206 protein-coding genes, 1 tRNA gene and 2 pseudogenes (2 of these 209 running past the window's edge) are annotated in these 230,686 nt (G+C 61.5%); 109 read left to right on the top strand and 100 right to left on the bottom strand.

All coding sequences use genetic code 11. The features are described 5' to 3' along the window. Both HX866_RS26735 and HX866_RS26730 read left to right on the top strand, forming a co-directional pair. On the top strand, positions 1-321 hold the end of the coding sequence (locus HX866_RS26735; protein WP_177140720.1) for an alpha-keto acid decarboxylase family protein. Its footprint begins 1,359 nt before the window's first position; 321 of the gene's 1,680 nt are visible here — the last part of the coding sequence; its start codon lies off the left edge, out of view; the stop codon is at positions 319-321. Between the two features lie 16 nt (positions 322-337). Next, complete coding sequence (locus HX866_RS26730) at positions 338-2,350, top strand: hypothetical protein (RefSeq protein WP_177140719.1); 2,013 nt, start codon at positions 338-340, stop codon at positions 2,348-2,350. Positions 2,351-2,531: 181 nt separating this feature from the next. Here the strand turns inward: HX866_RS26730 and HX866_RS26725 are convergent, their stop codons facing one another. Together HX866_RS26725 and HX866_RS26720 are read right to left on the bottom strand one after the other, a co-directional pair. Then, positions 2,532-2,942 (bottom strand): PA0061/PA0062 family lipoprotein, encoded by a 411-nt coding sequence (locus HX866_RS26725; protein ID WP_177097232.1) that lies wholly within the window; start codon positions 2,940-2,942, stop codon positions 2,532-2,534. A 28-nt stretch (positions 2,943-2,970) separates the two neighbouring features. After that, positions 2,971-3,375: a PA0061/PA0062 family lipoprotein gene (locus tag HX866_RS26720; RefSeq protein ID WP_177097233.1), complete on the bottom strand. Its 405-nt coding sequence runs from the start codon at positions 3,373-3,375 to the stop codon at positions 2,971-2,973. Between the two features lie 219 nt (positions 3,376-3,594). Here HX866_RS26720 and HX866_RS26715 point away from each other — a divergent pair, with 219 nt between their 5' ends. The 9 genes from HX866_RS26715 (at position 3,595) to HX866_RS26675 (ending at position 19,206) form a co-directional block, all read left to right on the top strand. After that, positions 3,595-6,813 carry an efflux RND transporter permease subunit gene (locus HX866_RS26715; RefSeq protein WP_177097234.1) on the top strand — a complete coding sequence of 1,073 codons (3,219 nt, stop codon included), beginning with the start codon at positions 3,595-3,597 and terminating at the stop codon, positions 6,811-6,813. Continuing rightward, positions 6,806-7,969 (top strand): efflux RND transporter periplasmic adaptor subunit, encoded by a 1,164-nt coding sequence (locus HX866_RS26710; protein ID WP_177097235.1) that lies wholly within the window; start codon positions 6,806-6,808, stop codon positions 7,967-7,969. The genes HX866_RS26715 and HX866_RS26710 overlap by 8 nt, the downstream gene beginning before the upstream one ends. Next, positions 7,953-9,371 carry an efflux transporter outer membrane subunit gene (locus HX866_RS26705; protein WP_177097237.1) on the top strand — a complete coding sequence of 473 codons (1,419 nt, stop codon included), beginning with the start codon at positions 7,953-7,955 and terminating at the stop codon, positions 9,369-9,371. The genes HX866_RS26710 and HX866_RS26705 overlap by 17 nt, the downstream gene beginning before the upstream one ends. 391 nt (positions 9,372-9,762) lie before the next feature. Then, on the top strand, positions 9,763-10,278 hold the full coding sequence (locus HX866_RS26700; RefSeq protein ID WP_177097239.1) for an Hcp family type VI secretion system effector: 516 nt from the start codon (positions 9,763-9,765) through the stop codon (positions 10,276-10,278). A 140-nt stretch (positions 10,279-10,418) separates the two neighbouring features. Next, complete coding sequence (tssI, locus tag HX866_RS26695; protein ID WP_177097240.1) at positions 10,419-12,449, top strand: type VI secretion system Vgr family protein; 2,031 nt, start codon at positions 10,419-10,421, stop codon at positions 12,447-12,449. Beyond that, positions 12,439-13,209: a DUF4123 domain-containing protein gene (locus HX866_RS26690; protein WP_371318723.1), complete on the top strand. Its 771-nt coding sequence runs from the start codon at positions 12,439-12,441 to the stop codon at positions 13,207-13,209. The genes tssI and HX866_RS26690 overlap by 11 nt, the downstream gene beginning before the upstream one ends. Next, entirely contained in the window at positions 13,206-17,924 is a 4,719-nt protein-coding gene (locus HX866_RS26685; RefSeq protein WP_177140718.1) for an RHS repeat-associated core domain-containing protein, read from the top strand. The genes HX866_RS26690 and HX866_RS26685 overlap by 4 nt, the downstream gene beginning before the upstream one ends. A 1-nt stretch (position 17,925) precedes the next feature. Beyond that, positions 17,926-18,318 (top strand): hypothetical protein, encoded by a 393-nt coding sequence (locus tag HX866_RS26680; protein WP_177140717.1) that lies wholly within the window; start codon positions 17,926-17,928, stop codon positions 18,316-18,318. A 246-nt stretch (positions 18,319-18,564) separates the two neighbouring features. Beyond that, entirely contained in the window at positions 18,565-19,206 is a 642-nt protein-coding gene (locus HX866_RS26675) for a LysE family translocator (RefSeq protein ID WP_177140716.1), read from the top strand. A 1-nt stretch (position 19,207) separates the two neighbouring features. Here HX866_RS26675 and HX866_RS26670 read toward each other — a convergent pair whose 3' ends face one another. Next, the gene (locus HX866_RS26670; RefSeq protein WP_177140715.1) at positions 19,208-19,807 is read right to left on the bottom strand and encodes a flavin reductase family protein; all 600 of its coding nucleotides are present in this window, start codon (positions 19,805-19,807) and stop codon (positions 19,208-19,210) included. A 196-nt stretch (positions 19,808-20,003) separates the two neighbouring features. On the opposite strand from HX866_RS26670, the gene HX866_RS26665 reads away from it, so the two are divergent. From HX866_RS26665 to HX866_RS26655, 3 genes are all read left to right on the top strand, one after another. Beyond that, entirely contained in the window at positions 20,004-20,705 is a 702-nt protein-coding gene (locus tag HX866_RS26665) for a 2OG-Fe(II) oxygenase (protein WP_177140714.1), read from the top strand. 105 nt (positions 20,706-20,810) lie between these two features. Beyond that, the gene (gene ada / locus HX866_RS26660; protein WP_177140713.1) at positions 20,811-21,875 is read left to right on the top strand and encodes a bifunctional DNA-binding transcriptional regulator/O6-methylguanine-DNA methyltransferase Ada; all 1,065 of its coding nucleotides are present in this window, start codon (positions 20,811-20,813) and stop codon (positions 21,873-21,875) included. Positions 21,876-22,029: 154 nt separating this feature from the next. After that, positions 22,030-22,959: an AEC family transporter gene (locus tag HX866_RS26655; protein ID WP_177102631.1), complete on the top strand. Its 930-nt coding sequence runs from the start codon at positions 22,030-22,032 to the stop codon at positions 22,957-22,959. Positions 22,960-22,963: 4 nt separating this feature from the next. On the opposite strand, the gene HX866_RS26650 is transcribed toward HX866_RS26655, so the two are convergent. After that, positions 22,964-23,524 carry a TetR/AcrR family transcriptional regulator gene (locus tag HX866_RS26650; protein ID WP_177102632.1) on the bottom strand — a complete coding sequence of 187 codons (561 nt, stop codon included), beginning with the start codon at positions 23,522-23,524 and terminating at the stop codon, positions 22,964-22,966. Between the two features lie 102 nt (positions 23,525-23,626). Here HX866_RS26650 and HX866_RS26645 point away from each other — a divergent pair, with 102 nt between their 5' ends. Then, positions 23,627-24,415: an SDR family NAD(P)-dependent oxidoreductase gene (locus HX866_RS26645; protein WP_177102633.1), complete on the top strand. Its 789-nt coding sequence runs from the start codon at positions 23,627-23,629 to the stop codon at positions 24,413-24,415. Between the two features lie 299 nt (positions 24,416-24,714). Here HX866_RS26645 and HX866_RS26640 read toward each other — a convergent pair whose 3' ends face one another. Continuing rightward, positions 24,715-25,608 carry a DMT family transporter gene (locus tag HX866_RS26640; protein ID WP_177140712.1) on the bottom strand — a complete coding sequence of 298 codons (894 nt, stop codon included), beginning with the start codon at positions 25,606-25,608 and terminating at the stop codon, positions 24,715-24,717. 145 nt (positions 25,609-25,753) lie between these two features. On the opposite strand from HX866_RS26640, the gene HX866_RS26635 reads away from it, so the two are divergent. Next, the gene (locus HX866_RS26635; protein ID WP_100943811.1) at positions 25,754-26,191 is read left to right on the top strand and encodes an Lrp/AsnC family transcriptional regulator; all 438 of its coding nucleotides are present in this window, start codon (positions 25,754-25,756) and stop codon (positions 26,189-26,191) included. Positions 26,192-26,415: 224 nt separating this feature from the next. Continuing rightward, positions 26,416-27,471: a permease gene (locus HX866_RS26630; RefSeq protein ID WP_177140711.1), complete on the top strand. Its 1,056-nt coding sequence runs from the start codon at positions 26,416-26,418 to the stop codon at positions 27,469-27,471. Between the two features lie 210 nt (positions 27,472-27,681). Here the strand turns inward: HX866_RS26630 and mnmH are convergent, their stop codons facing one another. Then, a complete protein-coding gene (gene mnmH / locus HX866_RS26625) occupies positions 27,682-28,782 on the bottom strand; it encodes a tRNA 2-selenouridine(34) synthase MnmH (protein WP_177140710.1) in 1,101 nt (366 codons plus the stop codon). Continuing rightward, a complete protein-coding gene (gene selD, locus HX866_RS26620) occupies positions 28,782-29,816 on the bottom strand; it encodes a selenide, water dikinase SelD (RefSeq protein ID WP_177097266.1) in 1,035 nt (344 codons plus the stop codon). Before selD ends, mnmH begins: the two co-directional genes overlap by 1 nt. A gap of 214 nt (positions 29,817-30,030) precedes the next feature. Here selD and gltP point away from each other — a divergent pair, with 214 nt between their 5' ends. The 5 genes from gltP to HX866_RS26595 all read left to right on the top strand — a co-directional run bounded on the left by gltP (position 30,031) and on the right by HX866_RS26595 (position 34,178). After that, positions 30,031-31,356: a glutamate/aspartate:proton symporter GltP gene (gene gltP, locus HX866_RS26615; RefSeq protein ID WP_177140709.1), complete on the top strand. Its 1,326-nt coding sequence runs from the start codon at positions 30,031-30,033 to the stop codon at positions 31,354-31,356. A gap of 26 nt (positions 31,357-31,382) precedes the next feature. Continuing rightward, positions 31,383-32,246 (top strand): helix-turn-helix domain-containing protein, encoded by an 864-nt coding sequence (locus tag HX866_RS26610; protein ID WP_177140708.1) that lies wholly within the window; start codon positions 31,383-31,385, stop codon positions 32,244-32,246. A gap of 100 nt (positions 32,247-32,346) precedes the next feature. After that, positions 32,347-33,255: a PhzF family phenazine biosynthesis protein gene (locus tag HX866_RS26605; protein ID WP_177097272.1), complete on the top strand. Its 909-nt coding sequence runs from the start codon at positions 32,347-32,349 to the stop codon at positions 33,253-33,255. Next, entirely contained in the window at positions 33,245-33,754 is a 510-nt protein-coding gene (locus HX866_RS26600) for a RidA family protein (RefSeq protein ID WP_177104451.1), read from the top strand. The genes HX866_RS26605 and HX866_RS26600 overlap by 11 nt, the downstream gene beginning before the upstream one ends. Positions 33,755-33,800: 46 nt before the next feature. After that, a complete protein-coding gene (locus HX866_RS26595; protein WP_177097276.1) occupies positions 33,801-34,178 on the top strand; it encodes a cupin domain-containing protein in 378 nt (125 codons plus the stop codon). 161 nt (positions 34,179-34,339) lie between these two features. Here HX866_RS26595 and HX866_RS26590 read toward each other — a convergent pair whose 3' ends face one another. Continuing rightward, entirely contained in the window at positions 34,340-35,617 is a 1,278-nt protein-coding gene (locus HX866_RS26590; RefSeq protein WP_177097278.1) for a serine/threonine transporter, read from the bottom strand. 156 nt (positions 35,618-35,773) lie between these two features. Then, positions 35,774-38,797, bottom strand: coding sequence for a D-2-hydroxyglutarate dehydrogenase YdiJ (ydiJ, locus tag HX866_RS26585; protein WP_177140707.1), 3,024 nt, complete (start codon positions 38,795-38,797; stop codon positions 35,774-35,776). Between the two features lie 158 nt (positions 38,798-38,955). Here ydiJ and HX866_RS26580 point away from each other — a divergent pair, with 158 nt between their 5' ends. Next, the gene (locus HX866_RS26580) at positions 38,956-39,840 is read left to right on the top strand and encodes a LysR substrate-binding domain-containing protein (RefSeq protein ID WP_177140706.1); all 885 of its coding nucleotides are present in this window, start codon (positions 38,956-38,958) and stop codon (positions 39,838-39,840) included. Between the two features lie 4 nt (positions 39,841-39,844). Here the strand turns inward: HX866_RS26580 and HX866_RS26575 are convergent, their stop codons facing one another. From HX866_RS26575 to HX866_RS26540, 8 genes are all read right to left on the bottom strand, one after another. After that, entirely contained in the window at positions 39,845-41,389 is a 1,545-nt protein-coding gene (locus tag HX866_RS26575) for an amidase family protein (protein ID WP_177140705.1), read from the bottom strand. Between the two features lie 157 nt (positions 41,390-41,546). Then, positions 41,547-42,431, bottom strand: a complete 885-nt coding sequence (locus HX866_RS26570) for a glycine betaine ABC transporter substrate-binding protein (protein WP_256345011.1) — start codon at positions 42,429-42,431, stop codon at positions 41,547-41,549. Between the two features lie 54 nt (positions 42,432-42,485). Then, entirely contained in the window at positions 42,486-43,154 is a 669-nt protein-coding gene (locus HX866_RS26565) for an ABC transporter permease (protein ID WP_177097286.1), read from the bottom strand. 2 nt (positions 43,155-43,156) lie between these two features. Continuing rightward, the gene (locus HX866_RS26560; RefSeq protein WP_177140704.1) at positions 43,157-44,155 is read right to left on the bottom strand and encodes an ABC transporter ATP-binding protein; all 999 of its coding nucleotides are present in this window, start codon (positions 44,153-44,155) and stop codon (positions 43,157-43,159) included. After that, positions 44,152-44,841 (bottom strand): ABC transporter permease, encoded by a 690-nt coding sequence (locus tag HX866_RS26555; protein WP_177097291.1) that lies wholly within the window; start codon positions 44,839-44,841, stop codon positions 44,152-44,154. Before HX866_RS26555 ends, HX866_RS26560 begins: the two co-directional genes overlap by 4 nt. 342 nt (positions 44,842-45,183) lie before the next feature. After that, positions 45,184-46,179, bottom strand: a complete 996-nt coding sequence (locus tag HX866_RS26550) for a GlxA family transcriptional regulator (RefSeq protein WP_177140703.1) — start codon at positions 46,177-46,179, stop codon at positions 45,184-45,186. Between the two features lie 140 nt (positions 46,180-46,319). Further along, the gene (locus tag HX866_RS26545; protein WP_177104440.1) at positions 46,320-47,294 is read right to left on the bottom strand and encodes an alpha/beta hydrolase; all 975 of its coding nucleotides are present in this window, start codon (positions 47,292-47,294) and stop codon (positions 46,320-46,322) included. Positions 47,295-47,329: 35 nt separating this feature from the next. After that, entirely contained in the window at positions 47,330-48,265 is a 936-nt protein-coding gene (locus HX866_RS26540) for an amidohydrolase family protein (protein WP_256345010.1), read from the bottom strand. A 434-nt stretch (positions 48,266-48,699) separates the two neighbouring features. Here HX866_RS26540 and HX866_RS26535 point away from each other — a divergent pair, with 434 nt between their 5' ends. After that, the gene (locus HX866_RS26535) at positions 48,700-49,245 is read left to right on the top strand and encodes a DUF4946 domain-containing protein (protein ID WP_177097297.1); all 546 of its coding nucleotides are present in this window, start codon (positions 48,700-48,702) and stop codon (positions 49,243-49,245) included. A gap of 7 nt (positions 49,246-49,252) precedes the next feature. Here the strand turns inward: HX866_RS26535 and HX866_RS26530 are convergent, their stop codons facing one another. The 6 genes from HX866_RS26530 to galU form a co-directional block, all read right to left on the bottom strand. Beyond that, positions 49,253-49,711, bottom strand: coding sequence for a DUF2214 family protein (locus HX866_RS26530; protein WP_177104436.1), 459 nt, complete (start codon positions 49,709-49,711; stop codon positions 49,253-49,255). Positions 49,712-49,813: 102 nt separating this feature from the next. Continuing rightward, positions 49,814-50,773: a quinone oxidoreductase family protein gene (locus tag HX866_RS26525; protein ID WP_177097300.1), complete on the bottom strand. Its 960-nt coding sequence runs from the start codon at positions 50,771-50,773 to the stop codon at positions 49,814-49,816. Between the two features lie 37 nt (positions 50,774-50,810). Beyond that, positions 50,811-50,984, bottom strand: a complete 174-nt coding sequence (locus HX866_RS26520) for a DUF1427 family protein (protein ID WP_084615061.1) — start codon at positions 50,982-50,984, stop codon at positions 50,811-50,813. A gap of 252 nt (positions 50,985-51,236) precedes the next feature. Next, on the bottom strand, positions 51,237-52,004 hold the full coding sequence (locus tag HX866_RS26515) for an AraC family transcriptional regulator (protein WP_177123823.1): 768 nt from the start codon (positions 52,002-52,004) through the stop codon (positions 51,237-51,239). A 3-nt stretch (positions 52,005-52,007) separates the two neighbouring features. Beyond that, positions 52,008-53,366, bottom strand: a complete 1,359-nt coding sequence (gene gorA, locus HX866_RS26510; protein ID WP_177104430.1) for a glutathione-disulfide reductase — start codon at positions 53,364-53,366, stop codon at positions 52,008-52,010. A gap of 142 nt (positions 53,367-53,508) precedes the next feature. Further along, positions 53,509-54,348: a UTP--glucose-1-phosphate uridylyltransferase GalU gene (galU, locus tag HX866_RS26505; RefSeq protein WP_177097306.1), complete on the bottom strand. Its 840-nt coding sequence runs from the start codon at positions 54,346-54,348 to the stop codon at positions 53,509-53,511. Positions 54,349-54,625: 277 nt separating this feature from the next. Between galU and HX866_RS26500 the strand changes: the two genes are divergently transcribed. Both HX866_RS26500 and HX866_RS26495 read left to right on the top strand, forming a co-directional pair. Further along, entirely contained in the window at positions 54,626-54,814 is a 189-nt protein-coding gene (locus HX866_RS26500; RefSeq protein WP_177097308.1) for a hypothetical protein, read from the top strand. 7 nt (positions 54,815-54,821) lie between these two features. Then, positions 54,822-55,103 (top strand): hypothetical protein, encoded by a 282-nt coding sequence (locus tag HX866_RS26495; RefSeq protein WP_177097310.1) that lies wholly within the window; start codon positions 54,822-54,824, stop codon positions 55,101-55,103. 23 nt (positions 55,104-55,126) lie between these two features. On the opposite strand, the gene HX866_RS26490 is transcribed toward HX866_RS26495, so the two are convergent. Continuing rightward, positions 55,127-55,483 (bottom strand): hypothetical protein, encoded by a 357-nt coding sequence (locus HX866_RS26490; RefSeq protein WP_177097312.1) that lies wholly within the window; start codon positions 55,481-55,483, stop codon positions 55,127-55,129. A 209-nt stretch (positions 55,484-55,692) separates the two neighbouring features. Here HX866_RS26490 and HX866_RS26485 point away from each other — a divergent pair, with 209 nt between their 5' ends. The 3 genes from HX866_RS26485 to alkB are packed head-to-tail and all read left to right on the top strand — an operon-like array spanning position 55,693 to position 56,894. Continuing rightward, positions 55,693-55,998 carry a DUF1883 domain-containing protein gene (locus tag HX866_RS26485; RefSeq protein ID WP_100943791.1) on the top strand — a complete coding sequence of 102 codons (306 nt, stop codon included), beginning with the start codon at positions 55,693-55,695 and terminating at the stop codon, positions 55,996-55,998. A gap of 39 nt (positions 55,999-56,037) precedes the next feature. After that, positions 56,038-56,214, top strand: coding sequence for a hypothetical protein (locus HX866_RS26480; protein WP_164886180.1), 177 nt, complete (start codon positions 56,038-56,040; stop codon positions 56,212-56,214). 23 nt (positions 56,215-56,237) lie between these two features. Further along, positions 56,238-56,894: a DNA oxidative demethylase AlkB gene (gene alkB, locus HX866_RS26475; RefSeq protein ID WP_177104428.1), complete on the top strand. Its 657-nt coding sequence runs from the start codon at positions 56,238-56,240 to the stop codon at positions 56,892-56,894. A gap of 11 nt (positions 56,895-56,905) precedes the next feature. Here alkB and acuI read toward each other — a convergent pair whose 3' ends face one another. From acuI to HX866_RS26460, 3 genes are read right to left on the bottom strand one after another with little or no spacing between them, the layout of a single operon-like run. Continuing rightward, on the bottom strand, positions 56,906-57,889 hold the full coding sequence (gene acuI / locus HX866_RS26470) for an acrylyl-CoA reductase (NADPH) (RefSeq protein WP_177140702.1): 984 nt from the start codon (positions 57,887-57,889) through the stop codon (positions 56,906-56,908). Between the two features lie 47 nt (positions 57,890-57,936). Then, positions 57,937-58,572 carry an acrylate utilization transcriptional regulator AcuR gene (gene acuR, locus HX866_RS26465; RefSeq protein WP_177140701.1) on the bottom strand — a complete coding sequence of 212 codons (636 nt, stop codon included), beginning with the start codon at positions 58,570-58,572 and terminating at the stop codon, positions 57,937-57,939. 58 nt (positions 58,573-58,630) lie between these two features. Further along, positions 58,631-59,089 (bottom strand): GyrI-like domain-containing protein, encoded by a 459-nt coding sequence (locus HX866_RS26460; RefSeq protein WP_177097320.1) that lies wholly within the window; start codon positions 59,087-59,089, stop codon positions 58,631-58,633. Positions 59,090-59,279: 190 nt separating this feature from the next. On the opposite strand from HX866_RS26460, the gene HX866_RS26455 reads away from it, so the two are divergent. The 11 genes from HX866_RS26455 (at position 59,280) to HX866_RS26405 (ending at position 73,061) form a co-directional block, all read left to right on the top strand. Next, positions 59,280-60,344 (top strand): NAD(P)H-dependent flavin oxidoreductase, encoded by a 1,065-nt coding sequence (locus HX866_RS26455; protein WP_177140700.1) that lies wholly within the window; start codon positions 59,280-59,282, stop codon positions 60,342-60,344. A gap of 235 nt (positions 60,345-60,579) precedes the next feature. Continuing rightward, a complete protein-coding gene (gene modA / locus HX866_RS26450; RefSeq protein WP_177097324.1) occupies positions 60,580-61,347 on the top strand; it encodes a molybdate ABC transporter substrate-binding protein in 768 nt (255 codons plus the stop codon). Continuing rightward, entirely contained in the window at positions 61,348-62,028 is a 681-nt protein-coding gene (modB, locus tag HX866_RS26445) for a molybdate ABC transporter permease subunit (protein ID WP_177140699.1), read from the top strand. Positions 62,029-62,031: 3 nt separating this feature from the next. Continuing rightward, complete coding sequence (gene modC, locus HX866_RS26440) at positions 62,032-63,120, top strand: molybdenum ABC transporter ATP-binding protein (protein WP_177140698.1); 1,089 nt, start codon at positions 62,032-62,034, stop codon at positions 63,118-63,120. Between the two features lie 72 nt (positions 63,121-63,192). Next, positions 63,193-65,826: an MGH1-like glycoside hydrolase domain-containing protein gene (locus tag HX866_RS26435; protein ID WP_177140697.1), complete on the top strand. Its 2,634-nt coding sequence runs from the start codon at positions 63,193-63,195 to the stop codon at positions 65,824-65,826. Between the two features lie 419 nt (positions 65,827-66,245). Next, on the top strand, positions 66,246-66,539 hold the full coding sequence (locus tag HX866_RS26430; RefSeq protein WP_177140696.1) for a hypothetical protein: 294 nt from the start codon (positions 66,246-66,248) through the stop codon (positions 66,537-66,539). A gap of 286 nt (positions 66,540-66,825) precedes the next feature. Next, positions 66,826-69,537 (top strand): magnesium-translocating P-type ATPase, encoded by a 2,712-nt coding sequence (mgtA, locus tag HX866_RS26425; protein ID WP_177140695.1) that lies wholly within the window; start codon positions 66,826-66,828, stop codon positions 69,535-69,537. Positions 69,538-69,701: 164 nt separating this feature from the next. After that, the gene (locus tag HX866_RS26420; RefSeq protein ID WP_100943779.1) at positions 69,702-69,917 is read left to right on the top strand and encodes a hypothetical protein; all 216 of its coding nucleotides are present in this window, start codon (positions 69,702-69,704) and stop codon (positions 69,915-69,917) included. A 24-nt stretch (positions 69,918-69,941) separates the two neighbouring features. Further along, a complete protein-coding gene (locus tag HX866_RS26415) occupies positions 69,942-71,672 on the top strand; it encodes a Na/Pi cotransporter family protein (protein ID WP_177140694.1) in 1,731 nt (576 codons plus the stop codon). Beyond that, a complete protein-coding gene (locus tag HX866_RS26410) occupies positions 71,660-72,007 on the top strand; it encodes a DUF2493 domain-containing protein (protein ID WP_177097338.1) in 348 nt (115 codons plus the stop codon). Before HX866_RS26415 ends, HX866_RS26410 begins: the two co-directional genes overlap by 13 nt. A 232-nt stretch (positions 72,008-72,239) precedes the next feature. After that, positions 72,240-73,061, top strand: coding sequence for a hypothetical protein (locus HX866_RS26405; RefSeq protein WP_256345009.1), 822 nt, complete (start codon positions 72,240-72,242; stop codon positions 73,059-73,061). A 45-nt stretch (positions 73,062-73,106) separates the two neighbouring features. Here the strand turns inward: HX866_RS26405 and HX866_RS26400 are convergent, their stop codons facing one another. The 3 genes from HX866_RS26400 to HX866_RS26390 form a co-directional block, all read right to left on the bottom strand. Continuing rightward, a complete protein-coding gene (locus HX866_RS26400; RefSeq protein WP_177097340.1) occupies positions 73,107-73,406 on the bottom strand; it encodes a putative quinol monooxygenase in 300 nt (99 codons plus the stop codon). A 164-nt stretch (positions 73,407-73,570) separates the two neighbouring features. Further along, entirely contained in the window at positions 73,571-73,789 is a 219-nt protein-coding gene (locus HX866_RS26395; RefSeq protein WP_177096988.1) for a hypothetical protein, read from the bottom strand. Positions 73,790-73,884: 95 nt separating this feature from the next. Further along, positions 73,885-74,679: an alpha/beta hydrolase gene (locus tag HX866_RS26390; protein WP_177097342.1), complete on the bottom strand. Its 795-nt coding sequence runs from the start codon at positions 74,677-74,679 to the stop codon at positions 73,885-73,887. 190 nt (positions 74,680-74,869) lie between these two features. On the opposite strand from HX866_RS26390, the gene HX866_RS26385 reads away from it, so the two are divergent. Continuing rightward, on the top strand, positions 74,870-75,520 hold the full coding sequence (locus HX866_RS26385) for an HAD family hydrolase (protein ID WP_177097344.1): 651 nt from the start codon (positions 74,870-74,872) through the stop codon (positions 75,518-75,520). Positions 75,521-75,529: 9 nt separating this feature from the next. On the opposite strand, the gene HX866_RS26380 is transcribed toward HX866_RS26385, so the two are convergent. The 4 genes from HX866_RS26380 to HX866_RS26365 all read right to left on the bottom strand — a co-directional run bounded on the left by HX866_RS26380 (position 75,530) and on the right by HX866_RS26365 (position 79,755). Beyond that, complete coding sequence (locus HX866_RS26380; RefSeq protein WP_177097346.1) at positions 75,530-76,783, bottom strand: 3-phosphoshikimate 1-carboxyvinyltransferase; 1,254 nt, start codon at positions 76,781-76,783, stop codon at positions 75,530-75,532. Between the two features lie 85 nt (positions 76,784-76,868). Further along, a complete protein-coding gene (locus HX866_RS26375) occupies positions 76,869-77,510 on the bottom strand; it encodes a helix-turn-helix transcriptional regulator (protein ID WP_256345008.1) in 642 nt (213 codons plus the stop codon). A 140-nt stretch (positions 77,511-77,650) separates the two neighbouring features. Next, positions 77,651-78,622: an ornithine cyclodeaminase gene (locus HX866_RS26370; RefSeq protein WP_177097348.1), complete on the bottom strand. Its 972-nt coding sequence runs from the start codon at positions 78,620-78,622 to the stop codon at positions 77,651-77,653. After that, positions 78,619-79,755 carry an aminotransferase class I/II-fold pyridoxal phosphate-dependent enzyme gene (locus HX866_RS26365; protein WP_177097350.1) on the bottom strand — a complete coding sequence of 379 codons (1,137 nt, stop codon included), beginning with the start codon at positions 79,753-79,755 and terminating at the stop codon, positions 78,619-78,621. Before HX866_RS26365 ends, HX866_RS26370 begins: the two co-directional genes overlap by 4 nt. A 367-nt stretch (positions 79,756-80,122) precedes the next feature. On the opposite strand from HX866_RS26365, the gene HX866_RS26360 reads away from it, so the two are divergent. The 6 genes from HX866_RS26360 to HX866_RS26335 all read left to right on the top strand — a co-directional run bounded on the left by HX866_RS26360 (position 80,123) and on the right by HX866_RS26335 (position 85,306). Then, a complete protein-coding gene (locus HX866_RS26360; RefSeq protein WP_177097352.1) occupies positions 80,123-80,275 on the top strand; it encodes a hypothetical protein in 153 nt (50 codons plus the stop codon). 87 nt (positions 80,276-80,362) lie between these two features. After that, positions 80,363-80,446 carry a K(+)-transporting ATPase subunit F gene (kdpF, locus tag HX866_RS34900; RefSeq protein WP_100943765.1) on the top strand — a complete coding sequence of 28 codons (84 nt, stop codon included), beginning with the start codon at positions 80,363-80,365 and terminating at the stop codon, positions 80,444-80,446. A gap of 60 nt (positions 80,447-80,506) precedes the next feature. Further along, positions 80,507-82,234 carry a potassium-transporting ATPase subunit KdpA gene (gene kdpA, locus HX866_RS26350; RefSeq protein ID WP_177140693.1) on the top strand — a complete coding sequence of 576 codons (1,728 nt, stop codon included), beginning with the start codon at positions 80,507-80,509 and terminating at the stop codon, positions 82,232-82,234. A gap of 16 nt (positions 82,235-82,250) precedes the next feature. Next, a complete protein-coding gene (kdpB, locus tag HX866_RS26345; protein ID WP_177140692.1) occupies positions 82,251-84,341 on the top strand; it encodes a potassium-transporting ATPase subunit KdpB in 2,091 nt (696 codons plus the stop codon). 12 nt (positions 84,342-84,353) lie between these two features. Then, positions 84,354-84,977: a potassium-transporting ATPase subunit KdpC gene (gene kdpC / locus HX866_RS26340; RefSeq protein WP_177104404.1), complete on the top strand. Its 624-nt coding sequence runs from the start codon at positions 84,354-84,356 to the stop codon at positions 84,975-84,977. A 44-nt stretch (positions 84,978-85,021) separates the two neighbouring features. Next, positions 85,022-85,306 (top strand): hypothetical protein, encoded by a 285-nt coding sequence (locus tag HX866_RS26335; protein WP_177097363.1) that lies wholly within the window; start codon positions 85,022-85,024, stop codon positions 85,304-85,306. A gap of 6 nt (positions 85,307-85,312) precedes the next feature. Here the strand turns inward: HX866_RS26335 and HX866_RS26330 are convergent, their stop codons facing one another. After that, the gene (locus tag HX866_RS26330; RefSeq protein ID WP_177104402.1) at positions 85,313-86,305 is read right to left on the bottom strand and encodes an aldo/keto reductase; all 993 of its coding nucleotides are present in this window, start codon (positions 86,303-86,305) and stop codon (positions 85,313-85,315) included. Positions 86,306-86,415: 110 nt separating this feature from the next. Here HX866_RS26330 and HX866_RS26325 point away from each other — a divergent pair, with 110 nt between their 5' ends. The 7 genes from HX866_RS26325 to HX866_RS26295 all read left to right on the top strand — a co-directional run bounded on the left by HX866_RS26325 (position 86,416) and on the right by HX866_RS26295 (position 92,279). Then, on the top strand, positions 86,416-87,324 hold the full coding sequence (locus HX866_RS26325; protein ID WP_177097367.1) for a LysR family transcriptional regulator: 909 nt from the start codon (positions 86,416-86,418) through the stop codon (positions 87,322-87,324). A gap of 110 nt (positions 87,325-87,434) precedes the next feature. After that, the gene (locus HX866_RS26320) at positions 87,435-88,025 is read left to right on the top strand and encodes an amino acid synthesis family protein (protein ID WP_177097369.1); all 591 of its coding nucleotides are present in this window, start codon (positions 87,435-87,437) and stop codon (positions 88,023-88,025) included. A gap of 25 nt (positions 88,026-88,050) precedes the next feature. Beyond that, positions 88,051-88,884 carry an alpha/beta fold hydrolase gene (locus HX866_RS26315; protein WP_177097370.1) on the top strand — a complete coding sequence of 278 codons (834 nt, stop codon included), beginning with the start codon at positions 88,051-88,053 and terminating at the stop codon, positions 88,882-88,884. Then, the gene (locus HX866_RS26310) at positions 88,881-90,362 is read left to right on the top strand and encodes an aldehyde dehydrogenase (RefSeq protein WP_177104398.1); all 1,482 of its coding nucleotides are present in this window, start codon (positions 88,881-88,883) and stop codon (positions 90,360-90,362) included. The genes HX866_RS26315 and HX866_RS26310 overlap by 4 nt, the downstream gene beginning before the upstream one ends. A 12-nt stretch (positions 90,363-90,374) precedes the next feature. Beyond that, the gene (locus tag HX866_RS26305) at positions 90,375-90,860 is read left to right on the top strand and encodes a flavin reductase family protein (protein WP_100943755.1); all 486 of its coding nucleotides are present in this window, start codon (positions 90,375-90,377) and stop codon (positions 90,858-90,860) included. 101 nt (positions 90,861-90,961) lie between these two features. Beyond that, entirely contained in the window at positions 90,962-91,714 is a 753-nt protein-coding gene (locus HX866_RS26300; protein WP_177097374.1) for a GntR family transcriptional regulator, read from the top strand. A gap of 1 nt (position 91,715) precedes the next feature. Then, on the top strand, positions 91,716-92,279 hold the full coding sequence (locus tag HX866_RS26295) for an NUDIX hydrolase (protein WP_177097376.1): 564 nt from the start codon (positions 91,716-91,718) through the stop codon (positions 92,277-92,279). A gap of 6 nt (positions 92,280-92,285) precedes the next feature. Here the strand turns inward: HX866_RS26295 and HX866_RS26290 are convergent, their stop codons facing one another. Next, positions 92,286-92,579: a DUF1330 domain-containing protein gene (locus HX866_RS26290; protein ID WP_177097378.1), complete on the bottom strand. Its 294-nt coding sequence runs from the start codon at positions 92,577-92,579 to the stop codon at positions 92,286-92,288. 75 nt (positions 92,580-92,654) lie between these two features. Between HX866_RS26290 and ribBA the strand changes: the two genes are divergently transcribed. From ribBA to HX866_RS26260, 6 genes are all read left to right on the top strand, one after another. Beyond that, entirely contained in the window at positions 92,655-93,767 is a 1,113-nt protein-coding gene (ribBA, locus tag HX866_RS26285; RefSeq protein WP_177097380.1) for a bifunctional 3,4-dihydroxy-2-butanone-4-phosphate synthase/GTP cyclohydrolase II, read from the top strand. 237 nt (positions 93,768-94,004) lie between these two features. Beyond that, positions 94,005-95,030, top strand: a complete 1,026-nt coding sequence (locus HX866_RS26280) for an ABC transporter substrate-binding protein (RefSeq protein ID WP_177123850.1) — start codon at positions 94,005-94,007, stop codon at positions 95,028-95,030. Continuing rightward, the gene (locus HX866_RS26275; protein WP_177097655.1) at positions 95,027-95,971 is read left to right on the top strand and encodes an ABC transporter permease; all 945 of its coding nucleotides are present in this window, start codon (positions 95,027-95,029) and stop codon (positions 95,969-95,971) included. Before HX866_RS26280 ends, HX866_RS26275 begins: the two co-directional genes overlap by 4 nt. 6 nt (positions 95,972-95,977) lie before the next feature. Then, complete coding sequence (locus tag HX866_RS26270) at positions 95,978-96,787, top strand: ABC transporter permease (protein WP_177097384.1); 810 nt, start codon at positions 95,978-95,980, stop codon at positions 96,785-96,787. 17 nt (positions 96,788-96,804) lie between these two features. Further along, entirely contained in the window at positions 96,805-97,959 is a 1,155-nt protein-coding gene (locus tag HX866_RS26265; RefSeq protein ID WP_177140691.1) for an ABC transporter ATP-binding protein, read from the top strand. A gap of 69 nt (positions 97,960-98,028) precedes the next feature. Next, on the top strand, positions 98,029-98,670 hold the full coding sequence (locus HX866_RS26260; RefSeq protein WP_177140690.1) for an START domain-containing protein: 642 nt from the start codon (positions 98,029-98,031) through the stop codon (positions 98,668-98,670). A 135-nt stretch (positions 98,671-98,805) separates the two neighbouring features. Here the strand turns inward: HX866_RS26260 and HX866_RS26255 are convergent, their stop codons facing one another. Together HX866_RS26255 and HX866_RS26250 are read right to left on the bottom strand one after the other, a co-directional pair. Beyond that, positions 98,806-99,831 carry an endonuclease gene (locus HX866_RS26255; RefSeq protein ID WP_177140689.1) on the bottom strand — a complete coding sequence of 342 codons (1,026 nt, stop codon included), beginning with the start codon at positions 99,829-99,831 and terminating at the stop codon, positions 98,806-98,808. A 3-nt stretch (positions 99,832-99,834) separates the two neighbouring features. Then, the gene (locus HX866_RS26250; protein ID WP_177140688.1) at positions 99,835-102,129 is read right to left on the bottom strand and encodes an AAA family ATPase; all 2,295 of its coding nucleotides are present in this window, start codon (positions 102,127-102,129) and stop codon (positions 99,835-99,837) included. A gap of 299 nt (positions 102,130-102,428) precedes the next feature. Between HX866_RS26250 and HX866_RS26245 the strand changes: the two genes are divergently transcribed. From HX866_RS26245 to HX866_RS26235, 3 genes are all read left to right on the top strand, one after another. Then, complete coding sequence (locus tag HX866_RS26245; protein WP_177140687.1) at positions 102,429-103,274, top strand: sensor histidine kinase; 846 nt, start codon at positions 102,429-102,431, stop codon at positions 103,272-103,274. Continuing rightward, a complete protein-coding gene (locus HX866_RS26240; protein WP_177104380.1) occupies positions 103,271-103,915 on the top strand; it encodes a response regulator transcription factor in 645 nt (214 codons plus the stop codon). The genes HX866_RS26245 and HX866_RS26240 overlap by 4 nt, the downstream gene beginning before the upstream one ends. A 126-nt stretch (positions 103,916-104,041) precedes the next feature. After that, positions 104,042-105,244 carry an NAD(P)/FAD-dependent oxidoreductase gene (locus tag HX866_RS26235; RefSeq protein WP_177140686.1) on the top strand — a complete coding sequence of 401 codons (1,203 nt, stop codon included), beginning with the start codon at positions 104,042-104,044 and terminating at the stop codon, positions 105,242-105,244. Between the two features lie 118 nt (positions 105,245-105,362). Here HX866_RS26235 and HX866_RS26230 read toward each other — a convergent pair. After that, positions 105,363-106,797 (bottom strand): annotated as a pseudogene (locus HX866_RS26230) (mechanosensitive ion channel family protein). Positions 106,798-107,058: 261 nt separating this feature from the next. Then, on the bottom strand, positions 107,059-108,642 hold the full coding sequence (locus tag HX866_RS26225; RefSeq protein ID WP_177140685.1) for a winged helix-turn-helix domain-containing tetratricopeptide repeat protein: 1,584 nt from the start codon (positions 108,640-108,642) through the stop codon (positions 107,059-107,061). Between the two features lie 227 nt (positions 108,643-108,869). On the opposite strand from HX866_RS26225, the gene HX866_RS26220 reads away from it, so the two are divergent. From HX866_RS26220 to folD, 8 genes are all read left to right on the top strand, one after another. Then, positions 108,870-109,625, top strand: coding sequence for an SDR family oxidoreductase (locus HX866_RS26220; RefSeq protein ID WP_177140684.1), 756 nt, complete (start codon positions 108,870-108,872; stop codon positions 109,623-109,625). A gap of 115 nt (positions 109,626-109,740) precedes the next feature. Beyond that, complete coding sequence (locus HX866_RS26215; protein ID WP_177140683.1) at positions 109,741-110,220, top strand: carboxymuconolactone decarboxylase family protein; 480 nt, start codon at positions 109,741-109,743, stop codon at positions 110,218-110,220. 79 nt (positions 110,221-110,299) lie between these two features. Continuing rightward, a complete protein-coding gene (locus HX866_RS26210; protein WP_177140682.1) occupies positions 110,300-111,856 on the top strand; it encodes an efflux transporter outer membrane subunit in 1,557 nt (518 codons plus the stop codon). Between the two features lie 71 nt (positions 111,857-111,927). Beyond that, positions 111,928-113,430 (top strand): MFS transporter, encoded by a 1,503-nt coding sequence (locus tag HX866_RS26205; protein ID WP_256345006.1) that lies wholly within the window; start codon positions 111,928-111,930, stop codon positions 113,428-113,430. Between the two features lie 6 nt (positions 113,431-113,436). Next, a complete protein-coding gene (locus tag HX866_RS26200) occupies positions 113,437-114,471 on the top strand; it encodes an HlyD family secretion protein (protein WP_177140680.1) in 1,035 nt (344 codons plus the stop codon). A 170-nt stretch (positions 114,472-114,641) separates the two neighbouring features. Next, positions 114,642-115,127 carry a flavin reductase family protein gene (locus HX866_RS26195; protein ID WP_177140679.1) on the top strand — a complete coding sequence of 162 codons (486 nt, stop codon included), beginning with the start codon at positions 114,642-114,644 and terminating at the stop codon, positions 115,125-115,127. A 117-nt stretch (positions 115,128-115,244) separates the two neighbouring features. Continuing rightward, positions 115,245-116,288, top strand: coding sequence for an LLM class flavin-dependent oxidoreductase (locus tag HX866_RS26190; protein ID WP_177140678.1), 1,044 nt, complete (start codon positions 115,245-115,247; stop codon positions 116,286-116,288). A 201-nt stretch (positions 116,289-116,489) separates the two neighbouring features. Next, positions 116,490-117,365 (top strand): bifunctional methylenetetrahydrofolate dehydrogenase/methenyltetrahydrofolate cyclohydrolase FolD, encoded by an 876-nt coding sequence (gene folD / locus HX866_RS26185; RefSeq protein ID WP_177140677.1) that lies wholly within the window; start codon positions 116,490-116,492, stop codon positions 117,363-117,365. A 90-nt stretch (positions 117,366-117,455) separates the two neighbouring features. Here the strand turns inward: folD and ptaA are convergent, their stop codons facing one another. Both ptaA and HX866_RS26175 read right to left on the bottom strand, forming a co-directional pair. Beyond that, entirely contained in the window at positions 117,456-118,562 is a 1,107-nt protein-coding gene (gene ptaA, locus HX866_RS26180) for a pyoverdine biosynthesis transaminase PtaA (RefSeq protein ID WP_177140676.1), read from the bottom strand. A gap of 119 nt (positions 118,563-118,681) precedes the next feature. Next, a complete protein-coding gene (locus HX866_RS26175; RefSeq protein WP_177097423.1) occupies positions 118,682-118,930 on the bottom strand; it encodes a DUF1652 domain-containing protein in 249 nt (82 codons plus the stop codon). Positions 118,931-119,187: 257 nt separating this feature from the next. Between HX866_RS26175 and HX866_RS26170 the strand changes: the two genes are divergently transcribed. Continuing rightward, complete coding sequence (locus HX866_RS26170; RefSeq protein ID WP_177140675.1) at positions 119,188-119,442, top strand: hypothetical protein; 255 nt, start codon at positions 119,188-119,190, stop codon at positions 119,440-119,442. A 26-nt stretch (positions 119,443-119,468) separates the two neighbouring features. Here HX866_RS26170 and HX866_RS26165 read toward each other — a convergent pair whose 3' ends face one another. After that, positions 119,469-121,382, bottom strand: a complete 1,914-nt coding sequence (locus HX866_RS26165; RefSeq protein ID WP_218177562.1) for a sensor domain-containing diguanylate cyclase — start codon at positions 121,380-121,382, stop codon at positions 119,469-119,471. A gap of 364 nt (positions 121,383-121,746) precedes the next feature. Between HX866_RS26165 and HX866_RS26160 the strand changes: the two genes are divergently transcribed. After that, on the top strand, positions 121,747-122,832 hold the full coding sequence (locus HX866_RS26160) for an acyltransferase family protein (protein WP_177140674.1): 1,086 nt from the start codon (positions 121,747-121,749) through the stop codon (positions 122,830-122,832). Positions 122,833-122,915: 83 nt separating this feature from the next. Here the strand turns inward: HX866_RS26160 and HX866_RS26155 are convergent, their stop codons facing one another. The 3 genes from HX866_RS26155 to gabT all read right to left on the bottom strand — a co-directional run bounded on the left by HX866_RS26155 (position 122,916) and on the right by gabT (position 125,494). Next, on the bottom strand, positions 122,916-123,404 hold the full coding sequence (locus tag HX866_RS26155) for an Lrp/AsnC family transcriptional regulator (RefSeq protein WP_121139679.1): 489 nt from the start codon (positions 123,402-123,404) through the stop codon (positions 122,916-122,918). A gap of 45 nt (positions 123,405-123,449) precedes the next feature. Continuing rightward, positions 123,450-124,106, bottom strand: coding sequence for a 2-haloalkanoic acid dehalogenase (locus HX866_RS26150; RefSeq protein WP_177097429.1), 657 nt, complete (start codon positions 124,104-124,106; stop codon positions 123,450-123,452). Between the two features lie 95 nt (positions 124,107-124,201). After that, positions 124,202-125,494 carry a 4-aminobutyrate--2-oxoglutarate transaminase gene (gene gabT / locus HX866_RS26145; RefSeq protein WP_177097431.1) on the bottom strand — a complete coding sequence of 431 codons (1,293 nt, stop codon included), beginning with the start codon at positions 125,492-125,494 and terminating at the stop codon, positions 124,202-124,204. 273 nt (positions 125,495-125,767) lie between these two features. Here gabT and HX866_RS26140 point away from each other — a divergent pair, with 273 nt between their 5' ends. Continuing rightward, a complete protein-coding gene (locus tag HX866_RS26140; RefSeq protein WP_177104360.1) occupies positions 125,768-126,694 on the top strand; it encodes a 2-hydroxyacid dehydrogenase in 927 nt (308 codons plus the stop codon). Between the two features lie 62 nt (positions 126,695-126,756). Here HX866_RS26140 and HX866_RS26135 read toward each other — a convergent pair whose 3' ends face one another. From HX866_RS26135 to HX866_RS26075, 13 genes are all read right to left on the bottom strand, one after another. Continuing rightward, complete coding sequence (locus tag HX866_RS26135) at positions 126,757-127,836, bottom strand: tartrate dehydrogenase (RefSeq protein WP_177104358.1); 1,080 nt, start codon at positions 127,834-127,836, stop codon at positions 126,757-126,759. A 42-nt stretch (positions 127,837-127,878) separates the two neighbouring features. Next, entirely contained in the window at positions 127,879-129,336 is a 1,458-nt protein-coding gene (locus tag HX866_RS26130) for an NAD-dependent succinate-semialdehyde dehydrogenase (RefSeq protein ID WP_177097437.1), read from the bottom strand. Between the two features lie 132 nt (positions 129,337-129,468). Continuing rightward, positions 129,469-130,626, bottom strand: a complete 1,158-nt coding sequence (gene argE, locus HX866_RS26125; protein WP_177140673.1) for an acetylornithine deacetylase — start codon at positions 130,624-130,626, stop codon at positions 129,469-129,471. Beyond that, positions 130,623-131,777, bottom strand: a complete 1,155-nt coding sequence (locus tag HX866_RS26120) for an NAD(P)/FAD-dependent oxidoreductase (protein ID WP_177097441.1) — start codon at positions 131,775-131,777, stop codon at positions 130,623-130,625. The genes argE and HX866_RS26120 overlap by 4 nt, the downstream gene beginning before the upstream one ends. After that, positions 131,774-133,150, bottom strand: coding sequence for an FAD/NAD(P)-dependent oxidoreductase (locus tag HX866_RS26115; protein ID WP_177097443.1), 1,377 nt, complete (start codon positions 133,148-133,150; stop codon positions 131,774-131,776). The genes HX866_RS26120 and HX866_RS26115 overlap by 4 nt, the downstream gene beginning before the upstream one ends. Then, positions 133,132-133,440 carry a (2Fe-2S)-binding protein gene (locus tag HX866_RS26110; RefSeq protein ID WP_177104352.1) on the bottom strand — a complete coding sequence of 103 codons (309 nt, stop codon included), beginning with the start codon at positions 133,438-133,440 and terminating at the stop codon, positions 133,132-133,134. The genes HX866_RS26115 and HX866_RS26110 overlap by 19 nt, the downstream gene beginning before the upstream one ends. Beyond that, positions 133,437-135,278, bottom strand: coding sequence for an ABC transporter ATP-binding protein (locus HX866_RS26105; RefSeq protein WP_177097447.1), 1,842 nt, complete (start codon positions 135,276-135,278; stop codon positions 133,437-133,439). Before HX866_RS26105 ends, HX866_RS26110 begins: the two co-directional genes overlap by 4 nt. Position 135,279: 1 nt before the next feature. Next, on the bottom strand, positions 135,280-136,155 hold the full coding sequence (locus HX866_RS26100; protein WP_177104349.1) for an ABC transporter permease: 876 nt from the start codon (positions 136,153-136,155) through the stop codon (positions 135,280-135,282). Next, positions 136,152-137,108: an ABC transporter permease gene (locus tag HX866_RS26095; protein WP_177097452.1), complete on the bottom strand. Its 957-nt coding sequence runs from the start codon at positions 137,106-137,108 to the stop codon at positions 136,152-136,154. Before HX866_RS26095 ends, HX866_RS26100 begins: the two co-directional genes overlap by 4 nt. 41 nt (positions 137,109-137,149) lie before the next feature. Continuing rightward, positions 137,150-138,787 carry an ABC transporter substrate-binding protein gene (locus HX866_RS26090; protein WP_177097454.1) on the bottom strand — a complete coding sequence of 546 codons (1,638 nt, stop codon included), beginning with the start codon at positions 138,785-138,787 and terminating at the stop codon, positions 137,150-137,152. Between the two features lie 95 nt (positions 138,788-138,882). Next, on the bottom strand, positions 138,883-140,157 hold the full coding sequence (locus HX866_RS26085) for an NAD(P)/FAD-dependent oxidoreductase (protein ID WP_177104347.1): 1,275 nt from the start codon (positions 140,155-140,157) through the stop codon (positions 138,883-138,885). 37 nt (positions 140,158-140,194) lie between these two features. Beyond that, entirely contained in the window at positions 140,195-140,863 is a 669-nt protein-coding gene (locus HX866_RS26080; protein WP_177097458.1) for a haloacid dehalogenase type II, read from the bottom strand. Between the two features lie 362 nt (positions 140,864-141,225). Next, on the bottom strand, positions 141,226-142,698 hold the full coding sequence (locus tag HX866_RS26075) for an aldehyde dehydrogenase family protein (RefSeq protein WP_177140672.1): 1,473 nt from the start codon (positions 142,696-142,698) through the stop codon (positions 141,226-141,228). A gap of 241 nt (positions 142,699-142,939) precedes the next feature. Between HX866_RS26075 and HX866_RS26070 the strand changes: the two genes are divergently transcribed. Next, complete coding sequence (locus tag HX866_RS26070) at positions 142,940-143,797, top strand: GNAT family N-acetyltransferase (protein ID WP_177097462.1); 858 nt, start codon at positions 142,940-142,942, stop codon at positions 143,795-143,797. Positions 143,798-143,863: 66 nt separating this feature from the next. Beyond that, a complete protein-coding gene (locus HX866_RS26065) occupies positions 143,864-144,577 on the top strand; it encodes a cupin domain-containing protein (protein ID WP_177097464.1) in 714 nt (237 codons plus the stop codon). Between the two features lie 120 nt (positions 144,578-144,697). On the opposite strand, the gene HX866_RS26060 is transcribed toward HX866_RS26065, so the two are convergent. Next, positions 144,698-145,492, bottom strand: coding sequence for an SDR family NAD(P)-dependent oxidoreductase (locus tag HX866_RS26060; protein ID WP_177097657.1), 795 nt, complete (start codon positions 145,490-145,492; stop codon positions 144,698-144,700). A gap of 310 nt (positions 145,493-145,802) precedes the next feature. On the opposite strand from HX866_RS26060, the gene HX866_RS26055 reads away from it, so the two are divergent. The 5 genes from HX866_RS26055 (at position 145,803) to HX866_RS26030 (ending at position 149,900) form a co-directional block, all read left to right on the top strand. Then, positions 145,803-146,753 carry a GlxA family transcriptional regulator gene (locus HX866_RS26055; protein ID WP_177097466.1) on the top strand — a complete coding sequence of 317 codons (951 nt, stop codon included), beginning with the start codon at positions 145,803-145,805 and terminating at the stop codon, positions 146,751-146,753. A 315-nt stretch (positions 146,754-147,068) separates the two neighbouring features. Continuing rightward, complete coding sequence (locus HX866_RS26050) at positions 147,069-147,932, top strand: type 1 glutamine amidotransferase domain-containing protein (RefSeq protein ID WP_177097468.1); 864 nt, start codon at positions 147,069-147,071, stop codon at positions 147,930-147,932. A 69-nt stretch (positions 147,933-148,001) separates the two neighbouring features. Then, positions 148,002-148,403, top strand: a complete 402-nt coding sequence (locus tag HX866_RS26045; protein ID WP_177097470.1) for an SDR family oxidoreductase — start codon at positions 148,002-148,004, stop codon at positions 148,401-148,403. Between the two features lie 22 nt (positions 148,404-148,425). After that, the gene (locus HX866_RS34095; RefSeq protein ID WP_218179776.1) at positions 148,426-148,962 is read left to right on the top strand and encodes an SDR family NAD(P)-dependent oxidoreductase; all 537 of its coding nucleotides are present in this window, start codon (positions 148,426-148,428) and stop codon (positions 148,960-148,962) included. Between the two features lie 32 nt (positions 148,963-148,994). Beyond that, positions 148,995-149,900, top strand: coding sequence for an MATE family efflux transporter (locus tag HX866_RS26030; protein ID WP_177140671.1), 906 nt, complete (start codon positions 148,995-148,997; stop codon positions 149,898-149,900). 662 nt (positions 149,901-150,562) lie between these two features. On the opposite strand, the gene HX866_RS26025 is transcribed toward HX866_RS26030, so the two are convergent. After that, the gene (locus HX866_RS26025; RefSeq protein WP_177140670.1) at positions 150,563-151,174 is read right to left on the bottom strand and encodes an RNA polymerase sigma factor; all 612 of its coding nucleotides are present in this window, start codon (positions 151,172-151,174) and stop codon (positions 150,563-150,565) included. Positions 151,175-151,715: 541 nt separating this feature from the next. On the opposite strand from HX866_RS26025, the gene HX866_RS26020 reads away from it, so the two are divergent. Beyond that, a tRNA-Leu gene (locus tag HX866_RS26020) sits at positions 151,716-151,802 on the top strand. A 221-nt stretch (positions 151,803-152,023) separates the two neighbouring features. On the opposite strand, the gene phnP is transcribed toward HX866_RS26020, so the two are convergent. From phnP to phnC, 13 genes are read right to left on the bottom strand one after another with little or no spacing between them, the layout of a single operon-like run. Then, positions 152,024-152,773 carry a phosphonate metabolism protein PhnP gene (gene phnP, locus HX866_RS26015; RefSeq protein WP_177097478.1) on the bottom strand — a complete coding sequence of 250 codons (750 nt, stop codon included), beginning with the start codon at positions 152,771-152,773 and terminating at the stop codon, positions 152,024-152,026. Beyond that, entirely contained in the window at positions 152,764-153,333 is a 570-nt protein-coding gene (phnN, locus tag HX866_RS26010; protein ID WP_177097480.1) for a phosphonate metabolism protein/1,5-bisphosphokinase (PRPP-forming) PhnN, read from the bottom strand. Before phnN ends, phnP begins: the two co-directional genes overlap by 10 nt. Beyond that, positions 153,333-154,478: an alpha-D-ribose 1-methylphosphonate 5-triphosphate diphosphatase gene (locus tag HX866_RS26005; RefSeq protein WP_177097481.1), complete on the bottom strand. Its 1,146-nt coding sequence runs from the start codon at positions 154,476-154,478 to the stop codon at positions 153,333-153,335. Before HX866_RS26005 ends, phnN begins: the two co-directional genes overlap by 1 nt. Beyond that, the gene (gene phnL, locus HX866_RS26000) at positions 154,468-155,187 is read right to left on the bottom strand and encodes a phosphonate C-P lyase system protein PhnL (RefSeq protein WP_177097483.1); all 720 of its coding nucleotides are present in this window, start codon (positions 155,185-155,187) and stop codon (positions 154,468-154,470) included. The genes HX866_RS26005 and phnL overlap by 11 nt, the downstream gene beginning before the upstream one ends. A gap of 29 nt (positions 155,188-155,216) precedes the next feature. Next, positions 155,217-156,029: a phosphonate C-P lyase system protein PhnK gene (phnK, locus tag HX866_RS25995; protein ID WP_177097485.1), complete on the bottom strand. Its 813-nt coding sequence runs from the start codon at positions 156,027-156,029 to the stop codon at positions 155,217-155,219. Further along, positions 156,026-156,898, bottom strand: a complete 873-nt coding sequence (locus HX866_RS25990) for an alpha-D-ribose 1-methylphosphonate 5-phosphate C-P-lyase PhnJ (RefSeq protein WP_177097487.1) — start codon at positions 156,896-156,898, stop codon at positions 156,026-156,028. The genes phnK and HX866_RS25990 overlap by 4 nt, the downstream gene beginning before the upstream one ends. Beyond that, a complete protein-coding gene (locus tag HX866_RS25985) occupies positions 156,891-157,967 on the bottom strand; it encodes a carbon-phosphorus lyase complex subunit PhnI (protein ID WP_177140669.1) in 1,077 nt (358 codons plus the stop codon). The genes HX866_RS25990 and HX866_RS25985 overlap by 8 nt, the downstream gene beginning before the upstream one ends. Next, entirely contained in the window at positions 157,967-158,566 is a 600-nt protein-coding gene (phnH, locus tag HX866_RS25980; protein WP_177140668.1) for a phosphonate C-P lyase system protein PhnH, read from the bottom strand. The genes HX866_RS25985 and phnH overlap by 1 nt, the downstream gene beginning before the upstream one ends. Continuing rightward, entirely contained in the window at positions 158,566-159,003 is a 438-nt protein-coding gene (phnG, locus tag HX866_RS25975) for a phosphonate C-P lyase system protein PhnG (protein ID WP_177140667.1), read from the bottom strand. Before phnG ends, phnH begins: the two co-directional genes overlap by 1 nt. Positions 159,004-159,017: 14 nt before the next feature. Next, entirely contained in the window at positions 159,018-159,722 is a 705-nt protein-coding gene (phnF, locus tag HX866_RS25970; RefSeq protein ID WP_177097491.1) for a phosphonate metabolism transcriptional regulator PhnF, read from the bottom strand. 36 nt (positions 159,723-159,758) lie between these two features. Then, positions 159,759-160,541, bottom strand: coding sequence for a phosphonate ABC transporter, permease protein PhnE (gene phnE / locus HX866_RS25965; RefSeq protein ID WP_177140666.1), 783 nt, complete (start codon positions 160,539-160,541; stop codon positions 159,759-159,761). A gap of 60 nt (positions 160,542-160,601) precedes the next feature. Then, positions 160,602-161,606, bottom strand: coding sequence for a phosphonate ABC transporter substrate-binding protein (gene phnD, locus HX866_RS25960; protein ID WP_177140665.1), 1,005 nt, complete (start codon positions 161,604-161,606; stop codon positions 160,602-160,604). 45 nt (positions 161,607-161,651) lie between these two features. After that, positions 161,652-162,485 carry a phosphonate ABC transporter ATP-binding protein gene (phnC, locus tag HX866_RS25955; protein ID WP_177104323.1) on the bottom strand — a complete coding sequence of 278 codons (834 nt, stop codon included), beginning with the start codon at positions 162,483-162,485 and terminating at the stop codon, positions 161,652-161,654. 271 nt (positions 162,486-162,756) lie between these two features. On the opposite strand from phnC, the gene HX866_RS25950 reads away from it, so the two are divergent. Both HX866_RS25950 and HX866_RS25945 read left to right on the top strand, forming a co-directional pair. Beyond that, positions 162,757-163,644 carry a hypothetical protein gene (locus HX866_RS25950; RefSeq protein WP_177140664.1) on the top strand — a complete coding sequence of 296 codons (888 nt, stop codon included), beginning with the start codon at positions 162,757-162,759 and terminating at the stop codon, positions 163,642-163,644. A gap of 108 nt (positions 163,645-163,752) precedes the next feature. Continuing rightward, positions 163,753-164,265, top strand: a complete 513-nt coding sequence (locus HX866_RS25945; protein WP_177140663.1) for a hypothetical protein — start codon at positions 163,753-163,755, stop codon at positions 164,263-164,265. A 63-nt stretch (positions 164,266-164,328) separates the two neighbouring features. Here HX866_RS25945 and HX866_RS25940 read toward each other — a convergent pair whose 3' ends face one another. The 5 genes from HX866_RS25940 to HX866_RS25920 all read right to left on the bottom strand — a co-directional run bounded on the left by HX866_RS25940 (position 164,329) and on the right by HX866_RS25920 (position 172,950). Further along, positions 164,329-166,578 (bottom strand): ATP-dependent DNA helicase, encoded by a 2,250-nt coding sequence (locus HX866_RS25940; RefSeq protein ID WP_177140662.1) that lies wholly within the window; start codon positions 166,576-166,578, stop codon positions 164,329-164,331. After that, entirely contained in the window at positions 166,575-168,224 is a 1,650-nt protein-coding gene (locus tag HX866_RS25935; protein ID WP_177140661.1) for a VRR-NUC domain-containing protein, read from the bottom strand. The genes HX866_RS25940 and HX866_RS25935 overlap by 4 nt, the downstream gene beginning before the upstream one ends. Positions 168,225-168,316: 92 nt before the next feature. Continuing rightward, positions 168,317-169,789: an aminotransferase-like domain-containing protein gene (locus tag HX866_RS25930; protein ID WP_218179775.1), complete on the bottom strand. Its 1,473-nt coding sequence runs from the start codon at positions 169,787-169,789 to the stop codon at positions 168,317-168,319. Between the two features lie 12 nt (positions 169,790-169,801). After that, positions 169,802-171,301, bottom strand: coding sequence for a hypothetical protein (locus tag HX866_RS25925; protein WP_177140660.1), 1,500 nt, complete (start codon positions 171,299-171,301; stop codon positions 169,802-169,804). Positions 171,302-171,927: 626 nt separating this feature from the next. Further along, a complete protein-coding gene (locus HX866_RS25920) occupies positions 171,928-172,950 on the bottom strand; it encodes a zinc-dependent alcohol dehydrogenase family protein (protein WP_177097498.1) in 1,023 nt (340 codons plus the stop codon). Between the two features lie 200 nt (positions 172,951-173,150). Here HX866_RS25920 and HX866_RS25915 point away from each other — a divergent pair, with 200 nt between their 5' ends. Next, positions 173,151-174,065 carry a LysR family transcriptional regulator gene (locus HX866_RS25915; protein WP_256345005.1) on the top strand — a complete coding sequence of 305 codons (915 nt, stop codon included), beginning with the start codon at positions 173,151-173,153 and terminating at the stop codon, positions 174,063-174,065. Between the two features lie 32 nt (positions 174,066-174,097). On the opposite strand, the pseudogene HX866_RS25910 reads toward HX866_RS25915, so the two are convergent. Both HX866_RS25910 and HX866_RS25905 read right to left on the bottom strand, forming a co-directional pair. Beyond that, a pseudogene (locus HX866_RS25910) lies at positions 174,098-174,370 on the bottom strand (SGNH/GDSL hydrolase family protein); the annotation flags it as partial. Next, complete coding sequence (locus HX866_RS25905; protein ID WP_177140659.1) at positions 174,331-174,786, bottom strand: hypothetical protein; 456 nt, start codon at positions 174,784-174,786, stop codon at positions 174,331-174,333. The gene HX866_RS25905 and the pseudogene HX866_RS25910, both read right to left, overlap by 40 nt. Before the next feature lie 316 nt (positions 174,787-175,102). Here HX866_RS25905 and mexE point away from each other — a divergent pair, with 316 nt between their 5' ends. From mexE to HX866_RS25855, 10 genes are all read left to right on the top strand, one after another. After that, entirely contained in the window at positions 175,103-176,359 is a 1,257-nt protein-coding gene (mexE, locus tag HX866_RS25900) for a multidrug efflux RND transporter periplasmic adaptor subunit MexE (protein ID WP_177097502.1), read from the top strand. Positions 176,360-176,371: 12 nt separating this feature from the next. Then, the gene (locus HX866_RS25895) at positions 176,372-179,551 is read left to right on the top strand and encodes an efflux RND transporter permease subunit (protein ID WP_177140658.1); all 3,180 of its coding nucleotides are present in this window, start codon (positions 176,372-176,374) and stop codon (positions 179,549-179,551) included. After that, positions 179,548-180,981: an efflux transporter outer membrane subunit gene (locus tag HX866_RS25890; RefSeq protein WP_177097504.1), complete on the top strand. Its 1,434-nt coding sequence runs from the start codon at positions 179,548-179,550 to the stop codon at positions 180,979-180,981. Before HX866_RS25895 ends, HX866_RS25890 begins: the two co-directional genes overlap by 4 nt. 237 nt (positions 180,982-181,218) lie before the next feature. Further along, positions 181,219-182,508: an HAF family protein gene (locus HX866_RS25885; RefSeq protein WP_177140657.1), complete on the top strand. Its 1,290-nt coding sequence runs from the start codon at positions 181,219-181,221 to the stop codon at positions 182,506-182,508. Between the two features lie 150 nt (positions 182,509-182,658). Beyond that, positions 182,659-182,964, top strand: a complete 306-nt coding sequence (locus tag HX866_RS25880; protein WP_177140656.1) for a hypothetical protein — start codon at positions 182,659-182,661, stop codon at positions 182,962-182,964. A 187-nt stretch (positions 182,965-183,151) separates the two neighbouring features. Further along, positions 183,152-185,251, top strand: coding sequence for an EAL domain-containing protein (locus HX866_RS25875; RefSeq protein ID WP_177140655.1), 2,100 nt, complete (start codon positions 183,152-183,154; stop codon positions 185,249-185,251). A gap of 112 nt (positions 185,252-185,363) precedes the next feature. Then, positions 185,364-186,263 carry a bestrophin family protein gene (locus HX866_RS25870; RefSeq protein ID WP_177140654.1) on the top strand — a complete coding sequence of 300 codons (900 nt, stop codon included), beginning with the start codon at positions 185,364-185,366 and terminating at the stop codon, positions 186,261-186,263. An 88-nt stretch (positions 186,264-186,351) separates the two neighbouring features. Next, complete coding sequence (locus HX866_RS25865; protein WP_177097507.1) at positions 186,352-187,404, top strand: tetratricopeptide repeat protein; 1,053 nt, start codon at positions 186,352-186,354, stop codon at positions 187,402-187,404. 189 nt (positions 187,405-187,593) lie between these two features. Next, the gene (locus tag HX866_RS25860; RefSeq protein WP_177104302.1) at positions 187,594-189,096 is read left to right on the top strand and encodes an ATPase domain-containing protein; all 1,503 of its coding nucleotides are present in this window, start codon (positions 187,594-187,596) and stop codon (positions 189,094-189,096) included. Further along, positions 189,093-190,766, top strand: a complete 1,674-nt coding sequence (locus tag HX866_RS25855) for an ATP-binding protein (RefSeq protein WP_177140653.1) — start codon at positions 189,093-189,095, stop codon at positions 190,764-190,766. Before HX866_RS25860 ends, HX866_RS25855 begins: the two co-directional genes overlap by 4 nt. A 6-nt stretch (positions 190,767-190,772) precedes the next feature. Here HX866_RS25855 and HX866_RS25850 read toward each other — a convergent pair whose 3' ends face one another. From HX866_RS25850 to HX866_RS25830, 5 genes are all read right to left on the bottom strand, one after another. Next, positions 190,773-191,150 (bottom strand): response regulator, encoded by a 378-nt coding sequence (locus HX866_RS25850; RefSeq protein ID WP_177097510.1) that lies wholly within the window; start codon positions 191,148-191,150, stop codon positions 190,773-190,775. 78 nt (positions 191,151-191,228) lie between these two features. Beyond that, the gene (locus HX866_RS25845) at positions 191,229-192,410 is read right to left on the bottom strand and encodes a hybrid sensor histidine kinase/response regulator (RefSeq protein WP_177140652.1); all 1,182 of its coding nucleotides are present in this window, start codon (positions 192,408-192,410) and stop codon (positions 191,229-191,231) included. Beyond that, positions 192,404-193,009 (bottom strand): chemotaxis protein CheB, encoded by a 606-nt coding sequence (locus HX866_RS25840; protein ID WP_177097512.1) that lies wholly within the window; start codon positions 193,007-193,009, stop codon positions 192,404-192,406. The genes HX866_RS25845 and HX866_RS25840 overlap by 7 nt, the downstream gene beginning before the upstream one ends. Beyond that, positions 193,006-193,821 carry a CheR family methyltransferase gene (locus tag HX866_RS25835; RefSeq protein WP_177097513.1) on the bottom strand — a complete coding sequence of 272 codons (816 nt, stop codon included), beginning with the start codon at positions 193,819-193,821 and terminating at the stop codon, positions 193,006-193,008. The genes HX866_RS25840 and HX866_RS25835 overlap by 4 nt, the downstream gene beginning before the upstream one ends. Next, the gene (locus HX866_RS25830; protein ID WP_177140651.1) at positions 193,821-197,315 is read right to left on the bottom strand and encodes a response regulator; all 3,495 of its coding nucleotides are present in this window, start codon (positions 197,313-197,315) and stop codon (positions 193,821-193,823) included. The genes HX866_RS25835 and HX866_RS25830 overlap by 1 nt, the downstream gene beginning before the upstream one ends. Positions 197,316-197,576: 261 nt before the next feature. Between HX866_RS25830 and HX866_RS25825 the strand changes: the two genes are divergently transcribed. The 4 genes from HX866_RS25825 to HX866_RS25810 all read left to right on the top strand — a co-directional run bounded on the left by HX866_RS25825 (position 197,577) and on the right by HX866_RS25810 (position 199,685). Next, positions 197,577-197,933 carry a response regulator gene (locus HX866_RS25825; protein ID WP_177097515.1) on the top strand — a complete coding sequence of 119 codons (357 nt, stop codon included), beginning with the start codon at positions 197,577-197,579 and terminating at the stop codon, positions 197,931-197,933. Between the two features lie 65 nt (positions 197,934-197,998). Further along, a complete protein-coding gene (locus HX866_RS25820) occupies positions 197,999-198,424 on the top strand; it encodes a cobalamin biosynthesis protein (protein WP_177140650.1) in 426 nt (141 codons plus the stop codon). 62 nt (positions 198,425-198,486) lie between these two features. Continuing rightward, entirely contained in the window at positions 198,487-199,233 is a 747-nt protein-coding gene (cobM, locus tag HX866_RS25815; RefSeq protein ID WP_177140649.1) for a precorrin-4 C(11)-methyltransferase, read from the top strand. 20 nt (positions 199,234-199,253) lie between these two features. Continuing rightward, a complete protein-coding gene (locus tag HX866_RS25810; RefSeq protein WP_177140648.1) occupies positions 199,254-199,685 on the top strand; it encodes an NUDIX hydrolase in 432 nt (143 codons plus the stop codon). Positions 199,686-199,852: 167 nt separating this feature from the next. Here HX866_RS25810 and nfuA read toward each other — a convergent pair whose 3' ends face one another. Together nfuA and HX866_RS25800 are read right to left on the bottom strand one after the other, a co-directional pair. Next, entirely contained in the window at positions 199,853-200,437 is a 585-nt protein-coding gene (gene nfuA / locus HX866_RS25805) for a Fe-S biogenesis protein NfuA (RefSeq protein WP_100943656.1), read from the bottom strand. A 134-nt stretch (positions 200,438-200,571) separates the two neighbouring features. Continuing rightward, the gene (locus HX866_RS25800; protein WP_177123912.1) at positions 200,572-202,863 is read right to left on the bottom strand and encodes a fatty acid cis/trans isomerase; all 2,292 of its coding nucleotides are present in this window, start codon (positions 202,861-202,863) and stop codon (positions 200,572-200,574) included. A 154-nt stretch (positions 202,864-203,017) separates the two neighbouring features. On the opposite strand from HX866_RS25800, the gene metH reads away from it, so the two are divergent. Then, on the top strand, positions 203,018-206,728 hold the full coding sequence (metH, locus tag HX866_RS25795; RefSeq protein WP_177140647.1) for a methionine synthase: 3,711 nt from the start codon (positions 203,018-203,020) through the stop codon (positions 206,726-206,728). Positions 206,729-206,782: 54 nt separating this feature from the next. Then, positions 206,783-207,001 carry a DUF2970 domain-containing protein gene (locus tag HX866_RS25790; RefSeq protein WP_177140646.1) on the top strand — a complete coding sequence of 73 codons (219 nt, stop codon included), beginning with the start codon at positions 206,783-206,785 and terminating at the stop codon, positions 206,999-207,001. 13 nt (positions 207,002-207,014) lie between these two features. On the opposite strand, the gene HX866_RS25785 is transcribed toward HX866_RS25790, so the two are convergent. Further along, the gene (locus tag HX866_RS25785) at positions 207,015-208,088 is read right to left on the bottom strand and encodes an ABC transporter substrate-binding protein (RefSeq protein ID WP_177097522.1); all 1,074 of its coding nucleotides are present in this window, start codon (positions 208,086-208,088) and stop codon (positions 207,015-207,017) included. Between the two features lie 607 nt (positions 208,089-208,695). Between HX866_RS25785 and HX866_RS25780 the strand changes: the two genes are divergently transcribed. Both HX866_RS25780 and HX866_RS25775 read left to right on the top strand, forming a co-directional pair. Further along, the gene (locus HX866_RS25780) at positions 208,696-210,354 is read left to right on the top strand and encodes a nitrite/sulfite reductase (RefSeq protein ID WP_177097523.1); all 1,659 of its coding nucleotides are present in this window, start codon (positions 208,696-208,698) and stop codon (positions 210,352-210,354) included. Continuing rightward, positions 210,338-210,832: a DUF934 domain-containing protein gene (locus HX866_RS25775; RefSeq protein WP_177097524.1), complete on the top strand. Its 495-nt coding sequence runs from the start codon at positions 210,338-210,340 to the stop codon at positions 210,830-210,832. The genes HX866_RS25780 and HX866_RS25775 overlap by 17 nt, the downstream gene beginning before the upstream one ends. Positions 210,833-210,872: 40 nt before the next feature. Here the strand turns inward: HX866_RS25775 and HX866_RS25770 are convergent, their stop codons facing one another. Together HX866_RS25770 and sohB are read right to left on the bottom strand one after the other, a co-directional pair. Next, a complete protein-coding gene (locus tag HX866_RS25770) occupies positions 210,873-215,717 on the bottom strand; it encodes an NEL-type E3 ubiquitin ligase domain-containing protein (RefSeq protein ID WP_177097525.1) in 4,845 nt (1,614 codons plus the stop codon). 126 nt (positions 215,718-215,843) lie between these two features. After that, positions 215,844-216,866 carry a protease SohB gene (gene sohB, locus HX866_RS25765; protein WP_177104276.1) on the bottom strand — a complete coding sequence of 341 codons (1,023 nt, stop codon included), beginning with the start codon at positions 216,864-216,866 and terminating at the stop codon, positions 215,844-215,846. Positions 216,867-217,071: 205 nt separating this feature from the next. Between sohB and HX866_RS25760 the strand changes: the two genes are divergently transcribed. The 5 genes from HX866_RS25760 to HX866_RS25740 all read left to right on the top strand — a co-directional run bounded on the left by HX866_RS25760 (position 217,072) and on the right by HX866_RS25740 (position 221,554). Further along, positions 217,072-217,782 (top strand): histidine phosphatase family protein, encoded by a 711-nt coding sequence (locus tag HX866_RS25760; protein ID WP_177140645.1) that lies wholly within the window; start codon positions 217,072-217,074, stop codon positions 217,780-217,782. Positions 217,783-217,844: 62 nt separating this feature from the next. Then, entirely contained in the window at positions 217,845-218,159 is a 315-nt protein-coding gene (locus HX866_RS25755; protein WP_177097528.1) for an SCP2 sterol-binding domain-containing protein, read from the top strand. Positions 218,160-218,487: 328 nt separating this feature from the next. Further along, positions 218,488-219,555, top strand: a complete 1,068-nt coding sequence (locus HX866_RS25750; RefSeq protein ID WP_177140644.1) for a phosphotransferase family protein — start codon at positions 218,488-218,490, stop codon at positions 219,553-219,555. A gap of 26 nt (positions 219,556-219,581) precedes the next feature. Further along, a complete protein-coding gene (locus HX866_RS25745; RefSeq protein ID WP_177097530.1) occupies positions 219,582-220,349 on the top strand; it encodes an SDR family oxidoreductase in 768 nt (255 codons plus the stop codon). Positions 220,350-220,438: 89 nt separating this feature from the next. After that, positions 220,439-221,554, top strand: coding sequence for a Gfo/Idh/MocA family protein (locus tag HX866_RS25740; protein ID WP_177140643.1), 1,116 nt, complete (start codon positions 220,439-220,441; stop codon positions 221,552-221,554). A 6-nt stretch (positions 221,555-221,560) separates the two neighbouring features. Here HX866_RS25740 and HX866_RS25735 read toward each other — a convergent pair whose 3' ends face one another. From HX866_RS25735 to HX866_RS25725, 3 genes are all read right to left on the bottom strand, one after another. Continuing rightward, on the bottom strand, positions 221,561-222,577 hold the full coding sequence (locus tag HX866_RS25735; RefSeq protein WP_177097532.1) for an ABC transporter substrate-binding protein: 1,017 nt from the start codon (positions 222,575-222,577) through the stop codon (positions 221,561-221,563). Positions 222,578-222,682: 105 nt separating this feature from the next. Then, positions 222,683-222,886 (bottom strand): hypothetical protein, encoded by a 204-nt coding sequence (locus HX866_RS25730; protein WP_177097533.1) that lies wholly within the window; start codon positions 222,884-222,886, stop codon positions 222,683-222,685. Further along, entirely contained in the window at positions 222,886-223,353 is a 468-nt protein-coding gene (locus HX866_RS25725; RefSeq protein ID WP_177097534.1) for a hypothetical protein, read from the bottom strand. The genes HX866_RS25730 and HX866_RS25725 overlap by 1 nt, the downstream gene beginning before the upstream one ends. Before the next feature lie 515 nt (positions 223,354-223,868). On the opposite strand from HX866_RS25725, the gene HX866_RS25720 reads away from it, so the two are divergent. Next, the gene (locus HX866_RS25720) at positions 223,869-224,270 is read left to right on the top strand and encodes a hypothetical protein (protein ID WP_177097535.1); all 402 of its coding nucleotides are present in this window, start codon (positions 223,869-223,871) and stop codon (positions 224,268-224,270) included. On the opposite strand, the gene HX866_RS25715 is transcribed toward HX866_RS25720, so the two are convergent. From HX866_RS25715 to HX866_RS25690, 6 genes are all read right to left on the bottom strand, one after another. Further along, the gene (locus HX866_RS25715; protein ID WP_371316760.1) at positions 224,267-225,676 is read right to left on the bottom strand and encodes a methyl-accepting chemotaxis protein; all 1,410 of its coding nucleotides are present in this window, start codon (positions 225,674-225,676) and stop codon (positions 224,267-224,269) included. The genes HX866_RS25720 and HX866_RS25715 overlap by 4 nt on opposite strands. Positions 225,677-226,081: 405 nt before the next feature. Next, complete coding sequence (locus tag HX866_RS25710; protein ID WP_100943636.1) at positions 226,082-226,486, bottom strand: TraR/DksA family transcriptional regulator; 405 nt, start codon at positions 226,484-226,486, stop codon at positions 226,082-226,084. A gap of 264 nt (positions 226,487-226,750) precedes the next feature. Beyond that, complete coding sequence (locus HX866_RS25705) at positions 226,751-228,472, bottom strand: AMP-binding protein (protein ID WP_177104269.1); 1,722 nt, start codon at positions 228,470-228,472, stop codon at positions 226,751-226,753. A gap of 21 nt (positions 228,473-228,493) precedes the next feature. Next, complete coding sequence (locus HX866_RS25700; RefSeq protein WP_177140642.1) at positions 228,494-229,792, bottom strand: acetyl-CoA C-acetyltransferase; 1,299 nt, start codon at positions 229,790-229,792, stop codon at positions 228,494-228,496. Then, positions 229,789-230,682 carry a MaoC family dehydratase gene (locus HX866_RS25695; protein ID WP_177140824.1) on the bottom strand — a complete coding sequence of 298 codons (894 nt, stop codon included), beginning with the start codon at positions 230,680-230,682 and terminating at the stop codon, positions 229,789-229,791. Before HX866_RS25695 ends, HX866_RS25700 begins: the two co-directional genes overlap by 4 nt. Before the next feature lie 3 nt (positions 230,683-230,685). Next, position 230,686, bottom strand: partial view of a 3-oxoacyl-ACP reductase gene (locus HX866_RS25690; RefSeq protein ID WP_177123921.1) — a 1-nt sliver only. 1,352 nt of this gene lie beyond the right edge of the window; just 1 of its 1,353 coding nucleotides falls inside the window; its start codon lies off the right edge, out of view; its stop codon straddles the right edge of the window (only 1 of its three bases is visible, at position 230,686).

Genomic DNA, 230,686 nt, shown 5'->3' with positions numbered 1-230,686 from the left:
CAGTCACTCTCGACCCTGGTGCGCAATCGCGTGAATGCCGTGGTGTTCGTCATGAGCAACGAGGTCTACGCCATCGAGCAGGCTTTCGTGGACATCAACGCCTTCAAGGAACACGGCAAGTTCGCGCCGTTCGACATCCTGCCCAGCTGGGATTACCTGGCCCTGGCCAAGGGGTTCGGCGCCAAGGGCTACAAGGTCTCGACCCTGGGTGAGTTGCGCGAGTTGCTGCTCAAACTGCTGGTGATCGACGAGACCGTGCTGGTTCAAGTGGTCATCCCGCAAAAAGACCTGGCGCCGCAGATCAAACGACTCGCGTCCTGAAAGGAGAAATCATTACATGGCTGTACTGCGTCTTGCTGTCGCTGCCCTGCTGCTCACCGGCCTGTCCGTGGCCCAGGCCCATACCCACGGCGCCGAAACCGCCGAAGGACCGAAGACCTTCACCCCGGTCTCGCCCGACACGCCGTACCTCGAAGTCCTGCACCAATGCGTCAGCCAGAAGGACACCGAGCAAGGTCAGTTGCTTTCGGGCCTGGGCGGCACCCGCTACCCGATGGTCAGCCTGAAGGACGCCGATCAGGTCGAAGCCTTCTATAGCCAGGGCATTGCCCTGCAATACGGCTTCAACTTCTCCGAAGCGATCCGCGCCTTCTACCAGGCCAGCCGTTTCGATGAAGGTTCGGCGATGCCCTATTGGGGCATTGCCCTGTCGGCCAACTCCAATATCAACAGCGACGCCACCCCCGGTTGCGACCAGCTGGCCTATCGTTCGGCGCAGATTGCCCTGGACCATGCGAATGCCCGCCTCAAGGACCCGGACGCCAAGGCGCACTTCAGCGACCAACAGTTGCAGCGTGAAGTCGATTACGCCAAGGCGTTCCTGACCGCCTACACCCTCAAGGACGGCAAGGTCAGCCTCGACGGCGATGGCAAGCGGCACTACGCCGACGCCATGAAGGAACTGTCACAGACCTACTTCGATGACCTCGATGCCGCGACCCTCTATGCGGACGCCCTGCTCAACCTCACCCCCTGGAAATGGTGGGATGGCGAGGCAGCGACCTCCGATGAGGTGCGGCCGACACCCGCAGCCTATGAGGCGTTGCAAGTGCTCAACCGCGTGCTGGTGCAGGACAAACAACACACCGGCGCCAATCACTTCTACATTCATGCCATCGAGGAATCGCCGTTCCCCGACAGCGCCATGCCCATGGCCAATCGTTTCCGCGACCAGAACCCGGCCATCGGCCACCTGGTGCACATGGCCTCGCATATCTACCAGCGCACCGGCAACAATGCCCTGGCCAGCGTCGCCAACTACACGGCGGTCTCGGTGGACCGGGCCTACGCCCATCAGGTTGGCCCGCAGAGCCCCTACCCGCTGCACTACCTGGGCCACAACATTCACTTCCTGATCTGGACCCTGTCCATCGAAGGCCGCCAGAACGAAGCCATGAACATGGCGGAGGAACTGGTGGAAAACACCACGCAGTATTCGGCGCTGGAATTTCTCTGCAAGCAGTACCCTGACGAGATCCGCACCAAGTCGGACTACTTCTATGCCGTGCCCTACTACTTCGCCGTGCGCTTTCAGGACTGGGCAGCCCTGGAGCGTATCGAACCGAAAATCGAGCAAGGCCTGAAGACCATCAACGATACCTGCACCCAGGCCGACAAGGATTGGAAGCCACTGACCGCGCCTTATACCCGGGTCATGGCGGCTTATGCCAAGGCCTATCAGCAACTGACCCGGGACGGGCTGGACAACCCGGCCGCCAATGACGCGCTCAAGGGCTACTGGCAGGCCGTGACGGACACCCTGAAAAACACACCGGACCTCAACTACGGCAACAACAAGGCGACGGAGCTGTTCCGGATCGCCAACCTGGTCCTGTTGAACAAGGCCCAGGACAGCAGCCACGGCAAGCTTGACCTGGCGTCATTGCGCGAAACCGCGGCGAAGGTGTTTGGCAAGGATACCTCGCAGGCCCTGGCCACCGATCTCAAGTCACTCCAGGGCAATAACCAGGAGCAGATCGTCGGCGCCTGGCGCAAGGCGGTCGCCATTCAGGATGCGCTGAACTATAACGAGCCACCGGACTGGTATTACACCTTGCGCGAATCCCTGGGTTACGCGTTGCTGGCCCAGGGCAAGGCCGACGAAGCGGAAAAGGTCTTTCGCGAAGACCTGGCGGGCAATCGCCTGAGTGGTCGCTCGCTCAACGGACTGAAGCTGAGCCTGCAACAACAGCAAGGCAAGCCGGTGCCGGCGCTGCTCGACCAACAGTTGAGTACCGCCTGGCGCAACGCAACCATCAGCGCCGCGCCATCAGGCTTCGTCACGCCCTGAAGGAAGCCGCTACAGGGGCCCTGGCTGGACGCTATTCTGCGGCGAGACGCGGTTCTGTAGGAGCCGGCTTGCCGGCGATGGCGTCAGCACGAACACCGCCAGACTCAAGGGCCTCATCGCTGGCAAGCCAGCTCCTACAGAGACCCCGGCAGCACGATAGTTTTGTGGTGAGACGCAGACCTTAGCCCGGCAGGCACTGGAAGTCGCCTGTCTGGGCGACTTGCTTGCCATGGGAGTCCATCAGACGGGCGTTGACTTCCTGGCCCAGGCTCGACTCCACCAACTTGTAGTGCTCACCGGCCTTGAACTGGTTGTAGCTGACTTCACCCGAGCAATCCTGCTGGTTGCCATCGCCCCACGGCATCTCCACCAGCATCACGTCCAGCTTGTGGGAGCCCGGCGGCACCTCGAAGAAGCGGCCGTCATCGATTTTCTGGCCATCGACCTTCTCGGCGAGCATATCGTTCGGCGCTTCATTTTGCAGACCGATCCAGGCCTCGCTCGGATCAGCCTTCGGCATCGGGCCGGCACACGCAGACAGGAGAAAGGCCAGGCCCAGGGTGGGCAGCAGCATCAGGGGTTTGAATGTCATGGTGTTCTACCTCAAAGATATAAAGCAGTTAGATGCAGGAAAACTTCTTCGACTCGGCCACGGTCGCGCCGTGGTCGTTCACCAACGAGACGCCGACATCGGCGCCGCCTCCCGACTCCAGCAGGTGGTAGCGCTTGCCAGCCTTGAACTGGTCGTACTCCACCCGCCCGGTGCACTCGGGCTGCTCTGTATTACCGTTGGCGCCCTGGACCAGGAGCACTTCAAGATCGTGCTTGCCCGGTGCCACTTCGAAGTAGCGGCCGTCGTCGACTCGCTTGCCATCCAAACGCTCGGCCAGAAGGTCGTCAGTCGAACCTTGTCCAAGACCGATCCAGGCTTCGCTCGGATCAGCCTTGGGTACCGGTCCCGCGCATGCGGAAAGCAGGCAGACCAGTCCAAGGGTCGGTATCAACATCAGCGGCTTGAGTGTCATTGAGTGAATCCCTCTCATGTTCAAGTGCAGTATCACGGGGCGGAAAGCCCGTCGGATCGGTGCTAAGAGTGGCGAACTAGAGGCATTTGTACAAATGAACACACATGAAGGGATTTTCAGCCCTTATCTAAAAGATCCTTCATGTTAGTGAAAGCCAAACGTTAAGTTCCAAACGCAAGACTGCCGGTGATTGCAATTCCACTCCCCGGAGGTTCAGGCATGCTCGGGCTGGTAAAGACCGCACTGCTCAAGCCCTACACGTTTATCGTGTTGGCAATATTCATCTGCATCATCGGGCCGCTGGCGGCCCTGCGGACCCCCACCGACGTGTTTCCCGACATCGGTATCCCGGTGGTCGCAGTGGTCTGGCAATACAACGGCCTGTCCCCCGAGGACATGGCCGGCCGAGTGATCTATACCTACGAACGTTCCCTCAGCAGCACCGTCAACGACATCGAACACATCGAGTCGCAATCGCTGCCGGGCATGGGCATCGTCAAGATCTTCTTTCAACCGGGAGTGGACATCCGCACCGCCAACGCCCAGGTGACCGCGGTCTCGCAGACCGTGCTCAAGCAAATGCCGCCAGGGATCACCCCGCCACTAATCCTCAACTACAGCGCCTCGACGGTGCCGATCCTGCAGATGGCGTTTTCCAGCCCGACGCTGTCGGAAGCGAAGATCCGCGACCTGGTACAGAACAACATCCGCCTGCCGCTGACCTCCGTACCGGGGCTGGCCATTCCTACGCCGATGGGCGGCAAGCAACGCCAGATCACCCTTGACCTCGACCCTCAGGCGCTGGCGGCCAAAGGCCTTTCGGCCCAGGACGTGGCCAATGCCCTGGCGGCGCAGAACCAGATCATTCCAGTGGGTACCGCCAAACTCGGCCCCTACGAATACACGGTGCTGCTGAACAACAGCCCGCAGGTCATCAATGAACTGAACGACCTGCCGATCAAGACGGTCGATGGCGCCACCATCACCATCGGCCAGGTCGCCCACGTGCGTGACGGCTCGCCGCCACAAACCAACATCGTGCGGGTAAACGGACGTCGCGCCGTACTGATGCCGGCGCTGAAGAACGGCAATATCTCGACCCTGTCCATTGTCGACGGCATTCGCAACATGCTGCCGCTGATCAACGAAACCCTGCCGCCGGAACTCAAGACCTCGCTGCTGGGCGACGCCTCGGTGTTCGTCAAAGAGTCGGTCGGCAGCGTGGCCCGCGAAGGGATCATTGCCGCCCTGCTGACCAGTGCGATGATCCTGCTGTTCCTCGGCAGTTGGCGTTCGACCCTGATCATTGCCGCCTCGATTCCCCTGGCAGTGCTCTCGGCCATTGCCCTGCTGGCGGCCACCGGACAAACCCTCAACGTCATGACCCTCGGCGGGCTGGCGTTGGCGGTGGGGATTCTGGTGGACGATGCCACCGTGACCATCGAGAACATCAACTGGCACCTGGAACAGGGCAAGGCGGTGAACGACGCGATCCTTGACGGCGCCAAGCAGATCGTCGGCCCGGCGTTCGTTTCGCTGCTGTGTATCTGCATCGTGTTCGTGCCGATGTTCATGTTGCAAGGCATCGCCGGCTTCCTGTTCCGGCCGATGGCCCTGGCGGTGATCTTCGCCATGGGCAGCTCGTTCATCCTGTCGCGGACCCTGGTGCCGACCCTGGCGATGTTCCTGCTCAAGCCCCATGTGGTCGAAGGCGGCAGCGGCCATCATCCTGAAGATGAATTCATCAACCACCACGAAGGTGAACAGCATTCACGGCAGCGCAACCCCCTGCTGCGGCGGGTACTGAATTTCCAGCAAGGTTTCGAGCGCGGATTCTCCACCGTGCGCGACGTCTACTACGGTTTGCTGACCCTCGCCCTGGGCGTGCGCAAGCGCTTCCTGCTGGGTTTCCTCGCCTGTGTGCTGGCCTCCTTCGCCCTGCTGCCAAGCCTGGGCCAGGACTTCTTCCCCGAAACCGACGCCGGCGCCCTCGCCCTGCACGTGCGCTTGCCGCTGGGCACGCGGATCGAGGAAAGCGCGGCGGCCTTCGACCGGATCGAAGCACGGATTCGCGAAATCATTCCCGCCGAAGAGCTGGACAATATCGTCGACAACATCGGTATCCCGTTGAGTGGTATCGACATGGCCTATAGCAGCAGCGGCACCATCGGACCGCAAGACGGTGATATTCAAGTCACCCTCAAGGCCAACCACCAGCCAACCGCCGACTATGTGAAAAAACTGCGCAGCGCCTTGCCGGACAGCTTCCCCGGCAGCCAATTCGCCTTCCTGCCCGCCGACATCAGCAGCCAGATTCTCAACTTCGGTGCCCCGGCCCCGCTGGACGTGAAAATCTCCGGGCGCAGTGCCGAAGAAAACCGCGTGTTCGCCCTGGAGTTGCAACGTCGCTTGAAACATGTGCCGGGCATCGCCGACCTGCGTATCCAGCAATCGGTGGGCTACCCTTCGCTGGAAGTGAAGGTCGACCGGATGCGTGCCAAGGGCCTGGGCATCACCGAGCGTGACGTCACCAACACCATGGTCGCCTCGCTGGCGGGCAGCTCCCAGGTAGCGCCGACCTTCTGGCTCAACCCGGCCAACGGCGTGTCCTATGGTGTGGTCGCGGCCACCCCGCAATACCGCCTGGACAGCCTGCCGTCCCTGGAAGCGCTGCCGGTCACCGGCAGCAATGGCCAGTCGCAGATCCTCGGCGGCCTGGCGACCATCAACCGGGTGGAGAGCCCGGCCGTGGTCACCCACTACAACATCCAACCGACCCTGGACATCTACGCCAACGTGCAAGGTCGCGACCTCGGCGCGGTGGCCCACGACATCCAGAAGATCATCGACGATGCTTCGTCGTTGCGTCCCAAGGGTGCGATTGTCAGCCTGCACGGGCAGATCGACGCCTTGCATGAAGCGTTCGGCGGCTTGAGCTTCGGCCTGCTCGGCGCCGTGGTCCTGATCTACCTGTTGATCGTGGTCAACTTCCAGTCCTGGGTCGACCCGTTCGTGATCATCACCGCCCTGCCCGCCGCCCTGGCCGGGATCGTCTGGATGCTGTTCCTGAGCGGCACTTCGCTGTCGGTGCCGGCGTTGACCGGGGCCATCCTCTGCATGGGGGTGGCCACCGCCAACTCGATCCTGGTGGTGAGTTTCTGCCGCGAGCGCCTGGCCGAACATGGCGACGCCCTCAAGGCCGCCCTGGAAGCCGGCTACACCCGTTTCCGTCCGGTCTGCATGACCGCCCTGGCAATGATCATCGGCATGTTGCCGCTGGCCATTTCCCAAGAACAGAACGCCCCCCTCGGACGCGCCGTGATCGGCGGTCTGATCCTGGCGACCACTGCCACCCTGCTGTTCGTCCCCGTGGTGTTCAGCCTGGTGCATGGCCGCCAACCCAATCGCGCCGTAGCTGGAGAAGAAACCCATGACTGATCGCAAACCCTCGGGCAAACGCCTGCTCTACATGGGCGTCGGCGGGCTGACCCTGGCCGCCTTGCTGGTCGCCAACGGGATTGCCGCGCGAACCCGCCATGAAAAAGAAGTGACCGCCTGGACCGAAACCGCTGCCGTGCCCATGGTCAGCGTGTTCCAGCCCAAGCAGAACGCCGCCGGCGATACCCTGCGTCTGCCCGCGCACCTGGAAGCCTGGAGCAAGGCGCCGATTCATGCGCGGGTCAGCGGCTACCTGAAGGACTGGAAAACCGACATCGGCACCCAGGTCAAGGCCGGCCAGGTGCTGGCGCAGATCGACAGCCCGGACCTCGATCAACAGGTCGCCCAGGCCCACGCCCATATGCTGCAGGAGCAGGCCAATGCGCGACTGGCGCAAACCACCGCGATCCGTTGGAAAAACCTGGTGAACACCCACTCGGTCTCGCAACAGGAGGCCGATGAAAAAAGCTCCAATGCCTCGGCCGCCCAGGCCAATGCCGAAGCGGCGCAGGCCGACTATGCGCGGCTGTCGGCGCTGGAAGACTACAAGACCGTGCGCGCGCCATTCGCCGGGACCATCACCGCCCGTAACACCGATATCGGCCAGTTGATCAAGGCCGACACCGACAGCGACCCGGAACTGTTCGACATCGCCGATACCCACCAACTGCGGCTTTACGTACCGATTCCGCAGAACTACGCCAGCGTGATCCATCCCGGCCTCGAGGTGAAACTGAGCGTACCGGAACACCCGGGCAAGACCTTCAGTGCCCGACTGGTGGGTAACTCCACCGCCGTCGACTCGCGCTCCGGCACCCTGCTTGCGCAATTCGTCGCCGACAATCCGGACAACGCCCTGCTGCCAGGGGACTACGCCGAGGCGACCATCCCGATCCCGGCGGACACCCATGGCGTCAGCATTCCGGCCAGCGCCCTGATCTTCCGCTCCCAGGGCACCCAGGTGGCCGTGCTGGACGCCCAGTCCCATGTGCACCTGCGCGACATCCACATCGGCCTCGACCTGGGTGAACGGCTGGTCATCGACCAGGGCCTGAAACCCGCCGACACCGTGATCGACAACCCGCCGGACGCCCTGCGTGAAGGCGACCCGGTGAAACTCGCCGACGCCGGAGGCCAACATGTCCCCAAGGCTTAAGCGCAGCGCCTGGCTATTGATCGCGACCTTGCAGGGCTGCTCCCTGGCGCCGACCTACAAGCCACCGCAACTCGACTTGCCGGAACACTACCGCGAGCAGACCAGCGACGGCCCGTGGCACCTGGCCCAACCGGGCGACAAGCTGTCGGAGCAATGGTGGTCGCTGTTCCAGGACTCACACCTCAACGACCTGCAGCAGCGCCTGCTCAAGGCCAACCCGGACCTGGCCGCCGCCCTGGCGCACTACGACGGCGCCCAGGCCTACGCGGGCCAGTTGCATGCCGGGCTGTTCCCGCAGATCACCGCCAGTGCGCAACCCCTGCGCCAGCGCCAATCGGACACCCGCCCGTTGCGCGGCAGCGACCAACCGGCGGTGTACAACAGCAACACCGCCGGCTTCACGCTGAACTTCGACCTCGACCTGTGGGGACGGATTCGCAACCAGGTGGCCGCTGGCGACGCCCAGGCCCAAGCCTCCGGCGACGACCTGGCGGTGGCGCGCCTGAGCCTGCAACAGCAGTTGGCGACCTTGTATATCCAGCTCAATGGCCTGGACGCCCAGAGCCGGATTCTCACCAGCTCCCTGGATGACTACACCCAGGCCCTGCAACTGACGCGCGATCGTTACCAGGGCAAGATCGCCTCGGAAATTGACCTGACCCGCGCCCAGAGCCAACTGGCCGAGGCCCAGGCGCAACTGGACGAAGTGCATGGCCAACGCAACCTGGCCGAACACGCGATTGCCGAGCTGGTGGGCGAACCGGCCAGTGACTTCCAGTTGCCGCCGACCCAGGCCATCCTGACGATTCCCAAGGTGCCGGGTGCCTTGCCCAGCGGCTTGCTGCAACGCCGCCCGGATATCGCGGCGGCGGAACGGCGGGTGTTTGCCGCCAATGCCGGAATCGGCGTGGCCAAGGCCGCCTGGTACCCGGACTTCAGCCTGACCGGCCTGCTCGGCGGCCAGACCCAGGGCAGCGGCAGCCTGCTGTCGACGGGGAATCGCTACTGGGCGCTGGGGCCACTGGTCAACCTGCCGATTTTCGACGGTGGTCGTCTCGATGCCCAGGAGCATCAGGCCAAGGCCGAATTCGACGAGGCCTCGGCCCATTACCGCAGCCAGGTCCTGCGCGCGGTGCGCGAAGTCGAGGACAACCTGGCGCAACTGCGGGACTTGCAGCGCGAAGCCGTGGATGAACAAGAAGCGGTGAATGCGGCGCAGAACACCCAGACCCTGGCGATGAACAGCTACGAGGCCGGGGCGGTGAACTACCTGGACGTGGTGACGGCGCAAACCGCGGCCTTGCAGACCCAGCGGCAGTTGCAGGCGTTGCAGACCCGCCAGTTGCAGGCCAGCATCGGCCTGATGACCGCGTTGGGCGGTGGTTGGAGCGCCCAGGGCTGACGCCCCTTCTCTCTATTGTCTGAACACGGCCCCCTGTAGGAGCCCAGCTGGCTGNNCAGCCAGCTGGGCTCCTACAGGCCCCATTTCCGCCCTGTGCAACTGCGCCACTTTCACCCCATCCCCGGCGCTAAAAACGCCTCCTCCTGCCCCGCAAGGCCCGCCAAACGAGGCTCACAACCCACCTGGCAACTTCCTGCACAGCCATGCGCAAGACCTTGCGCACTTTTCCTGAAAAAACGACCTAAAATCTAGATTCGCTCGAGAAAAAACATATAACTAACTGTTTTAAAACAATAAATAAAAACAGGCACAACTCTTGATCTGTAGACCTGCGAACCCATCGAGCTTCCCTTGATGGCATCCAGTACCTCTTCGGACAAGGAATTCATCCATGCCAACACCAGCCTACCTGACCCTGCAAGGCACCAAGCAGGGCCTGATCACCGCGGGTACCTTTACCCAGGATTCGGTCGGGAACATCTACCAGCAAGGTCATGAAGACCAGATCCTGGTCCAGGGTTTCGCCCACGACGTCACCATCCCCCGCGACCCGCAGTCCGGCCAACCGACCGGCCAGCGCGTGCACAAGCCGCTGATGATCAGCAAGGTCTTCGACAAGTCCTCGCCGCTGATCTTCAGTGCCCTGACCAGCGGGGAAAACCTGACCAAATGCCGCCTGGAGTGGTACCGCACCTCATCCTCCGGCACCCAGGAGCACTACTTCACCATCGAACTGGAAGACGCCATCATCGTCGACGTGCAGTCGCGCATGCCCAACTGCCAGGACCCGAACCAGGCGCACTTCACCCATCTGGAAGACGTGTTCTTCAGCTACCGCAAGATCACCTGGACCCACGAAGTGGCGGGCACCTCCGCCAGCGATGACTGGCGCACCCCGGTGGCCTGATTGCCCCTTGGCGTCGTTCGGCCTTGCCGGCGACGCCTTCCACCGTTCTCTCAAACCTTTTGGCGCGCCGCGGCTTCGGCCTTGACGAAGGTTTCGTACGGCCCTGATTTCACGCCAAAGCGTTTTCCAAGGAGGAATCCATGCCAGCGCCGGCCAATCAACCTCGCTTTATCCTGACCGTCGAAGACTTCGAACATCCACTGCAGATCGCCGCCTTCACTGGCCGTGAAGCCCTGAACCAGCCCTTCAGCTTCGATCTGGAGCTGGTAGGCGAGCGGGATCTCGATCTGCAAAGCCTGCTGCACAAGCAAGCCTTTCTCAGGCTCTGCCCCTCGGGTGCGGGTATCCACGGACAGTTCTATCGAGTCAGCCAGGGGACACGCGGTAGCCGCCTGGCGCATTACCAGGTCTGCCTGCGTCCGCGCCTTGCCGACCTCGAACACCGTATCAACCAGCGCATCTTCCAACACCTCAGTACCCCGCAAATCATTGCGCAGGTGCTCAATGACCACGGCCTGTTCAGCAACCACTATCGCTTCCACCTCAGTGGCCACTATCCGCTGCGGGAATATTGCGTGCAGTATCAGGAGTCCGACCTGCACTTCATCCAGCGTCTGTGCGAAGAAGAAGGCCTGCATTTCCACTTCCAGCATGCCCCTGACAGCCACATCCTGGTGTTCGGCGACGACCCGGTATTTTTCCCCGCACAAGCACCTCGGCGTTATCAAACAGACAGCGGCCTCGCGGCGCCGAGCACGGTCGTCAAGCGCTTCGGCGTCCGCCTGGAAACCCGTAGCAGCCGCGTCGCGCGGCGCGATTACGACTTCGAAAACCCCAGCAGCCCCCTTGCACAGACACGCCGCAGCGAACAACTGCCAGACCTGGAGGACTACGCCTTCCCAGCGCTCGGCATCGACCCGCAGCACCGCAAACAGCTGGCGCAGCGAGCCCTTGAGCGGCACCGCGGTGCCTTCCGCCAAGCCCAGGGCCAAAGCGATATTCCAGCCCTGTCGAGCGGACACCTGCTGACACTCACCGAACACCCACACACGGCCTGGAATGCCCTATGGCTGTTGACCGAAGTCAACCACGAAGGCCGGCAACCGCAAGTCCTGGAAGAACTCGCAGCCACCGCCGACACCTCTGACGGTTTCCAACAGGGCTATCGAAACAGCTTCCGCGCCCTGCCCGGCGATACGCCTTTTCGCCCCGCATTGAGTCACCCGAAACCCCGTATCGATGGCAGCCAGACTGCGCTGGTGACGGGTCCACCAGGCGAAGAGATCCATTGCGATGCCCATGGCCGGATCAAAGTGCAGTTCCACTGGGATCGGGCGGCGCCCAACAACGATTCCAGCAGTGGCTGGCTGAGGGTCGCCTCGGCCTGGGCCGGAAACGGCCATGGTGCGGTGAGCATCCCCCGTGTCGGCATGGAAGTGCTGGTGAGTTTTCTCGAGGGCGACCCGGATCAACCGCTGATTACCGGCTGCCTGCACCACGCCCGCAACCGGCCGCCCTACGAGCTGCCCGCCCACAAGACCCGTAGTGTCTTCAAAACCCTCAGTTCACCCGGCGGTGGCGGCTTCAATGAGCTGCGCATCGAAGACCGCAAGGGCCAGGAGCAGATCTACCTGCACGCCCAGCGTGACTGGCAACAGGTGGTCGAACACGACCAGATCATTCAGGTAGGTCATGAACGCCACGACCGCGTGACCGCCAACAGCTACCGCGAATTCAGGGCCGACGAACACCGCACCACCTCGGCCGATCGCAAGACCGATATACGCGCCGACGATCATCTGAGTATCGGCCAGAGCCGGCATGTCCGGCTCGGCCACGACTACCGACTGCAGGCTGCCGAGGAGATCCACCTCAAAAGCGGGGCCCGATTGGTGATCGAGGCCGGCCACGAACTGACCCTCAAGGTCGGCGGCAGCTTTATCAAGATCGATGGCAACGGCATCACCCTGAGCCCCGAACCGGATGCCGAAGCCAGGGCGGTGCCGGGTGTCGGCACGCGGATTGCCACCCTGCTGCCCGGCCTGTTCCAGGCCATTGCCCCGCCTCTCCCGGCGGCGCCCTTGTCCATGGCGCAACTGGCCACCCTGTTGCGTGGCGCGGCGTTCTGCGAGGAGTGCGAGCAGTGCAAGGCAGGTGTCTGTGAACTCTGAATGCCTGACACCCGAGCGCTGGCTGGCCCAAGCCCCGATGGCACCTCACGAGCGGCTCTATCTGGTATTCAGCGACGCCAGCGCGGCCAAACCACTGGCAGCCCTGCGCAGGATCGGCAGCGCCACGGCGCCTCTGCCGATCTGGAGGGACACACCTTATGCCGATTGGCTCGAGGTGATGCCCCATGTCCTCGAACTCACGGTGCACAGCCCGTTCCTGTCCTGGATTGCCGACAGCGAATACCGGGATTGGGGCTGGCTGGCGGTGTCCTCCAACACCCCGGAACAAGTGGTCGCGCACCTGCGCGGACTGACCCAGGTAAAGCTGCCAGCGGGCGGCCCGGTGTTCTTTCGCTTCTGGGATGGCCGCCAATGGTTACCGACCCTCGATTTTCTCGGCACTGAAGCCAGTCAACTGCTACCGGGCCTGAGCCGCTATCTCATCAATGGTCAGGCGCGGTCCCTCGCCCATTCGCTCAAGGCCGAAGCGAAGACTTATCCCTGGTGGGACGTTCCGCCAGCGCTGCTGCAACACCTGTCCGGACAGTGTCCCGAAACACTGATCGACAACAGCCTGCAGTGGCTGAGCGAAGACCACCCCGCGCTGCATGACGCCGCGCCCATCCCCCACCTGCGACACAAAATCGCCCGTTTCCTGGAGCGCTCGGCGCCCGGCCCGAGCCGGCAGGACGCCCTGCTCGCCTATCTCATCCGGGAGCTGGCGGTCGCGGAGCTTCCAGCCAGGGAGGCAGACCGATGAACCGCATCGACTATATCGAAGCACAACTCGACGGCTTCAACGACAGCCTGACGGTCTATCGCGAGCAGACCCGCAGTTGGTATGCCCAAGCCCTGGATCAGCTCAGCGATGCTACGGACCTGCCGTCACTGCTGGGCATGGACCGGGTCATCCGCTTCGGTGACAGCCACAAGGTCGTCGGCCTCCAGGACCGCGACTTCCTGTCCAACGTGGCGCAGTGCCCCGCCAACGGTGTGCTGACCCTTGAGAGCCGATTCGAGTCGGTCCATGAAATTCCACTGGGTGACCTGTTGGTCGAAGTCATGCCGGTCGACGGCGGTCCTTCGACCTCGATCCTGCTGGACGCCCAGGGCAAGGGCAGCTTCCAGGGCCAGCCAGGGCAGTTCTATCGCGTGCGGGTGCAGGGCGGCGCAACGCCCGAGCAAGTCGACGCCCTGTTCGCCGCCTACTCGGACCTGACCCGGGACCTGGAAGCCTGGTTGCGCCGCGAATGGAGCGGTTTCAAGCCGCACTGGTCGGCACAGACCACCTCGACGGCACTGCTGGCCGTCGGTGAGGGTTTGGCCAGTGGTAGTTGGGAAGCGATCAAGGGCGTCTGGGAAGGGATCGAGCTGCTGTTCGACATCCTCAAGGACCCCTTGGCCTATGTCGACCGACTGGGCAGCAGCGCCCAGGAACTGGCCGACCTCGCACGACGGGCCCCGGCCGTGATGGAAAAGGCGATGTTGCTGGCCAGCGACGAGGCCGCGCTCTTTCTGCTGTTGCGCACCGCCGCGATCTGGCTGGCATCACTGCCGCCGAGTCAACTGGCCGGGGATACCGCGCATGTGGTGGCGAGCACCCTGGTTTCCGTGCTGATCGACCTGCTTCTGGGGTTGGTACTTACCGTCGCGGCGGCGGGCGCCGGCGTCGCCTACCTGGCCCTGCGCCTGAAGAAATACGGCAGCCAGATGGTGGAAGCCGGAACCCGATTTATCCGGGGCCTGTTCAGCCTGCTCGACGGCTTCATGGGTTATGTCGGTCGTTACAAGGCTGTCGCCGCCCGGGGTGTTGCGGGCGCGCAGAAACAGGGCGTCCTGCAGATGCGTTGGGACGGGCGCAAGAACGCCACCCTGCGCCAGAGCGAACACCGCGACGACGTTCCCCGCCAGGCCGCCAACCCCAACGGCCAGAGCGCCGAACGTGCGGACAAGACCCAGACCCACGGCTGCCCGGTGTCGATGGTCACCGGCGAAGAACTGCTGACCCTGGTCGACGGCGAACTGGACGGCCCACTGCCGTTTGCCTGGAGTCGGCTGTATCGCACCAGCGCCGTGGAAACCTGCCGGGGCCTCGGTCCTGGCTGGAGCCATGCGCTGGCCCAACGCCTGGTGTTCGACGGTGACGAGGTCATCTGGACCGACCAGGAAAACCGCTCCATTCGCTTTCCTCGCCCCAGTGCGCAACGTCCGACCATCCACAACAGCCTGAGCGAAGCGGCGATCTACCTGGGCGATACGCCTGACGAACTGATCCTGACCCAAGCCGGTGATACACCCTGGTTCTATCACTTCAGGTACGACCGGCATGGCGCCCGGCTGTTTTCCCTCAGTGATCGGCATGGCAATCGGCTGAGCATCAGCCATGACCTCGAGGGTCGTATTCACCGCCTGGACAACGGCCTCGGGCGGGCCCTGCTGTTGCGCTACGACCGAAGCCGCATCGTCGCGGTCGAGTTCCAGCAGGAACAGGCCGCCACTTATCTCGCCGACGGCTGGCAGACGTTGCGCACCCTGGTGCGCTATCGCTACGACGACCAGGGCCGTCTGATCGAGGCCGCCAACGCCGTCGACGAGTGCGAGCGCTACGCCTATGACGAACATCACGTCATTCACGAACGCCAGTTGGCCGGCGGCGCCGCGTTCTACTGGGAATGGCAAGGCGTGGGCAAGCTGGCCCGCTGCGTACGCCATTGGGCCAGCTTTGCGCAGATGGACAGCCGCTACTCCTGGGACGACGACGGCAGTGTCACTGCCCATCACATTGACGGCAGCGAAGAAGTCTTTGTCCACGATGACCGCGCACGCCTGATCCGCAAGGTCGATCCCGAGGGTGCCGAGCAACACAAGGCCTACGACGCCCAAGGCCGGCTGATTGCCGAAAAGGATGCCCTGGGCGCCATCACCGAATATCGCTACAGCGAAGCCGGTCGGCTGCTGGCCATTGTTCCGCCCGAAGACGAACCGACCCTCTACGAGTATCACAACGGTCACGTATGCAGCGTGCAACGTGGCCGGGCACGTTGGAAATATGCCCACAACCCCCGGGGCGATATCACCCGCAAGACCGACCCTGCGGGCCAGGTCACCGAGTATGAATACGACCGCCGTGGCCTGCTGAGCGAGATCCAGCATCCGGACGGCAGCCGACACAGCCTCATCTGGGACCGACTCGGCCATCTGCTGGAAGAACGACTGCCCGACGGCAGCCAGCTGAAATATGGCTACGACGAACACGGTCGGCAAACCAGCCGCCAGACAGCGGACGGTGCCACCACCCGCTACGGATGGGACGCTATTGGCCGCCTGATCCAGGTTGAAATGCCGGGAGGTGCCAAACGTCGTTTCAGCTACAACGCCTACGGCAAGATCACGGCCGAGACCGACGAGCTGGGCCGGGTCACGCGTTATGAATACGCGGACAATCTGCATCTGGTCAGTCGCCGCCTCAACCCCGACGGCAGCCAGCTGAATTATCGTTATGACAATGCCCGGCTGCTGCTCAGCGACATCGAGAACGAACGTGGCGAGCGCTACCACCTCACCTATTACCCCAACGGCCTGATCCGCGAAGAAACCGGCTTCGATGGGCGGCGCAGCGCCTACGCCTACGACCTCAACGGCCATCTGCTGGAGAAAACGGAGTTCGGCGACGACGGCAGCGAACTCGTCACCGCCTACCAACGCGACAGCGCCGGGCGCCTGCGGCTCAAGAGCCTCGCCGATGGCCGCAAGGTCCACTATCACTACGATGGGCTGGGCCGCCTGGTCAGCGTCGACGACGGACACTGGCCGCTGACCTACGGCTACGACAGCCAGGATCGCCTGACCAGCGAACACCAGGGCTGGGCCACCCAACGCTATCGCTACGATGCCGTGGGCCAGTTGATTCACTGCCGTTTGCCGGACGGCAACCTGATCGACTATCGCTACCTGCCGGGCGGAAGATTGATCGGGGTCGATCTCAACGACCGGCACCTGACCCGCCACCGCTTCGAGGCCGGCCGCGAGCGCCTGCGTCAGCAGGGCAAACTGCTCAGTCATTATCATTACGACGAGCAGGGTCGGCTGCTGAAACACAGCGTCAACCAGGACAATAGCGGGCGTTACCAGCGTTTCTACGCCTATGAAGCCAACGGCAACCTGGCGAGCATCGACGACAGCCGCCACGGCCTGCGCCGTTACCAGTACGACCCGCTGGACCGACTGAGCGAAGTGCGCGGCGATCCTTGCGAACGTTTCGCCCACGACCCTGCCGGCAACCTGTTGGGCGACAGCCCGCGCATGGCGCGCACCCGGGGCAACCGCCTGTTGTTTCGCGGCCACAGCCATTTTGACTATGACGCCTTCGGCAACCTGATCCGAGAGCGCAATGGGACCGAGCCAGAACTCGTCACCGAATATCGCTATGACTGCCAGCACCGGTTGGTCGGTGTCAGCCTGCCGAATGGCGGCACGGTCAGCTACCGCTACGACGCGTTTGGCCGGCGTATTGCCAAGACCTGTGAAGACCGGACCACGGAATACCTCTGGCAGGGCGACCGGCTGATTGCCGAAAGCGGTCCGGCGCATTACCGCAGCTACCTGTACGAACCGGACAGTTTCCGGCCCTTGGCCCTGCTCAATGGCGAGGGGCCGGAACAGGTCGAGGCGTTTCATTACCAACTCGACCATCTGGGCACACCCCAGGAGCTCACGGACGAAGCAGGCAATATCCGCTGGGCGGCGCGCTACTACGCCTATGGCCGGATAGCCCACCTCGACCGTGCCGATATCGACAACCCGTTGCGTTTCCAGGGCCAGTATTTCGATACAGAAACCGGCTTACACTACAACCGCCATCGCTACTACAATCCCGAAACCGGCCGCTACCTCACCCCCGACCCGATCAAACTGGCCGGTGGGCTGAACGCCTACCAGTACGCGCCTAACCCTACGGGGTGGGTGGATCCGCTGGGGTTGAGCTGTGAGTGCCCTGGCCCAGATACAAAGAAAAACGACACAAACCGCTCCCAAGGACCTAATACTGAAAGTGGGGAGCCAAAGGCTCCGGATACAAATAGAGATAAAAGCTATCTCTATAGAGGAGAAAACAAATATCGTCCCAGTGAGATCTTCGAGCACGGCTTCAAAAGCAAAGGTGATAGCACAGACCTGTACTTACACGCACTAAACAGTAATGATCCGCCCAGCAACTTTATAAGCACCTCCACATCCAAAGACGTCGCAATAGATTTTGCAACCAATTTCCGAAGTAAAAAAGGATATTTATTTACTCTAAAAAAAATCCATGGCCGCGACGTAAACAAAGAGCTAGGAAAGAAATCAGAGCACCAATATGAAATGGAAATAGCCATACCGAACCGTATCAATAGCGAGGATATTTTAGGTGCTACCCCACTGAAACCAGACGGTAGCTACGTCGGGCACTCCATACCAAACCCTCGGAGAAAATAAATTGAAACCCATAAAAATCAAAATACTCACCAACAACAAAAAGCAAACTGCGACATTACTATGCGACACCAAAACAACATCAATAAAACTCATCATAAATGACAGCATTGAAAAAACCTATTTTGCTGAAGATTTTTACGAATGCCTCGGAAAAATCAGAGGCGAACACCCAGACATACAATTCCTTTGCAAAGGCTCAAAAATAAATGTTCGCCCATCAAGCATGTCATCACAAATGTCCCTTGGAATAAAAGCATATGAACTAACGCTAGGAAAAGCCTCCTCACCTAAAGATCTAGTAGACATATTTGACTATGAGGAAAACGATCTCACCAACAGCCGCGAAGAACAAGAAGCCTTTTACATAAAATGGCGCGAGACGCCAAAAACGTGAACCCCAGAGAAACCTTCGAAAACATGAGTGGAACGAGCTTGTTTTCTCTACAACTGCCCATACACTTCGCGCCCTGAATATAGAACTGCGCAGAGCACAAAAGACTATGGACCTGCTTGGAAACCACACGAAAGATCGCCATTAGCCCCAAGAACCGCTGGAAAACAGCCGAAAAAGCTGAGAAGGTCGTGTGCAAAGGTTTCAGACCATCAGCACGCGGATTACCGCGTAACCAGGTAATCCTTTATGGAAACCCAACACCTCCTGTATGCCGCCCCCCTGCTCTCCCTCGCCCTGCTCTGGACCGTCGCCGTGGTCACTCCGGGCCCCAATTTCTTCACCACCGCCCAACTCGCCGCCGGCAACTCGCGCAAACATGGCGTGGTCTGCGCACTGGGTATCGCCACGGGCACCATCCTCTGGGGTCTGGCCGGCGGGCTGGGGATCAAATCGCTGTTCACCGCCGCGCCATCGCTGTACCTGGCATTGAAAATCGCCGGTGGCGCCTACCTGATCTACCTCGGCATCAAACTGTTCCTGCGCAAACAACCCGCCAACGCCGGCCAGCAAGCCACCCTTCACGAGCCAAAACGCAGCCTGCTCTCAGCCTATAGTCGAGGCCTGCTGGGCAATATGACCAACCCCAAGTCGGCGCTGTTCGTCGCGACCATCTTCGCCACCACCATGCCCAGCTCCCCGCCCGCCCCGCTGCTGGCCATGGCCGTCGCGATCATGAGCGGCCTGTCCTTTTGCTGGTACACCAGCGTGGCCCTGGTGTTTGCCAGCACGCGGATGTCCGCTTTCTACAGCCGCTGCCGCAAAGGCCTGGATCGCTTCGCCGGCACCTGCTACCTGCTGTTCGGTGCCCATATGCTGGCCAATCGCTGAATCACGGTCGCAGAAGTTCGCCATCCACCGCGTCGCCGATTTTCAGGAAATGCCCGCCGGCGACATGGTGCAAGGTACGCAACTCGTCATGCCCCTCAAAATGCCAACGCCCCTCACTGAATACCCGCGAATCGGCCTGGGCTGAAATGACTTCGGCCAGGAACAGGTCGTACTGTTCATGGTTGCGCGGCTCCGGCAGCAAGCGGCACTCCAGCCAGGCGACACAGCCCTCCAGCATCGGCGCGTAGATCTTCTCGCCGGTAAAGGTTTCCAGACCGTAGGCATCGAACTTGTCGCGGCTATGACTCTGGGTCAGTTCCAGGCCAGAGGTGGTCCCGACGGTTTGCACGACATCGGCCTGAGCGACACAGGGCACATTGATCACGAAAGTGCCCGAAGCTTCCAGCAAACGCCGCGTCCAGGTCGACTTGTCGATCACCACCGCCACTTTTGGCGGCTCGAAATCCAACGGCATGGCCCAGGCGGCCGCCATGATATTGCGCTGGCCGTCGTGGGCAGCGCTGACCAATACGGTCGGGCCGTGATTGAGCAGGCGATAGGCTTTGGACAAAGGCACGGCAAGACGATAGGCAGCGGACATGAGCGATGTTTCCTGACAAAAATACAGAAGGAATATCCTAGGGGAGCACGCCAACGAAACACAGCCCCCCTCGGCCAAAGAAACTGCATTGCGGCGCATCAACGGCTGCCTGGGCAATTCAACCGCAAGAGTCGGAGTGTTTGCGCCCGGCAGCCGTTCCAGACTGCCAGCCCCGAATACGCCTCGAGGCGACCTCATGCACACCCGAATACAATCACTGGATTGGTCGGCGATCAGCCGCGACCTGGATCAGCAAGGCAATGCCTTGTTGCCCAACCTCCTCAGCCCTGAAGAATGCCTGGAGCTGGCGGCCCTGTACCCGCGCAAAGCGTCTTTTCGCTCACGGGTCGTCATGGCCCGCCACGGTTTCGGTCAGGGTGAATACCAATACTTCGCCTACCCACTGCCAACACGGGTACAACAGCTGCGCAGCGAGCTCTATCCACCTCTGGCGGTGATTGCCAATAACTGGCACGAGCGCATGCAGATCACCCTGTCCTTCCCCCCGACACACCAGGCCCTGCTTCAGCGCTGTCATGACGCCGGCCAGCAACGTCCCACACCCTTGCTGCTGCAATATGCCGCCGGCGATTACAACTGCCTGCATCAGGATCTGTATGGCGAACAAGTGTTTCCACTGCAAGTCGCGATTCTGCTGTCCCGCCCGGAAGAAGACTTCAGCGGCGGCGAATTCGTCCTGACCGAGCAGCGCCCACGTATGCAGAGCCGCCCCCAGGTGGTCCCATTGAAACAGGGCGATGCCGTTATCTTTGCCGTGTCGCAACGTCCAGTGCACGGCACGCGGGGCTTCTATCGCGTGAACATGCGCCATGGCGTCAGCCGCGTGAATGCGGGCCAGCGCCATACCCTGGGCATCATCTTTCATGACGCCACCTGACATCCCGCTCACTGGCAGTAGAATTCAACCGCAAGACTCGGAGTTTTCCCGTCTCGCCGCCCCCTTAAGCTGAGCGAGAACTGAATCTTCCGACAGGAGAACATCATGAAAACCTCGATCCAAGGAAAACCCGTGGAAACGGATCCGCGTTGGCAAGCGGTACTGGCACGGGACGCCAGCGCCGACGGGGACTTCGTCTACGGCGTCAAAACCACTGGCGTGTATTGCCGTCCCAGCAGTGGCGCGCGTCGGCCCAATCCGGAAAATGTCGAGTTCTTCGATAACCCCGAGCAAGCCGAAGCCGCCGGCTACCGGCCAAGCCGGCGCGCCGCCGCCGACCAGACGTCGCTCAACGAGCAACACGTGGCGCTGGTCACCCGGGCCTGCCAGCTTATCGATGGGTCTGAGAACTCACCGTCACTCAATCCCCTGGCCGAACAGCTGGGACTGAGCCCCTTTCACTTTCATCGGGTCTTCAAGGCAGTCACCGGCCTGACACCCAAGGCCTATGCCACGGCCCACCGCGCCGGCAAGCTGCGGGCACAACTGGCACGGGGCGGCTCGGTCACCGATGCCTTGTACGAAGCTGGCTTCAACGCCAGCAGCCGCTTCTACGAATCGTCCAATGCTGTGTTGGGCATGAAACCCAGCGATTACCGCGCTGGCGGTGCCAACACCGATATTCGTTTTGCCATCGGCCAATGTTCATTGGGGGCAATCCTGGTGGCCCAGAGTGATCGCGGCGTCTGTGCGATTCTCCTCGGCGACGATCCGGATGCACTGGCCAAGGACCTGCAGGACAAGTTCCCGCAGGCCCACTTTATCGGCGGTGATTCCGTCTTCGAGCAACTGATCGCCAAAGTGGTGGGTTTTATCGAAGCCCCGGCGATTGGCCTGGACCTGCCACTGGACCTGCGCGGCACGGCCTTTCAGGAACGGGTCTGGCAGGCACTGCGCAACATTCCGGTGGGCAGTACGGCAAGTTATGCCGACATCGCGCAAATGATCGGCGCGCCGAAATCCTTCCGCGCAGTGGCCCAGGCCTGTGGCGCCAACAGCCTGGCCGTGGCGATTCCCTGTCATCGGGTGGTGCGCAGCGACGGCAACCTGTCCGGTTATCGCTGGGGCGTCGAGCGCAAGCGGCAGTTGCTCGATCGGGAGGCGCAATAGATCACTGCAACACCGGGTGTGCGGCGCCCAGCGCCGCCTCACCCCGGCAGCACCGCGTGTCGAGCCGTTCGACCTTTCGAATAAAGATTGCAAGCTAACGATCTCCGCCTTTACCCTTGCCCACCCGCGTACCACCAAGGCTTCGGCTTCAATAATGTCCTCCGTCTTAAGCGTCCTGCTGCCTATCTTTGCCCTGATCCTGGTCGGCTTCATCTGCCGCCGGACCAACCGCCTGGGGCCCAACGCGGCGTCCGAGATCAACCGCATGGTGGTCTGGCTGTGCCTGCCGGCGCTGCTGTTCAAGGCCACGGCCACGGCGACCTGGGAACAGATCTGGCACCCGGGATTTGTCCTGGCGTTTACCCTCAGTACCCTGGCGATGTTTGTCCTGACCTTGTTGCTGCGCTGGCGCAAGGCCGGGCATTTCGCCGACGCGAGCATCGATGCCCTCAGCGCGTCCTACGCTAATACCGGTTATATCGGGATCCCGCTGTGCGTGATGGTGCTCGGCCAGAACGGCCTGGAGCCGGCATTGATCGCCTCCTTGCTGGTGGTCTGCGTGTTGTTCGGGCTGGCGCTGGTGTGTATCGAAATCGGCTTGCAGACCGAGCGTCAGGTGCACCGGATCATCTTCAAGGTGCTCCTGGCCCTGGCGAAAAATCCGCTGGTGGTTTCACCGCTGCTCGGTGCGCTATGGGCCTGGGGCGGCGCGCCGTTGCCGGCGCCTTTCGAGAAATTTCTCAGCCTGCTGGGCGCCGCCACCATCCCCTGCGCGCTGATTTCACTCGGGCTGTTCCTCGCCCACAAGCAACAAGGCCCACGTCAGGGCGCGACGATGCTGGTGCTGATCAAGCTGATCGCCCACCCGCTGCTGACCTGGTTCCTGGCCTTCAAGGTGTTTCATCTGCCGCCGCTGTGGGCCAATTCGGCGCTGCTCTTGAGTGCGCTGCCTACCGGCACCGGGCCCTTTATGCTGGCGGAGTACTACAAGCGTGAAGCTTCAGTGGTGTCGAGCACCATCCTGATTTCCACGCTGGGATCGCTGGTGACGCTGTCGATCTGTCTGTACGTGATCGGCAACTGAGGCCCTACACCTCAGACTTCACATCCTGTGCCAGTAGCCACTCGCGCGTGTCGCTGAGCACCGTCTCGGCCAACTGCGGATCGTCACAAACCCGCGCCAGCACCATGGCACCCACCATTGCAGCCCAGCTCCCCGTGGCGGCGCGGCGCTTTTCTTCGGCCGTGGCACCGGGCATCGCCTGACTCAAACTGCCGAGCTGACGACGAATGCTGCCGGTCATCTGCGCCCGCGCCTCGGGGGCCTGGCGACTGGTTTCCGATGCCAGTCCGGCCATCGGGCAGCCACCGGCACAGTCCTTCAAGTGCGCGGCACTCAAATAATGCGTGACATAACCCACCAGGTCGGCGCCCGCCGGGACCGCCGTCGAAAATACATGGGCCAGGGACTGGGCCACCAGATCGTCCTTCGAGGTGAAATAGCCGTAGAAGCCGCCATGGGTCAGCCCGGCTGCCTTCATCACCTCAGACACCGTGACCGCCTCATAACCTTTGGCCCGAAACAGCCGACTGGCGGCTTCGAGGATATTGCGCCGGTTCTCTGCCACCTGCTCGCGACTGACTTTCATTGGAAACCTCCGTTAACAGGCTTGACAGTATACATGACAGCCATCATATTTGTTAAACATGACAACGGTCATGAATAAATCAACCCGCTGAGGATTACCGTCATGACAGTCAAACCCGCCGTTCTGATCACAGGTGCTTCCACCGGTATCGGTGCCGTTTATGCCGATCGCTTCGCCAAGCGCGGCCACGCCCTGGTACTGGTGGCTCGGGACAAGGCCCGTATGGACAGCCTGGCCGAGCGGCTGCGGCAGGAAACCGGGGTTTCGGTGGATGTGATCCAGGCCGATCTGACCGATGCCAGCGATCTGGCCCGCATCGAGTCACGGGTTCGCGACGATGCGACTATCGGCATTCTGGTCAACAATGCCGGGATGAGCGGAACCGGGACGTTCCTGGAGCAAGCACCGGATGCCGTGAGCCAGGTCATCAACCTCAACATCACCGCCCTGGCCCGCCTGACCAGTGCGATCACGCCACGCCTGGTCCAGGCGGGCGCGGGCTCGATCATCAACGTCGCGTCGGTGGTCGGCCTCGCACCGGAACTGCAGATGGCGGTCTATGGGGCAACCAAGGCGTTCGTGCTGTTCCTCAGCCAGAGTCTGAATATCGAACTCGGGGCCAAGGGGCTGTACGTGCAGGCAGTCTTGCCGGCCGCCACGCGCACCGAAATCTGGGAGCGCTCGGGCAAGCGGATCGAGGATCTGCCGGCGGTCATGGAGGTCGATGACCTGGTGGACGCGGCATTGGTGGGCTTTGATCGCCGCGAAACCGTGACCATTCCACCGCTGCCCGATGAAGGCCAGTGGCAAGCCCTGGAAGCCGCTCGCCTGGCGATGCTGCCGAACTACATGCAGGTCCTGCCAGCGGCGCGTTATCGCAACGGCGTCTGAAGCCAGCCGCCCAAAACAGATAGCCGTACCCTGTAGCGATGAGGCCTTTGAGCCTTGCGGTGTGCTTCCGGCCGCAATCGCCAGCAAGCCGGCTCCCACAAGATCGCGTCTCACCACAAAAGTATCGTGCTACGAGGTCTCTGTAGATACCGTCTTGCCCGCCAGCGCACAATGATGATCGACGCGGTCCCCTGTAGGAGCTGGCTTGCCAGCGATTGCGATGCCACATTCAACACCGCCATCGCCAGCAAGCCGGCTCCCACAAACCCCGGAGCTTGTCACCCCCGACACCCACACCCTCAGCGTGCAAGCGCTCGCTTGAAACCCAGCGACCAACCCTGCTGCATCCCCGCCGCCGCCAGCAGAATGGCGATCACGCCCACCCACTGCACCAGCACCAACTGATGACCGAAAGCGAACCAGTCGACGAAGATCGCCGCAATCGGGTAGATAAAGGACAGCGCCCCGGTCAGGGCCGTCGGCAGTTTCTGGATCGCGCCATACAACAGCACATACATCACGCCCGTATGCACCATCCCCAGGGTCAGCAAGCTCCCCCAGGCACTGGCCTGCTGGGGAAACGCCGAAATATGCGCCCAAGGCGCCAACAACAAGACCCCGGTGCACACCTGGACCAGGGCAATCAGGTGCGGCGGCGTACCCTTCAAGCGCTTGATGATCAGCGCCGCGATGGCATACAACAGCGCCGCCGCCAACGCCAGGCCGATGCCCAGCAGGTATTCACCCCCACTCTCCCCCGGCTGTCCGTGGGCACTGACAATCGCCAGCATCCCGACAAAGGCCAAACCCAGCCAGAACAGCTTCTGCGCGGTGATCTTCTCGCCGAGAAACACTGCCGCCAGGCCCACCAGCATAAACGGCTGGACGTTATAGACCGCCGTGCCGATGGCAATCGAGGCCCGGGAATAGGAAGCGAACAGCAACACCCAGTTACCGACGATGGCCACGCCGCTGAGCACCGCCAGCAGGAAAGTGGTGCGGGTCAGGATGCCGGGGCGCAGAAAACCCATGACGGCGCAGATCACCAGCAAGGTCAGCGCACCGAACACGCAACGCCAGAACACCACGTCCAGCACCGGCTGACCGGACACCAGCACGAACCAGCCGATGGTCCCCGAGATCAACATGGCCGCGACCATTTCCAGCGTGCCACGATGCAGTGATGTGTTCATGGGTGAGTTCCTCTGAATAGGCCCTGGGCAGATGGCAAAAGTATGCCCAGTCTCCAGCCCGCTTCTCCAGCGCTTGAAATAGGCTAAACTTTGCCTTTGCCTTTCTTATCAAGGTAATTTCAGCGATCAACCTAACGAGGCAGCCATGACTGACGAAATCGACCACTTGTTGATCAGCGCCCTGATGAGTGACTCGCGCCGCTCGCTCAAGGCCCTGGCGCAGGTCAGTGGGTTGTCCTCGCCCAGCGTCGCGGAACGCCTGCGCCGGCTGGAAGAGCGCGGCGTGATCAAGGGCTACACCGTTGATGTAGAGCCCAAATCCTTCGGTTACCTGTTGCAGGCCATCGTTCGCATTCGCCCCCTGCCCGGCCAGTTGCAGGAAGTGGAACGGCAGATCCAGGCGATTCCCCAATTCACCGAATGCGACAAGGTCACCGGGGACGATTGTTTTATCGCCCGCCTGCATGTACGCGACATGGAGCAACTCGATACACTGCTGGACCGGCTCAACCACCATGCCGAAACCAACACCGCCATCGTCAAGAAGACGCCGATCAAACGCCGCTTGCCGCCGATGACATGAAATGATCCCGCCGGAAAAGAACACCCTGATACATGGAAACATGCCCCCAGGCCGGTCGCCTTGAGCGCTTGAGCCGGCGACGGCACCCGATCGGCACGCTATAAGAAATCACCCACAGCCCCATAGGCCGAAACCTTCAATACACATCGGGTACCAACAGCTGGCGAAGGCCCGCGGCTGGGTTATCCTTTATCCACCTCCCCTCATCCATCGGACACGCTCCCATGCCCACTCTCACCCAAGTAGCTCCCGCCCGCGGCTGGTCGCTCTGGTGGAAACCGCTGCTGTTTCTCCTCGTCGCCGCCATCGGCCTGTACTACGTCAAATGGTCGCCCTACTACGCCAAGGCCTTCGTCGCCGCCGACAGCCACAGCATCGGCGCCTCGATCATCAACGACAACCCGGCCTCGCCGCTTTCCGCCGCGCTGGCCTACGCCCAGGTGTACTTCCTGGCGATCTGGAAAGCCGCGGTGCTGGCGGTGATTCTCGGTTCTCTGTTGCAGGTGCTGATTCCCCGCGACTGGCTGCTGCGCCTGTTCGGGCGTGCCGGTTTCGGCTCGACCCTGCGTGGCGGACTGTTCGCCCTGCCCGGCATGATGTGTTCGTGCTGCGCGGCACCAGTGGCGGCCGGGATGCGTCGGCAAAACGTCTCGGTGGGCGCGGCGCTGGCGTTCTGGATCGCCAACCCGGTGCTCAACCCGGCAACCCTGGTGTTCATGGGCTTCGTGCTCGGCTGGGGCTTCACCGCGATCCGTCTGGTGGCGGGCTTGGTGCTGGTGCTGGGGGTTTCGCTGGTGGCGCAACGGGTGGCTCGCCCGGAAACCTTGCCGGAGGCGGCGGTGGAAGCCGTGGTCGATGCCAGCAGCCCTGATCAGCAGAGTTTCATGGCGCGTTGGGGCAAGACCCTGTGGCAACTGTTCTGGACCACCATCCCGATCTATATCGTCGCGGTGCTGTTGCTGGGCGCGGCGCGGGTCTGGCTGTTTCCCCATGTTGATGGGGCCATGGGCAACAGCCTGCTGTGGCTGATACCACTGGCGATTATCGGGACCTTGTTCGTGATTCCAACGGCAGCCGAGATTCCCATCGTGCAGACCATGATGACCCTGGGCCTGGGCACCGCGCCGGCAGTGGCGCTGCTGCTGACCCTGCCGAGCATCAGCCTGCCGTCGCTGCTGATGCTGCGCAAGGAATTCGACGCCAAGGTGCTGATGACCGTGGCGGTGCTGACGATGCTGGTGGGTGTGCTCAGCGGCCTGGTGGCCGTGGTGGTCTTGTAAGCACCGGACTGCTGGCGATGGCGGTAGCGCATTCACTGCCGCTATTGCCAGCAATCGGGCGTCGACCGGCGCTCCTACGGGGGCCTCGGCAACACGATACTTTTGTGGTGAGACGCGATCCTGCGGAAGCCGGCTTGCTGGCGATGGCGGCAGTGAATGCACCACCGCTATCGCCAGCAAGCTCGCTCCTACATTTCCGGGAAGAGGCACTCAGCCCCTTGGGCGGCGGCTCCTGAGATACTCCAGCACCGCCGCCTGCTCCCCAGCGAACTCGATCCGCGCACCTTTGCTTTCACGCTGGAAGGCGTACATCGGATCGTAATACTCGTTCAGCAAACCTTCGATCCAACCCCGGTGCAGATCCACCGCACCGCTACGTTCCTGTTCCTCCAGCGCCGCCTGCATCAAGGCCTTCATCCGCTGGTGCCGCTCGCCGCCGAGGCGCTTGTGCACGTTGTCCAGGCTGCCCAGCAGACGCTCGGCAAACAGCCGGAAACCCTGCTCGGAATACACCGCGACGAACTCCGCGCAGAGCCCGACCACATAGTCCCGCAAGATCCGTTCGACCCGGCTCTCCAGGCTATCCTCGAGCCAGACCATGGAAAACTCTTGCATCCCCTGGTACAGCGCCAGCGGCAAGGCGCAGCGCCCGACCATACGGCTTTCATCTTCCAGCACAAAGGACTCGATGCCCCGGTCCTGCTTCTTCAGCAGGTCCACGGCCAGGCGATTCTCAAAGTCGATATTCGACGGCTGGCCGGTGGCGCGCTTGCCGAAGCTGGAGCCCCGGTGGTTGGCATGCCCTTCCAGGTCCAGGCTGTTTTCCAGCTGGACGATCACATCAGTCTTGCCCGTGCCGGTCATGCCCCCCAGCAAGACGAAGTCCGCCTGGATCACGGCCTGTTCAACCGTCTGCAGCAAAAAGCTGCGCATGGCCTTGTAGCCACCGCCGACGCGGGGGAAGTCGATCCCCGCGTCCTGCTTGAGCCACTGCTGGACGATCTGCGAGCGCAGCCCGCCACGGAAGCAATACAGCACGCCGTCAGGATGGGCGCGGGTGAAATCGGCCCAGGCCTGGAGCCGGGCCGCCTTGACCTCGCCGCCCACCAGTTGGTGTCCGAGGACAATGGCGGCTTGTTGCCCGTGCTGCTTGTAACAGGTGCCGACCCGTTGTCGTTCGAGGTCGGTCATCAGCGGCAGGTTGACCACCCCGGGAAAGGAGCCCTTGTTGAATTCGACAGGCGCCCGGGTATCCATCATCGGTGTGTCATTGAGAAACAGACTGCGGTAGTCGGTGATATCACGGGACATCAATACACCTCTACCGCGTGGCTCTGTCGCTCCACCAGTTGGCCGATGGGCTCAAGTTTCAGGCCCAGTTCGGCGGCCACGGCGAGGAACTCGGCCTCACCTTCGGCGGTAACCGCCACCAGCAACCCGCCGCTGGTCTGCGGGTCACAGAGCACGCGTTTGTGCAGCTCGCGCAGAGGGCCGACCTTGCTGGCGTAGCTGTCGTAGTTGCGCAGGGTGCCGCCGGGCACACAGCCCAGGTCCAGGTAATACTCGACCGCCGGCAGACGCGGGACCTGCTCATAAACGATGCGCGCGGTCAGGCCGCTGCCATCGGCCATTTCCACCAGGTGGCCGAGCAGGCCAAAGCCGGTGACATCGGTCATCGCGGTGACGCCCGCGAGCTTGCCGAAGCGACTGCCGGGTTTGTTCAGGGTGCACATCCAGTCCCGAGCCAGGCCGACGTCTTCGCTGCGCAACTTGCCTTTCTTTTCCGCGGTGGTCAGCACGCCGATACCCAGGGGTTTGGTCAGGTACAGCTTGCAGTCGGCCGTCGCGGTGTCGTTGCGCTTCATATGGCGCTTGTCCACCAGGCCGGTCACCGCCAGGCCGAAGATCGGCTCGGGAGCATCGATGGAGTGACCGCCGGCCAGGGGGATCCCTGCCGCGTCGCACACCGCACGGCCGCCGCGAATCACTTCGCGGGCCACTTCCGGGGCCAGCACGTTCACCGGCCAGCCGAGAATGGCGATGGCCATGATCGGATCGCCACCCATCGCGTAGATGTCGCTGATGGCATTGGTGGCGGCAATCCGACCGAAATCGTAGGGATCGTCGACGATCGGCATGAAAAAGTCGGTGGTGGAGACCACGCCACGTTCTTCATCGATGGCATACACCGCGGCATCGTCGCGTGAGGCGTTGCCAACCCAGAGTTTCGGGTCGAGGTTCTGCGCGCCACTGCCGGCCAGGATAACTTCCAGCACCTGGGGCGAGATCTTGCAACCGCAACCAGCGCCATGGCTGTACTGGGTCAGACGAATCGGTTCGCTCATCGGTACACCTCAATCCGTTTCAAATTCCACCGAGTTTAACAGAGCCACCGACACCCGACCCGGATCAGGCATGGCCCAATCGTGAGCTTGTCCGGCCCGATTGGCGCTCATGCCCGGGGAATTGCGGCTCAACATCGAGCTGCCCCACCGGCGAGCCACTGCCCGCCCCCCGGCCCCTGTATCGACCTCCAACAAAAACGGGAACCCTCCTACCATGAACAAGGCAAAACTGAGCCTCGCCTGGCAGATCGTCATCGGTCTGCTGCTGGGCATCGCCGTCGGCGCGCTCCTCAACCATTACAGCGCGGACAAGGCCTGGTGGATCGGCACGCTGCTGCAACCGGCCGGCGACCTGTTTATCCGCCTGATCAAGATGATCGTCATCCCGATCGTCATTTCCTCGCTGATCGTCGGTATCGCCGGGGTCGGCGACAGCCGGAAGCTGGGGCGCATCGGTTTCAAGACCCTGCTGTACTTCGAGATCATCACCACCGTGGCGATTATCGTCGGCCTGGTCCTGGCGAACCTGTTCCAACCCGGCCATGGCATCGACATGAGCCTGTTGGGGACCACCGATATTTCCCAATACGAGAAAACCACCAGCGAAGTGCAGGCCAACCACGCCTTCATCAGCACCCTGCTGAACCTGGTGCCGTCGAATATCTTCGCCGCCCTCGTGCGCGGCGACATGCTGCCGATCATCTTCTTCTCGGTGATGTTCGGCCTCGGCCTGTCGAGCCTCAAGGATGAACTGCGCCTGCCCCTGGTCGGTGTGCTGGAGGGTGTCTCGCAAAGCATGTTCAAGGTCACCCACATGATCATGCGCTACGCCCCGCTCGGGGTCTTCGCACTGATCTCGGTGACCGTGGCCAACTTCGGTTTTGCTTCGCTGTGGCCGCTGGCGCGCCTGGTGACGCTGGTGTACGCCGCCATCGCATTTTTCGGCGTGGTGGTGTTCGGCCTGGTGGCGCGGATCTGCGGCTTTTCGGTGTTCCGACTGATGCGCATCCTCAAGGCCGAGTTGATCCTCGGTTTCTCCACCGCCAGCTCGGAAACCGTGCTGCCGCGCATCATCGAGAAGATGGAAGCCTTCGGCGCGCCAAAGGCCATCAGCCGGTTCGTGGTGCCCACCGGTTACTCCTTCAACCTTGACGGCTCGACCTTGTACCAGAGCATCGCGACGGTGTTCATTGCCCAGTTGTATGGAATCGACCTGTCCATCGGCCAGCAGATCACCCTGGTACTGACCCTGATGGTGACGTCCAAGGGCATCGCCGGTGTGCCGGGGGTATCGTTCGTGGTGCTGCTGGCGACCCTGGGCAGCGTCGGTATTCCCCTCGAAGGCCTGGCCTTCATTGCCGGTGTCGACCGCATCATGGACATGGCCCGCACCGCGCTGAACATCGTCGGCAATGCCCTGGCGGTGGTGGTCGTGGCGCGTTGGGAAGGCCTGTACGATGACGCGGCAGGCGAACGTTACTGGCAATCGCTGTCGCAACCCAAGCCAGACGACGAGCAGGCGTTTGTCCCGGCGCGTTAAGGGATAGACTGGCGCGAGACACCTGAATGACCACGTTGGAGGTCGCCCCCATGGCGCATTTATCGCCCAAGCTCAGCGGCATGTCCCCCGACGTGTTCCGTTTCGAGATCAGCGAAAGCACCGGCTATGCCCAGGACTGGCACGCCCACGACTGCCATATGCTGCTGTTGCCGCGCCAGGGCGGGCTGTTCCTGTCGACCGAAAGCAACAGCAACGCGCTCCACGTCTCGCGCCAGGCGTTTTCCCTGGTACCGGCCGACTTCGCCCACTCGACCCAGGCCGCACCGGGTCGGGAAAAGCATGTGGTGCTCTATGTCGACTCGCACTACATCAACCATCAGGGCCGACTCGACGGCTACCAGGCCTTTGCCGCCCAGGCCGACCGCTCGGGGATCTGGCAAGGCAGCGAAACCCTCGACAGCATCCTGCGCCTGCACGACCAGCTCGCGGCCGGATGCTCGGCCGAAGCCTTCCAGCGCCAGGTCCCGCACCTCAATCACCTGCTGTTCGAAGAGTGCGCCCGGTTGATCGCCCACCAGCAACCACCGGCGCAACACAGTGACAGCCAGCGCAATGCCCTGCTGGTCCGCGATATCCAGCGCTATGTCCGCGAACACCTGCAGGACGAACTGAATGTCGACCTGATCGGCTATCAGTTCCACCTGTCGCGGCGCCACCTCACCCGCCTGTTCAAGGCCTGCACCGATGAAACCCTGGTGGACTTCACCAACCGCACCCGGGTCGAAACCGCTGCACGGCTGATCTCCAGCAGTTCGCTGTCGATCCTCGAGGTCAGCCTGGCCGTGGGCATCGACTCGCCGTCCTACCTGGCACGCCTGTTCAAACGCTACCTGGGCCTGGTGCCCAGCGACCTGCGCAAGCCGCACTGAGGCCATGGCCCAAACGTTCGCTTGCAGGACCCGATCCACCTAGAACCTGTCGCTGCCGCTTGCCAGAATCGACCTCATCCACCGTGTCGCGAGGTCAGGTATGAGTGATGTACAGGTTGTAGAAGTCTTCAAATCGAAACAGGGCGGCGGCAACCCGGCCCCCATCGCCGTCGAGGCCGACGGCCTGAGCGCCGAGCAGATGACCGCCATCGCCCGGTCCTACGGCCATGAAAGCGGCTTTGCCTTCACCCCCCGGGATCAGGCCAGCCACGACTATCATTTCCGCTTCTTCGTGCCCCTGCATGAAATGAGCATGTGCGGCCATGCCACCATCGGCACCGTCTGGCTGCTGCAACAACTCGGCAAACTCGATCGCCAGCAGTTGTCCATCGAGACCCAGAGCGGCACCGTGACCGCCCATATCCAGGGCGATCCGGGTAACGACGCGTTTATCGAGATTTCCCAGCCGGCAGGTGTGGTCAGCCGAGTCAACGACGCCGGGATACGGGCCCGGATCATCGAGGCCATCGGCCTGCAACCGGACGACCTGCTCGACCTGCCCTTCCTCAACGCCGCCACCAGTCGGATCAAGACCCTGATACCGGTCAAGACCCCGGCCTTGCTGGATGCCGCGCGCCCCGATTCGCCGCGCATCAAGGACTTGTGCGAGGAGATCGATTCCACCGGGCTCTACCTGTTCTGCCCGCGTCCGGACATCGCCCGGCAGTTCGACAGCCGGCAATTCCCCAAGGCCTCGGGCTATCCCGAAGACGCCGCCACCGGCATTGCCGCCACGGCCCTGGCGTTCGGTTTGCTGGAATACGGCATGATCGAGGCCGATGAACAACCGATCCTGGTGCACCAGGGCCGCGCCATGGGCCGACCATCGGATATCTACGTGCGCCTGGACCTCGGCGCGGGCAGTGAGCAGCCGGTCGGCTGTTATGTCGGTGGCTACAGCGCGTTTGCCGCCGAGCAGCAACCGGCGGGAGAGCAGCATGACCACTGAAAACCGTCAATGGCTGCCCTTCTCCGAGGTCCGGCAACCGTTCCAGGCACTGCTGCGGGCGATTTACCACGAAGCACCGCAAAGCTTCGTGGTACCAAAGCACTTCAAGTTGAGCGTGCGTGACGGCAATCTGTTGTGGGTGTCGGGCCAGGTCCCGCGTTTCGACCATGAGATCCGTCATACCGGGATCGTCGGCCAGGATATTTCCCTGGAGCAGGCGCGGGAAGCGGCGCGGCTGTGCACGGCGAACTTCCTGTCGATTGTCGCGGCAGCCTGCGATGGCGACCTGGAGCGCGTCGAGCAGATCGTTCGCATCACCGGCTATGTGCGGGCGCCCTCGGACTTCGGCGCCCAGTCGGAGGTGATCAACGCAGCCTCCGAGGTGCTGGTGCAGGTCTTCGGCGAGCGTGGCCGGCATGCACGTTCGGCCATCGGCGTCCAGTCCCTGCCAGGGGGGGCATCGGTGGAAGTCGAAGGCGTGGTTCGATTGCGCGGCTGAGACGGTGCTAGGCTGAACGTCCGTGATCCCTGATGAGACCCAGCCCATGACTGCTTCGCACACACCGTCGCCGGTGAACCTCGCGCAAAAGCTCGCCCTGTTCACTGAGCATTGGCAACCCAGGATTGTTGCTGAAATGAACGACTACCAGTTCAAGGTGCTGAAGGTCGAAGGCGACTTCGTCTGGCATTCCCATGCCGACACCGACGAAACCTTCATCATCCTTGAGGGGGAATTGCGCATCGATTTTCGCGACAGCCAGGTGCACCTGGCGGCCGGCGAAATGATCGTGGTGCCCAAGGGCGTCGAGCACAAGCCGTATGCCGAGCGGGAGGTCAAGATCTTATTGGTCGAACCGCGCGGGGTGGTCAACACCGGGGAAGAAGGCGGGGATCTGACGGCCAGCAATGACGTCTGGGTCTAAAACAACCCAACGCCGTCAGTTGGGATGCACCACAAAACCTGTAGGAGCTGGCTTGCCAGCGATGAGGCCGGCAAGTCTTGCATCGACTGTCCTGACGCCATCGCCAGCAAGCCGGCTCCTGCAGGGACCGCGCTACGTCCATGACAAGCGCGCGTCTCAGGTCAGGCCGACAACGAATAGATCAACGCCGAAATCGCCACCAGGCCCACCAACGTCACGAACACGTTGGACATCTGCCCCGAATACTTGCGCATCGCCGGCACCCGGCGGATCGCGTACATCGGCATCAGGAACAGCAGCGCCGCAATGATCGGCCCGCCGAGGGTCTCGATCATGCCGAGGATGCTCGGGTTCAGCGTCGCCACCAGCCAGCACACCACCAGCATGAACGCCGCGGTCATCCGGTCCAGGGCCTTGGCGCCCGGCTTGCGGCCGCTCTTGGCGATCAAGCCCTTGAGCCCTTCGCTGGCGCCGATGTAGTGCCCCAGGAACGATTTGGAAATGGCCACGAAAGCAATCAACGGCGCCGCAAAGGCGATGGTCGGATTGCTGAAATGGTTGGCCAGGTACGACAGGATCGACAGGTTCTGCGCCTTGGCTTCGGCCAACTGCGCCGGCGACAGGGTCAGCACGCAACTGAAGACGAAGAACAGCACCATCACCACCATCAGCAGATGGGCCCGTGACAGGATCTGCGCACTGCGCTCCTCGGCGTGGGCGCCATAACGGCGCTTCTGGTCAACCGCAAAGGCCGAGATGATCGGCGAATGGTTGAAAGAGAACACCATCACCGGGATCGCCAGCCACAAGGTGTGCAGCAAGGCCGACGGCTCCGGCGGACTGCCGGCCGTGGCGAGGATGCCGCCGTTCCAGTGCGGCACCAGGTACACCGCCAGGAACAGCAAGGCGACGATAAACGGATAGACCATCAGGCTCATGGCCTTGACGATCACCTGCTCGCCACAACGCACCACCACCAGCAGGCCGAGGATCAGCATCAGCGACAGCAGCGCCCGAGGCGGCGGGGTGATGTGCAGTTGGTGTTCGAGGAAACTGCCCACCGTGTTGGTCAGTGCCACGCTGTAGATCAGCAGGATCGGGAAGATCGCGAAGAAGTACAGCAAGGTGATCAGCGCCCCGGCCTTGAGGCCGAAGTGCTCTTCCACCACCTCGGTGATATCCGCGCCCTCGCGCCCGGAGAGCACGAAGCGGGTCAGGCCACGGTGGGCATAGAAGGTCATGGGAAACGCCAGCACCGCCAGGACCAGCAACGGCCAGAAGCCGCCCAGCCCCGCGTTGATCGGCAGGAACAAGGTACCCGCGCCGATGGCCGTGCCGAACAGGCCCAGCATCCAGGTAGTGTCTTGACGGCTCCAGCTGCTCAGCGCAGCCGGTGCCGATTCATAGCGTTCGTCGACGCTGTTGGCCTGGTCATTCATCCGGTCGAATCTCCGTTAGCCGGTCATTACCACGCGGCCGGGACGGATAAAAACGTGTCACTGGCAGCGTCCCGGCCAATAAGAGGGGCGCGATTGTCCGGGATTAAGCTTGAGAAGCAAAGGGTTAGCTGAGTAACGGTCGACTGGCACGGTGTTTCAAGGCGCGTCTATATGTTCCAACACCACCTCCAGCGGATGACGCAGTTGTCTGTCGGTCAAGCGTTTCACCTGGCTGCGACAGGAATAACCCGTTGCCAGCGCTTCGCCCTGTTTATCCAGCTTGCCAGCCCATGAGTGCTCGAAAATGGCCCGCGAGGTGTTCTGGTTACGCGCCTCATGGCCGTAGGTGCCGGACATGCCACAACAGCCCGTCGCCTCCGTGACCAGCTTGAGCCCAAGCCGGGCAAACACGGTTTCCCATTGAGCACTACTGGCCGGGACGTTGGTTTTTTCGGTGCAGTGCGCCAACAAACGGAATGTCCCGGTCGCTGGATGCAGGTCTTCGGGTAACGCATCGACGAGCCATTCCTGAGGCAGCAAGACCTTCGGGCAACCGTCGAGCCCCGGTACTTTCTGATATTCCTGGCGGTAGACCAGCGTCATCGCAGGGTCGAGGCCTACCAGAGGCACCCCGCAATCAGCGAGCAGCTTGAGCTGACTGCCGTTGCGAATCGCGGCCTTGGCGAAGGCCCCGAGGAAACCCTGCACGTGCAACGGCTTGCCATTGGGGCTATAGGGCGCCAGAAACACCTTGTAGCCCAACTGATGCGCCAACTGGATAAAGCTCGCCAGCAACGGCGTTTCGAAGTAACGGGTGAAGGCGTCCTGCACCAGCACCACGCTACGCTCACGTTGTGCCGCGGTCAGTCCACGCAGCGCTGGCACACTGGCGACCGTGACCTTGCAGCGATTCAATGTGGCCTGCAAGTCATGACGGTGGATCAGTGGACTGTCGAGCATGCCGACCTGGCTCTCGAGCAGACGGCTCACCCATTTCGAGCCCATCACCAGGTTGTACAGGCCCGGTGCGTGGGCCATGTAAGGAATGCTGAACTCCAGCGAGCCGATCAAATAGTCACGCAGGGGGCGTTGATAACGTCCGTGGTACAGCTCCAGGAAACGTGATCGGAATTCCGGAACATTGACCTTGACCGGGCATTGTCCCGCACAGGATTTACAGGCCAGACAGCCCGCCATCGCATAGTAGACTTCATGGGAGAAATCCGCCTCGCCGCGTAAGCGCGCCAGGTTATTTCGCAACCGCCTCGGCAACCCGCTCAGCCACGACAATTTGCCCCGAGCCACTTGCAATACATCAATATCGGCCGCGCCCTGCAGCCGCAACCACTCACGGATCAGTGACGCCCTGCCCTTTGGCGAATGCTGTCGTTCACGGGTGGCTTTCCATGAAGGGCACATCGCGTCGTTGGGGTCGTAGTTGTAGCAAGCACCGTTGCCGTTGCAGTGCATGGCGGTTCCGAAATTTTGCCAAACGCGCTCGTCGATTTGCCGATCCAGATCACCGCGCAGCGTCACTTCGTTGACCTTGAGCAAGCCTTGGGCCGCGTCCGGCGGCGTGCAGATCTTCCCGGGGTTGAGCTGGTTATGCGGGTCGAACGTCCCCTTGAGGGATTGCAGCGCCGGGTACAGTTCGCCAAAAAACGCGGGGACGTATTCCGAACGCAAACCTTTGCCGTGCTCGCCCCAGAGCAACCCGCCGTAGCGTCGGGTCAACTCGGCCACGGCATCGGAAATCGGCTTTACCAGCGCGGCCTGGGCCGGGTCTTTCATGTCCAGCGCCGGACGCACATGCAACACACCCGCATCGACGTGACCAAACATGCCGTAAGCCAAGCCATAGCTGTCGAGCAACGCGCGGAACTCAGCAATGTAGTCGGCCAGTCTCTCCGGCGGCACAGCGGTGTCTTCAACGAAAGGCTGCGGACGAATCTCGCCGTCAACGTTGCCCAATAGCCCGACCGAGCGTTTGCGCATGGTGTAAACACGACTCACGGCTTCGGCACCTTCGGCCAGCGTATGCCCCAAGCGCTCGATGGACAGGTCGGCCAGCAGATGCTCCACGAACGAGGCCACGCGGGCGTTCACTTGCGCCCTGTCGTCGCCGCTGAACTCCACCAGGTTGATGCCCAGCGTCGCACGCCCGGCGTCGCTGGGGAAATACTCGGCGACGCTGTGCCAGACGATGTCTTTCATCGCCAGCAGCAACACCTTGGAGTCCACGGTTTCGATGGACAACGGCTTGTGTGCCAATAAGGCATTGGCATCGCGCAGAGCATCCATAAAGCTGGCATAGCGCACGTTCACCAGCACCGAATACTTGGGGATCGGCAACACGTTGAGCTTGGCTTCGACGAGGTAGCCCAACGAACCTTCCGCACCACACAGCACGCTATTGAGGTTGAAACGCCCGTGCTCGTCGCGCAGGTGCGCCAAGTCATAACCGGTCAGGCAACGGTTGAGCTTGGGGAACACCGATTTGATCAGATCGGCCTGGGTTTCCTGAATGTGCCGGGCCACCCGGTATACCTCGCCGATACGGCCGGGCAGTGCGCACGCGACCTCCAGTTCCGCGTCGGACAAAGGCTGGCTGTGCATACGCTCACCGCCGAGCAGTACGCTATGCAGTTCCAGGACATGATCGCGGGTCTTGCCATAGGTGCAACTGCCTTGGCCGCTGGCGTCAGTACTGATCATGCCGCCGATAGTGGCGCGGTTGGAGGTCGACAACTCCGGGGCGAAGAACAGCCCATGGGGCTTGAGCGCAGCATTGAGCTGGTCCTTGACCACGCCCGCCTGCACGCGTACCCAACGCTCGGCGACGTTAATTTCGAGGATGGTGTTCATGTGCCGCGACAGGTCGACCACGATGCCGTCGGTCAATGACTGGCCGTTGGTGCCGGTTCCACCGCCCCGCGGGGTCAGCTTGATCTGGCGAAATCGCGGTTCAGCCATCAAGGTCGCGATGCGGGCGACATCGTCCGTATCCAGGGGGAACACCGCCGCTTGCGGCAGACGCTGATAAATCGAATTGTCGGTCGCCAGCACGGTGCGGGTGGCGTAGTCGGCGCTGAGCTGACCGCGAAAGCCACTGGCACGCAGGGCTTGCAGGAATTGCGGGTAGTGTGCCGCGAGTGCAACGGTGGGTAACTGAGCGATCATCGCAGGCTGTTCTCTTATCGGTCTAATCACGGAAAAATCAAAACACTTGTCGTTTGAGCATTAATGGCTCAGCCTCAGGTCGTCGACCATGCCAATGATCCTGCAGGCTCTGGCGTGGGACAAACGGATAATCCTGCCGCTATCGATGACTTTTACGAATGAATTACCGTCACCTCACCCCTTCGATGTCGTTGCTGCTGGCCTTTGAAGCCGCCGCCCGCCATGAAAGCTACACCCGCGCCGCGCTGGAACTGTCACTGACCCAAAGCGCGGTGAGCCGGCAGGTTCAAGCGCTGGAACAGCAACTGGGCCTGACCCTGTTTCGCCGTGAAGGCCGGCAAGTGCAATTGACCGATGTCGGCCGTCTTTATCAGCGGGAAATGAGTGAAGCACTCGGACGCATCCGTAGCGCCACGTTGCAGGCCATGGCCTATCAATCCGGCAGCGGCACTTTGCGCCTGGCCACCTTGCCGACTTTTGGCTCGAAGTGGTTGTTGCCACGCCTTCATGACTTCTACAAAACCCATCCTGGCATGCTGGTGCACATCAATTCGCGGATCGACGCCATCGACTTCGAAACCAGTGGCATCGATGCCGCGATCGTTGTTGGCAATGCCGACTTGCCGGGCCTGATCAACCATCGGCTGCACACCGAAGAACTGATGGTGATCATTTCCCCAGAAGCGGCCAGGCTCCATGACGCCTGGACGCCGCAGCACATTGGCGCACAGACACTACTCAACGTCGCAAGCAACGCCAACGTCTGGGGCGAGTGGTTCAGCCACCACCACCTGCCCCATCGGATGATGCGGCTGGGACCGAGCTTCGAACTCACCTCACACTTGATCCAAGCCGTCAGGGCCGGTATCGGCATCGGTCTGGTGCCGCGCATTCTGGTGGCCGACGAGTTGGCCAACGTCGAGCTGATCAGCCTTGACCAGCCCTTCGCCAGTCAGCGCAGTTACTACCTGAGCTACCCACCACGCAACAAAATGCTGCCATCGCTCGTGGCGTTCCGTACCTGGTTGCTGGAACAGATCTGAGCGATTACCGGCCCAGGAACGCGTAGCCAAAGCTGACAATCTTGGCGTCTTCGCCGAAGCCCCCCAGGAACGAAACGCCGACCGGCAGGTTGCCCTTGATGGTGCCCGCCGGAACCGTGACCTCGGGAAAACCTGTGGCAGAAGCGATGTACGACGACGCGTAGGTATCGCCGGAGGTGCAGACATAACTGTCATCGGTCACGCCATGCACCACCGAAGCCGGGCAGTTGATGGTCGTGAAGAACAGGCTGTCGACTTTGTTCTTCTTCATGATGTCCATCAGTTGCGTGCGCAACTGCGGGATTTTCCTCGAGAGGATGGAAATATACAGCGGCGAATCGGTGCTACCGGCATTCGCTACCGCTTCCAGTCCGGCCAACCGTGCCGGGTTCATGCCATGCGGTCCGTTTTCAGCCTGATTTTTCTTGGCCAGGTCGAGAAACTGCGCCAGCGTTCGCGGCTGGCTGGGGTTGAGGGTGGCGAGGTAGCGTTCGAATTGTGGTTTGAACTCGCTCTCCCCTACTGGGCCGAGCACATCGCTCCAGAGTGTTTCAAATGCTTTGGGCAACTCGATGGAAACGACATGCGCACCGCGTTTGCCGAGGGTCTCCTGCGCCGACTTGAACACCGCGTCAACCTCCGGGTTGGCGCCTTTGAAGTTGCTGATCACGCCAATGGTTTTACCTTGCAGGGAAGAACGGCTCAGCGCTGGCTCAAACTGTATTTTGTCTGCGGCCAGATCCAGGGTCGCCGGGTCGCTTTTGTCCTGGCCCTTGATCGCATCCAGCACGATGGCCTGATCCAGCACGCTGTTGGTAATGACACCCGCGGTATCGAACGCCAGTGAGAGCGGGATAATTCCGCTACGACTGATCAGCCCCAGGGACGGTCGAAAACCCACCGTGCCGGTGACGCTGGCCGGTGCGCGGATCGAGCCGCTGGTGTCCGACCCCAACGCAAAGGGCGCAAACGCCGCCGCCACCGCAGCAGCAGAACCGCTGCTGGAGCCGGAAGCGTCACGCTTGGTATTTTTCGGATTCAATGTCTGGCCGCCAAACGAGCTATAGCCAAACCAGCCAAAGGACGCAGCCAGTTCCGACAGGTTGGCTTTGCCGAGCAGAATCGCCTGCCCGTCGATCAACTTCCTGATGGTGAAAGCATCCTGGCTCGGTACGGACGAACGCAGCACATAGGAGCCCCCGGAGGTGACCATGTCGGCGGTGTCAAAGTTGTCCTTCACCACGAATGGAATACCGGCCAGCGCCGCGTACCGGGCATTGGGGTTTTTCGCCCGTTGCGCATCCCACTTGCGGGCCTGATCGATTGCTTGTTCATTGATAGCCACCAGCGCATTGATGTTTTGGCCCTGGTGATTGTTCGCCTGAATATTATCCAGATAGTGCTGGACCAGTTGCTCGGAACTGAGGGTGCCGTTATTCAACGCATGACGCATGTCGGCGAGGGTCATGTGATCGATACCGTTATCCGCCTGAGCACTGGCCGCCAGTAGCAAAAACGAACACGCCACGATTTTTTTATTCAACTGCATGGGTAATTCTCCTAATGAGTCCAGGCGAACGGAATGAGCTCATGTCCCAGGCATTTGGGATGAGCGTTAACACTAAGCGGGATAAAAAGAGGCCAGCGATATTCAGCCGGCCCGGACAATCATGATCAAACCGGGGGTCTTCAACGCCACCGCGAACTCACTGGAGCAACTGGTTCTTTATCAGAAACTCCCTGGACACGCTCTCGATAGATTCACGGCCAACATCGACTCGAGAATTGAGGCCTGCGATAGTGTTGTCGTCCAGTTTGGAAGAAAGCGCATTGAGCAATTCACCGATCTTCGGATTCGCTTTCAACACTTCAGTCCGAATCACTGGGGTTAGCGCGTAGCTGGGGAAAAAGCCTTTATCGTCTTTCAGCACCACAAAGCCGAAGGCCGGAATCCGTCCATCCGTCGACAGGACCAGGGCCAGATCAACCTGACCGTCTCTGAGCGCCTGATAGGTCAGACCGCCGTCCATACGAACGATGTTCTTGCGCTCAAATTCAAACTTGTACGCCTCTTGAAGAGGGCGCAGGCCATCGGGCCGCGAGAAAAACTCGGCGTTGGAGGCGAACTTATAGGACTTGCCGGCTTCGATCTTCTTCGAAAGATCGCTGATGGAGACGACGCCATCCTTCTCGGCCTCGTCCTTGCGCATGGCAAAGGCGTAGGTGTTATTGGCCTTGGACGGGGTCAACCAGGTGATGCCCTTCTGCGCGTCAAGCTCGCTGATTTTTTTGTACGTTTGCTCCGCGTCGAGTTTTTCCAGGATCTTGTTGTACGTAATCAGCGAAGTGCCGGTGTACTCCCAATACACATCGACCTGACCGTTCTCTTGTGCAGCGCGCAATACAGAAGAACCCAGGTCCGGACGTTTATCGACACTGTAGCCATTGGCGCTCAACAGCTGAGAAGTCATCTCGGCAACCAGTTGCTGCTCGGTAAACTTCTTGCCGCCGACCACAATCGCGCTATTGGCAGAAGCGCTGCCCACAACCCCTGAAACAAGACCCAGGGTAAAGATCAGACTGGCTAGCATTCGATAAATCATCATGCACCTCATATTATTGATTTTTGTCTATGGTCTTCAGATTCACTCGCGCCCGGCCAACCTCAAGCCCCGTGACACTGCAATGTTTTGAATCAAGCCGCAGCCCAGATCGACTGCGATCGCCAGCAGCGCGGTCGCTGTGGCACCGGCCAGCATCATGCCGAAGTCGTTCAGATCGATTCCGGTAAAGATCAACTCGCCCAGCCCGCCACCACCGACCAGGAAGGCCAGCGGCGCAGTACCGACGTTGATCGCCAACGCGGTACGGATGCCCGCGAAAATCACGTTCAGCGCATTGGGGATTTCGACTTTCCACAACGTTTCGCGGGGCGTCATGCCCATGGCTTCAGCCGCTTCGACCAGGTGCGGCGGCACCGCGCGCAAACCTTCATAGGTGTTGACCGCCACGGGTAACAGCGTCGCGACAAACAATCCGATGATGGCCGCGCCACTGCCGACGCCGATGAAGCTCATGGCCAACGCCAGCAACGCGAGCTTGGGGATCGCCTGCCCTACGTTCAGGACCTGCATGCTGGCCATGGCGTAACGCTGGTTCGCCGGCCTGCTCATCCAGACGCCCAACGGCAACGCGATGACCAGGGCCAGCACCCCGCTGACCGCCACGATCTGCAGATGCTGGAGTGTCAGGTAACTGATGTCCCCCCAGTAAAACTGCAGCCCTTCCCACAATCTGATCAGTAAGCCAGTCATGGTCAGTGCACCACCGGAGTAATGTTTTCAACAAGTCGCGCCAGGATGTCAGCCTGATGGACATAGCCGATAAAGCGTCCGTTGTTGTCGTTGCAGACGGCCCAGTCCTGACCGCGTCCCAACAGTTGCGAAAGAACCTGACGCAGATCATCCCCAGACTGGACGATCAGGTGCGTATGCGACGTAACACCGCTGTTGCCGCCAACGATCTGAATATGCTCCCGTGGCAGGACGTTACTGGCGACGTCAGCCGCGCGCAGCAGACGCAAGCGTTTCATGATCCGGTCAGCGCCCATGAAGTTCGCCACGAACTCGCTGTTGGGCCGAGCCAGCAAATCATCCGGGCTGCCCAATTGCTGGATTTTTCCGTTGTGGAACAGCGCAACGCAGTCCGCCATTTTCACCGCTTCATCGATGTCGTGACTGACAAACAGCACGGTCTTGTTGACGAGCCGCTGGATGCGCATGAATTCGTCCTGAATCACTTCGCGATTGATCGGGTCGATCGCGCCAAACGGCTCGTCCATCAGCATCACGGGCGGGTCCGCTGCCAACGCACGGGCCACGCCTACGCGCTGCTGTTGACCACCCGACAGTTCGCATGGGTAGCGCTTGAGGAATTTTGACGGGTCCAACGCCACCACTTCCAACAACTCCGCAGCGCGCTTGCGGCTCTTGGTCTTATCCCATCCCAGCAGATTGGGGACGACGCAGATGTTTTCCTCAACGGTCATGTTCGGGAACAAGCCGACTTGCTGGATCACATAGCCGATGGAGCGCTTGAGGGTTACGCTGTCCAGCTCGGACGTGTCCCGACCACCGATTCGGATCGTGCCCGAGGTCGGCGTGATCAGTCGGTTGATCATTTTCAGTGTCGTGGTTTTACCGCAACCCGATGGCCCAAGCAGTACGCAGATCTGCCCCTCTTCAACGTTGAATGAGACATCTTCCACGGCAGTGATTGAGCCGAATTTCTTGTTTAAATTTTCGATCTGGATCACGTCGTCGCTTCCTTCATTCGGCCAGTGGCCACTTTGTTCTTGTTCAAGCCTTTTGGCGTCAGGACACGCTGCAAGCCGTACAGCGCGTAATCGGCCGCAATGGCAATCACACTGATGACGATCGCGCCGGCCAGCAGCTGCCGGGTATCCGATTGCGCGATGCCGCGAATGATGAGACTGCCCAGGCCACCCGCGCCGATGTAGGCCGCGATCGCCGCGATACCGATGTTGATCACAGTCGCCATCCTGACGCCCGCCATAATCAACGGCACTGCAATCGGCAACTCAACCTTGCGCAGCCGTTGCCAGGTCGACATCCCCATGCCTATCGCCGCTTCGCGCAACGCCGGGTCGATGTTGGAAATCGCGGTGGTGGTATTTCGAATGATGGGCAACTGGGAGTAGAGAAACAGCGCAATGACCGCTGGCACGACGCCGATCCCATAGCCAATCAGCGACAGCGCCGGAATCATCAGCCCGAACAGCGCAGCCGAGGGAATGGTCATCAGGACAGCGGCGAAGGCCAGGACCCAACGGCGCGTTCTGGGGTGCTGGGATATCGCAATCCCGACCGGCACGCCGGTCAGAATCGCCAATCCCACCGCTACCGCCACGATGAGCAGGTGCTGCCCGAGTAGCCGACTGATCAGCCCGCCGTTTTCCAGAATGAAACTCAAGGTTTCCATGTGTTATGCCTTCTGTACGTCATTGTTGTTATTGTCGGCAGCACATCTGGAATTGAACGCCGGCCATGTAGGAAACATTACAGCGCTACCGCTGCCCCCCTGAGCTTTGGGTCCGACGATTTCTATCAAAAAATCGACGTCGTGCGACATGCCAGCGTGCAACGCAAGGTGAAGGGTCGATTGAAGAAAGAAGTCTGCAGGATCGCTAAATGACCCAGGTGTGCCAGGGCGTACCGCCTGTCGGACCAGTCATTAGCTTGCTATGCGGTTTTACCGGGAGGATCGACTCAGAGGTTTTTCAGGGGATCAGCGTTCATCGCCCCACACACTGAGTGAGTGCACTCAGGAATGTGCATCATCAAATTTCCGCCGTTCTTCGCCGGGCGTGCCTCCCCACATCCGACGGTAGGCAGCGCCCAAATGTGACGCTGAGACGAATCCGCAGCTGTAGGCAATGGACGCGATGGGCTGAGTGCTTTCACGCAGCAACCGGCGTGCTTCGTTCAGCCTGAGTTCCAGATAAAATTTCTTCGGTGTCATGCCGAAGTGCTGATGCCACAACCGCTCTAGTTGACGATGGGACAGATTGCAGCGGTCGGCGATTTCTTCGATGCCGACGAGACTCTCCAGATTGTTCTCCATGACGGCGATGGCTGCCGTCAGCCTGCGATCGTGAATCCCGAACCGCCACTGAATCGACATCCGCTGATGCTCTTCCGGCGCCCTTATCCTGGCGTGCAAGAATTGCTCGGCGATGCTCGAGGCCAGCTGGTTGCCGAAATCAAGCGCAATCTGCGCCAACATGAGATCAATGGCCGCCGTCCCCCCAGCACAGGTCCAGCGGTTGCCATGGTTGACGTATAGCTCCTTGGAGACCTCGATCGTGGGGAACTCCTCCGAAAACTGACCGATGGACTCCCAGTGCAAGGTGCAGCGCTTACCTTCCAGTAATCCGGCGCGTGCAAGGATGAACGTACCGGTGCTCAGCGCGCCAACGGTTATCCCGCGGGACGCCGCACGCTGTAAGAAACGCAGCATTTTCGGTGGTTTTTGATGTTCGATGTCCAGGCTCGCCAAGACAAAAATGCGGTCCAACTCCGGCGCCTGATCAACCGGCACGGTCTGGATTTCGATACCGCTGCTGGAGCTGACCGCTCCACCCGACTCCGTCAGCAGGGTCCACTCATAGAGCGTTTTGCCGGACAACCGGTTGGCCGCCCGCAAAGGCTCGCTGGCACCGGCCAGGGCCATCATGGAGAACTGAGAGAGGATCAGCAGCCCGATGCGCTTGGTTGTCTCGCTCTTCACATTCGTCGCTGATTCACTGGGGTCGGTCATCGCCAAATCCTTGTCAGGGTGGTTCAGCCGTTCAAAAGAACAGCTTAGGCCAGCCCGAGGCAGTGGTTTTGGACTCGCGATGTCAAGGCCTGGCTGCGAGACCTCAGTGTACGAGGCCTCACAGGATAATGCCTGACGGATCAGCCGCGTGCGCGGATGGCCTCATCAATGCTCTGGATCATCGACTTGAACACCGGGTTGTCGACCTGATTCTGCTGGCCATGCTGCATGTGCGAAATGATCAGCGCGCTCGGGCCTGCATCACCCGGATAGTTCTGGTGCAGACGCACAGACTCTGACGGCATGTGCAACGTGTTGTCGACACCGTGGACAATCAGCGCAGGTGGGAAGCCTTTTGCCCCTTCGATGAACTGCTCGGGGTCGTACGCCACATAGGATTTATAGGACTTCGCCGTCACGTGGGTGCAGCCCGGCCAACGGTCCGCGCCACCCGCTTCGGTGTAGCCGCCCAATTGCTGATCAACGTAAGCCTGGGTTTCAGGATCCAGTGGGTAGTAGCCGAGGCGGGTCGCATCGGTTCCTGTATCGAACGGAGGGATCGGCGCGTCATCCGCGAGCTTCTGAATGGCGGCGTCAGCCGCATCCTTGTCTGCACGCAACGCTTGCAGCTTGCGGATGTTGGTGTAGCTCATCGGCACCCAGAAGCGGATCTGTTCACCGCCTGCAGCAGCCAGTTCGGCCACCGCGCCGAGGCTTGCCACCGAGCCCATCGCCCACGACGCAACCACCGGCATCTCACCAAAGTTCACGCGCGCCCACTCAACGGCACCGAGCACTTCATCTTTCTGGTCTTCGAGGATGACGTTGGTGATGACCTTGTCGCCCGACTCAAGCGTATTGCGGATGTGCTTGTTAGAGAAAAATCCCGCTACATCGTAGGTCATGACGCGATAACCAAGGGCTGCCAGGGCGCGACCGAACAGCTGGCCGTACATCGTCACCCCACCGGTGAAGCCAGAGTTGAAAATGATCGGTGGCAGTTTTTGCAACGCAGCGTCTGGTTGTTCCGGCTGAAATACCGTGCCTTTGAGGCTCAGGGTTTCATCGTTGTATTTAACGGTGAAGTTGATTTCTTTTGTCGTAATGTTCGTCATTGCTAGAGTTCTCGAGGTTGGAACGTGGGCACAGATCAACTTACCAATTGGCCAAATGCTCCTCGGAGAAGTTGGTCAACCGGAATTCGGGTTTCTTTAGATACCTGTTCTGCAACGGCATCAACAAAGTTAAAAACCTTGTTCAAATCAAACAAATCGGAATACGCCACACCCTGGTTGTCAGTACCGACATGAGGTGCATCAGTGGCGTCCAGAAGAATCTTGTCCGCGCCGACCGCACCTACAATCTGCGTGACGAAACGAGCGGCTTCCCCGGGATGAACAGAGGTGCGATAACCAGGGCCTTTGAACCACACGTTGCCTCGCTCTCTGGCTTCAGCGAGGAGTGCGAGGTAAGCCGGTTCGGTAATGTCACGTTCGCCGTGACAGGTGCCCAGATGATCGATGATGACCCGCACATTGCGAGGAATCTGGCGCAATACGCGTAAATTCGTCTCGGCCTCCTGCGCATAAATGTGCAGATGCTGGTGCGGGAGCAAGCGCTCATAAAACGCCGACCATGGCCCATCACTGAACCTGGTATCAGAAACCGTTTCAGGCCTGGCATCATGCAGGACGATTCGAGCGCCAATCACCTGCGGGCAGGAAAGACGCTCCCGGGTGGCATAAGAAGGCTCCGCCTTGATGGTGCCCACCAGTTTGAAGTCCCCATAGCGCAGCGGATCTGTTGCCTGAAGGTTCTTGAGTTCCGCAAAGGACGCAAACACGTTTTCTGAATCGGGCAAGATACTCAGATGGACATTATTGATGAGCGTCGGCGCAACTCCGGCATCGATCAATCTATCCAGATAAGCCGTCAACGGATGCGGCTCAGGTAACTTATAAGGCAGTGAACCGGCCACTCGACGAAGATCTTCCGACGTATAGAAATGGACGTGACTGTCTATTCTTTTGGTTAACGGTTGCATGATTATTGTTTCCTGCTTTTGTGCGAAAACAATAATCGTCATCAGCGCTTCGCCGCTCCCGCCAATTCGACGTGTAGTATCAAAAAATCGCCATCTACGACTTTATGAGCAAGAAGGATTCAGGGCGCAGCGCTACGATTTGGATCGCCGAATGGGCTTCTAGACAGCGCTGCTGCGTTGCCTGCTGGATGTTGGCCCCGCCGCGTGAGTGTTTCGGCCAGTCGACTGGTTTGCGGAACGCCTGGGTAATGGCGAAATTTTGTTGTTGTGATAACGCAGGACACTGAGCGAGTTTGCCGGGTTGTCAGGTGCAGCATGATTCTCCGAGGCTGACCACCTGGTTCATGACAAGCGGTGGCAATGGCGTCAGTTTCAGGCATAAATTTGGCAGGCGACGTGCCAGTTAATGCCGAAACGCTACGAGTATTGATACACTGTAACAATTCATTCCAGCCTCTCCAGTTCAGTGCCTGCCCATGATCTCCGTGCAATCTCGTGCCTGCTTCACCGCCCTTCTCCTCCTGCTGGTCGGCCCATCGGCCCTGGCTGACGACCTGATGATCACCTGGCCCGGTGACTGGGAGGTACAGACCTTGCCGCCGGCCCAGAATGCCGCCGGTGAAGTGATCAGCGGCCTGCGCCAGCGTGCGGTGAAGAACGATGCCAACGGTGACCCGCTGATGGTCATGGAGTTGACCGAGTCGGCGCTCAATCCCGGCCACGAAGTCAACCTCCCCGGCGTGTTGCTGGAGATGCGCAAAGCGGTGCAGAAGAACTTCGTCGAGCGCGGTTTCATGAGTGTCTGCAACCGGATTCACGACAGCACCCTGGGCAGCATGGCGGCCGTGGAAACCACCTGCACCATCACCCAGAACGGCGGCCACGTGATGACCCAGACCCTGGTGGCTGCGGCTCGCGACGGCAAGGCCTATTCCCTGCTCTATGCCGGTTCCGCAGACGGTTATAAGAGCGTGGAGCCGGTGGTCAACGGCATCCGGGCGAGTTTGCGCCTGCAGCCCTGATAGTGCCCTACCCGGCCAGGAATCCCCGGGCCATGCCGCTGGCGGCAATCACCATCAGCATGATCAACAGCGCTTCGATATGGCTGATCCGGGCAAACAGTCGGGCACGGCCGATATCGATGGTCGAGCCCTTCTTCTGGGCGATACGCCACTTGATCAAGCTGATCATCGGCGACAGTTCCAGCAGCAGGATAATCACGAACAGGGTCAGCTTGAGGTGGAACAGCGGCTGGTGCAGGTAGTAGTCCGTGCCTTTCTCGAAACCAGCGAAAGCACGCAGGCCACCGGTGATCAGCAGGACACCGGCACTGATGCCCCAGAGGTTGTCCCAGACGAACACCTGCCGCAGCTCGGCCGGGCTGGTGCCGCTGAGGCGACGCAGGGCCCCGCCGCGTCCGAGTACCGCCGCCAGGGCGATACCGAACGCCAGAAGATGGAGTGCTGCCAGGGTCCAGTGCGCGAACATTGAGTCGTCTCCTTGAGTGAGCAAGACAGTTGTAGCTCAAATCAGCGATGTGTGGTGAGCGAGCAATCCCGCTCACCACAGGTCCAGGACCTGGGGGTTGGCTCAGGGCAGCAGGATCACCTTGTCACTACCGCCCTGGTTGACCTCGGCATAACGTGCCAGGCCCTCGGACAGCGGCGACTCCAGCAACCCTGTCGGCAGTTCCAGCAAGCCTTCATCGAAGAAACGGCCGAACTGATCGAGCATCCGCGCGCAGGCCTCGGTGCCGTAGAGCAACGAGTTGATACCGACCACCGAACCACCCTTGCGATACAGGGCCAGGGCCGGCAGTTGCACATGGCCGTCCACCGGCGCGGCGATGATGGCGATCCGACCGAATGGCGCCAGGGCCGTTACTGCCGCCGGCAACCAGAAGCCGGTGGTGTCGAAGATCACGTCGGCACCGCCAGGAAATACGCCGTTGACCGCCGCCGCCAGGTCTTCCGGCTTGTCCAGTTGAATGGCATCGAAGCCCTTGTCCTGAAGCGCCTTGACCTGCTCGACACGACGTACCGCACCCAGCACCCGCGCCCCACGGATCTTCGCCAGGGCCAAGGCGGCGCTCCCCACGGCGCCGTTGGCACCGATCACCAGCAAGCGCGTGTCGGCATTCACCAGGCTGCGCTCCAGGGCATCCCAGGCGGTGGTGAACGGTACGCCGAGACTGGCGGCCTGGGCAAAGCTCAAGTGCGTCGGTTTGATCGCCACGCCGCTGGCGGACAAGGTCAGGTATTGCGCATGGGAACCGTCGCCGCTAAAACCCAGCTCCTTGCCGGTGCCCCAGACTTCCTGGCCGAGCAGCGATTGCGGGCCTTCGATGACGACGCCAGCGAAGTCCCGGCCGGGAATCCGTGGCAAGGTGGTGTAGGAGAAACGCCCCAGCACGTTTTTCACGTCGCTGGGGTTCAGGCCGGCCGCCTTGATCTGCACCAGGACTTCTCCGGCAGCAGGCACAGGGGTGGGAACGTCGACCAGTTGCAGGGCCGAGAGATCACCGGTTTTCGCAAATTGCAGGGCTTTCATAAAGTACGCATCCAGTCAGGGAAAGAAACAGCAGGATTCAGGACAGCCAGCCGGCGACCAATTGCTTGCCCAGGGGCCAGGCTTTTTCGCCCAGTTGCATGCCCAACAGGCCGACCAGGGCCACGGCGGGCGGCGCCGGGGAGCGGAAGTCGAGCCCGCCGTAAAGCAGGCCGACGGCGATACCGATGGCGAGAGAGATAAGGTAGCTCATGGCGAACTCCGGGCTCGGTGAAGGAATGCCCAGAGTCTATGACCGGTAAAGCGGGGGCGTCGGCCAAAGGCTTCTGAATTTCGGCCAAACCAGCGGCTATCGGCTGCTCACACACGGACCTGGGCCTGGCGGTATTTTACGGTGAGGCACGGGCCCGTGGGAGCCGGCTTGCTGGCGATGACGTCAGTAAAAACGCCGCCAGGTTCAAGGGCCTCATCGCTGGCAAGCCAGCTCCTACAGGGAGGAGCTCGGTCAGCTCGCCGGATAGTGGGACGGGGCAACCCCCAAGGCACGCCGGAACATGTCACTGAAGCTGCTCGGCGAGTAGCCCAGCTCCCGGGCAATCCGGCTCACCGGCACACCCTGGATCAGTTCCGCCACCGCCGTTGCCAGCTGCACCTGGCGCCGCCATTCGGCGAAGCCCATGCCCAACTCGTTCTGGAACAGCCGCGCCAGGGTCCGCACGCTGGCCCCTGCCGATTGCGCGTGCTCTTCGAAAGAGATGTCCAACGATGGCGCGCCCATGACCGCCTGGCACAGGTTCATCAGCCGGCGATCACTGTCCGACGGCATCGGCACTTTCAGAAACGCTCGCCGCGCCTGCTTGAGCTCCAGCAACGCCAGGTTGACCAAGGCGTCGTAATACTCGCCCTGGGGATCTTCGGCCAACGCCACCAGATGCACGATCAACTCACGCAGCAAGCCGCCGACCTCGATCACCTGGACCGTGCTTTCCAGGGTTTCAGCCAAGGCTGGACGCAGGTAGATATTGCGCATCTGCAGGTCCGACACCACCCGGATCCCATGGGGCACGCCAGGCGGCAGCCACACCGCGCGCTGCGGCGGGACCGCCAGGGCTTCGTGGGGCGTCTCGACCCACATCACCCCCGACATCGCATAAAGCACCTGGCCCCAGACATGGGCATGGGGCTCGATAAACAAGCCCCGCGGGTAGGTCCGGGCCAAAGGCTGGACCGGCCTGTCGGTGTCGCTCAGGTCCGGGGGTGCGGCCAGAGCCATGGATCAGCCAGCAACCGGCGTGCGCATGGTGACGAACTCTTCGGCCGCCGTCGGGTGCACGCCGATGGTTTCGTCGAAATGCTGCTTGGTGGCACCGGCTTTCAAGGCAATCGCCAAACCCTGGACGATTTCCCCGGCATCCGGCCCGACCATATGGCAACCCAGCACCTTGTCGGTCTTGGCGTCCACCACCAGCTTCATCAGGGTCCGCTCCTGGCACTCGGTCAGGGTCAGCTTCATCGGCCGGAAACGGCTTTCGAAGACCTGTACCTCGTGGCCCTGCTCCCGCGCCTGCTCTTCGCTCAGGCCGACGGTGCCGATATTCGGCAGGCTGAAGACCGCCGTCGGAATCATCGCGTAGTCCACCGGACGATACTGTTCAGGCTTGAACAGACGACGGGCCACCGCCATGCCTTCGGCCAGGGCCACCGGGGTCAGTTGCACACGGCCAATGACATCGCCCAGGGCGAGGATCGACGGCTCGCTGGTCTGGTATTGCTCGTCGACCTGGATAAAGCCGTTCTTGTCCAGCTTCACCCCGGTGTTTTCCAGGCCCAGGTTGTCCAGCATCGGACGTCGACCGGTGGCGTAGAAGATGCAATCGGCTTCCAACTCGCGACCGTCCTTGAGGGTGGCCTTGAGGCTGCCATCGGCCTGTTTTTCGATGCGCTCGATATCGGCGTTGAAGTTCAGGGCCAGGCCGCGCTTGGTCAGCTCTTCCTGCAGGTGACGGCGCACCGCACCGTCGAAACCGCGCAGGAACAGGTCGCCGCGATACAGCAGTTGGGTATCGGCGCCCAGGCCGTGGAAGATCCCGGCGAACTCGACGGCAATGTAGCCACCACCGACCACCAGGATGCGCTTGGGCAGTTCCTTGAGGAAGAAGGCCTCATTGGAACTGATGGCGTGTTCTTTACCAGGGATATCCGGAATCTGCGGCCAGCCGCCGGTGGCGATCAGGATGTGCTTGGCGCTGTAGCGTTGACCATTGACTTCGACCTGGTGTGGGTCCACCAGCTTGCCGTGGCCTTCAAGCAGCGTCACGCCACTGTTGACCAGCAAGTTGCGGTAGATGCCATTGAGGCGGTGAATTTCCTTGTCCTTGTTGGCGATCAGGGTCGCCCAGTCAAAGTTCGCCTCACCCAACGACCAGCCAAAACCCTGGGCCTGCTCGAAGTCCTCGGCGAAATGCGCGCCGTACACCAGCAGTTTTTTCGGCACGCAGCCGACGTTGACGCAGGTCCCGCCCAGGTAGCGGCTTTCGACCACCGCCACCTTGGCACCAAAGCCCGCAGCAAACCGTGCAGCACGCACACCGCCGGAACCGGCGCCAATTACAAACAGGTCAAAATCGTAGGCCATTTCAATCTCCTCGGCAGGCGCACAGCATAACCGCTGTAGCCTTCTGGGTCAGTGCCTGGATACATGAGGGCGCACAAACGAAAAAGCCACCCCGGAGGATGGCTTTCTTTCTACGAAGCGTTTTCTACAACAGCAGGCTGACTCAGTAAGCCTTGCCAGTCTTGTAGAAGTGCTCAAAGCAGAAGTTGGTCGCTTCGATGTAGCCTTCGGCGCCACCGCAATCGAAACGCTGACCTTTGAACTTGTAGGCAATCACGCAACCGTCCTGGGCCTGTTTCATCAGGGCGTCGGTGATCTGGATCTCGCCGCCCTTGCCTGGCTCGGTCTGCTCGATCAGGGCGAAGATGTCCGGGGTCAGGATGTAACGACCGATGATCGCCAGGTTCGACGGGGCATCTTCCGGCTTCGGCTTCTCGACCATGTTGCGCACGCGGTACAGGTCGTCGCCGATCAGGTCGCCTGCGATCACGCCGTACTTGTTGGTTTCCTGGGGATCGACTTCCTGGATCGCGACGATGGTGCAGCGATACTGTTTGTACAGCTTGACCATCTGGGTCAGGACGCCGTCGCCTTCGAGGTTGACGCACAGGTCGTCCGCCAGTACCACGGCGAAGGGTTCGTCACCGATCAATGGACGGCCGGTCAGGATCGCGTGACCCAGGCCTTTCATTTCGGTCTGACGGGTGTAGGAGAACGAGCACTCGTCCAGCAGCTTGCGGATACCGACCAGGTATTTTTCCTTGTCGGTGCCCTTGATCTGGTTTTCCAACTCGTAGCTGATGTCGAAGTGGTCTTCCAGCGCGCGCTTGCCGCGACCGGTCACGATCGAAATCTCGGTCAGGCCGGCATCCAGCGCTTCCTCGACGCCGTACTGGATCAGTGGCTTGTTCACCACCGGCAGCATTTCCTTGGGCATGGCTTTAGTCGCTGGGAGGAAGCGAGTACCGTAACCGGCTGCTGGGAACAAGCATTTCTTGATCATATAAGTCCTTGAAAGGGCGGTGTGTACAAGTTTCGGCGCAGTCTAATCAGGCGGCGGCCACCTTACAATGCCCGGCTGATAGCGAACTGACGTCAATCTAGAGAAATATGACGACAGATAGTTCCGGGATTGTGTCAAATATTGCTACACCCGGCACTCGGCGACCGGAGCCATCGTCGGTCTTTACGCATCGGCCATCAACTCTAGCCGCTATTGACGGCTTATGCCTTGATCTGAGCTATCATCAGCGACTTTCCTCAGACCATGAGACAGATCGATGTCGGCAGCAAAGAACGTGAACGGTTACCTGATCAATCAAGCAAAAGACGGCCAATGGTGGCTGACCGGTGCCGACGGCGAGCCGGTTGCCGGTCCGTTCCCGAGCGAAGCCCTGGCCATTGAAGTGGCCTCGGTGTTCGAAGATACCCCCGCCCCCGCCGCAAAGCGGCGTGGCAACAAGGACTGAAGCCGGCATGAACAAGTTCCTGGCATTGACCGCTCTACTGGCCCTTGGCGGCTGCGCCACCGCGTCCAAAACATATCTGGACAACGGCCAGCAGGGCCTGGCCATCGACTGTTCCGGCGAAGCCATGTCCTGGGCCAAGTGCTACGAGAAGGCCGATGCCTCCTGTGCCGGCACCGGCTACACCATCGTCGGCACCGACGGCACCCCCTCGCCCAAGGAAAGCGACAAGACCCTGGGCGTCGACGTGGGTAACTTCAAAAGCCGTACAGTGATCGTCAAATGCAAGTAAGCGCTGGCACTGCCAGGGCCGGTTCAGCCTGAAATACAGTGTTCCGCAGCATTGAGTACAGCCTTGGAGCGCAACGGGAAGTTCGACATGCTCTCGAAGACCTTGATGCTGCTGCCGCTGGAGCGCTCTTCGATAATCAGCACCGCCGACGGGCTGGTAGAGAAGCGGTCACGCACAACCACCTTGACCCCGTCCTTGTGATACGGCTCGATCAACGAAGGCCCGCGGTCCTTGGTCAGCCGCGTATCGAAGCACTGGGCATAAGCCATGGGCCTCTTGCCCGAGATCACGCTCATCGTCGGCGGTGACTGCTCGATGTCCGATACGCTCGCACACCCGCCCATGGCCAGAGCAACCAACACCCACACACCCCACTTCATAAGCAAATCTCCAATAAAGACGGTAGGACAGCATCCGGGCGATTTTTCTCCCGAGTCCAAGGATTTAATCCAACTTTTATGGCGACAAGCCTACACAATCCGTCAGACTGGGAACCCTGACGGTCGAATAAATCCGCTACCGCGCTAAAAACACCCCGTGCCACATGCTATCTTTTTGATTTTGTAGAAAAAGCCTTCTGGAGACGCCCTTGAAATTCATCCACCAGCGCGAGCACCTCAACGAAGACGACATCGTCGTGATCGAATGCTCCCAGACGTGCAACATCCGCCTGATGAACGACGCCAACTTTCGCAGCTTCAAGAATGGCGGTCGTCACACCTACCACGGCGGCGCCTTTGATACCTTTCCGGCGAAAATCACCATCCCGAGCACCGGTTTCTGGAACATCACCATTGATACCGTGGTGACCAAGCGCGCCATCAGCGTCACCCGCAAGCCCAACCTGACGCACTCGATTCGCATCATTCGTCGCTCCAGCTCGAAACTGCGCTGAATCGCGAACGCTGTCCATCTCCTCGTTACTGGAATCGCCGTGAACACCACACCCACTACCAAGTACGTCATCAAATACAAGCTCAACGGTGAGCGTCGCTTCGAATTCGCCCAACTGGAAAACGGCAGCGACGAACAAGCCCTGGCCGCGCTGAAAGCCATTCATGGCGACAGTGACGATGTGATCAGCGACGTGAAAGCCAGCAAGGCGCTGTAAGACCACGCCGCCCAACGCCTGCCATGACCCTCGACCTGTTTGCCGAAGCCGACCTGCAGCAACCCGAACGCCTCGAATCCATCGGCGCGCAATCCTGCGTGCTGCGCGGTTTCGCCCTGCCCTGGGTCGAGCGCCTGCTGCCGGCCCTGGCCGAGGTGCTGCTACAGGCACCGTTTCGACAAATGGTCACCCCGGGCGGTTTCACCATGTCCGCCAGCCTCAGCAGTTGTGGCGCACTGGGCTGGACCACCGACCGTGACGGCTACCGTTACACCCGCATCGACCCGCAGAGCGGCCGGCCCTGGCCAGCAATGCCCGAGGTGTTCCGGCAACTGGCGCAGGAGGCCGCCCAGGCGGCGGGCTTTGCCACATTCGTCCCCGATGCCTGCCTGATCAATCGCTACCTGCCAGGGGCGAAAATGTCCCTGCACCAGGACCGCAACGAACGCGATTTCGACGCGCCCGTGGTCTCGGTCTCACTGGGCCTGCCAGCGATCTTTCTGTTTGGCGGCCACCAGCGCAGCGAAAAGACCCAGCGCATCCCGCTGTTTCACGGCGATATCGTGGTGTGGGGCGGCGTCGACCGACTGCGCTTTCATGGCGTGCTACCCATCAAGGAAGGCCATCACCCGCAACTGGGTGCCGAACGCCTCAACTTCACCTTGCGCACGGCAGGATAGCCGCCTGCACCTCAGCGGTTGACGTCCACCACCACCCGACCGCGCACCTGCCCGGCAAGCAATCGCGGCGCAATCTCCAGCGCTTCGCTCAAGCTGACTTCCTGGCTGATCAGCGCCAACAGCTCAAGGTCGAGATCCTTTGCCAGGCGATCCCAGGCGACAATCCGCTGCGACCTGGGTTGGGTCACGCTGTTGATCCCGGCCAAGGTCACCCCACGCAGAATGAACGGCGCCACCGAAGCCGGAAAATCCATGCCCTGGGCCAGGCCGCAAGCGGCTACCGTGCCATTGGCCTGAATACCGGCGCAGACATTGGCCAGGGTATGACTGCCCACGGAATCGATGGCGGCCGCCCAGCGCTCTTTTGCCAGGGGCTTGCCCGGCTGTGACAGGCTCTCGCGATCGATGATCTCGGCGGCGCCCAGTTGTTGCAGGTAAGCATGCTCGGCGGTACGTCCCGTGGACGCCACCACCCGATAGCCCAACCGCGCCAGCAACGCCACGGCAAAACTGCCGACGCCGCCGTTGGCTCCAGTCACCAGCACATCGCCCTGATCGGGTGTCAGGCCGTTGCGTTCCAGGGCCAGGATACTGAGCATGGCGGTAAAACCCGCGGTGCCGATGGCCATGCTCTGCGCCGCCGTGAAGCCCTTCGGTAGCGGGATCAACCAGTCACCGTTGAGCCGGGCTTTCTGCGCCAGGCCGCCCCAATGCCCCTCGCCGACGCCCCAGCCATTGAGCAATACCGCGTCGCCGAGCTGATAATCGGCATGGCTGCTCTGCTCCACTGTCCCCACCAGATCGATGCCCGGCACCATCGGAAAGCGCCGGACCACCGGACTGGAACCGGTGATCGCCAAGCCGTCCTTGAAGTTCAGGGTGCTGTAGGCCACCCGCACCGTCACATCGCCTTCCGGCAACTGCGCCTCGCTGAGGGTTGCCAGGTTGGCCCGGTAACCGTCTTCGTCCTTTTCAATCAAGATGCCGTTGAACATGCTTGCCTCCAATTTAGACCGACCGTCTAGAAATAGACCCAAAAAAATCAACGTGCCAGACCGCGCACAAACCCCTGCATGAAGATTTCCAGCGGCGCATCGCTGCGCACCAGGCGGGCGCGCAACACCGCGCCCTCCCAACCTATCCAGAAAAAACTCGCCAACGCCTCGCAATCCGCCTGCGCCGACAACTCGCCCGCGTCTTTCGCCGCTTGCAAACAGCGGGACAGGCGCAGCTCCCAGCTACGAAACACCGCCTCCAACTGCCCGCGGTAACTGTCCGGCAACAGCGTCACTTCCTGTCCGAGGTTGCCCACCAGGCAGCCGCGTCGAAACTCATGCCGCGCCATGCCGGCCTTGGCCTCATCGACAAAACCGCGCAAGCGTTGCAACGGAGACAAGGACGCGTCCAGCAGCCAGCGGTCGAGCTTGCGGGCAAAATACCCGGCGTAATGCTCCAGTACAGCCTGGCCAAACGCTTCCTTGCTGTCGAAGTAGTGATAGAACGAGCCCTTGGGCACCCCTACCCGCTTGAGCACCGTATCGATACCCGTGGCCATGAAGCCTTGCTCGGTGAGGATCTCGGTGCCGCAACGAATCAGCATCTCGCGGGTTTGCAGGTTCTCCCGGGGGATCTTCGGCGGACGGCCAGGCTTGCGCGGTGCAGGGGTTATCGAAGTCATGGACACAATATAGACCGATCGCCTACAAAATACATACGACCAAAGACGTAACGGTGCCTCACTCAACGACACCGATATACACCGCCACGCTGTCAGGCCCGGTATAGGCTTCGAAATCCGTGGCGAAACGACGCTGCCCGGGATGCGCTTCGAAGTAGGACCAGATCCGCCCCCAGGTTTCAATCACGGTTTGCGGCATGGCGCCACGTCCCTCGAAAACCAGGTAGGGACCGGCCTGCACCTGCAGCGTTTCATAGCCGGGCGCCGGCGCGCTGACCGCCACGGCTGCCGTCACATCGAAATAACCGCTGGCATCGGACTCGTAGTTGGAATAAACGCCGTATACCAGCGAGTCCGGCTGCCGGGTACTGATGCGCTGCGCCAGCCCCTCTGCGTAAAAGCCGCCCCACAGACCGCCGATCCTGGCCGTCCGGGCTTGCTGTTCATCCTGATTGCGGGTGCGGACTTGCGGCCCGGACACCTGGAAAGTCGCTACTTCTACGCGTTTCACATCCATCTGAATCGTGCTCCTGGGAGGGTGTTTTGAAGTACGGCAACTTTAGGTGGATTCCACGGCGCCGTCACCGGGGGTCACTCTTTTTAAGCATTCAAATCAATAAGGCGACTGGCCTTGCGGACAGTATTCCTGATACAAACCTGTCCTGTTCTCGTCGTTATCCTTTTATCTGCCCCGGAGAAAAGTCGTCATGAGCACCTGGCCTGACACCCGTATTCTTGACCTGTTCGGCATCGAACTCCCGATCATCCAAGGGCCGCTGGCCGGGGCGACCACATCCGCCATGATGATCGGCGTCGCCAAGGCCGGCGGCCTCGCGTCACTGCCCTGCGCGATGCTGACCCCGGAGCAGATCCGCCAGGAAGTGCAGGTGTTTCGCAGTGCGACCCAGGCGCCCTTGAACATCAACTTCTTCTGCCATCAACCGCCAGCCCCGGACCCGGAGCGGGAGAAACGCTGGAAGGAGCGCCTGGCGCCCTACTACCGTGAACTGGGCGTGGATTTCAATGCCCCGACACCGGTCTCCAGCCGTGCGCCTTTCGATGAAACCAGCTGCCAACTGGTGGAAGAACTGCGCCCGGAGATCGTCAGTTTCCACTTCGGCCTGCCGCCCGAGGCCCTGCTCAACCGGGTGAAAGCCACCGGGGCAAGCATCGTCGGTTGCGCCACCACCGTGGATGAAGCGCGCTGGCTGGAAGAGCGTGGCTGCCACGTCATTATCGCCATGGGCAACGAAGCCGGCGGCCATCGCGGTATTTTCCTCAGCAACGACCTCAACACCCAGGTCGGGACCATCGCCCTGGTGCCGCAGATCGCCGATGCGGTGGATGTTCCGGTGATTGCCGCCGGCGGTATCGGCGACGGCCGCGGCATCGCGGCGGCCTTTATGCTCGGGGCCTCGGCGGTACAACTGGGGACGGCCTACCTGTTCACGCCGGAAGCCAAGGTCTCGGCCTCCCATCACCAGGCGCTGCGCACGGCGAAGGAAAGCGAGACGGCCCTGACCAACCTGTTCACCGGCCGGCCGGCGCGGGGCATCATGAACCGGGCGATGCGCGAACTGGGGCCGATCAGCGACATGGCGCCGGCGTTTCCCCTGGCCGGCGGTGCACTGCTGCCGCTACGGGCCAAGGGCGAGGCGGACTTCAGCAACCTCTGGTCGGGCCAGGCATTGCGCCTGGGCGTGGAGTTGCCGGCCGAGGCCTTGACCCGGCAGTTGGCGGAACAGGCCCAGGCGATCCTGGCCCGACATTGATCCCCTCTGTAGGAGCCGGCTTGCTGGCGATGGCGGCGGATCGGACGATGCAGGGCTCATGGGCCTCATCGCCAGCAAGCTGGCTCCTACAAAGGCACCCGCAGCAGGCTCACTCGCCACGGGAATAAAATCGCTATATATTCGGGTATATAGCGATTCACCCCTCTCAGCGCCGCACTCTTCTTATAACAAGCGGCGCATTTGCCTGTCCCCAACCTTTGAACGGAGCCGCTTCATGACCATTCGTGCCTCACGCTTTGCCCCGACTTGCCTGGCCGCGCTGCTCAGCGTGTTTGCTTTCAGTACGGCCCAGGCCGCTGAAGTCCAGGTGGCGGTCGCGGCCAACTTCACCGCACCGATCCAGGCCATTGCCGCCGATTTCGAAAAAGACACCGGCCACAAGTTGATCGCGGCCTACGGCGCCACCGGCCAGTTCTACACCCAGATCAAGAACGGCGCCCCGTTCGAAGTGTTCCTCGCCGCCGACGACAGCACCCCGGCCAAGCTGGAAAAAGAAGGCGACATCGTTGCCGGCTCGCGCTTCACCTACGCCACCGGCACCCTGGCCCTGTGGTCGGCCAAGGACGGTTACATCGACGCCAAAGGCCAGGTGCTCAAGGACAACCAGTACCAGCATCTGTCCATCGCCGACCCGAAAGCCGCGCCTTACGGCCTGGCCGCCACCCAGGTCCTGGCCAAGCTCGGCCTGACCGACAAGGTCAAGGACAAGCTGGTCACCGGCCAGAACATTACCCAGGCCTACCAGTTCGTCTCCACCGGCAATGCCGAGCTGGGTTTTGTCGCACTGTCGCAGATCTACAAGGACGGCAAGGTCACCAGCGGTTCGGCGTGGATTGTCCCGGCCGACATGCATGACGCCATCAAGCAGGACGCGGTGATCCTGGCCAAGGGCAAGGACAACGCCGCCGCCAAGGCGCTGGTCGAGTACCTGAAGGGCCCGAAAGCCGCCGCCATCATCAAGTCCTACGGCTACCAGCTCTAAATGCCGCTCACGAGTGCTGATTTCGCCGCGATCTGGCTGACCCTGAAACTGGCGTCCCTGGTCACGCTGATCCTGTTGCTGATCGGCACTCCGATTGCGCTCTGGCTGGCCCGCACCTCCTCCTGGTTGCGCGGGCCGGTCGGTGCGGTGGTGGCACTGCCGCTGGTACTGCCGCCGACGGTGATCGGTTTCTACCTGCTGATCGCCTTCGGTCCCCACGGCTTTATCGGTCAGTTCACCCAGTCCATCGGGCTGGGCACCCTCACGTTCAGCTTCACCGGGCTGGTGATCGGCTCGGTGATCTACTCGATGCCGTTTGTGGTGCAACCGCTGCAAAATGCCTTCAGTGCCATCGGCACGCGCCCACTGGAGGTGGCGGCGACCCTGCGCGCCAACCCCTGGGACACTTTCTTCAGCGTGGTCCTGCCCCTGGCACGACCAGGCTTTATCACCGCCGCGATCCTCGGCTTTGCCCACACCGTCGGCGAATTCGGCGTGGTGCTGATGATCGGCGGCAACATCCCGGAAAAGACCCGGGTGGTCTCGGTGCAGATCTACGACCACGTCGAGGCCATGGAATACCTCCAGGCCCACTGGCTGGCTGGCGCCATGCTGGTGTTCTCCTTCATCGTGTTGCTGGCGCTGTACTCGAGCCGCAAGACCAAAATGGGCTGGAGTTGAGCCATGGACGCCTCGATACAGGTTCGCCTGCGCCTGAGTTACCCGGACTTTGCCCTGGACCTCGACCTGCAACTGCCCGGCCGTGGCGTCACCGCCCTGTACGGACACTCGGGCTCGGGCAAGACCACCTGCCTGCGCTGCATCGCCGGCCTGGAAAAAGCCCCCGAGGCGTTTATCCGGATCAACGACCAGGTCTGGCAGGACAGCACGCGCAAGCTGTTCGTCCCGCCACATAAACGCGCCCTGGGTTATGTGTTCCAGGAAGCCAGCCTGTTCGCCCACCTGTCAGTGCGCGCCAACCTGGAGTTCGGCCTACGCCGCATTCCCCGTGAACAACGCCGGGTCGACATGGCCCACGCCACCGGCTTGCTCGGCATCGGGCATTTGCTCGACCGCCACCCGCAGCACCTGTCCGGCGGCGAACGCCAACGCATCGGCATTGCCCGGGCCCTGCTCACCAGCCCGCAACTGCTGCTGATGGACGAACCCCTGGCGGCGCTCGACAGCCAGCGCAAGAGCGAGATCCTGCCCTACCTCGAACGCCTGCATGATGAGCTGGATATCCCGGTGCTCTACGTCAGTCACTCCCAGGACGAGGTGGCACGCCTGGCCGACCATATCGTCCTGCTCAGCGCCGGCCGGGCCCTGGCCAGCGGTCCCATCGGCGAAACCCTGGCACGCCTCGACCTGCCCATGGCCCTGGGCGATGACGCCGGCGTGGTGATCGAGGGCGTGGTCAGTGCCTACGACGCCGAATATCAACTGCTGACCCTGCAATTGCCCGACAGCCTGCTGAGCGTACGCGTGGCCCATGCGCCGCTGGCGACGGGCAAGCGCCTGCGCTTCAAGATCCAGGCCCGGGACGTCAGTCTCAGCCGCCAGCCGGGCGAGCACAGCAGCATCCTCAATCGGTTGCCGGTGACCGTCACCGGGGAAATCCCCGCCGACAACAGCGCCCATGTGCTGGTCCGGCTGGAGGCTGCGGGCACGCCGTTGCTGGCGCGGATCACCCGTTACTCACGGGACCAGCTCCAGTTGGCGCCGGGGCAGACCCTCTGGGCGCAGATCAAGGCGGTGGCGGTGCTGGCCTGACGGCACCCGATTCCCGCAAAGGCGCCGGCACGTTCTACACTGCGGCTCAGCTCCCCAGCAACGGAGGACCCGATGACGGCCAAACCAGCAGCGACGCTTCTCGACACCACTGAAGGCCAGCGCCTGGCCGGCGAAGACGCCGCCCGCTGGCGCGAATGGGGCCCATATCTGAGCGAACGGCAATGGGGCACGGTGCGCGAGGATTACAGCGCGGACGGCGATGCCTGGGCCTATTTCCCCCACGATCACGCCCGCAGTCGCGTCTATCGCTGGGGCGAGGAAGGTCTCGCGGGGTTTTCCGACAAGTCCCAGCACTGGTGCCTCGGGTTGGCCCTCTGGAACGAGCGTGACCCGATTCTCAAGGAACGCCTGTTCGGCCTGAACAACGCCGAAGGCAACCATGGCGAAGACGTCAAGGAGCTGTACTTCTACCTCGACGGCGTACCCAGCCATGCGTATATGCGCATGCTCTACAAATACCCGCAGGCGGCCTTCCCCTACAACGACCTGGTCAGCGAAAACGCCCGTCGCGGCCTGGCCGATGCCGAGTACGAGATCCTCGACACCGGGGTGTTCGAGGACAACCGCTATTTCGATATCACGGTCGAGTACGCCAAGCAGGCCCCGAACGACATCGTCATGCGGATCAGCGTGCACAATCGCTTTCACCAAGCGGCGCGCCTGCGTGTGCTGCCGCATCTCTGGGCGCGCAATGACTGGAGTTGGAGTCCCCACGCCCGGCGACCGAGCCTGACCTTGCAAGGTGACACCGTCGCCGCCCAGCACGCTGGCTGCGACCCCATGCAAGCCAGTGCCTGGGGCGACGACGGCTTCGAATGGCTGTTCTGCGAAAACGAAACCAACACCCGGCGTCTGAACGGCACGCAAGCCGACGGCCCGTTCAAGGATGGGATCAACGACCACGTGGTGAACGGCGCCGAGAGTATTCGCCGGGATGCCGGGACCCGGGTTGCGGCGCACTTTTCCCTGAGCCTGCAAGGGGATGAAACCCGCACGCTGTACCTGCGCTTCGCGCCACCCGATGCCGAAAAAATCAACGCCCGCCACCTGTTCGAAACCCGCCGCCAGGAAGCCGATGACTTCTATGCCGCCTTGCAGCAGGGCATCAAGGACGCCGACGCGCGTAACGTCCAGCGCCAGGCCCTGGCCGGCCTGCTGTGGTCCAAGCAACTCTATTACTTCGATGTGAACCAGTGGCTCGACGGCGACCCGAACCAACCGCAACCACCGGCCGAACGCCTGCACATCCGCAACACCCACTGGCGGCACTTGTCGAACTTCGACATCGTGTCCATGCCGGACAAATGGGAGTATCCCTGGTACGCCTCCTGGGACCTGGGCTTCCAGGCCGTGGCCTTCGCCCTGATCGATCCGGGCTTCGCCAAGCACCAGTTGCTGCTTCTGGTCAAAGACCGTTTCATGCACCCCAACGGCCAATTGCCCGCCTATGAGTGGCGTTTCGACGACGCCAACCCGCCGGTGCATGCCTGGGCGTCGTGGCGGGTCTACCAACGGGAAAAAGCACTGACCGGCGTCGGCGACCTGGACTTCCTCGAACGGATCTTCCACAAGCTGTTGCTGAACTTCTCCTGGTGGGTCAACCGCAAAGATGCCGAGGGCCGCAACCTGTTCCAGGGCGGCTTTCTGGGGCTGGACAACATCGCCCTGTTCAACCGTTCCGACGACATCCCACCCGGCTACACCCTCGACCAGGCCGACGGCACCGCCTGGGTCGCCGCCTATGCCCTGGACATGATGCGCATTGCCCTGGAACTGGCCAAGCGCAACCCGGTGTATGTCGATATCGGGGTGAAGTTCTTCGAACACTTTCTCTATATCGCCGGGGCGATCAATCGGGTCGACGACAGCGCCGAAGGGCTGTGGGACAACCAGGACGAATTCTTCTACGACGTGCTGCAACACCCCGATGGCCGCAGCGAGCCGGTGCGCCTGCGTTCCATCGTCGGGCTGATGCCACTGTTCGCCGTGCTGGTCCTGGAGCAGCGCGAACACCAGGACCTGCCCGGCCTACGTGAGCGGCTGCTGGGTTTCATGCACCACCGGCCGGACCTGGCGGCGCTGGTCTCGCGCTGGAACGAACCGGGCGACGGCAATCGCCTGCTGCTGGCCCTGCTGCGCGGCGAACGCACCAAGAACCTGCTCAAGCGCATGCTCGATGAAGCCGAATTTCTCTCCGACTTCGGCATCCGCTCGCTGTCCAAGGCCTTTGCCGAGCAACCCCTGGCCATGCAGCTCGATGGCAAGACCCTCTGCGCCCGCTACCAACCGGCGGAATCCGACTCGCGCCTGTACGGCGGTAACTCCAACTGGCGCGGGCCGTTGTGGATGCCGGTCAACTACCTGCTGATCGAGTCGCTGCGCGAATTCCACCGTTACTACGACGACCACTTTTCCGTGGAGTACCCCAGCGGCTCCGGCTACCTGTCGTCACTGGACGAAGTGGCCGACAGCCTCGGCCAGCGCCTGACCTCGCTGTTCCTGCTGGACGAGAACGGACGACGACCGGTGATGGCCGCGTATGGGCAGTTGCAGGCCGATCCGGCCAGCCGCGACCTGGTGCTATTCCATGAATATTTCCACGGCGACACTGGGCGCGGACTCGGCGCCTCCCATCAGACCGGCTGGAGCGCGTTGGTGGCTTTATTGCTGCAACCCCAAAACTGATCCGCTGCCAGACTGAAAACATAAGTTCGATTAAATGCGTCAATGAATAGGTAGCCGAATGCCTCGACACCTATTCATTCCATTGAAATAAAACAACTTGGCCACGCAATACGCGCCGCTCTTTTCATTCACTTCAGCTTATATTCAGGTTGTTGCTACAAAGCGCTACATTTGATGTTGACTTCAAGCACCCCGTTGAGTAAATTCCCCCTGCCTGCTGCTCAGGCCTTTTTTCAACTCACAAAAGAACCCAATGGACACAGTATCTAGACGCTGTCCGGTTCCCGCGAATGCGGCTCACCGGGCGCTTAACCCAGAAAATGACGGGACTCGACGCACAGTCGGGTGAGCTGCGCCAGGGCTTGATGCTCTTTGCGTAATTCGCCTCTGCCGGCGCCAGTCCGGTCGTGAGGTGTGTTATGACTTTCAAAACCTTTGTAATGCCCGGCGTTCGCGCCTTTTCTTCGAACATGCGTGTCAAATTGTCCCGCGAGCCAGTCAAATCGGCCCGTGGCAACGCCCTGTTCGCGGCGCCCTCCTCCAAGGCGTCGGCACGCGCCTCCGTCGGCTGGCGTATCTGCCCGAGCACCGGCCAGCTGCAGCAACGCTGGAATTTCGATGACAGCCAGGACCCGCAGAGTATCGGGCTTACGCAGCTGTTCCAGCGCGCCGGCCTGACCTTGAACCTGTATGTCGAGGCCCGCGCCACTTAATTGTCTGGCGCTGACACAGACAACTACCGCCCCTGCACTTACCACTTGTAAGTGCATGGCATAGTTATGCCTTTCATTATTAAACATTGAGCACTTCATTATGGACGAAGCCAGTAGGCGGTTCGCTGTTCGTCATTCTTTCGTGAACGGGCAGCGAACGTTAAAACCTTATACACCCTCTTATTCGAATCACTCGCACCCGCGTGACTCGGCTTGTATTCGTTCGCCTGTCGAATAGGTGAATCGTCTATATGCCCGGTCACGAAGATGTGACAGAGGCATCGTTATGAACGCAGTCAAAGACCCTATCCGGCCAGCCGGAAACCGCGCGACAGAAGACACAAAATTGTCGATGCGCGCCGCTCGCGAATCGCAACACACCCTCTCAGCCACCCTGAGCAACGTCAACGCCAGCCGCGACGGCCTGACCGAACTGGACGCCGCCGGCCGCCTGCAACGCGAAGGCTTCAACGAAGTCGCCCACGACAAGCCGCCACATGCCCTGGTCCAGTTCCTCCAGGCGCTGAACAATCCCTTCATCTACGTGCTGCTGATCCTCGCCGGCATCAGCTTCTTCACCGATTTCTGGCTGGCCGAACGTGCCGGCGAAGAAGGCGACCTGACCAAGGTCATCATCATCATGACCATGGTGACCCTGAGCAGCACCCTGCGCTTCTGGCAGGAACACCGCTCGGCCAAATCCGCCGAAGCCCTCAAGGCCATGGTCCGCACCACCGCCACCGTGCTGCGCCGCGAGCAGATGGGCAACACACCGGCGCTGCGCGAAGTGCCGATGCGTGAACTGGTGGCCGGCGACATCGTGCACCTGTCGGCCGGCGACATGATTCCGGCGGATATCCGCCTGATCGAGTCCCGTGACCTGTTCATCAGCCAGGCCGTGCTCACCGGTGAGGCCTTGCCGGTGGAGAAGTACGACACCCTCGGCGATGTCGCGGCCAAGTCCGCGTCCGCCAGCACCGATCAGAGCAACCTGCTGGACCTGCAGAACATCTGCTTCATGGGCACCAACGTGGTCAGCGGCACCGCCAAGGCCGTGGTGGTTGCCACTGGCCCGCGCACCTACTTCGGTTCGCTGGCCAAGGCGATTGTCGGCTCACGGGTGCAGACCGCCTTTGATCGCGGGGTCAACAGTGTCAGCTGGCTGCTGATCCGTTTCATGCTGGTGATGGTGCCGATCGTGTTCCTGCTCAACGGCTTTTCCAAGGGTGACTGGAGCGATGCCCTGCTCTTCGCCCTGGCGGTCGCGGTGGGCCTGACCCCGGAAATGCTGCCGATGATCGTCAGCGCCAACCTTGCCAAGGGCGCCATGGCCATGGCCCGGCGCAAAGTGGTGGTCAAACGCCTGAACGCCATCCAGAACTTCGGTTCCATGGACGTACTGTGCACCGACAAGACCGGCACCCTGACCCAGGACAAGATCATCCTCGAACACCACGTCGACGCCGCGGGCCAGCGCAATGACGCCGTACTCGGCCTGGCCTGGCTCAACAGCCATCACCAGAGCGGCATGAAGAACCTGATGGACCAGGCGGTCCTGCAATTCTCCCGGGAGAACCCCAACTTCCAGGAGCCGTTCGCCTACAGCAAGGTCGATGAACTGCCCTTCGACTTCGTCCGCCGACGCCTGTCGATCATCGTCCAGGACAGCCACGCCGATCACCTGCTGGTGTGCAAGGGCGCGGTCGAGGAAATGCTCAGCATCTCCAGCCACGTCATGGAGGGCAACAACGTCATCGCCCTGGACGAGCAGCGGCGCAAGAGCCTGCTGGCCCTGGCCAATGACTACAACAAGGACGGTTTCCGTGTCCTGCTGCTGGCGACCCGCGATATTCTCAAGCCGCAAACCAAGGGGCAGTACAAGACCGCCGACGAGCGTGACCTGGTTATCCGCGGGTTCCTGACCTTCCTCGATCCACCGAAGGAAACCGCAGGGCCGGCGATTGCCGCCCTGCGTGACATCGGGGTCACGGTCAAGGTCCTGACCGGCGACAACGCCGTGGTCACCTGCAAGATCTGCCGCGAAGTCGGACTGGAGCCAGGCCTGCCGCTGCTGGGCCACGACATCGAGCACATGGACGAGGCGACCCTCAAGCTGCGGGTCGAGGAACGCACGGTGTTCGCCAAGCTGACCCCGCTGCAGAAATCCCGGGTGCTCAAGGCCCTGCAATCCAACGGCCATACCGTCGGCTTCCTCGGCGACGGCATCAACGATGCCCCGGCCCTGCGGGATGCCGACGTCGGGATCTCGGTGGACAGCGGCACCGACATCGCCAAGGAGTCGGCCGACATCATCCTGCTGGAAAAGAGCCTGATGGTGCTGGAAGAAGGTGTGCTCAAGGGCCGCGAAACCTTCGGCAATATCATGAAGTACCTGAACATGACCGCCAGCTCGAATTTTGGCAACGTGTTCTCGGTGCTGGTGGCCAGTGCGTTCATCCCGTTCCTGCCGATGCTGTCGATCCACCTGCTGCTGCAGAACCTGATCTACGACATCTCCCAGCTGGCCCTGCCGTGGGACAAGATGGACAAGGAGTACCTGCGCAAGCCACGCAAGTGGGATGCGAAGAACATCGGGCGTTTCATGCTGTGGATCGGGCCGACCTCGTCGATCTTCGACATGACCACCTTTGCCCTGATGTGGTACGTGTTCGCCGCCAACAGCGTGGAAGCCCAGGCCCTGTTCCAGTCCGGCTGGTTTATCGAAGGCCTGCTGTCGCAGACGCTGGTGGTGCATATGCTGCGGACCCAGAAGATCCCGTTCTTCCAGAGCACCGCCTCATTGCCGATCATCGTCATGACCTGCCTGGCGGTGTCCATCGGCATCTACCTGCCGTTCTCGCAACTGGGCACGTTGGTGGGCTTGGTGCCGTTGCCGCTGGCGTACTTCCCATGGCTGGTGGGCACTTTGTTGGCCTACTGCGTGGTGGCCCAGAGCATGAAAGTGTTCTACATCCGCCGCTTCAAGCAGTGGTTCTGACACGGTTCCAGAGATAACCCCGAACCTGTAGGAGCGAGCTTGCTCGCGATCAGCCGGCAGGCTGAGGCGACCTTGAGGTCGCCATCGCCAGCAAGCTGGCTCCTACAGGCTTCGCGCCGCTCGCGATATCGTCCGCCAAAAACCGGCCACCCCCGGAGCCCACCATGGAACCACTCTCGCAGTTCCTCGCCGTGCTCGACTACAGCTATCGGGCGCTGTCGGTCCTGTTCCTGACCAAAGCGGCAAAAGTGGTCAGGCGGGTCACCGTAAAGCTCTATGTTCGCGGGACGCTGACCGCTATCGAAATGCGCTACCTGCTGGCGTTCTCCAGCACCATCAGTCGTGTCTCGGTGAGGTTGCTGCGCCCACCCAGAAAGTAAAAAACCAGTACGTGGAGAATCCTCATGTCTGGAACCGCTCTGTTGATCCACCTCGCCGGCGCCATTGCCCTGTTGCTGTGGGGCACCCACATGATTTCAACCGCCTTGCTGCGCGGCTTCGGCACCCAGTTGCGCAATGGCCTGGGCCGCAACCTCGATAAACGCTGGAAGGCCCTGCTCTGCGGCATCGGCATCACCACCGTGCTGCAAAGCAGTACCGCGGTAAGCCTGATGGCCACCTCCTTCACCGCCGCCGGCACCCTCAGTCTCGCTCCGGCGCTGGCGGTGATGCTGGGGGCCAATATCGGCTCGACCCTGGTCGCGCAACTGCTCAGTTTCGACACCTCGATCGCCATCCCCCTGGTGCTGCTGGCGGGTTTCGTGGTGTTCCGCCTGCGCGATGACTCACGTTATGAAAGCATCGGCTGCGCCCTGATCGGCCTGGGCCTGATGCTGCTCGCCCTGAGCCTGCTGAGCGCCGCCCTCGGCCAGATGGAAAGCACGCCGCTGTTCCATGTGATCATGCAAGGCCTGGACGGTGACCTGCTGATCGCCCTGCTGGTGGCGGTGGTGCTGACTTGGATGTGTCATTCCAGCGTCGCGGTGATCCTGCTGATCGCCTCCCTGGCCGGCACCGCCACCCTGTCGCCGGTCACCACCCTGGCCCTGGTGCTCGGGGTCAATATCGGCGGCGCCCTGCCCTCGGTCATGAATGCCGCGACCCCGGTAGCCCGTCGCTTGCCCCTGGGCAATCTGCTGGTGCGGCTGTTCGGGGCGTTGCTGGTGCTACCGTTCGCCCCTCTGCTGGGCAAGAGCCTCGCCGACAGCGCAATCGCACCCGCCCATCTGGTGGTCTACCTGCATATCGCCTTCAACCTGCTCCTGGCCCTGGGCTTCATCGGCTGGGTGGACGGGCTCGCCAAGGGCCTGACACGCCTGCTGCCGGCGCCGGAGCAGGCCGCCGATCCGGGCATGCCGCAGTACCTCGACGAAGCCGGCCTGGAAGTGGCCAATATCGGCCTGTCGAATGCCGTGCGCGAAGCCTTGCGCATCGCCGACATGCTCTCGGTGATGCTCGATCGGGTGCTGCAGTTGTTCCAGAAACCCGGCGAAGTCTCGGCCGAGGAGATCCGTCAGCTCGACCAGTCCCTGGACCTGCTCAGCGCGGCGATCCGCGCTTACCTGGCGGATATCGGCCAGGACGGCCTGAGCGACGAGGATGCCGACCGCGCCCAGGAAATCCTGATGTTCGTGATCAACCTGGAGCATGCCGGCGACATCCTCTCCACCAACCTCGCCCAGTTGGCGGCGCGCCGCCGGCGCCGTGGCGAACGCTTCTCCGAGTTCGAGCTGGGGCACATCTATCCGCTGCACGAGGAGTTGCGCGAAAGCCTGAGCCTGGCGGTCACCGTGTTCCTGCGCGAAGACATCACCACCGCCCATCGCCTGGTCGAACGCAAGGAGGTCATTCGCCGTCTGGAAGCCAGCGCCAGCCGCGAACACTTCCGCAAACTCAGTGCCGACAAGAGCACCTGGGCCGAATCGGGGGATATTTTCCAGCGGGTCCTGCGCGATTATCGGCGCGTGCACCACCATATCGCGGCACTCGCCTATCCGGTGCTCGAACGCGCCGGGGAACGGCTCCTGGAGGCACGGCCCCTGGGCGCAAACGAACCGGCGCCCGGGCCTGTGCACGCCCTTGAGCTCCATGACCAATCCCTGCTCGACAAGGATAACTACCCATGCGCGTCCTGATCTGCGCCGGGCGCTATTACCTGAACGCCGCGATGTGCCGCAAGGTGCTGGAGGCGTATCACCAGACCCATACGATCAGCGTCCTGATCCACGGCGGCAACCAGTTCCTGGGCAGCGAAATCGAGGATTGGGCCCGGGAAAACGGCACGCACCTGGTGCGTTATCCGCCCAATTGGCAGCGCTATGGCAAGCAGGCCGAACGCCGGCGCAACCAGTTCATGCTGATGGACAGCGAGCCGGAGCTGGTGATCGCCTTTCCTGGCGGCAGCGACACCGAAGAGCTGGTGGCCCAGGCCAGGGCCATGGAGATCGGCGTCCTGTCCCTGGAGGAGTGAGCCGCCGGCTCATCAACTTTTTTGCAACACCCCTGCCCGGCCTTTCACTTCGGTAAAGGCCAGGCCATTGCCTGCACGCGGCCCCTGGCCGCTCACCCCGAAGGAGCATCAAGCATGAATGAAGAACCCAGTTGTAACCCGCACCACCACGACCTCCACACCCCTTTGCCCGCTTCACGACGACGCGTACCCGACGCGCGCTCGCGTGAGCCTATGATCACCGAGGCCTACCATGAAAAAATCCACTGCTCGCCGCACCAGCCGAACGACCAGCAGCACCGCGCGGCCAACGCCAACGGTTTCCAGCTCCCAGCTTAAACACTTGCCACCCGCCCAGCGCCGCGCCCTGCAGCGCGTGGTGGTCCTGGTCGGCGCCACCTTCGGCACCTTCCTGCTGCTTTCGCTCTACTCCAAGGCCCATGCGGCCGGCGGCTCCTACGTCGTCGACGATGGTGGGATCAATGACCCCGGCCAGTGCAATATCGACACCTGGTACAAGAGCGGCCGGCACAACGCCGCCAGCGGCGAAACCGTGCTGTCGGCGGACTGCACGCCCACCAGCCTGCCCACTGTGCAATTGGGTGCCGACATCAACCGCAGCCGCGACGATGGCGAACACACGACGATGCTGAGTCCGCATATCAAGGCCTCGATTTTCACCCGCGAAGACCTCGGACTCGAAGCCGCAGTCCTGGCCCAGGCCCACGTCGCCACGGATCGTCGACATGCCTTCGACGGCGCCGACGTCGCACTGCCCCTGACCTACACGCCTTTCGAAGCCTTGCGCCTGACCGTCAGCGCCGGCTGGTACCACGCCCATAACGACGGTGCGCCCAACGAGGGGCGGACCTGGGGCAGCGGTGTCGAATACGATGTGCTGAAGTCGCTGACCCTGGTGGCCGAACGTTTCGGCCAACAAGGCGGCGACCAGGGATGGCAGGCCGGACCGCGCCTGCATCTTGGCAAAAACTTAGATATCGACCTGGTGTCGGGTCAACACCTGTCGGGCGACCGTGACCGCTGGTTCACCACCGGAGCGACGCTGCGTTTCTAAGCGCCCCGCAACGAACCTGGCGCTTGCGCGTCAGGTTCATCGGCCTTATTGCCCAGGTACCTCATTCAGCAACAAGACCTGGCGCTCACTCAACAAATCGCCGATCGCCTCGGCCATCGCCCGGTAATGCGTGGTTCCGCGGTGGTGCTCGATGGCAGCCTGGTCGATCCAGCGCTCAACGAAGACAAAACGCTCGGGGTCGGCCTGGTCGACATGCAGGATATATTCACGGCAACCCGGTTCGGCACGGGATGGGACGACGCAAGCCTTGAGATGGGGCTCCAGCTCCGCGGCCTTGCCCGGTTTGGCATGAAGGATGGCCACAACGCGAATTTCATGGTTCATGATACTTCCTGGAATTGGCAGATAAAGTCGTGACCGATCATGAGCCCTTGCCCCGGCACCTTCAAGTCAAAGGCACGCATTTGCCATGGGAGCTGCGTTGCAGGGGTCGGGGTTTTCAGCGACAGACGAACGGCACAGCCCGGCAGTGCGCCGGGCCGTGTGTCTCAAGGTCTGAGGGGCAATTCTTCGTCAAGCTCCGACAGGCTCTTGCCGTCGTCGGGGTGTTTCCAGGTTTGCGGTGGCACCTGGTCATCGGTTTCGTCGCTCGGGCTCTCACTGAGCGGCTCTTGATCCTCATCCGGGATCGGTACCTTGCGCCAGGGCATGGCCTGGATGTGCTGGCACGCAAACGCCGTGAACGGGGAAGCAGGTTGAGTATCCATACGCACCTCGCATCAGCAACCCGGACCATCCGGGCTGTCAATTCAAGTGTAGGCAATGCCCGCCACCCCCTCCACTCTGTGTGAACCGACTGCGCTTACTTGGCGTCCAAAGCGTGTTTCGCCGCCTGCTCGATCAACGCGGCCACTTCCTTGGGGTGGGACTCGTAGACCGAATGGCTGGCGCCGGCGATTTCAATGGTGTGGCTGTTGGCGCGCTTGGCGTACATGCGCTCCAGGTCAGGGTTGATGATCCGATCGGACTTGGCCACGGCGTACCAGCTCGGCTTGGTTTTCCAGGCGGCCGAAGTGGCGGCGGTGGTAAACACCGATGCCGAGGTCAGGGCCTGGCTATTGGCCTCGAATTCGGCCTGGGCCTTGGGCAGGTCAGCGGCGAAATCGGCAGGATAGAACGCCGGATCCAGGTAGAGGAAGCCATCCGCGGTTTTCTTCACGGCCTTGGTGGCATTCGGGTAGAGCTTGCCGTTGGCGGCTTCGGTTTCACCGATATCCAGGGCATGGGCGGCGATATAGACCAGGCCCACCACGTGGTCGTCGGTACCGGCATCGGAAATCACCGCGCCGCCGTAGCTGTGGCCGACGAGAATGGTCGGACCGTCCTGCATCGCCAGGATGCGCTTGACTGCGGTCACGTCATCGCTGAAGGCAGTCAGCGGATGTTGCGCCACCGAGACGTGGTAACCGTCCTTGACCAGGATGTCGTAGACCGGTTTCCAACCCGCACCATTCACAAAGGCGCCGTGGACCAGGACGATATTGTGCACCGGGGCCGCTGCCGGAGCCGGGGCCGCCGTCGCGGTGCCGGCCATCGCCAGGGTCATGCAGGCCAGGGAGACAGCCGCCAACAGGGAAGGTACTTTCGCAAATTTCATGGGAACTCATCTCGCTCGGGAATTGGGTTATCGCCCGGCCTCATTGGCCATTGCGTTATGACAAAGTGGCTTGCCCTAGTCCGACGAGCGCCACGCCGAGTTATTCCACGAACCACCAAAAAATATTCGAAAAGCCCGTGCTAGCATGCTCGCCTTGCCCTGGGACAGGGGCCGACAGCGGAGAACAGAGATGGTTGAAGGTCAGCGATTCGCGGCGTTTCTATTCGATATGGACGGGACACTGCTCAACTCCATTGCCAGTGCCGAGCGCGTCTGGGCCCGTTGGGCAGAACGCCACGGCCTCGATGTGCAAGCTTTTCTGCAGACCATTCACGGCGTGCGCAGTATCGAGACCGTTCGCCGGCAGAACCTGCCGGGCGTCGACCCCGAGCGTGAAGCCGCGGCGATCACCCAGGCCGAAATCGACGACGTCGAAGGCGTGATCGCCATCGAGGGAGCCAAGGCTTTCCTCGCCAGCCTGCCGCCGGAGCGCTGGGCCATTGTCACCTCCGCGCCGCGCGCCCTGGCGGAGCGGCGGATGGCTGCGGCCGGCCTGGAATTCCCGGCGTTGGTGATCACCGCCGAAGACATCGCCCACGGCAAGCCGGCGCCCGACTGCTACCTGCTAGCGGCGCAGCGCCTGGGCGTTCGGCCACAAGACTGTCTGGTGTTTGAAGATGCCCCGGCGGGGATTACCGCGGGAGAAGCCGCTGATGCGCGGGTGGTGGTGATCAGTGCGACCCACGCGCATCCGATGGAAACGGCGCACCGGGTGTTGGCGGATTACCTGCAGGTCGCTGTCGACATCAACGATCAGGGCCTGGCGCTGGTCCAGGCCTGATCGAATCGGTCAGGCGTACTGCACGCCCAGCGAAGCCAGGGCCTTCCAGTAATCCGGGTAGGTCTTGGCCACGCAATCAGGGTCCTGAATGCGGATACCGGCGACTTTCAAACCGGCCAGGGCAAAGCACATGGCAATGCGATGGTCGGAGTGGGTGTCGATCAGGGCATCGCACGTGGTGCCGGCCAGGGCCGGATCGGCGGCCACCAGCAGGTCGTCACCTTCCACGCTCGCCAGGCCCGGACGAATGCCGTTGAGGCCGTCGAACAGGGCCTGGACCCGATCGCATTCCTTGACCCGCAGGTTCGCCAGTTCGACGAAGCGCACCGGGGTCTTATTGAACGCCGCCAGCACCGCCAGGGTCGGAATCGCGTCCTGCATCTGCGAACCGTTGATCACCGCCGGCATATGCGGGAACTGCTGGATCAGCTCCAGCGCCTTGGCATCCGGCTGGGTGAAATCTTCACCGGCCACGCCCAGGTCGATATGACCGTCGGTCAAGGCTTGCGCCGCCCACAGGTAAGTGGCCGCCGAAGCATCCGGTTCAATCCGGTAATCACAGGCCTGGTAGCCGGTGGCCGCGACACGCCAGAGGGTCTCGTCGAGCACGTCGACCTGGGCCCCGAAGGCCTGCATGCAGGCGATGGTCAGGTCGACGTAACCGCGGGCGCCGATGTCCTTGCCGGTCAGTGCCACTTCGATCGGCGACTCGCCGCAGGCCGCCAGCATCAGCAAGGCCGATACGTATTGGCTGGACAGGCCGCCGTCGATCTCGAAACGCCTGGCCTGCACACCGCCACGACCGTTCACGGTCACGGGTGGGCAGCCGGTTTCGCTGGCGACATCGAGGCCGCCACGTTGCAGGGCTTCGAGCAGCGGGCCGATCGGGCGCTTGCGCATATAGTGGTCGCCGTCCAGCACCACAGGGCCATTCACCGTGGTCACCGCTGCGGTCAGGAAGCGCACCGCCGTGCCGGCATTGCCGAGGAACAGGGGTTGCTCCGGCACTTGCAGCTTGCCGTTGCCGGTGACCACGAACGTGGTCTCGTCCGGCTCGTCGATCTGTACGCCCATCTGCCGCAGGGCGGTGGACATGTGGCGGGTGTCATCGCTTTTCAGCGCGCCGGACAGGCGGCTGGTGCCCTTGGCCAGGGCCGCGAGCAACAAGGCCCGGTTAGTGATCGACTTCGAACCGGGCGGCGTCACCTTTCCGTTCAGGGACGCGTTCGGCGGGATCACGGTGAGGGTTTGCTGCACAGCCATTCATCAATCTCCAGGCTCGAAAGATAAGCGCACAGGCTCGTGCGCCTCGACAGTCCGCCATGATGCCATTAATGCGCCCGACGGATCATCCGTTTCCGTCGTCGGCGGCGATGGCTTTCAGGTAGTTGTAAACCGTCGCCCGGGAAATCTCGAAGTACTCGCCGAAATAATCGACGAAATTGCGGATATCCAGCAGCCCGCTGGCCTTGGCCTCGATCAGTGCCAGGCGGATTTCCGCGCGGCCGAAGTCGCTGCGACGTACACATTGGCGGACCGAGACCGCCTCGACGATATCGTTGAGCTTTTCCCGCCAGTCGGCATTGAACAGGGCCTGCGGACGCGCCTGCGGCGGGTTGCCGACGGCAAAGCCGCTGAGCAGCTTCTGCACCTGGGACAGGGCCGTGACATCGAAATTCAGGCACAGCAGGGCAATGATCTCGCCGCTGTCAGCACGGGCGGCGAGGCTGATCGAGCGTAATTGGCGGTTGTTTGCGCCGTTTTTTTCATAGGGGCCGATAACATCCGCGCCCTGCTCCAGTTCAGCGAGGTCGTCGAGCAACGAGGGATCGCCGACCTTGCGCCGGGAGAAACTGTTGGCGATATGGCTGATCCGTCCGCTGCGGACATCGTGGACCACCGCTTCGAGGTCGGGAAACAGCAGGGCCGCAAAGCCATCGGCAGCGGCGTTCATAAAGGCGATATCGACCATGGAGGGGTGCCGATCCATTGAAAATCAAGTCGGAATTGTACGCAATGCCCTTTGCAGGAGCGAGCTTGCTCGCGATGGTCGTTAACGATGATGCGCATTCAGCTGATAAACGCGGCGCTCTTGAGCCCATCGCGAGCAAGCTCGCTCCTACAAGGTGCCTAGCGATCCGCCTTGCGCAACGACTCGATTGCCAAGCTGGCAATGGCAATGTCATGGGCCGCCAGTCCCGTCAGGTCGGCCACGGTCACGTCCTCATCACTGAAACGCCCCCGGGCCTTGCCCGCCAGCACCTGGCCCAGCGAGACATCGACCCCGGCAACGACCAACCCCGCCGCCAGGGCATGGGCCAACTCGCCACGCTCGGCGCACTGATGCCGATCATCGGTCATGATCACCCGGGCTCGCGCCAGGATCGCCGGGTCCAGTTCCTGCTTGCCGAGGCTGTCGGCCCCCAGCGCCACGATATGGGTGCCGGGACGTACCGCCGAAGCCGGGACCAACGCGGCAGTCGAAGGCGTGCAAGTGATCACCACGTTGCACTGCTCGAACAACTGCTCCACGCTCGACACCGCCTCGGCGATCAAGCCCTGATGGCTGAGACTGGCCGCCAGCCGCGCGGCCTTGTCCGGGCTACGTCCCCAGATGAATACCCGATCAACGCCAAGCATCTCGGCGCTCCAACGGGCCTGGTGCTCGGCCTGATGGCCGCTGCCGACAATCCCCAGCGCCGAGACCCGCGACGGAGCACCGGCCTTGGCCGCCAGCGCCCCGGCGGCAGCGGTCCGCCAACTGGTCAGCCAGCCCTCGTCATTGAGCACGGCCAGCGTCGCCCCGGTCCGGGCATCGAAGACCAGCATCAAGCCGTTATTGGTCTCCAGGCCCTTGCCCGCGTTTTCATAGAAACCCATGGCCACCTTGACCACAAACACCTGGCCACCGCGAAAATGGCCGAACTTGATATGACAGTCTCCCGGCGGATCCTGGAACAGCAACTCACCGCCACGGGGTGCGACGACCTCACCCTCGGCATGACGGATAAAGGCCTCACGGACTACCCGCAGCATGTCCTTGCGCCGCAGTACGTCGCGCAACTCCCCGAGGCCGTGGACCGGCAGCACAATCGGGCTCATGGGCGACGACCGCGCAAGTAGTTGGCAAACACCTCCAGCCCCTCCTCCATGTGCGCCCGGCCATAGCCGATGCGAAAGCGATCTTGGGGCACCGGCCCCAGCGCCGACTCATAGATGCTCGACGGCAATAACAGCACGCCGGTGCTCTCCACCAGGTCGCTGGCGAAACGCTCGACCCCTTCGGCCCCCAGGTAACGCGGGTAGGCAATGCAGCCACCGTCAGGGCGATACCATTCGAACAGCCCCTCGAACTCACGGAAGAACCCGTCCAGCAGCTTGAGGTTGTGGCGCATCAATTGGTGAATCCTTTCCAGGATCGGCTCCCGAGCCTTGAGGGCAATCCGCGCCAGCACTTCACTGGGGCCGGAGTTACAGATCGACAGGTAATGTTTCATGCGCTCCATGCGCGACAGCACTTCGCGGTCCTGACAGGCGATCCAGCCGATTCGCAGTCCCGGCAAACCATAGGGTTTGGACATCACCGCCAGCGACAGGCCGCGCTCGTAGACATCGGCCACCGCCGGCAGTTGCCCGCCCTCGCCCAGCCCCAACAAACGATAGGCTTCATCGCTGAACAGGTAGATCCCGTGCTGGCGGCACAGGTTGACCAGGGCATCGAAACGCTCGCGTTCGAGGATCTTGCCGGTGGGGTTATGGGGGAAGTTGATGGAGATCAGTCGGGTATTCGGACGGATCGCCGCCGCCACCGCATCGATGTCCAGCGTCCAGTCCTGCTCCGGGTCCAGGGCCACGCCCGTCACCTCGCAGAGACTCAAGGGGATGGTTTCCGAGGACTGGTAGTTGGGCGTCACCACAATGGCATGGTCGCCCTTGTTCAACAGCGCATGCATGGCCACGTAGAGCCCTTCCTCGGCCCCGGCGAAGCAGAGCAGATCGGCCGGGGTCTGGCGCTCGTAGGTCGAGGCGATCACTTCCAGCAACTCGGGCGCACCGAATGTCTGGGTGTAGCCCAGGGACAAGGTCTCGAAGGCTTCACGGTCCGCCACATCGGCCAACGCCAGCAGCTCCTGGATGGTCATGCTTTGCGCATCGGACGCGGTCATGTGGTAACGCGCAGAGAACTCCCACTTGGAAAAGTAGGTTTCCAGTCGGAAATCAGGAAGTGTGGCCATGCGATTTTTCCCCAGCTCGATTCAAGTCATGGCCTTTGCGTCAGGGGCAGCAGGCCTTGGGCCGAGAATACGAAAATATATACAATCTGTCTATTTTTTATATTTTGTATAATTCGATGTGCCAACCGCTCCAACCCGAGCATGACCGCGCCCCACCAAAAATGCTTTATCGCCTGAGAGTCAGTTAGGACCCCAAGCATCAATTCGCCAAGTTTTTTTACGGAAAATTGATAGCGACAAACCCTAAAAAGACGCAGGCCTTATCGGGCCATGATCATCCCCTACTTATACTGAAACTGTACCCACCGAGATCGGCCAGACCGATTGAAAGTGCACACTAACACCACAGGTATCGAGGACTGACATCATGTTACTCAGCGCCCTCCTGTTTGCAGCGATCATCGGCTTCTATCTGTTGTGCGGGCTGGTCGTCTACTTTGCCGACAACGTTATCACGCCCTCGAAAGCCCCGGATATCAAGCCCGCGCTGCCAAACCGGCACAGCCGCAACGGTTCCTGAAAGCGGCTCACCGAACGATTTAAAACAACGCTGCAGACGCTCTTGGCCCGCGGCCCCACTCAAGTACGACAAGAAGGAATACTCGACATGGCCATTGATCTGTTACTGGCGCTGGTGGTCGGCGTAGTGATCTATCTGTTCTACGCCGTTATCAACCCGGAGAAGTTCTGATTGCCTGTTTCTGTTTAATAGCGCACGCCAGAACAGTCCGCTGATTCAGGAGTTAATGCAATGTCACACCTCTGGCTACAAATCATCATTACATTGATCGCCACCCTGGCACTGAGCCTGGTGGCGGGACGTTATCTGGCCAGGGTGGTGACTGATCAGAGAACCGTGCTCGACCGGCTGATCGATCCGCTGGACAACCTGCTCTACCGGCTGATCGGCAAACAGGCCTGCAGCCAGGCGATGAACTGGAAAAGCTACACGTTGCACATGCTGGCGACCAACCTGGTGATGGCCCTGCTCATCTATCTGGTGCTGATCTTCCAGAATGTCCTGCCCCTCAACCCGCAGCACTTCGCCGGCATGGAGCCGATGCAGGCGTTCAACACCGCCATCAGCTTCGTCACCAACACCAACTGGCAGAGCTACGGCGGCGAAAGCAGCTTGTCCAACTTCAGCCAGATGGCGGCCATCACCTTTCCGATGTTCACCTCGGCGGCGACCGGCTTCGTGGTGGCGATCGCCTTTATTCGTGCCTTGCTGGTGACTGACGGCGGCGCCAATCTCGGCAACTTCTACCGTGACCTGATCCGCTTCATCACCCGGGTGCTGCTGCCCGTGGTGCTGGTGCTGAGTCTGTTCCTGATCTGGCAAGGCGTGCCCCAGACCCTGGATGCCAGCCTGGTGACCGACACCCTGCAAGGTGGCCATCAGACCCTGACCCTGGGCCCGGTCGCCGCACAGGAAGCGATTGAGAACCTGGGGACCAACGGCGGCGGCTTCTTCAACGTCAACGCCGCGCACCCGTTCCAGAACCCCAGCGCCCTGACCAACTTCGTGCTGCTCCTGCTGATGGCCAGCCTGCCCGCTGCCCTGGTGGTGATGTTCGGCCACATGATCAAGAACCATCGTCAGAGCGCGGTGATCTATGCCGTCATGGCCTTGATGCTGGTGGGTTTCCTGCTGCTCTGCGTGATTCCGGAACAGGCCGGCACACCGCTGCTCAGCCAGTTGGGGATCGACTCCCACGCCAGCGCCCTGCAGGCCGGCGGCAATATGGAAGGCAAGGAAGTGCGTTTCGGCATCGCCGCGAGCGGACTGTACGCCGCCTACACCACGGCGTTCACCACCGGCTCGATCAACTCGATGCACGACAGTTTCACCCCCCTGGGCGGTCTCTCGACCCTGGTGCAGATGATGCTGCAATGCGTCTTCGGCGGTAAGGGCGTGGGCTTTCTCAACTTCCTGATCTACGGCCTGATCGGCATCTTCGTCGCCGGCCTGATGGTCGGGCGCACTCCGGAGTTTCTCGGCAAGAAGATCGAGAAACGCGAAATCATCCTGGTCTCCCTGGCCATGCTGATTCACCCCCTGGTGATCCTCGCCCCCTCGGCCTGGTCGATGGTGATGCCCTACGGCGTGGCCGCGCTGGGCAATGCCGGGATGCATGGCTATTCGGAAGTGCTCTATGCCTTTACCTCCGCCGCCGCCAACAACGGCTCGGCCTTTGGCGGCCTGAACGCCAATACGCCCTGGTACAACGTCGCCATCGCCTGCGTGATCATGGTCGGTCGTTATCCCTCGATCATCTTCCTGATGGCGGTCGCCGGCTCCCTGGCGGCCAAGCCGACCCTGCAGCCCAACATAGGCACCCTGCGTACCGATACCCCGATGTTCGGCATCTGGTGGCTGGCGACGATCGTGATCGTCGGCGCACTGACCTTCCTGCCGGCGCTGGTCCTGGGACCGATCGCCGAGTTTTTCGCCATGAACAAGCACTTGCTGTTCTAAGGGTGAGGAGACTGAGATGAAAGTTGAAAAAGTATTGCCACTGGCTCCGCTGTCGCCCCCTGTGGCGGCCCGCAAGGCGCCACGCACGGACAACCGGCAGGAGCGTCTGCGGCTGATCCTGGTCGAGCCACTGAAAAAGTTCGACCCACGGGTGCAGATCAAGAACCCGGTCATGTTCGTGGTCTGGATCGGCACCCTGGTGACCGCCGCACTGACGATCAACCCACAGTTGTTCGGCCCATCGAATGCCACCTCGCTGTACAACGGCGTGGTGACCTTCATCCTGTTCATCACCGTGTGGTTCGCCAACCTCGCCGAGGCCATGGCCGAAGGCCGTGGCAAAGCCAAGGCCGCCTCGTTGCGCCAGACCACCACGCAGCTCAATGCCACCCGGCTGCTCGCCGATGGTCGCCTGGAAGTGGTGTCCGCCGCGGCGCTGCGCAAGGACGACCTGATCAAGGTCAACCGCGGTGAACTGATTCCCATGGACGGCGAGGTGGTGGAAGGCGCCGCCTATGTCGACGAGTCGATGATCACCGGTGAATCCGCGCCGGTGATCAAGGAATCCGGCTCGGACGTCAACTCCACGGTCACCGGGGGCACCAAGGTGATCTCCGACTCGCTGGTGATCCTGGTCACCGCCTCGCCGGGCAACACCTTTCTCGACCGCATGATCAGCCTGGTGGAAGGCGCCAAACGGCAAAAGACCCCGAACGAAATCGCCCTCACCGTGCTGCTCTCGGTGCTGACGCTGATCTTCGTCATCGTGGTCACCGCCATTGCCCCGGTGGCGAGTTACCTCAACGCGCAGATCAACGTCGCCGACCTGGTGGCGCTGATCGTCGCGCTGATCCCCACCACCATCGGCGCCCTGCTCTCGGCCATCGGTATTGCCGGTATCGACCGCACGCTGCGCTTCAATATGCTGGCGATGTCCGGCAAGGCCGTGGAAGCCGCCGGCGACGTCAACACCCTGCTGTTGGACAAGACCGGCACCATCACCATCGGCAACCGCCAGGCCACCGAGTTCCTGCCGGTCAAGGGTGTCACGCGCCAGGAGTTGCAACAGGCGGCCTACCTCGCCTCGCTGTTCGACAGCACCCCGGAAGGCAAGTCCACCAGCGCCTATGCCAAATCCCTGGGTATCCATGAAGAAAACCGACTGGAAGAAGCCGTGGGCATGGACTTCTCGGCGCAGACCCGCATGAGCGGTTCGGACCTCGCCGACGGCCGCGTGGTGCGCAAGGGGGCGGTGAATTCCCTGGTCAGCTACGTCAAGGACAGCTACGGCAGCGAGGTTCCCGCCGACCTCGAGCGCATCGCCCAAGGCGTCAGCAAGCAAGGCGCGACGCCCCTGGCGGTGGCCATCGACGGACGGATCCTGGGTATCATCAACCTGTCCGACGTGCTCAAGCCGGGGATCCGCGAACGGGCCGCGCAGTTGCGCGCCATGGGCATTCGCACGGTGATGGTCACCGGCGACAACCCGACCACCGCCAGCGTGATCGCCGCCCAGGCCGGGCTCGACGATTTCGTCTCCCAGGCCACCCCGGAAGACAAGCTCAGGCTGATCCGCAGCGAACAGGCGGCCGGACACCTGGTGGCCATGACCGGCGACGGCACCAACGACGCCCCGGCCCTGGCCCAGGCGGACGTCGGCCTGGCCATGTACACCGGGACCATGCCGGCCAAGGAAGCGGCCAATATCATCGACCTGGATTCCGACCCGACCAAGCTGCTGGACCTGGTCACCATCGGCAAGCGCATGTTGATCACCCGCGGTGCCCTGACGACCTTTTCCATCGCCAACGACGTGGCCAAGTACTTTGCCATTCTGCCAGCGCTGTTCATGGTCGCCCTGCCGGGCCTGGCGGCCTTGAACCTGATGCACCTGGCCACGCCGCAAAGCGCGATTCTCTCGGCGCTGATCTTCAACGCCCTGATTATTCCCGCGCTGATTCCCCTGGCCCTGCGCGGGGTCAACTTCATGCCCAAGAGCGCGGAAACGATGTTTTATCGCAACTTGCTGGTCTACGGCGTCGGCGGGCTGATTGCGCCCTTTATCGGCATCAAGCTGATCGACCTGTGCCTGGCGCCCTTCCTGTAGGAGGATCGGATCATGATCAAGTTCCTGTCACCGGCCCTGCGTGTCAGCGCGGCCACCTTTGTGCTCTGCGGCCTGATCTACCCTTTCGCCGTTACCGGGATCGGGCAGTGGCTGTTCCCCGCCCAGGCCAACGGCAGCCTGGTGAAAAGCGCCGAAGGCCAGGTCATCGGCTCGGCGCTGATCGGCCAGCAATGGGACGCGCCGCAGTGGTTCCATGGGCGGCCGTCGGCCACCACCGACACCGACCCCAAGGACCCGCTGAAAACCGTGCCGTCGCCCTATAACGCATCCAGTTCCTCGGGCTCCAACCTCGGGCCGACCAGCCAGGCCCTGAGCGATCGACTGAGCGCCGACCGCCATGCCCTGGAGCAGGCCCAACCGGAACTGGTCGGCCAGACGCTGCCCGCCGATATGCTGACCACCTCGGCCTCCGGCCTGGACCCGGACATCAGCCCGGCCAATGCGGCCTTGCAGGCCACCCGCGTGGCGCAGCAACGTGGCGCACCGCTGGATAACCTGCTGGCGCTGGTCCAGGCCAATACCCAGGGGCCGTCGCTGGGGGTGTTCGGGGAGTCGCGGGTCAATGTGCTGGCCCTGAACCTGGCCTTGCAACGGGACTATCCGAGTCACCCATAAGGCAGGACAATAGGCAGGACTTACTCCGCAATAGCGACACTGCCATGAACGTACAAGCGTCACGCAACGCCCCGTCCCTGTTCTGCCTGCTGATGCTGGCGATCAGTTTTTCAATGATCGCCGGCTGTTCGGGGAGAGGCTCGCAAACCCCGGTCGGGGGTTACGCCTGCTATGCCAAGGCCGTGCCGACCTTGGGAGATGGCGGATTGGCGTGGGGACCGAACGTGAAAACCGCCAGCGTCAAAGCGATGGGCAACTGCCAGCGCTTCGCCGCTGAATCGGGTGGCACACCTTCTACCTGCAAGGTCACCCTGACCGGCTGCCGTTAACAGGCATCAGCCCAGGGCGCGAATGCCCGGCGCCATGAACTCGGGCCCCACCGGGTCCTTGATGGTGTTGAGCAGGATCTGGTCGATCTGCTGCAGATCATCCGCCGACAGGCTCCAGCCAAAGGCTTCTTCGATGCCCTTCAACTGCTCGGGCTTGCGCGCGCCCCACAAGGCAACGGTCGGCCCCTGGTCGAGCACCCAGCGCAAGGCCAGGGCCAGCACCGATTTACCGTGCCGCTCGCGGGCGTACAGGTCCAGCGCCGCCACGGCCGCCAGGTACTGTTCAAAACGCGGAGCACGGAACTTCGGATCGACACCGCGGATATCGTCGCTGCCGAACGCCGTCGCCGCACTCATGGAACCGGTCAGCAGCCCACGGCATAGAGAACCATAAGCCAGCACCACCAGCGAATGCGACTTGGCATACGGCAGGATATCGCTGTCGATGGCCCGTTCGAACAGGTTGTAGGGCGGTTGCACCGTGGCCAGCGCGGTGTACTCGCGGAACTCGTCCATCTGCGTCGGTGAATAGTTGCTCACACCCACGGCCAGGATCTTGCCTTCCTGGCGCAGCTTCTCCAGTTCCAGCGCGGTCTCCTGCTGCTCGACCAGGGGATCGGGCCAGTGGATCTGGTACAGATCGATATAGTCGGTCTGCAGACGCTGCAGGGAGTCTTCGACTTCCCGGCGAATCCGCGCCGCCGTGGCATTGCGCCGGACCGAACCATCATCCCACTGCAAGCCGGCCTTGGTGGCGATCACCGCCTGGTCGCGCACGCCCTTCAAGGCCTTGCCGATCAGTATTTCGGAATGCCCCTTGCCGTAGACCGGTGCGGTATCGATCAGGTTGATGCCACGCTCAAGGGCGTGACGCAGGGTCTGGATCGAGACTTCATCGTCCGCGCCGCCCCACATCCAGCCACCCATGGACCAGGTACCGAGGGCGATGCGCGAGACCGGCTTGTCGATGCCGGCAATAGCGATATGTTCGATGCTCATGATGATCTCCAACAGAATCGAAACCTAAAAGGGTCATGATTTTAGGTCATCCATGGTTGAATAGGGCTCAACACCCCGTTCACCTCATTTCCTCGTAAAAAGGCCACGACATGGCAGTCTTCAACCGCTCCGAACTGGCCGACCTCAATGTGTTCATGGCCATCATCCGCCGCCGCAGTTTCCGCCAGGCGGCCCACGACCTGGGGGTCACCACCTCGGCGCTGAGCCATACCCTGCGCAATCTGGAAACCCGCCTGGGGGTCAAGTTGCTCAACCGCAACAGCCGCTCGGTGGAGCCTACCGACGCCGGCGCACTCCTGGCGCAGAAGCTCGCCGTCGGTTTCGCCACCATCCAGGAAGCCCTCGACGAGCTCGACCGTTATCGCGACGCGCCAATCGGCCGGTTGCGCCTGAATGTGCCCCGTGACGCCGCCCGCTTGCTGATCACCCCGGTACTCGGTGACTTCATGGCCGCCTACCCACAGATCAACCTGGACCTGAAGGTCGAAGACCGCCTGGTGGACATCGTCGCCGAAGGTTTCGATGCCGGTATCCGCTACGGCGCGACAGTGCCCCAGGACATGATTGCCGTGCCCCTGACCGGCGAATTGCGCTGGATCATGATTGCCTCCCCCGACTATCTGGCCCGCCGTGGCGTCCCGGAAAAACCTGCGGACCTGCTGGAACATGCCTGCGTGCGGATGCGCCTGGGGGACAACACCGCCTATAAATGGGAACTGGGCAACGGCCCACGACTGATCCGCCTGGATGTCCCCGGAACCCTGACCGCCTCGGACACCCAGGCGGTGATCGACGCGGCGCTGGCCGGTGTCGGCATTGCCTATTGCCTGGAGCAACGGGTTGTCCGGGAACTGGAGGACGGCAGCTTGCAGGAGGTGCTGCCGGAGTGGTCGAGCATGGGTGCGCCGTTCTGCCTCTACTACTCCAGCCAGCGCCAGTCGCAGCCGGGCTTGCGGCAACTGATGGAGATGATCCGCCAACACAACCTTCCCCTGTAGGGAGCCCTTTATCGGTAACGGACTCACAAACTCTCACGAGGGGGCTTGCGCACTCAATATTATGGTATACCATCATACCATCTGATCAACGTGCACCCAGGAGCCCCCTTATGAGTTTCGAAATCCGCAAGATCGTCAGCTACTCCGAACAGACCCTGATCGAAGGCGGCAAGGCCACGGACAAACCGGTGACCATGATCGGCCTCGCCGTGGTGATGAAAAACCCCTGGCTGGGTCGTGGTTTCGTCGAAGACCTGAAACCGGAAATCCGCGCCCACTGCTCCGACCTCGGCGCCATGATGGTCGAGCGCCTGGTGGCCGCCATCGGCGGTGCCGAGCGCATCGAAGCCTATGGCAAGGCCGCGGTGGTCGGCGCCGACGGTGAAATCGAACACGCCTCGGCGGTGATCCATACCCTGCGCTTCGGCAACCACTACCGCGAGGCGGTCCAGGCCAAGAGCTACCTGAGCTTCACCAACAAGCGCGGCGGTCCCGGCACCTCGATCCAGATCCCGATGATGCACAAGGACGACGAAGGCCTGCGCTCGCACTACATCACCCTGGAAATGCGTATTGAAGACGCCCCCCGTGCCGACGAAATCGTCGTCGTGCTCGGCTGCGCCGACGGTGGCCGCCTGCACCCGCGCATCGGCAACCGTTACATCGACCTGGAAGAACTGGCCGCCGAAAAAGCCCGGTAATCAACAAGAAAGGCAGGAGCGCTCCATGATTCGGCACACCGCTGAACGCACCCCGGCCGGCACCAGTTACCTGGCGACCGGCGAGGGCCCGCCCGTGGTTCTGATCCACGGCGTAGGGCTGAACAAAGAAATGTGGGGCGGCCAGATCGTCGGTCTGGCGCCGCACTACCAGGTGATCGCCTACGACATGCTCGGCCACGGCGCCAGCCCACGTCCCGACCCGGACTGTGGGCTGCCCGGCTATGCCGGGCAATTGCACGAATTGCTTGAACACCTGCAGTTGCCGGCGGCCCATGTGATCGGTTTTTCCATGGGCGGCCTGGTGGCCCGGGCCTTCGCCCTGCACTACCCGCAACAGCTGCACAGCCTGGTGGTGCTCAACAGCGTGTTCAACCGCAGTGAAGAACAGCGTGCCGGGGTGATCGCCCGCACCAGCCAGGCGGCGCAACACGGCCCCGATGCCAACGCCGAGGCGGCGCTGTCACGCTGGTTCAGCCGCGAATACCAGGCGGCAAACCCGGCGCAGATCGCCGCCATTCGCCAGACCCTGGCCGGCAACGACCCCCAGGGTTACCTGACCACCTACGAGCTGTTCGCCACCCAGGACATGTACCGCGCCGACGACCTGCACGACATCCAGGTTCCGACCCTGATCGCCACCGGCGAGCTGGACCCGGGCTCGACGCCGCAGATGGCCCGGCAACTGGCCGAACGGATTCCTCACGCACAGGTTGCCGTGCTCGCCGAGCAACGGCATATGATGCCCGTGGAGTCGCCGCGCCTGGTCAACCAGGTGCTGCTGGATTTCCTCGCCAACGCCCACGTCCGACCCAACCCGATAAAGGGGATCGTTGCATGACACTCGCCCGTTTCCAGATGTGCATCGACGGTGAATGGGTCGATGCCCTGTCCGGCAAGACCTTCGACAGCCTCGACCCGGCCCTCGCCGAACCTTGGGCGCAGTTGCCCGACGCCGACGAAGCCGATGTCGAGCGCGCCGTCCAGGCCGCCCAAAGGGCTTTCGAGAACCCGGCCTGGCGGGGCCTCAGCGCCACCGCCCGGGGCAAGCTGCTGCGCCGCCTCGGCGATCTGATCGCGGAAAACAAGGAACGCCTGGCCCAGCTGGAAAGCCGTGACAACGGCAAGCTGATCCGCGAAACCCGTGGCCAGGTCAGCTACCTGCCGGAGTTCTTCCACTACACCGCAGGCCTGGCCGACAAGCTCGAAGGCGGCACCCTGCCGCTGGACAAGCCGGATCTGTTCGCCTACACCGTGCACGAGCCGATGGGTGTGGTTGCCGGGATCATCCCCTGGAACAGCCCGCTCTACCTGACCGCGATCAAATTGGCTCCGGCCCTCGCGGCGGGTAACACCATCGTCCTCAAGCCCTCCGAACACGCCTCGGCCACCGTCCTGGAACTGGCGCGCCTGGCCCTGGAAGCCGGCATCCCACCCGGCGTGGTCAATGTCATCACCGGTTACGGCGCAAGTACCGGGGCCGCCCTGACCCGCCACCCGCTGGTGCGCAAGATCGCCTTCACCGGCGGCGCCGCCACCGCCCGCCATGTGGTGCGCAGCAGCGCCGAGAACTTCGCCAAGCTGTCCCTGGAACTGGGCGGCAAGTCACCGAACATCATCTTTGCCGATGCCGACCTGGACAGCGCGATCAACGGCGCCATCGCCGGGATCTACGCGGCCTCCGGGCAAAGTTGCGTCTCCGGCTCACGCCTGCTGGTGCAGGACGAGATCTATGACGAATTCGTCGAGCGCCTGGTGGCACGCGCCCAGCGCATTTGCATCGGTAACCCCCAGGATGACAGCAGCGAGATGGGCCCCATGGCCACCGCGCAGCAACTGGCCGTGGTCGAAGGCCTGGTGGCCGACGCCCTGGCCGAAGGCGCGCGCCTGCGCCTGGGCGGCAAGCGGCCGGCGAACCTGGGCAACGGCTGGTTCTACGAGCCGACCCTGTTCGAATGCGACCGCAACTCGATGAAAATCATGCAGGAAGAAGTCTTCGGCCCGGTGGCCTCGGTGATCCGTTTCAAGGACGAAGCCGAAGCACTGGCCATCGCCAACGACTCGCAATTCGGCCTCGCCGCCGGCATCTGGACCCGCGACCTGGGCCGTGCCCATCGCCTGGCCCGGGACATCCGCTCGGGGATCATCTGGGTCAACACCTACCGCGCGGTCTCGGCCATGGCGCCCATCGGCGGTTTCAAGAATAGCGGCTACGGTCGCGAGAGCGGCATCGATTCGGTGCTGGCCTATACCGAACTGAAAACGGTGTGGATCAACCTCTCGTCCGCCCCCATGCCCGACCCCTTCGTGATGCGCTAGGAGACAGACGAAATGATCGAACCCGGTATCTACAAAGAAGTCATGGGCTCCTTCCCATCGGGCGTCACGGTGGTCACCACCCTGGACGCCGAGGGCGGCATCGTCGGGATTACCGCCAGTGCCTTCAGCGCCCTGTCCATCGACCCGGCGCTGGTGCTGTTCTGTCCCAACTACGCCTCGGACACCTACCCGATCCTGCGGGACAGCAAGCGCTTCGCCATCCACCTGCTCTCGGCGGACCAGCAGGCCGAGGCCTATGCCTTCGCCGGCAAAGGCAAGGACAAGGCCCGTGGTATCGACTGGCACCTGAGCGCCCTGGGCAATCCGCTGCTGCGCAACGCCACGGCGATCATCGAGTGCGAGCTGTGGCGCGAATACGACGGCGGCGACCACGCCATCATCGTCGGCGCGGTGAAGAACCTGATCCTGCCCGAACAGCCGGTAACGCCGATGATCTACCACAAGGGCAAACTCGGCCCGCTGCCCGCACTGGCCTGAGGTTTTGCCACGGCGCGAGCCGACGCGGGCGAACGACGCATGATAAGCTTGGCGATGATTTCGGCCCTCGATCGGCCCCACGAACTTTTAGAGCGGATCCCATGAAACGCCTGCCACTCGACGACAGCTTCAAGGTCAATCGCAACCCCGTCACCCTGCGCGAAATCGTGCTGGACAAGCTGCGAAGCGCCATCATGAACTTCCAGCTCATGCCCGGCGATCGCCTGGTCGAGCGCGACCTCTGCGAACGCCTTGGCGTCAGCCGTACCTCCGTGCGCGAAGCCCTGCGGCACCTGGAATCCGAAGGCCTGGTGGCGTTCGCCGATGCCAAGGGCCCGAGCGTTGCCATCATCACCCTCGACGATGCGGTCGATATCTACGAACTGCGCTGCGTGCTCGAAGGCCTGATCGTCCAGCTGTTCACCCTGCGAGCCAAGGCCAAGGATATCAAGGCCCTGGAAAAGGCCCTTGAGGTCAATCGCAAAACCCTCAAGGAGGGCGAACTGCAACAGGTGATCGATTCGGTGCAGGGTTTCTACGACGTCCTGCTCGAAGGCTCGGGCAACCGTGCCGCGGCCACCCAGTTGCGCCAGTTGCAAGCGCGGATCAGCTACCTGCGGGCGACCTCGGTGTCCCAGGAAAACCGTCGCGGCGCCAGCAATCAGGAAATGGAACGCATCGTCGAGGCGATCAAGAGCGGCGACCCGCTGGCCGCCCACCAGGCCTCGGTCGATCACGTGCGCGCGGCGGCCAAGGTTGCCCTGGAGTACCTCAAGCGCAAGCAGGACGAAGCGGGTCCAGCTCCCGAGATCACCGCCCCGATTGCCCTCAAAGAACCGCGCATGGGTCGCTGACATGTCCAGCCCACGCTTCTGCCCACAGTGCGGCGGTGCCGACCTCGGCCGGCAAGTGCCGCCAGGCGACACCCATGAGCGCCTGATGTGCGGGGGCTGCGGCTACATTCACTACGTCAATCCGAAGATCATCGCCGGCTGCATCATCGAGCGCGACGGCCAGTACCTGCTGTGCCAACGGGCGATCCCGCCCCGGCCCGGGACCTGGACCCTGCCGGCGGGCTTCATGGAAGCGGGCGAGACCACCGAGCAGGCGGCGCTGCGGGAAGTCTGGGAGGAAAGCGGCGTGCGCGCGGAAATCCTCTCGCCCTACTCGATCTTCAGCGTGCCGAAGATCAGCGAGGTGTACATCATCTTCCGCGCCATCGCGCTGGAGATCACCGGCCAGTTCGGCCCGGAAACCCTGGACTACCAGTTCTTCGCGCCCGAGGACATCCCTTGGGACAGCATCTACTATCCGGCGATCCGGCAGATCCTCGAACGCTATATCGAGGAACGCCAGGCCGGGGTCTACGGTATCTACATCGGTAACGACGACAGCGGCAAGATCCACTTTATCCGCTGAACGTCTTCAGGGCGCCATGCCCTCGACAATGATCACTTCCGCCTGCGCCGCGCCTTCGCGGTGCCCGCGCGCTTCCTGATATTCCGCCGAACGATAACAGGCCAGCGCCTGGTCGTAGGATTCGAACTCGATCACCACATTGCGCTGCGGTGTCGCCCTGCCCTCCAGCGCCTCGGCACGCCCGCCCCGTGCCAGCATGCGTCCGCCATAACGGGCAAATACCGCCGGGGCGCGGCTGGTGTATTCGGTGTATTGCTCGGGGTCCGTGACATCCACATGGGCAATCCAGTAAGCCTTCATCGATGACCTCATTGCTGGTTGATTTTGTATTATGGTATACCATAAATCACATTTTCAGATAGAGCGAGCGCCGGCATGGCTTTTGACAGTATCCAGGACATCATCGACGACTACCGCCAGGGCAAGATGGTCCTGCTGGTGGACGACGAAGATCGCGAGAACGAAGGCGACCTGCTGATCGCCGCCGACTGCTGCAGCGCCCAGGCTATCAGTTTCATGGCCCGCGAGGCACGCGGACTGATCTGCCTGACCCTGACCGACGAGCATTGCCGGCGCCTGGGCCTGGAGCAGATGGTGCCGAGCAACGGCAGCGCATTCAGCACCGCCTTCACCGTGTCCATCGAGGCCGCCCACGGCGTGACCACCGGCATCTCCGCCGCCGACCGCGCCCGCACCGTCGAGGCGGCGGTGGCGGCCAATGCCCGCGCCGAAGACCTGGTCCAACCCGGGCATATCTTTCCCTTGCGGGCCCGCGAAGGCGGCGTGCTGACCCGCGCCGGGCACACCGAGGCCGGTTGCGACCTGGCGCGCCTGGCCGGCTTGACTCCCGCTTCGGTGATCGTCGAAGTGATGAACGATGACGGCAGCATGGCCCGGCGCCCGGACCTCGAAGTCTTCGCCCGCCGCCACGGGATCAGGATCGGCACCATCGCCGAGCTGATCCACTACCGTCTCAGCACCGAACACACGGTGCTGCGGATCGGCGAACGGGAGCTGCCGACGGTGCACGGCACGTTCCGCCTGATCACCTTCGAGGACCGCATTGAAGGCGGCGTGCACATGGCCATGGTGATGGGCGATATCCGCCGCGAGACACCGACACTGGTGCGGGTCCACGTCATCGATCCGCTGCGTGACCTGGTTGGTGCCGAGTACACCGGCCCCAGCAACTGGACACTCTGGGCGGCCTTGCAACGGGTCGCCGAGGAAGGTTGTGGCGTGGTGGTGGTGCTGGCCAACCACGAGTCCTCCCAGGCGCTGCTGGAGCGGGTGCCGCAACTGACCCGACCACCGCGCCAGTACCACCGTTCGCAATCGCGGATCTATTCGGAGATCGGCACCGGGGCACAGATACTGCAGGATATCGGCGTTGGTAAACTGCGCCATCTGGGGCCACCGCTCAAATATGCCGGGCTGACCGGCTATGACCTGGAGGTGGTGGAAAGCATCCCCTTCCCACAACCCTGATACCCCGTAAAAAAGCGCCAAAGCCGGATCACCGGTAAGGCAAAATGCTTGCAGAAAGTTTGGAATACCATAATATGATATTCCGTAGACCGGAGATATTTGCCAAGTGCCCCCGACAGGGAAAGCATCCACGACAGCCCTTGGCACGGTCGCCTTAAAAAGCTCAGATGGACCTACTGCTCCCGATAGGCGGGCATCAACAACCCGCTCAAAAACACAACAAATGAGGGCGTGAAAATGGTGTTGAACAAAGGTGCAACCGCGACATTGCTCGCGGGTTTCCTGGCAATCGGCAGTTCCTTCGCCATGGCCGCCGACAGCGTCAACTTCGTCAGTTGGGGTGGCAGCACCCAGGACGCGCAGAAACAGGCCTGGGCCGATCCGTTCAGCAAGGCCAGCGGCATCACCGTGGTCCAGGACGGCCCCACCGACTACGGCAAGCTCAAGGCCATGGTCGAGAGCGGTAACGTGCAGTGGGACGTGGTCGACGTCGAAGCCGACTTCGCCTTGCGCGCCGCCGCCGAAGGCCTGCTCGAACCACTGGACTTCAGCCAGATCCAGCGCGACAAGATCGACCCGCGCTTCGTCTCCGACCATGGCGTCGGTTCGTTCTACTTCTCCTTCGTCCTCGGCTACAACCAAGGCAAGCTGGGCGCCGGCAAGCCCCAGGACTGGAGCGCCCTGTTCGACACCAAGACCTACCCGGGCAAACGCGCCCTCTACAAATGGCCGAGCCCCGGCGTGCTGGAACTGGCCCTGCTGGCTGACGGCGTACCCTCCGACAAGCTCTACCCGCTGGACCTGGATCGCGCCTTCAAGAAACTCGACACCATCAAGAAAGACATCGTCTGGTGGGGCGGCGGCGCGCAATCCCAGCAGTTGCTGGCCTCCGGTGAAGCGAGCATCGGCCAATTCTGGAACGGTCGGATCTACGCCCTGCAACAGGATGGAGCCCCGGTGGGCGTGAGCTGGAAACAGAACCTGGTCATGGCCGATATCCTGGTCGTGCCAAAAGGCACGAAAAACAAGGCCGCCGCCATGAAGTTCCTGGCCAGTGCCAGCAGCGCCAAGGGCCAGGCCGACTTCTCCAACCTGACCGCCTACGCGCCGGTCAACGTCGACAGCATCGCGCGCCTGGACTCGGTACTGGCACCGAACCTGCCGACTGCCTACGCTAAGGATCAGATCACACTCGACTTCGCATACTGGGCCAAGAACGGTCCGGCCATTGCAACACGGTGGAACGAATGGCTGGTCAAATGAAAATGGCGGCCACGCTTTCCCCTGACACCCGTCCAACCGGGAGCGCCCCAGGCGCTGCCGGCCTGGCCAGCAGCAAGGCGGCGGTCATGCAGCAGTCTTCCACGTATGCGCAGCGCTGGCGGGGGGCGGGTAATCTGTTACCCGCCCTGCTGTTCCTCGGCCTGTTTTTCCTCGCACCGCTGATCGGCCTGTTGCTGCGCGGCGTGCTGGAGCCCACGCCCGGGCTGGAAAACTATCAGCAACTGTTCGCCAACTCGGCCTATGCGCGGGTCCTGCTCAACACCTTTTCGGTGGCCGGGCTGGTCACGCTGTTCAGCCTGCTGCTGGGCTTTCCCCTGGCCTGGGCGATCACCCTGGTGCCCCGTGGCTGGGGCCGCTGGCTGCTGAGTATCGTGCTGCTGTCGATGTGGACCAGCCTGCTGGCCCGGACCTATTCCTGGCTGGTGCTGTTGCAGGCCTCCGGGGTGATCAACAAGGTATTGATGGCCATGGGCATCATCGACCAGCCCCTGGAGATGGTGCACAACCTGACCGGCGTGGTGATCGGCATGAGCTACATCATGATCCCGTTCATCGTCCTGCCGTTGCAGGCGACCATGCAGGCCATCGACCCGATGATCCTGCAGGCCGGGGCCATCTGCGGCGCCAGTCCATGGCGCAATTTCCTGCGGGTGTTCCTGCCGCTGTGCCGGCCGGGGCTGTTTTCCGGCGGGCTGATGGTCTTCGTCATGTCCCTGGGTTACTACGTCACACCGGCCCTGCTGGGCGGTGCGCAGAACATGATGTTGCCGGAATTCATCATTCAACAGGTGCAGTCGTTCCTCAACTGGGGCCTGGCCAGCGCCGGTGCCGCCCTGCTGGTGCTGATCACCCTGGTGTTGTTCTACTTCTACCTGAAGCTCCAGCCGGAATCTCCGGTCGGCGCCAGCAATGCGAGGTAAGTCGTCATGCTCCTGACCCCCAATGCCATGAGCCGGCGCCTGCGCCTGGGCCTCTACTTCAGCACCGGGCTGATCGCCCTGTTCCTGCTGTTGCCGATCGTGTTCATCGTGTTGCTGTCGTTCGGCTCCTCCCAGTGGTTGGTGTTTCCGCCACCGGGCTGGACACTGAAATGGTACAGCCAGTTCTTTTCCAACCCCGACTGGATGAACGCCGCCCTGGCCAGCTTGAAGGTGGCGATCCTGACCACCTTCTTCGCGGTCGCCCTCGGCCTGCCGACCGCCTTTGCCCTGGTCCGCGGACGTTTCCCTGGCCGCGAACTGCTCTACGGGCTGTTCACCCTGCCGATGATCGTGCCCCTGGTGATCATCGCCGTGGCGGTGTACGCGCTGTTTCTCAAGCTCGGCTACACCGGGACGCTGTTCGCCTTCGTGGTCAGCCACGTGATCGTCGCGCTGCCCTTCACCATCATCTCGATCATCAACTCGCTGAAGCTGTTCGACCAGTCGATCGAGGATGCCGCGGTGATCTGCGGCGCTTCACGCTTGCAGGCGGTGTTCAAGGTGACCTTCCCGGGGATTCGCCCCGGCATGGTCGCCGGGGCGCTGTTCGCCTTCCTGGTCTCGTGGGATGAAGTGGTGCTGAGCGTGATGATGGCCAGCCCGACCCTGCAAACCTTGCCCGTGAAAATGTGGACCACCCTGCGCCAGGACCTGACCCCGGTGATCGCCGTCGCTTCGACGCTGCTGATCGCCCTGTCGGTGCTGGTGATGGTGATCGCCGCCGCCCTGCGCCGGCGCAATGAACTTCGCGCCTGAGCGCCAAGGAGTAGAACATGAGTGCCGTGATCAAAGACCCCGCGCAGCAACCCGACCGCCCCCTGGTCAGCCTGCGCAACCTGAACAAGCACTACGGCGACTTCGCCGCCGTGGACAATATTTCCCTGGATATCCAGGAGGGCGAATTCCTCACCTTCCTCGGCTCCAGTGGCTCGGGCAAAAGCACCACCTTGTCGATGCTGGCCGGCTTCGAGACGCCCAGCAGCGGTGAAATCCTGGTGGGTGGACAGTCCCTGGTCAAGGTGCCGCCGCACAAACGCGACATCGGCATGGTGTTCCAGCGTTACTCGTTGTTTCCCCACCTGTCGGTGCGCGACAACATCGCCTTCCCGCTGACCCTGCGCAAGCTCAGCAGCGAGGAGCGCTCGCGCCGGGTCGAGGCCATGCTCAAGCTGGTGCAGCTCGAAACCTTTGCCCATCGCCGCCCTTCCCAGCTCTCCGGCGGTCAGCAACAGCGCGTGGCGATTGCCCGGGCGCTGGTCTATGAACCGCGCATCCTGCTGATGGACGAACCCCTCGGCGCCCTGGACAAGAAACTGCGCGAAGACTTGCAGGACGAACTGCGCCAACTGCATCGCCGGCTGGGTATCACCATCGTCTACGTCACCCATGACCAGGAGGAAGCCATGCGCCTGTCCCAGCGCATCGCGATCTTCAGCCACGGCAAGATCGTCGGCCTGGGCAGCGGTTACGACCTCTATCAGAACCCGCCGAACGCCTTTGTCGCCTCGTTCCTCGGCAACTCGAACTTCCTCAAGCTCAAGGCCCGGGGCAACGCCGCGGGGGATTTCGAGGGGCAAACCCTGGCAATCCGACCGACCAGCACAGCGTCCAGCGAGCAGCCGCTGTTGCTCATGGTGCGTCCGGAAAAGGCCCTGGCCCTGAGCCTCGAACAGGCCGCCGCCGAACCGCTGGCGGCAGGCTGGAACGAAGTGCCGGCCAAGGTCGGCGAAATGCTCTTCCTGGGCGAAAGCCAGACCTGCAGCGTGATCACCGATGGCGGCACGGCGATGACGGTCAAGGCGCTGTCGGCTACCGGCATGCCACTCAAGGCCGGCGACCTGGTGCGGGTCCGCTGGGCCAGCGCCGATGCCTGTGTCTATACCCAATGGAGCGAGAGCGATCTGAACAAGGCCGCCGGCGCCCATTGAATAAAACCCGGGCTCGGGTGTTATATCTGGGTGGCCTGGCACTCTTGGCCGCGCCACCCGGAGATCCGAATGAACATCCTGTTATCTGCGACAGCGCTGGCCAGTGTCCTCCTCAGCACGGCGACCCTGGCGGCGCCCCCGGACTGGCGGCTGGCCAAGGACGAAGACGGTATTCGGGTCTACCTGAGCCAGGTCCCCGGCTCGCGCTACCAGAGCTTTCGCGGCGAGGTGGCGATCAAGGCCGATGTCGACACCCTGAGCAACCTGCAGGAAAACCTGCGGGTCGCCTGCAAATGGCTGTATGCCTGCGCCGATATGCGCCTGTTGAAAAATGACGGCGACGACACCTGGGTCTATCTGACCACTGCGTTGCCGTGGCCGGCGCAAACCCGTGACATGGTGATTCACGTGCACAGCGAACGCGCCGACGATGGCAGCCTGACTCGACGCCTGGAGGCGGTGCCCGGCTTCGTACCCGCCGTGCCGGGGCAGATCCGTGTCAGCCAGCTGACCGGCACCTGGACCCTGCGCCCCGAAAGCGACACGCAAACCCGTGTAACTTATGAGCTGCAAGCCGAGCCGGCCGGCGATATCCCGTCCTGGCTGGCCAATCAGTTCGTGGTCGACGCGCCGATGGTCAGCCTCAGGACCTTGCGCGTGGTGGCCGAGCACCAGGGCGTGCGGCCGGCGGTGGGTGAACAGGCCCCATGACGGGAGCAGCGCTCCCCTGTAGGAGCGACCTTGCTCGCGATAAAACGTCAACGATAACGCGGGGTGTCAGATTGACCGTGGCGTTGCTGATGTTTTTCGCGAGCAAGCTCGCTCCTACAAGGGGACTGCGGTGGTTCAGGCCATGAGGCGGGCCTTGAAGCCTTCGATCCATTCGCGGACCATGGCCGAATACGGCGCATCAGGCCGGGCCATGGCCTTCATCTGCCCCAAAATCTGCTCCTGCAAAAACCGCAGACGCTTGGCGATACGTTCATCGCGCGAGCGTCGAGCCTGATCCTGCGCATCAAGAATCGGCACATCCGGGTCAGGCTCAAGTTCATCGGCCATCAACCTCATTTCCAACGCAAACATTTCCAGGAATTCCAGCTGACGCAGCAGACGCGTGCGCTCCTGCACCAGGCCCAGTCGGTTCAGACCGTAGACGTGAATCGAAAGAATGCCCTTGAGGCTCAACCCTCCCTCAAGGGCTTCCCGGATCATCGGCAGCATCGTCGCATCGACGTCGACGACACCTGGCAAGTCGGCACCCTGATGGGGCCTGGGCAATACCAGGCCGATCAGATTGGCCCGGTCGATATGAAACCTGAGGTGATCATCCGGATTATCGCGGCAAGGATCGAGCAGCAGCGGATACTCGGCGGCCAGATCGGCCGTCGCGGACATCGCACGCGGGCCCAGGATCGGAAAGCTGTCCTTCTTGCCCGTCAGGACCACGCTTGAATCGCTGAAGCCCTGGCGGTTCTCCTGCAACGTCAGCAGTTTGTTCGACAATCTGGGGGTGATCTGTTTGCGCTTGCGATTGCAGTCGATGCAACTGGGCAGCAGGTTGTCCCAATCCATGGCGACCCACCAGTAACCCGGATGGTCTGCCGATTCGCTGACGGCCCCTTTGGGCCGGTAATGTTCAACGTCGACGGGCGCTGTCGAGGCATAGAAGCTTTCGCAGTAGGCGCATTTGCCATGGAACAACTCATCCAGCTGCTTTTTTACACTGTCGGATTTGTAAACGGCAAACGCCGGAGGGCTGCCCGTCGGAGCGCTGAAGTAGCGTTGCAGCTTCTGCAATTCCTTCGCCGCAGGTGAAGTGTCGCCGGACATGGCGTCGGGCAGCTTGGCGGTCTTTCGGATCACGGCACGCATGATTCAGAGTGTCCCAAGCGCTTTGAGGATGTCCCTCTTGGATGACTCGCGCAGTTTGGCCAGCGTATCGCTGGAGACTTGTCGACGACTCTTCAGGTACTCCACCACCGCCTCCTGCACCAGACGTTGCACTTCCGTGGAACCAACCGGCAAGGCATCGCTGATATCGCGCTGGAAACGCTGCCAGGCCTTGAGCTGCGTCTCGGTCAGCGGCTTGCCTTGCTCCCGGGCCGCCAGGATATCCGTGAACATCGCCAGTTCACGCTCGGTGTCCGGCTGGTCGGTGGAACTGAGGCTGAAAAAGTCCGAGGTCAGCAACTGCTCGATGGTCAGCTGGCTGACATTGGGCAGGCGCACCACCTGCTCCACCATGACCGGCCACTCGCTGTCGGGATTGTCCTGGCTGGCGACCCGCTGCATGACGATCACCTCACCGTCCCGCATGCCCCGCAGGCACAGCGGATCGTGAGTGGTGGCGATAAAGGTCACGTTCGGCAAGGCGCTGCGCAGCGCGCCCATGATCTGAATTTTCCAGCGTGGGTGCAAATGGGCTTCGACCTCGTCGATCAGCACCACGGCCCAGGCGGTTTCCAGGCTTTCGAAGTAAGGGTTGATACGCCGGTTCATCAGGCCTTGGATAATGTCACAGACCATCGCCAGCACCGAGCGATAGCCCGAGGAAGCCAGGCTCAACGGCGTCCGGCACAGGGCCCGGCCACCGGCCGCCGCTGTGACGATCAGGCAGCGCTGGTTTTCAACGTCGCGCTCCATGACCTCGAATTCGCCTTCGATGGAGAGGATGTCCCGCAGCGCCCGCACCACACTGTCGAACTCGACCTGTTTGAGGCCCAGCAGCCACTTTTCCGGGTTGGACAGCAAGGCTGTCGAGTCGAACAGGTTGATGATCGATTTTTCCGCGCTGTAGCGGCGCACCTGCTTCTGGTATTGGCGAAAGGCGCCGTAGGCAAAGACCGGAGGTGTTCTGGGCGTACCGTCGAGCCAGAAGGCCCCTGCGGCAATGGTCAGTTTTCGTTTGTGGGTGTTCTGGAAGGTGACGCTCACCGTCGCCGAGGTGCATTGGGCAACCTGCCCCGCGCCCAACAACTCAGGATCGAGGGGCAGCGATGCAATATCGACCGGCAGTTGCCCGCGAGCCTCTTCGGTGCAGAGCGCCAGGGCCAGGGCTTCGAGGATGGAGCTTTTGCCGGCGGCGTTTTCGCCGAGGATCAGCAAGGCCGGTCGAAGAGGTTTTACATTCGCGGAGGAAGGCGCTTGCGCAAGTGGCATCGCCAGCTCGAGCTGCTCGATGCCCTTGAAGTTGTTCAAGCGAACCGACACCAAGGGAGAGTCGATCGGAGCCCGTCCTGGATCACGGGAAATCACCTTCCACAGGCGCTCCTCCAACTTGGCTTGAAGGCCCGCAAGCCGGGACTCATAACCTTTGCTACGGACGATTTTCTGGAATGTCGGCCCCATACCCACCGGCGACAGAGACAGTCGCGTGGCGCCAACCGGCATAAGCACCGAGGCAATGGAGCGACACAGCAGATACCAGAGACCACCGAACTCCAACGTTGCGAAGTCAAGGATCTGTTCGGCTTCCCGTCCTTGCGCACGGGGCTGAAGCAGTACCTCATCGGTCAAGGCGCGGAAGTATTGCCGCAGCCTGTCGCCACGTCGTTCAACCAGCTCGGGACGATCAAGCCGGAAATGGGTAATCGTTTCAAAGGCCCGCTCCGTCAGAGCGAAGAGCCTGCCGGAAAGATCGGGGCACAGGTGAGTCTCCAGACGCCTTTCCGCGCACGGGTCGAGCAGGAGACTGCGCTCTGCAAGCGGGTAGTGGCGCCATGAGCCGAGGTTTTCCGTTGCGTAATCGCGCAGTTGTCGTTCAGTGGGGATCGACATGCGCTTGCCCTGGACAGGGAAGTATCCAGGCCTTTGCGGGGTGCAATCCGCACAGATGGGATAGAGGTTTTCCCAGGCTCCGCCCAGCCAGACGTAATACAGATGAGCATCGGGCGTCTTCTCGACCGGGATCACCCCACTCTCCGGGCGAAATCGGTAGAGCGACGTGGGGACTGCGCTTTCACAGAACGCACACTTGCCGTCAAACAACCGGTTGAGGCCGGCATGGATCGACTCGAAATCCAGATCGAACAGGTCTTTCGGGACCCGGGTCTGCGCCCTCTTCCCCGGGTCGGCCAGCAAGCAGTCGGCCAGCGCTTGTCTGTTGGCGCAGGCCTCCGGGCTTTGCAACCCACTCGGCGGCGGCACGGAACTGCGATCAAAACGTTGCATGGCTCTCTTCCTTAAGCAGCCGGGGGAAGTCCGTCGCTCTCCCCGAAAAATCGACGATTCTAAACGGCCCCTCAAGAAAAACGTATTCACAACCGCCGCATTTCATCTCCAGCCTTCCGGCGCCTGGACGAATAGCCAACCAAAACTCAATGGAAACCCAAGGCACCGGCAAAGTATTCCGCCCGCTTGGCAAGCATGCTTGTGGCATTGATCGCCCTTATGCCGTTCCTGATAGCGCCAACGCGAAAGCCTGCCCATGAACGCAAACACCTCCACTCCAAACAGGTATCCGTTGCAAGATGCTGTACAAACTGCTCTGCATCATGTTGCCGTTACTGGCAATCAACCTGCTTTCGATCTGCGCCCTGATCAAGGCGCAAGCAGCGCTGTTCCGCGCCCAGGCCCAATTGGCCCATATCAGTCGCTTGACCTCTCTGGGTGAACTGGCAGCGTCCATCGTCCATGAGGTCAATCAGCCCCTGACGGCGATCAGCAGCAGCGCTGAAGCCTGCCGCCATTGGCTCGATCGCCCGCTCCCCGACCTGGACGAAGCACGCCAATCACTCGACCGGATCATCAGCTGTTCCCAACGGGCGAGTGAGATCATCCGCAGGGTCCGGACCTTTTCTCGCCAATGCGATCCGCTACGCCAGAGAGCATCGCTCAATGACATCGTCCAGGAGACGCTGGACCTGCTCCAATGCGAATTGGCCCGGCACAAGGTCTGTCCGAAAGTCGATCTCGCCACCTTCACTGAGCAGATCAACGCTGACCGCCTGCAACTGCAACAAGTCATCATCAATCTGATCATCAACGCTTGCCATGCCATGGAGAGGGTCGAGATCGGTGAACGAATCCTCTGCATTCGTACCTGGATCAAAGACAACGAAGCCGTACTGGAAGTCGCCGACCGGGGTGCGGGGATACCCGCCGATCTCCTGCCCCACGTGTTCACGCCGTTCTTTACCACTAAAAAAAACGGCTTGGGCCTGGGACTGTCCATCTGCCGCTCAATCATCGATTTTCACAACGGGCGTATCTGGGCAAGCGCCGCAACGGGCAAGGGCAGCACCTTCCTGTTTGCATTACCGGTGCTGGTCTCCGGCGACTTGCAGGCTCCACCGCCCCTTGGAAACAAGCCATGAACGCCACTGACAAAACCACCGACAGTGAGTCATTCGTCTTTATCGTGGACGATGACGAGCCACTGCGCGCCTCCCTCGGAAGTCTCTTGCGCTCCCTCGGACTGCGGGTCGAACTGTTCCATTCGACCGCGGAGTTCATGCAATACCAGCGCCCGGACACCACCAGTTGCCTGGTGCTGGATGTGCGACTGCAAGGCCGCAGTGGCCTGGACTTTCAGAACGACCTGGCCACGGCCGGCATCAACCTGCCGATCGTGTTTATCACCGGGCACGGTGATATCGCCATGACGGTACGAGCAATGAAAGCCGGAGCGCTGGACTTTCTGACCAAACCGTTTCGTGAGCAGGATCTGATCGATGCGGTTTACGCTGCCCATGCACGGGACAGACAGCATCGCGAGGCCGAGCGTCATACCGATCATCTGCGCAGGCGCTATTCGACACTGACAGCCCGTGAACAAACGGTCATGGCGCTGGCCGTGTCAGGTTTGATGAACAAACAAACGGCCGGGGAAATCGGCTTGAGCGAAATCACCGTGAAGATACACCGTGGCCAAGCCATGCGAAAAATGGGTGCCCGCTCATTTGCCGAGCTGGTGCGAATGGCTGCGGCCATTTCAATTCTCCCGCCTTCCCAATAGCAATACCTTGGTATACGAACATCACACTTCGTCATGCCTCGACTGCCCCTATGTAGCAGTGCTCCAGGCCGTGAGCGTGGATAACATCCCCCCGACGTATTCCCTCTATGTTCCAGGAGCAACCTAATGAAAAAGCAGATATTGATCATTGGCGCAGGATTCGGCGGAGTCTGGAGCGCCTTGAGCGCAGCCCGTTTGCTGGACAAGCACGATCGTCATGACGTCGATATCACCGTTTTGGCGCCTCAGGCCGAACTGCGGATGCGTCCACGCTTTTACGAGGCCAACGTGCATACCATGCAGGCGCCCCTGAACGACTTGTTCGACGCCGTGGGAGTGAAATTCGTACGGGGCTCGGCCGACCTCATCGACGAGAAAAACCAGCAGGTCAGCTACAGCGACACACACGGCCATCAAGGTCAGTTGAGTTATGACCGATTGGTACTGGCCTCGGGTAGCCGCCTCAATCGCCCCGCCACCGAAGGCATGAGCGAGTATGCGTTCGACGTCGACCAGATCGAAGAAGCCGCTCGTCTGGAAGCCCACATAAAATCGCTGAAGGATCGGCCAGCCAGCGTTGCCCGCAATACGGTAGTGATCGCCGGTGGTGGCCTGACCGGCATCGAAACGGCAACCGAAATGCCTGCGCGTCTGCGCGCGGCCCTGGGCAACGACGCCGAGATCCGAGTGATTGTCGTCGACCGCAGCCCTCAAATCGCCGCCACCATGGGCAACGAACTGAGTCCCTTCATTTTCGAGGCTTCAGAGCATCTGGGGGTCGAATGGGTACTCAATGCAAGCGTCGCCTCGATCGATGCCGAGGGGGTCACCCTTGCCGACGGTCAGCGCATCGAATCCAACACCGTGATCTGGACCGTCGGCTTCCGTGCCAGTCCCTTGACCGAACAAGTCAACGGTAACCGTGATCATCAAGGCCGGCTACACGTCGATCAGCACTTGAAGGTACGCAATCAAACGACGGTGTATGCCGCCGGGGATGTGGCGTATGCCGCGACCGATACGGCTGGCAACTTTTCAGTGATGTCCTGCCAGCATGCGATTGCCCTGGGCCGCTACGCCGGCAACAACGCCGCTGCGGACCTGCTGGGCGTGGAGCCGATGCCTTACAGCCAACCCAAGTACGTCACCTGCGTGGACCTGGGCAGCTGGGGGGCCGTGTTCACCGAGGGCTGGGATCGACAGGTAAAACTGATCAAGCACGAGGCGAAGGCGTTCAAGACTCAAATCAACACCGTGTGGATCTATCCGCCCGCGGCTGACCGTGCCACCGCGCTTGCCTCCGCCGACCCACTGATTCCGGTAGCCTGATCGCAAAACAGCCAGTCAGACATCCCCATCCCGGCCAGCACTCTCCTTGCTGGTTCGGGCATTTCCCAAGTGCCCGCCACGAACTTTCCGGCGGGCGCTTTTTTTTGGGAAAGCCATTTCAGCGCCGTGGCAACAGCCAGTGCCACAACCCGCTTTTCTTGAGCGCTTCAGGTTTTTGCGTGACGATGGCCTGACGAATGCCCTGACGCTGATCCTGCAGATGGCCCAGGGCAGATTTCAAATCGCTGGGGTGTTTCAACTGAGTGTCGAGCGCCGCTCTTTCAATCCGGAAAAACCGGCCACTGGTGATACTGCGAAACTCTCCCAGCGAGCGGCTTTCGGCAAGCACCCCCTCTTCGCCCATGACCTCCCCCGGCCCGATACGCATGGCCTCAACCCGTTTTTCAGCATCCTGAATCGAAACGGAAACCACCCCGGTACTGATAATCATCAGGCAATCGGCAACCGCACCGAAAGCCAGGAGCACCTCATCGGCCTGATAGTCCACCGGGGTCATCTCGCGGGCGAGACGATCACGTTCATCGTTGCTCAGTGAGCGGAAAATACGCACGTCCTCCAGCAACTGCCGTTGACGGTTCCAGGGCTGATTGTCCTGATCGGTGTCCCAGGAAACACCGGTGGCTTCGAGGTGACGATGGGCGAGATCGAACATCAGGTTGCACACTTCGGTCTTGTCTTGTTCCAACGCGATGTAGCCCTTGAGTTCGTACTCGGTGTACTCGAGATGAGAACTCTTGATCGAGACTTTGGCGGAAAACGCCGGTAACAACGCCTGAGTCCCGCGCAAGGTTTTTTTCCAGGGCATCAATGACGCGACGCGGACGCATGCTGCGGGGTACCGCAATGGTCACGCTGACACCTTGTGCGTTCCCGGGACGACTGAAGTTGATAATCCGTGCTTTCGCCGCCACGGAGTTGGGCACCACCGCGACGGCGCCCAGATCGGTGATCAAATGCGTCGAGCGCCAGTCAATCTCGACCACTTTTCCCTGGGTCCCCTCAATGGAAACCTGGTCCCCCAGTTGGTAAGGCTTGGTGGTGTTGATCACGATGCCCGAAAACAGATCGCTCAATGTGCTTTGCACCGCCAGGGCGATCACGATCGCCATCGCCCCGGAAGTCGCCAGCAAGCCTTTGACCGGCAGCTGCAAGACATAGGCGGCGGCGCCGATAATGCCGACCAGGAATATCAGCGCCCCCATCAGATCGTAGAGCAACCGGGCGTTGCGACCGGCGCGCGACATCAGGCCATTGCCCAGGATCACCGTCAGTGTCCTGGCCGCAAATAGCCACCAGCCGATGCCCAACACCGTGGCCATCAGGTTCAGTACCGGATCCTCCGGCCAAAGGGGGGGTTGCAAGGGGCTGATGCCGACAGACAGCATGACCCAGCAGAACAACACGAAAATTCCGACGCGCACGCACATTCGCAGGTTACGCCGCGAGGCACCAATCAACTGCCAGAGCGCCAGCTCAATCAGTATCAGGGTGATGGCCGCAATCAAGGGGTGAGCCTGCAGGAATGTAGACATGAATGGCTTCTCCAGAATCCTTTATGCCGTGCAAGGATTCAGTGAACAGGTGGCAAGCTGCGCGCAATCTCCTCTCCATCAATAGATAGATTAGCGTTCAGGGGAGAAAAACCGCGGCGGCCGTTGGAAGCGCTGGACGGATGGGCCTGAGCGGCCGTTTCTACCCATCCAACCGACGATGCACTTTAAGTCGCACACCGGCACCAGGCACTCCTGCTTCAGTGCTAAGCGCTCATACGTTGGTGTGCTTGTGCAACCCGTTTATTCCGGCAGCCCCGCCTTGCGCAGACCGTCCACCAGCGTGGCGAGATTCTCCGGCCGCTGGATCGGTAGCCACTCGGTAAGATTGGAGAGACGCAATGTAGGGTCGAGCTGACGGACATGCGCCATCGCGTGCTGCGCGTCGCTCATCCGACCGGCAAGTGCGTGGCTGGCCGCAAGGATGACAGCAGCCAACAGAAAACTCGGTAAATCGCGGAAGGCTTTCTCCGCCAATGACGACGCCGTATCAAAACGCTCGACGAAGAGATGCGCGACCGCCATTCCAGCTTGCATCCTGTACAGTTCCGGGTCGAGGGGGCTCAACCGCATGGCGTGCGTGAAGTATTCGATGGCCGCGTCGGTTTCGCCCTGCCAGAGTCTGAGGAACGCGCCGAGGTACCACGCTGCGGCAAGATTCGGATTGAGCATGAGTGCCCTGTCCAGCAATGCGATGCCGCCCTGGTGATCGCCGGCCAGATAGCTGAGCGTATGACCGCTTCTGGTGAGAGCGACCGCATCGCCCTTGTCCAACTCCACGGCCCGACGAGCCAGGCGAATAGCCTCCGCGATCTCCAGTGGATCATCAGTCATCCAGCGATTGGCCTTGCGCCAACTACGACACCACGCCGCCATCGCATAGGCTGATGCAAATTCCGGGTCGAACTCGATGGCCTTGTGGAAGAGCGGCACGGCCTGGTCGATAGACTCTTTGGTGCCATGATGAAACTTGGCCATTGCGCGCAAGTAATAATCGTAGGCGTCGAGGCTTTCGGTTGGCTTGCGTCTCGCACGCTCGATCTCCGCTCGCTCAAGCTGTGGTGCAATCGCGCCGACCACACTCTCGGTAATCTGGTCCTGGAGCTCGAAGATGTCTCCCAACACACCTTCGAAGCGGCCCGCCCAGTGGAGTTCCCCGCTGATCGCATCGATCAGCTGGCCGGTGATGCGCACCCGCTCCCCGGCCTTGCGCCAACTGCCTTCCAGTACATAACGCACGCCCAACTCGCGGCCGACTTGTTTCACGTCAACCGCCCGGCCCTTGTAGGTAAAGCACGAGTTGCGCGCGACGACGAACAGCCAGCGATACTGCGACAACGCCGCGATGATGTCCCCCACCACGCCGTCGGCCAAATGATCCTGTTCCAGGTCCCCGCTCAAGTTCACGAACGGCAGTACCGCAATGGACGGTTTGGCAGGCAGCGCCGGTGCGGATGCGCCGGCTTGAACCGCGCTGGCGGACTCGCTGCCGGAAAGGCCACAGTCCTCCAGTGACTTGACTTCCCTGACCTCGGCGATGAAGCGAAACCCCTTGCGGGCCACCGTTCGGATCACGCTCTGCTGCTGACCGTTGTCGCCGACGGCCTTGCGTACCGCGTTGATATGACTGGCCAGGGTCGATTCCGAGACGATGCGGCCGCCCCATATCGCATTGATCAAATCGTCGCGACTGACCACGCGCTCGCGACTGTGCGCCAGATAGACCAGCAGATCGAAGACCTGGGGCGCCGTCGCGATGACCTGGGAGGCCCGGAGGAGTTCGCGTCGATCCAGATCGAGCACGCACTCGTCAAACACCAATAACATTCAGGGTTCCTTGTCCCGTACTGACCCACCGGGCACATGCCCACCAATACCGACCGGCGCTTTGCGGTCAGGCTGAACCCTTTATAACACGGGCTCCTGGACAAATACCCAAGCCAAATTCAATGGAAACCCAAGGCATTGGCAAAGTATTCGATCGGGCTGACCAGCACACTCCCTGCATCGGTCACCGCAACGAGGATGATCGACACTCAAGCGAGGAGCGAGACATGAAAATTGTCGTGATTGGCGGTAAAGGACTTATCGGCTCGAATATTGTCAGCAGGCTGCGTCTCAATGGCCATGAAACGCTGGCGGCATCGCCGAGCACAGGCGTGAACACCCTCACCGGGCAAGGATTGAGCGAGGTGCTTGTCGGCGCCCAGGTCGTCGTCGACGTGGCGAACTCCCCCTCGTTTGAAGACCAGGCCGTCTTGGAGTTCTTCAAGACCTCCAGTCAAAACCTGCTGGCCGCCGCGGCGGCCGCTGGCGTGGAGCATTACGTCGCGCTCTCTATCGTTGGCACCGATCGCCTTCCAGAAAGCGGTTACCTGCGGGCAAAACTTGCCCAGGAAGAGCTGATCAAGGCATCGAAGCTTCCCTACACCCTCCTGCGCTCGACACAGTTCTTCGAGTTCGTCGAAGGCATTGTCAACTCAGGTGTCAACGGCGACACGATTTGCCTTTCGCCCGCCCTTATCCAGCCTGTCGCGGCGGATGACGTCTCGGCCGTGCTGGCCGATCTCACAGTCGGCGCACCGCTCAATGGCATCGTCGAGGTGGGGGGCCCCGATCGCTTTCCTCTCGATGAACTCGCACGCAAGTTTCTTGCCGCGCGCAACGACAAAAGGCCGGTCATCGCCGATGTGCGTGCGCGCTACTTCGGCAGCGAGCTGGATGATCGATCCCTGGTTACCGGCGATAACGCGCACATCGGCGCGACACGCTTCCAGAACTGGCTCAATCGTTCATCGACACAAGGATGAGCCTGGCGCTCATCAAGCATCACCGCCCGCCCTTGCGGGCTACACAGGCGTGCCAGCCAGACGCTAGCACGCTGGATACCCAGGTAGGACGTACCTCTCACATCGAGGATCCATCATGACCCAACGCATCGATTACCAGAAGCAATCCCCCGAACTGTTCAAGAAGTTCGTCGAGTTCAGCATGGCCTTCAAACAGTCCGCCATCGAGGAGCCGATCCGCCATCTCGTGGATATCAGGGCATCGCAGATCAACGGCTGCGCGTTCTGCCTGGACATGCACGTCAAGGAAGCCACGATCCATGGCGAGCGGCCGCTCAGGCTGCATCATGTCGCCATCTGGCGCGAGTCGACCCTGTTCAGTCCGCGCGAACGCGCGGCCCTGGCGTGGACCGAAATCCTGACCCAGATCCCTGCCCAGGGCGTGCCTGATGACCTCTATGAGCGTGTTCGCACGCAGCTGTCCGAGAAGGAATTGTCCGACCTGACCTTCCTGGTCATGTCGATCAATGCCTGGAATCGCATCAACGTGGCTTTCCAGCTCGTACCCGGCGCGTACGACAAGGCATTCGGTGTAGACAAGTCCGGCCTGTCCTGACCAGGCATCGAAGCATCGGCGCGGTCGCGCAAGGACGCCGCGCCGATGCGACCCCATTCATGACTACCAGGACGCTGTAATGACCTCACATTCGGTACGCTCGCCACTACAGCTGTGCGCAGCCGCAACGCTGTGTGTCGCCTCGCTGGTTGGCTGCACGGTGGGACCCGACTTTGTGAAGCCTGAGAGCGGGCTTGGCAAAACGACCCTGGTGCCCAGGCAGGAATCCGCCAGCACTCCCCTCACGTCCGAAGCCAGGGTTCCCTCCCAGTGGTGGCGGTTGCTCAACGATGCACTGCTCACCGAATTGCAAGCACGTGCGCAGGCTGAAAACCTGGATCTGCAAATAGCCTCCGAACGCATCGAGCAAAGCCGGGCGCAACTGGGTATTGCCTCCGCGCAGTCGCTGCCCAGCGTGGGAGCCGGAGCCAGCTACGACCGCGAGGGGCTCAGCGAGCATGGCAAGTTTGTCGCACTGGGAGCCTCCAGCAGCCCCTACGACTTCTGGCAGCTTGGCTTCGATGCCAGTTGGGAGATCGATCTTTGGGGACGTGCACGACGTCTGCGCGAAGGCGCCGCAGCGGCCCTGGAAGCCACGGTATATGACCGCGAAGCAGCTCGGGTGGCCGTGTCCGCCGAAGTGGCGCGCACCTATTTGCAGTTGCGCGGCACGCAGGCGCAACTGGACATCATTCAGGAAAATCTGACCATCGCCGAACACATTCTCGGCCTGATCGAAAGCCGCGAGCGTAATGGCATCGCGACTCGCTTCGAAACCTCATCGGCGCGCGCGCGGGTGGCGACAATCAAAGCCTCGGTTCCCGAACTGATCCAGCGTCGCAACGCCCTGATGAATGCACTGGCGTTGTTATTGGGTGAAAAGCCGCGGGCGCTCGATGCCCGGCTACGTGAAACCCTGCCCTTGCCTTCACTTGCGACCCGCATACCGATCGGTGTCCCTTCTGAATGGGCTCACCGGCGACCGGACATCCTGCGCGCCGAAGCGCAGCTGCATGCCGCCACGGCAGCCATCGGTGTGGCCAAGGCCGACTTCTATCCACGTATCGGCCTGAGAGGGCAAATCGGTGTGGAATCCTTCGAAAGTGGCGATCTCTTTAGTTGGGACTCGCGCTTCTTTTCCGTCGGCCCGACGGTTTATCTCCCCATCTTCCAGGGCGGGCGGTTGACGCAGCGCCTGGCCCTGAACGAGTCCCGGCAAAAAACCGCAGCGCTGGCCTATCGGCAAACGGTATTGCGCGCCTGGCACGAAGTGGACAATGCCTTGGATGCCTGGACGGCCCAGCAGCGTCGGCATGATGAGTTGCTGGTTGCGTATGAGCAGAACAAGCAGGCCTTGCAGGCTGCCGAGCGAGGCTATCAGGAAGGTGCCGCCGACTATCTGAGCGTACTGACGGCGCAGCTCAACGTGCTGGCCAGCCAAACCCGTCTCAATGACAGCACGACCAACGTCACGCTCACCGTGGTCAACCTCTACAAGTCCCTGGGTGGCGGTTGGGACCCGGACGCACTCAAGAATACGCTGCGGGCCGGCGTCGATGATTCGCCAGTGCCTTCATCGGATGATCCGGCTGCCAGGGTGTCACCGGCCACTTCACGCTCGAAGGCCGACCAATGAATGGCGCCGCATTGTCGCCAGAGGACGCTCCTGCAACCGGAGCGTCCCTGGCCAAGCCCTCGAAGCGCCCCATGGCAGGTCTGGTTGGTATTTTCCTGGCCGCCATGATGGCAGGATTGAACGCCCGCGTCGGCGCATTGGCGCTGGCCGATGTCCGTGGTGCGCTGGGTTTTGGCCTGGACGACGCCTCCTGGCTGACCACGGCATACAGTGCCGGGGAACTGATCGCCATGCCATTTTCGGCGTGGTTTGCCATTACGCTCTCGGTCCGCCGCTTCGAACTGTGGATGCTCGGTACTTGTACGCTGCTGGCAGTGCTCCTGCCGTTCATTCACGATCTGAACCTTCTGTTGATCCTGCGCTTTGTTCAAGGCGTTGCCAGCGGCACGACGATCCCGTTGCTGATGATGGCCGCGCTGAAATTCCTGCCACCGCCCATCCGCCTGTATGGGCTGGCGCTGTATGCGATGACCGCCACCTTCGCGCCCAATCTCTCGATCTGGCTGGCCGGGTACTGGACCGATGGGCTGCTCGACTGGCGCTGGCTGTACTGGCAGATCGTTCCCCTCGCCTGCGTCGCCGGATTGTTGGTGGGGTGGGGGCTGGCGCGTGAACCCATCCAGAATGCACGCTTTGGGCAGGCCAATTGGTCCGGCATGGCCTGCGGTGTGCCCGCGCTCGGCTTGATTACCGTCGCCCTGGATCAAGGCGTGCGGCTGAACTGGTTTGAGTCGCCGTTGATCACTTTATCGTTGATGGCGGGGCTGGCCCTGCTGGCCGTCTACCTGCTCACCGAGTGGTACCACCCGTCGCCGTTCATCAAATTGCAGATCCTGGGACGCCGCAACCTGGGACTGGGCTGCACCCTGTTCGTCTCGCTGCTGGTGGTGCTGATGTCCAGTTCACTGTTGCCGGCCAACTATCTCGGCGCACTGCAGAACTACCGGCTCGCGCAAATGGCCTCGATCGGCCTGATCATCGCCTTGCCGCAACTGGTCCTGGGCTTTGTGGTGGCGCTGCTGTTGTACCAGAAGTGGCTCGACGCGCGCATCGTGTTCGCCTCGGGGTTGTTCCTGATCGCGCTGGCGTGCTTTTGCGGTGCGCAATTGACCTCAGACTGGAACCGCGATCAGTTCGTCGTGGCGCAAACGCTGCAAGCCTTTGGTCAACCGATGGCAATCATATCGATGCTGTTTCTGGTCACCAGCGTGGTGCAGCCCCCCGAAGGCCCTTATGTCTCCGGCACCATCAACACGCTGCGCGCCTTCGGGTCACTGGTCGGGGCCGCGCTGGTCGGACAGCTCATCAGCATGCGCGGCCGCTTCCATGGGGAAATGCTGCTGGACCAGGCGGCCCTGGCAAGTAACGCCCTTGCGCAGGCGCCTGAACCGTCCCAATTGATCGGCATCATCGACCAGCAGTCGCTGGTGCTGGCGGTCGCCGATGCCTATCGCGTGCTTGGCATTCTGGCACTGCTGTTGGTTCCTCTCGTGCTGCGGCTGACCTATATCCCCGCACCCGATTTGCCCGCGGCCTCGCCCCCTTCTGCTATTTCACCTTCCTCAGACGAGTAATCCATCATGGCCTTACCGAAGAAAGCCAAGCTCATCAGTGCCGTGCTGCTGCTCGCCGTGGCGATTGGCGGCATTCTCTACCTCAATCGCCCCGAATCCCGCGCATCGACCCAGTCCACCGATGACGCCTACGTACAAGCGGACTTCACCGCGGTGGCGCCGCGGGTGTCGGGAACGGTTGACAAGGTATTGGTCGAAGACAACCAGCCAGTCAAACAAGGGGCGCTGCTCGCGACCCTTGATGATCGTGATTTCGTGGTTGCCGTGGAGGCGGCGACGGCCCAGGTCGCGAGTGCCCAGGCCGGTATCGCCAGCCTGGAAGCACACCTGGCCCAACAGGAAAGCGCAATACGCCAGGCACACGCGGCAGTCGCCGCAGACGACGCCGCACTCAAGCTGGCCAGAGTCAATCAGGCGCGTTATCGCAACCTGGCCAGCGACGGCTCGGGCACCGTGCAAGCGCGGCAGCAGGCCGAAACGCAATTGAGCATTCAACAGGCCGGCGGGGAAAAGAGCCAGGCGGGTTTACAGGCGGCTCGCCAACAGGTGGATGTCCTCAAAGCCGATCTGGAAAAGGCACGGGCGACACTTGCCCAAGCGCAAGCCGCGCAAGCCAGCGCGCAACTGAAGCTTTCCTATACCCGCATCAGCGCACCGATCGGTGGCACGATCGGACAGAAATCGGTACGTGTGGGTGCTTTCGTCGATATTGGAAAACCCTTGTTGGCGATTGTTCCGCTCGATGCGGTCTATATCACGGCCAATTTCCGGGAGACGCAACTGGCCCGCGTGCAGTCAGGCCAAACCGTGGATATCGAAGTGGATGCCTTGCCGGGCGAGGCACTGAAAGGAACGGTGCAAAGCCTGGGACCGGCCAGCGGCGCCAGCTACTCCGCCGTTGCGCCGCACAATGCCACTGGCAACTTTACGAAGATCGTCCAGCGCCTGCCTGTGCGCATTCGCATTGATCCCGAGCAACCTGCCGCAGCGAAGCTGCGAGTCGGCATGTCGGTAACAGCCAAAATCCGTATGGGCCAATAACACCCTGCCTCGTCGGACAAGACCTTGTTCGAACACTTGCCCACCGCCACCGCCCCGATGCGGACCATCATTCAGTCACCTCGAAAAAAGCTCTTGCAAGGATGGTATTACGGTATACCATAATACTTAAATCCCACAAAAAGCAGCTTCAGCCACCCGAGGGCCGTCCAATGATCGATGCCGCCATCTACAAACAAGTCATGGGCTCGTTCCCGTCCGGGGTCACGGTGATCACCACCCTGGATGACGACGGCCAGGTGGTGGGCCTCACCGCCAGCGCCTTCAGTTCCCTGTCCATGGACCCGGCCCTGGTGCTGTTCTGCCCCAACTACAGCTCCGACTCCTATCCGCTGCTGATCAAGAACAAGCGTTTTGCCATTCATGTGCTGTCCGGCGGCCAGCAGCACGAGGCCTATGCCTTCGCCCGCAAAGGCAAGGACAAGGCCCAGGGCATCCAATGGACCTTGAGTGAACTGGGCAACCCGCTGCTACCCAACGCCAGCGCCATCATCGAGTGCGAACTCTGGCGCGAATATGAAGGCGGCGACCACGCGATCATGGTCGGTGCGGTGAAGAACCTTATCGTGCCCCGCCAGGACAGCGGCCCGATGATCTACTGCCACGGCAAGATGGGCACCCTGCCCGTTCTCGCCTGAACCCGGACGCCGAGCTACAGACGGTCCTTGCTTCATGGCAATAATCAGTATTATGGTATACCAATAATTCAGCAGTCAGACCTGCCGGCCAACAACAAAAGATCCGAGGTAAGCGTCATGAAATTTTCCCTCTTCATCCATATGGAGCGTTGGGACGAAAGCGTCAGTCACCGCCAGTTGTTCGAAGACCTCAGCGAACTGACCCTGATGGCCGAGGCCGGCGGCTTCAGCACCGTATGGATCGGCGAGCATCACGCCATGGAATACACCATTTCGCCGAGCCCGATGCCGCTGCTGGCTTATCTCGCGGCCAAGACCCAGACCATTCACCTGGGCGCCGGCACCATCATCGCGCCGTTCTGGCACCCGTTGCGGGTCGCCGGGGAATGCGCCCTGCTGGATGTCATCAGCAATGGCCGGATGGAAGTCGGCCTGGCCCGTGGCGCCTACCAGGTGGAGTTCGACCGCATGGCCGGCGGCATGCCCGCCTCCTCCGGTGGCCAGGCGTTGCGGGAAATGGTGCCGGTGGTGCGGGCCCTGTGGCAAGGCGACTACGCCCATGACGGTGAGATCTGGAAATTCCCCACCTCCACCAGCGTGCCCAAGCCGATCCAGCAGCCCAACCCGCCGATGTGGATCGCCGCCCGCGACCCGGATTCCCACAACTTCGCCGTGGCCAACGGCTGCAATGTGATGGTCACGCCGCTGATGAAGGGCGATGAAGAAGTGCTGGACCTGAAGAACAAGTTCCAGGCCGCGCTGGACAACAATCCCGAGGTGCCGCGCCCACAATTGATGGTGCTGCGGCACACCCACGTACATGCGGTCGATGATCCCGAGGGCTGGAAAGTCGGGGCCACGGCGATCTCGAAATTCTATCGGACCTTCGACGCCTGGTTCGGCAACAAGCAGGTGCCGGTCAACGGCTTCCTGGCGCCCAGCCCGGAAGAGAAATTCGCCGAGCGGCCGGAGTTCGAACTGGACAATATCCGCAAGAACACCATGATCGGAACACCGCAGGAAGTGATTGCGCGGATCCGTTATTACCAGGAACTGGGGGTCGACGAGTTCAGTTTCTGGTGCGACAACAGCCTGTCCCACGAGGAAAAGAAAAAGTCCCTGGGGCTGTTTATCCAGCAGGTGGTGCCGGCCTTTCGCTAACCGGCCCGGTCCAGGGCGGCCCTGAGGCCGACTTCACAGCCGCTCGACACACCAGACGCCACAACCGTCCCACCTGCTGCGCTATGTCACACCAGCCGCCCGCACACAGGTGATATATTCGCGCCACTCTCCAGGGGCTTGATCCTTTCGTTCAAGCCCCTGATCGATCTCCTGCTGACCCAGACGACGGTGGCGCATTCAATGAGCAGTTCCCTTCCCCTCGCCCGTGATATCGATGGCAAGGCCATCGCCGCCCGGGTGCTCGACGAAGTCCGCGCGGACGTCGCCACCCTCGCCCAACAACAGGTTTTCCCGGCACTGGCGGTGCTGTTGGTGGGCGACGACCCGGCCAGCCACGTCTACGTGCGCAACAAACTGCTGCGGGCCGAAGAAGTCGGCATCCGCTCCCTGGAACATCGTCTGCCGGACAGCATCGGCCAGGCCGAACTGCTGCAACTGATTGCCGAACTGAACGCCGATCCGACAGTGAACGGCATCCTCGTGCAACTGCCGTTGCCCGCGCATATCCAGGAGCATGCGGTGATCCAGGCCATCGACCCGCTCAAGGATGTCGACGGTTTTCATCGGGAAAACGTCGGCGGCCTGGTCCACGGCGCCGAGGTGCTGACACCCTGCACACCCAGTGGCTGCATGCGCTTGCTGGAGGAAACCTGCGGCGATCTGCGCGGCAAGCACGCGGTGGTGATCGGCCGCTCGAATATCGTCGGCAAGCCGATGGCGACCTTGCTGCTGCAAGCCGATTGTTCGGTCAGCGTGGTGCACTCGCGCAGTGTCGATGCCCCGGCCTTGTGCCGGTTGGCGGATATCGTGGTGGCCGCCGTCGGGCGCCCGCAGTTGATCGACGCCAGTTGGCTCAAGCCAGGCGCGGTGGTGATCGATGTGGGCATCAACCGGATTGAAACCGAAACGGGCAGCCACCTGGTGGGGGATGTCGACTATGCCAGCGCGCGCCGGGTGGCCAGCGCGATCACCCCGGTACCGGGCGGGGTCGGGCCGATGACCATTGCCTATCTGATGAAGAACACCGTGATCGCCACGCAACTGCAACGGGCCTGAAAACAGGCTCGGAGAGGTTTTGTCGATTCAGCCCCGGTCAGCCGTAGCAATCAGCAGCGTGACGGGGGTATCGCCCCGTCACAGCCCAGCTCAATGTTTCCCGGGCAATGCCACCACGGCAAAGGCGTTACGCAAGCGCGCCATCTCCTCGTCTTTACCCACCGTGATCCGCAGCCAGTTCGGCCAGTCCGGCCAGATCCGTCCGACCCGGACACCGCGCTGCGCCAGCCCCTCGGCAATCCCGTCGGCGGGACGCCCCAGGTTGACCATGAAGAAATTGCCCTCGGCCGCCGTGCAGGCAAACCCCCGGTCGCGGAACCAGCCCATGGATGCGTCACGGATACGGGCGTTGGTACGCTTGCGTTCCGGCAACAGGGCACGGTCCTCCAGGCTGGCAATGCCCCCCAACAACGACGAGGCGGCAGCCACATTCTGCTCACCCAACACATTCAAGCGCTCCAGCAAGGCCGGCTGGCCGACGGCAAATCCAAGCCGCGCGCCGGCCATGCCGTAGATCTTGGAAAAGGTCCGCAGTACCAGCAGGTCCGGATGCTCCTTGACCAGCGCGACACAGCTGGGGGCGTCGCAATAGTGGATATAGGCTTCATCGACGACCACCAGCGACCCCGCCGGTTTGTCCTTCAACGCACGCTCGATCTGCTCGATGGGCGTCAGGGTGCCCGTCGGGTTGTTCGGATTGCAGATATAGATCACCCCCAGTTGCGGGTCCGCCGAGAGCATCGCGCCGATATCGTGGGCATGTGCGGCCGTCAGCGGCACCTCATGCACCGTCGCCTGGTGGGCCGCCGCAGCCAGTCGCGGGGCTTCGTAGGACGGCGTCGCCATCACCAGGCTGCGTGGCCCGGTAAACGCCAGCACCGCCTGCTGCAAGGCGACCTTGGAGCCGGCATAGATATCGATGCAGTTCTCGGGGACTCCCAGTTGCTGGGCCAGCAGTGTCACCAACTGGTACTGGAACGGGTAGGGATAACGCCCGGACAGGGCGATGCCCTGCTCCATCGCCTTGCGGGCCGACGCCGCAGGTCCCCAGGGGTTTTCATTGAAATTGAGATAGATCTCGTCGGACGCAGCCTTCGGCAGGGCCGGCAGCGCTTTGGCAAACGCCCCCGCCGAACTGCTCAACAATGGCAACGCGGCCATCCATCCAACCACTGAACGACGTGTGATATCCACCATATAAAGATCTCCCTTGATCAATCAGATCCGATGACCTTTTCAAGTCATTTGTAAAAATCTGTTATCAAGGGGACGAACGCTAAAAAGCACGATTTAGCGGTAATCGTGTACCAAGAAACCTACATGCCACTGGCAAAGGCCCGGCGCCCGGCCTTCATCTCGGTGCGCAATTCACCGATGAAGTTTGCAATCGAACGGATGCTGGTGAAGCTGCTGGTGGACACGCCATTGAGCTGCAAATCCACGCGACCCGAAATCGGATCGAAGATCTTGATCATCAAGGCACCGCCAGCATTCGCCGTGCAGGTGCAGGACAGCGGAAGAAAGCCGGATTCAATGATCTGGCAGAGCTCTGCTTTCGGGATCATGCGGTTCATCCTTGAGGTCGGTCTGGGTGGTTCTTGTCAAATCCAGCGTAGACCAGTTATTTCAAGCGCCACAGTAGAGGCCGGAAGATCGTTCGAGAGACTGTGATGGCTGTCACAGACTGGCCCTCCACTCCACCGCGCAAGCCGACGAACTGCCCCTCCCTGACCATCGCAACATCCTGTATCAACTCTGGATCAAAGCTTTTCCAGCAGAGGCCGTTAGCCCTATTGATAACACTTCTTATGGATGGATCGATATGGACATCAAGAGCTCAATTTCTCTGACGCCTTCCACCAACCCGTCGGCCCTCGCCGACAAGATGGTCAAGGCAGACCAGCCGCCGCCGCCCAGCATTATCAGCGACAAGGCCCGCGAGGCCCTTAAAGAGGCCCTCAAGAACGGCCCGCCGGCGGTGGTTTATCACCCCAGCGACGACGTGCCGGTCGATCCTCCCGTCGTGATCTACTCCGAGTCAGGCAACGTCCCCCAGCCCCCCGTGACACGCGGCTGACAAACCAGGCCTCGCGGCAGCGCGCTTCAGCGCTGCTGTGAGACAAAGCGGCCCTTCCCCGCCTGCTTCGCTTCGTACATCCGGCTATCCGCCTCGCGCAACAGTTGCGTCGAGGTTCTCGGGTCATCGCGCCCGAACAAGGCAATCCCGATGCTCACCCCCACCTGCACGGATGCCACACCGATCGACACCGGCGCATTGATCAGTTGAATCAGTTTCTGCGCCAATTGCTCGGCGTCCTGGCTCCCCCCGAACTGGCCCTCGACCACGGCGGTAAACTCATCGCCGGCCAGTCGAAACACCGCGTCCGTCTCCCGCAGGCAGGCCTTCAGCCTATCGGCCACGACCTGGAGCAACAGGTCGCCAATTTCATGGCCAAAGGTGTCGTTCACCGCCTTGAAGCCATCCAGGTCAAGAAACAGCACGGCCAGGGGAACACCGATCCTGCGTGCCCGGGCCATCGCATTGGGCAGGTATTCGAGCAAGGAGCGGCGGTTGGGCAATCCGGTCAGGGTATCGGTCAACGCCTCTTTTTCGCGGCGTTCGGCCATGGCCTTGCGTTCGGTAATGTCGTGCAGGAACACGCTGAAAAACCGCTGCCCGTCGATTTCCACGGGGCTGATCCGCACCTCGACGGGAAAGACCGTACCATCGCGACGTAGCGCCAGGATTTCCAAGCGTCGCCGCAGCGCCTCGTCATCACCGGTGATGAGGTACTGGCGCCATCCCGCCAGATGGGCCTCGCGCTTGGCGGCGGGGATAACCAGCGTTTCGAATGACTGGCCCAACGCTTCATCGCGGGACCAGCCAAAGGTCGTCTCGGCCATTCTGTTCCAGGCCCGTATCGCGCCGGCCTCATCAATACTCACATAAGCATCGCTGGCATGCTCCAGCACCGCAGACAGCTCCGCCTCACGCTGCCTGAGTTCGCGATCGGCCTGCAGCCGTTGAAGCATCGTATGGGACAGCATTTCATTGGCCCGCAGCAGTTCCGCGGTGCGTTCCTCGACACGCTGCTCCAGGCTATGGCGCAACGCCTGCAGGGTCGCCTCGGTTTCCTTGCGCCGCTGGATGTTCTGGACCGTCGCGATGTAGTACTCCAGATCACCGCTCACCGACAGCAGCTTGGCCACATGCAGGTCGACCCAGACAGAGGTACCGTTCTTGTGTCGGTACCTTTTCTCCAGTTGATAGCGATCGATCTCGCCGTGCGTCAACTGGCGCAACAGAGTCAAGTCACTGTCCAGGTCGTCGGGGTGAGTGATGTCCTGGAAGCTCAAGGTCATCAGTTCGTCGGCTTCGTAGCCGACAATAGAGCAGAAGGCGCTGTTGAGGCTGAGGAAACGCCCATTGCCCGCAACTGCAGCGATGCCCGTGGGCGCCAGGGCAAAAGCGGTTTTCAGGCGTGCCTCACTGGCCGCAAAAGCCGCCGCGGAGTGAGTGATGTGCGAGCGGGAAAGCATCGCCGCCTCACGCATCTGGAACTCCCGGCTGACCAGCCCGGCAAAATCCTCCAGGACCTGACGCCCCTCCTCGGTGAGCGTACGGGCCTCGCTGTCTATCGCACAAAGCGTCCCCAATGCATAACCATCAATGGAGCGGATCGGCGCCCCCGCGTAAAAACGGATATGGGGATTGCTGATCACCAATGGATTGGACGAGAAGCGCGGGTCATTCAGCGCGTCGGGGACCACCATGGTGTGCTCTTGCTCGATGGCAAGGGTGCAGAAGGAAATATCTCTCGGCGTTTGCGTGGCATCAAGACCCACCCTGGACTTGAACCACTGGCGGTCGCTGTCGACCAGCGAGACCAGGGCAATCGGGACCTTGAGGGTGTTGGACAACAACCGCGTGATGCGATCAAAAACCGGCTCTGCCGCGGTGTCGAGCACCTCCAGAGCACGTAGCAGCTTTAAACGTCCAGCTTCGGTATGGGGCAAAATGGACGACCTCTCTCAGCTGATTCGGCTGCGTTCTCTCTTCCGTGTCGAGAATAGTGCAGTGATTCGCTCTGGGCGTGCAGGGTGCCATTGGCCACGGTCGCCACGGCTTTCTGCTGACAGCATATGCCATTCTGGGTGGGCTTCAAGAAGGGGATGGCATTACACTGGCTTTGCTGATGGACGTGGGCGGCGGGGCCAGACCTAAGGCTTCTGGGGACGATGATAACAACTGAGGACCGAAACTGAAGCTCAAGACCGTTGGATGAGTAGGATAGGCGAGAGAAAAAGACATTCAGACCGAGGCTGGGTAGAATGCCCCACCTGTCAGCCTTGCTCATTTAACAATAGACCCGGATGCACAATGAATACACCTGTTAGCCGAATAATTTTTTTGGACTACATGCGGATATTCGCCTTTGCAAGCGTCCTCATCGGGCATAAATTCTATAAAGTCTTAATTGCCGCTCTTGCCGATCCCACCCTGCACACAACCTTCAAAACAATTATAGGATGGCTCGCCCCTCTCTGTTACGGCGGCGCCGCAGGCGTAGTTGTGTTTTTTCTTACATCAGGCTACATCATCACACACGTCCTTAGGTCCGAGGCGCCTGGGGAATTCTTGATAAAACGATTTTTCAGGATCTATCCACTTTATGCAGCAGCAATCATTATAGAGATGACTGCAGACTACTATATAGGGGGCGTTGCCATTCCACCGCCGAGCACGCTGATACCCCGTCTTCTGCTGATCGGTGATTATTTCGGTGTGCCTACGGCCCTTGGGGGCGTTGAATGGACCTTGAGGATTGAAGTTGCTTTTTATGTCTTTATGGCGATCACCCATAAAGTCGGGCTTCTTCAACATTCTCGTTACCTCCCACTGCTCTATTTGGTAGCCAGTGCAGCGCTGTGGATAGCGCCGAGCTTTCCAAACGCACCAAACTTGTCTTATGGGTATTTCACGCTCTATGCCCCCTTCCTGTTTGTCGGCTCACTGATTTACTTGTACCAGATGAAAATGGCAGAAAAATGGATAGCCGCTGCGGTAGCGGTACTGATTGTCACAATTTTCCTACTGAAAATCCCCTACTTGCAGCCCGCCTGGAAAGACAGTAACTACGCAATACTTGCGGTACTGGTATTCCTCTTTGGGCTCGCCACTCAACAGCATTTGCGCGACGGAGCCATTCTCCGCCTACTGTCAAACATGACCTATTCAATCTACCTATTCCACAACTGGGCCTGGAACTACATCAGTCTTTGCGTCGACAAAGCCGGCATCGACATGATCCCTTCCCGTCTACAAATACTGATTGTGCTTTTCCCACTGTGCTACCTCCTCCACATCACCATGGAAACCTATGGACTGGCTGCCGGGCGTCGGGCACTCTCTTTCTATCGAGGCCTTAAAAGCAAACAGCCTGCCCTGACAGAACCGACAAACTAAGCATCCGTCCAAAATCAGAAACAACAAGGGCTCACCTGCGAACGTCCAGGTGAGCCCTTAAATAGAAGATGTCCAACATCAGCTCAGTGGCGCAGCAACTTGCGCAACGGCACACCGTCCTTGAGCACGGGCGACTTGATGACGATGTAGCTGAAATATTTGGAGATGCCGATGTTCTTGTCCAGCAGGCTTTCGATCACTTCCTGATAATGCTGGATACTGCGGGTCATGAAGCGCACCAGGTAATCATAACCACCGCTGATCAAATGGCACTCGAGCACTTCGTCGACCAGGCGGATATTGGACTCGAACTTGGCGAAATCTTCGCGTTTGTGGTCGCTCAGGGTAATTTCGGTGAAGACGGTGACCGAATCGGTGATCTTCGCCAGGTTCAGGTGCGCCTTGTAGCTGGAGATATACCCGGCCGACTCCAGCCGCTTGACCCGTTGCAGGCAGGGACTGGCCGACAAACCCACGGCATCGGCCAGGCTCACGTTGGTCATGCGCCCATCTTTTTGCAGCTCAACCAAGATGCTGATGTCTATCCGGTCCAGTTTCGCTAAACCTTCCATTGCCTACCTCTTGACTGCCATTCGTAAGACAATCTTCTAGCAAAATCAGCGCCGTAAAGACAGCTGATGCTGCGTCACCAGATCCGCCATGCTGTTGATGCAGTAATCGGCTGCGCAGGGCGAAGGTTGTTTTGCCCGACCACGACAGATCAGGCACAGGTCAGTGATCGCCGGCCGGTCAGCCGAAGGTCGGGTCACTTGCAGAATGTGCGCCCTTTCAAGTTCGTGGGTCTTCAACCACTCGGGATCGAGCAAAGGATCGCCGGCCAATGAAATGAAATCATCGGGCATGATCCCCAATCGCTCACAGAGCAGACCCCGATCCTCGCTGTCCCGGTCCCCCCGCACCAGCAAACGATAGAACTTGCGCAGGTACAACATCGCCCCGGGGGCATCCTCGAAGAGCGACCAACTGGCCACCGAACGGGCAAAGCTCATCCCCTCCTCCCAACTGGCTTTCAGTCCCCAACGCTCGGCCAACTGGCGATGGGCGAAACACAGCAAGCCACTAAAGCCTAGTTCAGTGAAGCGAGGATAGAGCGTCCGCACGACCTCGGCGTATTCGCCCAGCACCTGCTCCTTGTCCGAATGACCGCCTCGACTGTCGAGCAATGGTTGCAATGCCGTCCAGACACCCGAATCCCGATCGACCAGAACCTCGTCGCAATCAATGAGCAGCGCCCGATATTCAGTCAGCCCCATGGTGTGCAAAGCCTCCGATGATACATTTCATCCACCCGTGCGCCATAAACGCTCACGGGCGATGCCTCACGGCACCGCTGCGAGCGACCACGAGCTCAGTTCAAGACCCGTGCCAATGCGCCTTCCAGAATCCGCAGCGCCTCATCGACCTGTTCCTCCGTGGTCACCAGAGGAGCGAGGAAGCGCAGCACATTGCGGTAGACACCGCATTTGATCACCAACAGACCACCGCTCCGGGCCTCATCGATCAATCGCTGGTTCAAGTCTGCGTCCGGAGTCCGCGCCTCGTCATCCTTGATCAACTCCAGCGCCAGCATGAAACCGCTGCCGCGCACATCGCCGATTTGCCGGTGACGCGCCTGCAAACGCAACAGCCCCTGGCGCAAACGCTCGCCCAGTGCTTCACCGCGGGCCAGCAATTGCTCTTGCTCAAAGACGTCGATTACCGCCAATGCCGCCGCGCAGGACAAGGCGTTACCGCCGTAGGTGCCACCCAGACCGCCGGGCAAAGGGGCGTCCATGATCGCCGCCTTGCCGACCACACCCGATAGCGGCAAACCACCTGCCAGGCTCTTGGCCACCGTCACCAGGTCCGGCTGGATCCCGGCATGCTGGAAACCGAACCATTTGCCCGTACGGCCAAAACCGGTCTGGATTTCATCGAGGATCAACACAATGCCGTGCTTTTCAGTCAGGGCACGCAGTGCCTGAAGAAACGCCACCGGGGCCGAGAGGAACCCGCCGTCGCCCTGCACCGGCTCGATGATAATGGCCGCTACGCGCTCCGGCGCCACCTGCGTGGCCAACAATTCGTCGAGGGCCTTGAGCGCCATGTCGCTACTGACGCCACGGTAGGCATTCGGGTACGGGGTATGGAAGACTTCCGGTGCGAACGGTCCGAAGTTCTGCTTGTACGGCTGGCTCATGCCGGTCAATGTGGTGCCGAGTAAAGTACGACCGTGGAAGCCGCCACGAAAGGCGATAACGGCCGAGCGGTTGGTGTGGGCACGGGCGATCTTGATCGCGTTTTCCACGGCTTCGGCACCCGAGGTGAAGAACGCCGCTTTGTACGCGTCCTGGCCGCCGATCATTTCACACAGGCGCTGGGCCAGATCGAGATAAGGTTTATAGGCAACCACCTGGAAACAGGCATGGGAGACCTTTTGCAACTGAGCCTGCACCGCAGCGACCACCTTGGGATGGTTGTGACCGATATTCAGTACACCAATACCGCCGACGAAGTCCAGGTAGCGCTTGCCGTCCACGTCCCACGCTTCGGCGCCCTGGGCGCGATCGATGACCAATGGGTGCGCGGTAACCAGGCCACGCGGCACGAATTGATCGCGCTGATGGAGCAAATGAGGGGTTTCGTCGACTTTGCTATTCATGGCATTTCCCATCGTGAGTCCGGCAACCGGGAGGTGGTTGCGATGATGTTCAGGTTAAGCCTTGCGCGAAACGATCTACGCCGAACTTGGCCCCTGAGAAATTCGGATCGACTGTTTTCACCCAGTCAAACGGCAGATTCCTTCAGCACGCCAAATCTGCCGGAGCATCGCCAATAGAGCGTTGCGCAACCCGTTTAACCCGGTGTTTTCGACAGATCCTGCGCTAGCATTGCGCGATGATGGAGAACACCTTCAGCCTTTCAGGAAATGCCCATGGCCCTGCTTTACAAAGCCGACCCCATACGCGGCGAACAGTGGAAAGCGCTGTTCGCCGAACACGCTCCGGATATCGAATGGCGCGCCTGGCCAGACATCGGAAACCCCGCGGACATCGAGTACCTGGCCGCCTGGCAAGCGCCCGACGATCTCGAGGCATTGCTGCCCAATCTCAAGGTGCTGTTCGCCCTGTCCGCCGGGGTCGATCAACTGGACCTCGGTCGTTTGCCCGTCAACCTGCCGCTGGTGCGCCTGCTGGATCCTGGCATCACCCGGGGCATGTGCGAGTACGCCAGTTTCGCCGTGCTGAGCCTGCACCGGGACATGCTCCGTTATCGCCAGCAGCAAATCGCGCGCTGCTGGGAAGCGCACTTGCTGCAACCGGCCCACAGGCGTCGGGTCGGTGTCATGGGCCTCGGCACCCAGGCCCGGCAGATTCTGGCGACGTTGCAGCCCCTGGGGTTTGCGTTGTCGGGTTGGGCCCGCAGTGTCCATCAGGTTGAGGGGGTGGAGTGTTACGCCGGCAACGAGCAATTGCCCGCGTTCCTCAGCCAGTGCGACATTTTGCTCTGCGTGCTGCCGCTGACCGAACAGACCCAGGGTATTCTCGACGGTAGACTATTCGAGCAACTGCCCCGGGGAGCGGCACTGGTCAATATGGGCCGTGGTGGGCATCTGGTGGAAAGTGACCTGCTGGTGGCCCTGGACAGTGGGCAACTCAGCGGCGCGGTCATCGACGTGCTGCGGCAAGAGCCGGCGCCTGCGGATCATCCGTTCTGGCACCACCCGAAGATTCTGCTAACCCCGCATATCGCGGCCATGACCCAGCCGGAAAGTGCATTCGGGGTGTTACTGGAGAACATCCGGCGGCATCAACACGGCGAGCCGATGGTCGGAGAGATCGATCGCACCCAGGGTTACTGACTACAGCAGAAATCCACTGTCGGAGCGGGCTTGCCCACGCCTACAGTGGATCCGTGCCGTGGTCAGAGCCGCTCGGCAATCGCCTTGCCCACGTCCTGCGTCGAGCCCTTCCCGCCCAGGTCCGGCGTAATCGGCCCATCGGCGATCACCCGCTCGATCGCCTGCAGAATCCCGTCATGCGCCGCGCGATAACGCTGATCACCGTTACCCAGGAAATCGAGCATCAACGCCCCGGACCAGATCATCGCAATCGGGTTGGCGATATTCTGCCCGTAGATATCCGGCGCCGAGCCATGCACCGGCTCGAACAGCGACGGAAAGCGTCGCTCAGGATCGAGATTGGCTGACGGAGCAATACCGATGGTGCCGGCGCAGGCCGGCCCGAGATCGGAAAGAATGTCGCCGAACAGGTTCGACGCCACCACCACATCAAAGCGGTCCGGTTGCAGCACGAAACGTGCACACAGAATGTCGATGTGCTGTTTGTCCCAACTGACGTCCGGGTACTGCTTGGCCATCAAGGCCGTCCTCTCGTCCCAATAAGGCATGCTGATGGAAATACCATTGGACTTGGTCGCCGCCGTCAGGCGTTTGCGCGGCCGGGTCTGGGCCAGGTCGAAGGCGAACTTGAGAATCCGATCCACACCGCGCCGAGTAAACACCGACTCCTGCAACACGAACTCATGCTCGGTGCCTTCGAACATCTTGCCGCCGACCGAGGAGTACTCGCCCTCGGTGTTTTCGCGGATCACCACAAAATCGATGTCCCCCGGCTTGCGTCCGGCCAAGGGGCACGGCACCCCGGGAAACAGGCGCACCGGGCGGATGTTCACGTACTGGTCGAAGTCCCGGCGGAACTTGAGCAGCGAACCCCACAGGGAAATATGGTCGGGCACCTTGTCCGGCCAACCCACGGCGCCGAAATAGATCGCGTCAAAGCCCTTGAGCTGTTCGAACCAGTCATCGGGCATCATCTGCCCGTGCTCCAGGTAGTAATCGCAGTGGGCCCAGTCGAGCACTTCGATGCTCAGGTCCAACTGCCATTTCTTCGCAGCTTGCTCCAGCACGCGCAACCCTTCGGGCAGGACTTCCTTACCAATGCCATCGCCAGCAATCGCGGCGATTCTGAATGCCTTGCTCATCAATCATGCCTCGCAAAATGTCTGTGCCATCGTGGGTCGGGGTTACAGCCCACCGATGTGGAAGGCTTTGACTTCCAGGTATTCGTCCAAACCGTACTTGCTGCCTTCACGGCCCAGACCCGACTGCTTGATGCCGCCGAACGGGGCGACTTCCATGGAAATGATTCCGGTGTTGAGACCCACCATGCCGAACTCCAGCGCCTCGCCGAAACGCCAGGAACGCCGTAGGTCCTGGGTAAAATAATAGGCGCCCAGACCGTAAGGCGTGGCATTGGCCAGCGCGAGGGCTTCGGCTTCATCGGTAAAGCGCATCAGCGGCGCTACCGGGCCGAAGGTTTCTTCGTTGGCCAGCAGCATGCCGGCGTGGGCCTCGCCGAGGACGGTGGGCTGGACAAACTGACTGTCACCCTCGGGAATCGCACCGCAGAGCAGACGCGCGCCCTGGCTCAAGGCATCGTCGATATGCCGGGCGACCTTGCTCACGGCGGCCGCGTTGATCAGCGGGCCGATAGTGACGTCGGTGTCCAGGCCATTGCCAATCTTGAGCTTGCCCACCTCCTCCACCAGCCGCTGGGCAAACCGTTCGTAAATGCCGTCCTGCACCAGAATGCGGTTGGCGCAGACGCAGGTCTGGCCGGCATTGCGAAACTTGCTGAGCATGATGCCGGCCACGGCCTGCTCCAGGTCGGCGTCATCAAAGACGATGAACGGCGCGTTGCCGCCCAACTCCAGACTCAGGCGTTTGATGTGTTCGGCGCTCTGGCGCATCAGCAGACGACCGACCGCCGTGGAGCCGGTAAAGGAAATCTTCCGGACCGTCGGGTTGTTGGTCAGCTCTTCGCCGATCCCTGCGGGCATTCCGGTCAGCACATTGAACACCCCTGGCGGAATCCCGACCCGCTCGGCCAGCACCGCCAGGGCCAGGGCCGATAGCGGCGTCAGGTCCGAGGGTTTGACGATGATCGGGCAACCCGCTGCCAGCGCCGGCGCGCATTTGCGGGTGATCATCGCGTTGGGGAAATTCCACGGGGTGATCGCGGCGCAAACCCCCACGGGTTGCTTGAGGGTCAACAGCCGGCGATCGCCGCTGGGGGCCGGCATGGTTTCACCGTAAACCCGTCGGGCTTCCTCGGCGAACCATTTGACGAAACCGGCGCCGTAGCGGATTTCACCTTTGGCTTCGTTCAAGGGCTTGCCCTGCTCGCAGGTCATGATCAGTGCCAGGTCGTCGAGGTTGTCGAGCATGGCCTGGTACCAGCGCTCCAGCAGTGCCGCGCGCTCCGCCGCGGGACGGGCGCGCCAGGCCGGCCAGGCCCGTTCGGCCGCTTCGATGGCGCGACGGGTTTGCGCGCCTTGCATCGCCGGTACGCGGGCAAGCAACTGGCCGTTGGCCGGGTCGATGACGTCCAGGGTCGCGGCATTGTCGGCGCCGATCCATTGCCCGTCGATATAGGCGAGTTCTACGCAAAGGCTGGGGTCTTTCAAACGATTCTTGAGCATGGTCGAGGTCCTGATCCGAGACACGCTCCAGTCTAGGGAGGTGTCACGGACGAGGATGCTGAAAGCGCCTTCAGGGCAGTGTCGGATGCTGAATTTTGTAGCAGAACGGCAGATTTCCGCTCGGTGGGAAAATCACAGTTTCAGGGAGCCCAGCAGTCCCTCCAGAAACCGCTCCCCGGCCTCCATCTGGCTGATCTCGATAAACTCGTCCGGCTTGTGGGCCTGTTCGATAGAGCCCGGCCCGCAGACCACCACAGGGACATCCAGACGTTGCTTGAACAACCCGCCTTCGGTGCCGAAAGAGACTTTGGCGGTGCCGGTGTCCGGCGCGGCAAAGTGCTTCAGAAAGCGCACTGCCTCAACGCTCGGATGGGTGTCGAGACCAGGATAGACATTGAGGGTTTCGATTTCGATGTCCGCAACACTGGACAGGCGCTTGGCTTCGCGCACGATCACTTGCGCACGCTCGCGCATCTGCTCCAGAAACTGATCCAGATCGTCCGCTGGCAGATTACGCACTTCAAAATCGAGGGTGCAAAGGTTCGGCACGATGTTCAGCGCCCTGCCGCCGACAATCTGCCCGACATGCACCGTGCTGTAAGGCACATCGTAGTCGGCATCCTGGGCACCCTGCTCCTGCAGTTGCTGCTGGCTCTGGCGCAGTGCGGCAATGAAATCACAGGCCACGTGGATCGCATTGACCGAGCGCGGCGCCAGCGATGAGTGAGCCTCCAGGCCCCGGCAGTAGGTGCGATAGGACCCCTTGCCCTTGTGCCCGAGCACGAACTGCATCTGGGTCGGCTCGCCGATCAAACACAGAAATGGCCGTACCGGTGCCAGGTGCAACACATCCAGCAAACGCCGCACGCCGACGCAACCGGTCTCTTCGTCATGGGACAGCGCCAGTTGCAGCGGCCGACTCAACGGGCTGTCCGCGGCCTCGAGCATGGCATCGACGGCCAGGGCAATGAAGCCCTTCATGTCGCAACTGCCACGGCCATAAATCTTCCCATCCTGCACCGTTGCCTGAAACGCCGGGAAGGTCCAGGCCTGGCCCGCCGCCGGGACCACGTCGGTGTGCCCGGAGAGCAGAATCCCCGGCAACTCGCGAGGACCGGTGCTGGCGAACAGGTTGGCTTTTTTACCCGTTTCATCCTTGACGATCAGCGACTCGATACCCTTGCTCAACAACAGGTCGCGCACGTATTCGATCAGGGCCATGTTCGACTCCGACGAGACCGTGTCGAAAGCCATCAGGCGTTTGAGAATATCCAGTACACGGGGTTTCATGAGGCCTTGCTCCGTTGCTCGGCTGAAAGGGCGAACCGACGGATGGAGAACGGTTCAATAGAAGTGCTGGTGCTACCGGTGCTGATCAGTTCGGCCATCACATCGCCGACACCCGGGCCAAGCTGAAAACCGTGACCACAGAAGCCGAAGGCATAGAACAAACCGTCGACGGTACCGCTCGGGCCCATCACCGGCAGGGAATCGGGCAGGTAACCTTCGATACCGCTCCAGACCCGGATAATGTTCAGATTGCCGACCCCCGGTAGCAGACGACGCATCTGCCGGAGCTGGTTGAGGATGCTGCGGGGCTCGACCTGGGCCCGACGGGTCAGCATGTCCGGTTTGCTGCGGTAGCCGCCGCCGATGACAATGTTGCCACGGGGGATCTGGCGGAAATAAATCACTTCCTCGGGAATCTTGGTGTACACCCCGATCACCGTCGGCAAGGCATAAGGCACCGGCTCGGTGACTGCCATCTGTGGGCCATGGGTGTCCAGCGGTACCGGCTCGCCGAATTGCGCCGAGAGTTTCTGCCCCCAGGCACCCGCGGTGATCAGCAGGCGTTCGGCGCTGAACTGGCGACCGTCGGTGGTGGTGATGCTGAACTCAGCACCGACCTTCTGCACCTCGGCCACCTCGGTCTGCTCCTCGATCCGCGCGCCGAGACGCCGTGCCGCCCGGGCAAACGCCGGGGCCGCCAGACGAGGGTTGGCATGGCCATCGTGGGGCGCGTAGGAGCCGCCCTGCACATCCGGCCCGAGAAACCCGAAGCGCTTGCGCAACTCATCGCCACGCAAGATCTGCAAGTCCAGTTGCGCGGCCTCAGGGGCGTCTGCATAGGCTTGCAGCTCGGCGATCTCGTCTTCGCGGTAACACACGCGCATATGCCCGCTGGCAATGAACTCGAGGTCATCGTCAATCAGCTCCGGCAAACGCTTCCACAAGGCCCAGGAGCGGTTGGCCAATTCCAGCTGCCCCAGGAAACGCCCCTGACGCCGGACATTGCCGAAGTTCACGCCACTGGCGTACTGACCGATCTGGTCGCGCTCCAGCAGGATCACCGTCTGCCCACGCCGACGCAGGAAAAACGCTGCGGCCGCCCCCATCAGGCCGCCGCCGACAATCACTACATCGGCTTTCTGTAGCGTCATGGCGACACCTCCTCGGTGAGCATCGAAAGCGGTTTGACCGGCGCCTGGCCGCGCTGGCGGCCGACCTGCTGGACGCTGACGCCCGCCGCAGCGGCAATCACCTCGGCCCCGGCCTGGGAGCAGTAACGGCCCTGGCAACGGCCCATGCCGACTCGGCTGAAGGCCTTGGCCCGGTTGACTTCACAGGCGCCCTTTTCACTGACCGTACGCCGCAACTCGCCGGCACTGATCATCTCGCAACGGCAGACAATGGCGGCATCCGGCAAGGCTTTGGCTTGCGCCGACGGCCAGGGGAACGCCTGGGCCAGGCCAAGGCGAAACTGCTCCATCACCGCCAGGGCATGACGTTGTTCGTCGCGCAACCCGGCATCCACCGGTTTGTGCAAATCCTCCAGCAGCGCCATGGCCACCAGGCGTCCGGCGTGTTCGGCGGCATCCGCGCCACGAATTCTCGAACCATCCCCAGCGGCATAGACACCACTCACCGAGGTCCGGCCATCGTCATCGGTGGCCAGCAACCATTGGCTGGACGCCTCGTCGAAGCGCAGTCGACAACCGGCCAGGTCCGCCAATTGGGTTTCCGGGCGCAGGTGATAACCCAGGGCGATGGCATCGCACGCCACCTCCAAGGTTGTCCCTGCCGCCGTACGCACCTGCACGCCACGGACACCGCTGGCGGCGTCACCCAGCACCTGCTGGGGTTGGATGCCCAGGTGCAGAGGAATCTTCGCCCGGTACAACTGCGCCAGAAGTTTCATCCCGGTGAGCAGCAACCCGGGGCGCGCCAGCAGTTTCGGCAAAGCACCGATGCGTTTGCCCAGGGGCGAAGTGTCGAGCACCGCCGCTACGTTTGCACCCGCCTTGAGGTACTGGCTGGCGACCAGATACAACAACGGCCCGCTGCCCATGAACACCACGCTGTGACCGATGGACACCGCCTGGGACTTGAGTGCGATCTGCGCACCACCGAGGCTGTAGGTACCTGCCAACTGCCAGCCTTCGATCGGCATCAGGCGGTCGGTGGCACCCGTGCAAAGGATCAGCGCGTCGTAATCGACGGTCGAGTGTTTGCCCTGGCTGACGCAACACAGCTGCCCCGGCACAAGGTTCCACACCAGGGTATCCGGGCGGTAATCGATCGACCCGCGCAAGCGCTCGAAACTCAGGTGCAGGTCCCGGGCCTTGGCGGCTTCGGTGCCATACAGCGTGGCGTAATCGCGAGTAAAACCTTGCGGCTGTCGACGGTAGATCTGCCCGCCATCGCGATGATTTTCATCGATCAGGATTGGCTTGAAACCGGCGGCCAACAAGGTTTCCGCGCAGCGAACACCGGCCGGACCGGCGCCGACGATGACTATCCGTGCAGTGGCCATATCGCCTCCGGTTGTGTGGTGACGATATCCAGCCCTTCACGGACTTCGTTGGAGCACGCACGCAGACGTTCACCGCTGCGGGTCCAGACCCAGCAATCCTGGCACGCGCCCATCAGGCAGAAACCGGCGCGGCGCCCCGTGTCGAACTCCGACTGACGCAATGCCGTGCCCTGGGTCAGCAACGCGACCATCAGCGTATCGCCCTGCAAAGCCTCAATCGGTGCGCCGTCCACCTGCAATCTGACGATCGGCCGGCCCTGTTCGGCCAGCCTTACAAAACGCCCGTTCATGCATAGGCTCCCTGGGTCATGATATTCAAGTCCAGCTGTGTCTTGAGCAGCTCGGCGCTGTCGTGATGGCAGAGGATTTCACTGCCGCCATCAATGGTCCGACGGCTCGGCGCGGTGTGATTGCACAGACCGTCCACCCGTACCGGGCAACGATTGAGGAAGGTGCACAGCTCCGGCACATTGGCCTTCGCGCCGATGGGCGGTAGTTCCGCGCAGGGGGGGCCGCAGTGCTCCAGCCAGCCCTGGCGCAGTTCCGGTACCGAGTGAATCAACAGGTCGGTGTAGGGATGGAACGGCGCCTGGGCAAATGACTGCCGGGTGCCGGCCTGAACCTTGTGGCCGCTGTACATCACCACGATGTCGTCGCACAGCGCGCGCACGGTGGAAATGTCGTGACTGATGAACAGGTACGAAACCCCCAGCTCCCGGCGCAGGTCGCGCAGCAGTTCGAGAATCGCCGCGCCGACCACGGTATCGAGGGCCGAGGTCACTTCGTCGCAGAGGATCAGGTCGGGTTTGGCCGCCAGCGCCCGGGCCAGGTTGACCCGTTGCTTTTGCCCGCCGGAGAGTTCATTGGGACGCCGCTCGGCCATGGTTCTCGGCAACCGCACCAGGTCCAGCAATTCGCCGATACGCTCGTGCAAGGCAGCGCCCTTGAGGCCAAAATACATCTTCAGCGGTCGGCTCAGAATTGTACCGACACTGTGCATCGGGTTGAGCGCGGTGTCGGCGTTCTGGAAGACCATCTGAATGCGTCGAAATTGCTCGGGAGTGCGTTCGCCAAGACTACCGCCCAGGGGCTGGCCGGCGAACGTCAGTCCACCCAGCGCCGGGGTCAGCAGCCCCGCCACCACCCGCGCCAGGGTCGACTTGCCGGAGCCCGATTCGCCAATCACACCGATGGCCTGCCCTCGGCGGACCGTCAGGTCGATGTCTTCCAGCACGCGGATCGACGGCATACCCTGCAGGTTTTTGTTGCCATAGCCGGCGGTCAAGCCCTTGATCGTCAACAACGGTTCGTCTTCGACCAGGCCGCTGGGCGGACGGATCGTCGCATCGGGCCGCGCCGCCGCCAGCAGGCTGCGGGTGTACTCATGGGTCGGGCCTTTGAGCAATGCCGCAGTGCCACTCTGTTCGAAAATCTGGCCGCCGTTGAGCACCACGATCTGGTCGGCCATCTGCGCCACGACGGCGAGATCGTGGGAGACATAGACCGCCGTCGCCCCGCGTTCGCGGACCACCCGCTTGAAGGCCCGCAGTACGTCGATCTGGGTGGTCACGTCGAGGGCGGTAGTCGGTTCGTCGAGCACTACCAGCAACGGATCGCTGATCAAGGCCATGGCCGCCATCACCCGTTGCAATTGCCCACCCGAGACCTGGTGCGGGTAGCGCTGGCCGATGTGATCCGGGTCCGGCAGGGCCAGGTCGCGGAACAACCCGATGGCCTTGGTTTCCAGTGCGAGCCGGCTGCCAAGGCCATGAATCAGCGCACCCTCCACGACCTGGTCGATCAGCTTCTTCGCCGGGTTGAACGCCGCCGCCGCGCTTTGGGCGATATATGACACCCGGTTACCACGCAGACCTTGTAGCTCACGTTCGCTCAACGCCAGCATGTCGTGCTCGCCGACCTGTACCACCCCGCCCGACAACCGGCAGCCGCGCCGGGCATACCCGAGCAGCGCCAGGGCGATGGTGGTCTTGCCGGAGCCGGACTCGCCGATCAGTGCCAACACTTCGCCTTTTTCCAGGGAGAAGCTCACACCCTTGACGATTTCCACCTCGCCGCGCTCGCCACAGGCGACCACGCGCAGGTCTTCGACTCGAATCAACTCACTCATTTCAATGCCCTCCCGCACGGCGACTACGTCGGGACGACAGTCTGTCGATAAACAGATTCACACCGATGGTCAGGGTGCCGATGGCCAGGGCCGGGATCACGATGGCCGGCGCGCCCTGGTTGAGGCCGCCAATGTTTTCCCGTACCAGGGAACCGAGGTCGGCATCCGGTGGTTGCACACCGAGGCCCAGAAAACTCATGCCGCTGAGCAGCAGGACAATGTAACCGAAGCGCAGCCCGAGGTCGGTCAGCACCGGGTTGAGCATGTTCGGCAGGATTTCCATGCAGGCGATATACAAGCGATGTTCGCCACGGGTGCGGGCGACTTGCACGTATTCCAGCGCTTCGATGTTCACCGCCATGCTGCGGGCAATGCGGAAGGCGCCAGGGCAGAAACTCAACACCGCGGTGCAGATCAGCAAGGTGACCGAAGAGCCGAACGCCGAGACCATGATCAACGCCAGCATCTTGCTCGGGATCGAGATAAAGGCATCCATCAAGCGGCTGATCACTTCATCCAGCCATTTGGGCGACACCACCGACAGCAGCGCGCAACCGGTGCCCAGGCCGCTGGCCAGTACCGCCGCGATCAAGGCCAGGCCAACGGTGAAGCGGGCACCGACCAGGACTCGGCTGAGCATGTCCCGGCCCAGGTAATCGGTGCCGAACGGATAAAGCGCACTGAGGCTGTCGAAGACATTATCGGACACCACTTCACCCACCGGATGCGGCGCCAGCCAGGGACCGAAGATCGCCACCAGCAACCAGATCACGCACATCACGGCCCCGATCAGGCCCAGCCAGGCCGGGCCATGGGACACCTTGCCAGCCGAAAGATCGGGAGTGGCGGGCGTCGACTTCACAATGAGATTGTTCATTGGTTTCTCAGCCTCGGATTGGACAGGATCGCGCACAGGTCGGCAATCAGCACCAGCCCCAGGTACGCCGCGCAAAACAGCATGGTGCAGGCCTGGACCAGCGCCATGTCACGGTTGGTCACGGCATCGACCATCAAGCTGGCGATACCGGGGTAGTTGAAGATCGTCTCGACGATCACCACGCCACCCAGCAGATACGACAGGCTCAGGGCGATGGCATTGGCAATCGGCCCGATGGCATTGGGCAAGGCATGACGCAGGACGATGCGCATCGGGCCGACCCCCTTGAGCCGGGCCATTTCCACGTAGGGACTGTCGAGTTGATCAATGACGGCGGCGCGGGTCATGCGGGCCATCTGCGCGACGATGACACAACACAGCGTCATGACCGGCAAGGCGTAGGTCCGCATGAATTGCCACGGTGAAGTGATGTCGCTGGCATAGGACAGCGCCGACAACCAGCCCAGGTTCACCGCAAACACCAGCACCGCCAGGGTCGCCACCAGAAACTCCGGGACGGCGACCATGGCCAGGGTGACAAAGCTCAGGAAGCTGTCGATGCGTCCGCCCTGGCCCATGGCCGAACCGATGCCCAGAATCAGTGCCACCGGCACCGATACCAGGGCGGTGGCGACCGCCAGCATCAGGGTGTTGGGCACGCGCCCAGCCATCAACTCGCCGACGGGCATGGCATTGGACACCGAGATGCCCATGTCCCCCCTGAGCAGGTTCAGCAACCAGTGCAGATAACGCACCACACCGGGCTGGTCGAGCCCCAGCTTCAGCCGCAAGGCCGCCACCTGCTCGGGCGTGGCGAACTGTCCGAGCGATTGTTGCGCCGCGTCCCCCGGCAATACCGCCGTGATCGCAAACACGATCATGGACACGATCAACAAGGTCACGATCGCGGCGAGCAGACGCCGGCCGATCAACCACAGTGTGTTGCTATTCATCACTTGCCCTCCCGCACTGCCCAGCTGCAAACCGACCCACATCAAGCCTCCAGCCAGACCTGCTCGGCGAACATGTACCCCATGAAGCCACCCAGGGGGTTGGTGCCATAACCATTGACGCGCTGGTCGACGCCGTCGATGTTGCTGATAAACACCGGAATGCCGATACCACTGTGCTCATGCACCAGGACCTGCATGTCGGCGTACATCTTGCCGCGCTTGGCCTCGTCGGTTTCACCCCGGGCCAGCACCAGCAACTGGTCGAACTGATCGTTCTTCCAACCCGACTCGTTCCAGGGTGCCGTCGATTGAAAGAACTGCGAAAAAATCATGTCGGCATTGGGCCGTGGGTTGATGTTGCCGAAGCTCAGCGGATGTTTCGCCCAGTGGTTGGACCAGTAGCCATCACTTGGCAGGCGGTTGACGTCAAGTTTGAGCCCGGCCTGTTTGGCCGACTGCTGCAACAGCACGGCGATATCCACCGAACCGGTCGCTGCCGGCGAGCACATCAGTGGCATGCTGATATTTTCCATACCGGCCTTCTTCAGCAGAAAACGCGCCTTCTCCGGGTCATAAGGCCGCTGCGGCAAATCGGCATTGTAGAAACGCGAACCTGGCGCAATCGGCTGATCGTTGCCGACCACTGCATAACCACGAAATATCGCCGATTTGATCTGTTCCCGGTCCAGCAGCAGTTTCATGGCCTGGGTGAATTCAGGGCTCTGACCTGGCATCTGGTCCTGGCGGATGATCAGGTCAGTATAGTTACCCGACGGCGAGTCCACGGCCCGATGCTTGGCGCTGCCCTTGATGCGAGCCGTTGAGCGCGGGTTGACCTCGTTGATGATGTGCACGTCACCCGACAACAAGGCATTGACCCGCGACGGCTCGTCGGCAATGGCGATAAATTCGATCTCGTCCAGATACGGCAGGCCGGGTTTCCAGTAATTGGTATTGCGCACACCGATCGAACGCACGCCGGGCTTGAACTCCTTGGCCTTGAACGGGCCGGTGCCGATGCCCTGGCTGAAATCGCTCGTCCCCTCGGGAACGATCAACAGGTGAGAGATGGCCAGGATCGACGGCAGCTCGGCATTCGGGCCACTCAAGCGGACCTGTACCTGGTGAGTGTCGACGGCCTTGACTTCATCGAACTGCGCCGCCAGCGGCAGGACCTTGGAACCGGTGATGGGATCCTTGTGCCGTAACAGGGAAAACACCACGTCGGCGGCGGTCAGCGCCTTGCCATTGTGGAACGTCACGTCCTTGCGCAGGGTGATCATCCACAGCGTGGCGTCGGTGCTGTCGATACGTTCGGCCAACTCCAGTTGCGGCACCATATGGCTGTCGAAACGCGTCAGGCCGTTGTAGAACATGTAATGACGCACGTAGTCGGTGGACGACGAGCCTTTGGCCGGGTCCAGGGTATCGGCGGTCGAACTGGACGAGCCGGCGACACGGATACGTCCACCGGGCTTGCCTTTACCCGGACTTACGCCCTCTTCGGCAAACAGCTTGCCGGCTGCGCCGAACAGGCTGCCCGCACCCACCGCCGCCACCCCGGCCAAACCCAGCATCTGCAGGGCGTTACGCCGCGACATGCCACGATTGAGGCCCTCAAACACTCGCAGGCTGTCCTCACCGCCAATCAGTTGTGAGTCGATCTTGTTGTCAGTCATATCAGTTGTACCTGTCGAGAAGGAGAAGGTTCGAGTGCTCGCGGATATCCGGAGCGTGCTGGAAACGCAAACGACGGTGACACCACAACATCAATTCAATGCAAATAGTCCTGGAAGCGGTAATAGGCGCCCACCAGCGGCAGGAACCAGGGTTTGCCGAAGTGCCCGGGAATCGCCGGCCATTCGAGTTCGCGCCAGGGGTTGGCCTCGACGTTGCCGGCCATCACTTCGGCCATGACCTGCCCCATGTGCACCGACATCTGCACCCCGTGGCCGCTGTAGCCCATGGAGTGATAAACCCCGCCGTGCTGGCCGGCCCGCGGCAGGCGGTCGGAGGTCATGTCCACCAGCCCGCCCCAGCAGTAGTCGATCTTCACGTTGGCCAACTGCGGGAACATCTGCACCATGGCGGCTTGCAGGACCTTGCCGCTCTTAGCGTCGTTGACGCTGTCGGACATCGCAAACCGCGCGCGGCCACCGAACAGCAGGCGGTTGTCCGGGGTCAAGCGGAAGTAGTTGCCGATCATGCGGCTGGTGACATAGGCACGCCGGCCCGGCAGCAATTGCTCGATCAACGCCGACGGCAGGACTTCGGTGGCAATGACAAAACTGCCCACCGGCACGATCCGCCGCCGGTACCAGCCCAATCCGCCGTGCTGACAGGCACCGGTGGCCAGCAAGACTTGCCCGGCGTGCAGCGACCCCTTGCTGGTGTTGAGCCGATAGCCGCCGGCCTGGGCTTTCCAGTCCAGCACCGCAGTGCCTTGATAAATCAGGGCACCACGACGCGCGGCGGATTCAGCCAGGCCGACACCAAAACGCCCGACGTGCATCTGCACCCCATTGCGCTGCAGCAAGCCACCGTGGAACTGGGCAGAATTCACTTCAGTGCGGATCTGCTCCGCGCCCAGCAGCTCGACATCGGCATCGACTTCCCTGCGAATCAATTCACAGGTGCGCGCCAGCCCCTCGTAGTGCATCGGCTTGGCTGCCAGCTTGAGCTTGCCGTTGCGGACCAGGTCGCAGGCAATACCTTCCTGCTCGACCAGCGACACCACGCTCTGCACCGCACTTTCGTAGGCCTGGTAATAGGCCCGCGCCTTATCGGCACCGAGACTGGCGCTGAGGCCGGCATAATCCTGGGCAACCCCGGTGTTGCACTGGCCCCCGTTGCGCCCCGAGGCCTCGCCGATCACCCGCCCGGCTTCGAGCACCACCACACTGGCGCCCTTCAAGGCCAACGCCCGAGCCGCCGCCAACCCGGTGAAACCACCACCGACGATGGCCACATCGACCTGCCCGGGCAATGCGCCGAGCTGGGCACCGGTGAAGGCCGGTGCGGTGTCGAGCCAGTAGGATTCACTGCCCATGTCTAACCCCTTTTGCCTTGAAGAGCGCCGTTATGACTTACAGGCCGACCAGTGCCGGCAGTCCACCGATATCGGCGATCTGCTGATAGCCGTAGAAGGCATTGCCGGGGACTTCGTGGCCACGGGCGACAAAGGCCTTGTTCTTGATCTTCATATCGTGGGCCGGCATCAGGTCGTAACGGAAGCTCGACGACACATGCAAGATGTCCTCCGGGCCGCAGTTGAGGTTGTCGAGCATGTACTCGAACGCTGCCAGACGTGGCTTGTAGGCCTGGGCCTGTTCAGCGGTGAAGACCTTGTGGAACGGCGCACCCAGCTTGTCGACGTTGGACATGATCTGGCTGTCGCTGGCGTTGGAAAAAATTACCAGGGGGATCTTGTCGGCGATTTTCGACAGGCCGGCCGGCACGTCGGCATGGGGGCCCCAGGTTGGTACGGCGTCGTAGTAAAGCTGGCCTTCGCCCCTGTACTCGACGCCCCAACGCTTGCAGGTTCGCGCCAGGGCGGTCTTGAGGATTTCGTCATACGGCATCCAGTCACCCATGACCTGGTCCAGGCGATAGGCGGAGAAGTCCTTGACGAACTGGTCCATCTGCTCGGGCACGACACGATCGGCGAACAGCTCGCGAGTCATCGTTCCCATATGGAAATTGGTCAGGGTGCCATAGCAGTCGAACGTAATGAATTTGGGACGAAGAAAGCTCATTGAGTGCGGTCCTGAGGTTCGTTGAGGTCATGGTGTGGCACGCGTTCGCCTTGCTTGCGGGGCGGCGATGCAACGCTGCAGCACATCGTCATTACAACACCGTGAAATCAGCAGATGGCGTTAAAAGCGACCTCTGCTCAATACAAACCACCGTTTTAGCACCTCCCCTCAGCAGACTTTGCGGGTCGCTCCAGCCTTGGGCAAACCCCGTATTCATGCGCTCTTATGGACCTTTATAGCCCTATCGGAGCTCAATGCGCACGGAACCACCGCAGAACCTGCGCCGGGCAGAACGAAAACGGGCGCTTCCCTGAGGAAGCGCCCGTTCATGGGTGCAATCGAGCGTTTTTGCAGGTGGCCGATTAACCGGCGATATCGATCAACACACTCTTGAAGCGCAAATTGGCCTCGAACGCTTCGCGCCCCAGATCCTTGCCAATACCCGAACGTTTGTAGCCGCCGGTCGGCAGGATGTAGTCGTTACTGCGTCCATAACGATTGACCCACACGGTCCCCGCTTCCAGGCGTCGAACCAGGCGCAGGGCGCGATTGAGATCGGCCGTATGCACACCCGCCGCCAAGCCGTAAGTCCCATGCGCCGCCAGGCTCAGCGCCTGCTCTTCGTCATCGAAGGCCTGCACCGTCAACACCGGGCCAAAGATCTCCTCACAGACCGCCGGGTTCTGGTTGTCCAGGCCGGCCAGCAAGGTCGGCTGGTAATAGGCGCCCCCCAGGCCTTCGAAGAGCCCGCCGCCCGTGAGCACTTCGGCACCCGCCTGACGCGAGCGCTGGACGATGCCATCGATGCGGGCGGCTTGCAGCCGGGAAATGATCGGCGACAGCGTGCTCTCGGGCGACCAGGTCGGGCCGGGGCGCAGTTCCTCGAAATACGCCTGCAAGTGGGCCATGAACGGTTCCATGATCGAACGCTGGATCAATAACCGGGAACCCGAGACGCACACCTGCCCGGCATTTCCGGTAATGGCCAGGGCCACCGTACGAGCGGTCTTGGCGATATCCGGCACATCGGCGAAGACCAGTTGCGGGCTCTTGCCACCCAGCTCCAGGGTGACCGGTTTGGGCCCCACCAGCGCACAGGTGGACATGATGCTCGAGCCGGTCGTGGTGGAACCGGTAAAGGTCACCTTTCCCACCCGGGGATGACGGCACAAGGCATCGCCGGTGATACGGCCATCGCCCTGGACCACATTGAAGATTCCAGCCGGCATGCCCGCCTGCACTGCCAGTTCGGCAAAGCGCAGGCTGGAGAACGGGGTCAGTTCCGACGGTTTGAGGACCACGGCATTACCGGCCGCCAATGCCGGGGCGACTTTCCAGGAGGCCATGCTCAAGGGGAAATTCCACGGCGCAATGGCGGCAATCACTCCATAAGGTTCGGCGATCTGCAGACCCAGCCGGTCGGTCTGGGTGGCGGCAACCTCGCCGCCGTGCTTGTCCGCCAACTCGGCAAAGAAGCGAATGCCCTCGGCGACGTAAGGAATATCCCAGGCGATCACATCTTTATGGGGACGGGTCGAACCCACCGCCTCCAGGGGCGCCAGAACGGCAGCGTCGGCTTCAATCAGATCGGCCCAGCGACGCATGACCCGCGCCCGCTCACGCGGTGGACAGCTGGCCCAATCGCTGCCCTGAAAAGCCTGCCAGGCCGCCTCGACGGCTTCATCCACAAGGTCGGCATCGGCGATCGGCAACTGGGCATGGACCTGGCCATCCGAGGGTCGCACAACCTCCAGTTCCGGTGGGGCATCGCGGTATTGGCCAGCAATGAAATGAGCGCTGCGCACAGCGATAAGACGAGGATCGAAGCTATCCATGGAGCACTCCAGAAAAGGGCCGGCGAGTCGTGAACCCAGGCCTCCATCGTAGAAAAAAAACCCAAGCATTTGCTGCCGACCTTGCAGTGCAATTAAGTAGTAAGTGTGGTCTGTCGGCTTTGGGCGCGAGGAATCTGCCGAATGTGCCAGCCCCCCTTGCCAGGCCTTCACACAGATGGGATACAGGCACCTCGCAGCGCAAAACCGATCGCTCGTGTACACCGCACAACGGAGACTCTCCATGTCCGCCTCGCAACCTGTTGCTTATGTCTATCGCCCGATGACGGACGCCGATCTACCCTCGGCCCATGCCTTGTCCATGCAACTGAAGTGGCCCCATCGCCTGGACGACTGGGCCATGTTGCAACGGGTCAGCGATGGTTTTGTGGCCTTGGATGGTGAACGCCTGATCGGCACGGCCTTCGCCTGCCCGCAAGGCACGTTCGCCACCATCGGCCTGGTGATCGTCAGCGACGACTATCAGGGTCAGGGCATCGGCCGCCGGTTGATGGAAAAGGCCCTCGCCGCCTGCCACTCACGCACTCCGATGCTGAACGCCACCTTGGCCGGCGCACCGCTGTACAGCAGCCAGGGTTTTATCGAATTCGGCCGGATTCAGCAGCATCAAGGTCAAGCCCATGCGCCCGCCCCCGAGCCGCTGGCCGACGGTGAAACGTGTCGCCCGCTGCACGGAACCGACCAGGCGCGGCAGCTGGCGCTGGCCAATGCAGCCAGCGGGCTGGAGCGCAAAACCGTGCTCACGGACCTGCAGGATGTGGTCGAGCATGCAGTGGGCATCGAGCGTGACGGCCAGTTGTGCGCCTTCGCCCTGCTGCGTCCATTTGGTCGCGGTCGTTGCATCGGCCCGGTGGTTGCAGAAACCCCCGAACAGGCCAAACACCTGATCGCCGCGTTACTGGCCCAAGTGCCGGACGCCTTCGTGCGCATCGACATTCCGGCGGACAGTGGCCTGAGCGAGTGGCTGGCCTCGGCCGGTCTCACCCAGGTCGACACCGTGGCGCAAATGGCACGGGGCACACCACCGCAAGCGGTCAACGGCGTCCAACAGTTCGCTCTCGTCAGCCAAGCCATAGGTTGACCACGGCGCGCGCAGAAACCGCCGCCATCCCCCTTCAACCGCCCATTTCCAGGGAGCGTCACCTGCATGTCTGAATCTACCGCTCTGCTCTTGGCTCGCGCCGACGGCAGCCGTGTCACCACGCCTTTCAAAACAGCGCCCTTGAGCGCTACCGATCCCTTCGGGGAATATCGTCAGGTCGCCTACAGCGGGAGCGACGGTATTTGCGCGGGGATCGTGAGCACCGGTCAGACGCTCGATATCGAGGTCTTTCCGCACACCGAAATGATCGTGATCCACGCCGGCAACGTCGTGCTGCAGTCCCAAGGCCAGACACTGAAACTGGGGATCGGTGCGAGCGCCGTGATTGGCCGCGGCGCTTCGCTCCGACTGCTGGCGCAACCCGATACACGCTGGGCATTCTGTGCGGTAATCGGCGCCACTGCCCAGCCAATACCTGGCTTGACAGCGCTCGACCCACGAGCGCTGCTCTCCCCTTCGGCGGCACCGGAAGCCCAGATACTGGTCGGACCGACGCCGCAGTGCCGCTCAGGCAATGCCTTCGAAGACGCCAGCAGCGAGCTGCGCGTCGGCGTCTGGGACTCGACGCCCTACGAACGCCAGGGTCGAGCGCATAAACTCAATGAATTGATGCATCTGATTGAAGGCAGTGTGATCCTGCAGGGACCTGAGGGGACGAGCCTGACGGTCAACACCGGCGACACGGTGTTCGTACCGCAAGGCGCGTCATGTGCCTGGAAAAGCACCGGGTATGTGCGCAAGTTTTACGCGGTGAAATAAACCTGACGAATCATGTCGGCCAGTTTGTGCAGGACCTTGAGGCGCGGCTGGGCAGCGTGCCCTGGTATGCCGCCTGTGCGGCAAACCATGGGGCTCGGTTATGAAAAGGCGTGCGTTTGCTTAAATGGCGTAGCGAGGAGCAGGTTTGGCGTTGGAGAATTTCGACGAAATGGTGCGACGGTCAGCTTCCCATTGGGTCCATCCGTCAGCCTCATGCAAGCCTGGAATGGTCACCCGTTCGCCCAGGTCCAGGCCGGCCAGCGCAGCGTCGACGAGATCGTTTGCAGACATGGTGTTTGCGCCGGTCTTCTGTGGCGCGTAACCGGCCACATCCCAGAATTCCGTGGCGGTTGCGCCTGGCAATACGCTCTGGATTCGCACGCCTTTGTCGCCAAGGTCACGTTGCAGGGTGTGACCGAAGCTGAGGACGTAGGATTTCGATGCGCCGTACACGCCATTCAGCGCTTCAACGGCGATACCCACGACCGAGGAAATGTTGATGATGGTGCCAGTGCCGCGGGCCACGAAGGCCGGTGCAACGGCGTAAGTCAGGCGGGTCAGCGCGGTGATGTTCAGTGCGATCATGTTGTCCATCGCCTCGACATCGCCCTTCAGGATCGAAGCCACCGAACCAACACCGGCATTGTTCACCAGCATGGTGATGCTGGCGTCATCGCGCAACACGGCTTCAACGGTGGCCAAGGCAGCCTTGTTGTTCAGATCCACTACGAGGGTTTTGATCGAGCGGCCGGTTTCAGCACTCAGCTTGCTGGAAAGCGCTTTCAGGCGTTCTTCGTTACGGGCGACCAGGATCAGGTCATAGCCGCGTTTAGCCAAGCGATCAGCGTAGATGGCGCCAATGCCGGTGGATGAACCGGTGATGAGGGCGGTGCCTTTGGACGGTGCAGTGCTCATGTCTTTCTCCAAAAAAGTTAACCGACAAACTTCGGTCACTCAGACTACGACTTCCCCCAACGTCATGAATGTCATATATCCACCTTTTTCAGACAAAGCGTTTTGCGTGGACCCGAACCGATGGACGCTTCGTTTTTTGTCAGAAAAGCACGCCATCATCTTGCGTCATCTATGTTTTTTGAGGAGGAGCACGCAACAGTACGACCGCTATGACGTGCACGGCTGCAGGGGAGAAGAGAATGTGCAAGAATGGCTCAAATATATGCATGCGACCTTTTGAGACATCCTGACTGAACCGCTGGAGTGCGCCATGACGACCGTCGGACTCGTGATTTACCCTGGTTTCCAGGTATTGGGGCTCGCTGTATCAGCGGTCTTCGAAACAGCCAACGATATGCATGGCCCCTCCTACACCCTGACCGTCATCTCCGAACATGGCGGTATCGTGCCCTCCTCCCTCGGCTTCGGGATGGAAACCACCTGCTTCAAGGACGCGCAATACGACACGCTGATCGTCATCGGCAATAACAACACAGATAACGTTTCACAGGGCCTGCTCGATTTTCTGCGCAGTTCGGTGGCCACCTCCAAACGCATCACTGCGGTGTGCACGGGGGCGTTTGTCGTCGCTCAGGCAGGCCTGCTGGAGGGACGCCGAGCCACCACGCACTGGGCGCATGCGCGGGCCTTTCGAGCGGCCTATCCGGACGTGCGATTGGAAGAGGACCGTATCTTCGTCATCGATGGCGCGATGTGGACATCGGCCGGTATGACGGCGGGCATCGACCTCGCCCTGGCCATTGTGGAAAAGGACCTGGGCACTGAACTCGCGCGCAATGTGGCGAAAAAAATGGTCGTGCATCATCGGCGTTCAGGCGGCCAGTCGCAATTTTCCACCTTGCTGGAATTGGACCCGAAAACCGACCGGATCCAGAGCACGCTCATCTACGCGAAAGAAAACCTGGGCGCCGAACTGTCGGTGGAAGACCTCGCCGAGATCGCCCATCTGAGTCCCCGTCAGTTCAGTCGAATCTTCCGTGAAGAAACCGGAAGCTCGCCCGCCAAAGCCATTGAACATCTGCGCGTCGAGGCGGCGCGGATAATGATGGAGGAAGGTCGTTTTTCCCTCGACATCATCGCCCGGGACTGCGGGTTCGGTGACCGGGATCGGATGCGGCGCTCCTTCCTGCGCGCGTTCGGCCAATCGCCCCAGGCCATCAAGCGTGTGACCGAAGCCCAGATGATTGATTTCTCGGACTGAGCCCCCCCTTCTCTGCCGCACTTGCCCTCCGCCCCGCCCAGGCAGAGGACGAATCCTTATCGAATGCGAAGAGCGCCTCACGCCTGGGCGTTCTGCCCACCGCTTAATTAAAGGGTACAAGCCGCGCCGCGCCCACACCTACGTCACATATGCGCCTTTTTCGGACATTTTAAGCGACGCATTTTCCTGTCCTAAAAAGATGGATATCCGACATGGAGGCCTAAGTCCTTTGCTCAGTAATCTGACCGAAATCAGGCAAGGCCTGAATCAACGGCACCTTTACGAACACGCCTGATAATGGGTAGGAGTACGAGCATGAAATTACTGAAAATGGGCGGCGCACTGTTGGCCTTGGGCTTGGCCATCTCTAACGCATACGCTGCCGAGCCGTCGAAAGGCAAAGTGCTGGTGGTGATGTCCAGCGCCAAAGTGCTTGACCTCAAGGACGGCAAAAAGTACGAGACGGGTTATTACCTGAACGAACTCGCCACGCCACTGAAGGCGATCGTCGATGCCGGCTACACCCCGGTTTTTGCCGACCCGACAGGCAATGAGCCACAGATGGACGCCAGCTCCAACGCCGACATGTTTTTCGCTGGCGATGCCGCCAAACGCAATGAAGCCCTGCGCTTTGTCGCCAGCTTCGATGGCCTGAAGCATCCGATGAAGCTGTCGAGTGTCGCCGCCAAAGGCACCGTGCAATTCAAGGGGTTGTTCATGCCCGGTGGACACGCACCGATGCAGGACCTGATGAAGGACAAGGACCTGGGCAAGATCCTGACTCAGTTCCACACCAGCGGTCGCCCGACCGGGATCATCTGCCACGGCCCTATCGCCTTGCTTGCTGCCCTGCCTGATCCCGTCGCCTTCGACAAAGCCCTCATCGCCGGCGATGAAAAAGCAGTGAAATCCCTGGCCAAGGGCTGGCCTTACGCGGGCTACAAACTGACCGTTTTCTCGGCGGACGAAGAGAAGCAACTTGAACCGACTCAATTGAAAGGTTCGGTGCTGTTTTACAACGATGCCGCCCTGGCCAAGGCCGGTGCGACGGTTGACAACGCGGCGGCCTGGCAGCCACACGTCGTGGTCGACCGCGAGCTGATTACCGGTCAGCAGCCGTTCTCCGACCACGCCTTTGCCGACGCGCTCGTGAGCCAACTGAACACGGCACACCCGTAAATCAGTCATCACCCAAGGCATCGCCAATAGTCGATGCCGCTCCCCGAAATCAGCTATCCGAGGATAGTCATGCCTAGACTCACAGGAAAGATCGCGGTCATTACCGGTACCAATTCCGGCATCGGCCTCGCTACTGCCAAAACATTCCTCGACGAGGGTGCCGCCCGGGTTTACCTCACCGGGCGCCGGAAGGCTGAACTGCAAGCCGCAGCAGCAAGCCTGAGACCGCGTGCTGTTGCGGTTTCTAATGCCGTGAGTCCAGGCGTCATCGAAACACCGGGGCACGAAAAGACCGGCGTCAAGAATGACGAGCTCAAAGGCTTCTTCGACTTCGCCGCCTCTATCACCCCCCTTGGGCGAACGGGCCACGACAACGAGGAGGCAAAGGTCGTCGCATTCCTGGCGTCCGACGAAAGCAGCTTCATGACCGGCAGCGAAATCTTCGTCGACGGCGGCCTCGCCCAAGTCTGAACGCAGCACCAAGGAGAGCGATATGAACCTGGCACTGCAACCCGTCGCCCTGATCACGGGCGCGTCATCTGGAATGGGCAATGACTTCGCGCTGCGACTGATTGCCGAAGGCTACGCGGTCTATGGCGTGGCGCGGCGGGTCGAGCAAATGAATGAGATCGCGGCGGCGGGCGGCAAGGTGATCGCTATCGACGTGACGGATGACAGCTCCATGGTCAATGCCGTCAAGCGCATTATCCGTGAGCAAGGGCGCATCGACGTGTTGATCAACAAGAGGGTGTGTATGAAAAAGTCAGCGGCGGTAGTGATCGGGGTCGGCCCGGAGAAAGGACTGGGGGCTGCATTGTGTCGCCAGTTCGCACACGAGGGTTATCTGGTATTCGCCGCTAGGCGAACGGCAGAAAAAGTCGAAGCGGTCGCCACCGCCATCACCGCGTCGGGAGGTACGGCAGTCGCCGTTCAAGAGAAAGGCGCTGAAGGCATGCTTGATATTGAGCGATTGCGCAAGTGTATTGGCAGCTTCATATTCAGCCACGGTCTGCGTGGACTCAAGAGTTGAACTTGCGCCCTTTTAGCGAGAGCTTTTGACTCATGACCAGCATCAGCGAGTCCGCAGTCCCCATAGGCGCCCCCCTCCTTAATCCACGTCTGGACGCCATGTTGCGAGGATCTGTTCCTCAGACTTTATTTCGCCTGGCGGCTCCCAACACACTGGTCATGTGTGCCCAGGCAGCCACGAGCCTTATTCAAACCTGGTTTCTCGCCAAATTGAGCACTGATGTTCTTGCGGGTGTCGGTGTCGTTATACCTTTGCTTATGCTCATGCAAAACATGTCACAAGGCGCCATGGGCGGCGGGATATCTTCGGCGGTGGCACGCGCATTGGGTACGGGGAGTCCAACTCACGCCAACGATCTCGTGCGGCATGCGCTGGCAATCAATATCCTGTTGGGGTTGATATTTTCAGGGTCCATCTGGTTTTTCTCCCCATACCTGTATCCCCTGCTTGAAGCTTCCGGTCCCTCATTAACTGCCGCGCTGGAGTACTCGGATGTGACCTGCATAGGAATCGCGCTGCTGTGGGTTATGAATGCCTGTGCCAGCGTGATAAGAGGCACAGGAAATATGCGGGTGCCGGGATGTGTGATCTTGGGAGGATTTATCATCCTTATTCCAATGACCCCGTGCCTGATCTTTGGATATGGTCCAGTGTCCGTTCTGGGAGTGGCCGGTGCAGCCTGGGCCCAGGCAATTTATTATTTAATTGGCACCACGCTATTGGGCTGGTTTTGTTTTAGCGGCAAAAGCATTGTTAATTTCACCGCCGGAAAACTCCGCTGGCAACCGATTAAAAATATTCTGGCCGTCGGTGCCGTTGCGTGCGTAAACGCGTTCCTGACCAATACGATCATCGCGGTCACTGGCGCGATCGTGGGCGCCTATGCCGGCACAGCGGTGCTGGCTGGCTATGCAACATCGGCGAGGGTCGAATTTTGATCCGCCACGGCAAACCCATTTACAACTTATAGATGAATTTTCGAAAAATTCCTAATCCACCAATACAACGATGCCAATCCAAATCCGAACCACACAGACAACATAAACATATAAATCACCTGAATAACCCTTGACTCATAGATACACAAGCTAAAGCATTTTTCCTCTACCGGCAGGGCTATATTCAATAAGAGCCATGAGGGAAAAATATAAAGAATCACAACCAAAGGCCTAAAATGCCTTTTAAATGAATCGCACGAGCCGACGAATGCTTTCTCGTACTCACTCCACCGGGCAACCAGAACAGCATAATATATCGCAGCATAAGCAAAAAAAGAAAAAAGCACTCTCGTCGCCTCATGAAACCGAGATCTTTCGCCCCATACATCTATGGATGGAAATATGGCAACTGGCAACCATACAAAAGAATTCACGATTTCTTGAGGGAGCACCAACCCTTCGGAAAACATATAAAATAGTAGTCCACCGACTATAAGTGGAAACCAAAAAATCCAGCGCCGGACAAACCGATCCGACAGCATCGTTTCTATCACTTTTGGATCTGATGGGATATACACAGACATTCCCTCACACGACTAATTATCCAATATGCAAACCGGGAGAAGCCCTGATATCACTACCGGAGCAAAATGCCCCCCGACTCAAAACTCGCCAGCCAATTGGAAGTCCTCGATAGAGGCAAAAACCTTCAGTCGAGCTCTATGCAAGAGAACCCTCACATTCGAGAGAGAGAGACCATGAATCCTGGCGATTTCAGTCAGCTCCAACCCCGAACACTCCCTCGATACCAGCACGCTTCTTTGTAGCTCGGAAAGGTCCTCCAGCGCCTGATTGATACAAGCGTACAACTCAGACTCACCGATTAGGGCTTCAGGGCTATCCTGATGCCAGGGCACTGGCGGGACACCCCACTGAGCATCCGACGAGGAGAAGCGCTCATCGCCAAAGCCGGAGGACGAAGGCGGGCTATTCAACAACGCTTCGCGCCGTTTTTGCATGTACCGACACTTTGCGGCATTGGACGTGATCGTCAGTATCCACGTCTTCAAACAAGAGCGCCCCTGAAACTCTTTCAGTCCTCTTACCACCGAAAGCCATGCTTCCTGGACCACATCATCGACCTGGTTACGGCCGACTATGACGTAAGCCACGGCCCTCATAGCGCCCTGATTTGTGGCCACCAGATGGCGGTAAGCCTCTTCTTCTCCACATAAAAGGCGATCTAACAGCTGAGCGTCATCCTTGGCGGTCATGTGATTCTCGGACTGTGGTCGTATCATCATCGTAGCTGTCCCTTACTGGTCTGCTCGTTCATTTCACGAAATCTCCGCGCTATCAAGCGTCTACCGCCTGGCAGATCTGGAGCGTCAACTGAACATACGAAGCAGCTCGTGCAATGGATGCATTGATGTGCAAATACCCTGTTTCAGCCGAGGTGGCCGAGAACATCCGCGCCGCCCTCTGGCCGCTCGACCACGGCCTCGAGCTCATCACCACGAGCTTGGCGATGCTCACTCGCCACACGGCTCATCACTGGCAGGCCAACAGGGCGGGCTCTTGGGGACTTGTCATGGCTCGAGGTGTGGCAGGACCGTGACGATGCCCTGCAAGTCTTTGAAAATCAGATGGTTGCGAAATGTGTGTGGTGCGGGGAATTGATGTCAGCAAACTTGCTTCGTCGGGAGGGGATGTATATATTCGTCCCCTTGTCGCGCAGGCATCGGATTGGCTGGCAGATTGTCAGGCCCTCTGGCTCGTAAAGAACTGCCGCGTAGACTGTTTTACCGCGCTACCGCCCGAATGGCGAAACTGGTAGACGCATGGGACTTAAAATCCCCCGCTCGTAAGGGCGTGCCGGTTCGATTCCGGCTTCGGGCACCATATAATTCAAGGGCTTACACGCAATTTTGCGGGTAGGCCTTTGTCGTTTTTGGCCCGCCATTCCAAATAACGACATGCATCAAATTGATATCAGACTGTAATTATTTCATCACAAAGGCCCGACATAATGGATCCCAGCCAAAGGATCTGGCCCCATCTCAAGAAGCCCGCACATGCGGGCTTTTTGCTGTCTGGCGAAAAGTGCGGGGGCACTCGAAAGGCTAAAGCACCCGCCCATCCCAACCCACCGTCACGTTATCCGGCAAGTCGCCGCGATGCTGCAGCAACCATGCATCCAACGTATGCCCGACATGGGTCAACACCCCTTGCCCGGGCTGCAACTCTTCGATGCTGCGTAACGCCAGCGTCAGGTCATTGTGATTACGCGGTGCCTGAGGCTGCGGCGGCATGGAGCAGTCGAGTACCAGTACGTCGAGCGGCTCACGCTGCAGCCAGGCCGCAGTGGCCGGCGGCAAGCCGACCGTGTCGGTGAGGTAGGCGATCCGCCGCCCTTCCCCTTCGAACAGATAACCAAGGGTCGGCTTGGAGTGCTGCAACGGCAATGCCGTCACGCTGAGGGAACCGAAGTGCCGGGTTTCGAATTCAGCGAAAGGCTGACTGAAGTCGAGGATGCCCGGGTGTTTGTAGAGGTCGGACAAACCCTCCGGGTCCACCGGCCCATGCACCGGAATCACCAGCCCCTGTCCCCAGCGCAAATGCAGCAAACCCTGGGCATGATCCGCGTGGTAATGGGTCTGGAAAATACCGCTGAAGCTTCGCGGTGGGAAACGCTCGCTGAGATCAGGCAAGCCGCTGTCGATCAGCCAGCGCTGGTCTGCGCATTCGATCAGCGCGCTACAGGGCCGACGTCGCAGAGCTTCATCACTACGGGCCAGGTCACAGGCGGCGCACTCGCAGCCGTAGACCGGGACTTGCCGGGCATCGCCGGTACCGAGCAGCGTCAGGCGCATGTGGTTTTTCCATCAAGACACGTCAGCAAGCATTCGACCGTGCGCTCCAGCGGGCCGGAATTGTCGAGCAGACACAACCCCGGCACGGCCTCGGCGATCAGGTTCGTACTGAAGCGGGCATTGCGTGCCAGCCGCTCATCAATTTCAGCCAGGGATTCACGCCCACGCGCCAAAAGGCGCTGGCGTAATACAGCCTGATCCACCGTCAGCAGCAACACCAACAACCGCGGATAACGCAAACGCGCCTGTGCCAGATGGCCACGGGAGCCGTTGACCAGCACATCCTCCCCCGCCGCCAGCCAATCGTCGATATCCCGTGGAATGCCGTAGGACAACCCATTGGCGTGCCAGCTCAGGGCAAACTCGCCCCGGGCCTCCAGCACCGCGAACTGCTCCGCGCTCACGCCCTCGGCCGCCTCGCCCACTGCCTCCGCCGAACGGGTGATCACCCGCCGCGCGATACGGCAGCCACGTTCGGCCAGGCGCACTCGCGCGGCATCCAGCAAGCTGTCCTTGCCCGAACCCGAAGGCCCGATAAGGTAGATCAACCTTCCCACCATCAGAACACCCTATTCGCTTGTCGCCAGACTTGTTGCACCACGGGCAGCCCGTCCCGGCAGCGGGCCTGAACCAGATCCGCCCGCAGGCCAAGGGCAATTTCACCACGATCGCTCAAACCGGCCGCTCGCGCCGGCGCCAGGCTGATCATCTTGACCGCCTCGGGCAAGTCGCAGTTATTGTCCAACGCCGCCAGCGAGAACGCTGCCTGCAACAGGCTGGCCGGGTAGTAATCACTGGAAAGTATATCCAGCAATCCCTTGGCGGCCAGGTCGGCGGCGGCCACATTACCCGAATGGGAGCCGCCACGGACTACATTCGGTGCCCCCATCAACACACTCATGCCCAATCGCTGGCAGCCCCGGGCCGCTTCCAGGGTGGTGGGAAACTCGGCGATGGTCATGCCGTAGCGCGCCGACTCTTCGACATGGGCCAGGGTCGCGTCGTCATGACTGGCCACCGACAGGCCAAGGGCCAGGCAGTGCTCGACGATGGCGGCGCGATAACGGTCGCTGTACTCCTTGGAGTTGGCCATTTGCAGGATGATGAAGGCATCCATCGTCTCGTCGTTCAAATGGTACTTGCCCATGTAGTACTCACGGTACTTGGACTCCAGCACAAACTGACGCTGGCCCGGCGAGTGGTCCATCACCGACACCAGTTGTACCAATGGGTTTTCCACCAGGTCACGGAACACGCTCAGGGTGTCCGGATGGCACAGTTCGCAGCGCAGGTGCAGGCGGTGTTCGGCGCGGGTCAAGCCGGCGCTCTCGGCCGAAGCAATGGCCTCCAGCATCGCCGGCAGTTTTTTCATGCGATTGCCCTTGGGATTGACGTCGCCGATGGACACCGCGTCGAACACCGTAGTGATCCCGGCAGCGATGATCTGCGCATCATGGCTGAGCACCGCCGAAGTCGATGGCCAATCCACGCCAGGGCGCGGGGTCATGTGTTTTTCCAGGTTGTCGGTGTGCAATTCCACCAGGCCCGGCAACAGGAAATCACCGTTCAGATCCTGGGCCTGGGGCAACTGGCTGCGACCTTCGCCGATGTCGACGATCACCCCGTCACGCAGCACCACGGAACCTTCGATCACACGGTTGGCCAGGACCAGGCGGGCATTGCTGAGGATCTGTTCAGCGGGCATGGGCGTATTCCTCTGCGGCGACGGCAATGGGGGTCATGTCGAGATGACGGTCGGCCACCGCTTCACGGGCGGCGCGGTCGTGGAAAATGCCGATCAGCGCGGCACCGCCGGCCTTGGCTTCGTTCATCAGTTCCAGCACCACCTGGCGGTTGCTGTCGTCCAGGGACGCGGTGGGCTCGTCCAGCAGCATCACCGGCCAGGCCACCATGAAGCCACGGGCGATATTGACCCGCTGCTGCTCGCCACCGGAGAAGGTGCCCGGCGCCAACTGCCAGAGGCGCTCGGGGATGTTCAAGCGACCGAGCAACAACTCGGCACGGGAACGCGCCTGGGCCTTGGACCAACCCCGGGCCAGCGCCGGCTCCATCACCACATCCAGGCAGGCGACACGGGGGATGACCCGCAGAAACTGGCTGACATAACCGAGGGTCTGCTGACGCACCTGAAGAACCTCCCGGGGCGCGGCGCCCACCAGCTCCAGCCAGGCGCCCGCATGCTGCACGCGGATGCTGCCGCCCGCCGGCAGATAGTTACCGTACAAGGTACGCAGCAAGGTGCTTTTACCGGCGCCGGACTGACCGTGCAGCACCAGGCACTCGCCGCCCCGCACGCTGAAATCCACTCCGCGCAGCACGTTGAGGACCACGCCGTTCTGCTGATGCAAGGTGAAGGTTTTCGAGAGGTCACGGACCTCGATCAAGTTAGTCATCACGCTGGGTTCCACTTCACGGACAAGGCTCATGGCTGCAACACCGAAGACACCAGCAGTTGCGAGTAAGGGTGTTGCGGATCGTCGAGGATCTGGTCGGTCAGCCCGGTTTCCACCACCTGTGAGCGGCGCATCACCATCAGGCGGTCGGCCAGCAGACGCGCCACCGCCAGGTCGTGGGTGACGATCACCACCGCCAGGTCCAGCTCACGCACCAGGCCGCGCAGCAGGTCGAGCAAACGCGCTTGTACCGAGACGTCGAGGCCGCCGGTGGGCTCATCCATAAACACCAGGCGTGGACTCGACACCAGGTTGCGGGCGATCTGCAGGCGCTGTTGCATGCCGCCGGAAAAGGTCCGGGGCAAGTCGTCGATGCGCAGCGGGTCGATTTCCACCTGGCTCAGCCAGTCGAGGCCGGCGCCGCGCAGTGCCTGGTAATTACGTACGCCTTGGGCCATCAGGCGCTCACCGATGTTGGCGCCCGCCGAAACGCCCATGCGCAAGCCGTCCCGCGGGTTCTGTTCGACAAAGCCCCATTCGGTGCGCAACAAGGTGCGCCGCTCGGCTTCACTGGCGCTATAGAGGTCCAGCCATTCACCGTCCTTGCCGCGATAGCCGATGCTGCCGCGCTGGGGCGGCAAACGCCCGCTCAACAAAGAAAGCAAGGTGGACTTGCCCGAGCCGGACTCACCGACAATCCCCAGCACCTCACCGGGATAGAGGTCGAAGCTGACACCCTGGCAGCCCTTTTCCAGACCGTACAACAAGGTCAGGTCGCGCACTCGCAACAGCGGTTCGACGGGCAGGTTCATCGGCTGCTCTTTCATCAGGGACGGGCTCATTGATTGTTCTCCTGCTGCTCGACCCGCTGGGCGCAGTACCAGGTGTCGGAACAGACAAACCGCTGGGTGCCGGCGTCGTCGATGATCAACTCGTCGAGGAACGACTCGTGGCTGCCGCAAATGGCGCAGCACTCCTGCCACTTCTGCACTTCGAAGGGATGGTCTTCAAAGTCCAGGCTGGTGACCTGGGTGAACGGCGGCACCGCGTACAAACGCTTCTCGCGCCCGGCGCCAAACAGCATCAGCGCCGGGCTCATGTCGAGTTTCGGGTTATCGAATTTGGGAATCGGCGACGGGTCCATCACATAACGTTCGTCGACCATCACCGGGTAGGCGTAGCTGGTGGCGATATGGCCGAAGGTGGCGATGTCCTCGTACAACTTCACATGCATGACCCCGTAATCGTTGAGGGCGTGCATGGTCCGGGTCTCGGTTTCCGAAGGCTCGATAAAGCGCAGCGGCTCGGGGTTCGGCACCTGGTAGACCATGATCTGACCGGCCTGCAGCGGGGTTTCCGGAATCCGGTGGCGGGTCTGGATCAGCGTGGCCTCAGGTGTACTTTCGGTGGTGGCGACGCCGGCCGTGCGGGCGAAAAAGCGCCGGATGGACACCGCGTTGGTGGTGTCGTCGGCGCCCTGGTCGATGACCTTGAGCACATCGTCAGCCCCCAGAATCGCCGCCGTCAGTTGCATGCCGCCGGTGCCCCAGCCATAAGGCAACGGCATCTCGCGACCACCAAACGGCACCTGGTAGCCGGGAATCGCCACGGCCTTGAGCAAGGCGCGGCGAATCATGCGTTTGGTCTGCTCATCGAGGTAGGCAAAGTTGTACGCCAGGTCACGCCCGGGCGCTTGGGTCAGGTCATTCATCGCGGTTGCCCTCGGCCGTTTGGCGCAATTTGCGGATCAGCTCCAGCTCGGACTGGAAGTCCACGTAGTGAGGTAATTTGAGGTGCGAAACAAAGCCGGCCGCCTCGACGTTGTCGCAGTGGGCCAGGACAAACTCCTCCTGCTGGGCCGGCGACTGAATCTCCTCGTTGAACTCCTCGGCCCGCAGCGCACGATCCACCAGGGCCATGCCCATGGCCTTGCGCTCGGCATGCCCGAACGCCAAGCCGTAGCCGCGGGTGAACTGCGCCAGCTCCGTCGCCGAACCGACGAACTGGTTGACCATCTCGCATTCGGTCACTTCAAGGCTGCCCAGGCAGATGGGGAAACCCAGCTCTTGCGGGTCGATCCACACTTCCACGTCGCCGATCCGAATCTCCCCGGCAAACGGGTGGTTACGGCCATAGCCACGTTGGGTCGAATACCCCAGGGCCAGCAGGAAACCCTCATCGCCACGGGCCAGGGCCTGCAGGCGCTGGGCGCGGTTGGCCGGATACTCCAGGGGCGTGCGCGTGATGTCGGCAACGGCGCTTTGGTCGTCGGATTCGTTCTTGATCAACCCTTCCTTGGCGAGCAAACCGAGGACCTTTGGGCAGGCTTCGAGACGGGCCTCAGGCGTGGTTTGCGGGCCTGGGTATTCGCCTTCGGCCAGCAACGCGAAGTCCAGCAGGCGATGGGTGTAATCGAAGGTCGGCCCCAGCAGTTGGCCGCCGGGCACATCCTTGAAGGTGGCGGACAAACGACGGCTGAGCAGCATCTGCGACGTGTCGATCGGCAGGCTCGGGCTGAAGCGTGGCAGCGTGGTGCGGTAGGCCCGCAGCAGGAAGATCGCCTCCACCAGATCCCCCGCCGCCTGCTTGATGGCCAGCGCGGCGAGTTCCTCGTCGTACAACGAACCCTCGCTCATGACCCGGGCCACCGCCAGGGGCAGTTGCTGGCGGATCTGCTCGACACTCAGCTCAGTGATGGCGGTATCGCCGCGGCGCTTTTTCGCCAGCAGGCGGTGGGCATTGTCGATGGCCTGTTCGCCACCCTTGACGGCTACGTACATCAGGCAAGCTCCTCTGCGATATGGGCGACCCGGGTGCTGCGGGGCAAGCCGATCAGTTGCTGGCCGGCGCCGAACAGCAGATCCAGGCCACGGGGAAAGGCCTCCCGGCGTTGACGCTCCAGCCAGAAGCCAGGGGGCAACGGCAGGCTGATCCGCCGTGTGTTTTCGATTCCCGGACCGCGCCAGCGCAACTCGCGCCCGGCGTCCAGGGCGGGTAACTGGACCAGCAAGGTGCAGGACTGGTCCGGGTAACGATCATTGCCGTGGTCGAAGCCGCTCAGGTCCAGCAGGTCTTCTGCGCCGAGCAAGGCGAACGCGGCCTCTTCCCGGCGGGTGGTCAACGGGCAACCGCAGTGGAACGCCAGGTTGGCGCGGATCAGCGGCGTATCGAAGGCCGGTGCCAACCACAACGGCGTCTCCATATCCAGCAACGCCAGGCACAGCGCATAGGTGGCGGGTGCCAGGCCTTCAAGGCTTGGCGCGGTGCTCAGTGACTGGGCCAGACCCGGCTCGGCCAACGCCTTGAGAGCAGCCCGAAAGCCGCGTTGGGCATCCAGTACCGGATCGACAAACGCCGGTTGCAACAATTGTGGGTTCATCAGTTCTCTCCTCGAACCAGGGTGAAAAACTCCACTTTGGTGGCGGCGGTGTCCGCCTCTTTTTCCGCACGGCGAGCGGCCTGGGCGTCGGCCAGGGTGGCGATCAATTCGCTGAGCCACAGGCTCGGTTGCGGGCCCTGCAAATGCGCATCCGCCAGGGCCGCCAATTCGGCATGGGCCTTGTCGCGACCGGCCAGGTAGCTGTAGCCGGTACGGCCATCGGCCAGGCGCACCACGCAGCGGGTCACGCTCATCTCGCCGACGTTGAACGGCGCGCCGTTGCCACCCATGCGGCCACGGACCAGGGTCATGCCGATCTCCGGGGCGCGGATCAACTGGTAATCGATATCCCGCAGGGCGGCTTCGTGGGGAAGTAGTTCACTGCGGCGGGCACGGGCCAGCACACCGATCCAGTGCTGACGTTGGGACGGGTTCATCAATGGGTTCTCCATCAAGTAACGACCTGGTACTGAAAGCGATCCGAACGGCTGGTGGACTGCGCCAGCTCCACCGGGCGGCCGTCGCGATCGCGGGAAAGGGTAAATACGGTGAGGGCCGGCAAATGCCGGGGCATCATCAACAGCGCGGCTTCGTCGCGGTTGGGCAAGCGGGCGCCGATCAAGCTCTGGGTCCGGGTCAACGGCAGGTCGCGCTCACGCAGGTACTGGCGCAGGGAGCCGCCGCTGTAGTCCGCCAGCAGCGGCGCATGGCTGGCGCAGTAGCGATGGCGGATCAGGCTGACGGGCTGGTGGTCGAGCTTGCGCAGGGTTTGCAGTTCGATCATCGGCGCCATCTCGGCAATGCCCAGCTGTTGGGCTTCGTCGCGGCTGGCGTAGCAGTAACGGCGCTTGAGCAGCACCGCCTCCACACCGACACCCTGGGCGGACAAGGACTGGCTGTAGGAGGTCTCGGCGCCCATCGGGTAGATCAGCGGCCGCTCCAGCACCTGGGTGCCCTTGCCCTGCAAGCGCAACAGGCTGCCTTCGAACACCAGCTCATCGATGGCGCGGCGCAGCGTATGGCGATTGACGCCGAAGCGTTCGGCCAACTGGACTTCGGCCGGCAGGAAGTCACCGGCCCGATAGCTGCTCAGTTCGCGACGGAGGATATCGGCCAGTTCGCGGTACACCGGCTCATCTTGTCTAGACAACTGCATCGTTAAAAAAAAGCGCCCAGGGGCACCCCTCCGAAATCAGATGAACTGCTTGCGCAGGCGTTGGGAAAAGACGTCGATCAGGCTCACGACGAGGATGATCACCAGCAGCACCGCACAGGTCTGGACGAACATGAAGGCGCGGATGTTTTCCCAGAGGATCACCCCGATCCCGCCTGCCCCGACCATCCCCACCACCGTCGCCGAACGCACGTTGGCTTCGAAGCGATACAGCGCGTAGGAGACCCACAGCGGCAGCACTTGCGGGATCACGCCGTAGATCACTTCCTGCAGGGCACTGGCTCCGGTGGCCCGCACGCCTTCCACCGGGCCCGGATCGATGGCTTCGACGGCTTCGGCGAACAGCTTGGCGAGCACGCCGGTGGTGCTGATCCACAGGGCCAGGACCCCGGCAAACGGACCCAGGCCGACCGCCACCACGAACAACATGGCGAAGACCATTTCATTGATTGAACGGAAGGCATCCATCACCCGGCGCAGGGGCTGGTGGACCCACCACGGTGTGATGTTGTCGGCGCAGAGAATCCCCAGCGGCACCGAGCAGACAATCGCCAGCACCGTGCCCCAGAGGGCGATTTGCACGGTGACGATCATCTCCTTGAGGTAGGAGCGCCATTCATGGAAATCCGGCGGGAAGAAGTCGGCGGCGAAGGTCGCCATATTTCCCGAATCGCGGTACAGCGCCAGCGGGTTCATTTCGGCGCCGTGCCAGGCCCAGGCCAGCAGGACCAGGAACAGGCCCCAACCGACGTATTGCGGCCAGGTGTGCTTGCCGACAGCTTCAGCGTGCAGCGTGGTCATGATCGACTCTCATAAAAGCAGCTCGGAGAAAGGCGCGGCGTGGTCGCACCGCGCCGAAGGTCAACCGGCGTTGGCCGCGGTCTTCTTGTCCAGCTCGGTGATGCGCTGTTGCAACTTCGCCAGAGCAGCGTCGATATCCGCCAGCTTCTTGGCCTTGTCGGTGGCCTCCAGCTGGTCGTCGGCGCTGATATTGGTGCGCTGCTTGAACAGTTCGAGCTGGCGGATCGGCAGCAATTGGTCATCGCTGGAGACGAGGAACTTGCCCAGTTGCATGCCTTTGAGTACGGCCTTCTCCTCATCGGTGTTGCCATAGCTGAAGAAGAAGTCGCGAATCTTGGCTTTCTCGCTCTCACCCAGGGCCTTGCTCCAGACCATCGGGTCGGCCGGGATCAGCGGCGACTTCCAGATCACCTTGAGCATGGCGGCCTTGTCCGGCTGGGTGACCTCCAGGCGTTCCCAGCTTTCGGTATTGAACGTGGCGACGTCCAACTGCCCCTTGGCCACGCTCAAGGCGTTGACCTCATGGCTGGAGTTGAGCGTGCGTTTGAAGGCGGTGGCGGCGTCGACGTGGTTCTTGGCGAACACGTAGTAGCCCGGGACCAGGTAGCCCGAGGTGGAGTTCGGGTCACCGTTGCCGAAGGTCAGGTTCTTGGCATTCTTGAGCATGTCGTCGACGGAGTTGATCGGGCTGTTCTTGTTCACGATCAGCACGCTCCAGTAACCGGCGGCGCCGTTGGCGGCAGCGGTCTGGGCGAAGATCTCACCGTTGGAACGGTCCACCGCTTCCATGGCCGCCTTGTTGCCCAGCCAGGCCACGTCGACCTTGTTGAAGCGCATGCCCTGGATCAGGCCGGCGTAGTCGGAGGCGAAGGTGGCGTTGATGGTCAGGCCGGTTTTCTTGTGCATGTCATCGAGGAACGGCTGCCAGATACTCTTGAGGTTCTGCGACGACTCGGTGGACATGATCCCGAAGTTGATGACCTTGTCGGCGGCCTGGGCGTTGCCCAGGACACCGCCGGCCAACAAGACGGCGGACAGACACACATGATGGATACGGTTGAACATTGAAGGATTCCTGTGGGTGGAATACTGCCGGGGGAATGGGGCTCGTCAGAAGCTCGCCAGTGCCAGCCGAGGCGTGGCTTCGGTGCGGCGGCTCTGGTCGGAAAACATCAGACTGGTGTCGAGGTCGGCACCGTACAAATCATTGAGGAACTGGCTGCTGAGGTCGCAGGCCTGACCGTCGTAATGAATCCGCCCACCTTTCAGCGCCACGGCTCGGGGGCAATAACGCATGGCGTAATCGACCTGATGCAGGGTGACGACCACGGTCTTGCCATCGCGGCGGTTGATATCGGCGAGGATCTCCATGACCTTGCGCGCCGACTCCGGGTCAAGGGAGGCGATGGGCTCGTCGGCCAGGATCACCTCGGCGCGCTGGGTCAATGCCCGGGCAATCGCCACCCGCTGCTGCTGGCCGCCGGACAAGGTAGAGGCGCGCTGCCCGGCGAGATCGGCGAGACCGACACGGGCCAGGGACTCCATGGCGAAGTGTTTTTCCTCGGCATTGAACAGGCCGAGGCTGCCACGCCAGCGCGGCATGCGGCCCAGGCAACCGAGCAGCACGTTGTCGAGCACGCTGATACGGTTGACCAGGTTGAACTGCTGGAAGATGTAGCCGATATCGGCGCGCAAACGCCGCACCTTGCCGTTCAAACGTCCGGAGACCTGCACATCGCGACCGAGTACCTGAACGCTGCCGCCATTGCTTTTATCGCAACAGGCGAGGCCCGTGAGATGACGCAACAAAGTGGACTTGCCGGAGCCGGAAGCGCCGATCAAGGCAACCATCTCACCCACCGCGATGGTGAGGTCGAGGTCGACCAGGGCGGTCTTTCGCGCAAAGGTCTTGTTCAGGTGTTCGACACGGATCGCTGGATGCATGGGCTGCTCTATCAGGTTGAGCAGCCGTCCCTGGCCACGTTTGAGTTCAACCGACTCTAGGCAGGTGGAGTGTCAGGTAGATGACCTGAACAAAACGTGGGAATAACCGTTTGATGAAGGTTTGATGAAAGGTTGAGTGGGGGCTTAAAGGCGACGGCGGCTCCACTCGCCTGCCCCGCGACCAGCCACGTGTCCCCGCGCGACACGAACACACGAAACCCAAAAAGCCGGCTAATATCAAAGCGCCTTCATCCTCAGACAGGGATTTCCTATGGACGTGTTACCGGTTGCGTTGCTCAGCTTCTCCATCGCGATGCTGATCGGATGCTCGACTCAAAACTTCCGTCCTCCAGAGGCAGCCTCACTGGAATGTGACCCAAGCAAATCATCGGCGGCATGTCCACTCATCAAACTGGACAAAAGTTTGCGCACCTACATCAACGGCGCCGAACTGAATACCTCCACCTTGGACATCGTTGCCCTGGGTGGCGCGGCGACAGGCGCCGTCGGCCTCGCTATCGGCGCGCATTCGGATCTCTACAAGTCTGCGGGTGCGATCATTGCTTCGTCAGTCGGACTCAAGGCTTGGGGAAACTATGACGAACAGGTAAAGGTATCGACGGACGCGAGAAAAAAGCTACGCTGCGCCATTACACAAATACACATCATGGAAAACGGAAAAACGCCTGCAGAGGGGGCCCATTTATTTCGTGAAAAAGTAACTGCGTTTGATAACAAACTTAAAAGTATAAGAGCCGCACGCAACTTTGCAAATGAAACGGCAGAAATAGAAAGTATCAAAACCCAGGGATTGTCCAACTATCTGATTCAGGATGCCGCTAAAAAAAATTATGAAAAAGACGCTGCCAGTGCCCAGCAAATTCTGGAAAAACTAGCGACCACAACCAAGGCCGATGCCGAGCTATTGCAAGAAACGGTTAGGTCTTCAATAAAAGACAACTCGTTCAAAACCGCCGATGCAATAAAATACATCTACCCGGCCAGCTCCACTCCGGCAGGGGCCGATTTATTGAACAAGACGCTGGCGTTCTCCAGCACCGAGAGCCCCGTAGACGCTGCCATCAAAATAATCGACGCGTTCAACAAGTATCGTATCTGTATGCCCCATGATCCAGAACCGGAATTGCCGGCCAGTTAAGCTCGCCAGCAGTGAGCGTGAAGCTAACGTAGCAGAGCGCCTGGTTTATAAAGGTTCTTTTCCGTATACAACGTGTCGGCCCATAGAATTTAACTAACCGAGATCAGCATGCCTTTCTTTGAAGTGAATCGTATACCGACTGTTCCTCCACGGCGGTACACGGAAGCGGAGTTTGATGAGTTGGTAACGGGTGTCGATGGTTTTCCGAATCTGCGTCGCGAGAACTGCTGGTTCATACGTGAAGGCGGAAGGGACAATGAGGATTGCATCCATTATTCAGTCGGCAAGCTGAATGAAGCCTGGGACGCGCATGAATGGAGACACAGAATCGAAGACGCCGTTGCATGGTGTGAGGCACAAGGCTACGAGCAGGTCGACGCCGGCTCTGAAGAGGCTGTCATCGATTTGTGGGTGACCGGAAGAGGTAATTTTGCGCATGCGACTAAAAAATATGAAGGGCCGTTTCTGAGTGCCGGCATGCTGGGCCTATGGGTGAGTTTTCCGCGGCCAGGAGATACTTTTACGCACCGGCGCTTTGAAATTCTGAATACGACCTATACACGAGTGGGCGCATCCTTGAAAAAAAGGTTACCGGTGCCCCACCGCGGCGGGACTAAATGAAGGTTGCATGGCGAGCAACTGGAATGGGCTCTCCAGCGACACGCCCAAAGGGCCATACAGTTATCAGGCCTGCCACCAACGCGGCAATAACTGCCGAACCCCGGCTTCGGCAAAACGATCATCGATCAACATCACCACACCGCGATCCTGCTCGCTGCGAATCACCCGGCCCGCCGCCTGCACGACTTTCTGCACGCCCGGAAACAGGTAGGTGTAGTCGTACCCTGCGCCGAACAGCGCGGCCATGCGTTGCTTGATCTGTTCGTTGACCGGGTTCAGTTGCGGCAACCCCAGGGTCGCGATAAACGCACCGATCAAGCGCTGGCCGGGCAAGTCGATGCCCTCGCCAAAAGCCCCGCCGAGGACGGCAAAACCGATGCCCTGGCTGTGCTCGGTGAACTGCTCGAGAAAAGCCTGGCGCTGGCTTTCCTCCATGCGTCGCGATTGCTGCCAGAGCGGGATGTACGGATGGGTCTCGGCCAGCAACTGCACCACTTGCTGCAGATAGTCGAAGCTGCTGAAGAAGGCCAGGTAGTTGCCGGGGCGCTCGGCGAACTGTTCGGCCATCAGCTCGACAATGGGCGCCAACGAGGCCTGCCGATGGACGTAGCGGGTGGAAATCTGGCTGATGATCCGCAGGTCCAGTTGCTCGCGCTTGAACGGCGACTCGACATCGATCCACGCGGTGTCCGGCGGCAGGCCCAGGAGGTCGCTGTAGTAGTGCCGGGGACTCAAGGTCGCGGAAAACAACACGCTGCTGCGGGACGCCGTCAGTCGGGGACGGAGGAAACCGGCCGGCACCACATTCCGTAGGCACAGCTGCGAGCTACGGCGCTGGCCGCTTTCCCGTAGGCTGATGTCGAACAGGTAATGCTCGTCGAACAGTTCACCCACCCGGGAAAACTGCAAAAGCTCGAAGTAGAAACCCTGAAGTTCGCCATCGACGCCTTGCGGATGCTCATTGAGGTAGTCGCCGATGGCCGACACGCACAGGCCAATGGCATTCAGCAGCTTGGCCGGCGCCTGCGCGTAAGCCTGATAAGGGCTGAGCTGTTCCTTGTGCAAGGCATTCCATTCACGGCTCAAGCGCTGGAACGACTTTTTCAGGGCCTCGGGCAGGTTGTGCCGGACGCTGTTCAGCACCTGCTGGTCGAGGCTCGCGCTGTACATCTGGCGCCCGCGCTCCACCAGATTGTGGGCTTCGTCCACCAGCGTCGCCACCCGCCACTGGTTGGCCTGGGCCAGCCCGAACAACAACGCGCTGAAATCGAAGTAGTAGTTGTAGTCGGCCACCACCCAATCGCTCCAGCGGGCCATTTCCTGGCTCAGGTAATAGGGGCAGATCCCGTGGGCCAGGGCAATCGTGCGCAGCGCCTGCTGGTTGAGCAACGGCACAGCCACCGCCGCCTGCCGCGCGGCGGGCAAACGATCATAAAAACCTCGAGCCAGGGGGCAGGACTCACCGTGACAGGCCTTGTCCGGGTGTTCACAGGCCTTATCCCGGGCGACCAACTCCAACACCCGCAGCGGCAACTCGGGTGAGTGTTCGTAGAGGACCTGCGCCGCATCCAGGGCCAACTGACGGCCCGGGGTCTTGGCGGTGAGGAAGAACACCTTGTCCAGTTGCTGCGGGGCCAGGGCCTTGAGCATCGGGAACAGTGTGCCGAGGGTCTTGCCGATGCCGGTCGGCGCCTGGGCCATCAGGCAACGCCCGGTACTGACGGCCTTGTACACCGTTTCGGCCAGGGTCCGTTGACCGGGACGAAAATCGCCGTGGGGAAAGGCCAGGTCCCGGGCCGCCTGGTCACGGGCCTGGCGATGACCGGCCTCCTGTTCGGCCCAGTGCAGGAAACGTTCGCACTGTTGCCCGAAGAACGCTTCAAGATCCGCGGCGCTCCAGGTTTCCCGCAGCACGGTTTCCTTTTCGCTGACGATATCGAAGTAGACCAGCGCCAGGTTCATTGCCGACAGTTGCAACTGCTGGCAGACCAGCCAGGCGTAGATCCGCGCCTGGGCCCAGTGCAGTTGCCGGTGATTGGCCGGCTGTGTGGCCAGGTCGCCACGATAGGTCTTGATTTCCTCCAGCAGGTTTTGCCCGGGATCATAGCCATCCGCCCGGCCCTGGACCTTGAGCTGGCGGTAATGGCCTTCCACCGCCAGTTCCGCCTGGTAACCCTCGGCACGCCGCGACGCCACGGTACGATGTCCGAGCATGCCCTCCTGCGCCGTCGGCGACGGCGTGAAGCGCAGGTCCAGGTCGCCGACCTTGGCGGTGAACTCGCACAAGGCGCGCACGGCAACGCGGTAGGTCAAGACGCCTGCACTGCCCATTGCACATAGCAGACGGCAATCGGCATCTGGTGCTGGCGGCAGAACTCCAGCCAGCGCAGTTGGTTGTCCTGCAAGCGGTCACCGGGGCCTTTGACTTCGATCATCCGGTAGCTTTTTTGCGCTGGCCAGAACTGGATCAGGTCGGGCATGCCGGCGCGGTTGGCGCGGATATCCAGCAGCAGGCGTTCGAACCAGTGTTTCAGATGTTCGGCGGGCAGGCAGTCGAGGGCCTGCTCCAATAGCGTCGGGGTCAGGATACTCCAGAACACAAAGGGCGATTGCAGGCCCCATTTGGCGCTGAAGGTGCTGCGGATGCTGTCCTGGTAGCGACCGTCTTCCAGCTGCGCCAGGCACTCGGCGAACAGCTCGGCGCGGCGGGCATGGAAGTCTTCGTCATGCAGGTCCGCAGGACCGCTCTGGAACGGATGGAAAAACGCCCCCGGCAGCGGCGCGAAGATCGCCGGCCAGCACAGCAGGCCGAACAGCGAGTTGATCAGGGTGTTTTCCACATAGTGCACCGGGGCCTGCGGTTCGTGCAGGTGCCGGACGACGCCTTCTTCGACGGACAGGGCCGGATCATTGACCAGCACCAGATCGAGCCGGGTCACCTCCACCGCCGCTGTCGCGGGAATCGCCGCCAGCCCGAGCTTGCGCCGCAGACGCGGCAAGATGCGCAACAGTTGCTGTTGTTCTTCGCCGCCGTGGGGCGCGGCCTGTGCCTGGGACGCCAGGTCCATGGCCGCCTGGAACTCACCCAGGCGTTCGAGCACGCGGATGCGCCGCAGGCGCGCTGGCGGGTGGCCGCAGCCACTGTAGATCGCCAGTGCGCCGGGCCAGTCCTGCAAGCGTTCGCTCTGTTGTCCGAGCTGGAACAGCAGTTTGTCCCGACGTCGCTCCAACCAGGGGTTGTCGGTGTCCAGCCGATTGACCTGCTGCTGTATCAGACCGGGTTCCTCACCGGCATCGAGGGCTTCGCGGGCGGCGTGCAGATGCAGGTAGCCATCGAGGTCGGCGCGGCTGCGCAGGCCCCTGGAAGAGCCACTGATCTCGACTTTCTCGTAGGTAAAAATACCCAGGTCCGCCAAGACGAATTCGGACCAGTCCTGGTACAGGTTGCCGAAAAACATCAGCCGCAGGCGGTCGCACAGGGGCATCACCTGCAGGCTGTAGAGCGGCTCGGCAACAGTTGGGCACCATTGCCCAAACGAGCGGTTCTCGTCGAAGCGCAGGGCCAGTTCCGCGTACAGCTCGGGCTTGTTGGCCCGGGGCTGAGTCAGGTCCGCCTTGAAACTGCTCAGCACCTCGGCCTTTTGCAAAACGGCGAACACTTGCGCCAGGCTCAGCGGCGCGTCCTCACGTATCCAGCCCAGGGCGACCCCCGGCAGCGCCGCTTGCCGGGGGTCGCCGATTTCGGCGTAGTTCAGCTTACCGGCGCGAAAATGCTCGCCCTTGCGCATCACCATCCTGACCAGCAAGGCCCGGGAGGCCTTGGGCAAACCGGAGAAATCGTTGATGAACGCCTGTTCCTGCGGGTCCAGCAGGTCGGCATAACGCACCGCCAGCCAGTCGAGCACTTGCTGGAAGTTGTTCAGGTAGTAGAACGGATCGTCGAGAGGCTGGGTTGTCACAGGCAGGAAGGACCACGGTTATCGAATGCTGGTTATGCATACAGATAACAGGCCATCCCGCCCCTGGCAAATACAAACGGACAAAGGGCGTCTCAGTCGAGCTGTTCCAGGCGCAGGGCATCGGCCAGTACGCCCAGGGCCTGGTCCAGATGACGGTGGCCATTGGCGGTGCTGCACAGGCGCAGATGCTGCTGATGCAGGCCATACAGGCTGAACAACTCACCGGGAGCGATGACGATCTTCTGCTCCAGCAGTCGCTCGAACACCTTGCGCATGTCCACCGGCCGGGTCGCCTGCGCCCACACCGTTGCCCCGCCCTGCGGCGGCACGAAGACCAGGCTCTCGGACAGACGTTCGCGCAACAGGCCATTCATATGCGCCATGCGTTCTTGCAGCAAACGGCGCAAGGTCGCCAGGTGCTGGTCGATCCGTCCGCTGCTGTAAAGTCGCGCAATGGCTTTCTGCCGGGTCGGCGACATGCGGAACGAACGCAACAGGAAATGCCGCTGCAACTCCGCCCCCAGGTGCCGCGACAGCAGATAACCGAACGGCGCCTCGGCCCCCATGATCCGCTCGAAGCTGGCAAACACCAACAGGCGATCAGGGTCAACCAGGTCGCGCATCCGCGGGCCGCCCGGCTCGAAGGAGAACTCACCATGGCTGTCGTTTTCCAGCAACCAGATGCCGAAACGCTCGAGCAACCGCGCCAGATGCTCGCGCTGTGCCAGGGGCATCTGGCTGCCCCGGGGTACGCTGAGCCCGGAAGACATCAACAACAGCTTGACCGGCTGATTCTGCAGCAGGTGCTCCAGGGCCATCAGGTCAAAACCACCGTCGTCCAGCAGCGGCAATTCAACGATATTGACGCCGCCCGCCTGCAACAGCCGCAAAATCACCCAATCGCAAGGCGACTCCACCAGCACCGTGGCCTGCTTCAGGCTCAGCGCGGCCATCAGGGTTTCCAGAACGCTGCGCAGGTCCGCACCGATATAGACATCGTCGGCATGCCAATAACGCTGGGCCGAGGTGGTGTAGCGCACGGCCAGGGCAGTGCGCAGCTCCAACTCGCCAAATGGCTGGAACTGTGGCGCCTGCTGGCGCGGGTACTGGCGCACCAGCTCACGCTCGAGCAACAGCAGCGGGTTGTCCAGCGACAACAGCAGCGCCGGTTCATCACTGCTCAGCACCAAGGTGCCGGGACGTCGCGAATGCACATACAAACGCTCCAGCACATCGGCGCTGCCACTGACGAACGACGCGCCCGAGACCGGTAGCGCGTAGTACCCTGATTTGGCGAGCGAGTACACCCGGCCCTCCTTTTCCAGGAGGGAATAGGCGTACTGGATGGTCGAGATCGAAACATTCAGGCGCTCGGCCAACTGACGCAGGGACGGCAGCTTGACCCGGGCATCGGTCTCGACTTCGCTGATCAGGCTGACCAGATAACGGTAGACCGCCTGGTAGGCAAAGTCCGAGTGTTTGCGCCCCTTGTCGGGTAACGGTTGAGTCGTGTCCTGGGGTGCGGACGAATCCGCACCCGGCTTGGGAGTGTCTGAAACTATCAATACCAATCCTTTTTAACGTCCCGACAAGACTTCTTTGAAAACTTCACCGTTGTCGGGATTGACGATGTCGATGCGGCGCTTGTCCGGGTCACTGGCGCGGACCCGGGCAATCAGCGAACTGACGCCGGAAAAATCCACCTGGGCCCTGGTGTAGAGGTCACCGAGCAACGTGGGGGTCAAGCCGCTGACTTCGCTCAGCCATTGCCAGATCTGCTCGGACACCCCCTGACCCGACAGCGCCTTGTGCAAGTCCGGCAGGGCCACCAGCATGCCGGGGTGGCAGCTGCGCAGGAACGCCTCAAGCCCATGGCCGCGGTTGACAAAGGGGGCGAACAACAAGCACGTCAGTTGCACTTCGCTCAGGCCAAAGGCCTCTTGCGCGTAGGCACTGGCCAATGCCCGTCGATCGAGGACTTTCTCGCTGCTGTCATAGGAGCCCATGGCATGCTCCACCAACCGCGCCGGCATGTGCTTGCGGCGCATCATGGCAGCGGCCAGTTGCAGGTATTCACCGATACCGCCCTCGTAGCTCAGGCCCCTGACGTACTGCGCCTGCAGACCCCGCATATGCGCCATCAACAAGGGATTGGCACAATCGGACTCGCTGAAGTGAAAGGCCAGGTCATCGAACTGGAAGCCGAGAAACTCCGTCAGCAGCGGCCAGCGTTCCTCGAGGTCGCGGCCGACCAGGTCATAGACGCTGACCAGCATCGGCGCCGTGGCCCGGCTGGAGCGACTGATGGCTGGGCCTTCGGGCTCCACCAGGGCTTCGCCATACAGCTCGCGATAGTAATCCAGACCCAGTTCGTGGCAGGTTCTCACCGCCTCGTCGAACTCCAGCGCCCGCCCTCCGGCCCAGACCCGCTCCGGTTTCTCGGTCGCCCGCAACAGCCAGGTCATGTACTGCTTCTGCTCGCGGGGCGATTCGCCGCTGACCAGCGCATCGACGCCTTTGTCCCAGGCGCTGGCGCGCTCGTAGAAATCGGCCATGGACAGGTAGCAGCCGTTGCAGAAAGTCGCGCGCCCATCACCCGCTGTCAGATGGCCGCTCATCAGCAGATTGCGGCGATTGATATCGCGATTGAGCTTCGACATCGGCAGGCGATGATTGAAGGGCCGGACATGTTTGTTATCCACCATCAACAACTCGACCCGGGGATCATCATAGACAAACAGAGCACTGTAGCTACGATGGACATTGTGCATGACCGTGGCGGTTACACCGGAATGGCGCAATGTGGCGACACGCAGGTTGAAGGTGGCCGGCGAACGCCCGGCAATACTCAGTTGCGCCGCCCGCAAGAACGCCAATGTATAACTACTGTCCTTGCCACCGCCGTGGGCCACCATGACCTTGAATTCACCAATACGCTCGATACCGCCCGCCGCTACGATCAGACGTTGAATCAACAACTGCAGTGCAATACGTTCAGCGCGCGTGAAGTAACTCATCAGACGCTGCAACACCTGCTGATAAACATAATTCATTGCCTGCTCATGAATGGAGCTCATAGCCTTTATACACCTGGTTTGAGTTCAGTGTCGGGCAAACAGCGCTCGCATTACCGGCAGTGGCCGGATCAGACGGAAGATTGCCTGCCCCCTATAACTCTGGATTGCGGACAGACAACACCCGAAGTATTGCACAGGCCTGAAACACCCACAGCAAGAGCTTTCGAGCATGACCGACGTCACTGATTGCCAGTTAGCGTTGGGAGTCTGCGTGCCAATAAAAACATCTTAGGAATATTCTTACGGCGACCTACAACTATTAACTACCCGCAATAAATTAACGACATAAGGGCGCTGCCTTCGCCCTAGACCCTGAAGACAAGATATACCAGGCGTCATGTCCAGGCGGCTTCGACCTGACACTTTGAAAAACAATGAGACTCCGATACAGCGGCTGATAGTAAACCATAACTCATTCCTTGAGCTGTAAGTGACGCTTCAATTATCAGCACTTAACCGGCGATTAACAGATACAGAATCCGGCGAAAAACCGGTTCAGTTAATGAGTTTTTCCGGTGCGAGTAAAACTCTGGAAAAGTTGTTAAATCATGTTTCATCGCGACCATAAAAAACCCCGTATCACAAAATGATACGGGGTTATTTGGGTTCAAGCCGCCTCAGTCAGTTCAACTGGGCTCAACTTGCAGCGCGACCCGGCCACGACACGGACAGCCGTCCATGAAACGGTGCGCTTCGACAAACTCGTCGAAAGGAAAAGTGCGGACTTCCAGCGGCGGCAACACACGATCGGCCGTCAACTGGTTGATATCACGCAAGGCCCTTTGCAGCGCCGCCTGGTCCTGGACGATACCCAGCTCCGGCTTGCCGGTGAAGTTACCGATGCAGTGAACAAAGAACTGGATGTTCTTCTGGAACGCCGCACATGCAGGAAACGGGGTCTGGTTGCCGCCTTGCAGGCCATAGAGCACCAGGCTGCCACGGGGCGCCAGGACATCGCCGAGCATCGACATCTGCGGGCCGCCGAGGCCGTCGAAGACCATGTCGACACCACGTCCGTCGGTGTACTTGTTGATCTGCATCAGCAGGTCCTGCTCCTCGGTGACAATGACTTTGTCAGCCCCCAGGGACAACAGGTATTCGCGTTCTTCCGGGATCTTGGTCGCGGCAATCACCTTGGCGCCCAGGGCCTTGCCCAGTTGCACGAAAGAGGGCCCGGCACAGTGGCTGGCATCGGTGACCAGGGCAAACTGCCCCGGCTTGACCCGCGCCAGGTCCACATAAGCGAAATAGGCAATCAACAGCGGCGTGTAGTGCACGCTGGCCTCGACCGGCGTCAACACATCCGGATAACGGGTCAGGGCCGAACGCGGCAGGATGATCTGCTCGCCATAAACCGGGTAATCATTGGGGCTCTGGGCCGGGAAGCTGGCGACCTTGTCGCCGACCGCGAGGTCATCGATACCATCGCCGATGGCGGTGACCACACCGGCCATCTCATGACCGATACCGGCCGGCAGGCGGGCCTGGGACGACGCCAGGTTCTGGCGCCAGAGAACGTCATACCAACTGATGCCAATGGCCTCGACACGCACCTGCACTTCGCCCGGTGCAGGCAGAGTAGCCGTATGCTCTTCGCATTTGAGCACCTCGGCTGGACCAAACTTGTGAAAACGGATCGTGCGGGACATCGCAAACCTCGTCAAATGAACCTCTAATGCCACGAACTCTATCCGGGCTTTTCGTGCAAGACCATCAGTGGCTATTAATAGTCGACATGCCTGTCATTGATTGGCGACCATTGTACACAGTTCAAATTTCCGTGCGAATCAACCACTTTTGCCTTTAAGATTGACCTTCCCGCCAGTGACCGTCTTGTGAAGCGAGCCCGATGAACCGTAACGACTTGCGTCGCGTCGATCTGAACCTGCTGATCGTATTCGAAACCCTGATGCACGAACGGAGCGTGACCCGGGCCGCGGAAAAGCTCTTCCTCGGCCAGCCGGCCATCAGCGCGGCGCTGTCGCGCCTGCGCAGCCTGTTCGATGACCCGTTGTTCGTGCGCACCGGCCGCAGCATGGAGCCTTCGGCCCGTGCCGTGGAAATCTTCGCCCTGCTCTCCCCGGCCCTGGACTCGATCTCCACTGCGGTCAGCCGTGCTTCGGAATTCGACCCGGCGACCAGTACCTCGGTGTTTCGCATCGGCCTGTCCGATGACGTCGAGTTCGCCTTGCTGCCGCAGTTGCTCAAGCGCCTGCGCGCCGAAGCGCCCGGCATTGTGCTGGTGATTCGCCGTGTCAATTATCTACTGATTCCGGCCAAGCTCGGCTCGGGCGAGATTTCCATCGGCGTCTGCTACACCACCGACCTGCCGGCCAACGCCAAGCGCAAGGTCCTGCGCCGCAGTTCGCCGAAGTTGCTGCGGGCCGACACCATGCCCGGCCCGATGTCGCTGGATGACTTCTGCGCACGGCCCCATGCGCTGGTGTCGTTTGCCGGCGACCTGAGTGGTTTTATCGATACCGAATTGGAAAAACTCGGCCGCAAGCGCCATGTGGTGCTCGCGGTACCGCAGTTCAACGGCCTGAGCACCCTGATCTCCGGCACCGACATCATTGCCACCGTGCCCGACTACACCGCCGATGCGCTGACAGCCGCCGGCGGCGTACGGGCCGAGAACCCGCCCCTGGAAACCCAGACCTTCGAACTGCATATGGCCTGGCGCGGCTCTCAGGACAACGACCCGGGCGAGCGCTGGTTGCGCTCGCGGATCCAGATGTTCTGTGGGGATCCGGACAGCCTTTGATGGAGTTCTACAGAATTCCGACTGAGCATGGCTCAACGTTCCCCTGAGGCCTTGGACGAAACATCGCCGTGCGAAGCGTCGAATCCCGGCAACAAAGCTTCAAGATCGACAGCTTCGGCCATCGCGCGGTTGCCTTCATCGCCCGGGTGTAGATGATCTCCGGAGTCATAGCGCGCAGCGATCCGGGATGGATGGGCGGGATCCTGTAGAGCCACATCGAAGTCGATCACTGCATCGAATACGCCACTATGGCGAATCCAATCGTTCACCTGCTGGCGCAGGGCGTTCTTGTCGGGATGGTAGTAGGACTCGCTGTCGAAAAACCTTTCAACGCTGTCGGCGCCGTGATGCTCGTGCCCTCTGTTTTCGCGACAAACCTGGGCACGTCAAGCAGACGCACCTTGTCGCTAACACCCTGGGCAGACTGAAAGCGCATCTTCATCTGCTGCGCGACCTTGAAGATGTCCTGCACGCAGTGCCGATCGAAAGCACCGTGCAGTTCAAGGTGCTGGCCGCTTTTATCGTGGTAGATCTGCAACGAGTAGTGGCACGAACCCGACTGCCCGCCGCTGCCCAGCAATACGCAGGTAAACCCGCGCCCCAAATAGGCGCGTAACTGGTCCTGCAAGGCATCTTGAATGCCGATGGGGGTTTCTTCGACCCAACGCTCGGCGGTATAAAAGGGAAATAGCGAATCCGCTGCTCGTATCATGCTGTTCATCAATCACCTCGATGCGCACTCAGCGCTGTCGAGCCAAGCTTACCCGGGTGTCGGATCCACGGCCGTCAAGGCCCTGTAATCTTACGTAAAGATTGCCTGACACGACGCTGACACACCGCAGCGCTTCTTGCATTCCATGCAACAGTGATTTGTCATTTCAAGAATGGATAGCCCCCTAACTAAAGGCGCATGCTAGAGGGCTAGGGTCGATTTGATATCATTCTGAATGATAGTTACCTTCGGCTCATTCGATTCGTGCGAAACCACCCCGCCACAGCATGATCCGCCCATCTCAATAGATTGGCGGACTCCCCCCATGGAACAGTCACTTAAACTTTTGCGCTTTCCTCTGGCTGCCCTCGCGGTCGTGGTGATGAGCGCCTGCGGTAAAGCGCCCGTGGCGGCAGGTGGTCCGATGCCCGTGGCCAAGGTCAGCGTGGCCAAGGTCATCGAACAGCCCGTCAATGAATGGGACGAGTTCACCGGTCGCCTCGAAGCCCCGGAAACCGTCGAGATTCGTCCACGCGTCTCTGGTCAGATCGACTCGGTCGCCTTCACCGAAGGTGCCCTGGTGAAGAAAGGCGACCTGCTATTCCAGATCGACCCACGTCCTTACCAGGCTGAAGTCCATCGCCTCGAAGCCCAACTGCAACAAGCCCGCGCCAGCGCCAGCCGCAGTGCCAATGAAGCCGAGCGCGGCAAACGCCTGTTGAGCAGCAACGCGATTTCCGCCGAACTGGCCGATACCCGCAGCAGCTCCGCCCAGGAATCCAAGGCCGCAGTCGACGCCACCCAGGCACAACTTGACCTGGCCAAGCTGAACCTGAGCTTCACCCGCGTCACCTCGCCGATCAGCGGCCGGGTCAGCCGTGCCGAAATCACCGCCGGCAACATCGTCACCGCCGATGTCACCGCGCTGACCAGCGTGGTTTCCACCGACAAGGTCTACGCCTACTTCGACGCCGACGAGCGGGTCTACCTCAAGTACACCCAACTCGCGCGCCAGGGCAAACGTGGCCAGACCACCCCGGTCTACCTCGGTCTGTCCAACGAAACCGGCAACCCGCACCTGGGCCAGATGAACTTCGTCGACAACCAGGTCAACCCCAAGACCGGCACCATCCGCGGTCGTGCGGTGTTCGACAACAGCGACGGCACGTTCACCCCCGGTCTCTATGCCCGTCTGAAGCTGGTCGGCAGCGGCACCTACGCCGCCGTACTGATCAACGACGAAGCCGTCGGCACCGACCTGGGCAAGAAGTTCGTACTGGTGATGGATGCCGACAAGAAGACCGTCTACCGCTCGGTCGAGCTGGGTCCGAAAATCGAAGGGCTGCGTATCGTGCGCACCGGCCTGAACAAGGATGACACGATCATCGTCAAGGGCCTGCAACGCGTTCGTCCTGGCTCGCCGGTGGATCCGGAAGTAATCCCGATGGCCTCCAAGGAAACCCTCGCGGCCCTGGCCCTACAAAAACAAGCCCTGGAGGCCAGCAACCTGCCCCAGGTCACGCCCGCCAAGAGCGCACCGGCCCCGGCTACCAAGCTGGCCGTAGCGACTCCACGCGGTTAAGGGATACACACGATGAATTTTTCCCAGTTCTTCATATCAAGACCGATCTTCGCAGCGGTACTCTCGCTGCTGATCCTGATCGCGGGCGCCATCTCGCTGTTCCAGTTGCCCATCAGCGAATACCCGGAAGTGGTTCCGCCGACCGTGGTCGTGCGTGCCAACTTCCCTGGCGCCAACCCCAAGGTCATCGGTGAAACCGTGGCCGCACCGCTGGAACAGGCGATCACCGGTGTCGAGAACATGCTCTACATGTCCTCGCAATCCACCGCCGACGGCAAGCTGACCCTGACCATCACCTTCGCCCTGGGTACCAACCTGGATAACGCGCAGGTCCAGGTGCAGAACCGTGTGACCCGTACCGAGCCGAAACTTCCGGTGGAAGTGACCCGTATCGGTATCACTGTCGACAAGGCTTCGCCCGACCTGACCATGGTTGTGCACTTGACCTCGCCGGACAAACGCTACGACATGCTCTACCTGTCCAACTACGCCATCCTCAATATCAAGGATGAATTGGCCAGCCTGGGCGGCGTCGGTGACGTGCAGTTGTTCGGCATGGGCGACTACTCCCTGCGGGTCTGGCTCGATCCGAACAAGACCGCTTCGCGCAACCTGACCGCCACCGATGTGGTCAATGCCATTCGCGAGCAGAACCGCCAGGTCGCAGCCGGCCAGTTGGGTGCCCCGCCCGCGCCTACCGCCACCAGCTTCCAGCTGTCGATCAACGCCCAGGGCCGTCTGGTCTCCGAGGAAGAGTTCGAGAACATCGTGATTCGCGCCGGCGACGACGGCGAGATCACCCGCCTGAAAGATATCGCCCGGGTCGAACTCGGCTCCAGCCAGTACGCCCTGCGCTCGCTGCTGAACAACCAGCCGGCGGTCGCTATCCCGATCTTCCAGCGTCCGGGCTCCAACGCCATCGACATCTCCAATGAAGTCCGGGCCAAGATGGCCGAGCTGAAGAAGGGTTTCCCGGAAGGCATGGACTTCAGCATTGTCTATGACCCGACGATCTTCGTGCGCGGCTCCATCGAAGCGGTGGTCCACACCCTGTTCGAAGCACTGATCCTCGTGGTGCTGGTGGTGATCCTGTTCCTGCAGACCTGGCGTGCCTCGATCATCCCACTGGTCGCCGTACCGGTGTCGCTGATCGGTACCTTTGCGGTCATGCACCTGTTCGGTTTCTCCCTCAACGCCCTGTCGCTGTTCGGCCTGGTACTGGCCATTGGTATCGTGGTGGACGACGCCATCGTGGTGGTGGAGAACGTCGAACGGAACATCGGTCTCGGTCTCCATCCGGTGGAAGCGACCAAGCGCGCCATGCGTGAGGTGACCGGTCCGATCATTGCCACGGCGTTGGTGCTGTGTGCGGTGTTTATCCCGGCGGCGTTCATCTCCGGCTTGACCGGGCAGTTCTACAAGCAGTTCGCCCTGACCATCGCCATCTCCACCGTGATCTCGGCGTTCAACTCCCTGACCATGTCCCCGGCCCTGGCCGCGGTGCTGCTCAGGAGTCACGATGCACCGAAGGACACGTTCTCCAAAGTCCTCGACAAACTGCTGGGTGGCTGGCTGTTCCGTCCATTCAACCGCTTCTTCGACCGCGCCAGCCACGGCTATGTCGGCACCGTGACCCGCGTCATCCGCGTCAGCGGTGTCGCTCTGGTGCTCTACGCCGGCCTGATCGCCCTGACCTGGCTCGGTTTCTCCAGCACCCCGAGCGGTTTCGTTCCCGGGCAGGACAAACAGTACCTGGTGGCCTTCGCCCAACTGCCGGATGCGGCGAGCCTGGACCGTACCGAAGATGTGATCAAGCGTATGTCCGACCTGGCCCTGAAACAGCCGGGCGTGGAAAGCGCGGTGGCCTTCCCGGGCCTGTCGATCAACGGTTTCACCAACAGCCCGAACGCCGGTATCGTGTTCGTCACCTTGAAACCTTTCGACCAGCGCAAGGACCCGAGCCAGACGGCCGGTGCCATTGCCGGCGCCCTGAACGGCAAGTTCGCCGGAATCCAGGAAGCCTACATGGCGATCTTCCCACCACCGCCGGTACAAGGCCTGGGCACCATCGGCGGCTTCCGTCTGCAGATCGAAGACCGGGGCAACCTGGGCTACGACGAGCTGTACAAAGAGACGATGAACATCATCACCAAGAGCCGCAGCGTGCCTGAGCTGGCCGGGTTGTTCACCAGCTACACGGTCAACGTGCCGCAGGTGGATGCCGCCATCGACCGCGAGAAAGCCAAGACCCACGGCGTGGCCGTCAGCGACATCTTCGACACCCTGCAGATCTACCTGGGTTCGTTGTATGCCAACGACTTCAACCGCTTCGGTCGCACCTATCAGGTCAACGTCCAGGCCGAGCAGCAGTTCCGCCTCGAATCCGACCAGATCGGCCAGTTGAAAGTGCGTAACAACAAAGGCGAGATGATCCCCCTGGCGACCTTCATCAAGGTCAGCGACACCTCGGGCCCGGACCGCGTGATGCACTACAACGGTTTTATCACCGCCGAGATCAACGGCGCCGCGGCACCGGGCTACAGCTCCGGCCAGGCGCAGATCGCGATCGAGAAGCTGCTGAAAGAGGAACTGCCCAACGGCATGACCTACGAGTGGACCGACCTGACCTACCAGCAGATCCTCTCGGGCAACACCGCGTTGCTGGTGTTCCCGCTCTGCGTGCTGCTGGCGTTCCTGGTGTTGGCGGCCCTGTATGAAAGCTGGAGCCTGCCGCTGGCGGTGATCCTGATCGTACCGATGACCCTGCTGTCGGCGATTGCCGGGGTGATTGCCTCGGGTGGCGACAACAACATCTTCACCCAGATCGGCCTGATCGTACTGGTGGGCCTGGCGTGCAAGAACGCGATCCTGATCGTCGAGTTCGCCAAGGATAAACAGGAAGAAGGCCTCGACCCGCTGAGCGCGGTGCTGGAAGCCTGCCGCCTGCGTCTGCGGCCGATCCTGATGACCTCCTTCGCCTTCATCATGGGTGTGGTTCCCCTGGTGTTCTCCAGCGGTGCTGGTGCCGAGATGCGTCATGCGATGGGTGTCGCGGTGTTCTCCGGGATGCTCGGGGTGACCTTCTTCGGTCTGCTGCTGACGCCGGTGTTCTATGTATTGATCCGCCGCTCGGTCGAGCGCAGCGATGCGCGCAAAGCCGCCCGGGCCCTCAAGCTGGAGGCGCAACAATGAGCAACCTGAAGCTGAAGGCCTTTGTCCCGAGCCTGCTGGTACTGGCGCTGAGCGCCTGTGCCGTCGGCCCGGACTACAAGGCCCCGGCCACCGAGACAGCCAACATCACCGCCGCCACCGATGGCAGCGCCGGTCAGAAAAACTATGACCGCGCACGTTTCCAGGGCATCTGGTGGCAGCAGTTCGACGATCCGACCCTGAACCAGCTGGTGACCCAGTCACTGGCCGGCAACCGTGAATTGCGCGTGGCCTTCGCCCGTCTGAAAGCGTCGCGGGCGATCCGCGACGACGTCGACACCCAGACCATGCCGACCATCACCAGCCGCGCCAGCGCCGATGTCGGCAAGGGCCAGGTGCCGGGCACCACCGAGCAACGGGTCAACAGCGAGCGTTACGACCTGGGGCTCGACATGGCCTGGGAAGTCGACCTGTTCGGGCGTATCCGCCGCAACCTGGAAGCGGCCGATGCCGACCAGCAAGTGGCCGAAGCCGACCTCTACCAACTGCAAGTCACCATGATTGCCGAACTGGTGGATGCTTATGGTCAACTGCGCGGTGCGCAACTGCGGGAAAAGATCGCCCTGGCCAACCTGAAGAACCAGCAGGAATCCAAGGGCATCACCGAAAGCCTGCGGGATGCCGGCGTCGGCGATCAGCTCGACGTGGTCCGCGCCGACGCCCGCCTCGCGGCGGTCGAAGCCACGGTGCCGCAGTTGCAGGCCGAGCAGGCGCGGGAGAAAAACCGTATCGCGACCTTGCTGGGCGAACGTCCGGACACGCTGAGCGTGGACCTGGGTCCGAAGGACCTGCCGGCGATTTCCAAGGCCCTGGCCATTGGCAATCCGGGCGACCTGCTGCAACGCCGTCCGGATATCGTCAGCGCCGAACGCAAGCTGGCCGCCGCCACCGCGCGGATCGGCGTGGCCAAGGCCGACCTGTTCCCACGGGTCAGCCTCAGCGGCTTCCTCGGCTTTACCGCCGGGCGGGGTTCGCAGATCGGTTCGTCCGCCGCCAATGCCTGGGCCCTCGGCCCAAGCATCACCTGGCCGGCGTTCAACCTCGGTAGCGTCAGGGCTCGCTTGCGCGGGGCCAATGCCGAGGCCGAAGGCGCACTGGCCAGCTACGAGCAGCAAGTGTTGCTGGCCCTGGAAGAATCGCAGAACGCCTTCAGCGATTACGGCAAGCGCCAACAGCGCCTGATCTCGCTGATTCGCCAGAGCGAATCGAGCCGTGCCGCCGCCGATCTGGCTGCGATTCGCTACCGCGAAGGCACTGCCGACTTCCTGGTGCTGCTCGACGCCCAGCGCGAACGCCTGGCCGCCGAAGACAGCCAGGCCCAGGCCGAAACCGATCTGTATCGCGGCATCGTGGCGATCTACAAGTCACTGGGTGGCGGCTATGAGCCGCAGGCAGTCGCCAGCAGCCACTGATTCAAGACCTCCCGGGGTTGGATGCCCTCCGACCCTTTTTCAGCCCCGCGCCACCTTGGTCGCGGGGCTTTTTTTCGTCCTCGAACAAGCCCTGGAGATAGTGCTGCTCGATATTTCACAAGCTTCGAAATGCTCTAACGAACTGTCATTTCTGACAGTTACCAGCGGGATAAGGCCAGAGGTACGGTAAGTACGCGTACAGATCGTGCGTGCACACTCATCGCAAGGAGAAGCGTCATGAAAACCCCCTCTCGTCTTGTTACTTCGCTCGGATTGATTATCGCGGGTGTCAGCCTGGCCACGACGGCCCAGGCTGCCACATGGAGCGACGACGTTTACAACGTCACGCTTACCAATAGCAACATCACCGGCATCAATGATACTAAATTGTCGATTGGCAACTCCATTGGAGCGGACTTCGTCCATCTTGCCATCTATGACACAGCGTCTGGCGGGGGCACCGCCCTGCCGCCGTTGTTCACCTCCAGCGCTGGAGTGCCAGGGGCATGCGCCGGCGGTGCGGTGAGCAATGGCTCAGCAACCACGGCCGTGCTCATCGGCTCCTGCGAAGACGGCACCAGTATTCCCCAGGCCGTCAAATGGGTCGCCAACAATCTGACCGCCCCCCCTCAACAACAGCTGCCACTGCCCCTGCTCGCAGGACTGCGACTGGTACCCGACGTGCAAACCGAGGCAGCCGCCGTCAATCTGGCGGGTGTCGTGGTGGGCGTCAGCATCAGCCCCAGCGGGGAGACCACGCCGGTGATCTGGACCTCCGCCGGGGCAGCGAACAGCCTGCTCCCGCCACTGCTCGGCTCGGTCACCAACTGCAGTACGGCGGACATCAGTGACGCCGCCACCCCCTCGATCATCGGCAATTGCCCGGCGGGCAGCGGCGGCGCGGGAAAAAATCAAGCGGTACTCTGGTCCAGTGCCAGCAGCGGCTATACCGCGTTGCCCGTGCCTACGGGGGCCAGTTACTGTGTGGCCAGTGAAATCAACCTGAGCGGGCAGATCCTCGGCACCTGCTATTACATCGGCAGCGGCAGCAGCACTCCCGATACGTATAAAACCGTGCAATGGGCCGCCGGCGGCGGCAGCGCGCCGACGGTGATGTTGACCATCAACGGCAGCACCTCGCTGCGTAACTCCGGGACAGCCATGAACGCTTCCGGGCAGATCACCGGCAATCGGCTGAAATCCGGAGGCTTTGTCACCGGGTTCGTCTGGAATCCCTCAACCGGCACCGATGGGACGCCGATCCCGCTCTTGCCGGGCAGCTCAAGAGCAACCGCCAAAGCCATCTCGAACAACGGTGTGGCCGTCGGTTGTGGCGAGGTCGGAGGCCTTAGCCAAGCCTACGTTTACCACATCTCCAGCGGCACCCTGACCGCGATAACCGCTCTGGGAGCCGGCGGCAATGACTGTGCCAACGCCATTTCTCCAGCTGGTGCCTATACAGCGGGCCTCAGCGAAAACGCGACCATCGGCGAACAGGACGATGGGGTGATCACCTCGACCCCTTAGGGCCAACACGTGAGCGGCTCAGGGCTTCCATCGAAGCGCATTGGTTTTATCCAGAGGGATACTGAAATGACTTCTATCGTACTTTCCCCGTCAATCTGTTCCAGGGAGACAAAAGCGCCGCACACCCGGCGCGCCCAAAGGGGGCTTGCCTTGGCCATGCTGATCGCGGCGGGTGTTATCGGCCCGTTGATAGCGACATCCAGCGATGCCGCCACCATCTGCGGGTCGCCGGTGCGCCGTGTTTGCGGCACTAGCATCCCCGTCAGAACTCCCGCTTACTCCCCCGGCTTCAGTACCGGTTACAACAACGGTTACGCCAATGGCTATGCAAACGGTTACCTAGCCGGTCGCAATGACTATATCGCGGACTACAACGCGGGCTACAACTACGGCTTCACCTCAGGTTATAGCGACGGTTACAACACCAATCCGCCTTACAGCCGAACCCGCTACTAAAGCCGAACGGACGACAGTGACATTTTTCGCCCGCCCCCCACCGACCAGCCCCGAGAGCCCTTGGCCTCGGGGCTTTTTCAAGCGCCGACTTGGCCTTTTCGGGTCATCTCGGGATATGCTCGCGTCTCGGGGCCGAGCCTAGTGGCCATATGCCCCGAAAAGACTGAAGGTCTAAAGGGGTTGGGCAATGTCACAGTCAGTCTTCCAGTTGTTCCTGACCCAGCGCCTGGCGGCGCTGGCAGGGGCTGATTCGCTGCGGGCCATTCGCGAAGGCCTGCTGTGGCTGCTGCCGTGTCTGCTGGTGTCGACAGCGTTTCTGATCCTCTCGGTGTGCGCGCGCCTGGCCGGACTGCCCGACGATTGGGTGAATTTCCTCGCCGGGCTGCATGAGAAAATCAGCTCCATCCTGCCCTTGCTGGTGGCCGCCTCCATTGGCTACATGCTCGCCATTCGCTATCGCCTGCCCCAGGTGCCAGTGGCCTTCCTGTGCCTGGCCCATGTGGAAATCGCCATCTACCTGCTCAGCGATTTCCCCCGGGCCGCGGCAACCCTGGTGCTGTTTATCGCCATCGCCTCGCCGCTGATCAACGTGCCGATCATGGCCTGGCTGTACCGACAATCCTGGACACGGCTGGTGCGGGAAAACGTGGTCGGCTTCAACGTACGCGACAGCATCAACGTGGTGCTCCCCGGCCTGATCACCACCGCCCTGCTGGTCACCGTGCTGTCGCTGCTGCTGGAGATTCCCCAGATCGCGCAGATGCAGGTGCCCTTCGGTCGTGAGGCGCTGGAGCATCCTTACCGCTACGGCGCGCTGATCAGTGCCACCAACTCGATCCTGTGGTTCTTCGGCATCCATGGCCTGCACGCGATGCAGCCGGTGTTCAACGTCCTCGACGAAGCCGTGAACATCAATCAGATCAATCTCGCCGCCGGGGAGCCCCACCGCTATATCCTCAACAGCGGCCTGCTGGGCTGTTTCGCCTTTATCGGTGGCTCCGGTGCTTCGCTGTCGCTGATCGTCGCGGTGCTGCTGTTTACCCGCGACCGCTCCCTGCGCCTGCTGGCCCTTGCCTCGGTGCCGCTGTCGTTGTTCAACATCAATGAAATCCTGCTGTTCGGCCTGCCGATCATTCTCAACCCGCGTCTGTTCATCCCTTTTTTGATCACCCCGGTGCTCAATGCGCTGATCGCGGTGGCGGTGGTCCAGGCCGGCTGGGTGGCGCCGATGGTCACCGGCATGCCACTGAATTCGCCGGTGCTGCTCAACGCCTACCTGAGCACCAACGGCGACTGGGCCGCGGTGATCCTGCAACTGGTACTGCTCGGCATCGGCAGCCTGATCTACGCGCCCTATGTGATTGGCCTGCACCGGCACCAGGAAAGCGATGACGGTATCTATATCAAATCCTTCGACACCACCTTCCGCAGTCTCGAGGAAAAGGGCCGGCTGTTCGAATTCGATCCAGTGGCGGCCTCGTACAAGAACGATGCCCGCCGGGCCCAGGAACTGGACCGCATCCGTCAGATCAGCGAATACGAGTTTTACCTGGAGTACCAGCCGCATATCTCCAAGACCACCGGCCTGTGCACCGGGTGCGAGGCGCTGATGCGCGCCCGCGACAAGGACGGCAATGCCCAGCAGCCCTGGGAGTTCCTCAAGTGGCTGGGCCAGGCCAACCTGATGCCGGATGTCGACCTGTGGGTCGCCGCCCAGGCGCTGGAACAATATCGGCGCTGGCGCAAAGCCGGCTTCGAGGTGCCGATGACCATCAACGTGACCGGTGCCACCCTGAGTGTGCCGGAGTACGGCGAACGCCTCATGGAGACCCTCGCCCTGGCCCAGGGGATGATTTCCGTCGAGCTGACCGAGGACGCCCTGGTCGGTGATGTCCCGACGATCAACCGCCTGATCGAACGCCTGCACGGTTTTGGCGCCAAGCTGTATATCGATGACTTTGGCACCGGTTATTCGGCACTGAGCTACCTGCACCAATTCAAGATCGACTGCATCAAGATCGACCGCAGCTTTGTCGTCGCCCACTGTCACCCCGAGGGCGCACGGGTACTCAATGGCATGCTGCGGCTGTGTGAAACCCTGAACCTGGGAATCATTGTCGAGGGTGTGGAAACCCAGGAGCAGTACGATGCCCTGCACTCGTCCACGGAACTGGTGATCCAGGGCTGGTACTTCAGCAAGGCCATTCCCGGCGAGCGGATGCCGGACTTTGTCCGTCAACGCCAGGCCCTGGCACACCAGGGCAGCGGCTTGATGCTGCCCGGATAGCCCTGCGATAGAGCCCTTCGATCACCTTGTCAGCCAGGGTGATTGGACAACAGCCGGCACCGGCGCTTAAGGTGGAGTCCCGTCATTTGCCTCCAGTCCCAAGACCCTCGCCATGATCGTCCGCTCCAAGCCGAACCTGATCGCTATCCTGTTTTCCCTCAAGGGCTCGATTGCCAAGCGCATTGCCCTGCGCTGCCTGCTGGTGACCGTACTGGCCTCGGTGATCGTGCTGGTGGAGACCTGGCATCCGGCCTATTTCTCCAAGGTCAATGCCACGCCCTTCACTTTGCTGGGCCTGTCTCTGTCGATCTTCATGAGTTTTCGCAACAACGCCTGCTATGACCGCTGGTGGGAAGGTCGCAAGTTGCTGGGGCAATTGATCATCGACGTGCGCTCGCTGATTCGCGAAAGCCAGGTGCTGGGCGATGGGCCGCAACGCACCGCGCTGCTGCGCGAGCTCTGCGGTTTTGCCCACGGCCTGATTGCCCGTCTGCGCCTGGAGGACGAACGCCAGGCCATCGAACCCTGGCAACAGGAAGAGCCCGCCGCCGGCCACCCGAATGCTACTGACCAGTTGCTGCAACGGATCGGCGCACGCTGCGCAGGCTTCGCGGCGCAAGGCTTGATCAGCGAATACCGCTATACGATTTTCTCGGCGCTGCTGCTCAGCCTCAGCCAGGTCCAGGCCAGTTGCGAGCGCATCAAGCACACGCCACTGCCCTTCCCCTACAACTTGCTGCTGCACCGCACCATCTACCTGTTCTGTATCCTCCTGCCCTTCGCCATGGCCGAACCGCTGGGCTGGCTGACGCCGGTGTTCACCGCCATTGTCAGCTACACCTTCCTCGGCCTGGATGAGATCGGCGACGATCTGGAAGATCCGTTCGGCTTTGATGAAAACGATCTGCCGTGCAACGCGATCCTGCGCACCGTGGAACGGGAAGTCCTCGCCGGCCTCGGGCATACCGACCTACCGCCGGCGCTGGAGCCGGTGGACTATGTGCTGACCTGAGACCGGCTGATCCGAGGCGCGGGTTTGACTCCTGAGCGCAGCTGACCGAAGCTGGTACATTCAACGCTCGCCAGCTCACGGACCCTGCATGACGAAGCCTCGCCGCTACCTGCTTATCAGCCTGTCGCTCCTGCTTGCCCTTGGCCTCGTCTGGCATTGGCTGCCCGGCAAGCCTGCCGCGCCCAAGGCCCCGCACATCAATTACGGCCAGGCGCTGAAACAGGCACATAACGGCCTGCCCGGTGCCGCGCGGGTGCTCTACCAGCAAATGGCCCGCACCGACCTGACAGATGCCCGCCGGGCCGCCCTGCATGCCGAACTGCCCAACTACCCCAGCCCCCAGGCTTTGAAACTGGCCGATGCGGACTTGCAAAATGCTTCGCCGGTGGTTCGCGAAGCGGCGATCCAGAGCATCGTCGGCCTGGTGCCCGGAGCCCAGCGCAGCCTGTTGCTCGGCCCGGTGCTTGAAGACCACGAGCAAGCCGTACGTTTTGCCGCCGCCAACGCCATGCTCGGTTTGTCGCCGGACGACCAGGGTTTGTATTACGGCCCGCTGCAACAGGTGGTGGACGAGTACGAACGAACCCTCGCGGCCCAGCCGGAAAGCGCCGAAGCGCAGTTCCAACTGGCGCGGCTGTACCTGCACGAAGCGCAGTTGGACAAGGCGCAAGCGGCGCTGGAGCATGTTTCGCGACTGGAACCGGACAACCTCAAGGCACTGGTGGCCCAGGTCGAACTGCTCGACAAGCGCAACCAGCCGGACCAAGCCCGGCAACTGCTGGCCAAGCAGTTGCAGGTGCAGCCGCAATCGGCCTATTTGCAGCATGCCCTGGGGGTGTGGTTATTGCGTCACGGCCAGACCGAGCTGGCGGTGCTGGGATTGGCCAAGGCGGTGGAGCTGCAACCGGAAAACGCCGAGTACCGCTACAAGCTCGCCACGACCCTGCATGATTTGCAGCAGGTCGAGGCGGCCCAACGACAACTGGAAGACATCGTCCAGCGCCAACCGGCGAACCGCAAGGCGCGGGTGCTGCTGATCAATTACTGGAAAGAGACCGGGCAATTGCAGAATGTGCAGATTCTGCTGGCCCAGCTGGAACAGCAGAACCCGGATGACCCGGCGCTGCAGCAGGGGTTGTAGCCAGCGACCCGGGAATGGAACGTGTGTGGGAGCGAGGCTTTTAGCGATCTCAAGGCCGTCATCGCCAGCAAGCCGGCGCCTACAGGGGGAAGATCGCGTTCAGTCGCTTGAATCAGACAATAATTTTGAACCCTGATAAACGCCGAAGGTCCAGTAAAAGACCACTCCTAGGTCACAAGAGGTCTGGACTTGACCACATCACACGCCTCCATCACCCCCAAGGCAGCGACCGGCATTGAAGGGCTGGACGATATCCTCTGCGGCGGCCTGTCCCGCGGCCATGTCTTTCTCCTCGAAGGAGAACCTGGCACCGGCAAGACCACCGTGGCCCTGCACTTCCTGCTCGCCGGGGCCCGCGCCGGCGAACGCTCGCTGTACATCACCCTGTCGGAAACCGAGCGCGAACTGCGCCAGGGCGCCGCGTCCCACGGCTGGGACCTGGACGAGAACATCAGCCTGTTCGAACTGACCCCACCGGAAAGCCTGCTCAACGCCGATCACCAGCAGAGCCTGCTGTACTCCTCGGACCTGGAACTGGGCGAAGCCACCAAACAGATTTTCGAAGTGGTGGAACGGGTCCAGCCGACCCGCGTGGTCCTCGACAGCCTGTCCGAGATCCGCCTGCTGGCCCAGAGTTCGTTGCGCTATCGCCGGCAGATCCTGGCGATCAAGCACTACTTCGTGCGCTATGACGCCACCGTCCTGCTGCTCGACGACCTCACCACCGAATCCCTCGACAAGACCGTCCACAGCGTGGCCCATGGCGTCATCCGCCTGGAAGAACTGACCCCCAACTACGGTGCCGAACGGCGACGGGTGCGGGTAGTGAAGTACCGCGGGCAGAAATACCGCGGCGGCTACCATGACTTCACCATCATGGGCGACGGCCTGCATGTCTTCCCGCGCCTGGTAGCGGCCGAACATCGCGGTCGTTATCAGCGCCGGCAACTCACCAGTGGCATCGCCGAGATGGATGCGCTGCTGGGCGGCGGCATCGAAACCGGCTCCAGCACCCTGATCCTCGGCCCGGCCGGTACCGGTAAATCGCTGATCGCGATGGTCTTCGCCGCAGCGGCGGTGTCACGGGGCGAAAAAGCCGCGCTGTTCATTTTCGATGAAGAACTCGGTTTGCTGTTCGAGCGCATGCGTAATATCGGCATCGATCTCCAGGCCCTGCAAGACAGCGGCAACTTGCTGATCGAACAGGTCGACGCCGCCGAACTGTCGCCGGGTGAGTTTTCCCATCGGGTGCGCCGTTGCGTGGATCAGGGCGGTATCAAGACCGTGGTGATCGACAGCATCAACGGCTACCAGGCCGCGATGCCGGAAGAAAATGCGCTGATCCTGCACATGCACGAGTTGCTGCTCTACCTCAATCGCCAGGGCGCGGCGACCTTCATGACCGTTGCCCAACATGGGCTGGTAGGCGATATGCAGGCCCCGGTGGACATCACCTACCTGGCCGACACCGTGATCCTGTTGCGTTACTTCGAAGCACTGGGCAAGGTCCGCCGCGCGATTTCCATCATCAAGAAACGCACCGGCGCCCACGAATCGACGATCCGCGAATACCGCATCAGCACGCAGGGCATCACCATCGGCGCACCGCTGGAAGCGTTCCAGGGTGTCTTGCGCGGCGTACCGACGTACTTGGGTGAAGGCCCGCCGCTGCTCAAGGAAGAGGGTTTGTGAGTCGGTTGGACGCCGTTTCCGAACGGGCCATTATCCTGGCCCCGCTGGGACGCGACAGCCAGCTGGCCCTGCGGATTCTCGCCGAGGCCGGCTTTCCCGGGGTGGTTGCCCGGGACCTGGCGTCCCTCAGCCGCGAACTGGAGGAAGGCGCCGGCCTGCTCATCATCGCCGCCGAGGCCCTGCGCGAGGCCGACCTTGAGCCCCTGCAGGCGTACTTGCGGCAACAACCGGCCTGGTCCGATATGCCGATTGTGCTGCTGACCCACCACGGCGGACCGGAACAACCGCCCTCTTCTCGCCTCGGCGCGCTGCTGGGCAATGTGACCTTTCTTGAACGCCCGTTCCACCCAGTGACCCTGATCAGCCTGGTGGCCGCCGCCATTCGCGGGCGCCGGCGCCAGTATGAGGCCCGCGATCGCCTGCTCGACCTCAGCCAGAGCGAGTTACGCCTCAAGGACACCCTCGAGACCCTGGAACAGCAGGTCGAAGAACGCACCGCGCAACTGCGTCACAACGAGGAAGCGTTGCGCCAGTCACAGAAGATGGAAGCCGTCGGCCAGCTCACCGGCGGCATCGCCCATGACTTCAACAACATGTTGACCGGCATCATCGGCAGCCTCGAGTTGCTCAAGCGCCGACTGGCCCGCGGTCGACTCGATGACCTCAACAGCCTGATCGACCTCGGCGTGACCTCGGCCAACCGCGCCGCCGGCCTGACCCACCGCCTGCTGGCCTTTTCCCGACGCCAGTCGCTGGACTCGAAACCGGTCAACATGAATGAGCTGGTGAGTTCCATGGGCGAGCTGCTGCACCGCAGCCTCAATGAAAGCATTCACCTGGAAATGGCCTTGGGTGAAAACCTGTGGACCGCCGAAGCCGACCCCAACCAGCTGGAAAGCGCCCTGCTCAACCTGGTGCTGAATGCCCGCGACGCCATGTCGGACGGCGGCAACCTGCTGGTCAGGACCTTCAACCAATCCCTGGACCTGGCCTTTACCGAGGCCCAGGCCAACCTGGAGCCGGGCGACTACGTCGTGCTACAGGTACGCGACACCGGCAGCGGCGTGCCACAAAGCATCATCAATCGGGTCTTCGATCCTTTTTTCACCACCAAGCCGATCGGCCAGGGCACCGGCCTGGGCCTGTCGATGATCTACGGTTTCAGCAAACAGTCCCACGGCCATGTCGCCATCGACAGCACTGTCGGCCAGGGCACCACGGTCAGCCTTTACCTGCCGCGTTATCAGGGCGCGCCAGTGGCCCAGGACGAACAACTGCACCCAAGCCATGCGCCCCATGCCGAAGACGGTGAAACGGTGCTGATTGTCGAGGATGACCCGGCGGTGCGGGTGCTGGTCAGTGAAGTACTTGGTGAGCTGGGTTACCGCTTCGTCGAAGCCAGCGATGCCAATGGCGCCATACCGATCCTCAGCTCCGGCCAGCGTATCGACCTGCTGATCAGCGACGTCGGGCTACCGGGGATGAACGGCCGGCAACTGGCGGAGATAGGCCGGCAACTGCGGCCAGGCCTGAGGATCCTGTTCATCACCGGTTACGCCGAGCACGCGGCCGTGCGCGGCGGTTTCCTCGACCCGGGCATGCAGATGATCACCAAGCCCTTCACCTTCGAGCTGCTGACGGCCAAGGTTCGCGAGATGATCAGTGTGTAAGGGGGTTCAAGCCAGCAGCTTGCGGATCTGGTCCTGGAGGATATCCAGGTCGAACGGCTTGGCCAGGATCGGCGCGCTGTGGGCGATGGGGCTGCTCGACTCGCGAATTTCCGCCGGGTAGCCACTGATAAAGATCACCTTGAGATCCGGCCGCAGCTTGACCGCCGGCTCGGCGATATCCACCCCGGAAATCCCTCCGGGCAAACGAAAATCGGTGACCATCAGGTCCAGATTGGGCTTGGTCGCCAGGATCTCGAACGCCTGCTCGCCGTTTTCCGCCTGCAATACCCGATACCCCTCGCTGGAGAGATAAGCCGAAAGAACCATCAGGATCGAGGGATCGTCCTCGACGATCAGTACGACGTCTTGTGCATCTTCACTCATGGGAAGCCTTCATTCTTAAAATTGCTGCCAATACGACCATCGGGTCACCCAGAGGTTGCGTCTGGATGTCGGCTTTTCCTACAACGGCAGGCAAACGCGGAACAAGGCCCCTTCGCCAAGGGTACTCTCGACGGTGATGCGTCCACCATGGGCCGCGACAATCTGCTCGGAAATAAACAAGCCCAAGCCCAACCCGGCGGCAGCATGCTTGCCGGAAACCCGCTCGAACTGCTGGAAAATCCGTGCTTGGTCATTTTCGCTGATGCCGATGCCGCGGTCACGCACTTCGATCCGCGCCTCGTCCTCGTGGCGGTAGACACGCACCTCGATCGGGCTCTTGGCACCGTAGCGCAAGGCGTTGGTCAGCAGGTTGGCAATCACCTGCTCGATGCGAAACTCATCCCATTCGCCTTCCAGCGATACCTCGCCCGAGTAGCTGATCGTCGATTCGGCCTCCAGCACCTGCGGGGCGAAATTCTCCAGCAACTTGCTCACCAACTGCACCAGGTCCAGGCGTGCCGGGCGAATCGACAGCTTGCCGGTGCGAATACGCGAGACATCGAGCATGTCTTCAATCAGGCGAATCAGGCTCTGGATCTGCCGCTCGTCACGGGCGACCATGCGGCGCATCTTGTCCAGAGTGAAGGCATCGGCATTGTCCTTGGCCAGGTGCATCTTGCGTAGCTGGGTTTCCAGGATCAGCCCGTTGAGGGGAGTGCGTACCTCGTGGGAAACAATCGACATGAAATCGTCGCGCATGCGCACAGCGCGCTGCAGTTCTTCCTGGGTCACCTGCAGTTTGCGCAGCAGCAACTCCTGCTCGCGGCGACTCTGCTCGAGGGCCTCGACTTGCAGCTTCATCGCCTTGCTCTGGCGATAGAGCTCGACGAAGATGCTGACCTTGCTCTTCACCGCATGGGTGTCGAGGGGTTTGTGCAGAAAGTCCACCGCGCCGCTTTCATAGCCCTTGAAGGCATAGTTGCGCTCGCGGGCGGCGGCACTGACGAAAACAATGGGAATGTGCTTGGTCTTCTCGGTACCGCGCATCAATTCGGCCAGTTCGAAGCCATTCATGCCCGGCATCTGTACATCGAGAATGGCCATGGCAAATTCGTGCTGAAGCAGCAGCGACAGCGCTTCATCGGCTGACAGCGCTTTGTAGACAAGGCGATCCTCGCGCTTGATCAGCGCTTCCAGCGCCAGCAGATTCTCCGGCAGATCGTCGACGATCAGCAGTTTGGCCTGGATAGTACTCAACATGTGATTCGTTCCAGCTCGACAAGCAGGCGGCTGATGCCCTGCAAAGAAAGAAGATAATCCGGCTGCTGCAACGCCAACGCGGCTTCGGGCATGGTTGCCACCCGAGCGTCTTGCGGGTCCTGCACCACGGTCAGGCCACCCTGGCGCTGGATCTGCAACAGACCCTCGGCGCCGTCCTGATTGGCGCCGGTCAAGAGTATGCCCATCAGGCGCGATCCGTAAGCGTCCGCCGCCGATGAGAAGAGATAATCAATCGAAGGCCGGGAGTAATGCACCCGCTCTTCGCGACTGAAGGAAAAGCTGCGGTCCTGCTCGATGGACAGGTGATACCCCGGGGCGGCGAAATACAAGGTGCCCGGCACAATGCTCTCTTTGTCGTCGGCCTCTTTCACCGGCAACGCCAGGCGCCGCCCGAACACTTCGGCCAATTGGCTGCGGCGCCCTTCGGACATGTGCAGGACGGTCACGATCGGCAAGCTGAAGCGCGTGGTCAGCGCGCCGAACACGGTCATCAGGGCTTCGACGCCACCCGCCGAGGCCCCGACCACGAGCGCCTCGACCCGCTGGCGGTCGATGATTGGCAGTAACGGGTCACTCATGATTTACGATAGATCCGCTCTTGTTTGACCAACGCCTCGAACCGCTTGCCGTAGGCTGAAAAGTCCAGCGTCTCCTTGCTGCCCAGCACCAGGAAACCCCGATGGCACAACGACTCGTGGAACAACCCAAACGCTCGATCCTGAAGTTTTTTGTTGAAATAAATCAATACGTTACGGCAAGAAATAAGTTGTGTCTCAGAGAATACGCTATCCGTCGCCAGGCTGTGATCGGCAAAGGTCACGTTTTCCCGTAGGGTCTTGTCGAAAATCGCGTAGCCGTAGGCCGAGTGGTAATACTCGGCAAAGTCCCGCTGGCCGCCGGACGCCCGGTAGTTGTCGGCATAGGTGCGTACGTTGTCCAGGGTAAAGATGCCCTGCTTGGCCTTTTCCAGCGAATGGGGATTGATGTCAGTGGCGTAGATGATCGTGCGCTCGAGCAAGCCTTCTTCACGCAGCAGGATTGCCATGGAGTACACCTCCTCTCCGGTGCTGCACCCGGCGATCCAGATCTTGATCGACGGGTAGGTCTTGAGCAGCGGCACCACTTCCTGACGGATCGCCAGGAAGTGGCCGGGATCGCGAAACATCTCGCTGACCGGGATGGTCAGGTACTGCAGCAACTGCATGAACGCCGCCGGATCGTGGAGCACCCGCTCCTGCAGTGCGGAAATGGTCGCGCAATCGAGCTGGAGCAAAGCATGGTGGACCCGGCGCTTGACCGAAGCGCCGGAGTAATCACGAAAATCGTAGCTGTACTTGAGGTAGATCGCCTCGATCAACAACCGCAACTCGATGTCGGTACTTCGCTCCACTAGATCCGTTCCATTTTCGGTAGCCAGACACGGATCAACGAGAACAGTCGATCCAGGTCAATCGGTTTGGCCAGGTAGTCGTTGGAGCCGGCCTGCAAGCAGCGCTCCTGGTCATCCTTCATCGCCTTGGCCGTCACCGCGATGATCGGCAGCTTGCGCCAACGCGGGTCCTTGCGGATCTCCAGGGTGGCTTCGTAACCGTCCATCTCCGGCATCATCACATCCATCAGCACCAGGTCGATGTCCTCTACTTCGTTGAGCCGTTGAATCGCCTCGCGGCCATTACGGCCGATTTCGACAATCGCGCCCTTGTGTTCCAAAGCACTGGTCAAGGCAAAGATATTGCGCACGTCGTCGTCCACCAGCAGGATCTTGCGCCCTTCAAAGACCTTGTCGCGGCTGCGGGCGGTCTTGAGCATGCGCTGTCTTTCATGGGACAGCTGGGATTCGACTTTGTGCAGAAAAAGAGTCACTTCATCCAGCAGGCGCTCCGGCGAGCGGGCGCCCTTGATGATGATCGAGCGGGAATACTTGTGCAGCTCGTTCTCTTCATCGCGGGTCAGGTTGCGCCCGGTATAGACGATCACCGGCGGGAAGGCGCGAATGTCTTCGGTGGACATGCGCCGCAGCAGCTCGTTACCGAGCATGTCCGGCAACTTGAGGTCGATGATCATGCAGTCGAAGACGTTGGCGCGCAGCAGATCGAGGGCTTCCTGGGCGAAGCCCACGGCGGTGATCTCGATATCGTCGTCGCCGATCAACCGAGCGATGCTGTCGCGTTGCAGATCGTCGTCTTCCACCAGCAGCACGCGCTTGAGCTTCTGGGTCAGCTTGGCCTCCAGCCGCGTGAAGATCTCCTTGAGCTCTTCGCGGGTGGTCGGCTTCAGTGCATAGCCCATGGCACCCATGTGCATGGCCGCTTCGACGCGGTCCTCGACGGAAATCACATGCACCGGGATATGCCGGGTCGGCGCCTGCTCCTTGAGGCGCTGCAACACCGTCAGGCCGGAGTGATCCGGCAGACGCATGTCCAGCAGGATCGCATCGGGGATAAACTGGGCGGCCAGCTCGAAGCCTTCGTCCGCGCCATGGGCCACCAGGCACTGGTAACCCAGCTCATGGGCCAGGTCATAGAGAATCTGGGCAAATCTCTGCTCGTCTTCGATCACCAGGATACAGCGGGTGCTGAACGGGCCTTTTTCACGGTCGTCGGCAAAGCGCTGGATCGGCGCCTCCACCACCACCGGCGGCAACGGCCGCGGCGGATCCAGGGACTCCAGCGGGGCCGGTGGTGCGACCACTGGCGCGGGGCCGACGCCGTCGCGGTGTTCCACATACTGCTCCGGCATCACCAGGGTAAACACGCTGCCTTGCCCGGGCTGGCTGGCGACATTGATGGAGCCGCCGAGCAGCGCCGCCAGGTCGCGGGAAATCGACAGGCCCAGGCCAGTGCCGCCATAACGGCGGTTGGTGGTGCCGTCCGCCTGGCGGAACGCCTCGAAAATACTCTCGTGCTGTTCGGCGGCAATCCCGATGCCGGAGTCACGCACGGCAAAGGCGATCCCGATACCGGGTTGGCGCGACACGCTCAGGCTGACCCGACCCGTCTCGGTGAACTTGATGGCGTTGGACAGCAGGTTCTTCAACACCTGTTCCAAACGCTGGCGGTCGGTGAACAGCGTCATCGGCAGCTCACCGCGCAACTCGACCTCGAACCCCAGCTGCTTGTCGCCGGCCAGTGGTTGGAACATGTTCCGCAGCCCTTCCACCAGACGTTCGATATTGGTGTTTTCCGGGCGCACCTCCAACTTGCCGGCCTCGACCTTGGAGATATCGAGGATGTCGTTGATCAGGTTGAGCAGATCGTTGCCGGCGCTATAGATCGATTCGGCGAACTTGACCTGTTCCGCCGTGAGGTTGTCCCCAGGGTTCTCCGCCAGCAGCTTGGACAGGATCAGCGAACTGTTGAGTGGCGTGCGCAGTTCGTGGGACATGTTGGCGAGGAATTCGGACTTGTACTTGCTCGAACGTTGCAGTTCCTCGGCACGCTCCTCAAGCTGGACCTGGGCCAGGTTCAACTGATTGTTCTTGAGATCCATCGCATCGCGCTGCTCGGCCAGGGCCTGGGCCTGTTCGGCCAACTGCTCGTTGGTCTGTTCGAGTTCGCTCTGCTGGCTTTCCAGGTGAACCTGCGACTCCTTGAGCACCTGGGACTGCTCTTCCAGTTCTTCGTTGGCGGTCTTGAGCTCTTCCTGCTGGACCTGCAGCTCTTCGTTGAGCTGCTGGGTCTCGGCCAGGACTTCCTGCAAACGCTGGCGGTAACGCGCGGCCTCGATGGAAGTGCCGATATTGTCGGCAATCAGTTCCAGCAATTCGATGTCACGCTCATTCAACGGCCGCAGGAAACCCAGCTCGACCACCCCGTTGATCCGCTCATCATTGGTGGTCGGCACCACCAGCACGCTGCGCGGCGCGCCTTCACCCAGGCCCGAACTGACCTTGAAGTAATCCACCGGGACCTCGTCCAGGCGGATCAGGCGGCCCTGGCCCGCGGCCTGGCCGATCAGGCCTTCATCATTGAAGATCGCCTGCTCCTGCTGCTCCTGCTCACGGGAAAAGCCATAACTGGCGACACGGGTCAGGCCGCCATGCTCCTCGCGGACATACAGCGCGCCCACGGCACTGCCCATGTACTGCGCGCAGAATTGCAGGATATTGCGCCCCAACAATTGGAGAGTAAGCTGGCCAAGCACCTGCTCGGCCAGCTCGGTCTGGCCACTGCGCAACCAGGCCTGCTGCTCCAGGCGCTCGGCGCTCTTGACTTGGGCCGCCAGGTTCTTCGCATAACTTTTTGACAGTGATAGCAAATCACGTCGACCCACAAAGGCCAGCAAGGCACTCAGACCCAATACAAAGATGAGGTAGAGGGCGATGGTCCAGATCGTGGTGTTGCTCACGGCCTCATTGCGCACCAGGCGCAGTTGCTGCTCCGTCTCGACGGCGTTTTCGAACTCGCCGCGAATCTCGTCGCTCAGGCGCTTGCCACGCCCGGCCTTGACCGCCGCCCGATAGTCGCCGCTGGCACGCAGCAGGTCGATCATCGATTGTGCGTACTCGGTCCAGGCGCCCTGCAAGGCTTCGATACGCTTGAAGCGGTCGACCTGCTGCGGGTTATCCGCGACCAGCACCTGCAAGCCACGCAGGTCGGCAATGATCTTCGGCTTGGCGACCTCATAGGGGTCAAGGAAATGCTCGTCACCGGTGATCAGGAAGCCGCGCATGCCGGTTTCCAGGTCCACCGATAGCTTCATGGCGTCGTTGGTGTTGTTGATCACCCGATCGGTATGCTCGACCCACTGGATCACCGACAGCAGATAGCTGATCAGCGAGACAAAAAAGATCGCGCTGAGGACCCCGACGCCCAGGGGCAGGCTGATGTTGCGGCTCAATAACTTGCGAAAACTTTGCTCATCCACCGAAGACGACGAATTCATTTCAGGGCCCGGATTGAAGTTATTGATTATCAAGGAGTCTGCCGTATGTACGAATAAAAGACTGCCTTTTTTCTCACAGCTTAGAATGCAATTTCCCAGGCCGCACGGCCATGACGTAATGACAGGCCCCAGCCTATCATCTTGTACATCTTGTTTTTTTTGTACAAGTGCGGGAACTTGTCTGGCCTGGTGGCTTACTGATACAGGAGGCAGAGCGTTTCAACGGCCTTGATCCACCCTTCACTTTTGGGATACATCCTTATGCCAGCAGTCCCCTCCACCATCCTTGTCGTCGAAGACGATGCCATTGTGCGCATGCTGATCATCGATGTCCTGGAGGAGCTGGAGTTCAATGTTCTGGAGGCCGACAGCAGCGATACGGCCCTGGATATCCTCAGCCGGGCCGACACCCGCATCGACCTGCTGATGACCGATGTCGGACTCCCTGAAATGGATGGCCGCGAATTGGCCAAAATCGCCTGTAATATGCGCCCGGGGCTGCCGGTGCTGTTTGCCAGCGGCTATGCGGAAAGCATCGAGCTGGCGCCTGGCATGCAGGTGATCGGCAAGCCCTTTTCCATCGAGCAACTGCGGCTGAAAATCAAAAGTATTTTATAAGCACATGATTTTTATAAAAAATCCATGACTCACTGTAACGCCAAAACGCCTCCCGAGGCGCATTCATGACTGAAACCCAGACAGTGCCGGTCCTCACGATTGGCCTCGGCTGCCGCCAGGGCTGCAGCGCATCGACCTTGCAGGCGTTGCTGGAGCAGTCGTTGCAGGCCCATGGGATCAACCTCGAGAGCATCAAGGGATTGGCGAGCATTGACGGGAAAAAGACCGAGCTGGGATTGCTCGAGCTCGCCCAGCGCCTGAACCTGCCCCTGGTGTTCTTCAATGCCGCCGAGCTGGCACCTTACCAAACACGTCTGAGCCATCGATCCAGCCTGGCCTTCGAACAGACCGGCTGTTACGGGGTCGCCGAAAGTGCTGCCCTGGCCCTCGCCGAACAGCTGGGGCAAGCACGGGCAAATCTGCTGATTTCACGCCAGAAAAACCCCATGGCAACCTTTGCGCTGGCCTGGACCGGGCAAAACCCTCGATAATCCCCTTCTCCTACATGAGCGTTGTTCATGTAAAGCCTTGTGCAGCCCGTTCAGAGAGTGTCATGACCGTCTATTTCATCGGCGCCGGCCCCGGCGACCCGGAACTCATCACCGTCAAGGGCCAGCGCCTGATCCGTAGTTGCCCGGTGATCATCTACGCCGGTTCCCTGGTGCCTGAAGCCGTCCTGCAAGGTCACAGCGCGACCCAGGTGGTCAACAGCGCCGAACTGCACCTGGAACAGATCATCGACCTGATCAAGGCCGCCGACGCCCTGGGCCAGGACGTGGCACGGGTGCATTCGGGTGATCCTTCGCTTTACGGCGCCATTGGCGAACAGATCCGCCATCTGCGTGAACTGGGCATCGCCTATGAAATCATCCCCGGCGTGACCGCGACCGCCGCCTGCGCTGCGTTGCTCGGTGTCGAGCTGACGCTGCCGGATATTTCCCAAAGCGTGATCCTGACCCGTTATGCCGACAAGACCTCGATGCCGGCTGGCGAGGAACTGGCCAGCCTGGCCCAGCACAAGGCGACCATGGCGATTCATCTGGGGGTCAATCACCTGGCCAGAATCATCGACGAACTGTTGCCGCACTACGGCGCCGACTGCCCGATCGCGGTGATCCATCGTGCTACCTGGCCTGACCAGGACTGGGTGCAAGGGACGCTTGCCGATATTCTGGCCAAGGTCGAGGCCAAGGGTTTTCGGCGCACGGCCTTGATCCTGGTGGGTCGGGTCCTGGCCGGCGAACACTTCAGCGAGTCTTCGCTGTATCGCGCCGGCCACGCCCACCTTTATCGACCTTAGATCGCCTGGAGGATCACCCAATGTCCGAACCGCTGTTTTCCGGCGCCAAGCTGGCCCTGCTCTGTGGCGATGAACTGCTGACCTATCTGCGGGACATGAAGGACAGTATTCCCTATCCCGGGCATTGGGACTTTGCCGGCGGCGGTCGTGAGGGCGAGGAGACACCGAGCGAATGTGCGCTGCGGGAGCTGGACGAGGAGTTTTCCCTGCGTATCGGGGCCGAGCGAATCGAGTGGGCGCGGCGTTATCCCAGCGTTACCCAGCCCAATACCCACTCGTGGTTTCTGGTGGGGCAACTGAGCCTTGGGGAAATTGAGACGATTCGATTTGGCGACGAAGGCCAGTACTGGCGGATGATGTCGATTGCCGAGTACCTGGAACACCCGTTGGGCGTGCCCTACCTGCAGGATCGTTTGCGCGACTATCTGAAGAGCCTTGGGGCTGGCCTGTAGTTGTGTGCTGGGGCTGAGTGCCTCTGTGGCGAGGGGCTTGCCCACGCTCGACTGCGCAGCAGTCGTAAAACCGATCACCGTGTTCTACCTGACACACCGCAATCACCGGTTTTAGGGCCGCTGCGCGCCCCAGCGCGGGCAAGCCCGCTCGCCACAATCTACCGAACTCAGTAGTAGGCGTTTTCTTTCTGCGTATGGTCGGTTACATCACGTACACCCTTGAGCTCGGGAATCCGCTCGAGCAAGGTCCGCTCGATGCCTTCGCGCAAGGTCACGTCGGCCTGGCCGCAGCCCTGGCAACCACCGCCGAACTGCAACACGGCGATGCCGTCTTCAACCACTTCGATCAGGCTGACCTGGCCGCCGTGGCTGGCCAGCCCCGGGTTGATTTCGGTTTGCAGGTAGTAGTTGATACGCTCGTTGACCGGGCTGTCGGCATTGACCATCGGCACCTTGGCGTTTGGCGCCTTGATGGTCAGCTGGCCGCCCATACGGTCGGTGGCATAATCGACCACCGCATCATCGAGGAAGGCTTCGCTGAAGGAATCGATCCACGCGGTGAAGCTTTTCAGCCCCAGGGCAGTGTCTTCAGGTTTTTCTTCACCCGGCTTGCAGTAGGCAATGCAGGTTTCGGCGTACTGGGTACCCGGCTGGGTAATGAAAACGCGGATGCCGATCCCCGGAGTGTTCTGCTTCGACAGCAGATCAGCCAGATAATCGTGGGCGGCATCAGTAATAGTTATGGCGCTCATGGAATCTCCTCACAGACTTGCCGCCAGTTTACGCCAATCGAGCCGCCGGACAAAGTCCTAGTATTTTTGTCGGAAAAGCAGCGGCCGCTCCTGCACCGCTTCCACCCGCAACGCCGAGAACAGAAGCCCCGCCCTCAAAGGTTCTCATAGCGGTTCATATCCAGCACACCGGCGTTCACCGGGTCGGTTTCCTTCAGGTAGGTGGTCAGGTCGTGGAAATACTGCCAGAACTGCGGATGACTGCGACGAATCCCCCAGCGCTGGACGATTTGCTCAAATCCCGCAGCATCCTTGGCCTGCTCCATGGCGTCGACAAACGCCGGCACCTGATCCGCCGGAATATTGAACATGAAGTTCGGGTAGCTGCTCAACACACCGGGGTAGATCGTCAACGTATCCAGCCCCGGCTGGTAGCGATAAGCCTCGCCGAGCATAAAGGCCACGTTGCTGTGGGCGCGGTTGCGCAGCAGGCTGTAGATCTCGCGCTTGCCGGTGCGGGTCTCGATGCGCAACATCGTCGCTTCCGGCAACTGGTCGATGACCTTGAGCCCTGCCGCCGGACGCGAAGTCAGGCGACTCAGGGACTGTTCGGCCTCTTGCAACCCCGGGTCGATATTCGGACGTGAGCAGTAGGCGCCTTCACAGCGATTGATCGGGTCCGGATGGGCGTTGAGATCGCCGTAGCGCAGCAGCAACTGCCTGGCAAAATCACGCTTGGGGTCCTTTTCATCGAGTTTCAGGGCACTCGGCTTGCTGTCGTCGATATGCTCGTAGTCCAGCCACATCTTCAGCTTGCCGCTGTTCTGGTACCAGTCATCGAGGTAAGCATCGCGCGAATCCGCCGGCATCAGGCGCAGGAAGTTCTGCTCGGCGCCGTTGCGGATCAGGTCGAAGTACAGCCGCGTCTGCGCCTGGTGCGACACGTTGCCGAACACATCGAAGTTCACCGCCAGTTGGTAATAGGTCCGCTCCAGCAGCGGGTAATCGAACAACCACAGGGTCTGCGGCACCTCGCCGATCAAGCCCTTGCTGACCGTGGCACTGTCGAAATGGCGGAAAATGCTCACCAGGGCATTGTCGTTGCCGGCCCACAAGCTCGACCAGCTCGGCGCCCGGACATTGGCATAGGCGTCCCGACGCAAGGCTTCATACTCGTTGCGCTTGTCGCGGTAAGCCAACCACAGGCCCAGCACACTGCCGACATCGTCGTTCTGCCCAGGCATCGCCAGCAGCGGCGTGGCGGCGCTGCGATAAACCGGGTCGGTGATATACAGGTCATGCTCCGGCGCCTGGAACAGCGCCCAGAAGTTGTCGCGAATCACGTCGGTAGCAATCTGCCCGCGACAGACCGGCCCGCGGATAAAGGTGTCGACGAAATACTCGGCGTTATCGAGCATGAACTGATAACGCGCCGCCACCGGAATCGCTTCGAAGGTCTCGAACGGGTTGGCCCGGCGCTGCGGGCCGTAGCCCGGCAAGGCACTGACCTGCCAGTTGCCGCTGTAGAACAGGGTCTTGACCCGGGCCATCTTCGCCGCACTGAGGGCGTAGGTGATATGAGTCTTGTGCACGATCACGCCCTGCACCGGCCATAAGCGGTAATACACCTGGACACCCGGGTCATCGTTCGGTCGGCGGGTATTGATCAGGTCGATGGGCTGGCCGCTCGGCGTGCGCGAACGCACCCACTGGAAGAAGTGCCCCGACGCGCCGCCGTCGAAATAGATGTGGGCCAGGAACCAGTGCTCATAGAGCCAGCGCGCCACCAGGCTTTCCCGGGCCCCTGGGGCGTTGAGCAGGTTTTCCCATTGGGCAATCTGCAACGACTCCTTCGCGTTCGGCGCCAAGGCCTGCTCATCCATCGGCGCACCGGAGGCCAACCAGCGTTGCAGCGTCTGATACTGCTGATCGGTCAGCCCGGTCACGGCCAGGGGCATGCCCTCTTTCGGATGGGCACCGGCATACGCGTCGAACTCGCCGGGCAGCGGGCACATGTTCTCGCGGCTCAGGCCCAGCACGATTTCTTCCGGCAGCTTGGCATTGGGCTGCAACGGTGCCCGATGACCAAGTTCGAGCATGCGCGCCATCAGCGCCGCCTGGCTGCCCTGGGCATCCAGCACGGAGTAGAACTGCTTTTGCTGCCACTGCCGCGGAGTATGCCCATCGATATACAGGCGGGTGGGCTCGGAGGCGTCGCTGCGGTCGCCGTTGTACACCGGAATCTTCGAGGCGCCACGCGCCGCGCCCTCGGCACTGCCCAGATTGAGCTGGCACGCCGCGTCGTAGCAGGCATGGCAGGCCACGCACTTCTCGGTGAAGATCGGCTGAACGTCGCGGGTGTAGGAAATCGCCGGAGCCAGACCTTGCGCCTGCGTGGCACTGCTCAGCATCAACAGTAGGAATAGGCTGAAAAATCGGTAAGGCATGGCCCTGGCCCTGAAAATAAAAAAACGCTGTGATTCTACAGGGTCATCGCCCTTTCAACATGAGCGATATTCATGCGCAACCTCGGAAGGCTATAGAAGCACACAGGTTTGCTATGATCGCGGCTCTTCTGTATCCGTCTTTCCAGGTAGTCCCATGTCTGATCGCAGTGCTCGCCTACACGCTCTCCAGCAAGCTCTCAAAGAACGTATCCTGATTCTTGATGGCGGCATGGGCACCATGATCCAGAGCTACAAGCTCGAGGAAGAGGACTATCGCGGCAAACGTTTCGCCGACTGGCCCAGCGACGTCAAGGGTAACAACGACCTGCTGGTCATCACCCGTCCGGACGTGATCGGTTCGATCGAGAAAGCCTACCTGGATGCCGGCGCGGATATCCTGGAAACCAACACCTTCAACGCCACCCAGGTGTCCCAGGCCGACTACGGCATGGAAGCGCTGGTCTACGAACTGAACGTGGAAGGCGCCCGCCTGGCCCGTAAAGTGGCCGACGCCAAAACCCTGGAGACCCCGGACAAGCCACGTTTCGTCGCCGGCGTCCTCGGCCCGACCAGCCGCACCTGCTCGCTGTCGCCGGACGTGAACAACCCCGGCTACCGCAACGTGACCTTCGATGAACTGGTGGAAAACTACACCGAAGCCACCAAGGGCCTGATCGAAGGCGGCGCCGACCTGATCCTGATCGAAACCATCTTCGACACCCTGAACGCCAAGGCCGCGATCTTCGCCGTGCAAGGCGTGTATGAAGAGCTCGGCTTTTCACTGCCGATCATGATCTCCGGCACCATCACCGATGCCTCCGGCCGCACCCTGTCCGGCCAGACCACCGAAGCCTTCTGGAACTCCGTGGCCCACGCCAAGCCGATCTCGGTCGGCTTGAACTGCGCCCTCGGCGCCAGCGAGTTGCGCCCGTACCTGGAAGAGCTGTCGAACAAGGCCAGCACCCACGTTTCCGCGCACCCCAACGCCGGCCTGCCGAACGAATTCGGCGAGTATGACGAACTGCCGGAAGAAACCGCCAAGGTCATCGAGGAGTTCGCCCAGAGCGGCTTCCTGAACATCGTCGGCGGTTGCTGCGGGACCACCCCCGGGCACATCGCCGCCATCGCCAAGGCCGTTGCCGGCTACGCGCCACGGCCTATTCCGGAGATTCCCAAGGCCTGCCGCCTGTCGGGCCTGGAGCCGTTCACCATCGATCGCCAATCGTTGTTCGTCAACGTCGGCGAGCGGACCAACATCACCGGTTCCGCCCGTTTCGCCCGGCTGATCCGCGAGGACAACTACACCGAAGCCCTTGAAGTCGCCCTGCAGCAGGTGGAAGCCGGCGCCCAGGTGATCGACATCAACATGGACGAGGGCATGCTCGACTCGAAGAAGGCCATGGTCACCTTCCTCAACCTGATCGCCGGCGAACCGGATATCTCCCGCGTCCCGATCATGATCGACTCCTCCAAGTGGGAAGTGATCGAAGCCGGCCTCAAGTGCATCCAGGGCAAGGGCATCGTCAACTCCATCAGCATGAAGGAAGGCGTCGAGCAGTTCATTCATCACGCCAAGCTGTGCAAGCGCTACGGCGCCGCCGTGGTGGTGATGGCCTTCGACGAGGCCGGCCAGGCCGACACCGAAGCGCGCAAGAAGGAAATCTGCAAACGCTCCTATGACATCCTGGTGAACGACGTCGGCTTCCCGCCGGAAGACATCATCTTCGACCCGAACATCTTCGCCGTCGCCACCGGTATCGAGGAGCACAACAACTACGCCGTCGATTTCATCAACGCCTGCGCCTATATCCGTGACGAGTTGCCCCATGCGCTGACCAGCGGCGGCGTGTCCAACGTGTCCTTCTCGTTCCGCGGCAACAACCCGGTGCGCGAGGCGATCCACTCGGTGTTCCTGCTGTATGCGATCCGCAACGGCCTGACCATGGGTATCGTCAACGCCGGCCAACTGGAGATCTACGACCAGATCCCGGTGGAACTGCGCGACGCCGTCGAGGACGTGATCCTCAACCGCACCCCGGAAGGCACCGACGCCCTCCTCGCCATCGCCGACAAGTACAAGGGCGACGGCAGCGTCAAGGAAGCCGAGACCGAGGAATGGCGCGGCTGGCCCGTCAACAAGCGCCTGGAACACGCCCTGGTCAAGGGCATCACCACCCACATCGTTGAAGACACCGAAGAATCGCGCCAGTCCTTCAAGCGTCCGATCGAGGTGATCGAAGGCCCGCTGATGTCCGGCATGAACATCGTCGGCGACCTGTTCGGCGCCGGGAAAATGTTCCTGCCCCAGGTGGTGAAATCCGCCCGGGTCATGAAGCAGGCGGTCGCCCACCTGATCCCGTTCATCGAACTGGAGAAAGGCGACAAGCCGGAAGCCAAGGGCAAGATCCTGATGGCCACGGTCAAGGGCGACGTCCACGACATCGGCAAGAACATCGTCGGCGTGGTGCTCGGTTGCAACGGCTACGATATCGTCGACCTCGGCGTGATGGTCCCGGCGGAGAAGATCCTGCAGGTGGCCAAGGAGCAGAAGTGCGACATCATCGGGCTGTCCGGCCTGATCACCCCGTCCCTGGATGAAATGGTCCATGTCGCCCGGGAAATGCAGCGCCAGGACTTCCACCTGCCGTTGATGATCGGCGGCGCGACCACCTCCAAGGCCCACACGGCGGTGAAGATCGAACCACGCTACAGCAACGACGCGGTGATCTACGTCACCGACGCCTCCCGCGCCGTCGGCGTGGCGACCCAGCTGCTGTCCAAGGAACTCAAGCCCGGCTTCGTCCAGAGGACCCGCGATGAATATGTCGAAGTCCGCGAGCGTACCGCCAATCGCAGCGCCCGTACCGAGCGCCTGAGCTACCCGGTGGCCATCGCCAAGAAGCCGCAGTTCGACTGGAGCGGCTACCAGCCGGTCAAGCCGACCTTCACCGGCAGCCAGGTACTGGACAACATCGACCTCAAGGTCCTGGCCGAATACATCGACTGGACCCCGTTCTTTATCTCCTGGGACCTGGCCGGCAAATTCCCGCGCATTCTCGAAGACGAAGTGGTCGGCGAAGCCGCCAGCGCCCTCTATGCCGATGCGCGGGAAATGCTCGACAAGCTGATCAACGAGAAGCTGATCAGCGCCCGCGCGGTATTCGGCTTCTGGCCGGCCAACCAGGTGCAGGACGATGACCTGGAAGTCTATGGCGACGACGGCCAGCCAATCGCCAGGCTGCACCACCTGCGCCAGCAGATCATCAAGACCGACGGCAAGCCGAACTTCTCCCTGGCCGACTTCGTCGCGCCAAAAGACAGTGGCATCACCGACTACGTGGGTGGCTTTATCACCACCGCCGGGATCGGTGCCGAAGAAGTCGCCAAGGCCTATCAGGACAAAGGCGACGACTACAACTCGATCATGGTCAAGGCCCTCGCCGACCGCCTGGCCGAGGCCTGCGCCGAATGGCTGCACCAGCAGGTGCGGAAAAACCACTGGGGCTACGCCAAGGACGAGGCGCTGGACAACGAAGCGCTGATCAAGGAGCAATACAGCGGTATTCGCCCGGCACCCGGCTATCCGGCCTGCCCCGACCATACCGAGAAAGGCACCTTGTTCGCCCTGCTCGACCCGCAGGCCAGCGAAGGCAAGGCCGGGAAAAGCGGCGTGTTCCTCACCGAGCACTACGCGATGTTCCCGGCAGCAGCCGTCAGCGGCTGGTATTTCGCCCATCCGCAGGCGCAGTACTTCGCCGTCGGCAAGATCGACAAGGACCAGGTGCAAAGCTACACCGAGCGCAAGGGCCAGGACCTGAGCGTCAGTGAGCGCTGGCTGGCGCCGAACCTGGGCTACGACAACTAAACCAGGGGGAATTGTCTATGCTCTCCACACACAACCTTGTGTGTGGAGGACCTCATGGACGATCCGATCGACAACAAGCCCCCGACCTTCTGGCAGATGCTCCACAGCGTGATGGCCGCGGCCTTTGGTGTACAAAGCGGGAAGAACCGTGCCCGCGACTTCACCCACGGCAAGCCGAGCCATTTCGTGGCGATCGGGGTGTTGTTCACGGCGGTGTTCGGATTGACGCTCTACGCTGTCGTCAAGCTGGTGCTGCACTTCGCCGGGGTCTGAAGCCCGGCGCAGCTCAGTGCAGCACGGTTTTCAGGGAAAACGGGTAGCGATAGCCGTCCGGCTTGCCCCGGGCACTCAGGGCCCTGAAATCGACGCGGTAATCTTCGCTGACGCTGTATTTCAACAGTTTCTCGGCCTGGGCCTTGTCGATCAACTCCAGCACCGGGATCTGCCGTTCGCGGCCGCCATGGCGAATGAAGTCGACGCCGTCGGCATCGTCACGCAGCAACACCATGGCCCAGCCGCCCAAGGTGAAATGCCCGGCCAATAGCACGCTCAGGCGCCCATCGATACTGGCCCGCAGCGCATCCGGGGAATTGTTGACGGCACTGAACAGCACATCCCGCCCCGCCCGACGCCCGGCCTTTTCAAAGGCGGCCATGGCACCCAGGGCCATTTCGTCGTTGGCGGCCCAGACCAGCGATGTCTGCGGGTAACGCCGAATCATCTGTTCGGCCTGGTCAAAAGCGCGCTGACGACTCCATTCGCCGTAGACCAACTGTCGCAGGTGCACCTGCGGGTACTCCGCCAGGGCCCGACGCAGGCCTTGCTCGCGCAACTGCGAAGCCGGGGTGAGTTTCATCCCGGAAAAGGCCAAAAGGTCGATGGGTTGTCCCGGCGCCTGCTGCAGGCGTTGCCGGACCAACTCCTTGAGCATCAGGTAGCCGGCCTGCTCGTCGTTCTGCACCAGGCTGCCGAGCAGGTCAGGTGCCTCGCCGAAACGCTCGCCCTGATCCGCCGTCAGCGTATTGTTGACGATAAACAGCTTCACCCCATGCCCCTGGGCCATGCGCAGGATCTGCGGGGCGATGGATTGTTCGTTGACGAACACCAGGTAATCGGGCCGATGGGCCGACTGCAGGACTTCGTAGGCCTGGGCAACGCTGGTCTGCGGGTTGCGATCGCCATAATGCACCTGCAGTTCCAGGCCGAGGTTTCGCGCAGCCGCCTGCATGAAGCGGGTGTAACTGCCCCAGAAAGGCTCCGTCGCATGGCCCGGATTGAGAAACACCACGGTCGTGGCCTGGGCCATCGCCCAGAATGGCAGGCTCAGGATCAGCACTACCTTGCAGAGGTTCTTCAGCATGTCACCGCGTCTCGAAAAGTAGCGGCGCATGATAGCAAGCAAAATGCCTGCACCCTACGGCCAACCCTCAAGTTGCCCGACAACCCCCACCGTTCCCCTGTAGGAGCGAGCTTGCTCGCGATGCGTTCTGTCAGGCGACATCCCATTGACTGAAAGATTGCTATCGCGAGCAAGCTTGCTCCTACAGGGGGCGTGGGGGTGATTACGGCCCCTTCAGTGGTGGCTGACCCAGAATACAGCGGTGGCCACCACCAGGATGATCAGGAACAGAATCGCCCAGGCATCGACCGTGCTGTCGCTTTTCCTTGCTTTGACTGGATTGCTCATCGCATCGCCTCTTGTCGGTTTTATCGGTGATTGCTTCAAGACTCGGTGATAGTTAAGACGACAATTATCCTCACCACAACCAAGGTCTTTCCCGGGCGAATTTGCATATCGATTTTGGTTATGTACATATTCATAAACATCACTTTTGCGAATAACCGCAAGCTGCTATCTTTCGCCCGCTCCTTGCCGGAGTGCGCGGCCGTGCGCGCGGAATTGTTCAGGTAACGTGGTGGCGCCTCTGCTTTCGCGGGACCTATAAAAGCCTGAAAACAGGATCAATATGTACGTATACGACGAATACGATCAGCGGATCATCGAGGACCGCGTCAAGCAGTTCCGCGATCAGACCCGACGCTATCTGGCCGGTGAGCTCAGCGAAGAAGAGTTCCGCCCCCTGCGCCTGCAAAACGGCCTGTATGTCCAGCGTTTCGCCCCGATGCTGCGGGTGGCGGTGCCTTATGGCCAGCTGACTTCGCGCCAGGCGCGGATGATGGCGCGGATCGCCCGTGACTACGACAAGGGCTACGCCCACATCAGTACCCGGCAGAACGTGCAGTTCAACTGGCCGGCGCTGGAAGACGTGCCGGAAATCCTGGCTGAGCTGGCGACCGTGCAGATGCACGCAATTCAGACCAGCGGTAACTGCCTGCGCAACGTCACCACCGATCAGTTTGCCGGTGTCGCCGCCGACGAGTTGGTCGACCCGCGCCCGTGGTGCGAGATCGTTCGTCAGTGGACCACCTTCCACCCGGAATTCGCCTACCTGCCGCGCAAGTTCAAGATCGCCATCAACGGCTCGACCTCGGACCGCGCAGCCATCGAAGTCCATGACATCGGTCTTGAGCCGCTGTTCAACGCCGCCGGCGAACTGGGTTTCCGGGTTCTGGTCGGTGGCGGCCTGGGCCGTACCCCGGTGGTCGGTGCCTTTATCAACGAATTCCTGCCGTGGCAGGATCTGTTGAGCTACCTCGATGCAATCTTGCGGGTCTACAACCGCTACGGCCGTCGTGACAACAAGTACAAGGCGCGGATCAAGATCCTGGTCAAGGCCTTGACCCCGGAAGTCTTCGCCGAGAAGGTCGACGCGGAAATGGCCCACCTGCGTGGCGGCCAGACCACCCTCACCGACGCCGAAGTCCATCGTGTTGCCAAGCACTTCGTTGATCCGGACTACAAGACCCTGGGCAACCAGGTCGCCGAACTGGCCGAACTGGACCAGCAGCACCCAGGTTTCGCCCGTTGGCGTACCCGTAACACCCTGGCCCACAAAAAGCCCGGCTACGTGGCCGTGACCTTGTCCCTCAAGCCCACCGGCGTAGCGCCGGGCGACGTGACCGACAAGCAGTTCGATGCCATCGCCGATCTGGCCGACCGCTACAGCTTCGGCCAACTGCGCACCTCCCACGAGCAGAACATCATTCTTGCCGACGTGGAGCAGAGCCAACTGTTCACCCTCTGGGGCGAACTGCGCGAGAACGGTTTCGCCACGCCGAACATCGGCCTGCTGACCGACATCATCTGCTGCCCGGGCGGCGACTTCTGCTCCCTGGCCAACGCCAAGTCGATCCCGATCGCCGAGTCGATCCAGCGCCGCTTCGACGACCTCGACTACCTGTTCGATATCGGCGAGCTGGACCTGAACATCTCCGGCTGCATGAACGCCTGTGGTCACCACCACGTCGGCCATATCGGCATTCTCGGGGTGGACAAGAAAGGCGAAGAGTTCTACCAGGTGTCCCTCGGCGGCAGCGCCAGCCGTGACGCCAGCCTGGGCAAGATCCTCGGCCCGTCCTTCGCCCAGGACGCCATGCCCGACGTGATCTCCAAGCTGATCGATGTGTACGTGGAACAACGTACCGAAGACGAACGTTTTATCGACACCTACCAACGTATCGGTATCGACCTCTTCAAGGAACGCGTCTATGCAGCGAATCATTAAGAACAACGAGGTTGTCGACGAAACCTGGCACCTGCTGCCCAAGGACGCGACCCTCGATGGCATCACCAACTGCGATGACCTGATCGTCCCGCTGGCGCTGTGGCGCGAACACGCCCATGTCCTCAAGGCCCGCGACGGCGGCCTGGGCGTGTGGCTGGACGCGGAGGAGGAAGCCGAGGAAATCGGCGATGACGTCCAGCACTTCCAGGTGATTGCCCTGAACTTCCCGGCCTTCACCGACGGCCGCAACTACTCCAATGCCCGTCTGCTGCGCGACCGCTACGGCTACAAGGGTGAACTGCGGGCCATCGGCGACGTGCTGCGCGACCAACTGTTCTACCTGCACCGCTGCGGTTTCGATGCCTACGCCCTGCGCGCCGACAAGGACCCGTACGAAGCCCTGGAGAGCCTCAAGGATTTCTCGGTGACCTACCAGGCCGCCACTGACGAACCGCTACCGCTGTTCCGTCGACGCTGAGCCTGTCCGGCCCGGGCGCATCCTGCGCTCGGGCCGGCATTCATGAATCAAGCTCTTCCTCTGGAATCTTCTCCAGTGTTTGACGGGTCAGTATCAGTGTTTCCTTGGCCTGCGCCTCTCGCCACGCCTTGAGCTGATCGCCCATCCTTGCCTCCAGCTCGATATCTATGAACTCATGCCAAGCGGGGCTGCGCCTGCTCGTACGCAGCTTATCCAGCGCAGAGACAGCGACCTGGTGCTGCTCATTGATGTCCTTGAATTGAGCAGGGTTATGCTCTTTCAGGTACTCGATCCAGAACTCGCGACCCGCCAGGGCCTGTTCATACGCCGGGGTCTGCTCCCGGGCCAGGATCCTGGCATGGGCCGCCTCCAGGTCTTGCTCCGTCACCAGGGCCAACTCGGTAAAGGTCATGTGCCTGGGCTGGCCCGGCAAGTGCAGCCGTTCCCTGAGGCCGATGCGGTAGGCCAGCCTCACCTCAACCGGATCGACCCGTGCCGTGCCGAGCACCTTCAGCCGCGCATCGATATTCGCCTGAGCCAGGGTCTCGACCTCATCCAGGCGCCACAAGCCGCGGGCCAGCTTCAGCAAATTCAGTTCAGTCGCGGCCGGGGTGCCTGCGGCCATTGCCCTCGCCTGATTCACCAGGACCTTGACCTCAATGTCGCTGAAGACCAGCTCCGCACCATCGGAACAGGTCTGCGGATGGGAGGCAGAGACAAACAGCTCTTCGCGCAGTTCGGTGTATTGACTGGCCGCATCCATGACCTGCCAGACCCGCAGGCTCAAATCCTCGCGTGCTTCGCGGTACTCCGCGGTACTCGTCAGATCCGCCAGCAGCCTGAAAAAGGCGCCGGAACCTTGCTGTCGATAAAGCAACTGCCACTGCCGTTCCTTCCGGACCCTCTGCTCGGCGGAGACAACCTCCAGCCAGTGGTCGCACTCACGTAGCGACGGAGTCCGGCGCACGGCATGGGGACGCTGCCGGCCCGGGGTATCGATGCCGAAGTTGATGCCGGTTTCGCGCTCATAACGTTGCAAGCGCTGCATGCCCTCAATCGAAAGCGGCGGATTGTCGTGCAGGTGGGTCACCCGGTTGATGGAAGCGGGCCCGGCGTAAATCGCCTCGGGAATCGTCGATATGCGGTTGTCCCGCAAGTCCACACGCTGCAGGTTGCGCAATCTCGACAGGCCCACAGGCCAGCGATCCAGCTCGCCATGACGCAGCAGCAAGCTCTCCAGATCGCTCATCTGGCTGACATCAGGCGACAGGAGCAAAGGATTGTCCGAAAGATTGAGAAACCTGAGCCGGGTCAGGCTCGCCAACAAAGCCGATGCCTGGGCGTTCAGCACGATCTGGTTGCCCGGCAGGTGCAGATGGGCCAACGCGGGCATTTCCGCCAGCTCCGCCGGCAGGCTGCTCAGATGGTTGAAACCCATGGACAACCAGTGCAATTGCCGGAAGCACGACAGGAAGGAGACCTCGGTGCTGGCAATGGCCATGTCATTCATGAACAGAAAGCCCACATGACTGAAGTCGGCGGTAATGCTCGGCAAATCGCCGACGCGCATGCCCAGCAGGTCCAGTTCATAGAAGTAGCGCCCCCCCAGCAGGTTGCGATTGGACTGTTTCCTCCAGCAGGCCAGGATCGCATCGGCCACCCGCTGCTTGTTGTCGAGGGCCACGGGAGCGACTTGCAAGGTACCCCGAACCCGTCTCCAGGTCTGGCGTTGTACCCATTTGTCCAGCGTGGAAAACAACAACTCATATTCCTCCCGCAGGCGTTCGAGTTCCACCAGGCAAGCCGACTCGGGCAGACGCAGCGAGGTGAGAAATTCCCCCACCTCTTCCGAGGTAAATCCCGGATACAGGTCACGCACACGAGCGGTCAATCGCTCGGAATAACCCAGGATCCTGCCGCCATCGCTCATCGGGTAGCCGATGCGCCCCGAGGCCAGGCGCATCGGCGGCCTGAACCGACGATTGAAAGGGGCCAGGCCCAGCGTCTCCTGAGCGGCATAGGGGTCTCGGGCAATCTGACCGAGAATCTGTTCCTTGAGCCAGTCACCTCGATTCGCGCCGCCGACGCCGAGGGTTATACGATCAGGTTCGGGCAAGGCACGAGCCATGGCGTCAAACATGTTATTCGCCCCGCCCAGGAGCCGCCCCGAGTGATCGAAGGCGTTGTACTCCCGACCGACCTTGAGAATCACCCGGGGCGTGGCGGTATGCGGGTCTCCCACCGCTTCAACGGCCTCGCTGGTAAAGAGCAGTTTGCGCAGCTCGATCCGCAATCCCGTGGCCGGCCAACCCGGCAACAACCCCAGCGTATGCAAAGCAAGACGGTCTGCCTGGGCATATTGCGGGGCCAGCAGATACCAGCTCTCGCACACGCGGTTAAGCTTCAATTGCTTGAGGTACCAACGGATTTCTTCCGAAAACCGCAACGGCACCCGTTCGCTCAAGAGATCAAGCTCGGCGCTACTGGCGTGGGCGATCAATTCCCGGGCGACACTTCCCGGCAATCCGGGGTACACCCCGAGAATACGATTGACCCTGGCGTCCTCGGTTTTCTCGCCCGCCGCATACAGCTCATCGAACAGCCATTGCCTGCGCTGCCCGGCCCATTGCCTGAGGCGCCGGTTCAATAGCCGGACACGCGCCCCACTATCCGTCGGTTCGGCGCCCAGCAGCGCCTGGCGCTCGGGCTCGCTCAGCATGCTCAACGCCGACTTGAGCAGGTCGCCATTCTTGAGCTGTGACTCGATGATCTGCAGCGAAGAAAATTGTTCGGACACGCGCTGGCCGTATTCCTCCATGACGTCACCCGCGCCATTGAACACCTGGATAACACGGTTTTCCGGCCAGTCGGGCAGCGTGGTCAACAGCCGCAAGCGCAGATCGCCCTGTTCCTGCGTGCGCGAGATGGCATCGGGCACCTCGCCGATAAAATCGCTGATGCTCTGGTCGATCCTGAAGCGCCTGATGGTATCGAGCAGCAGTGCGGGCACCGGCCGGTTGTCCGCCAGGGCGCTGCGCAACACATTCTCCTGCGCCGAGCAGAGCTGGCGGATTTGCAGGCGCAGCTTGTTGCCAAGTCCGATCATGGGTTCACCGAGACGCCGGAACAATTGCTCCACGGGCCAGTCCACCACTCGCTCGTAGATCGTTCGCCAGGCTCCCGTGCGGTTGAACATGAGCGGCACGGCGTGGAAATCCCCGTCGCCGGGATGCTCGATCTGCCATTGCAGGCGAGCCCTGTCAAACCTCACGGCATAGAGCTTTCCCGACAGCGGCAGATAGTGCTTGCCCAGGAACGGATAAAGCCCCAGCTCATTGGCTTGGAGATCCTCCGGCAGGCGGATATCACTCTCATAGGGGGCAAGGTCGCCCCGCCATAACCGGCGCCCGCCTTCCGGTGCTTCAACGGGGATCAAGGCATCCACCGAAGCCGGGGCCAGGGCCTTGTACAGGGCCTTGCCGCCCTTCACCACCCCCGCCCCGCCCACAAACAGGGCAACATCTTCGGTCACCGCCATCAGGTAGCCGAGCGCCTCGCGCTTTTCCCCGAGCTGCCAAGCCGCAAATCCGTCATACAACTCCACGACCACTTTCACCACGGCGGCCGCCAGGATGATCTGGCTGATCACCGGCACGAACGACAAGGCCAGCGCCAGCAGACTCAAACCGACTTCGCGATAAGCGTCCAGGCGCTCTTGGCGCACCCTGGCATCGACATCGGCGGTGGGCACCGCCAGTTGCCGCGCGTGCGCCTTGATCTGGAGATAGCGCTGCTGCTGAAAGCTCTCGAACAGATCGCCCTCGATAGGCACTTCGGTCAACGGAACATATTGGAGGATCGCCGGTACCGGTGGCCACTTGCTGTTCAGCGGGAACAAAGTGCTCTTCAGGGTCCGAAAGAATCGCAACCGGTGTTGCTCGGGGACAAAACGGGCAAAGAACTTCTGGTAGGACGGGTCTCGGAGTTTCAGGGTCAGATCGTGCTCAAAGAGCAGAAAGTGACTGTAGTGCGTCAACGGGCCACGCGGATCACCCGGAATATAGACAATGCACGGCGATCTCGCGCCCTCCTCCAGCTTGGGACCTATGACCACCCAGCCGCTCAACTCGACACCGAGCATTTTCATCCGGCTGCAATGCAGCCGTTCGCCACCGAGGGTCAAACCGGCCTGCCCCTTGACCAGTTCCGCCAGCAAGGCGTAAGTCACGGCGGTGATCTGGCCCTTCAGGTAGGCAATATCGGCGGTCACCGCCAGCGTCTGTTTGTCATACTCGGCAAAGTGCCGCTGTACCGACGAGGTCCCCTTGGCCGGGGAAGGATTGAGCACGCTGTCGATATGCGTCTGATACAAGGCTCCCAGATCCAGTGTTCGGCAGAGCCAGGCAAAGTCCTCGGGGGCAAGCGGCCTGTTGCTGCCGGCAGCCTGCCCGGGAAACCGGATAATCGCCTTGCCTTCCAGAGCACCCCGCTCGGCCTCACCGGCCTCGAAGTTCTGCAGGGCGGCTTCCAGCAATGTCTGGCTGTGGGTGAAGGTATAGAGTTTGTCCTCGAAGATACCGGACAGGTAAGTGGCATCGAGCCTGACGAACTCGCCCTCCTGCAGTTCCTGGTCACCGCTGATCTGTCGCTCCAGCGCCTGGACCAGACGCGGCGTGCAGAACACATCGATCTTCTGCAACTGCTTCATGATCTGCCGGACTTCATGCCTCGAAGTCTCCAGAGCCACCAGGTGCTCATGAAACAGCAAGCGCATTTCCGGCGCGGCCTGGTAGAGCCAAGGAGGAATCTTCTCCTTGACCGTATTGAAATGAATGCCTGCCGCGGGCGGCACCGGGCCTGGCTCAACGATATTTGTTTCTTCCATGGCAATCGACCTGGATGTCCATTAAAGGCTCCAGCGTATTGATCGCATGACGGGAAAGAGGGGTACTTATAGCTGGTGGGATGGCCTCCCTCGATGAATAACGATGGAGGCCGACCGGGCAGGGACTTACCAGAAGCGTTGCTGGGTCAGGCGACTCCAGGCGTTGAGCAGCACACGCTCGATCGAGCCGCTGGCAGCCAACCCGACGCGCTCCTGGAGGCTCTTGCGTTCGGCGTAATGCAAGTGGAACAGCTCGGCGACCTTGGCACGCTCGGCCAGGTATTCGTCGCTGGTGCGCAGTTCGTCGACCAGTTGCTTGTCCAGCGCGGCAATACCCAACCAGACCTCGCCGGTGGCCACTTCGTCGATGGCCAGTTGCGGGCGGTAGCGGGAGACGAAGTTCTTGAACAATTGGTGGGTGATGTCCAGGTCTTCCTGGAACTTCTCGCGGCCCTTGTCGGTGTTCTCACCGAACACCGTCAACGTACGTTTGTATTCGCCGGCGGTCAGCACCTCGAAGTCGATATCGTGCTTCTTCAGCAGCTTGTTGACGTTAGGCAACTGTGCCACCACGCCGATGGAGCCGAGCACCGCAAAGGGGGCGCTGATGATCTTCTCGCCGATGCAAGCCATCATGTAGCCGCCACTGGCCGCGACCTTGTCGATGCAGATGGTCAGGGGCACGCCGGCCTGGCGGATACGGGCCAGTTGCGAGGAGGCCAGGCCATAGCTGTGGACCATGCCGCCGCCACTTTCCAGACGCAGCACCACTTCGTCCTTGGGGGTGGCCAGGGTCAGCAGGGCGGTGATTTCGTGACGCAGGCTTTCGGTCGCCGAAGCCTTGATATCGCCGTCGAAGTCCAGCACGAACACCCGTGGCTTGGCCTGCGGCTGTTTCTTCTGTTTCTTGTCGTCCTTGCCCTGTTGCTTGCGCAGGGCCTTGAGCTGTTCCTTGTCGAGCAGGGTCTGCTCCAGGCGTTCACGCAGGCCCTTGTAGAAATCGTTGAGCTTGCTGACCTGCAACTGGCCGGCGGACTTGCGCCGCCCTTTGCCGCGCAATGAAGCCGCGATGACCAGCACCACGACGATGGCGATGACCAGGGTAACGGTTTTAGCCAGAAAACTTGCGTACTCGGCAAGAAACTCCACGGTGACTCCTTAAAAACGGGGCTACCCCCGGCTTTGGGGGCGTGATGCCTCAAGCATACCGTCGGGGCAGCGCTGCGACCAGTTGTGGCACCGCCTGAATTGTGTCTCTAACAAACATTTCAAACGAGCGTATGTTTTTTCATTGACAGGCTTCCGGCATCCTCATAACCTCGCCAGACCTTCAACGTACCGGGACGACGCGGACGTGGGCAGCATCTATCTGATTCGACATGGCCAGGCCTCCTTCGGTGCAGACGACTACGACGTGCTGTCGCCGACCGGTGTGCGCCAGGCGCAGATCCTCGGCCGGCACCTGGCCGAACTGGGCCTGAGTTTCGACCGCTGCCTGGCCGGCGATCTGCGCCGCCAGCAGGATACCGCGTCCCTGGCCCTGGAACAGTTCACCCTCGCCGGCGTAGCGGTGCCGCCAGTGGAGATCGACCCGGCTTTCAACGAATTCGACGCTGACGCGGTAATCCGCGCGCTGTTGCCCGGCTTGCTGCCGGAAGAACCCGAAGCCCCGCACATCCTGCGCAACGCCGCGCAGAACCGGGGTGAGTTCCAACGCCTGTTCGCCCTGCTCATCGAGCGTTGGGTCGACGGCGGCCATGACACCCCGGGGCTGGAAAGCTGGCTGGGGTTTGTCGCCCGGGTCGAGGGCGGGTTGCAACGGATTCTCGAGCAAGCCGACAACCGCGAGAAAATCGCCGTGTTCACCTCAGGCGGGACCATCACCGCCCTGCTCCACCTGATCACCCGCATTCCAGCCAGGCAAGCCTTCGAGCTTAACTGGCAGATCGTCAACACCTCGCTCAACCAGCTGAAGTTTCGTGGTCGCGAGGTGGCCCTGGCTTCCTTCAACAGTCAAACGCACCTGCAACTGCTGAAGGCCCCGGAGCTGATCACCTTTCGATAAGCCCCGGCCAACGGTGACCCTTGTGGGGTCGTCTGCGTATTTACCCATAAAAGGATCGAACCATGACCTCTGTAGCCCACGCCGTAGAAGCAATGAAAGCCAAGTTCAACCCAGTTGCCGCTGCCGGCCTGGACGTTGTCTTCGGCTTCCGTATCGATGAGTCCCAGCACTTCTCGCTGATCGTCAAGAACGGCACCTGCGAACTGCTGGAAGGCGAAAACCCGGATGCCAACGTGACCCTGGTCACCGATGGCGAGACCATGAAAGGCATCGTCAGCGGCGAAACCGACGGCATGCAGGCGTTCATGGGCGGCAAGCTGCGCGTCGAAGGCGACATGATGCTGTCGATGAAGCTGAGCGAGCTGTTCCCGGCCTGATCCCCGCACCACGCCGACCCCATTGAGGGAACGGTGCCTGCCCGCGAAGAGGCCCTTGAGGCCGCCAAAAGCTTCGCGGGCAAGCGTCGTTCCCACAAGGTTATCCGGCGCTTTTCAGATTGAATGTTCTTGAGTGAACAACACGGCTTCCCCCGCTCTATTCCCCATGCTTGCCAAGCCCCACATTCCCTCTACGCTGGCCTATCAGGCACGCTGATCATCCTGCAACACCCCAGCCTATAACAGCAAACCACGCTTGTAGGCAGACAGGGCGAGCATTAGATTAGTCAATAATCTCTGGCCTCCAGAATAAGCAGAAGGGATAAGCATGACGCTTACTGACCAGTCCACCCGTATCCGTGCCGGCGAAGAGCTGGATGTCGGCTTGATCGATCCGTACCTCAAGGCACATATTCCGGGCCTGCACGGCCAGCCGAATATCAGCCAGTTCCCCGGCGGCGCCTCGAACCTGACCTACTTGATCCGCTACCCGGAACAGGAGTTTGTCCTGCGCCGGCCGCCGTTCGGTCACAAGGCCAAGTCGGCCCACGACATGGGCCGCGAGTTCCGCATCCTCAACCAGCTCAAGGACGGTTTCCCGTACTGCCCCAAGGCCTATGTGCACTGCACCGACGAATCGGTGATCGGCACCGAGTTCTATGTGATGCAACGGGTCGAGGGCATCATCCTGCGCTCCGATCTGCCGCCGGAACTGGGCCTGGATGCCGCGCAGACCGAAACCCTGTGCAAGAGCTTCATTGATCGCCTGGTTGAACTGCACCAGGTCGACTACACCGCCTGCGGCCTGGCTGACCTGGGCAAGCCCGAAGGCTACGTCGAACGGCAGATCCGCGGCTGGAGCGAGCGTTACGAAAGAGCCCTGACCCCTGACGCGCCCAGCTGGGAAACCGTGCGGGCCTGGCTCAACGACAAGATGCCCGCCGACCATCCGACCTCAAGCATCGTGCACAACGACTACCGCTTCGACAACGTGATCCTCGATCCCCACAACCCGATGCAGATTATCGGCGTGCTCGACTGGGAACTGACCACCATCGGCAATCCGCTGATGGACCTGGGCAACACCCTGGCCTACTGGATCGAAGCCGCCGATCCGGCGCCGGTGCAATTGATGCGCCGCCAGCCAAGCCATGCGCCCGGCATGCTGACCCGCCGCCAGTTCGTCGACTACTACGCCGAACGCTCGGGGATCGCCATCGACAACTTCGACTTCTACTACACCTACGGCCTGTTCCGCCTGGCCGGCATCGTGCAGCAGATCTACTACCGCTTCTTCCACGGCCAGACCCAGGACAAACGCTTCGCGCAGTTCATTCACATGAACAAGCTGCTGGAGCAGATGAGCCTGAAGGTCATCCATTCATCCAGCCTCTGACCGCGCCTACAACCAGGAAAATAACCATGTCCAAGACCCAGTTGTTCGACCTCGACGGCAAGATCGCCTTTGTTTCCGGCGCCAGCCGCGGTATCGGCGAGGCCATTGCCAAGCTGCTGGCCCAGCAAGGTGCCCATGTGATCGTCTCGAGCCGCAAGCTCGAAGGCTGCCAGCACGTCGCCGATGCCATCATCGCCGACGGCGGCAAAGCCACGGCCATCGCCTGTCATATCGGTGAAATGGAGCAGATCAGCCAAGTCTTCGCCGGTATCCGCGAACAGTTCGGGCGCCTGGACATCCTGGTCAACAATGCCGCCACCAACCCGCAGTTCTGCAATGTGCTGGACACCGACCTCGGCGCCTTCCAGAAAACCGTCGACGTGAACATCCGCGGCTACTTCTTCATGTCCGTGGAAGCCGGCAAGCTGATGCGCGAGCACGGCGGTGGCAGCATCATCAACGTGGCCTCGATCAACGGCATTTCCCCGGGGATTTTCCAGGGCATCTATTCGGTGACCAAGGCGGCCGTGATCAACATGACCAAGGTCTTCGCCAAGGAATGCGCGCAGTTCGGTATTCGCTGCAACGCCCTGCTGCCAGGCCTGACCGACACCAAGTTCGCCTCGGCACTGGTCAGCAACGAAGCGATCCTCAAGACCGCCCTGCAACAGATTCCCCTCAAGCGGGTCGCCGCACCGAGCGAAATGGCCGGGGCCGTGCTGTACCTGGCCAGCGATGCCTCCAGCTACACCACCGGCGTGGCGCTGAACGTGGACGGTGGTTTTCTGTCCTGATTATGAAATAAAAATTCCACAACTTGAATTTATTGAATTTAAATTCTATAAATAGCCCTTCCTGAAAATAATAATCAGAGGGTGCGTCGATGGACGAGTTGGGAATTGGCTTGATCGGCACGGGCTTCATGGGCCGTGCCCACGCGCTGGCATTTCACAATGCCAGCGCCGTATTCGAACTGCCGCTGAAGCTGCGCCTGGTGGCGCTGGCGGATGCCGATCTCCAGCGTGCCGAATCCTGTGCCAAGGCCTGGGGTTTCGAGCAGGCCTACGGCGACTGGCAACAGCTGATTGGCGATCCTCGGGTTGGCGTAGTGGCCATCACCACCCCCAATCACCTGCACTTCCCCATGGCCATGGCCGCCCTCGCGGCGGGCAAGGCGGTGTACTGCGAAAAACCCCTGGCGGTCGACCTGGACCAGGCGACCCGGATGCGTGACGCGGCCCGACAGGCCGGCGTGGTTACCCGCGTGGGCTACAACTACCAACACAACCCGATGATCGACCTGGCCCGGGAGCTGATCCAGAGCGGCGAGCTGGGAGAGATCATCGGTTTCCAAGGTGAATTCAGCGAAGATTTCATGGCCGACCCCGCCTCGCCCTGGTCCTGGCGCTGCGAAGCACAACATGCCGGCGGCGCCCTGGCCGATCTGGGCAGCCATCTGCTGGCCATGGCCCGTTATCTGCTCGGCGATATCACCGCCGTCTGCGCCGACACCCGCACCGTCCATCCGCAGCGCCCCGCCACTGCCGGCAGCCTGGAGACCTGTCCGATTGCCGTGGATGACCAGGTCCACGCCCTGCTGCGCTTCGCCAATGGTGCCCGGGGAGCAATCAGCAGCAGCTGGCTCAAGCATGGCTACAAGAACCACCTGAGCTTCGAAATCAGCGGCACCCGCGGCACCCTGGCCTTCGACCAGGAGCGCCTGAACGAACTGCAACTCTGCCGCGCCGGCCAGAACGGCTTCCAACGCCTGCTGGCCGGGCCGCATCTGCCCCGTTACGCGGCCTTCAGCCCCGCCGCCGGCCATCAGCTGGGTTACAACGAACTCAAGACCCTGGAGGTCCAGGCGCTGATCGAGGCGTTGGCCGGTCGAGGCCAGACGGGCACCGACTTCGAAGAGGCCTGGCAGGTGGAGCGCCTGGCGACGACCATCCGCCGGGCGGCCAAGGAGCAGCGCTGGATCGATGTCAGCGAGTTGTAATAGCTGTCACTTGAGGCTGGCGGCGACCTTGCTGGCCACATCCCCGGGCAGCCAGGCCTTCCAGACTTCAGGATGGGCCTTGAGAAATGCCTGCGTCACCTCCCGTGGCGGCAGGCGCTCCTCGCTCATCTTCGCCAACGCCTGGTTCAATACATCAATCGGCAGGTCGACCTTGGTGAAAAATGCCACCAGTTGCGGGTATTGCCCCTTGAACGGTGTCGAGACACCAATGCTCAGCTTCGAGGCCAGGGAACGGCTCGGCTTGGGGTCGGGATTATTCGGGTCAGTCAGGGTTTTCCAGGCTTCGGCGTCGAAGGCCGGCTCCTCCAACTGGACCAGCTTGAACTTGCCCAGCAGCGGCGTCGGCGACCAGTAATAGAACAGAATCGGTTTGCCACGGCGAATCGACGAGGTGATTTCCGCATCCAGCGCGGCCCCGGAACCGCTGCGAAAGTTCACATAACTGTCGGTCAGGCCGTAGGCCTTGAGTTTCTGCTGGTTGACGATTTCCGATGTCCAGCCGATCGGGCTGTTGAGAAAGCGTCCTTTGTCCGGGGATTCCGGGTCGCGGAAGACATCCTTGTAACGAGCCAGGTCGGCGACCCCGTGCAGGTCCGGCGCCAGGGGCTTGATGCCACGCTCCGGATCGCCCTTGATCACGTACTCGGGCACCCACCAGCCCTCGGTGGCGCCCTTGACGGTATCGCCAACCGCCGCGACCTCGCCCGCCGCTTCAGCCTTGACCCACACCGGACTGCGTCCGGCCCACTCCTCACCGATCACCTGGATATCATTCTTGGCCAGGGCGGTTTCCAGGGTCACGGTGGTGCCCGGCAGCATATCGGTCGGCAGGCCGTAACCTTTTTCGACGATGTAACGCAGGATGTCGGTAATCAGGCTGCCACTTTCCCAGTTCAGATCGGCAAAGTGGATCGGCTGGGCAGCAGCCCGAACCGGAAGCGACGTGGCGCTGACACAGAGTACGGCCAGGGCACTGGCAATCAGCGCGCGAAATCTTTTCATGGAGTTACCTCAATCGCAGGTCGTCTATCGGGGAAAAGTCCGAAAGCCCGGAAATATTCAGTCAGCTGAACTGTAGTAGAGGTTCCCGTATTGATGCGCCAGCGATCAGTGAGTATCTGGCGACTGAAGTTGCTGCAACTCACGTCGGACCATACTGACATACTCGGCAGGCCCCAAGGCATAGAGTTGCGCCGCGACCCAGTTGAGCCAGGCGCCCTGCAGTTCAGTCTTGCGCTCGAACAGCCGGCGGGCTTCGGCACTGGCCTGCTGCACATGCTGGCGATGGAACTCGGCCCGGGTCGAACTCATTACTCGCTGGCCTTGAACGTCAGTTCACCCTTGCGCCAGCGCGCGGCCTTCTTGGTCACGTCCTTGAGGGTCTTGCTCAAGGTACCCTGCAACTGTTCATGGGCGGCAAAGACCATCACCACGGTATGCCCTTCCTTGAACACAATGCCAAAACCTTCCGGCACGGTGACATAGGCATAGTCGCCCAGGCCGTAGACGGTCAGTTTGATCTCGCGAAACTTGATATCGAACTTGCCGCCTTCGCGACTGGGCAGTACCGCGGCGCGAAAGTGATCGCCGACTTTCAGTTCCAGGTGCTGCTTGTCATCGACCACCAGGGAGGTTTCGGTGTCGATCTCGGCAATGTAGATGCCTTCGGCGTTTTGTTCGGTGATATAGACGAAACGCGATTGAAACTGCTTGACCAGCTTGGCCCGAAGATCACCCAGTACAAACAGTGCGTGCATATCCAGATTACTGACTGCCAACGAAAAGTCCTCAAACTCGAAAAATGAAGCCGCCCGGCGAATGTCAGGCAACACAAAAAGATCGGTCACTGCCGTCGGTTACCGAATAGAAAGCCCTGATGTTTACCCGCGCAGCCTGGCGATACTCACCGGTGCGCAGAAAGCCTAATGGATGCAAGGTCCCATGACTTCTGCGAAGTGTCATCAGCGCTTGAAGGAAAACACCGCATTGCACCGATCAAGGGAAACCGGCAACTGAATTTGCGAGGAAAGGCCTTCTTGAAAAAAAGTAATTTCCGACATGCAGGTTGCAAAAAATGCCCTGGATGAAATCAGCCCCTGGGCATTGGAAGTGATTCTAGAACACGTCAGGCCATTCGGGCCAATCAAACTACCCGTGGGCAGCATCTTACAAGACAAAAAGTACCCGATTGTGTCCAGTCTGTCGCAAATACCCTGCACAAGCATCATCCGACACTACAGAACGCCGTCTCGCGGTCGATAAGCTGGCAAGCGTCATTCCAGGAGTATCGCCGATGATCAACTTGAATGCTTCCTTGATCCCGTCCGCCTTTCTGCTGTCCTCCAGCGAAGACAGCGGCAGTTCCACCAGCCGTCTTTCGTCTGACCCGCTGCTGGGTGACGACAGTGGAACGAATCTGCTGAAAGACAGCCTGGCGGCCAATGACAAGGCGGCGAAAGATCGGGTCAAAAAACTTCGCGCACAGATCGAGCAACTGCAGCAAAAACTGCGCAGGGCCAACGCGCACCTGGCCGCCACCAAAAGCGGCCACCACCCCGACGCAGCAGCGCGCGACGCCGCGGTCCAGCCCGCCAAGGCCCAGGTCGCCGCCATCGGTGCCGCGCTGAACGGCACCAGCACCGCGCTGTTCATGGCGGAAAAGCTGATGGCCGGCATGGTGGATACCACCGCTTAGCTTTGCGGTTTGTAGCCCAGGCGCAGGCCGCCCCAATGCCGGCCCTTGACCATGATCGGCACCGACAGGTCATGCATCAACTCTCCCGTGTCACGGGTGTAGGTCTGCAATAGCACCGGCTGTTGATGGCTGCCACAGCGGATCCCGGTACGGTCATCGAACTTGCGCTTGGTGCGATTGTGCAGCGTGTCCTGCTTCGGATCGCCGCTCAAGGGCTGGCAAAACGCCTGGTTATGGGTCGGCACATAGCCCTGGGGCGTGCAGGCAATGGCAAACACCAAACCTTCATGACGAGCCAGCAACGGCTCCTGGATCGCCGGCAGGACCTGATCGGTGTAACGATCGAAGCGCGTCTGGTATTTGGCTGGCGAGGTATTGGCGATCGGCTGGTAAGTACGGTCGAACAGGTCATCAAGGCTGATGCGACGCTGTTCGATATCCGCCTCGAAGCGCGCGGCAATCTGGCCGGCCCCTTCGCGGGCCAGGTCGTAGACCCGTTGGTGGTAGTCATCCAGGCCAACCTCGGCCAAGCGCTGGCTGATGATCTCGGCCTGCCCTTCCATCTGGATCGCCGCCTGGGTCAGATGACGGGTCTGCTGGTCGCTGACGGCCAGGTCGCCGCGCATCTGCTCCACGGCCGTAAACAGGCTGTCCAGTTGCTCACGATTGCTCTGCGCACCGCGGGCGATCTCGCCCACCTGCGCCTCGACACTGGCGGCCAGGCCGGCGATATTCGCCAGGTGCCGACCGGTATCCTCGACCTGCTCCACACCGCCGTCCAGGTCCTGGGCCAGTTGGCGAATCTGCTCGACGACCTGGGTGGTGCGCTGCTGGATATCGGCCACCATGACCCCGACCTCATCGGTCGCCGTGGCGGTACGCCCGGCCAGCCCGCGCACTTCGTCGGCGACCACGGCAAAACCGCGACCATGCTCACCGGCCCGCGCCGCCTCGATCGCGGCGTTAAGGGCCAGCAGGTTGGTCTGGCTGGCGATGGCCTGGATCACCAGGGTCACCCGCTGGATTTCCTCGCTGCGCAGGCTCAGGGCCTCGATCAGCTCGCGGCTGGCATTGGCCTGCTGGCTGAGCCGGTGCATGCGGCCGATGGACTCCGCCAGCACCGTATGCCCCTCGGCACTGCTGCTACGGGCTTCACTGGCCGAGCCCAGGGCTTGCTGGCTCAGGTGCGAAGTGGTCTGCTCGGTGTTGATCACCTGTTCGGCACTGGCGACAATCTGCGCCGCGGCACTGAGCTGCGACTGCACCTTGCCGGCCAGTTGCTTGACCGAAAAGGCCACGCCAGCGGCGGACAGGGCGTTATGACTGGTGGTATGGGAAAGATCGCGAGTCAATTGCGCCAGGGCATCGCCGCCGCTCTGCACGACTAACGCCTGTGCCTGGCGCATCCGCAGGCGCGGTAGCCAGATCAGTAACAGCGCCAAGGGCAGGCAAGCCCCCAGGGGCCAGCCGGCAAAGGCCATGGCCGACAACAACAGCACCAGTCCCACGCTCTGTATCAACGGCATGAGCCAACGCAGCGGCGGTTTCGCTTGCACCTCCACGTGCGCCCCGACCCCAGGCAGAATTCCTTCTCCAGACATGTGCTTACCCACCCTGAGCTTCTAATTGTTTTTTGCATTAAACGCCACTATGGGGCCATTAGCCATGGTCCGTTAGTTGTAGGCGTACGCATCAACGATAGTTGCTGTGGGGCGGGGTGGAGGTGGGTTTACCGGCGCGGGACGATGACGCGGCCAGGAGCACCGCGTCGTCCGAATCGCCGGCAAGCCGGCGCTCGCAAGGGGCAGCGATCAGGCTTGGCGCTGATGCTTGTCGATCTGCTCGTGACGTTCCTGAGCTTCGATGCAGTACTTGGTGGTCGGGCTGATCAGCAGGCGCTTGAGGCCGATTGCCTCGCCGCTGTCGTCGCACCAGCCGAAGGAGTCATCGTTGATGCGCAGCAGCGCCTGTTCCAGCTGCGGCAGCATGCGCTGGTCGCGGTCGATGGCGTTCACCAGCCAGGTGCGTTCTTCTTCAACGGAAGCGGCGTCAGCCGGGTCAGCCGGGGTATCGAGACTCTCGATGGCAATACGGTTCTGCTCGATACGCTCGTGGGTTTCGACTTTCATCGCTTGCAACAGCTCGGTAAAGAAAGCCAGTTGCTCGGCGTTCATGTAGTCGTCCGCCGGCATGGCCAGCAACTTTTCCTTTGTCATTGATTTCTCTATAGAAAATACGTGCATTAAGGCGAATTAGGGAGCGTTCTGCACACCTGAGGGGATGCACAGAAAGGCGCCGTCCATTCCAAGCGCCACCCGGCACTCAATTTACGAGGGGCGGCAGTCTAAGGCCGAGTTATCGAGTCAGCAACTGAAATGACAGCAAAAACGTCCGATGCGCCCACACGGGCGCTCTGGCGCCCGTCCTGTGGAGACGTATCGGAGTGTGTTTATAACAAGAAATTCACTGCAAAGCGTCAGTTAAGGAGACAAATGGTCACGCAACGCGCGACGTAGCACTTTGCCCACCGTGGTCTTGGGCAGCTCTTCGGTACGAAACTCGACAATCCGCGGCACCTTGTACCCCGTCAGGGACTCTCGGCAATGTGCCAGCAACTGGGCCTCAGTCAAGGCCGGGTCCTTGCGCACCACGAAGATCTTCACCCGCTCGCCGGTGACCTGATCGGCCACGCCGATGGCCGCCACCTCCGCAACGCCGGGGTGCAAGGCGACCACGTCTTCGATCTCGTTGGGGTACACATTGAAGCCCGACACCAGGATCATGTCCTTCTTGCGATCCACCAGACGAATAAAGCCCTGCTCGTTCATCACCCCGATATCGCCGGTCGACAGCCAGCCGGCCCGGTCCAGCACCTCGGCGGTCTCCTCGGGCCGCTGCCAGTAACCTTTCATCACCTGCGGGCCACGAACCTGCAACTCACCCTCCTCGCCAAGCGCTGCCAGCTCGCCGTCTTCACGCATGAAGCGCACCCAGGTCGAGGGCAATGGCACGCCGATGGTCCCGCTGAAATCGCCCTCGCGCATCCGGGCAATGTCGATAGGGCTGATGCTGACCACCGGTGAACATTCGGTCAGCCCGTAGCCTTCGATGATCGGCACCCCCGTCACCTCTTTCCAGCGCCGGGCCACGGCGGTGTGGGTGGCCATGCCGCCGGCGATGGCCAGCTTCAGATCGGAAAAGTCGCGGCCACGAAATTCCGCGTTGTCCAGCAACCCGTTGAACAGGGTATTGACCCCGACGATGCCGCTGAACTTCTCCTTGCGCAGGATCATCTGCACCCGTTTCACATCCCGGGGGTTGGCGATCAGGATATTGCGCCCGCCCAGGCACATGAACATCAGGCAGTTCACCGTCAGCGACAGCACGTGATACAGCGGCAACAGGGTGACATTGGTTTCCTGCTGGTCCTCATCCAGTTGATTGCCGACCCAGGCCTTGGCCTGCATCAGGTTGGCGAGAATATTGCGATGGGTGAGCATCGCACCTTTGGCATTCCCCGTGGTGCCGCCGGTGTACTGCAGGAAGGCAATGTCATCGTGGGCCAACTTGACCTTCCTGGCCTGCAGCGTCGCGGCCTGCTTCATCATCCGTGGAAAGCGGATCGCCCCCGGCAGATGGAAACGCGGCACCTGCTTCTGGACATGCCGCAACACGAAGTTCAAGGCCGCGCCCTTGAACGTCCCCACCAGGTCGCCGATCGCCGCCACCACGACGTTTTTCAGCGAGCTGCCAGGCATCGCCTGTTCCAGGGTGTGGGCGAAGTTCTCGAAGATCACCACGGTCTCGGCGCCGCTGTCCTTGAGCAAGTGCCTGAGCTCATGGGCGGTGTACAACGGATTGACGTTGACCACCACGGCCCCCACCAGCAAGGTGCCGAACAGGCAGATCGGGTATTGCAGGCAGTTGGGCATCATCAGCGCCACCCGGTCGCCCTTCGCCACCCCCCGCGATTGCAGCCAGGCGGCGAAGGCAAAGGCCCGCTGCTCCCATTCGACATAGCCCATCTCGGTGCCGATGCTGACGTAGGCGACGCGCTCGCGGTACTTCTCCATATGCTCGAGAAACACCTCGCGCAGCGACGGGTAACGGTCGATCTCGCTTTCGATGTCGGCGGGAACCCCCGGCTGGTAGGCGCTCAACCAGACGCGCTGGTCGATGTTGTGCAGGTTGGCGACGCTCATGACACTCTCCTTGTTATTGTTTTATTTTTCGACGATAGCGGTCACACCCAGCCCCCCGGCGGCACAGACGGAAATCAGTCCACGGCCCTGGCCGCGCTCGTCAATCGCCTTGGCCAGGGTTGCCAGGAGCCGCCCGCCGGTGGCGGCAAACGGGTGTCCGCAGGCCAGGGAGCCGCCATTGACGTTGAGCTTGCTGCGCTCGATCGTTCCCAGCGCCCCGTCGAGGCCCAGGCGCTCACGGCAATATTCGGGGTCTTCCCAGGCCTTCAGGGTGCAGAGCACCTGGGCGGCAAAGGCTTCGTGGATTTCGTAGAAATCAAAGTCCTGCAACGTCAGGCCTTCGCGGGCGAGCATCCGCGGCACGGCGTAGGCCGGCGCCATCAGCAGGCCCTCGGTGCCGTCGACAAAATTCACCGCCGCGGTTTCGCCGGTACGCAGGTACGCCAGCACCCGCTGGTTGTTCGCCTCGGCCCACTCCTCGCTGGCCAGCAGGACCACCGAGGCACCGTCGGTCAGCGGTGTCGAGTTGCCGGCGGTCAGGGTGCCGCTGCGTTTGTCGTAGGCCGGCCCCAGGCCCGCGAGTCTCTCCAGGCTGGCATCGGCACGCAGGTTGTTATCGCGTTTCAGCCCACGATAAGGGCTGATCAGATCATCGAAAAAACCGCGTTTGTAGGCAGCATCGAGGTGCTGGTGACTGCTCAGCGCCAGCTCATCCTGGGCCAGTCGGCGGATCTGCCAGCGCTTGGCCATTTCCTCGCAATGCTCGCCCATGGACAATCCGGTGCGCGGTTCGCCGTTGCGTGGCAAAAGTGGCTTGAAGAACATCCCCGGATGGACTCCGAGCAGACTGCGCAATTTATCGCCCAGACCCTTGGAACGGTTGGCCCGCAGGAGAATCTGGCGCAGGGCTTCATTGATTGCGATGGGCGCGTCTGAAGTGGTATCGGCGCCGCCGGCAATCCCCACGTCGATCTGCCCCAGGGCAATCTTGTTGGCCACCAGCAACGCCGCCTCAAGACCGGTGCCGCAGGCTTGCTGCACATCGTAGGCCGGGGTCTGCGGCGACAACGTGGTGGACAACAGGGATTCGCGAGCCAGATTGAAATCCCGCGAATGCTTGATCACCGCCCCGGCGGCGAATTCCCCCAGGCGTTTGCCCTCAAGGCCGTGGCGATCGATCAAGCCCTGCAAGGCGGCCACCAGCAGGTCCTGGTTGCTGTCCTGGGCGTAAACCGTATTGGAACGGGCGAACGGAATCCGATTGCCACCGAGGATGGCGACCCGACGCACCGGCGCCGGGTTGAAAGCGTAGGTACTCATGACTGATCTCCGCCCATAAAGAGTCCGCGCATATGCGGCTTGTCGCCTGCTTCATTGCGCACTTCGAATGCATGGCGCGAACCGCTTGGCGGTACATTCCACAGCGTCGCGCTGCCGGGCAGGAAGATCGGCAGCTTGAACTCACAGTTCAGCTCCGCGGCGGCCAGCGGCTTGGGCGGTTGTTGCGCCGCCAGCGCCCGGCCCAGGGTCCACATGCCATGGGCAATGGGTCGCGGAAAGCCGAACAGGCGCGCCCCCAGCCAGGAGGTATGGATTGGATTGTAATCACCGCCGATCCGGGCAAAACGCCGGCCCAGGTCCGCCGACAACGACCAGCGCTGGGTCCGCACCAGGGCGGCTTCGTCGAACGTCAAGACGCCCTGCCAGGGCTCGCCCTGGGGCGCGGCCACGCCACGACGCAGGTACAGGCTTTCGCTTTCCCAGACCAGGCTGCCGCCACCTTTGGCCCGGGTGACGATCAGCACCGCCTGGCCCTTGGGGTGCGCCACCCAACGCTCGCAATGCACTTCCAGGCGCAAGGCCTGCCCGGCCTCCAGCCCCTGGTACTGGCGAATGCGATTGGCCAGATGGATCATGCCGCTGGCTGGCCAGGGAAAAGCCGGGCTGGTCAACAGCAGCAAATGCAGGGGCAAGGCCAGGTTATGGGGAAACGACAACGGCACCCCGTGCTCGGGGCGAAAACCGCAGGCGCGGGCATAACGGCTAATGTCCGCCGCCACCAGCTCTACCGCCGGACGCACCAGTCGCTCGTCGGGCAAACGCGGCGGCCCCTCGAGCTTGGGTTTGCGCAAGCTGCGCAGGCCAAGCCAGAGCAGGCGGAGGCCGGAAGGCGGCGGGTCGATAAGACGAATCGAGGAATCGGCTTTCATCATT

The organism is Pseudomonas gingeri (assembly GCF_013386165.1).
In the GTDB taxonomy this organism is placed as follows: Bacteria; Pseudomonadota; Gammaproteobacteria; order Pseudomonadales; family Pseudomonadaceae; genus Aquipseudomonas; species Aquipseudomonas gingeri_C.
This window is presented reverse-complemented; position numbering and strand designations above follow the sequence as displayed.

Excerpts from the sequence above, each read along its gene's own strand:
- HX866_RS26730 (WP_177140719.1), top strand. The coding sequence starts at position 338 with ATGGCTGTACTGCGTCTTGCTGTCGCTGCCCTGCTGCTCACCGGCCTG.
- HX866_RS26725 (WP_177097232.1), bottom strand. The coding sequence starts at position 2,942 with ATGACATTCAAACCCCTGATGCTGCTGCCCACCCTGGGCCTGGCCTTT.
- HX866_RS26720 (WP_177097233.1), bottom strand. The coding sequence starts at position 3,375 with ATGACACTCAAGCCGCTGATGTTGATACCGACCCTTGGACTGGTCTGC.
- HX866_RS26715 (WP_177097234.1), top strand. The coding sequence starts at position 3,595 with ATGCTCGGGCTGGTAAAGACCGCACTGCTCAAGCCCTACACGTTTATC.
- HX866_RS26710 (WP_177097235.1), top strand. The coding sequence starts at position 6,806 with ATGACTGATCGCAAACCCTCGGGCAAACGCCTGCTCTACATGGGCGTC.
- HX866_RS26705 (WP_177097237.1), top strand. The coding sequence starts at position 7,953 with ATGTCCCCAAGGCTTAAGCGCAGCGCCTGGCTATTGATCGCGACCTTG.
- HX866_RS26700 (WP_177097239.1), top strand. The coding sequence starts at position 9,763 with ATGCCAACACCAGCCTACCTGACCCTGCAAGGCACCAAGCAGGGCCTG.
- tssI (WP_177097240.1), top strand. The coding sequence starts at position 10,419 with ATGCCAGCGCCGGCCAATCAACCTCGCTTTATCCTGACCGTCGAAGAC.
- HX866_RS26685 (WP_177140718.1), top strand. The coding sequence starts at position 13,206 with ATGAACCGCATCGACTATATCGAAGCACAACTCGACGGCTTCAACGAC.
- HX866_RS26675 (WP_177140716.1), top strand. The coding sequence starts at position 18,565 with ATGGAAACCCAACACCTCCTGTATGCCGCCCCCCTGCTCTCCCTCGCC.
- HX866_RS26670 (WP_177140715.1), bottom strand. The coding sequence starts at position 19,807 with ATGTCCGCTGCCTATCGTCTTGCCGTGCCTTTGTCCAAAGCCTATCGC.
- HX866_RS26665 (WP_177140714.1), top strand. The coding sequence starts at position 20,004 with ATGCACACCCGAATACAATCACTGGATTGGTCGGCGATCAGCCGCGAC.
- ada (WP_177140713.1), top strand. The coding sequence starts at position 20,811 with ATGAAAACCTCGATCCAAGGAAAACCCGTGGAAACGGATCCGCGTTGG.
- HX866_RS26655 (WP_177102631.1), top strand. The coding sequence starts at position 22,030 with ATGTCCTCCGTCTTAAGCGTCCTGCTGCCTATCTTTGCCCTGATCCTG.
- HX866_RS26650 (WP_177102632.1), bottom strand. The coding sequence starts at position 23,524 with ATGAAAGTCAGTCGCGAGCAGGTGGCAGAGAACCGGCGCAATATCCTC.
- HX866_RS26645 (WP_177102633.1), top strand. The coding sequence starts at position 23,627 with ATGACAGTCAAACCCGCCGTTCTGATCACAGGTGCTTCCACCGGTATC.
- HX866_RS26640 (WP_177140712.1), bottom strand. The coding sequence starts at position 25,608 with ATGAACACATCACTGCATCGTGGCACGCTGGAAATGGTCGCGGCCATG.
- HX866_RS26635 (WP_100943811.1), top strand. The coding sequence starts at position 25,754 with ATGACTGACGAAATCGACCACTTGTTGATCAGCGCCCTGATGAGTGAC.
- HX866_RS26630 (WP_177140711.1), top strand. The coding sequence starts at position 26,416 with ATGCCCACTCTCACCCAAGTAGCTCCCGCCCGCGGCTGGTCGCTCTGG.
- mnmH (WP_177140710.1), bottom strand. The coding sequence starts at position 28,782 with ATGTCCCGTGATATCACCGACTACCGCAGTCTGTTTCTCAATGACACA.
- selD (WP_177097266.1), bottom strand. The coding sequence starts at position 29,816 with ATGAGCGAACCGATTCGTCTGACCCAGTACAGCCATGGCGCTGGTTGC.
- gltP (WP_177140709.1), top strand. The coding sequence starts at position 30,031 with ATGAACAAGGCAAAACTGAGCCTCGCCTGGCAGATCGTCATCGGTCTG.
- HX866_RS26610 (WP_177140708.1), top strand. The coding sequence starts at position 31,383 with ATGACCACGTTGGAGGTCGCCCCCATGGCGCATTTATCGCCCAAGCTC.
- HX866_RS26605 (WP_177097272.1), top strand. The coding sequence starts at position 32,347 with ATGAGTGATGTACAGGTTGTAGAAGTCTTCAAATCGAAACAGGGCGGC.
- HX866_RS26600 (WP_177104451.1), top strand. The coding sequence starts at position 33,245 with ATGACCACTGAAAACCGTCAATGGCTGCCCTTCTCCGAGGTCCGGCAA.
- HX866_RS26595 (WP_177097276.1), top strand. The coding sequence starts at position 33,801 with ATGACTGCTTCGCACACACCGTCGCCGGTGAACCTCGCGCAAAAGCTC.
- HX866_RS26590 (WP_177097278.1), bottom strand. The coding sequence starts at position 35,617 with ATGAATGACCAGGCCAACAGCGTCGACGAACGCTATGAATCGGCACCG.
- ydiJ (WP_177140707.1), bottom strand. The coding sequence starts at position 38,797 with ATGATCGCTCAGTTACCCACCGTTGCACTCGCGGCACACTACCCGCAA.
- HX866_RS26580 (WP_177140706.1), top strand. The coding sequence starts at position 38,956 with ATGAATTACCGTCACCTCACCCCTTCGATGTCGTTGCTGCTGGCCTTT.
- HX866_RS26575 (WP_177140705.1), bottom strand. The coding sequence starts at position 41,389 with ATGCAGTTGAATAAAAAAATCGTGGCGTGTTCGTTTTTGCTACTGGCG.
- HX866_RS26570 (WP_256345011.1), bottom strand. The coding sequence starts at position 42,431 with ATGCTAGCCAGTCTGATCTTTACCCTGGGTCTTGTTTCAGGGGTTGTG.
- HX866_RS26565 (WP_177097286.1), bottom strand. The coding sequence starts at position 43,154 with ATGACTGGCTTACTGATCAGATTGTGGGAAGGGCTGCAGTTTTACTGG.
- HX866_RS26555 (WP_177097291.1), bottom strand. The coding sequence starts at position 44,841 with ATGGAAACCTTGAGTTTCATTCTGGAAAACGGCGGGCTGATCAGTCGG.
- HX866_RS26550 (WP_177140703.1), bottom strand. The coding sequence starts at position 46,179 with ATGACCGACCCCAGTGAATCAGCGACGAATGTGAAGAGCGAGACAACC.
- HX866_RS26545 (WP_177104440.1), bottom strand. The coding sequence starts at position 47,294 with ATGACGAACATTACGACAAAAGAAATCAACTTCACCGTTAAATACAAC.
- HX866_RS26540 (WP_256345010.1), bottom strand. The coding sequence starts at position 48,265 with ATGACGATTATTGTTTTCGCACAAAAGCAGGAAACAATAATCATGCAA.
- HX866_RS26535 (WP_177097297.1), top strand. The coding sequence starts at position 48,700 with ATGATCTCCGTGCAATCTCGTGCCTGCTTCACCGCCCTTCTCCTCCTG.
- HX866_RS26530 (WP_177104436.1), bottom strand. The coding sequence starts at position 49,711 with ATGTTCGCGCACTGGACCCTGGCAGCACTCCATCTTCTGGCGTTCGGT.
- HX866_RS26525 (WP_177097300.1), bottom strand. The coding sequence starts at position 50,773 with ATGAAAGCCCTGCAATTTGCGAAAACCGGTGATCTCTCGGCCCTGCAA.
- HX866_RS26520 (WP_084615061.1), bottom strand. The coding sequence starts at position 50,984 with ATGAGCTACCTTATCTCTCTCGCCATCGGTATCGCCGTCGGCCTGCTT.
- HX866_RS26515 (WP_177123823.1), bottom strand. The coding sequence starts at position 52,004 with ATGGCTCTGGCCGCACCCCCGGACCTGAGCGACACCGACAGGCCGGTC.
- gorA (WP_177104430.1), bottom strand. The coding sequence starts at position 53,366 with ATGGCCTACGATTTTGACCTGTTTGTAATTGGCGCCGGTTCCGGCGGT.
- galU (WP_177097306.1), bottom strand. The coding sequence starts at position 54,348 with ATGATCAAGAAATGCTTGTTCCCAGCAGCCGGTTACGGTACTCGCTTC.
- HX866_RS26500 (WP_177097308.1), top strand. The coding sequence starts at position 54,626 with ATGTCGGCAGCAAAGAACGTGAACGGTTACCTGATCAATCAAGCAAAA.
- HX866_RS26495 (WP_177097310.1), top strand. The coding sequence starts at position 54,822 with ATGAACAAGTTCCTGGCATTGACCGCTCTACTGGCCCTTGGCGGCTGC.
- HX866_RS26490 (WP_177097312.1), bottom strand. The coding sequence starts at position 55,483 with ATGAAGTGGGGTGTGTGGGTGTTGGTTGCTCTGGCCATGGGCGGGTGT.
- alkB (WP_177104428.1), top strand. The coding sequence starts at position 56,238 with ATGACCCTCGACCTGTTTGCCGAAGCCGACCTGCAGCAACCCGAACGC.
- acuI (WP_177140702.1), bottom strand. The coding sequence starts at position 57,889 with ATGTTCAACGGCATCTTGATTGAAAAGGACGAAGACGGTTACCGGGCC.
- acuR (WP_177140701.1), bottom strand. The coding sequence starts at position 58,572 with ATGACTTCGATAACCCCTGCACCGCGCAAGCCTGGCCGTCCGCCGAAG.
- HX866_RS26460 (WP_177097320.1), bottom strand. The coding sequence starts at position 59,089 with ATGGATGTGAAACGCGTAGAAGTAGCGACTTTCCAGGTGTCCGGGCCG.
- HX866_RS26455 (WP_177140700.1), top strand. The coding sequence starts at position 59,280 with ATGAGCACCTGGCCTGACACCCGTATTCTTGACCTGTTCGGCATCGAA.
- modA (WP_177097324.1), top strand. The coding sequence starts at position 60,580 with ATGACCATTCGTGCCTCACGCTTTGCCCCGACTTGCCTGGCCGCGCTG.
- modB (WP_177140699.1), top strand. The coding sequence starts at position 61,348 with ATGCCGCTCACGAGTGCTGATTTCGCCGCGATCTGGCTGACCCTGAAA.
- modC (WP_177140698.1), top strand. The coding sequence starts at position 62,032 with ATGGACGCCTCGATACAGGTTCGCCTGCGCCTGAGTTACCCGGACTTT.
- HX866_RS26435 (WP_177140697.1), top strand. The coding sequence starts at position 63,193 with ATGACGGCCAAACCAGCAGCGACGCTTCTCGACACCACTGAAGGCCAG.
- HX866_RS26430 (WP_177140696.1), top strand. The coding sequence starts at position 66,246 with ATGACTTTCAAAACCTTTGTAATGCCCGGCGTTCGCGCCTTTTCTTCG.
- mgtA (WP_177140695.1), top strand. The coding sequence starts at position 66,826 with ATGAACGCAGTCAAAGACCCTATCCGGCCAGCCGGAAACCGCGCGACA.
- HX866_RS26420 (WP_100943779.1), top strand. The coding sequence starts at position 69,702 with ATGGAACCACTCTCGCAGTTCCTCGCCGTGCTCGACTACAGCTATCGG.
- HX866_RS26415 (WP_177140694.1), top strand. The coding sequence starts at position 69,942 with ATGTCTGGAACCGCTCTGTTGATCCACCTCGCCGGCGCCATTGCCCTG.
- HX866_RS26410 (WP_177097338.1), top strand. The coding sequence starts at position 71,660 with ATGCGCGTCCTGATCTGCGCCGGGCGCTATTACCTGAACGCCGCGATG.
- HX866_RS26405 (WP_256345009.1), top strand. The coding sequence starts at position 72,240 with ATGAAAAAATCCACTGCTCGCCGCACCAGCCGAACGACCAGCAGCACC.
- HX866_RS26400 (WP_177097340.1), bottom strand. The coding sequence starts at position 73,406 with ATGAACCATGAAATTCGCGTTGTGGCCATCCTTCATGCCAAACCGGGC.
- HX866_RS26395 (WP_177096988.1), bottom strand. The coding sequence starts at position 73,789 with ATGGATACTCAACCTGCTTCCCCGTTCACGGCGTTTGCGTGCCAGCAC.
- HX866_RS26390 (WP_177097342.1), bottom strand. The coding sequence starts at position 74,679 with ATGAAATTTGCGAAAGTACCTTCCCTGTTGGCGGCTGTCTCCCTGGCC.
- HX866_RS26385 (WP_177097344.1), top strand. The coding sequence starts at position 74,870 with ATGGTTGAAGGTCAGCGATTCGCGGCGTTTCTATTCGATATGGACGGG.
- HX866_RS26380 (WP_177097346.1), bottom strand. The coding sequence starts at position 76,783 with ATGGCTGTGCAGCAAACCCTCACCGTGATCCCGCCGAACGCGTCCCTG.
- HX866_RS26375 (WP_256345008.1), bottom strand. The coding sequence starts at position 77,510 with ATGGATCGGCACCCCTCCATGGTCGATATCGCCTTTATGAACGCCGCT.
- HX866_RS26370 (WP_177097348.1), bottom strand. The coding sequence starts at position 78,622 with ATGAGCCCGATTGTGCTGCCGGTCCACGGCCTCGGGGAGTTGCGCGAC.
- HX866_RS26365 (WP_177097350.1), bottom strand. The coding sequence starts at position 79,755 with ATGGCCACACTTCCTGATTTCCGACTGGAAACCTACTTTTCCAAGTGG.
- HX866_RS26360 (WP_177097352.1), top strand. The coding sequence starts at position 80,123 with ATGTTACTCAGCGCCCTCCTGTTTGCAGCGATCATCGGCTTCTATCTG.
- kdpF (WP_100943765.1), top strand. The coding sequence starts at position 80,363 with ATGGCCATTGATCTGTTACTGGCGCTGGTGGTCGGCGTAGTGATCTAT.
- kdpA (WP_177140693.1), top strand. The coding sequence starts at position 80,507 with ATGTCACACCTCTGGCTACAAATCATCATTACATTGATCGCCACCCTG.
- kdpB (WP_177140692.1), top strand. The coding sequence starts at position 82,251 with ATGAAAGTTGAAAAAGTATTGCCACTGGCTCCGCTGTCGCCCCCTGTG.
- kdpC (WP_177104404.1), top strand. The coding sequence starts at position 84,354 with ATGATCAAGTTCCTGTCACCGGCCCTGCGTGTCAGCGCGGCCACCTTT.
- HX866_RS26335 (WP_177097363.1), top strand. The coding sequence starts at position 85,022 with ATGAACGTACAAGCGTCACGCAACGCCCCGTCCCTGTTCTGCCTGCTG.
- HX866_RS26330 (WP_177104402.1), bottom strand. The coding sequence starts at position 86,305 with ATGAGCATCGAACATATCGCTATTGCCGGCATCGACAAGCCGGTCTCG.
- HX866_RS26325 (WP_177097367.1), top strand. The coding sequence starts at position 86,416 with ATGGCAGTCTTCAACCGCTCCGAACTGGCCGACCTCAATGTGTTCATG.
- HX866_RS26320 (WP_177097369.1), top strand. The coding sequence starts at position 87,435 with ATGAGTTTCGAAATCCGCAAGATCGTCAGCTACTCCGAACAGACCCTG.
- HX866_RS26315 (WP_177097370.1), top strand. The coding sequence starts at position 88,051 with ATGATTCGGCACACCGCTGAACGCACCCCGGCCGGCACCAGTTACCTG.
- HX866_RS26310 (WP_177104398.1), top strand. The coding sequence starts at position 88,881 with ATGACACTCGCCCGTTTCCAGATGTGCATCGACGGTGAATGGGTCGAT.
- HX866_RS26305 (WP_100943755.1), top strand. The coding sequence starts at position 90,375 with ATGATCGAACCCGGTATCTACAAAGAAGTCATGGGCTCCTTCCCATCG.
- HX866_RS26300 (WP_177097374.1), top strand. The coding sequence starts at position 90,962 with ATGAAACGCCTGCCACTCGACGACAGCTTCAAGGTCAATCGCAACCCC.
- HX866_RS26295 (WP_177097376.1), top strand. The coding sequence starts at position 91,716 with ATGTCCAGCCCACGCTTCTGCCCACAGTGCGGCGGTGCCGACCTCGGC.
- HX866_RS26290 (WP_177097378.1), bottom strand. The coding sequence starts at position 92,579 with ATGAAGGCTTACTGGATTGCCCATGTGGATGTCACGGACCCCGAGCAA.
- ribBA (WP_177097380.1), top strand. The coding sequence starts at position 92,655 with ATGGCTTTTGACAGTATCCAGGACATCATCGACGACTACCGCCAGGGC.
- HX866_RS26280 (WP_177123850.1), top strand. The coding sequence starts at position 94,005 with ATGGTGTTGAACAAAGGTGCAACCGCGACATTGCTCGCGGGTTTCCTG.
- HX866_RS26275 (WP_177097655.1), top strand. The coding sequence starts at position 95,027 with ATGAAAATGGCGGCCACGCTTTCCCCTGACACCCGTCCAACCGGGAGC.
- HX866_RS26270 (WP_177097384.1), top strand. The coding sequence starts at position 95,978 with ATGCTCCTGACCCCCAATGCCATGAGCCGGCGCCTGCGCCTGGGCCTC.
- HX866_RS26265 (WP_177140691.1), top strand. The coding sequence starts at position 96,805 with ATGAGTGCCGTGATCAAAGACCCCGCGCAGCAACCCGACCGCCCCCTG.
- HX866_RS26260 (WP_177140690.1), top strand. The coding sequence starts at position 98,029 with ATGAACATCCTGTTATCTGCGACAGCGCTGGCCAGTGTCCTCCTCAGC.
- HX866_RS26255 (WP_177140689.1), bottom strand. The coding sequence starts at position 99,831 with ATGCGTGCCGTGATCCGAAAGACCGCCAAGCTGCCCGACGCCATGTCC.
- HX866_RS26250 (WP_177140688.1), bottom strand. The coding sequence starts at position 102,129 with ATGCAACGTTTTGATCGCAGTTCCGTGCCGCCGCCGAGTGGGTTGCAA.
- HX866_RS26245 (WP_177140687.1), top strand. The coding sequence starts at position 102,429 with ATGCTGTACAAACTGCTCTGCATCATGTTGCCGTTACTGGCAATCAAC.
- HX866_RS26240 (WP_177104380.1), top strand. The coding sequence starts at position 103,271 with ATGAACGCCACTGACAAAACCACCGACAGTGAGTCATTCGTCTTTATC.
- HX866_RS26235 (WP_177140686.1), top strand. The coding sequence starts at position 104,042 with ATGAAAAAGCAGATATTGATCATTGGCGCAGGATTCGGCGGAGTCTGG.
- HX866_RS26225 (WP_177140685.1), bottom strand. The coding sequence starts at position 108,642 with ATGTTATTGGTGTTTGACGAGTGCGTGCTCGATCTGGATCGACGCGAA.
- HX866_RS26220 (WP_177140684.1), top strand. The coding sequence starts at position 108,870 with ATGAAAATTGTCGTGATTGGCGGTAAAGGACTTATCGGCTCGAATATT.
- HX866_RS26215 (WP_177140683.1), top strand. The coding sequence starts at position 109,741 with ATGACCCAACGCATCGATTACCAGAAGCAATCCCCCGAACTGTTCAAG.
- HX866_RS26210 (WP_177140682.1), top strand. The coding sequence starts at position 110,300 with ATGACCTCACATTCGGTACGCTCGCCACTACAGCTGTGCGCAGCCGCA.
- HX866_RS26205 (WP_256345006.1), top strand. The coding sequence starts at position 111,928 with ATGGCAGGTCTGGTTGGTATTTTCCTGGCCGCCATGATGGCAGGATTG.
- HX866_RS26200 (WP_177140680.1), top strand. The coding sequence starts at position 113,437 with ATGGCCTTACCGAAGAAAGCCAAGCTCATCAGTGCCGTGCTGCTGCTC.
- HX866_RS26195 (WP_177140679.1), top strand. The coding sequence starts at position 114,642 with ATGATCGATGCCGCCATCTACAAACAAGTCATGGGCTCGTTCCCGTCC.
- HX866_RS26190 (WP_177140678.1), top strand. The coding sequence starts at position 115,245 with ATGAAATTTTCCCTCTTCATCCATATGGAGCGTTGGGACGAAAGCGTC.
- folD (WP_177140677.1), top strand. The coding sequence starts at position 116,490 with ATGAGCAGTTCCCTTCCCCTCGCCCGTGATATCGATGGCAAGGCCATC.
- ptaA (WP_177140676.1), bottom strand. The coding sequence starts at position 118,562 with ATGGTGGATATCACACGTCGTTCAGTGGTTGGATGGATGGCCGCGTTG.
- HX866_RS26175 (WP_177097423.1), bottom strand. The coding sequence starts at position 118,930 with ATGATCCCGAAAGCAGAGCTCTGCCAGATCATTGAATCCGGCTTTCTT.
- HX866_RS26170 (WP_177140675.1), top strand. The coding sequence starts at position 119,188 with ATGGACATCAAGAGCTCAATTTCTCTGACGCCTTCCACCAACCCGTCG.
- HX866_RS26160 (WP_177140674.1), top strand. The coding sequence starts at position 121,747 with ATGAATACACCTGTTAGCCGAATAATTTTTTTGGACTACATGCGGATA.
- HX866_RS26155 (WP_121139679.1), bottom strand. The coding sequence starts at position 123,404 with ATGGAAGGTTTAGCGAAACTGGACCGGATAGACATCAGCATCTTGGTT.
- HX866_RS26150 (WP_177097429.1), bottom strand. The coding sequence starts at position 124,106 with ATGGGGCTGACTGAATATCGGGCGCTGCTCATTGATTGCGACGAGGTT.
- gabT (WP_177097431.1), bottom strand. The coding sequence starts at position 125,494 with ATGAATAGCAAAGTCGACGAAACCCCTCATTTGCTCCATCAGCGCGAT.
- HX866_RS26140 (WP_177104360.1), top strand. The coding sequence starts at position 125,768 with ATGGCCCTGCTTTACAAAGCCGACCCCATACGCGGCGAACAGTGGAAA.
- HX866_RS26135 (WP_177104358.1), bottom strand. The coding sequence starts at position 127,836 with ATGAGCAAGGCATTCAGAATCGCCGCGATTGCTGGCGATGGCATTGGT.
- HX866_RS26130 (WP_177097437.1), bottom strand. The coding sequence starts at position 129,336 with ATGCTCAAGAATCGTTTGAAAGACCCCAGCCTTTGCGTAGAACTCGCC.
- argE (WP_177140673.1), bottom strand. The coding sequence starts at position 130,626 with ATGAAACCCCGTGTACTGGATATTCTCAAACGCCTGATGGCTTTCGAC.
- HX866_RS26120 (WP_177097441.1), bottom strand. The coding sequence starts at position 131,777 with ATGACGCTACAGAAAGCCGATGTAGTGATTGTCGGCGGCGGCCTGATG.
- HX866_RS26115 (WP_177097443.1), bottom strand. The coding sequence starts at position 133,150 with ATGGCCACTGCACGGATAGTCATCGTCGGCGCCGGTCCGGCCGGTGTT.
- HX866_RS26110 (WP_177104352.1), bottom strand. The coding sequence starts at position 133,440 with ATGAACGGGCGTTTTGTAAGGCTGGCCGAACAGGGCCGGCCGATCGTC.
- HX866_RS26105 (WP_177097447.1), bottom strand. The coding sequence starts at position 135,278 with ATGAGTGAGTTGATTCGAGTCGAAGACCTGCGCGTGGTCGCCTGTGGC.
- HX866_RS26100 (WP_177104349.1), bottom strand. The coding sequence starts at position 136,155 with ATGAACAATCTCATTGTGAAGTCGACGCCCGCCACTCCCGATCTTTCG.
- HX866_RS26095 (WP_177097452.1), bottom strand. The coding sequence starts at position 137,108 with ATGAATAGCAACACACTGTGGTTGATCGGCCGGCGTCTGCTCGCCGCG.
- HX866_RS26090 (WP_177097454.1), bottom strand. The coding sequence starts at position 138,787 with ATGACTGACAACAAGATCGACTCACAACTGATTGGCGGTGAGGACAGC.
- HX866_RS26085 (WP_177104347.1), bottom strand. The coding sequence starts at position 140,157 with ATGGGCAGTGAATCCTACTGGCTCGACACCGCACCGGCCTTCACCGGT.
- HX866_RS26080 (WP_177097458.1), bottom strand. The coding sequence starts at position 140,863 with ATGAGCTTTCTTCGTCCCAAATTCATTACGTTCGACTGCTATGGCACC.
- HX866_RS26075 (WP_177140672.1), bottom strand. The coding sequence starts at position 142,698 with ATGGATAGCTTCGATCCTCGTCTTATCGCTGTGCGCAGCGCTCATTTC.
- HX866_RS26070 (WP_177097462.1), top strand. The coding sequence starts at position 142,940 with ATGTCCGCCTCGCAACCTGTTGCTTATGTCTATCGCCCGATGACGGAC.
- HX866_RS26065 (WP_177097464.1), top strand. The coding sequence starts at position 143,864 with ATGTCTGAATCTACCGCTCTGCTCTTGGCTCGCGCCGACGGCAGCCGT.
- HX866_RS26060 (WP_177097657.1), bottom strand. The coding sequence starts at position 145,492 with ATGAGCACTGCACCGTCCAAAGGCACCGCCCTCATCACCGGTTCATCC.
- HX866_RS26055 (WP_177097466.1), top strand. The coding sequence starts at position 145,803 with ATGACGACCGTCGGACTCGTGATTTACCCTGGTTTCCAGGTATTGGGG.
- HX866_RS26050 (WP_177097468.1), top strand. The coding sequence starts at position 147,069 with ATGAAATTACTGAAAATGGGCGGCGCACTGTTGGCCTTGGGCTTGGCC.
- HX866_RS26045 (WP_177097470.1), top strand. The coding sequence starts at position 148,002 with ATGCCTAGACTCACAGGAAAGATCGCGGTCATTACCGGTACCAATTCC.
- HX866_RS34095 (WP_218179776.1), top strand. The coding sequence starts at position 148,426 with ATGAACCTGGCACTGCAACCCGTCGCCCTGATCACGGGCGCGTCATCT.
- HX866_RS26030 (WP_177140671.1), top strand. The coding sequence starts at position 148,995 with ATGACCAGCATCAGCGAGTCCGCAGTCCCCATAGGCGCCCCCCTCCTT.
- HX866_RS26025 (WP_177140670.1), bottom strand. The coding sequence starts at position 151,174 with ATGACCGCCAAGGATGACGCTCAGCTGTTAGATCGCCTTTTATGTGGA.
- phnP (WP_177097478.1), bottom strand. The coding sequence starts at position 152,773 with ATGCGCCTGACGCTGCTCGGTACCGGCGATGCCCGGCAAGTCCCGGTC.
- phnN (WP_177097480.1), bottom strand. The coding sequence starts at position 153,333 with ATGGTGGGAAGGTTGATCTACCTTATCGGGCCTTCGGGTTCGGGCAAG.
- HX866_RS26005 (WP_177097481.1), bottom strand. The coding sequence starts at position 154,478 with ATGCCCGCTGAACAGATCCTCAGCAATGCCCGCCTGGTCCTGGCCAAC.
- phnL (WP_177097483.1), bottom strand. The coding sequence starts at position 155,187 with ATGACTAACTTGATCGAGGTCCGTGACCTCTCGAAAACCTTCACCTTG.
- phnK (WP_177097485.1), bottom strand. The coding sequence starts at position 156,029 with ATGAGCCCGTCCCTGATGAAAGAGCAGCCGATGAACCTGCCCGTCGAA.
- HX866_RS25990 (WP_177097487.1), bottom strand. The coding sequence starts at position 156,898 with ATGAATGACCTGACCCAAGCGCCCGGGCGTGACCTGGCGTACAACTTT.
- HX866_RS25985 (WP_177140669.1), bottom strand. The coding sequence starts at position 157,967 with ATGTACGTAGCCGTCAAGGGTGGCGAACAGGCCATCGACAATGCCCAC.
- phnH (WP_177140668.1), bottom strand. The coding sequence starts at position 158,566 with ATGAACCCACAATTGTTGCAACCGGCGTTTGTCGATCCGGTACTGGAT.
- phnG (WP_177140667.1), bottom strand. The coding sequence starts at position 159,003 with ATGAACCCGTCCCAACGTCAGCACTGGATCGGTGTGCTGGCCCGTGCC.
- phnF (WP_177097491.1), bottom strand. The coding sequence starts at position 159,722 with ATGCAGTTGTCTAGACAAGATGAGCCGGTGTACCGCGAACTGGCCGAT.
- phnE (WP_177140666.1), bottom strand. The coding sequence starts at position 160,541 with ATGACCACGCTGCACGCTGAAGCTGTCGGCAAGCACACCTGGCCGCAA.
- phnD (WP_177140665.1), bottom strand. The coding sequence starts at position 161,606 with ATGTTCAACCGTATCCATCATGTGTGTCTGTCCGCCGTCTTGTTGGCC.
- phnC (WP_177104323.1), bottom strand. The coding sequence starts at position 162,485 with ATGCATCCAGCGATCCGTGTCGAACACCTGAACAAGACCTTTGCGCGA.
- HX866_RS25950 (WP_177140664.1), top strand. The coding sequence starts at position 162,757 with ATGGACGTGTTACCGGTTGCGTTGCTCAGCTTCTCCATCGCGATGCTG.
- HX866_RS25945 (WP_177140663.1), top strand. The coding sequence starts at position 163,753 with ATGCCTTTCTTTGAAGTGAATCGTATACCGACTGTTCCTCCACGGCGG.
- HX866_RS25925 (WP_177140660.1), bottom strand. The coding sequence starts at position 171,301 with ATGAGCTCCATTCATGAGCAGGCAATGAATTATGTTTATCAGCAGGTG.
- HX866_RS25920 (WP_177097498.1), bottom strand. The coding sequence starts at position 172,950 with ATGTCCCGCACGATCCGTTTTCACAAGTTTGGTCCAGCCGAGGTGCTC.
- HX866_RS25915 (WP_256345005.1), top strand. The coding sequence starts at position 173,151 with ATGAACCGTAACGACTTGCGTCGCGTCGATCTGAACCTGCTGATCGTA.
- HX866_RS25905 (WP_177140659.1), bottom strand. The coding sequence starts at position 174,786 with ATGAACAGCATGATACGAGCAGCGGATTCGCTATTTCCCTTTTATACC.
- mexE (WP_177097502.1), top strand. The coding sequence starts at position 175,103 with ATGGAACAGTCACTTAAACTTTTGCGCTTTCCTCTGGCTGCCCTCGCG.
- HX866_RS25895 (WP_177140658.1), top strand. The coding sequence starts at position 176,372 with ATGAATTTTTCCCAGTTCTTCATATCAAGACCGATCTTCGCAGCGGTA.
- HX866_RS25890 (WP_177097504.1), top strand. The coding sequence starts at position 179,548 with ATGAGCAACCTGAAGCTGAAGGCCTTTGTCCCGAGCCTGCTGGTACTG.
- HX866_RS25885 (WP_177140657.1), top strand. The coding sequence starts at position 181,219 with ATGAAAACCCCCTCTCGTCTTGTTACTTCGCTCGGATTGATTATCGCG.
- HX866_RS25875 (WP_177140655.1), top strand. The coding sequence starts at position 183,152 with ATGTCACAGTCAGTCTTCCAGTTGTTCCTGACCCAGCGCCTGGCGGCG.
- HX866_RS25870 (WP_177140654.1), top strand. The coding sequence starts at position 185,364 with ATGATCGTCCGCTCCAAGCCGAACCTGATCGCTATCCTGTTTTCCCTC.
- HX866_RS25865 (WP_177097507.1), top strand. The coding sequence starts at position 186,352 with ATGACGAAGCCTCGCCGCTACCTGCTTATCAGCCTGTCGCTCCTGCTT.
- HX866_RS25850 (WP_177097510.1), bottom strand. The coding sequence starts at position 191,150 with ATGAGTGAAGATGCACAAGACGTCGTACTGATCGTCGAGGACGATCCC.
- HX866_RS25845 (WP_177140652.1), bottom strand. The coding sequence starts at position 192,410 with ATGTTGAGTACTATCCAGGCCAAACTGCTGATCGTCGACGATCTGCCG.
- HX866_RS25840 (WP_177097512.1), bottom strand. The coding sequence starts at position 193,009 with ATGAGTGACCCGTTACTGCCAATCATCGACCGCCAGCGGGTCGAGGCG.
- HX866_RS25830 (WP_177140651.1), bottom strand. The coding sequence starts at position 197,315 with ATGAATTCGTCGTCTTCGGTGGATGAGCAAAGTTTTCGCAAGTTATTG.
- HX866_RS25825 (WP_177097515.1), top strand. The coding sequence starts at position 197,577 with ATGCCAGCAGTCCCCTCCACCATCCTTGTCGTCGAAGACGATGCCATT.
- HX866_RS25820 (WP_177140650.1), top strand. The coding sequence starts at position 197,999 with ATGACTGAAACCCAGACAGTGCCGGTCCTCACGATTGGCCTCGGCTGC.
- cobM (WP_177140649.1), top strand. The coding sequence starts at position 198,487 with ATGACCGTCTATTTCATCGGCGCCGGCCCCGGCGACCCGGAACTCATC.
- HX866_RS25810 (WP_177140648.1), top strand. The coding sequence starts at position 199,254 with ATGTCCGAACCGCTGTTTTCCGGCGCCAAGCTGGCCCTGCTCTGTGGC.
- nfuA (WP_100943656.1), bottom strand. The coding sequence starts at position 200,437 with ATGAGCGCCATAACTATTACTGATGCCGCCCACGATTATCTGGCTGAT.
- HX866_RS25800 (WP_177123912.1), bottom strand. The coding sequence starts at position 202,863 with ATGCCTTACCGATTTTTCAGCCTATTCCTACTGTTGATGCTGAGCAGT.
- metH (WP_177140647.1), top strand. The coding sequence starts at position 203,018 with ATGTCTGATCGCAGTGCTCGCCTACACGCTCTCCAGCAAGCTCTCAAA.
- HX866_RS25790 (WP_177140646.1), top strand. The coding sequence starts at position 206,783 with ATGGACGATCCGATCGACAACAAGCCCCCGACCTTCTGGCAGATGCTC.
- HX866_RS25785 (WP_177097522.1), bottom strand. The coding sequence starts at position 208,088 with ATGCTGAAGAACCTCTGCAAGGTAGTGCTGATCCTGAGCCTGCCATTC.
- HX866_RS25780 (WP_177097523.1), top strand. The coding sequence starts at position 208,696 with ATGTACGTATACGACGAATACGATCAGCGGATCATCGAGGACCGCGTC.
- HX866_RS25775 (WP_177097524.1), top strand. The coding sequence starts at position 210,338 with ATGCAGCGAATCATTAAGAACAACGAGGTTGTCGACGAAACCTGGCAC.
- HX866_RS25770 (WP_177097525.1), bottom strand. The coding sequence starts at position 215,717 with ATGGAAGAAACAAATATCGTTGAGCCAGGCCCGGTGCCGCCCGCGGCA.
- HX866_RS25755 (WP_177097528.1), top strand. The coding sequence starts at position 217,845 with ATGACCTCTGTAGCCCACGCCGTAGAAGCAATGAAAGCCAAGTTCAAC.
- HX866_RS25750 (WP_177140644.1), top strand. The coding sequence starts at position 218,488 with ATGACGCTTACTGACCAGTCCACCCGTATCCGTGCCGGCGAAGAGCTG.
- HX866_RS25745 (WP_177097530.1), top strand. The coding sequence starts at position 219,582 with ATGTCCAAGACCCAGTTGTTCGACCTCGACGGCAAGATCGCCTTTGTT.
- HX866_RS25740 (WP_177140643.1), top strand. The coding sequence starts at position 220,439 with ATGGACGAGTTGGGAATTGGCTTGATCGGCACGGGCTTCATGGGCCGT.
- HX866_RS25735 (WP_177097532.1), bottom strand. The coding sequence starts at position 222,577 with ATGAAAAGATTTCGCGCGCTGATTGCCAGTGCCCTGGCCGTACTCTGT.
- HX866_RS25730 (WP_177097533.1), bottom strand. The coding sequence starts at position 222,886 with ATGAGTTCGACCCGGGCCGAGTTCCATCGCCAGCATGTGCAGCAGGCC.
- HX866_RS25720 (WP_177097535.1), top strand. The coding sequence starts at position 223,869 with ATGATCAACTTGAATGCTTCCTTGATCCCGTCCGCCTTTCTGCTGTCC.
- HX866_RS25715 (WP_371316760.1), bottom strand. The coding sequence starts at position 225,676 with ATGCGCCAGGCACAGGCGTTAGTCGTGCAGAGCGGCGGCGATGCCCTG.
- HX866_RS25710 (WP_100943636.1), bottom strand. The coding sequence starts at position 226,486 with ATGACAAAGGAAAAGTTGCTGGCCATGCCGGCGGACGACTACATGAAC.
- HX866_RS25705 (WP_177104269.1), bottom strand. The coding sequence starts at position 228,472 with ATGAGCGTCGCCAACCTGCACAACATCGACCAGCGCGTCTGGTTGAGC.
- HX866_RS25700 (WP_177140642.1), bottom strand. The coding sequence starts at position 229,792 with ATGAGTACCTACGCTTTCAACCCGGCGCCGGTGCGTCGGGTCGCCATC.
- HX866_RS25695 (WP_177140824.1), bottom strand. The coding sequence starts at position 230,682 with ATGAAAGCCGATTCCTCGATTCGTCTTATCGACCCGCCGCCTTCCGGC.